Annotated in this window: 201 protein-coding genes, 2 pseudogenes and 1 riboswitch (1 of these 204 cut by a window edge); of the genes and pseudogenes, 131 read left to right on the top strand and 72 right to left on the bottom strand. The window is 66.4% G+C overall.

The genetic code is table 11. The annotated features are described in order from the left end of the window. The 6 genes from yajC to ACWEO2_RS10030 all read left to right on the top strand — a co-directional run. Nucleotides 1-290: the 3' portion of a preprotein translocase subunit YajC gene (gene yajC, locus ACWEO2_RS10005; protein WP_452404968.1), read on the top strand. It extends 73 nt beyond the left edge of the window; 290 of the gene's 363 nt are visible here — the last part of the coding sequence; its start codon lies beyond the left edge, outside the window; its stop codon occupies nt 288-290. 116 nt (nt 291-406) lie between these two features. Further along, nucleotides 407-2,158 (top strand): protein translocase subunit SecD, encoded by a 1,752-nt coding sequence (secD, locus tag ACWEO2_RS10010; protein ID WP_452404969.1) that lies wholly within the window; start codon nt 407-409, stop codon nt 2,156-2,158. After that, complete coding sequence (gene secF / locus ACWEO2_RS10015; RefSeq protein ID WP_452404970.1) at nt 2,155-3,408, top strand: protein translocase subunit SecF; 1,254 nt, start codon at nt 2,155-2,157, stop codon at nt 3,406-3,408. Before secD ends, secF begins: the two co-directional genes overlap by 4 nt. A 25-nt stretch (nt 3,409-3,433) precedes the next feature. After that, on the top strand, nt 3,434-5,149 hold the full coding sequence (locus ACWEO2_RS10020) for an ABC transporter substrate-binding protein (RefSeq protein ID WP_452404971.1): 1,716 nt from the start codon (nt 3,434-3,436) through the stop codon (nt 5,147-5,149). Nucleotides 5,150-5,186: 37 nt separating this feature from the next. Then, the gene (locus ACWEO2_RS10025) at nt 5,187-5,759 is read left to right on the top strand and encodes an adenine phosphoribosyltransferase (RefSeq protein ID WP_355178536.1); all 573 of its coding nucleotides are present in this window, start codon (nt 5,187-5,189) and stop codon (nt 5,757-5,759) included. A gap of 226 nt (nt 5,760-5,985) precedes the next feature. Further along, a complete protein-coding gene (locus tag ACWEO2_RS10030; RefSeq protein WP_452404972.1) occupies nt 5,986-7,575 on the top strand; it encodes an ABC-F family ATP-binding cassette domain-containing protein in 1,590 nt (529 codons plus the stop codon). Between the two features lie 2 nt (nt 7,576-7,577). Here the strand turns inward: ACWEO2_RS10030 and ACWEO2_RS10035 are convergent, their stop codons facing one another. Further along, nucleotides 7,578-7,988 (bottom strand): nuclear transport factor 2 family protein, encoded by a 411-nt coding sequence (locus ACWEO2_RS10035; RefSeq protein WP_452404973.1) that lies wholly within the window; start codon nt 7,986-7,988, stop codon nt 7,578-7,580. An 84-nt stretch (nt 7,989-8,072) separates the two neighbouring features. Here ACWEO2_RS10035 and ACWEO2_RS10040 point away from each other — a divergent pair, with 84 nt between their 5' ends. From ACWEO2_RS10040 to ACWEO2_RS10075, 8 genes are all read left to right on the top strand, one after another. After that, entirely contained in the window at nt 8,073-8,573 is a 501-nt protein-coding gene (locus ACWEO2_RS10040; RefSeq protein WP_452404974.1) for a winged helix-turn-helix transcriptional regulator, read from the top strand. A gap of 22 nt (nt 8,574-8,595) precedes the next feature. Then, nucleotides 8,596-9,897 carry a hypothetical protein gene (locus tag ACWEO2_RS10045; RefSeq protein ID WP_452404975.1) on the top strand — a complete coding sequence of 434 codons (1,302 nt, stop codon included), beginning with the start codon at nt 8,596-8,598 and terminating at the stop codon, nt 9,895-9,897. A 99-nt stretch (nt 9,898-9,996) separates the two neighbouring features. Further along, nucleotides 9,997-11,268 carry a hypothetical protein gene (locus ACWEO2_RS10050; protein WP_452404976.1) on the top strand — a complete coding sequence of 424 codons (1,272 nt, stop codon included), beginning with the start codon at nt 9,997-9,999 and terminating at the stop codon, nt 11,266-11,268. A gap of 72 nt (nt 11,269-11,340) precedes the next feature. Beyond that, a complete protein-coding gene (locus tag ACWEO2_RS10055) occupies nt 11,341-11,706 on the top strand; it encodes a DUF4345 domain-containing protein (protein WP_452404977.1) in 366 nt (121 codons plus the stop codon). Nucleotides 11,707-12,045: 339 nt separating this feature from the next. Continuing rightward, nucleotides 12,046-13,005, top strand: coding sequence for an acyl-ACP desaturase (locus ACWEO2_RS10060; RefSeq protein ID WP_452404978.1), 960 nt, complete (start codon nt 12,046-12,048; stop codon nt 13,003-13,005). A gap of 116 nt (nt 13,006-13,121) precedes the next feature. After that, nucleotides 13,122-14,072: a hypothetical protein gene (locus ACWEO2_RS10065; RefSeq protein WP_452404979.1), complete on the top strand. Its 951-nt coding sequence runs from the start codon at nt 13,122-13,124 to the stop codon at nt 14,070-14,072. A 52-nt stretch (nt 14,073-14,124) separates the two neighbouring features. Next, nucleotides 14,125-15,381, top strand: a complete 1,257-nt coding sequence (locus ACWEO2_RS10070; protein ID WP_452404980.1) for an adenylosuccinate synthetase — start codon at nt 14,125-14,127, stop codon at nt 15,379-15,381. A gap of 188 nt (nt 15,382-15,569) precedes the next feature. Next, nucleotides 15,570-16,196, top strand: a complete 627-nt coding sequence (locus ACWEO2_RS10075) for an NUDIX hydrolase (protein WP_452404981.1) — start codon at nt 15,570-15,572, stop codon at nt 16,194-16,196. 41 nt (nt 16,197-16,237) lie between these two features. Here ACWEO2_RS10075 and ACWEO2_RS10080 read toward each other — a convergent pair whose 3' ends face one another. Next, nucleotides 16,238-16,570 (bottom strand): YnfA family protein, encoded by a 333-nt coding sequence (locus ACWEO2_RS10080; protein ID WP_452404982.1) that lies wholly within the window; start codon nt 16,568-16,570, stop codon nt 16,238-16,240. 33 nt (nt 16,571-16,603) lie between these two features. Next, entirely contained in the window at nt 16,604-17,362 is a 759-nt protein-coding gene (locus tag ACWEO2_RS10085; protein ID WP_452404983.1) for a metallophosphoesterase family protein, read from the bottom strand. Between the two features lie 195 nt (nt 17,363-17,557). Here ACWEO2_RS10085 and ACWEO2_RS10090 point away from each other — a divergent pair, with 195 nt between their 5' ends. The 19 genes from ACWEO2_RS10090 to ACWEO2_RS10180 all read left to right on the top strand — a co-directional run bounded on the left by ACWEO2_RS10090 (nt 17,558) and on the right by ACWEO2_RS10180 (nt 39,221). Next, on the top strand, nt 17,558-18,523 hold the full coding sequence (locus ACWEO2_RS10090) for an alkaline phosphatase family protein (RefSeq protein ID WP_452404984.1): 966 nt from the start codon (nt 17,558-17,560) through the stop codon (nt 18,521-18,523). 160 nt (nt 18,524-18,683) lie between these two features. After that, nucleotides 18,684-21,089, top strand: a complete 2,406-nt coding sequence (locus ACWEO2_RS10095) for a RelA/SpoT family protein (protein WP_452404985.1) — start codon at nt 18,684-18,686, stop codon at nt 21,087-21,089. Nucleotides 21,090-21,430: 341 nt separating this feature from the next. Further along, nucleotides 21,431-23,062: a cutinase family protein gene (locus tag ACWEO2_RS10100; RefSeq protein ID WP_452404986.1), complete on the top strand. Its 1,632-nt coding sequence runs from the start codon at nt 21,431-21,433 to the stop codon at nt 23,060-23,062. A gap of 54 nt (nt 23,063-23,116) precedes the next feature. Continuing rightward, the gene (locus ACWEO2_RS10105) at nt 23,117-24,052 is read left to right on the top strand and encodes a hypothetical protein (RefSeq protein WP_452404987.1); all 936 of its coding nucleotides are present in this window, start codon (nt 23,117-23,119) and stop codon (nt 24,050-24,052) included. 19 nt (nt 24,053-24,071) lie between these two features. Beyond that, nucleotides 24,072-24,950: a MinD/ParA family ATP-binding protein gene (locus tag ACWEO2_RS10110; RefSeq protein WP_452404988.1), complete on the top strand. Its 879-nt coding sequence runs from the start codon at nt 24,072-24,074 to the stop codon at nt 24,948-24,950. Then, nucleotides 24,947-25,588, top strand: a complete 642-nt coding sequence (locus ACWEO2_RS10115) for a hypothetical protein (protein ID WP_452404989.1) — start codon at nt 24,947-24,949, stop codon at nt 25,586-25,588. Before ACWEO2_RS10110 ends, ACWEO2_RS10115 begins: the two co-directional genes overlap by 4 nt. A 60-nt stretch (nt 25,589-25,648) precedes the next feature. After that, the gene (locus tag ACWEO2_RS10120) at nt 25,649-25,945 is read left to right on the top strand and encodes a hypothetical protein (protein WP_040692318.1); all 297 of its coding nucleotides are present in this window, start codon (nt 25,649-25,651) and stop codon (nt 25,943-25,945) included. An 8-nt stretch (nt 25,946-25,953) separates the two neighbouring features. After that, nucleotides 25,954-26,229, top strand: coding sequence for a hypothetical protein (locus ACWEO2_RS10125; RefSeq protein ID WP_354950750.1), 276 nt, complete (start codon nt 25,954-25,956; stop codon nt 26,227-26,229). A gap of 23 nt (nt 26,230-26,252) precedes the next feature. Continuing rightward, nucleotides 26,253-26,951, top strand: coding sequence for a hypothetical protein (locus ACWEO2_RS10130; RefSeq protein ID WP_452404990.1), 699 nt, complete (start codon nt 26,253-26,255; stop codon nt 26,949-26,951). After that, complete coding sequence (locus tag ACWEO2_RS10135) at nt 26,948-27,763, top strand: hypothetical protein (protein ID WP_452404991.1); 816 nt, start codon at nt 26,948-26,950, stop codon at nt 27,761-27,763. The genes ACWEO2_RS10130 and ACWEO2_RS10135 overlap by 4 nt, the downstream gene beginning before the upstream one ends. Beyond that, nucleotides 27,757-28,608, top strand: a complete 852-nt coding sequence (locus tag ACWEO2_RS10140; protein ID WP_452404992.1) for a hypothetical protein — start codon at nt 27,757-27,759, stop codon at nt 28,606-28,608. Before ACWEO2_RS10135 ends, ACWEO2_RS10140 begins: the two co-directional genes overlap by 7 nt. Continuing rightward, nucleotides 28,602-30,092: a hypothetical protein gene (locus ACWEO2_RS10145; protein WP_452404993.1), complete on the top strand. Its 1,491-nt coding sequence runs from the start codon at nt 28,602-28,604 to the stop codon at nt 30,090-30,092. The genes ACWEO2_RS10140 and ACWEO2_RS10145 overlap by 7 nt, the downstream gene beginning before the upstream one ends. After that, on the top strand, nt 30,089-31,582 hold the full coding sequence (locus tag ACWEO2_RS10150; RefSeq protein ID WP_354950759.1) for an SCO6880 family protein: 1,494 nt from the start codon (nt 30,089-30,091) through the stop codon (nt 31,580-31,582). The genes ACWEO2_RS10145 and ACWEO2_RS10150 overlap by 4 nt, the downstream gene beginning before the upstream one ends. A 7-nt stretch (nt 31,583-31,589) precedes the next feature. After that, the gene (locus tag ACWEO2_RS10155; protein WP_452404994.1) at nt 31,590-33,908 is read left to right on the top strand and encodes a hypothetical protein; all 2,319 of its coding nucleotides are present in this window, start codon (nt 31,590-31,592) and stop codon (nt 33,906-33,908) included. A gap of 49 nt (nt 33,909-33,957) precedes the next feature. After that, nucleotides 33,958-34,266, top strand: a complete 309-nt coding sequence (locus tag ACWEO2_RS10160) for a transposase (RefSeq protein ID WP_355178213.1) — start codon at nt 33,958-33,960, stop codon at nt 34,264-34,266. Between the two features lie 46 nt (nt 34,267-34,312). Further along, nucleotides 34,313-36,016, top strand: a complete 1,704-nt coding sequence (locus ACWEO2_RS10165) for a peptidoglycan DD-metalloendopeptidase family protein (RefSeq protein ID WP_452404995.1) — start codon at nt 34,313-34,315, stop codon at nt 36,014-36,016. Beyond that, nucleotides 36,013-36,744 (top strand): hypothetical protein, encoded by a 732-nt coding sequence (locus ACWEO2_RS10170; protein ID WP_452404996.1) that lies wholly within the window; start codon nt 36,013-36,015, stop codon nt 36,742-36,744. Before ACWEO2_RS10165 ends, ACWEO2_RS10170 begins: the two co-directional genes overlap by 4 nt. A gap of 48 nt (nt 36,745-36,792) precedes the next feature. Next, nucleotides 36,793-38,616 (top strand): type IV secretory system conjugative DNA transfer family protein, encoded by a 1,824-nt coding sequence (locus tag ACWEO2_RS10175; RefSeq protein ID WP_452404997.1) that lies wholly within the window; start codon nt 36,793-36,795, stop codon nt 38,614-38,616. Between the two features lie 218 nt (nt 38,617-38,834). After that, nucleotides 38,835-39,221: a DUF4913 domain-containing protein gene (locus ACWEO2_RS10180; RefSeq protein WP_354950769.1), complete on the top strand. Its 387-nt coding sequence runs from the start codon at nt 38,835-38,837 to the stop codon at nt 39,219-39,221. A 64-nt stretch (nt 39,222-39,285) separates the two neighbouring features. On the opposite strand, the gene ACWEO2_RS10185 is transcribed toward ACWEO2_RS10180, so the two are convergent. Then, nucleotides 39,286-39,840, bottom strand: a complete 555-nt coding sequence (locus tag ACWEO2_RS10185; RefSeq protein ID WP_354950771.1) for a hypothetical protein — start codon at nt 39,838-39,840, stop codon at nt 39,286-39,288. Nucleotides 39,841-40,262: 422 nt separating this feature from the next. Further along, nucleotides 40,263-41,078 (bottom strand): peptidylprolyl isomerase, encoded by an 816-nt coding sequence (locus ACWEO2_RS10190; RefSeq protein ID WP_452404998.1) that lies wholly within the window; start codon nt 41,076-41,078, stop codon nt 40,263-40,265. A gap of 135 nt (nt 41,079-41,213) precedes the next feature. Between ACWEO2_RS10190 and hisS the strand changes: the two genes are divergently transcribed. The 3 genes from hisS (at nt 41,214) to ACWEO2_RS10205 (ending at nt 44,459) form a co-directional block, all read left to right on the top strand. Beyond that, complete coding sequence (hisS, locus tag ACWEO2_RS10195) at nt 41,214-42,491, top strand: histidine--tRNA ligase (RefSeq protein WP_452405134.1); 1,278 nt, start codon at nt 41,214-41,216, stop codon at nt 42,489-42,491. Between the two features lie 45 nt (nt 42,492-42,536). Next, a complete protein-coding gene (locus ACWEO2_RS10200; RefSeq protein WP_452404999.1) occupies nt 42,537-43,193 on the top strand; it encodes a hypothetical protein in 657 nt (218 codons plus the stop codon). Nucleotides 43,194-43,451: 258 nt separating this feature from the next. Next, nucleotides 43,452-44,459, top strand: coding sequence for a malate dehydrogenase (locus ACWEO2_RS10205; RefSeq protein ID WP_452405000.1), 1,008 nt, complete (start codon nt 43,452-43,454; stop codon nt 44,457-44,459). A gap of 32 nt (nt 44,460-44,491) precedes the next feature. On the opposite strand, the gene ACWEO2_RS10210 is transcribed toward ACWEO2_RS10205, so the two are convergent. Beyond that, complete coding sequence (locus tag ACWEO2_RS10210) at nt 44,492-44,887, bottom strand: hypothetical protein (protein WP_452405001.1); 396 nt, start codon at nt 44,885-44,887, stop codon at nt 44,492-44,494. A gap of 58 nt (nt 44,888-44,945) precedes the next feature. On the opposite strand from ACWEO2_RS10210, the gene ACWEO2_RS10215 reads away from it, so the two are divergent. After that, nucleotides 44,946-45,392: a MarR family winged helix-turn-helix transcriptional regulator gene (locus ACWEO2_RS10215; RefSeq protein ID WP_452405002.1), complete on the top strand. Its 447-nt coding sequence runs from the start codon at nt 44,946-44,948 to the stop codon at nt 45,390-45,392. On the opposite strand, the gene ACWEO2_RS10220 is transcribed toward ACWEO2_RS10215, so the two are convergent. From ACWEO2_RS10220 to ACWEO2_RS10235, 4 genes are all read right to left on the bottom strand, one after another. Further along, the gene (locus ACWEO2_RS10220) at nt 45,389-46,468 is read right to left on the bottom strand and encodes a 2-oxoacid:ferredoxin oxidoreductase subunit beta (RefSeq protein WP_452405003.1); all 1,080 of its coding nucleotides are present in this window, start codon (nt 46,466-46,468) and stop codon (nt 45,389-45,391) included. The two genes, ACWEO2_RS10215 and ACWEO2_RS10220, sit on opposite strands and share 4 nt — an antisense overlap. Then, a complete protein-coding gene (locus ACWEO2_RS10225; protein ID WP_452405004.1) occupies nt 46,468-48,411 on the bottom strand; it encodes a 2-oxoacid:acceptor oxidoreductase subunit alpha in 1,944 nt (647 codons plus the stop codon). Before ACWEO2_RS10225 ends, ACWEO2_RS10220 begins: the two co-directional genes overlap by 1 nt. Before the next feature lie 83 nt (nt 48,412-48,494). Beyond that, nucleotides 48,495-49,511, bottom strand: coding sequence for an Rv2578c family radical SAM protein (locus ACWEO2_RS10230; RefSeq protein WP_452405005.1), 1,017 nt, complete (start codon nt 49,509-49,511; stop codon nt 48,495-48,497). Between the two features lie 31 nt (nt 49,512-49,542). Further along, a complete protein-coding gene (locus ACWEO2_RS10235; protein ID WP_452405006.1) occupies nt 49,543-50,547 on the bottom strand; it encodes an NAD-dependent epimerase/dehydratase family protein in 1,005 nt (334 codons plus the stop codon). Between the two features lie 247 nt (nt 50,548-50,794). Between ACWEO2_RS10235 and ACWEO2_RS10240 the strand changes: the two genes are divergently transcribed. Continuing rightward, complete coding sequence (locus tag ACWEO2_RS10240; protein ID WP_452405007.1) at nt 50,795-51,121, top strand: type VII secretion target; 327 nt, start codon at nt 50,795-50,797, stop codon at nt 51,119-51,121. Continuing rightward, nucleotides 51,118-52,725: a hypothetical protein gene (locus ACWEO2_RS10245; protein WP_452405008.1), complete on the top strand. Its 1,608-nt coding sequence runs from the start codon at nt 51,118-51,120 to the stop codon at nt 52,723-52,725. The genes ACWEO2_RS10240 and ACWEO2_RS10245 overlap by 4 nt, the downstream gene beginning before the upstream one ends. Before the next feature lie 287 nt (nt 52,726-53,012). Here the strand turns inward: ACWEO2_RS10245 and ACWEO2_RS10250 are convergent, their stop codons facing one another. After that, the gene (locus ACWEO2_RS10250; RefSeq protein WP_452405009.1) at nt 53,013-53,552 is read right to left on the bottom strand and encodes a hypothetical protein; all 540 of its coding nucleotides are present in this window, start codon (nt 53,550-53,552) and stop codon (nt 53,013-53,015) included. 129 nt (nt 53,553-53,681) lie between these two features. Beyond that, on the bottom strand, nt 53,682-54,605 hold the full coding sequence (gene ypfJ, locus ACWEO2_RS10255; RefSeq protein WP_354950793.1) for a KPN_02809 family neutral zinc metallopeptidase: 924 nt from the start codon (nt 54,603-54,605) through the stop codon (nt 53,682-53,684). Nucleotides 54,606-54,821: 216 nt separating this feature from the next. Here ypfJ and aspS point away from each other — a divergent pair, with 216 nt between their 5' ends. Together aspS and ACWEO2_RS10265 are read left to right on the top strand one after the other, a co-directional pair. After that, nucleotides 54,822-56,624 carry an aspartate--tRNA ligase gene (aspS, locus tag ACWEO2_RS10260; protein WP_452405010.1) on the top strand — a complete coding sequence of 601 codons (1,803 nt, stop codon included), beginning with the start codon at nt 54,822-54,824 and terminating at the stop codon, nt 56,622-56,624. A gap of 141 nt (nt 56,625-56,765) precedes the next feature. Continuing rightward, nucleotides 56,766-57,734: a DUF389 domain-containing protein gene (locus ACWEO2_RS10265; protein WP_452405011.1), complete on the top strand. Its 969-nt coding sequence runs from the start codon at nt 56,766-56,768 to the stop codon at nt 57,732-57,734. Nucleotides 57,735-57,800: 66 nt separating this feature from the next. Here ACWEO2_RS10265 and ACWEO2_RS10270 read toward each other — a convergent pair whose 3' ends face one another. Beyond that, on the bottom strand, nt 57,801-58,502 hold the full coding sequence (locus tag ACWEO2_RS10270) for a hypothetical protein (RefSeq protein ID WP_452405012.1): 702 nt from the start codon (nt 58,500-58,502) through the stop codon (nt 57,801-57,803). A gap of 703 nt (nt 58,503-59,205) precedes the next feature. On the opposite strand from ACWEO2_RS10270, the gene ACWEO2_RS10275 reads away from it, so the two are divergent. Further along, a complete protein-coding gene (locus ACWEO2_RS10275; RefSeq protein WP_452405013.1) occupies nt 59,206-60,375 on the top strand; it encodes a phosphotransferase family protein in 1,170 nt (389 codons plus the stop codon). A gap of 18 nt (nt 60,376-60,393) precedes the next feature. On the opposite strand, the gene ACWEO2_RS10280 is transcribed toward ACWEO2_RS10275, so the two are convergent. The 3 genes from ACWEO2_RS10280 to ACWEO2_RS10290 form a co-directional block, all read right to left on the bottom strand. Further along, entirely contained in the window at nt 60,394-61,662 is a 1,269-nt protein-coding gene (locus tag ACWEO2_RS10280; protein WP_452405014.1) for an RNA polymerase sigma factor, read from the bottom strand. 18 nt (nt 61,663-61,680) lie between these two features. Next, entirely contained in the window at nt 61,681-62,028 is a 348-nt protein-coding gene (locus ACWEO2_RS10285) for a YciI family protein (RefSeq protein WP_452405015.1), read from the bottom strand. 282 nt (nt 62,029-62,310) lie between these two features. Further along, complete coding sequence (locus tag ACWEO2_RS10290) at nt 62,311-63,978, bottom strand: alkaline phosphatase D family protein (RefSeq protein WP_452405016.1); 1,668 nt, start codon at nt 63,976-63,978, stop codon at nt 62,311-62,313. 154 nt (nt 63,979-64,132) lie between these two features. On the opposite strand from ACWEO2_RS10290, the gene ACWEO2_RS10295 reads away from it, so the two are divergent. The 6 genes and pseudogenes from ACWEO2_RS10295 (at nt 64,133) to ACWEO2_RS10320 (ending at nt 71,848) form a co-directional block, all read left to right on the top strand. Continuing rightward, nucleotides 64,133-65,479, top strand: coding sequence for a replication-associated recombination protein A (locus ACWEO2_RS10295; protein WP_452405135.1), 1,347 nt, complete (start codon nt 64,133-64,135; stop codon nt 65,477-65,479). A gap of 114 nt (nt 65,480-65,593) precedes the next feature. Continuing rightward, nucleotides 65,594-68,260, top strand: a complete 2,667-nt coding sequence (alaS, locus tag ACWEO2_RS10300; protein WP_452405017.1) for an alanine--tRNA ligase — start codon at nt 65,594-65,596, stop codon at nt 68,258-68,260. Nucleotides 68,261-68,352: 92 nt separating this feature from the next. Then, nucleotides 68,353-68,877 (top strand): annotated as a pseudogene (ruvX, locus tag ACWEO2_RS10305) (Holliday junction resolvase RuvX); the annotation flags it as partial. Next, the gene (locus ACWEO2_RS10310) at nt 68,874-70,466 is read left to right on the top strand and encodes an endolytic transglycosylase MltG (protein WP_452405018.1); all 1,593 of its coding nucleotides are present in this window, start codon (nt 68,874-68,876) and stop codon (nt 70,464-70,466) included. The pseudogene ruvX and the gene ACWEO2_RS10310, both read left to right, overlap by 4 nt. Next, nucleotides 70,456-71,319 (top strand): shikimate dehydrogenase, encoded by an 864-nt coding sequence (locus ACWEO2_RS10315; RefSeq protein ID WP_452405019.1) that lies wholly within the window; start codon nt 70,456-70,458, stop codon nt 71,317-71,319. Before ACWEO2_RS10310 ends, ACWEO2_RS10315 begins: the two co-directional genes overlap by 11 nt. Before the next feature lie 46 nt (nt 71,320-71,365). After that, nucleotides 71,366-71,848, top strand: a complete 483-nt coding sequence (locus ACWEO2_RS10320; protein WP_452405020.1) for a B-4DMT family transporter — start codon at nt 71,366-71,368, stop codon at nt 71,846-71,848. A gap of 71 nt (nt 71,849-71,919) precedes the next feature. Here ACWEO2_RS10320 and aroB read toward each other — a convergent pair whose 3' ends face one another. From aroB to ACWEO2_RS10345, 5 genes are all read right to left on the bottom strand, one after another. Further along, nucleotides 71,920-73,053: a 3-dehydroquinate synthase gene (gene aroB, locus ACWEO2_RS10325; RefSeq protein WP_354950812.1), complete on the bottom strand. Its 1,134-nt coding sequence runs from the start codon at nt 73,051-73,053 to the stop codon at nt 71,920-71,922. Then, nucleotides 73,046-73,972 carry a shikimate kinase gene (locus ACWEO2_RS10330; protein ID WP_452405021.1) on the bottom strand — a complete coding sequence of 309 codons (927 nt, stop codon included), beginning with the start codon at nt 73,970-73,972 and terminating at the stop codon, nt 73,046-73,048. The genes aroB and ACWEO2_RS10330 overlap by 8 nt, the downstream gene beginning before the upstream one ends. Beyond that, entirely contained in the window at nt 73,969-75,162 is a 1,194-nt protein-coding gene (aroC, locus tag ACWEO2_RS10335) for a chorismate synthase (protein WP_452405136.1), read from the bottom strand. The genes ACWEO2_RS10330 and aroC overlap by 4 nt, the downstream gene beginning before the upstream one ends. A 91-nt stretch (nt 75,163-75,253) precedes the next feature. Then, entirely contained in the window at nt 75,254-75,709 is a 456-nt protein-coding gene (locus ACWEO2_RS10340; RefSeq protein WP_452405022.1) for a prepilin peptidase, read from the bottom strand. A 101-nt stretch (nt 75,710-75,810) separates the two neighbouring features. Then, on the bottom strand, nt 75,811-76,833 hold the full coding sequence (locus ACWEO2_RS10345) for a glycerophosphodiester phosphodiesterase (protein WP_452405137.1): 1,023 nt from the start codon (nt 76,831-76,833) through the stop codon (nt 75,811-75,813). Between the two features lie 166 nt (nt 76,834-76,999). Between ACWEO2_RS10345 and ACWEO2_RS10350 the strand changes: the two genes are divergently transcribed. From ACWEO2_RS10350 to ACWEO2_RS10365, 4 genes are read left to right on the top strand one after another with little or no spacing between them, the layout of a single operon-like run. Continuing rightward, complete coding sequence (locus ACWEO2_RS10350) at nt 77,000-78,127, top strand: M24 family metallopeptidase (protein WP_452405023.1); 1,128 nt, start codon at nt 77,000-77,002, stop codon at nt 78,125-78,127. Nucleotides 78,128-78,170: 43 nt separating this feature from the next. After that, entirely contained in the window at nt 78,171-78,734 is a 564-nt protein-coding gene (efp, locus tag ACWEO2_RS10355) for an elongation factor P (protein WP_452405024.1), read from the top strand. Nucleotides 78,735-78,768: 34 nt separating this feature from the next. Continuing rightward, nucleotides 78,769-79,278, top strand: a complete 510-nt coding sequence (gene nusB / locus ACWEO2_RS10360) for a transcription antitermination factor NusB (protein WP_355178152.1) — start codon at nt 78,769-78,771, stop codon at nt 79,276-79,278. Next, on the top strand, nt 79,275-79,541 hold the full coding sequence (locus ACWEO2_RS10365) for a YciI family protein (RefSeq protein WP_452405025.1): 267 nt from the start codon (nt 79,275-79,277) through the stop codon (nt 79,539-79,541). The genes nusB and ACWEO2_RS10365 overlap by 4 nt, the downstream gene beginning before the upstream one ends. A 269-nt stretch (nt 79,542-79,810) precedes the next feature. Here the strand turns inward: ACWEO2_RS10365 and ACWEO2_RS10370 are convergent, their stop codons facing one another. Beyond that, nucleotides 79,811-80,752, bottom strand: coding sequence for an NADP-dependent oxidoreductase (locus ACWEO2_RS10370; protein WP_452405026.1), 942 nt, complete (start codon nt 80,750-80,752; stop codon nt 79,811-79,813). 308 nt (nt 80,753-81,060) lie between these two features. Between ACWEO2_RS10370 and ACWEO2_RS10375 the strand changes: the two genes are divergently transcribed. The 4 genes from ACWEO2_RS10375 (at nt 81,061) to ACWEO2_RS10390 (ending at nt 84,292) form a co-directional block, all read left to right on the top strand. Then, entirely contained in the window at nt 81,061-81,702 is a 642-nt protein-coding gene (locus ACWEO2_RS10375) for a TetR/AcrR family transcriptional regulator (RefSeq protein WP_452405027.1), read from the top strand. 68 nt (nt 81,703-81,770) lie between these two features. Beyond that, on the top strand, nt 81,771-82,667 hold the full coding sequence (locus tag ACWEO2_RS10380) for a hypothetical protein (RefSeq protein ID WP_355178144.1): 897 nt from the start codon (nt 81,771-81,773) through the stop codon (nt 82,665-82,667). Then, the gene (locus ACWEO2_RS10385; RefSeq protein WP_452405028.1) at nt 82,668-83,384 is read left to right on the top strand and encodes a hypothetical protein; all 717 of its coding nucleotides are present in this window, start codon (nt 82,668-82,670) and stop codon (nt 83,382-83,384) included. Continuing rightward, complete coding sequence (locus ACWEO2_RS10390) at nt 83,366-84,292, top strand: inositol monophosphatase family protein (protein WP_452405029.1); 927 nt, start codon at nt 83,366-83,368, stop codon at nt 84,290-84,292. Before ACWEO2_RS10385 ends, ACWEO2_RS10390 begins: the two co-directional genes overlap by 19 nt. Before the next feature lie 12 nt (nt 84,293-84,304). Here the strand turns inward: ACWEO2_RS10390 and ACWEO2_RS10395 are convergent, their stop codons facing one another. Then, nucleotides 84,305-85,573, bottom strand: a complete 1,269-nt coding sequence (locus tag ACWEO2_RS10395) for an SLC13 family permease (RefSeq protein WP_452405138.1) — start codon at nt 85,571-85,573, stop codon at nt 84,305-84,307. 96 nt (nt 85,574-85,669) lie between these two features. Between ACWEO2_RS10395 and ACWEO2_RS10400 the strand changes: the two genes are divergently transcribed. The 3 genes from ACWEO2_RS10400 to ACWEO2_RS10410 all read left to right on the top strand — a co-directional run bounded on the left by ACWEO2_RS10400 (nt 85,670) and on the right by ACWEO2_RS10410 (nt 93,454). Then, entirely contained in the window at nt 85,670-91,393 is a 5,724-nt protein-coding gene (locus tag ACWEO2_RS10400; RefSeq protein WP_452405030.1) for a WD40 domain-containing protein, read from the top strand. A 125-nt stretch (nt 91,394-91,518) separates the two neighbouring features. Next, nucleotides 91,519-92,067, top strand: coding sequence for a DUF4334 domain-containing protein (locus ACWEO2_RS10405; protein WP_452405139.1), 549 nt, complete (start codon nt 91,519-91,521; stop codon nt 92,065-92,067). 154 nt (nt 92,068-92,221) lie between these two features. Then, on the top strand, nt 92,222-93,454 hold the full coding sequence (locus ACWEO2_RS10410) for an FAD-dependent oxidoreductase (RefSeq protein WP_452405031.1): 1,233 nt from the start codon (nt 92,222-92,224) through the stop codon (nt 93,452-93,454). A gap of 142 nt (nt 93,455-93,596) precedes the next feature. Here the strand turns inward: ACWEO2_RS10410 and ACWEO2_RS10415 are convergent, their stop codons facing one another. Further along, on the bottom strand, nt 93,597-94,565 hold the full coding sequence (locus ACWEO2_RS10415; protein ID WP_452405032.1) for a quinone oxidoreductase family protein: 969 nt from the start codon (nt 94,563-94,565) through the stop codon (nt 93,597-93,599). An 85-nt stretch (nt 94,566-94,650) separates the two neighbouring features. On the opposite strand from ACWEO2_RS10415, the gene ACWEO2_RS10420 reads away from it, so the two are divergent. Beyond that, on the top strand, nt 94,651-95,223 hold the full coding sequence (locus ACWEO2_RS10420; protein ID WP_452405033.1) for a TetR/AcrR family transcriptional regulator: 573 nt from the start codon (nt 94,651-94,653) through the stop codon (nt 95,221-95,223). Between the two features lie 61 nt (nt 95,224-95,284). Here the strand turns inward: ACWEO2_RS10420 and ACWEO2_RS10425 are convergent, their stop codons facing one another. Next, nucleotides 95,285-96,004 carry an HD domain-containing protein gene (locus ACWEO2_RS10425; protein WP_452405034.1) on the bottom strand — a complete coding sequence of 240 codons (720 nt, stop codon included), beginning with the start codon at nt 96,002-96,004 and terminating at the stop codon, nt 95,285-95,287. A 107-nt stretch (nt 96,005-96,111) separates the two neighbouring features. Here ACWEO2_RS10425 and ACWEO2_RS10430 point away from each other — a divergent pair, with 107 nt between their 5' ends. Continuing rightward, complete coding sequence (locus ACWEO2_RS10430) at nt 96,112-97,002, top strand: hypothetical protein (protein WP_452405035.1); 891 nt, start codon at nt 96,112-96,114, stop codon at nt 97,000-97,002. Nucleotides 97,003-97,043: 41 nt separating this feature from the next. Here ACWEO2_RS10430 and ACWEO2_RS10435 read toward each other — a convergent pair whose 3' ends face one another. From ACWEO2_RS10435 to ACWEO2_RS10445, 3 genes are read right to left on the bottom strand one after another with little or no spacing between them, the layout of a single operon-like run. Further along, nucleotides 97,044-97,490, bottom strand: a complete 447-nt coding sequence (locus ACWEO2_RS10435) for an SgcJ/EcaC family oxidoreductase (RefSeq protein ID WP_452405036.1) — start codon at nt 97,488-97,490, stop codon at nt 97,044-97,046. Between the two features lie 58 nt (nt 97,491-97,548). Then, on the bottom strand, nt 97,549-98,175 hold the full coding sequence (locus ACWEO2_RS10440) for an alpha-ketoglutarate-dependent dioxygenase AlkB (RefSeq protein WP_452405037.1): 627 nt from the start codon (nt 98,173-98,175) through the stop codon (nt 97,549-97,551). A gap of 55 nt (nt 98,176-98,230) precedes the next feature. Further along, the gene (locus tag ACWEO2_RS10445) at nt 98,231-98,785 is read right to left on the bottom strand and encodes a TetR/AcrR family transcriptional regulator (RefSeq protein WP_452405038.1); all 555 of its coding nucleotides are present in this window, start codon (nt 98,783-98,785) and stop codon (nt 98,231-98,233) included. Between the two features lie 104 nt (nt 98,786-98,889). Between ACWEO2_RS10445 and ACWEO2_RS10450 the strand changes: the two genes are divergently transcribed. The 17 genes from ACWEO2_RS10450 (at nt 98,890) to ACWEO2_RS10530 (ending at nt 119,306) form a co-directional block, all read left to right on the top strand. Further along, a complete protein-coding gene (locus ACWEO2_RS10450) occupies nt 98,890-99,750 on the top strand; it encodes an SAM-dependent methyltransferase (protein WP_452405039.1) in 861 nt (286 codons plus the stop codon). Nucleotides 99,751-99,943: 193 nt separating this feature from the next. Continuing rightward, complete coding sequence (pyrR, locus tag ACWEO2_RS10455; protein WP_354950858.1) at nt 99,944-100,579, top strand: bifunctional pyr operon transcriptional regulator/uracil phosphoribosyltransferase PyrR; 636 nt, start codon at nt 99,944-99,946, stop codon at nt 100,577-100,579. A gap of 73 nt (nt 100,580-100,652) precedes the next feature. Beyond that, nucleotides 100,653-101,609 carry an aspartate carbamoyltransferase catalytic subunit gene (locus ACWEO2_RS10460; protein ID WP_354950860.1) on the top strand — a complete coding sequence of 319 codons (957 nt, stop codon included), beginning with the start codon at nt 100,653-100,655 and terminating at the stop codon, nt 101,607-101,609. Then, entirely contained in the window at nt 101,606-102,904 is a 1,299-nt protein-coding gene (locus ACWEO2_RS10465; protein ID WP_354950862.1) for a dihydroorotase, read from the top strand. The genes ACWEO2_RS10460 and ACWEO2_RS10465 overlap by 4 nt, the downstream gene beginning before the upstream one ends. Next, nucleotides 102,905-103,399: a PH-like domain-containing protein gene (locus tag ACWEO2_RS10470; RefSeq protein ID WP_354950864.1), complete on the top strand. Its 495-nt coding sequence runs from the start codon at nt 102,905-102,907 to the stop codon at nt 103,397-103,399. Nucleotides 103,400-103,440: 41 nt separating this feature from the next. Next, the gene (carA, locus tag ACWEO2_RS10475; protein WP_452405040.1) at nt 103,441-104,562 is read left to right on the top strand and encodes a glutamine-hydrolyzing carbamoyl-phosphate synthase small subunit; all 1,122 of its coding nucleotides are present in this window, start codon (nt 103,441-103,443) and stop codon (nt 104,560-104,562) included. Further along, nucleotides 104,562-107,870 (top strand): carbamoyl-phosphate synthase large subunit, encoded by a 3,309-nt coding sequence (gene carB / locus ACWEO2_RS10480; protein WP_452405041.1) that lies wholly within the window; start codon nt 104,562-104,564, stop codon nt 107,868-107,870. The genes carA and carB overlap by 1 nt, the downstream gene beginning before the upstream one ends. Nucleotides 107,871-107,898: 28 nt before the next feature. Further along, the gene (gene pyrF / locus ACWEO2_RS10485) at nt 107,899-108,723 is read left to right on the top strand and encodes an orotidine-5'-phosphate decarboxylase (protein WP_452405042.1); all 825 of its coding nucleotides are present in this window, start codon (nt 107,899-107,901) and stop codon (nt 108,721-108,723) included. 624 nt (nt 108,724-109,347) lie between these two features. Beyond that, nucleotides 109,348-109,665 (top strand): integration host factor, actinobacterial type, encoded by a 318-nt coding sequence (gene mihF / locus ACWEO2_RS10490; RefSeq protein ID WP_062993489.1) that lies wholly within the window; start codon nt 109,348-109,350, stop codon nt 109,663-109,665. Between the two features lie 8 nt (nt 109,666-109,673). Next, nucleotides 109,674-110,258 carry a guanylate kinase gene (gmk, locus tag ACWEO2_RS10495; protein WP_452405043.1) on the top strand — a complete coding sequence of 195 codons (585 nt, stop codon included), beginning with the start codon at nt 109,674-109,676 and terminating at the stop codon, nt 110,256-110,258. Nucleotides 110,259-110,317: 59 nt separating this feature from the next. After that, entirely contained in the window at nt 110,318-110,599 is a 282-nt protein-coding gene (gene rpoZ, locus ACWEO2_RS10500) for a DNA-directed RNA polymerase subunit omega (protein ID WP_040692158.1), read from the top strand. Between the two features lie 50 nt (nt 110,600-110,649). Continuing rightward, entirely contained in the window at nt 110,650-111,873 is a 1,224-nt protein-coding gene (gene coaBC, locus ACWEO2_RS10505; protein WP_452405044.1) for a bifunctional phosphopantothenoylcysteine decarboxylase/phosphopantothenate--cysteine ligase CoaBC, read from the top strand. Between the two features lie 286 nt (nt 111,874-112,159). Further along, a complete protein-coding gene (metK, locus tag ACWEO2_RS10510) occupies nt 112,160-113,374 on the top strand; it encodes a methionine adenosyltransferase (RefSeq protein ID WP_354950878.1) in 1,215 nt (404 codons plus the stop codon). Nucleotides 113,375-113,450: 76 nt separating this feature from the next. Continuing rightward, complete coding sequence (locus ACWEO2_RS10515) at nt 113,451-116,738, top strand: primosomal protein N' family DNA-binding protein (RefSeq protein WP_452405140.1); 3,288 nt, start codon at nt 113,451-113,453, stop codon at nt 116,736-116,738. Nucleotides 116,739-116,832: 94 nt separating this feature from the next. Continuing rightward, nucleotides 116,833-117,243 carry an SSI family serine proteinase inhibitor gene (locus ACWEO2_RS10520; RefSeq protein ID WP_452405045.1) on the top strand — a complete coding sequence of 137 codons (411 nt, stop codon included), beginning with the start codon at nt 116,833-116,835 and terminating at the stop codon, nt 117,241-117,243. Between the two features lie 765 nt (nt 117,244-118,008). Beyond that, nucleotides 118,009-118,614 carry a TetR/AcrR family transcriptional regulator gene (locus ACWEO2_RS10525; RefSeq protein ID WP_452405046.1) on the top strand — a complete coding sequence of 202 codons (606 nt, stop codon included), beginning with the start codon at nt 118,009-118,011 and terminating at the stop codon, nt 118,612-118,614. Continuing rightward, nucleotides 118,611-119,306, top strand: a complete 696-nt coding sequence (locus ACWEO2_RS10530) for a YqeB family protein (RefSeq protein WP_452405047.1) — start codon at nt 118,611-118,613, stop codon at nt 119,304-119,306. Before ACWEO2_RS10525 ends, ACWEO2_RS10530 begins: the two co-directional genes overlap by 4 nt. Nucleotides 119,307-119,403: 97 nt before the next feature. On the opposite strand, the gene ACWEO2_RS10535 is transcribed toward ACWEO2_RS10530, so the two are convergent. Next, nucleotides 119,404-120,249, bottom strand: a complete 846-nt coding sequence (locus ACWEO2_RS10535) for an SDR family oxidoreductase (protein WP_452405048.1) — start codon at nt 120,247-120,249, stop codon at nt 119,404-119,406. 74 nt (nt 120,250-120,323) lie between these two features. On the opposite strand from ACWEO2_RS10535, the gene ACWEO2_RS10540 reads away from it, so the two are divergent. The 5 genes from ACWEO2_RS10540 (at nt 120,324) to ACWEO2_RS10560 (ending at nt 124,890) form a co-directional block, all read left to right on the top strand. Next, nucleotides 120,324-120,914 (top strand): TetR/AcrR family transcriptional regulator, encoded by a 591-nt coding sequence (locus tag ACWEO2_RS10540; RefSeq protein ID WP_452405049.1) that lies wholly within the window; start codon nt 120,324-120,326, stop codon nt 120,912-120,914. A gap of 285 nt (nt 120,915-121,199) precedes the next feature. Continuing rightward, nucleotides 121,200-121,856 carry a PadR family transcriptional regulator gene (locus ACWEO2_RS10545; protein ID WP_354960846.1) on the top strand — a complete coding sequence of 219 codons (657 nt, stop codon included), beginning with the start codon at nt 121,200-121,202 and terminating at the stop codon, nt 121,854-121,856. 62 nt (nt 121,857-121,918) lie between these two features. Then, nucleotides 121,919-122,968: an esterase/lipase family protein gene (locus ACWEO2_RS10550; protein ID WP_452405050.1), complete on the top strand. Its 1,050-nt coding sequence runs from the start codon at nt 121,919-121,921 to the stop codon at nt 122,966-122,968. Between the two features lie 110 nt (nt 122,969-123,078). After that, nucleotides 123,079-123,768: a TetR/AcrR family transcriptional regulator C-terminal domain-containing protein gene (locus tag ACWEO2_RS10555; RefSeq protein WP_452405051.1), complete on the top strand. Its 690-nt coding sequence runs from the start codon at nt 123,079-123,081 to the stop codon at nt 123,766-123,768. Nucleotides 123,769-123,900: 132 nt separating this feature from the next. Further along, on the top strand, nt 123,901-124,890 hold the full coding sequence (locus tag ACWEO2_RS10560; protein WP_452405052.1) for an NAD(P)-dependent alcohol dehydrogenase: 990 nt from the start codon (nt 123,901-123,903) through the stop codon (nt 124,888-124,890). A 7-nt stretch (nt 124,891-124,897) separates the two neighbouring features. Here ACWEO2_RS10560 and ACWEO2_RS10565 read toward each other — a convergent pair whose 3' ends face one another. Together ACWEO2_RS10565 and ACWEO2_RS10570 are read right to left on the bottom strand one after the other, a co-directional pair. Continuing rightward, on the bottom strand, nt 124,898-126,850 hold the full coding sequence (locus ACWEO2_RS10565; RefSeq protein WP_452405053.1) for a vWA domain-containing protein: 1,953 nt from the start codon (nt 126,848-126,850) through the stop codon (nt 124,898-124,900). A 31-nt stretch (nt 126,851-126,881) separates the two neighbouring features. Next, on the bottom strand, nt 126,882-128,276 hold the full coding sequence (locus ACWEO2_RS10570; RefSeq protein ID WP_452405054.1) for an ATP-binding protein: 1,395 nt from the start codon (nt 128,274-128,276) through the stop codon (nt 126,882-126,884). Nucleotides 128,277-128,442: 166 nt separating this feature from the next. Here ACWEO2_RS10570 and ACWEO2_RS10575 point away from each other — a divergent pair, with 166 nt between their 5' ends. Further along, nucleotides 128,443-128,991 carry a TetR/AcrR family transcriptional regulator gene (locus ACWEO2_RS10575; protein ID WP_452405055.1) on the top strand — a complete coding sequence of 183 codons (549 nt, stop codon included), beginning with the start codon at nt 128,443-128,445 and terminating at the stop codon, nt 128,989-128,991. A gap of 497 nt (nt 128,992-129,488) precedes the next feature. Here ACWEO2_RS10575 and ACWEO2_RS10580 read toward each other — a convergent pair. After that, nucleotides 129,489-130,669: pseudogene (locus ACWEO2_RS10580) on the bottom strand (PucR family transcriptional regulator). Between the two features lie 173 nt (nt 130,670-130,842). Further along, nucleotides 130,843-131,010: riboswitch (FMN riboswitch) on the top strand. Nucleotides 131,011-131,088: 78 nt separating this feature from the next. Between ACWEO2_RS10580 and ACWEO2_RS10585 the strand changes: the two are divergent. From ACWEO2_RS10585 to ACWEO2_RS10595, 3 genes are all read left to right on the top strand, one after another. Beyond that, complete coding sequence (locus ACWEO2_RS10585) at nt 131,089-131,535, top strand: 6,7-dimethyl-8-ribityllumazine synthase (RefSeq protein ID WP_355178083.1); 447 nt, start codon at nt 131,089-131,091, stop codon at nt 131,533-131,535. Nucleotides 131,536-131,557: 22 nt separating this feature from the next. Further along, nucleotides 131,558-131,728, top strand: coding sequence for a hypothetical protein (locus ACWEO2_RS10590; protein WP_452405056.1), 171 nt, complete (start codon nt 131,558-131,560; stop codon nt 131,726-131,728). A 185-nt stretch (nt 131,729-131,913) separates the two neighbouring features. After that, nucleotides 131,914-132,336 carry a subtilase-type protease inhibitor gene (locus ACWEO2_RS10595; protein ID WP_452405057.1) on the top strand — a complete coding sequence of 141 codons (423 nt, stop codon included), beginning with the start codon at nt 131,914-131,916 and terminating at the stop codon, nt 132,334-132,336. 149 nt (nt 132,337-132,485) lie between these two features. Here the strand turns inward: ACWEO2_RS10595 and ACWEO2_RS10600 are convergent, their stop codons facing one another. Continuing rightward, nucleotides 132,486-133,196 carry a COG4705 family protein gene (locus ACWEO2_RS10600; protein WP_452405058.1) on the bottom strand — a complete coding sequence of 237 codons (711 nt, stop codon included), beginning with the start codon at nt 133,194-133,196 and terminating at the stop codon, nt 132,486-132,488. Between the two features lie 697 nt (nt 133,197-133,893). Between ACWEO2_RS10600 and def the strand changes: the two genes are divergently transcribed. The 4 genes from def to ACWEO2_RS10620 all read left to right on the top strand — a co-directional run bounded on the left by def (nt 133,894) and on the right by ACWEO2_RS10620 (nt 138,379). After that, nucleotides 133,894-134,457: a peptide deformylase gene (gene def, locus ACWEO2_RS10605; protein ID WP_354960182.1), complete on the top strand. Its 564-nt coding sequence runs from the start codon at nt 133,894-133,896 to the stop codon at nt 134,455-134,457. Continuing rightward, the gene (fmt, locus tag ACWEO2_RS10610) at nt 134,457-135,380 is read left to right on the top strand and encodes a methionyl-tRNA formyltransferase (RefSeq protein WP_452405059.1); all 924 of its coding nucleotides are present in this window, start codon (nt 134,457-134,459) and stop codon (nt 135,378-135,380) included. Before def ends, fmt begins: the two co-directional genes overlap by 1 nt. Nucleotides 135,381-136,246: 866 nt before the next feature. After that, nucleotides 136,247-137,587 carry an RsmB/NOP family class I SAM-dependent RNA methyltransferase gene (locus ACWEO2_RS10615; protein ID WP_452405060.1) on the top strand — a complete coding sequence of 447 codons (1,341 nt, stop codon included), beginning with the start codon at nt 136,247-136,249 and terminating at the stop codon, nt 137,585-137,587. Nucleotides 137,588-138,037: 450 nt separating this feature from the next. Further along, entirely contained in the window at nt 138,038-138,379 is a 342-nt protein-coding gene (locus ACWEO2_RS10620) for an MmcQ/YjbR family DNA-binding protein (RefSeq protein WP_452405061.1), read from the top strand. Nucleotides 138,380-138,425: 46 nt separating this feature from the next. Here ACWEO2_RS10620 and ACWEO2_RS10625 read toward each other — a convergent pair whose 3' ends face one another. Both ACWEO2_RS10625 and ACWEO2_RS10630 read right to left on the bottom strand, forming a co-directional pair. Continuing rightward, complete coding sequence (locus ACWEO2_RS10625; protein ID WP_452405141.1) at nt 138,426-139,226, bottom strand: SigB/SigF/SigG family RNA polymerase sigma factor; 801 nt, start codon at nt 139,224-139,226, stop codon at nt 138,426-138,428. Nucleotides 139,227-139,282: 56 nt separating this feature from the next. Then, nucleotides 139,283-139,705 (bottom strand): ATP-binding protein, encoded by a 423-nt coding sequence (locus ACWEO2_RS10630; RefSeq protein ID WP_355178067.1) that lies wholly within the window; start codon nt 139,703-139,705, stop codon nt 139,283-139,285. 96 nt (nt 139,706-139,801) lie between these two features. Between ACWEO2_RS10630 and rpe the strand changes: the two genes are divergently transcribed. Continuing rightward, on the top strand, nt 139,802-140,458 hold the full coding sequence (gene rpe / locus ACWEO2_RS10635; protein WP_452405142.1) for a ribulose-phosphate 3-epimerase: 657 nt from the start codon (nt 139,802-139,804) through the stop codon (nt 140,456-140,458). A 21-nt stretch (nt 140,459-140,479) separates the two neighbouring features. Here the strand turns inward: rpe and ACWEO2_RS10640 are convergent, their stop codons facing one another. Further along, on the bottom strand, nt 140,480-140,950 hold the full coding sequence (locus ACWEO2_RS10640) for a hypothetical protein (protein ID WP_452405062.1): 471 nt from the start codon (nt 140,948-140,950) through the stop codon (nt 140,480-140,482). Between the two features lie 579 nt (nt 140,951-141,529). Here ACWEO2_RS10640 and ACWEO2_RS10645 point away from each other — a divergent pair. The 4 genes from ACWEO2_RS10645 to ACWEO2_RS10660 all read left to right on the top strand — a co-directional run bounded on the left by ACWEO2_RS10645 (nt 141,530) and on the right by ACWEO2_RS10660 (nt 144,591). Further along, a complete protein-coding gene (locus ACWEO2_RS10645) occupies nt 141,530-142,153 on the top strand; it encodes a riboflavin synthase (protein ID WP_452405063.1) in 624 nt (207 codons plus the stop codon). A gap of 151 nt (nt 142,154-142,304) precedes the next feature. Further along, nucleotides 142,305-143,549 carry a bifunctional 3,4-dihydroxy-2-butanone-4-phosphate synthase/GTP cyclohydrolase II gene (locus tag ACWEO2_RS10650; RefSeq protein WP_452405064.1) on the top strand — a complete coding sequence of 415 codons (1,245 nt, stop codon included), beginning with the start codon at nt 142,305-142,307 and terminating at the stop codon, nt 143,547-143,549. Nucleotides 143,550-143,601: 52 nt separating this feature from the next. Next, entirely contained in the window at nt 143,602-144,075 is a 474-nt protein-coding gene (gene ribH / locus ACWEO2_RS10655) for a 6,7-dimethyl-8-ribityllumazine synthase (protein WP_354960190.1), read from the top strand. Between the two features lie 132 nt (nt 144,076-144,207). Then, the gene (locus tag ACWEO2_RS10660) at nt 144,208-144,591 is read left to right on the top strand and encodes a PH domain-containing protein (protein WP_452405065.1); all 384 of its coding nucleotides are present in this window, start codon (nt 144,208-144,210) and stop codon (nt 144,589-144,591) included. 164 nt (nt 144,592-144,755) lie between these two features. Here ACWEO2_RS10660 and ACWEO2_RS10665 read toward each other — a convergent pair whose 3' ends face one another. Then, nucleotides 144,756-146,708: a gamma-glutamyltransferase family protein gene (locus ACWEO2_RS10665; RefSeq protein ID WP_452405066.1), complete on the bottom strand. Its 1,953-nt coding sequence runs from the start codon at nt 146,706-146,708 to the stop codon at nt 144,756-144,758. A gap of 146 nt (nt 146,709-146,854) precedes the next feature. Here ACWEO2_RS10665 and ACWEO2_RS10670 point away from each other — a divergent pair, with 146 nt between their 5' ends. Beyond that, nucleotides 146,855-147,556: an HAD family hydrolase gene (locus tag ACWEO2_RS10670; RefSeq protein ID WP_452405143.1), complete on the top strand. Its 702-nt coding sequence runs from the start codon at nt 146,855-146,857 to the stop codon at nt 147,554-147,556. A 151-nt stretch (nt 147,557-147,707) separates the two neighbouring features. Continuing rightward, the gene (locus ACWEO2_RS10675; protein ID WP_452405067.1) at nt 147,708-148,109 is read left to right on the top strand and encodes a hypothetical protein; all 402 of its coding nucleotides are present in this window, start codon (nt 147,708-147,710) and stop codon (nt 148,107-148,109) included. Nucleotides 148,110-148,119: 10 nt separating this feature from the next. Here ACWEO2_RS10675 and ACWEO2_RS10680 read toward each other — a convergent pair whose 3' ends face one another. Next, nucleotides 148,120-149,130: a bile acid:sodium symporter family protein gene (locus ACWEO2_RS10680; RefSeq protein WP_452405068.1), complete on the bottom strand. Its 1,011-nt coding sequence runs from the start codon at nt 149,128-149,130 to the stop codon at nt 148,120-148,122. Between the two features lie 82 nt (nt 149,131-149,212). Between ACWEO2_RS10680 and ACWEO2_RS10685 the strand changes: the two genes are divergently transcribed. The 8 genes from ACWEO2_RS10685 to tpiA all read left to right on the top strand — a co-directional run bounded on the left by ACWEO2_RS10685 (nt 149,213) and on the right by tpiA (nt 158,604). Further along, a complete protein-coding gene (locus ACWEO2_RS10685) occupies nt 149,213-150,058 on the top strand; it encodes a LysR family transcriptional regulator (RefSeq protein ID WP_452405069.1) in 846 nt (281 codons plus the stop codon). Nucleotides 150,059-150,122: 64 nt separating this feature from the next. Next, entirely contained in the window at nt 150,123-152,150 is a 2,028-nt protein-coding gene (uvrC, locus tag ACWEO2_RS10690; protein WP_452405070.1) for an excinuclease ABC subunit UvrC, read from the top strand. 83 nt (nt 152,151-152,233) lie between these two features. Beyond that, on the top strand, nt 152,234-153,238 hold the full coding sequence (gene rapZ, locus ACWEO2_RS10695; RefSeq protein WP_452405071.1) for an RNase adapter RapZ: 1,005 nt from the start codon (nt 152,234-152,236) through the stop codon (nt 153,236-153,238). Then, a complete protein-coding gene (locus ACWEO2_RS10700) occupies nt 153,235-154,281 on the top strand; it encodes a gluconeogenesis factor YvcK family protein (protein WP_452405072.1) in 1,047 nt (348 codons plus the stop codon). The genes rapZ and ACWEO2_RS10700 overlap by 4 nt, the downstream gene beginning before the upstream one ends. Further along, nucleotides 154,272-155,255 carry a DNA-binding protein WhiA gene (whiA, locus tag ACWEO2_RS10705; protein ID WP_040692075.1) on the top strand — a complete coding sequence of 328 codons (984 nt, stop codon included), beginning with the start codon at nt 154,272-154,274 and terminating at the stop codon, nt 155,253-155,255. Before ACWEO2_RS10700 ends, whiA begins: the two co-directional genes overlap by 10 nt. 320 nt (nt 155,256-155,575) lie before the next feature. Further along, nucleotides 155,576-156,595: a type I glyceraldehyde-3-phosphate dehydrogenase gene (gene gap / locus ACWEO2_RS10710; protein WP_355178043.1), complete on the top strand. Its 1,020-nt coding sequence runs from the start codon at nt 155,576-155,578 to the stop codon at nt 156,593-156,595. A 5-nt stretch (nt 156,596-156,600) separates the two neighbouring features. Beyond that, nucleotides 156,601-157,815 (top strand): phosphoglycerate kinase, encoded by a 1,215-nt coding sequence (locus ACWEO2_RS10715; RefSeq protein WP_452405073.1) that lies wholly within the window; start codon nt 156,601-156,603, stop codon nt 157,813-157,815. A 3-nt stretch (nt 157,816-157,818) separates the two neighbouring features. Continuing rightward, complete coding sequence (gene tpiA, locus ACWEO2_RS10720; protein WP_354958614.1) at nt 157,819-158,604, top strand: triose-phosphate isomerase; 786 nt, start codon at nt 157,819-157,821, stop codon at nt 158,602-158,604. Between the two features lie 411 nt (nt 158,605-159,015). Here the strand turns inward: tpiA and ACWEO2_RS10725 are convergent, their stop codons facing one another. Then, entirely contained in the window at nt 159,016-159,543 is a 528-nt protein-coding gene (locus ACWEO2_RS10725) for a hypothetical protein (protein ID WP_354958611.1), read from the bottom strand. 2 nt (nt 159,544-159,545) lie between these two features. After that, nucleotides 159,546-160,340 (bottom strand): META domain-containing protein, encoded by a 795-nt coding sequence (locus ACWEO2_RS10730; protein WP_452405074.1) that lies wholly within the window; start codon nt 160,338-160,340, stop codon nt 159,546-159,548. A 374-nt stretch (nt 160,341-160,714) separates the two neighbouring features. On the opposite strand from ACWEO2_RS10730, the gene ACWEO2_RS10735 reads away from it, so the two are divergent. The 3 genes from ACWEO2_RS10735 (at nt 160,715) to secG (ending at nt 163,282) form a co-directional block, all read left to right on the top strand. Beyond that, a complete protein-coding gene (locus ACWEO2_RS10735; RefSeq protein WP_452405075.1) occupies nt 160,715-160,984 on the top strand; it encodes a hypothetical protein in 270 nt (89 codons plus the stop codon). Nucleotides 160,985-161,379: 395 nt separating this feature from the next. After that, nucleotides 161,380-162,990 carry an MFS transporter gene (locus ACWEO2_RS10740; RefSeq protein ID WP_452405076.1) on the top strand — a complete coding sequence of 537 codons (1,611 nt, stop codon included), beginning with the start codon at nt 161,380-161,382 and terminating at the stop codon, nt 162,988-162,990. A 58-nt stretch (nt 162,991-163,048) separates the two neighbouring features. Further along, nucleotides 163,049-163,282 (top strand): preprotein translocase subunit SecG, encoded by a 234-nt coding sequence (secG, locus tag ACWEO2_RS10745; protein WP_062991810.1) that lies wholly within the window; start codon nt 163,049-163,051, stop codon nt 163,280-163,282. On the opposite strand, the gene ACWEO2_RS10750 is transcribed toward secG, so the two are convergent. Next, complete coding sequence (locus ACWEO2_RS10750; protein ID WP_452405077.1) at nt 163,269-164,423, bottom strand: YbfB/YjiJ family MFS transporter; 1,155 nt, start codon at nt 164,421-164,423, stop codon at nt 163,269-163,271. The two genes, secG and ACWEO2_RS10750, sit on opposite strands and share 14 nt — an antisense overlap. 70 nt (nt 164,424-164,493) lie before the next feature. Between ACWEO2_RS10750 and ACWEO2_RS10755 the strand changes: the two genes are divergently transcribed. Next, nucleotides 164,494-165,327 (top strand): LysR family transcriptional regulator, encoded by an 834-nt coding sequence (locus ACWEO2_RS10755; RefSeq protein WP_452405078.1) that lies wholly within the window; start codon nt 164,494-164,496, stop codon nt 165,325-165,327. Nucleotides 165,328-165,333: 6 nt separating this feature from the next. Here the strand turns inward: ACWEO2_RS10755 and ACWEO2_RS10760 are convergent, their stop codons facing one another. Further along, nucleotides 165,334-166,182 (bottom strand): SDR family NAD(P)-dependent oxidoreductase, encoded by an 849-nt coding sequence (locus tag ACWEO2_RS10760; protein ID WP_452405079.1) that lies wholly within the window; start codon nt 166,180-166,182, stop codon nt 165,334-165,336. Between the two features lie 54 nt (nt 166,183-166,236). Between ACWEO2_RS10760 and ACWEO2_RS10765 the strand changes: the two genes are divergently transcribed. Continuing rightward, on the top strand, nt 166,237-167,226 hold the full coding sequence (locus ACWEO2_RS10765) for an alpha/beta fold hydrolase (protein ID WP_452405080.1): 990 nt from the start codon (nt 166,237-166,239) through the stop codon (nt 167,224-167,226). A 58-nt stretch (nt 167,227-167,284) separates the two neighbouring features. Here the strand turns inward: ACWEO2_RS10765 and ACWEO2_RS10770 are convergent, their stop codons facing one another. From ACWEO2_RS10770 to ACWEO2_RS10780, 3 genes are all read right to left on the bottom strand, one after another. Next, nucleotides 167,285-167,764, bottom strand: a complete 480-nt coding sequence (locus ACWEO2_RS10770; protein WP_452405081.1) for a hypothetical protein — start codon at nt 167,762-167,764, stop codon at nt 167,285-167,287. A gap of 177 nt (nt 167,765-167,941) precedes the next feature. After that, nucleotides 167,942-170,323: a thiamine pyrophosphate-dependent enzyme gene (locus tag ACWEO2_RS10775; protein WP_452405082.1), complete on the bottom strand. Its 2,382-nt coding sequence runs from the start codon at nt 170,321-170,323 to the stop codon at nt 167,942-167,944. A gap of 189 nt (nt 170,324-170,512) precedes the next feature. Next, nucleotides 170,513-170,866 carry a MerR family transcriptional regulator gene (locus ACWEO2_RS10780; protein WP_452405083.1) on the bottom strand — a complete coding sequence of 118 codons (354 nt, stop codon included), beginning with the start codon at nt 170,864-170,866 and terminating at the stop codon, nt 170,513-170,515. A gap of 67 nt (nt 170,867-170,933) precedes the next feature. Here ACWEO2_RS10780 and ACWEO2_RS10785 point away from each other — a divergent pair, with 67 nt between their 5' ends. Further along, nucleotides 170,934-171,704: an amidohydrolase family protein gene (locus tag ACWEO2_RS10785; protein WP_452405084.1), complete on the top strand. Its 771-nt coding sequence runs from the start codon at nt 170,934-170,936 to the stop codon at nt 171,702-171,704. A gap of 7 nt (nt 171,705-171,711) precedes the next feature. Here ACWEO2_RS10785 and pgl read toward each other — a convergent pair whose 3' ends face one another. The 5 genes from pgl to tkt are packed head-to-tail and all read right to left on the bottom strand — an operon-like array spanning nt 171,712 to nt 178,195. Further along, nucleotides 171,712-172,455: a 6-phosphogluconolactonase gene (gene pgl, locus ACWEO2_RS10790; protein WP_452405085.1), complete on the bottom strand. Its 744-nt coding sequence runs from the start codon at nt 172,453-172,455 to the stop codon at nt 171,712-171,714. After that, nucleotides 172,448-173,356, bottom strand: a complete 909-nt coding sequence (opcA, locus tag ACWEO2_RS10795) for a glucose-6-phosphate dehydrogenase assembly protein OpcA (RefSeq protein WP_354958593.1) — start codon at nt 173,354-173,356, stop codon at nt 172,448-172,450. The genes pgl and opcA overlap by 8 nt, the downstream gene beginning before the upstream one ends. Further along, entirely contained in the window at nt 173,353-174,912 is a 1,560-nt protein-coding gene (zwf, locus tag ACWEO2_RS10800) for a glucose-6-phosphate dehydrogenase (RefSeq protein WP_452405086.1), read from the bottom strand. The genes opcA and zwf overlap by 4 nt, the downstream gene beginning before the upstream one ends. Nucleotides 174,913-174,916: 4 nt before the next feature. Then, entirely contained in the window at nt 174,917-176,047 is a 1,131-nt protein-coding gene (gene tal / locus ACWEO2_RS10805) for a transaldolase (RefSeq protein ID WP_452405087.1), read from the bottom strand. Between the two features lie 6 nt (nt 176,048-176,053). After that, nucleotides 176,054-178,195: a transketolase gene (tkt, locus tag ACWEO2_RS10810; protein WP_452405088.1), complete on the bottom strand. Its 2,142-nt coding sequence runs from the start codon at nt 178,193-178,195 to the stop codon at nt 176,054-176,056. A 386-nt stretch (nt 178,196-178,581) separates the two neighbouring features. Between tkt and ACWEO2_RS10815 the strand changes: the two genes are divergently transcribed. Further along, nucleotides 178,582-179,571, top strand: coding sequence for a heme o synthase (locus tag ACWEO2_RS10815; protein WP_452405089.1), 990 nt, complete (start codon nt 178,582-178,584; stop codon nt 179,569-179,571). Here ACWEO2_RS10815 and ACWEO2_RS10820 read toward each other — a convergent pair. Further along, nucleotides 179,568-181,025, bottom strand: coding sequence for an FAD-dependent monooxygenase (locus tag ACWEO2_RS10820; protein WP_452405090.1), 1,458 nt, complete (start codon nt 181,023-181,025; stop codon nt 179,568-179,570). The two genes, ACWEO2_RS10815 and ACWEO2_RS10820, sit on opposite strands and share 4 nt — an antisense overlap. A 74-nt stretch (nt 181,026-181,099) precedes the next feature. Next, a complete protein-coding gene (locus ACWEO2_RS10825; RefSeq protein ID WP_452405091.1) occupies nt 181,100-182,086 on the bottom strand; it encodes a zinc-binding dehydrogenase in 987 nt (328 codons plus the stop codon). A gap of 86 nt (nt 182,087-182,172) precedes the next feature. On the opposite strand from ACWEO2_RS10825, the gene ACWEO2_RS10830 reads away from it, so the two are divergent. Beyond that, nucleotides 182,173-182,775, top strand: a complete 603-nt coding sequence (locus ACWEO2_RS10830; protein WP_354958585.1) for a TetR/AcrR family transcriptional regulator — start codon at nt 182,173-182,175, stop codon at nt 182,773-182,775. A gap of 81 nt (nt 182,776-182,856) precedes the next feature. Here the strand turns inward: ACWEO2_RS10830 and ACWEO2_RS10835 are convergent, their stop codons facing one another. Then, nucleotides 182,857-183,822: a quinone oxidoreductase family protein gene (locus ACWEO2_RS10835; RefSeq protein WP_452405092.1), complete on the bottom strand. Its 966-nt coding sequence runs from the start codon at nt 183,820-183,822 to the stop codon at nt 182,857-182,859. A 61-nt stretch (nt 183,823-183,883) separates the two neighbouring features. Between ACWEO2_RS10835 and ACWEO2_RS10840 the strand changes: the two genes are divergently transcribed. Further along, nucleotides 183,884-184,234, top strand: a complete 351-nt coding sequence (locus tag ACWEO2_RS10840) for a hypothetical protein (RefSeq protein WP_452405093.1) — start codon at nt 183,884-183,886, stop codon at nt 184,232-184,234. Nucleotides 184,235-184,238: 4 nt separating this feature from the next. Here ACWEO2_RS10840 and ACWEO2_RS10845 read toward each other — a convergent pair whose 3' ends face one another. The 3 genes from ACWEO2_RS10845 to ACWEO2_RS10855 form a co-directional block, all read right to left on the bottom strand. Then, on the bottom strand, nt 184,239-184,907 hold the full coding sequence (locus ACWEO2_RS10845; RefSeq protein ID WP_452405094.1) for a respiratory nitrate reductase subunit gamma: 669 nt from the start codon (nt 184,905-184,907) through the stop codon (nt 184,239-184,241). 143 nt (nt 184,908-185,050) lie between these two features. Continuing rightward, nucleotides 185,051-186,502, bottom strand: a complete 1,452-nt coding sequence (locus ACWEO2_RS10850) for an SPFH domain-containing protein (protein ID WP_452405095.1) — start codon at nt 186,500-186,502, stop codon at nt 185,051-185,053. A 9-nt stretch (nt 186,503-186,511) separates the two neighbouring features. Then, nucleotides 186,512-186,721: a hypothetical protein gene (locus ACWEO2_RS10855; protein WP_354958579.1), complete on the bottom strand. Its 210-nt coding sequence runs from the start codon at nt 186,719-186,721 to the stop codon at nt 186,512-186,514. Between the two features lie 350 nt (nt 186,722-187,071). On the opposite strand from ACWEO2_RS10855, the gene ACWEO2_RS10860 reads away from it, so the two are divergent. Then, nucleotides 187,072-187,905: a hypothetical protein gene (locus ACWEO2_RS10860; protein ID WP_452405096.1), complete on the top strand. Its 834-nt coding sequence runs from the start codon at nt 187,072-187,074 to the stop codon at nt 187,903-187,905. A 41-nt stretch (nt 187,906-187,946) separates the two neighbouring features. Here ACWEO2_RS10860 and ACWEO2_RS10865 read toward each other — a convergent pair whose 3' ends face one another. The 5 genes from ACWEO2_RS10865 to mptB all read right to left on the bottom strand — a co-directional run bounded on the left by ACWEO2_RS10865 (nt 187,947) and on the right by mptB (nt 193,941). Continuing rightward, nucleotides 187,947-188,858: a 2-hydroxyacid dehydrogenase gene (locus ACWEO2_RS10865; RefSeq protein WP_452405097.1), complete on the bottom strand. Its 912-nt coding sequence runs from the start codon at nt 188,856-188,858 to the stop codon at nt 187,947-187,949. A gap of 372 nt (nt 188,859-189,230) precedes the next feature. Next, nucleotides 189,231-190,205: a COX15/CtaA family protein gene (locus tag ACWEO2_RS10870; protein ID WP_452405098.1), complete on the bottom strand. Its 975-nt coding sequence runs from the start codon at nt 190,203-190,205 to the stop codon at nt 189,231-189,233. Nucleotides 190,206-190,346: 141 nt separating this feature from the next. Then, the gene (locus tag ACWEO2_RS10875) at nt 190,347-191,138 is read right to left on the bottom strand and encodes an ABC transporter permease (protein WP_452405099.1); all 792 of its coding nucleotides are present in this window, start codon (nt 191,136-191,138) and stop codon (nt 190,347-190,349) included. Continuing rightward, nucleotides 191,135-192,070: an ABC transporter ATP-binding protein gene (locus tag ACWEO2_RS10880; protein ID WP_452405100.1), complete on the bottom strand. Its 936-nt coding sequence runs from the start codon at nt 192,068-192,070 to the stop codon at nt 191,135-191,137. The genes ACWEO2_RS10875 and ACWEO2_RS10880 overlap by 4 nt, the downstream gene beginning before the upstream one ends. A gap of 125 nt (nt 192,071-192,195) precedes the next feature. Then, nucleotides 192,196-193,941, bottom strand: coding sequence for a polyprenol phosphomannose-dependent alpha 1,6 mannosyltransferase MptB (gene mptB, locus ACWEO2_RS10885; RefSeq protein WP_452405144.1), 1,746 nt, complete (start codon nt 193,939-193,941; stop codon nt 192,196-192,198). A gap of 327 nt (nt 193,942-194,268) precedes the next feature. On the opposite strand from mptB, the gene ACWEO2_RS10890 reads away from it, so the two are divergent. From ACWEO2_RS10890 to ACWEO2_RS10920, 7 genes are read left to right on the top strand one after another with little or no spacing between them, the layout of a single operon-like run. Continuing rightward, nucleotides 194,269-195,090 (top strand): helix-turn-helix transcriptional regulator, encoded by an 822-nt coding sequence (locus ACWEO2_RS10890; protein WP_452405101.1) that lies wholly within the window; start codon nt 194,269-194,271, stop codon nt 195,088-195,090. Further along, entirely contained in the window at nt 195,087-196,523 is a 1,437-nt protein-coding gene (sufB, locus tag ACWEO2_RS10895; RefSeq protein WP_355177973.1) for a Fe-S cluster assembly protein SufB, read from the top strand. The genes ACWEO2_RS10890 and sufB overlap by 4 nt, the downstream gene beginning before the upstream one ends. Continuing rightward, nucleotides 196,523-197,704 carry a Fe-S cluster assembly protein SufD gene (gene sufD, locus ACWEO2_RS10900; RefSeq protein ID WP_452405102.1) on the top strand — a complete coding sequence of 394 codons (1,182 nt, stop codon included), beginning with the start codon at nt 196,523-196,525 and terminating at the stop codon, nt 197,702-197,704. The genes sufB and sufD overlap by 1 nt, the downstream gene beginning before the upstream one ends. Nucleotides 197,705-197,741: 37 nt before the next feature. Continuing rightward, entirely contained in the window at nt 197,742-198,518 is a 777-nt protein-coding gene (gene sufC, locus ACWEO2_RS10905) for a Fe-S cluster assembly ATPase SufC (protein WP_452405103.1), read from the top strand. A 1-nt stretch (nt 198,519) separates the two neighbouring features. Next, nucleotides 198,520-199,773, top strand: a complete 1,254-nt coding sequence (locus ACWEO2_RS10910; RefSeq protein WP_452405104.1) for a cysteine desulfurase — start codon at nt 198,520-198,522, stop codon at nt 199,771-199,773. A 3-nt stretch (nt 199,774-199,776) separates the two neighbouring features. Beyond that, complete coding sequence (gene sufU / locus ACWEO2_RS10915) at nt 199,777-200,271, top strand: Fe-S cluster assembly sulfur transfer protein SufU (protein WP_354958436.1); 495 nt, start codon at nt 199,777-199,779, stop codon at nt 200,269-200,271. Further along, the gene (locus ACWEO2_RS10920; RefSeq protein ID WP_452405105.1) at nt 200,268-200,639 is read left to right on the top strand and encodes a metal-sulfur cluster assembly factor; all 372 of its coding nucleotides are present in this window, start codon (nt 200,268-200,270) and stop codon (nt 200,637-200,639) included. Before sufU ends, ACWEO2_RS10920 begins: the two co-directional genes overlap by 4 nt. A 72-nt stretch (nt 200,640-200,711) precedes the next feature. Here ACWEO2_RS10920 and ACWEO2_RS10925 read toward each other — a convergent pair whose 3' ends face one another. Then, entirely contained in the window at nt 200,712-202,268 is a 1,557-nt protein-coding gene (locus ACWEO2_RS10925; RefSeq protein ID WP_452405106.1) for an NERD domain-containing protein, read from the bottom strand. A 412-nt stretch (nt 202,269-202,680) separates the two neighbouring features. On the opposite strand from ACWEO2_RS10925, the gene ACWEO2_RS10930 reads away from it, so the two are divergent. Further along, nucleotides 202,681-203,118 carry a DUF4189 domain-containing protein gene (locus tag ACWEO2_RS10930; RefSeq protein WP_452405107.1) on the top strand — a complete coding sequence of 146 codons (438 nt, stop codon included), beginning with the start codon at nt 202,681-202,683 and terminating at the stop codon, nt 203,116-203,118. Between the two features lie 78 nt (nt 203,119-203,196). Here the strand turns inward: ACWEO2_RS10930 and ACWEO2_RS10935 are convergent, their stop codons facing one another. Genes ACWEO2_RS10935 through ACWEO2_RS10945 form a run of 3 tightly spaced genes read right to left on the bottom strand, consistent with a single transcriptional unit; the run spans nt 203,197 to nt 205,795 of the window. After that, nucleotides 203,197-203,859: a methionine ABC transporter permease gene (locus tag ACWEO2_RS10935; RefSeq protein WP_452405108.1), complete on the bottom strand. Its 663-nt coding sequence runs from the start codon at nt 203,857-203,859 to the stop codon at nt 203,197-203,199. 53 nt (nt 203,860-203,912) lie between these two features. Further along, complete coding sequence (locus ACWEO2_RS10940) at nt 203,913-204,914, bottom strand: methionine ABC transporter ATP-binding protein (protein WP_452405145.1); 1,002 nt, start codon at nt 204,912-204,914, stop codon at nt 203,913-203,915. A gap of 5 nt (nt 204,915-204,919) precedes the next feature. After that, nucleotides 204,920-205,795: a MetQ/NlpA family ABC transporter substrate-binding protein gene (locus ACWEO2_RS10945; RefSeq protein ID WP_452405109.1), complete on the bottom strand. Its 876-nt coding sequence runs from the start codon at nt 205,793-205,795 to the stop codon at nt 204,920-204,922. A 132-nt stretch (nt 205,796-205,927) separates the two neighbouring features. Here ACWEO2_RS10945 and ACWEO2_RS10950 point away from each other — a divergent pair, with 132 nt between their 5' ends. Then, on the top strand, nt 205,928-206,089 hold the full coding sequence (locus ACWEO2_RS10950) for a hypothetical protein (protein ID WP_452405110.1): 162 nt from the start codon (nt 205,928-205,930) through the stop codon (nt 206,087-206,089). Between the two features lie 10 nt (nt 206,090-206,099). Further along, on the top strand, nt 206,100-206,453 hold the full coding sequence (locus ACWEO2_RS10955; protein WP_452405111.1) for a MetQ/NlpA family ABC transporter substrate-binding protein: 354 nt from the start codon (nt 206,100-206,102) through the stop codon (nt 206,451-206,453). A gap of 4 nt (nt 206,454-206,457) precedes the next feature. On the opposite strand, the gene ACWEO2_RS10960 is transcribed toward ACWEO2_RS10955, so the two are convergent. From ACWEO2_RS10960 to ACWEO2_RS10970, 3 genes are all read right to left on the bottom strand, one after another. Further along, nucleotides 206,458-206,985: an SRPBCC family protein gene (locus tag ACWEO2_RS10960; protein ID WP_452405112.1), complete on the bottom strand. Its 528-nt coding sequence runs from the start codon at nt 206,983-206,985 to the stop codon at nt 206,458-206,460. Further along, the gene (locus ACWEO2_RS10965) at nt 206,982-207,314 is read right to left on the bottom strand and encodes an ArsR/SmtB family transcription factor (protein ID WP_354958426.1); all 333 of its coding nucleotides are present in this window, start codon (nt 207,312-207,314) and stop codon (nt 206,982-206,984) included. Before ACWEO2_RS10965 ends, ACWEO2_RS10960 begins: the two co-directional genes overlap by 4 nt. Nucleotides 207,315-207,380: 66 nt before the next feature. After that, nucleotides 207,381-208,439, bottom strand: coding sequence for an isopenicillin N synthase family dioxygenase (locus ACWEO2_RS10970; RefSeq protein ID WP_452405113.1), 1,059 nt, complete (start codon nt 208,437-208,439; stop codon nt 207,381-207,383). A 138-nt stretch (nt 208,440-208,577) separates the two neighbouring features. Here ACWEO2_RS10970 and ACWEO2_RS10975 point away from each other — a divergent pair, with 138 nt between their 5' ends. Then, nucleotides 208,578-209,198: a hypothetical protein gene (locus tag ACWEO2_RS10975; RefSeq protein WP_452405114.1), complete on the top strand. Its 621-nt coding sequence runs from the start codon at nt 208,578-208,580 to the stop codon at nt 209,196-209,198. An 11-nt stretch (nt 209,199-209,209) separates the two neighbouring features. Here the strand turns inward: ACWEO2_RS10975 and ACWEO2_RS10980 are convergent, their stop codons facing one another. Continuing rightward, nucleotides 209,210-209,989: a helix-turn-helix domain-containing protein gene (locus tag ACWEO2_RS10980; RefSeq protein ID WP_452405115.1), complete on the bottom strand. Its 780-nt coding sequence runs from the start codon at nt 209,987-209,989 to the stop codon at nt 209,210-209,212. 87 nt (nt 209,990-210,076) lie between these two features. On the opposite strand from ACWEO2_RS10980, the gene ACWEO2_RS10985 reads away from it, so the two are divergent. Beyond that, nucleotides 210,077-210,454, top strand: coding sequence for a nuclear transport factor 2 family protein (locus tag ACWEO2_RS10985; RefSeq protein WP_452405116.1), 378 nt, complete (start codon nt 210,077-210,079; stop codon nt 210,452-210,454). 166 nt (nt 210,455-210,620) lie between these two features. On the opposite strand, the gene ACWEO2_RS10990 is transcribed toward ACWEO2_RS10985, so the two are convergent. Genes ACWEO2_RS10990 through ACWEO2_RS11000 form a run of 3 tightly spaced genes read right to left on the bottom strand, consistent with a single transcriptional unit; the run spans nt 210,621 to nt 212,829 of the window. Next, nucleotides 210,621-210,752, bottom strand: coding sequence for a hypothetical protein (locus ACWEO2_RS10990; protein ID WP_452405117.1), 132 nt, complete (start codon nt 210,750-210,752; stop codon nt 210,621-210,623). A gap of 35 nt (nt 210,753-210,787) precedes the next feature. After that, complete coding sequence (gene ku / locus ACWEO2_RS10995) at nt 210,788-211,723, bottom strand: non-homologous end joining protein Ku (RefSeq protein ID WP_452405118.1); 936 nt, start codon at nt 211,721-211,723, stop codon at nt 210,788-210,790. Continuing rightward, the gene (locus tag ACWEO2_RS11000) at nt 211,723-212,829 is read right to left on the bottom strand and encodes a lycopene cyclase family protein (RefSeq protein ID WP_452405119.1); all 1,107 of its coding nucleotides are present in this window, start codon (nt 212,827-212,829) and stop codon (nt 211,723-211,725) included. Before ACWEO2_RS11000 ends, ku begins: the two co-directional genes overlap by 1 nt. A 457-nt stretch (nt 212,830-213,286) precedes the next feature. Between ACWEO2_RS11000 and ACWEO2_RS11005 the strand changes: the two genes are divergently transcribed. The 3 genes from ACWEO2_RS11005 to ACWEO2_RS11015 all read left to right on the top strand — a co-directional run. Continuing rightward, nucleotides 213,287-214,324 carry a 3-oxoacyl-ACP synthase III family protein gene (locus ACWEO2_RS11005; RefSeq protein ID WP_452405120.1) on the top strand — a complete coding sequence of 346 codons (1,038 nt, stop codon included), beginning with the start codon at nt 213,287-213,289 and terminating at the stop codon, nt 214,322-214,324. A gap of 1 nt (nt 214,325) precedes the next feature. Continuing rightward, entirely contained in the window at nt 214,326-215,234 is a 909-nt protein-coding gene (locus ACWEO2_RS11010; protein WP_452405121.1) for a hypothetical protein, read from the top strand. Further along, on the top strand, nt 215,231-216,530 hold a 1,300-nt coding region (locus tag ACWEO2_RS11015; RefSeq protein WP_452405122.1), incomplete at its 3' end, for an AMP-binding protein. The genes ACWEO2_RS11010 and ACWEO2_RS11015, both read left to right, overlap by 4 nt.

Consider the following 216,530-nt stretch of genomic DNA (forward strand, 5'->3'; position numbering starts at 1 on the left):
GCGAGGCCGAGAAGGTCACCACGATGCAGGAAAGCCTGAAGGTCGGCGACCAGGTCACCACCACGTCGGGGCTCTACGGCACCGTGGTCGATATCGATGACGACACCGTCGATCTCGAAATCGCCGAGGATGTCATCACCACCTGGCTGCGTCAGGCCATCCGCGATGTGCGTACCACGGACGAGACCACGGATGAGGCCGTGGCCGATGAGATCGCCGCCGACGAGATCGAGGCCGGTCTCGTCGAGGAGTCCGCGCAGCAGACCGAGACCCGGCTGACCAAGGACTGACCCGGTTCCAGCGGTGCACCCGCGTGCAGACGACCGCCGCGGGCGGTCCGTCCGGGTGCCCGGCTGTGCGTGCCCGCCTGTTCCACCCTCGACTTCCGCCTAGGAGATGACGAACTGTGCCACCTTCCCAGGGATCGGCGCATCCGCTCCGGTTGCTCGGCGTCTACGCCGTGCTGCTGGCCGTGATCTATGCGCTGGTGTTCTTCGCCGGTGACCATTCCCCGACCCCCAAACTGGGCATCGACCTACAGGGCGGTACCCGGGTCACGTTGACCGCCCGCACCCCCGACGGCAGCAAGCCGAGCCAGGACAGCCTGCGCCGGGCGCAGACGATCATCGAGAACCGTGTCAATGGCCTCGGTGTGTCGGGTTCCGAGGTCGTCATCGACGGCGACAACCTGGTGATCACGGTTCCGGGTGACGACGGTGGCCAGGCCAAGGCGCTGGCGACGACCGCCAAGCTCTACATCCGTCCGGTGCTGCAGGCCGTGCCCGCGGTCGGCGGCAAGAGCACGCCGCAGGCCTCGGGTACCGCCGGGACGACCCCGGGCGCCATTCCGGACGCCACACAGCTCAACCCCGACGGGACACTGCCGACCCAGCCCGCGCCGACCACCCAGTCCGCGCCAACCACTGCCGCGGTGCCGACCACCGAATCCGCACCCGCTGCGGAGTCGACCCCGCAGCCGCGCGTCTTCCCCGCACAGGCACCGACCTCGCCCCCGGCCCCGCCCGGCGGGCTGACGCCGCAGGAACAGGCGAAGAAGGAGATCGCGGACGCCAAGGCGACCCGACAGAGCACCGATCCCACGGTGCAGCAGGCCGCGATGGCCGCGATGGACTGCAGCAAGGCCGATCCGCTGGCCGGTAACGACGATCCGAATCTGCCGCTGGTCGCCTGCGCCACCGACGGCAAGGAGATCCTCCTGCTCGACAAGAGCCGGATCGACGGCCAGGAGATCAAGAACGCCACCTCGGGACTGAACCAGCAGCAGGCCCGCCACGAGGTGAACCTCGAGTTCAAATCCGATGGCAGTGATGCCTGGGCGACGCTGACCGGCGAATACATCAACAAGCGGGTCGCATTCGTACTCGACTCGAAGGTGGTCAGCGCGCCGGTCGTGCAGTCGGGTCCGCAGCAGGGCGGTCGCACCACCATCTCCGGTAACTTCACCGCGGCCAGCGCCAAAGAACTCGCGAACACCCTGAAGTACGGTTCGCTGCCGCTGTCGTTCCAGACCTCGGAGGCCGAGACGGTATCGGCGACGCTGGGTCTGTCCTCGCTACGCGCCGGTCTGCTCGCCGGTGCGATCGGCCTCGCGGTGGTGCTGCTGTACTGCCTGGCCTACTACCGGATGCTCGGCTTCCTCGCCGGATTCTCGCTGGTCGCCTCGGGTGTCGCGGTGTACGGCATCATCGTGCTGCTCGGCCGGTGGATCGGATTCACCCTCGATCTGGCCGGTATCGCCGGTCTGATCATCGGTATCGGTCTGACCGCCGACTCCTTCGTGGTGTTCTTCGAACGCATCAAGGACGAAATGCGCGAGGGTCGCAGCTTCCGCTCGGCGGTGCCGCGCGGTTGGCAGCGCGCCCAGCGCACCAACCTCTCCGGTAAGACCGTCAGCCTGATCGCCTCGGTCGTGCTCTACATTCTGGCCGCCGGCCAGGTGAAGGGCTTCGCGTTCACCCTGGGCATCACCACCGTCCTCGACGTGATCGTGCTCTATCTGGTGACCTCGCCACTGATGATGCTGGCGTCGCGCTCACCGTTCTGGGCCAAACCGTCGGTCAACGGGCTCGGCGCGATTCAGGAAGTGGCCAGGGAACGCAGGGCTGGCGAGGCTCTGGTGAAGGAGACGTCACGATGAGGACAGCATCGCGCAGCGATTCCATGGGGGGCGGCGGTCGGGATACCGACGATCGCTACTCGACTGTAGAGCCACTTGCCGACGAGGTGAACGCATACGATGCGGCGCCGAAGCACAGCGTCTTCGAGCGGCTCTACACCGGCACCGGCGGTTTCAAGATCGTCAGTCGGCGGCGCTTCTACTACGCGCTGACCGCGGCCTTCGTGCTGATCTCGTTGCTGAGCATCGGAATTCGCGGATTCACCCTCGGCATCGACTTCGCGGGCGGCTCGCGCATCCAGTTGCCCGCGGCGGGGACTGCGACCACACAGAAGGTCGAGGACGTCTACTCCCAGACCATCGGCCACGCCCCGGTGACCGTGCAGAAGGTGGGGTCCGGTTCGGCGGAGACCATTCAGGTCCGCTCCGATACGCTGAGCGCCGCCCAGACCGACGCGCTGCAGACCGCGCTGTTCAACGCCTTCCAGCCGAAGGACAAGGACGGCAATGTTTCGCGCAACGCGATCAGTGTCGCGGAGATCAGCGAGACCTGGGGTAGCCAGATCACCAAGAAGGCCGTGATCGCGCTGGTCGTGTTCATCGCGCTGACCATGGTCTACATCGCCATCCGGTTCGAACGGGATATGTCGATCGCGGCGATCGCCTCGCTGTTCTTCAACATGATCGTCACGGCGGGTATCTACTCGCTGGTCGGCTTCGAGGTGACCCCCGCCGCGGTGATCGGTCTGCTGACCATCCTCGGCTATGTGCTCTATGACAATGTCGTCGTCTTCGACAAGGTCGAGGAGAACACCCGCGGTGTGGTGAATACGTCTCGACGCACCTATGCCGAACAGGCGAACCTCGCGGCGAACCAGACACTGATGCGATCGATCAACACCACCGTCATCGGCATTCTGCCGATCGTCGGCATGCTGGTGATCGCGGTGTGGCTGCTCGGCGTCGGCACGCTGAAGGATCTGGCGCTGGTGCAGCTGGTCGGCATGGTCGTCGGCGCGTACTCGTCGATCTTCTTTGCGGTGCCGCTGCTGGTATCGATCAAGGAGCGGTGGGGTCCAGTCGCGGCGCACACCAAGAAGGTGCTCAACAAGCGTGCCGGATTGGCGTCGGCGCGTGCGGGAGCCGAGGCGGAGCGGCGCGCGGTCGCGGCGACCGGCCGGGATCTGGATGCTCGCCCCGTGCGTGAACCCGGACAGGCCCCGCGTCCCGGCGCTCGGCCGAGCGGAAAGCGGAACAAGCGCAGGCACTGACAGCCGACGGCAGGGGTTTTCCTTGATGAAGCAGTCGCTAGCGGCACGTTTGATCGGAGCGGTGGCTGCGGGCACCGTGGCTGCCACGGTGGTGGCCGGGTGCTCGAGCCAGAACCAGGTGCCCTCCATCGGCTATGCCGTCGATGCGGTGATCGCCAGTTACAACGGGGGCACCACGCTCGGCGCGAGCAGCGGCTCGGACGCGGTGTTCGCGCGCGTGCTGACCGGGTTCTTCTACACCGGCCCCGACGGCCAGCAGGTCGCCGATACCGATGTGGGCACCGCGAAAGAGGTGCCGGGCGAGGCGCAGACCGTGCAGTACCGGCTCAACGCGGACGGTATGTACTCCGACGGCGTGCCGACCTCGTGTGACGATCTGGTGCTGGCCTGGGCCGCGCGCAGCGGCCGATACACCAAACCTGGTGACCGCGGCCAGGTTCCGCTGTTCGATGCCGCGAGCACCGCCGGATACGCCGATATCGAGCGGGTGGACTGCCAGCCCGGCTCCAAGGACGCGACCGTGGTGTTCCGCGGGGACCGGCACTACCTGCCGTGGCGCAATCTGTTCGCCCCGGGGGAGTTGATGCCCGCGCATGTGGCGGCGCGGGTGGCGAATGTGCCGAACGTCGTGACGGCCGTGCAGTCCGGTGATCAGGCCGCATTGCAGCGGATCGCCGATTTCTGGAACAACGGGTGGACCATCGGCGCGGACAAGTTGGATCTGAGCCGGTTCCCGTCGTCCGGACCGTATCGGATCGATTCCTACTCCGCCGAAGACGGGCTGGTCCTGGTCGCCAACGAACGCTGGCGGGGCAATAAGCCCGAGACCGGGCGGATCGTGGTGTACCCGAAGACCGCCGATCTGAAATCGAAGGTCGGCGACAATGCGGTCGGGGTCGTCGATATCGGTGCCGGATCGGTGAAGGACATCAATCTGGACGGATTCTCGGTGCGGACAATACCGGGACGCGGTGCCGAGCAGTTGGTGCTCGGGACCGGCGGCGTCTTCGGTTCGGCCGACGCACGGCGCGCCTTCGCACTGTGTGTGCCGCGGCAGGCGCTGTTCGACAAGCTCGGCAAGGCCAAGGACGCGCCGAAGAGCGGGCTCGGCACCGGGATGCTGAATTCTCGCATCACACAACAGGATTCGCTGTACTACCCGGCCGTCATCGGCGCGGCCGACAAGTACCAGGGCGCGAACGTATCCGGCGCCACCGCGGCCGTTGCCGGCGCGGGTGCATCGAATCCGACCGTCCGGATCGGGTATCTGAAGCCGGACGAGCGGCGCACCCAAACCGTGCAGATGATCGCGGATGCGTGCAAACCGGCGGGTATCAGTGTGGTGGACGCCGGATCGCCCGATTTCGTACCGTCCCAGCTCACCGAGGGCAAAGTCGACGCCGTCCTCGGTAGTACCGCGTCGGCGCCGGGTCCGGCCGGATCCGAGACCGGTGTGGCCGCTACCAGCGCGTTGCGCACCGGTAGCGGGCTCAATTTCGGTCGCTTCGGTAATGGCCGCTACGATTCGATCACCGATCAGCTTGCGGGCGACGACAACTCGACCACAACGCTGAATCTGCGCACCGAGGCCGAGAACCTGCTGTGGGCGGAGATGCCGAGCATTCCGTTGTTCGCCACACCCCGCACCATCGCATTCGGTGACGGCCTGCGCAACGGAATAGCCGGGCCCACCCAGACGGGAACCGGCTGGAATATGGACCGCTGGGTGTTGCGGCGGTGACAGGTGCTGGTGGGTGAGTAATCATGGAGAGGTGTCGATGAGCAAGCACGCGGCGGTGGAAACGGATGACGTCCTAGCCGAGCGGACTGGCAAAGCCGCCGAATTGGTCGAACGCCTCACCCGCTGGCGCGATGATTTCCCCTCGCCCGGCGTCCGGTTTGCCGATCTGACACCGGTTTTCGCCGATCCGGAGGGCTTCCGGGCGATTGTCGACTGCCTTGCCGCCTGTGCGCCCGATGCCGATCTGGTGGCCGGGGTCGATGCGCGTGGGTTCATTATTGCCGCGGGTGTGGCCACGACATTGGGTACCGGTGTCATGGCGGTGCGGAAGGCGGGCAAGCTGCCGCCGCCGGTGATCTCCCGCGAGTACAGCCTCGAGTACGGCACGGCCGCCCTGGAGATCCCCGCCGATGGGGTCGAGCTGAGGGGCCGCCGCGTCCTGCTTCTCGACGACGTGCTGGCGACCGGTGGGACATTGGCGGCGGCGGCGGACCTGTTCAAGGCCGCCGGTGCCGAAATCGTCGCGGCAGCAGTGATTTTGGAGCTCGGCTTTCTCAATGGGCGCGATCGCCAAGGGGATTACCCGTTGACGTCGGTGGTGCGGATCTAGTTCGGGGTCTGCGGAAACCGGTTTGCCGGTTGGGGGCGGGTTACCCGGTCCTGTCGCCGCAGCGGATCGTGTGATCCAAATATCAGTGGCGCGAGATCCCCGGTTGCGCTTAACCTGTGTAAGTCTTATCGCCGTTGATCGGAGTCATGTCGTTGCTCTCATGAGGTAGCCACTCGGGCGGCCCGCATCCGCGCGTCGCGTTTCCGTAGCAACCTCTGGGGTCCACATGACCAATCTTTCCCTTTCCGATCTCACCTTTTCCTGGCCCGACGGCACGCCCGTATTCGACGGGCTCGATGCCGTGCTCGGCCCCGGCCATCTCGGCTTGGTCGGTGGCAATGGCGCGGGCAAGTCCACACTGTTGCGGCTGATCGCGGGTGCGCTGACGCCAACACACGGTTCGGTCACGGTAACCGGGCGGCTCGGTTATCTGCGTCAGGATCTCGGCCTCGGCACCGGTCAGCGCGTCGATGCGGTGCTGGGTATCGCCGCGATACGGAAGGCGTTGCACCGCATCGAATCCGGCCTCGGCGAAGAGTCGGACTTCGACACCGTCGGTGGGCAGTGGGATGTCGAAGAGGGCGCCATCGCGCTGCTCGGTCGACTGGGTCTGCACTACCTCGCCGATTCGGTCGAACAGCTGGACCGCCGTCTGGAGACGCTCTCCGGCGGGGAGACGGTATTGCTCGGTCTGGTCGCGGAATTGCTGCGCGAACCGGACGTGCTGCTGCTCGACGAGCCGACCAACAACCTGGATCAGCATGCCCGACAACGCCTATACGAGGTGGTCGGGCAATTCTCCGGCACCGTCCTCACGGTCAGTCACGACCGTGAGTTGCTGGAGCGGATGGGTACGATCGTCGAACTCCGGCAGGGCGAATTGCGTTTGTTCGGTGGCAATTTCAGCGAATACGAGCGGATCATCGAGGCGGAGCAGGAGGTCGTGCGGGCCACGATCCGCGACGTGCGCAGTGACGTCCGCAAACAGGCGCGCGAACTGGTCGAGACCCGGATCAAACTGGATCGCCGAGCGCGCTACGGGCAGAAGATGTTCGAGAACAAGCGCGAGCCCAAGATCGTCATGGGTGCACGCAAGCGGGCCGCGCAGGTGTCGGCGGGCAAGTTGCGCAATAACCACATCGAAAAGCTGGACACCGCAAAGGAACAGCTACAGCAGGCCGAGGACCTGTTGCGCGACGATCGGCACATCCGGGTCGATCTGCCCGGCACCCGGCTGTACCCGGGCCAGGATGTCATCGATCTCGACCAGGTCGAACTGGCTTGCGGGCCGACCGTAACGCTGCGGGTGTCCGGTCCGGAGCGGATCGCACTGACCGGCCGCAATGGCGCGGGCAAAACCACACTGCTGCACCGCATTGCCGCGGCACCGCCGAAGGTCGCGTGGCGGATGTTGCCGCAACGTCTCGATATCTTCGACGAGCACCGTACGGTCTTCGAGAATGTCGCCTCGACCGCGCCGCACGCCTCCGCCGAACAGATCCGAGCCCAACTCGCCCGCTTCCTGTTCCGGGGCGCCCAAGCCGATGTCGCGGCATCGGCCCTCTCCGGCGGCGAACGCCTGCGCGCTGCCCTCGCCATGCTCCTGCTCGCCGACCCGGCCCCCAAACTCCTGCTACTCGACGAGCCGACCAATAACCTCGACCTGCCCAGCCTCGACCACCTCACCCAGGCCCTCGCCAACTACGAGGGCGCGCTGATCGTGGTCAGCCACGACCCCCGCTTCCTCGACGACATCGGGATAACCAGGCGCGCGGAGCTGAGCACCGAAGGACTGACCGAAACCCTGATCCGGTAGCGCTATCCGCGCGCGGCCCGCCGCATGACCCCTGGATGCCGCAACAGCCGCGGACCCAGCTTCACCGCGAGGAAGCTGAGCGGGAGCCAGGGCCGCAGATGCGGGTTGAGGCGGCGAATTCGGCCGTCTGCGGCCAGTTCGAGGATCATGGCTTCGGTCATCCGGAAGGGACCGACGCTGGCCTCGGCCAGCAGGACGCGGCGGTCACCGTCGCCGATGTCCTCGGTCCAGCGCAGGTGCGAGAGGCTGCCGTAGGCCGCGGTCAGCAGGATGCGCAGGTCATCGTGACCGCGGAAGGTGAGGCGGCCGGACAGCGGTGAGGTCAGCTCGGCGTCGGGTGCGAGGGTGCGCATCATGGCGTCGATATCGGCGGCCTCGGTCGCCTCCCGGAATTGTGCCACTGCGTCGGACATCGATCACCTCTCGGCGTTCGGTTCATCGGTCGTATCGCAACGTAATCGAGTCACTTGCAAAAAGCAATGGACTAGGATGTGGTGGTGCCCAAAGCTGCCATGTCCGACATTGTGTGCTCGATCGCGCGAACGCTCGACGTGGTCGGGGAGCGGTGGACGCCGCTGATCCTGCGCGATCTGTTCGTCGGGGTGAACCGGTTCGAGGACATCCGCCGCGATCTCGGCATCGCCTCGAATGTCCTCACCGCACGCCTGGATACGCTGCGGGAATACGGGATTGTCGAGGCGCGGGTGTACCAATCGAATCCGGTGCGCCACGAATACGTGCTCACCGAACAGGGCCGCGATCTGTATCCGGTGCTCACCATGCTCATTTCCTGGGGCGACAAGTGGCTCGCCGGGCCCGCGGGCCCACCTGCGCTGGTCGTGCACCGGGACTGTGGGCACGAGACCTCCGGGGTGGTGGTCTGCCGCGCCTGCGGTGCGCCGCTCACCGCGGACAACGTCTACTGGCGGCACGGCCCCGGCGCGCAGCGAGGGCCGGGGACAATGCTCATCGGCGACCATCTGGAACCGGCCCAGTAGGGCCGCCGCGCACCCGCTCGAGTTGAGCGACTTGCTCGGCTACAGCATGATCAATGCGATGGACCCGGTGCTGCAAGCGATAGCCGACGTCGATTGGGATGAGCTGGAACATGCCTATGGCCCCGCGGCCGATGCTCCGACGCATCTTCAGGCGCTGCTCGACGGTGATGCCGAAGCCTGTGTCGATGCCGTCGGCTATCTCGATGCCGCGCTATTGCACCAGGGCAGTGTGTACTCCGCCACCGCGCCGTTCGTCGCGATCGTGGCCCAATTGCTGCCGCGCCCGCATACCGCGATGACGATCGAGGACATCCTGCCGTGGGATCCGGAGCCGCGGTCCTTGCGGGTCGCGCTGCTGGATTACCTCGAAATCTTTGCGCACAGTTGTTGTTCCGGAATTTCGGATGCGCAGCTCTATGCCGAGGCCTATCCGCCCGGTCGCAGCGAAGAGGATCTGCAGCGGGTCAAGGCGAATCGGCGTGCCGGGCTGCTGGAACTCGGTCCCGATCCCGCAAAAGCCCTACTGGTGGAGCATGTTCCGACACCGCCCGGCCTACTGGCGGCAATCGATGACAACGAATTCCGCACGGCGATGCGGGCGCGGGACGAGATCGCCTGTCGCGCGGTGATTCCCAGCGTGATCGAGGCGATCGAACCCCTGGTTGACGATGCGGATGCGGTGGTGCGCATCGCCGCGCTGCGCGCGCTGATCGAGCTCACCGTGCATCCGGCCCTGACCGCGAAGCGGTCCGCATTGCTCGACCGGCTCGACACCATCGCGCCGATCATTCCGGATCCGGCCGAACGCGCCACCGCTGCAAGGGTTTCGGGCATCCACGGCGGCCGTCCGGAACGGCTGCTCGCCGATCCTCATCCCGGTGTCCGCGCCTGCGCTGCCTTGGCGCCCGCATTCGCCGCCGAACAACGCGCCACCGACGAACTCCTGTCCGCGTTGGAGCGGCCCGAGGCCATCGACGAGTGGTTCAATCGCTACCTACCCGGGCAGGACGGCTGGCTACGCCACGATGTCATCCGCGAACTCGTCGGCCGCGTCCACGATTTCGAGATACTGCTGCCCGCCGCCATCGAAGCGGCCTGGGTCGCCAACGAGCATACCGTGCGCAACGACTGTATTTCGTTCCTGCACAGAGCCTTTCCCGATCCGATCTCCGACGAATCGGAGCTGTCCGCCGCGCAGCTGTCCTATCTCGCGGTGCTGGCGGAGATCGAGCCCCTGTGGCAGACCGGTCAACTCGATCGCTGGTTCAGTGAGGCGGGTCTGCCCGGCGGCCGGGCGAGCTGCCGTCGGTTCGTCGAGCAGTAGCCGATTCGATCCATTGCCGCGGCAACGGGTCCGCGCGCGGAGAGTGGGTGTAGGGTCCTGACTTTCGCCGCCGGACCGCGGACACAAGGATGTATATCGATGGGAATCGAGTTGAACGTGGCGGGGGTGTGCCGCGCGCCCACCGAGGACTTCCTCGATCAGGTCGAGGCATGGTTGCGAACCGGTCCGGCCGGTGCACGGATCGGCTGGATCGCCACCTCGGCTCCATTTCGGAAATCGGTGGAGATCTCCGGTGATCGCCTGCTGGCCGTGCTGCATCCGGCAGCGGAACCGGTCGATCTGCGCGCGGCGCACGGCCAGGTAGTGGTGAGCGCGGGGTGCGCTTCGGCCGGGCCGGGCTATCACCGGCACGTCGCCGCGGTACTGCACGAAATGGGCAGGCGCTTCGACATTGTGTGGGACGAGGGCACCGAGGATCCGCTCGGACTGGCCGATGACCGCGCCGAGGTCGAACGCGACTACCTGGTGTGGATCCGCGCGCTCGCGCGGACGGTATTGACCGAGGTGCCCGCCGAGGGCGCCTGGGTGTCGATCGGATTATCCCTGGGCAGTGACCGATTCGATCATGACGGGCTGGCCGCGAGCTGGTTGGGTCCGCGCGACCGCGACTGGTTCCAGGCCGTCTCCGACGGCAATGAGGCGGCGGCGCGCGCATTCTTCCCGTGGTGGGACGACGGCTGGACCGCGCCGACAATGCGCAATACCGCGATGGGCATCATGTGGAACGACGTGCGGTGGCGCGCACCGACGGACGCCGATGACACCCCCGCGCTGCACCAGGCCGACGCGTTGCTCGCCGAGGCGCACCGGCTCGACGCCGCACTGGACCTGCCGTGGGCGGCCTGGCACGAATTGCGGTCGCTGCTGGCGGATTCGGCACCCATCGCGGCCGGTGCGCCCGCCGATCTGCCCGCGCGGGCCGCCGCGGATCGGCCCGCGCAGCTCGGCTACCGCCGTCGCTCGGTCCGCACGACGCCGGTGTCCGGGTGGAGTCTGCGGATACCGGGCGATTTCACCTACGGCTGGGACGGCGATCGCTGGTGGGCCTGGGACGGCACCCGCCAGATCGAGATCACCATTCTGCGGGTCGGCGATGCGAAGACCGGTCCGCCTCCGGCCGCGATGCTGCAATACGGCGCCAACGCGACCGCGGGGCATCGCGGCGAGCCGGTCATCGGCGGACCAGGTGACGGGTGGTGGTTGCCCGCGGAGGACGGCGACGAGGTCGGGGTGCAGGGTATCGCCAGCCACCGCAACGGCGAACTTCTCCTGGTCACGATCAGCGTTCCGGGGTCACAACTGGGTTGGGCGATCGAGGTCTGGCGCTCGTTGGAATACGGCGGGGACTGATCGCACGTTTGTGGAAGCGGGTGCGCGCTCCCGTCGATCATGCTGGCCTTCCGACTCGATCAGGAGGTTCCCTTGGCAACTGTCATAGATATCGTCATCGGCCTGTTCTTCCTCGCGATGGGTGGATATGCCCTCGCCGCACCGGCCGCGCTGATACGTCCCTTCGGCATGCGTACCGAGCATGCCGTGGCCCGCTATGAGATCCGCGCCGTCTACGGCGGATTCGGTCTGGCGATGGCGGCGATGCTGGCGATCGCGGCGACTCACGATGGATCCCTGCGGTCCGGAATCATGTTCACGATCGGCGCCGCGCTGGGCGGAATGGCTCTGGGCCGCGTCGTCTCCGCCGTGATCGATGACCGAACTTCCTGCTATCCCAACTGGTTCTACTGTCTGATCGAAACCCTCGCGGCGGCGGCCCTGGTGCTGACAGCCTGAGCCGAAGCGGGTTGTTGCATCGCCGGTGGTGCCAGGTGCGCTGACTGTTGTCCGGGCAGCAGGTCGGTCGGATCGTCGAACCGGTTGCTGGTCGTGACCGGTGGTCAGGTGAGCCGTCTCGCGCGGCATATCGCCAACCCATCGAGGTTGTACCTTGTTCAACTACGACGGTGCGCGCCTGATCAGGCCTCCGCGCGATACGCATCGGCCTGTCTACGCGATCAACTAATGGTGAGCAGTTCGAACCCGGCGGGTGAATTCGGCGTCAGGGGATTTCGGAAGCACGCCAATCGGGGCACTCTGGATGAGAGCCGCTGATCCAATGACAGGAACCCGATCGTGACACATACTTTGACACAGCTGGAGTTACTGACCGAACTCGAACCCGTTGCCGAACAGAACCTCAACCGCCACCTATCGGTCGCCAAGGACTGGCACCCGCACGATTACGTGCCATGGGACGAGGGCCGCAATTTTGCCGAGATGGGTGGAATCGATTGGGAGCCAGGACAATCCAGTCTGAGTGAGCTGGCAAAGGCTGCGCTGGTCACCAATCTGCTGACCGAGGACAATCTGCCGTCCTATCACCGACTGATCGCCGAATCCTTCTCGCAGGACGGCGCCTGGGGCACATGGGTGGGGCGCTGGACCGCCGAGGAGCACCGGCACGGAATCGTCATGCGGGACTACCTCGTCGTCACCAGAGGGGTGGATCCGGTGGCGCTGGAGCACGCGCGGATGGTCTGTATGACGACCGGGGTGCAGCATCCGACCGGAGTGGACGACAACGGATTCCTACCCGGCATCGCCTACGTGACATTTCAAGAGCTGGCGACCCGGGTCAGTCACCGCAACACCGGCAAGGTCTGCAACGATGCGGTCGCCGACCGCATGCTGCAACGCATCGCCACAGATGAGAACCTGCACATGGTCTTCTATCGCAACCTGTGCGGCGCGGCCATCGATCTGGCGCCCGACCAGGCGCTGGCGGCGATTTCGGCGATCATCCGAAACTTTCAGATGCCGGGTGCCGGTATGCCGAACTGGCGTCGCAACAGCGTATTGATCGCCAAGCACGGCATCTACGATCTGCGCCAGCATCTCGAGGAGGTCATCAACCCGGTGCTGCGCAAGTGGAACGTCTTCGAGCGCACCGACTTCACTGCCCGCGGCGAACAGGCGCGCGAGGAACTCGGGTTGTTCCTGGAGCGGCTCGGCAAGGATGTGATCAGGTTCGAGGAGCAGCGCGACCGGGCCTTGGCGCGCGAGGCGGCCAAGCGCGAGCAGCGGGACGCCTGAGCAGGTTCGTCCTGTCCGCCAAGATCAACTAGCGGTACCGATTCCATCAGCGGACTCTTGACGAGCAGAGTTTTAGTCTAATACACTAAAACTGGTTCACGGGAGGAAGTGACGAAATGGGATACGGACATTGGGACGACACCGCCTACCGCGCGGCCAAGACCTTCCGAGCCGGCCGAGGTCTGGACGACTTCGGATATACCGCCGAAATGCAGGGTCAGCCGTATCCGAGTTGGCGGGCGCATCCGGCACTCGATCCGCTCGGCGTCACCGTGCGCGAATGCCGGGATTCCGATGAGCACGGGAATTCGCTGCCGATCGCGGTGCTATTCGACGTCACCGGATCGATGGGGCGGGTCCCCCGGATCATGCAGGACAAACTCACCAAGCTGCACGGCCTGTTGCGGAGCAAGGGGTATGTGCAGGATCCGCAGATCATGTTCGGTGCCATCGGCGACGCCGATACGGATCGGGTGCCGCTACAGGTGGGGCAGTTCGAATCCGACAACCGGATGGACGAACAGTTGCGCAATATCCTGCTGGAAGGCGGCGGTGGTGGACAGAAGTCCGAAAGCTATGAACTGGCCGCGTATTTCATGGCCACCCATGTCGTGACCGACGCATGGGAGCGGCGCGGTAAGCGAGGCTATCTGTTCATCATCGGCGACGAGCTGAACAAGGCGAGGTTGGCGGGGCGGCACATCCGCGCCGTCATCGGCGATCATGTGCGCACCGATATCGACGTGGCCTCGATCTATCGGGAACTGGCCGAGCGGTGGCACGTGCACTACATCCTGCCCAACCAGTCGAGCTACTTCGACGATCCGGAGATCGCCGAGCACTGGCGGGGATTGCTCGGTCAGAACTTCATGAAACTAGACGATCCGGCCGCGGTGTGTGAGCTTGTCGCACTCACCATCGGGCTCGCGGAGGACCGCGTCGATATGCATACCGGACTGGCGGACCTGCGCGATGTGGGGTCGGCGGCCGAGGCGGATTCGGTCGGAAAAGCGTTGGGCGCCAGGGCGAGACCGAGTATGCGTGCGCTGTCTCGGGGGCGAAGCTGACATCGGCTCGGGCGGTGCGCATTCCGCCAATGGGAAAGGCAAGGGGTGCAAGGTGATTCGGTCACACGTCATAGTGCTCGACCTCGGGTTCGGGGATGCGGGGAAGGGGGCAACCGTCGATTGGCTGTGCTCGCCGGACGCGGGGCTCGGCGTATCGGCGGTCGTGCGATTCAACGGCGGTGCGCAGGCGGCACACAATGTGATCGCCGACGGACGGCATCACACCTTCGCGCAGTTCGGATCCGGCACCTTCTGCGGCATTCCGACGCTGCTCTCGCGGCACATGCTGGTCGAGCCGATCGCGCTGGCGAGTGAATCGCTGCGACTGGCCGCGCTGGGGGTGCCAGATCCGCTATCGCTGCTGCGGATCGACGGGCGCGCGTTGCTCACCACGCCGATTCATATCGCCGCCAACCGTGCTCGCGAGGACGCGAGGGGTTCCTCGCGGCACGGTTCCTGCGGCCGCGGCATCGGCGAAACGGCCAGCTACGCACTCGAATTCGAGGCACCGACCGTGTCGGACTGCCTGCGCCCGAACGTCTTGTACGCCAAGCTCCAGGCGCTGGCGGCGCATTACGGCCCGCTGATCGCGCCGAGCGCGCACCGCTACGAACCGACTCGCGATCTGGTCGAGATGTACCGGGAATTCGCCGCCGCCGTCCGCATTGTCGACGGCGGTGAACTCGCCCGCCTGGCCCGGCGCGGCTGCCTGATCTTCGAAGGCGCACAGGGCGTTCTGCTCGACGAATGGCGCGGCTTCCACCCGCACACGACCTGGTCGACTGTGGAGCCGCGCAATGCCCGCGCCCTGCTCGCCGAAATCGATGCTCCCGCATACACACTCGGCGTCACCCGCACATACCTGACCCGCCACGGCGCTGGCCCGTTCCCCACCGAAGACCACACCATCGCGATCCCCGAACCGCACAATGCCGCCGGCCCCTATCAGGGCCCCTTTCGTCGCGGCCACCTCGACCCGATCCTGCTGCGCTATGCCATCGAGGTCTCCGGCGGTATCGACGGCCTCGCTCTCACCCATCTGGACGCCCCCGGAACCGGCTACGCCGCAACGGGATACGCGACACCGACCGGTCTGGTAGACCGCCTGGAACCGGGCCCATGGCAGGACCTCTACCACCAATGCCAGCTCACCGAACTCCTGACCACGTCCAACCCGATCCTGACACCCATCCCCGCCGACCCGATCCCATGGCTGGAATGCCAACTCGATACCCCGATAGTCCTGACGGCCAATGGTCCCGACCGCCGCGACCGCACCGCGATCCACACGGCGGCTGCCGTCGCCTAGGCCATGACCATGCGAATGGTCCGTCGTGGTCGTGCGACGTTGCGGTGGCGCGGCACGCGGCGGTGTGCTGGCGCGTGAGTTGTGGCAGGGCGCATTGCGTGGCGCACCGGCCTGCGGCACGGGTTGAGATGTTCTTGTTCGCGTGCCGCTCGGCGCAGGATGTCGGGGGTCCGGCAGGATGGGCCGGCGTGGAGCAATCCGTTGTTTCGGTCGATGTGGTGGCGTTGCGGTTCTGGGGCGATGACGCCGGGGTGAGCGTTGGTATCGCACCGCGGCAGATGGAGCCGTTCACCGGGCGGCTGGCATTGCCGGGCGTGCTGCTCGGGCGGGGGGAGCGGCTGGTCGCGGCCGCTCGGCGGGCCGTGCACACCAAGCTCGGGGTGCCGGAGGCGGCGATCGGGGCCGTCGGGCAGTTGGTGACCTTCGATGAACCGAACCGCGACCCGCGCGGGCCGACATTGTCCATTGCCATGTGGGCGGTGGTCGGACCGCATGAGGGGCCGGCCCAATGGGTCTCCTTCGATGCGGTGCCCGAACTGGCCTTCGACCACAACCGCATTGTGGATGCCGCCCGCAGCCTGCTCGCCCGGTTGCTCTGGAAGGATTTGACTTTCACCCGAGCACTGACCGGCGACGAATTTCCCGCCACCCGCGCGGTCGAACTCAGCGCCTCCGTCCACGGCACCCGCCCGGACCCGGCGAATCTGAACCGCACCCTGGCCGCCATCCCCGGCCTGGCCCGCACCACCGAACGCCGCCGCATCAAGGCCACCGGGCGCCCCGCGGCCATCTGGGCCTTCGCTCCCGACGAATAGCACAGCTGCCTGCCGGACCGGTGCAGGTAAGGACGCAGGGTTCAGGGGCGCGGGGCGTACATGATGACCGCGACGCCGATGAGGCAGACGGTGGCGCCCAGGTAGTCCCAGCGGTCGGGATGGAATTTGTCGACGATCATGCCCCAGGCGAGTGAGCCCGCCACGAAGACGCCGCCGTAAGCGGCCAGGATGCGGCCGAAGTTCGGGTCCGGTTGGAAGGTTGCGACGAAGCCGTAGGCGCCGAGCGCGAGTACGCCCGCCGCGATCCAGAGCAGCCCGCGCTGCTCGCGCCAGCCCTGCCAGACGAGCCAGGCACCGCCGATCTCGGCGAGTGCGGCGAGGGCGAACAGCAGCAGCGACCGGGCGATCGTCATGCGGTAGAACGTACCTGCTGCGCCCCGCCGCGCTTACACCTCGTAAACCGCATAGGTGCGCCCGAGCACCGGATACGACACATTCCGCACCGGCACCCCGCTGGCAGTGCGCCCGAATTCGGTACCGCCGTGCGCATGGCCGTGGATCGCCAGCACCGCACCGCCCGCATCCACGGCCTCGCCCAGATCGTGACACCCCAGACCCGGGTAGATCTTCGGCGGCTCGCCTGCCAGCGTGTCGACGATCGGCGCGAAATGCATAAGGGCGATACGGGTTTCGCACTCCAGCGAGTCCAATGCGTGACGCAGCCGCAGCGCGTCCAACGGTCCACGGCGCATCCGCGCGCGATGTTCGGCACTGCCTTCATCGGGTCGGCCCGGATACCCCGGAAATCCACCGCTGCCGCCCATCACACCGGCGATACCCAACCGCCGCCCACGCACGTCGAGGGTGACCGCATCGCCGTCGAGCAGATGCACCCCGAGGTCGGTGAGCACGGCGGCAATGCGGTACCCCAGACGCCGGTCGTGATCGTGATTGCCCAGCACCGCGACCACCGGCACCGGCAGCCGGGCGATCTCGGCGCACAGCAGATCCGCCTCGTACAGCGCGCCGCCCTCGGTGAGATCACCGCCGAGCAGCAGCACATCGGCGGTAATCCGCAGCAAGTCCGGACGGAAGCGCCCCGCGACGGCATCGCGCATATGCAGGTCCGCGACGGCGGCGATTCGGATGGGTGCGGTGGCCGTGCCGTCGGCAGCGTGGAACATGGCGGTCAGCCAGCCACACATGTGGCGAGGTGTCAAACGGCTTTTGCTGTTCACCTCACCGCTACGCACCATCGAGCAGTACGAATAGCTTTTAGCTATCGCAAGTTCAATGGTTGTTCAGCGAGGCGACCAGCGATGGCGAGACTGATGAAACATCAATGAACACTCACTCGGTGAACTATCCGAAAGGCACAGGCGTACCGGATCGTTCCGGATATGAGCGCGCGAACCCGCACGTCCCTCGCACGCAGGCAACTGTTCTCCGGTGCCGTTGCCGCAGCGGCCGTTTCGACCGTCCTCGCCACTGGCCGCGCACAGGCCGCCACCCGAGTCGACAAGGTCGTCCTCATCGGACTCGACGGCCTGATGTACCGCAAGATCGAGGAAGTCCGTGCCCCGAACCTCTTGCGGCTCAGCGCCGAAGGCACCCTCGGCCGCACCTCCATCGCCCCGCATGTCACCATCTCCGGTCCGTCCTGGGCCACCGTGCTCACCGGGGTCTGGGGCAGTAAGCACGGGATCACCGACAACAATTTCGACGCCACCCCGTTCGCGAAGTACCCGACGGTCTTCACCCGGCTCGAACGCTCCGATCCGACCCTGAAGACCCAGTCCATCGCCACCTGGGATCAGATCGCCACCATGGCTGGCAGCGGTAACCCCCGCGCCGACGTCGTCATCTCCACCCCAGCCGTCCCCGGTGACGACGACGAAATCGCCACCGATGCCGCCACCGCCGACAGCGTCGTCACTGCCATCACCAAATACGCCCCCGACTTCCTCTTCACCCACCTCGACCAGGTCGACCGCGCCGGTCACAAGCACGGCGGTGCAACCAGCGAATACCGCGACGCCGTCACCCGCATCGACACCCTGGTCGGCCGCATCGTCGCCGCCGTGGACGCCCGCGCCCGCGCCAACCCCGCCGAAGGCTGGACCATCCTGGTCACCACCGACCACGGTCATCGGCCCAAGGGCGGGCACGGCGGCCAAACCCCAGATGAGACAACCAGTTTCGTCATCGCCCGCGGCCCGAACTTCATCGCGGGCGCGACCAGTTCGAGCTTCTCCCTGGTCGATATCACCCCAACTGTGCTGGATATCTTCCACGCCCCGCTCGATCCGGACTTCGACGGCCAGTCCCGCATCCGCCAGCCCGTCGAACCCTTCACCAGCCGATAGGGCACCTTTTTCGCACCTCACACGGTGATGTTTTCCGAGGTTGCCGGCGACTCGGCAACCTCGGATCGAACGCATGACCTGCGCTCGGACTAAAGTTGTGGTCTGGGCGGTTGCAGCGGTCGGATAGGGTGTTGCGATCGCGGCGTGGAGAGGTGGTGGCATGACTCAGCATCTTGGCGAGGCGAATGTCGAGCAATCGGCGGGCGCCCCGCAGTCGAACGGTGCGGCCACCCCGGATGCATCGAAGCCCAAGCCGCAGGTGAGCGGCACTTCCGCGGCGGCGCGCCAGCCCGGTACCGCGGCTGCCGTCCCGACCTCCGCATCCCGGCGGGTGCGCGCCCGCCTGGCCCGGCGCATGACCGGTCAACGCGGTATCGCGGCGGTCAAACCGGTGCTCGAACCGCTGGCCAGCGTGCATCGCGAGCTGTACCCGAAGGCGAACCTCACCCTGCTGCAGCGTGCCTTCGATGTCGCAGACGAGCGCCACGCCCACCAGTTCCGCAAGTCCGGTGACCCCTACATCACGCATCCGCTCGCGGTCGCCAATATCCTGGCCGAACTCGGCATGGACACCACCACCCTGGTCGCGGCGCTGCTGCACGACACCGTGGAGGACACCGGCTACTCGCTCGAGCAGCTGACCCAGGATTTCGGCGCCGAGGTCGCGCATCTGGTCGACGGCGTCACCAAGTTGGACAAGGTCAACCTGGGCGCCGCCGCCGAGGCCGAGACCATCCGCAAGATGATCATCGCGATGGCGCGCGACCCGCGTGTGCTGGTGATCAAGGTGGCCGACCGTCTGCACAACATGCGCACCATGCGCTTCCTGCCGCCGGAGAAGCAGGCGAAGAAGGCCAAGGAAACCCTCGAGGTGATCGCGCCGCTGGCGCACCGCCTGGGTATGGCCACGGTCAAATGGGAACTCGAGGACCTCGCGTTCGCGATCCTGCACCCGAAGAAATACGACGAGATCGTGCGGCTGGTCGCCGATCGCGCGCCCTCGCGCGACACCTACCTGGCGCGGGTGCGCGCGGAAATCGTCAATACCCTTGCGGCGTCGAGGATCAACGCGATCGTCGAGGGCCGCCCCAAGCACTACTGGTCGATCTACCAGAAGATGATCGTCAAGGGTAAGGACTTCGACGATATCCACGACCTGGTCGGCATCCGCATCCTGTGCGACGAGGTCCGTGACTGCTACGCGGCGGTCGGCGTCGTGCATTCGCTGTGGCAGCCGATGGCGGGCCGGTTCAAGGATTACATCGCCCAGCCGCGCTACGGCGTCTACCAGTCGCTGCACACCACCGTCGTCGGCCCGGACGGCAAGCCGCTGGAGGTGCAGATCCGCACCCAGGACATGCACCGCACCGCCGAATTCGGCATTGCCGCGCACTGGCGCTACAAGGAAACCCGCGGCAAGCACTCCAATGACTCCACCGAAGTCGACGATATGGCGTGGATGCGGCAACTCCTCGACTGGCAGCGAGAGGCCGCCGATCCGGCGGAGTTCCTGGAATCGCTGCGCTTCGATCTGAAATCGCCGGAGATCTTCGTCTTCACTCCGAAGGGTGATGTGATCACGTTGCCGCAGAAGTCGACTCCGGTCGACTTCGCCTACGCGGTGCATACCGAGGTCGGGCACCGCTGCATCGGCGCGCGGGTCAACGGCCGACTGGTCGCATTGGAACGTCAGCTCGAAAACGGTGAGGTCGTCGAGGTATTCACCTCGAAGGCACAGAATGCCGGACCCAGCCGCGACTGGCAGAACTTCGTGGTCTCTCCGCGCGCGAAGGCCAAGATCCGGCAGTGGTTCGCCAAGGAGCGCCGCGAGGAAGCGCTGGAGAGCGGTAAGGAGCAGATCTCCAAGGAGGTCCGCCGCGTCGGGCTGCCGCTGCAGCGGTTGATGAGCGTGGACGCGATGACCGCGGTCGCGCATGAACTGCACTACACCGATATCTCCACGCTCTACACCGCCGTCGGTGAGCACCAGGTGTCCGCGCACCACGTCGTGCAGCGGTTGATGGCGCAGCTCGGCGGCATCGGCGATGTCGAGAACGAACTCGCCGAGCGCTCCACGCCGTCGACCACCCCGGCCCGCCAGCGCGTCACCGGTGATGCTGGCGTGCTGATTCCCGGCGCGGCCGGCACGGTCGCCAAACTGGCCAAGTGCTGCACCCCGGTGCCCGGCGACGAGATCATGGGCTTCGTGACCCGCGGCGGCGCGGTCAGCGTGCACCGCACCGACTGCACCAACGCCGGTTCGCTGCGTGAACAGGCCGAGCGCATCATCGACGTGGAGTGGGCGCCGTCGCCGTCCTCGGTATTCCTGGTGGCCATCCAGATCGAGGCCCTCGACCGCACCCGGCTGCTCTCGGATGTGACCAAGGTGCTCGCCGATGAGAAGGTCAATATCCTGTCCGCCTCGGTGGCCACGCACGGCGACCGGGTCGCGATCAGCAAGTTCACCTTCGAAATGGGCGATCCGAAACACCTGGGCCACTTGCTGAATGTGGTGCGCAACGTGGAAGGCGTCTACGACGTCTATCGTGTGACCTCGGCCACCTGATCGCTCCGGTCGAGCACGCTGAACATCGCCGGAGGGCATATCCGGCGCATCCGTAGGGATCGGCGCGGTGGCCGGTGCACGCGGTCCGCCGATCACCGGAATGCGATGTCCACGTTGATGATTCGAATCGCCGAGCGGGCGACCACCGGTTGCCGGGTGATTCCGGCGATCGGAAGTTTGTCGGAATATCGGTGACGGCACGCCGCGAACTGCCATCTGTCCGACGGCGGTTCGCGCGGACTTTTCGTCGAACCCGCAGGAAGAGCCGGAATCTGTTACGGTCTATTGCGTTTCATGGCGTTTTGGTTGGGTGCGGCAACACGAATTGATTGCGGATCGCTATGACGAAGTACACGGCACGGATGTCGGGAATGCTGGTCGCATTCACCGTTGCTGTGGTGACCGCGGGAACCGCCGTGGCGCAACCGTCCGATCCCGTTGGCCCGACGACGAATATCACCATTGGCGCCTGTCCGGCACTGTACGCGTTGGGAATTCAGGGCACCGGCGAATCGTCGCCCGATGCCGCACCGACCACCGATACCGGCATGCTCTCCACGGTCTTCATGCCGATGCTGGCCAAGGCGTCGCAGCCTGGATTGGTCGATCGGGCCTACGTCCCTTATGAATCCGGCTTCGGCGGCGCGACCGCCGGTGGTGCCGCGTCGTACGCGGAGTCGGTGACCGGCGGATTGGCTCGGCTGCGTTCGATGGCCAAGGATGTCGCGGACCGCTGTGCCGGGACCCGTTTCGCGATCGTCGGCTATTCGCAAGGCGCGCATGTGGCCTCGATGTTCGCCCAGGAGGTCGGGCAGGGCCATGGCGTGATCACACCGGACAGGGTCGCGGCGGTCGCCCTGTTCGCCGATCCGACCCGCAATCCCGGTGCGCCGCTGTTTCCCGGCGCGCCGGGCAAGGCGACCCCCGATCCCGCGCCGGGCACCTCGGGCGATCAGATCGCGTCCATCGCGGCACTCCCGCAGGAACCGGCCAGCGGCGGCGGCATCGGACCTGAACGCGATAGGGCCGCCAACTTCGCCGCGCTGACCGGCCGCGTCGCCAGTTTCTGTGCCGCAGGCGATCTCGCGTGCGACGCACCGGAGGGTGCGCCGATCCTCAAAGCGGTGGCCAGTATCGCGGGCCAGACCAAGTTGAGCGGCGGCGATCCGATCGCCTCATTGGTTTCGATCGCGCAGGCGCTGGCCTTCACCTCGATCAAGACCGCAACCGAGGTCGTCAACCAGGACGTCCAAGGCAACTCGCTGGCGAATCTGTCGATCTCGCCCAAGAAGTCGATTTCCCAGCGCCTCGCCGACGCCGCTGATCCGCGAACTCCGCTCGATGCCCCCGCGGCACTGCGGGCACTGCTGAGGGTCGGCACGATCGGTCTGAACGCCGTCGTCACGGTGGTCAAGGCGGTCATCAACCCGGCGACCATCACTCAACTCGCTACCGCAGGCCTGTCCGACCCGGTCTCCGGAATCCTGCTGCTCGGCACGAAATTGTTGGGCGCGCTGACCCAGCTGGTGCCGCCGACGACCGGTGTCCGGCTGGTCACCCAGGCCTTCGACGCAGTTGTACAGAACATCACCGACAACAGCGACCTGCTCAATGTGACAACCTGGGTGCGGTATTGGGACACCGTCCAGCGCCACGGCGCCTACGGCAGCACGGCCGTGACCGCCACCGGTGCGACGCCCACCCGATTCGTCGCCGACTGGTTCGCCGCGGCGGCACACGATCTGGTCGACAAATTCGGCGGCGGCGCGGTGCCGGAGGGTGGGAGCACCAAGCCTGGTACCGGATTCTTCGGACAAACTTCCGGCGCGTCGACTACGCCGAATACCTCCAGTACGGGACAATTTCCGTTTGGGACAGGAGCCGATGGCGCGTCATCCGGCGGCGCGGTGTCGGCTCGGCCCACCGTAGTACCCGGCACCGCAAACAACACCTACCCGTTCTCCACGAACTGATCGCCGAGAGGGTCCGATGATGCATCACGTGCCTCGCGCTGCGGGAATGGGGGAATGTTGAAGTCGTACAAACAGCTGTCGCGCTGGTACGGCGCGCTGGAGCCGGAAGCGGATGTATCCACCCCGCAGCAGGACGAGGCGGAATTGCGGATGCCGAGCGATGAGGACGGCCCGGCCCGATATCCGCACTACATTCGCGAAGAGGATCCCGACGAAATGCGTGCGCGTAATGAGGTTCCGGCCGATCTGGGCTCCAATCGCAGCGAGTTCACCGGTGGCTGGTCGGATTGGGTCGCCGGACACGCCCCCGGCCCGGACGACGACTACGTCGGGCCGCGCGATGGCGAACTCGTCCAGTTCCCGTGGCCGGAGGACGAATACGACAACAGTCGCATTTCGCGCGCCGAGCGGGCGACGCGAGCGTTGCGCCAGGAGGCACGCAATCACCCATCCGCGCGCCGAGCCCGGGTGGTCGCGGTGCTCGTCGTGGCTGTGCTGCTGCTGGCGGCTGCCACCGCCGGCGCGATCTATCTGCTGCGTTCCTCCGGTGATCACGGCGCTGCGGCACCGGTCGTGCCCTCGATGCAGTTCACCGCGGGCAGCGTTCGATCCCAGGGCATTTCGGATTGCCCAACCGAACGCGCCGACCGCATCGTGCGCAGTGCCGAACCCGGTGGCACCGATTCCGGACCGGACGCGATCCTGGCATTTCAGTACGCCTACTACGTGGAACGCTCCGGCGAGCGAGTCCGGGCGGTTGTCGCACCGGATTCGAATATCTCCGCCGCCGAGGTGATCCAGCACGGTATCGACACCGTTCCGGTCGGCACCACGCACTGCGTGCGGATCCAGACCATCACCGAGAACCGGTATTCGGTCGAGGTCACCGAGTACCGGCCCGGCGGCGCGCCCGCCACGTACAACCAGCAGACCGTCACCACGGTGATGGTCGGCGGCCGCACGCTCATCGCGGGCATTGCGGCCGGATGAGTAGGGAGAGCTGATAGCGATGGGAGACGACTGGAGCCGCTGGCTCGATGAGGCGCCCGATGCGGGTGATTCGTCGGACCGGCATGCGCCATCCAAGGCTCCGGTGGTGCGACTGCGGCGTAGCAAGCGCGCTGAGACCGAATCCGCGGAACCGACGCAGCGTTCGATTCTGGTGGTCGGTGGCTGTGGCGGTGCGGGGACGACAACCACGGCATTGGGCCTGGCGGGTGAGTTGGGCATGGCGGGCACGCCGACGGTGGCGGTGGACGCGACCGCGGCGGGCAGCGATCTGGCGCTACGCGGAGCCGATGAGCACCTGCATCCGATCAGTCTGCAGTCGTGGTTGTACGGACGTGGTGGCGATGAACCGGCGCCGTTGAAGGAATGTCTGTCGCAGGCGAGTTCGGGCATCGGATTGCTGTGGCGCGACGCCGCGCCATTGCGTCGGCGTGCCACATACCTCACAGTCGCGCGCGGAATCTATGACGCCGGGTACACCGCGGTCTACGACGGCGGCAACCCGATTGCCGGACGGCAGCTGCGGCCGTTGCTCGATGACGCGGATGTCGCTCTGGTGCTTGCCATTCCGGCGCGCGCCGATGCCGCGAACCGGCTCCGGGTCACCCTGGAATGGCTCGACGACCAGTTCGGCGACTCGGCCGAGGGGCAGGGCGGCGGTATCGTCGGCGATACCACAATCGTTGTCTCACACCAGATGTCGGGTGCGGACTCGCATGTTGCCGACCATTTGCGCGAACATCTGTCCGGCTGGGTCCGCGACATCATGGAGATTCCCTACGATCCGCATTTGGCGCGCGGTGAACTCGTGCGCCACGCATCGCTTGCCGCCGAGACGCGCCGTGCCTATGGGCGGCTGCTCGCCGGAGTGGCATCATGACGGCCGCCATGAAACTTCGCCGTCGAACCGAAGCCGCTAGAGCCGGTGTGGTCGCCCCGCCGGAATCTCGTCGTGCACCTATCTGGGACCGCCCCGTACCCGGCGTCGGCCGGGCTCCGCTGTGGTGGCTGCTAGGTGTGCACGGCGGTGCGGGAGCCAGTACCCTCGCGCATGTGCTTGCGCCCGCGGCGGATTCGGGCCGCCGCTGGCCCGGCGTCTTCGACCGCGAATCCCCTTTCGTCGTATTGGTGGCCAGGGAAACCATTACCGGGCTCACCCGCGCGCATGACCTTCTGCGCCAATACCATTCGGACTTCGCCGGATCGTGTGAGGTGCTCGGTCTGATCACCGTCGCCGCACGTCCCGGTCGCCTGCCCGCCGAGATCCGCCGCTACCGCGATGTGGTCGGTTCGCTCGCGGGCCAGGTCTGGCAGATCCCGTGGTACGAGGAATGGACTCTGGTCGAGCCGGAGAAGCTGCCCATCTGGACCCCCGGCGACGAGACTCCGCCGAAAAAGAAAAAGATCGACCCGCTCGAGGAAGTTCCGCTCGAAGTCCGCGAACTCGGCGCCGATATCGTTGCGGTGGTGCGCGAAAACCTGGATAGCAGTACATCTTTCGAGGAGGGCCACCGATGATCCTGACACTGACCGCCGGACCGGACCGTTGACCACAATTTCAACCCAGAAAGGCAGCCGATGAGCATGATTCTCCTCGCCGTGCAGGACACGTACGGCACTGTCCTGGCTCAGGTCGGTAACCCGACCCCGGAGGCGCCTCCTGGTTCGGAGAAGATCTTGCAGCTGGTCCGGTACCTCACCTGGTTCGTATTGCTCTCCGGAATCTGTGGAATCACCTACGCGGGCGGCAAGTTCGCATGGGAGAAGTGGACCGGTGGTGGACTCGAATCGCCGAAGATGGTGGCCGGAGCCATGATCGGCGGGGTGGTCGCGACCAGCGCGGGCACCATCATGAACGCCGTCATCGGAACCTGATGTCCGCGATGTCGACCGTGCGTATGTCCGCCGCGGAACTGCTCGCTTACAAGCAGATGCCCGCCGAAGTGTTGCAACCGCTGATGCAGCTGCTGAACTGGTTGCTCTGGTTCGTGCTGCTGGTGTGCCTGGCGTGGATGATCGTGTCCGCGGGCCGCCTGTGGATCGCATTCCGGAGCGATCTGGCGATGAACGACGCCTCGCACGGCGTTTTGATGAGTCTGCTCGGGGCAGCGGTGGCGAGTACGGCCTCGGGGATCGCGTTGGCGTTCCTGCCGACGTGAACCGGGATGGGGACGGCCCTGGCATGAATTCCACACCGCTGGCGACCGCTCGCCGGTCGCGCGCAACAGCAGAGCGCGAGCACGCGCGAACCCACCTCATCGCGCCGCGGCGGCGCATCCGCACGCCCGCTGCGGGGGTGTTCGGTGCTGCCATGCTGCTGGCGACGGTCGGCTGCGGCGGCGGTGACGGCGATTCCGGCCCGAACCTGTCGGCCGCGCCGACTCAGGTGCGGTGGCAGCCGTTCCAGGGCGTCGCACTTCCGAATGCCGCGCAGGGGCCCAAGAAAACGGCCAACGGCGCCGCAACGGGTTTCGAGCAGTCACCGAGCGGTGCGGCCCTCGCGGCGATCGTCCACACGGTGCGATTGTCGATCGCCGCCGACAGTCAGTGGCCCGATATCGTGCGCCTCGAGGTGGTGCCGGACAAGGCGAGAGATGAGTGGTCGGTGAACCGCCTGCAGCTCTCGATCACCGGCCCGGCGTCGCCCGAATACGCTCCGAGACTGCTGGGTTACAAGATCACCAGCTACACCGACGCGGCATCGGCCGTCGATGTCTATACCGAATATTCCGACAGCTCCAAGGCGGTGAATCACACCACCGTCGAGTGGTTCGGCAACGACTGGAGGTTACGGCTGCCCGACCAGGACCCGACCGCCCGGCCCATTGAGTCGGTCGATGAATTACCCACGGACATAGTGAAATTGGAGGCACCGGCATGAGCGAAAAGGAGTCGTACCCGCGCGATCGCGTCTCCTTCGGTGTCATCGCGTCCGCGGCCGTGGTGGTGCTCATCGTCGTGGTGGGGATATTCGTTTTCATCGGGCGAGGCGATTCGGGTTCCGGCGGCGACAAGGCTGCCGCCGCAGCGGGTTCCGGCGCGGACGGCTTCGCAACCCCCGAGGTGGATATTCTCGGCAGGCGCGTCGATATCCCGAACAACCCTGCCGGACAACCACTTCCGCAGGATCCGACCCGCCAGCGCAAACCGTCCGACGCGGACTGGCTGACCGCCGCCCCCGAGGGCACCACCGCACCGCACGGCTGGCAGCGGGTCTATGGCGCCTCGGTCCCGTTCTCCACCTCCGACGGACCCACCCGCATCGAAGACGGTCTGGCCGTCGGCTATTCGCACACCCCGCAGGGCGCGGTGCTCGCGGCGGCCCAGATCACCTACCGCCTCAACGCCCGCCCCGCCCACCGCGACCTCTATGTCCGCCAGGTGCGCGTCTCGGCACAGCAGATCGCGGCCTATGACAAGGCGCTGTCCCAGGACAAGCTGCCGGAACAGCAGCCGGAGAAGGTAACTCGGTATTTCGTTGCCTCGGATGCGTTCAGGGTTGAGAACTATGCGGATGATCTGGCGATCATTCAGTTCGCTTCGCGTGGCCCGGTGGTCGACGGCAAGCAGCTGTGGGCGGCTCTGCGATTGGTCATGGTGTGGGATGCGGGGGACTGGCGACTGAAGCCCGCCACCACGAACACCACGCAGACCGAGTATGTCGAATCCCTGAACGGGTGGACGAAATGGTGAGCCTAGGGCCCGGCTCGGGTCCGACACGCAACCGTTCGCCGCTCGCGGTGCTCGGCGTCGGCGCGCTGCTCGCGGTGGTCGTCGCAGTCGCGGTGACCGTGGTTGCGATGCGGGACAACGCCGTTGGCGGCGACCAGGTGTCGAGGACTGGGACGAGTTCGGAGAATGTGCCCGAGACCGGGGCGTCGGGCTTCGGCAATCCGGACGTCGATATGTTCGGTCGCCGAGTCGATGTGCCCGACAATGGCATAGGCGTTGTGCTGGAACAGAATCCCGCACTGCGACAGCAGCCGGGTGGGCCGAATTGGCAGACCGCGGCACCGCAGCCTGCCGGTGGTCAAGGCGTGTGGCAGCGCGTGTTCGGCGGACCTGTGGTGCGGTTCTCCACCTCCGATGGTCCGGCACGCATCGACGGCAAGGCAGCCGTCGGATTCGCCCACACTCCGCAGGGCGCGGCCCTGGCGGCCGAACAGATCTACTGGCGCACCAATGCCAACCCGCGCGACCGTGATCTGCTGCTGCGGCTGGTCGAGGTCACGCCGCAATATCTGGCCGATTACGACCGACTCGTGGCCGAGGGCAAGGTCTCGGATCGACTGCCGGACAAGTTGAGACCCTTGCTGTTCGCTTCGGATGCATTCCGAATCGAGAGCTATACCGAAGATTCAGCGATCGTCCAGTTTGCGAGAAAGGCTCGAGAAACAGCTGATGGCCAACCAACATGGGTCGGCATGCGCCTGGCAGTCGTATGGCGCGAAGGCGATTGGAAGCTCACGGCGGTGAGTGGACAGCAGCAAGTCCAGATCGATTCCCTGCGCAGCATCGAGGGGTGGACACAATGGTGAGGCGTCTAGTCACGATTTTCGCGGTCATCTTCACGGTGATGATCGCGACACCGACGGTGGCATACGGACAGACCTACGGTTTCGACGACACGTGCAACGAACTGCACGACACCCTCGACAATGTCGGCCTGCCGGGGGTATCCCTCGGTGACGCCGCGTCGGCGGTATGCAAGGCGGGTAACGCCGCGTCACATCCCAGCGGCGTCGCGAACGCGATCAAGGACAAGGCCTGGGATTCGACCTTCGGCAAGGTTGTCGATTCGCTGATGAACGGCCTCGGCGAGGCCATCATCCTCGCATTGACCTTCTGGATGAAGGTCCCCAACGAGGCGGCCAGCGATAACGGTTCGTTGTTCGTGAAGATCAACGATTACACCTATCAGGCGCAGATATTGCTGCTGATAGCCTCGGTGATCCTGTCCGGCGCCAGACTGGCCGAAGCCAGACGCGGCGCCGCGATGAACGAGGCGGCCGAATCGTTCCGCATGTTCGCCCGTGTGGTTTTCAGCTCCTGGATGCTCGGCGCCGTCATCGTCGCCGGTACCCAGGCCTCGGATCGCTTCTCCGAGTGGATCATCAACGATTCGACCAATGGCAATGCCAAGGACCTGGCCGAGCTGATGGTGAAAACCAGTAAGTTGCAGGCGTTTTCGCCAGGTCTGGTGCTGATCATCGCGATCGTCGGATTGCTCGGCGCGCTCGCGCAGATCGTGCTCGCCATCGTCCGGCAGGGCCTGCTGCTCATCGCGGCGGGTGTGCTGCCACTGGCGGCGGCCGCGTCCGGTATGAATATCGGCAAGCAGTCCTATCAGAAGCTGATCGGCTGGATCATCGCGTTCATGCTCTGGAAGCCGGTGGCCGCCATCGTCTATATGATCGCGTTCACCACTGCGGGCCATGTGGATTCGCTGACCGATACCGGCGGGCTGCCCGAAGGTGAACAGGCACAGCGGATGTTGGTCGCGATCGTGCTGCTGTGCAGTGTCGCGTTCGTGCTGCCCGCGCTGATGCGACTGGTGACGCCCGCGGTCGCGATCGTGGGCAGCGGCGGTTCCGGTCTCACCGCGACGGGTGGAACCCTGATTGCGGTAGGCGCTTTGGGTGCGATGGGTACCAAGGCCGTTTCGGTCAAGGGTGCCGCACCGGGTTCGGCTGGGTATGTCAGCGGTTCGTCCACCGGTCCGCGGCCCCCGGGCGGCGCCGGCGGTCCGCGCGGTGGCGGTGGCGCCCCGCGTCCGGTCCCGCCGCGCGGTGGCGGTGGCGGTGGCGGCGGCGGTGCCGCGACGGGCGCACCTCCGCGCGCCTCCGGCCCGCAGGGCGGGGCGGGAGTACCGTCCGGAGCGTCCAGGGCGGCGGGTGCGATCGGTGCGGCCCGCGCCGCGACCGCGCCGCTGACCCGCGCCGATGAGGCCATGGGTGATGTAGCTGGTGACCGCTGGGCGAATCGTTCGCCCGACCTCGGGAGGAGCACCATTCCGCGATGACGATGACGAGCGATCCCTACGAGCGCCGCTCGTACGGGCTGTGGCAGAAGCCGCGCAGCGCAGGCCTTTTCGGTCTGCGCTGGGAAGAGACCGTCATCGGCTTCGTCGTCGTGATCACGGCCCTGATCTGCGCCATGGTCGGCGGGTTCCAATGGGGTCTGATCGTGGGCGGCACCGGCGTTGTCGTGATGGTTCCACTGGTGTGGCGGACCGGGGGCCGCTCCGGATACGAGAACGGATTGATGATGTTCAACTGGATGCGCTCACGCAGCCGCGGCGAGCATGTGTACCGAGGTGGCCGGTTCTCGCGGATTCCGGGCGGTGTCACCCGGCTACCCGGTCTGCTCGCCCCCTCGAAGCTCTATGAGGGCATCGATGCGGGCGGCTACAGCTTCGGCATGATCCACCTACCGCAATTCGCCCAGTACACAGTGGTTTTGCGGGCGTGGCCGCAGGGCCACGAGGCCGTCGATCAGCCGGTCATCGATCGCTGGGTCTCGGCATGGGGCACCTTCCTCGCCTCGGTCGGTCAGACCAGTGACATCGTCGCCGTGGTCCCGGTGATCGATACCGTGCCCGAAACCGGCAACCGGCTGCTCACCGAGGTTTCCACTATCACCCGGCCGGAAGCACCGGAACTGGCGCAGCAGGTGATGTACGAACTCGCGACCGAACTACCGCAGGAACGGGTGCAATTGCTCCCGCGGGTCGCGATCACCTTCAAGGCGACCACCGCCGAGCGGCGCAAGAATCCCGCCGAGGAGGCCGTCGAGATCGGGCGCAGGCTGCCGGGCATCTGCGCCGCGCTCGCCGAGGCGGGCGTGCGCGCCCAGCCCATGTCGGCCGATGAGGTCATCTCATTCATCCGGCGCAGCTACGACCCGGCCTCGCAGGCCGATCTCGAGGTCGCCGCCGGCGAACCCGAAGGGCACGGGCTGGATTGGGCCGATGCCGGACCGGTCTCGCACGACGAGAAGTGGGATCATCTGGTGCACGACGGCGGTCGCTCGGTCACCTGGGAGATGGACGCCGCACCCGAGGGGGCGGTGGACGAGCGGGTGCTGCAGCGGCTGCTGGCGCCGAATCCCGAAGTGCCGCGCAAGCGCATCGCCATCGTGTACCGTCCGCATTCGGCTGCCGACGCCGCCGAAATCGTCGATGACGACTTCAAGAACGCGCTGGTGGCACAGCAGAGCGAACGCGGTGTCGTCTCGGCGGCCGCGACCCTGCGGGTAGGCGCCACCCAGCAGGCCCGTGAGGAACAAGCCCGGGGTCACGGTGTGACCCGCTTCGGGGCGCTGGTGACCATTACCGAGCCCCTGCGCGGCGACCTGCCGCGTATCGAAGCCATAACCCGCGACCTGTCCACACAGGCGCGGTTGAAGATCCGGCGGTGCTACCGCTATCAGGCGGCGGCCTTCGCGGCCTCGCTCGGTTGCGGGGTGATCCTGCCGGAACACGCGACAATTCCGAAAGCCTTGGCGGGGTGAGCGATCCATGGCACGTGAGTACGAGCCACCCGTGCGCGAGCGGGACGAGGTGCGCCGCAGGCGGCGTCCCGAGGACGAAACGTTGGCGCCGCCGACCAGTGACGGTCGGCCCCGCCCCGCACAGGGACGTGTACAGCGGCCCACCGGCGGCCGGGTCGAGCGGTCGGGCATCGAGGACATGCCCGACCGGGATCGGCGGTCCGCGCGGGTGAGCGGCGGCGAACGGACCGGGGTGGGCCAGACGTCCGATCGGGAGCGGCGACCGTCGCGCGATGCGGCAGAGCGTCGGGCGCGTCCCGGCGCCGGGTCCGCCGACGGTGGCCGTGCCGATCGGCCGCAGTCCGGCTCCGAGCGCGGGCGCACCAGATCCGAAAGCGGCCGGGGTGAGCGAGCTTCGGCCGATCGTGGCCGTCTCGACGGCGCCAGGACCGCCCGCCCCACACGCGAGGGCGCACCACAACGATCGGTACGGGGGAAACGCGTGGCACGACCGGATCGCAACGGAGCCAGGACGAGTCGCGAGGCACAGCGCGCGGCCAAGGTCGACTACACCGCCGACCGTGCGATGGGCACCCCGCAGATGGATAAGGCCGCCCGCCGGGCAAAGGCCAGGGCCGATAAGCGCAAGCAGTCCGGTCCGCCCCTGCTCGACGATGTGACCCGGGCCAAACTCGAACAGATCAGCCGCGAGGGCACCGGACTGCGGGCGGCCTTCGCGACTTTCCGTGTCCGCACCGACGATATCCGCCGCCGCAACTATGCGGCCCGCGCCGAACAGGTCTTCGAGGACGGATTCGACCGCAGCACGGCCCAACTCACCGATCGCGGCTATCTGGGCCCGGGTGGCGGCCGGATGAATGTCGTCGGCCGCCCGGTCGAATACCGGGCCACCACTGCCCAGGTGGCCGGCCTGTGGCCGTGGTCGGTCGGCGCCGGTGCGCCATTGATCGGCACTCCGCTCGGTTCGCATCTGCACACCGGCGCGCCGGTCTGCTTCGATCCGATGAACTGGTTCCTGCGCGGCAGCTTCATTACCGCGCCGAGCCTTTTCGTCTTGGGGCTCAATGGTTTCGGTAAGTCCTCGCTGGTGCGCCGGATCGTGCTCGGCGGTATCGCACAGGGCATCACCCCGCTGATCCTGGCCGACGTGAAACCGGACTACCGCAAGCTGGTCGAGCTGGTCGGCGGTCAGGTGATCGATCTGGGCTACGGCCACGGCAAGCTCAACCCGCTCGCCGCGGGTGTGCTCGGTTCGGTCGTGCCGTTGCTGGACGAGCTTCCCGCACTGCAACTTCAGGTGCTGCAGGACCTGCGCGCCCGCCAGGTCACGCTCATCGCCGGTCTGGTGGAACTCGTGCGCGGCGCACGCGTGCGCGACTACGAGGAGACCCTGATCGCCACCGCGCTGCGCATCCTCTACCGGCCGGGCAGTGGCTACACCCCGGACCAGCCGCCCATCATGGAGAACCTGCTCGAGGTGATCGTCAGCGGCGGTGACGAATTACAGCTCGACGCGGGTGCCGACGACCCCAACGAATACCAGGTCGCCATCAAGGGCCTGCGGCGTTCGCTGCGCGCACTCACCCAGGGCCCCTTCGGCGCGATCTTCAACGGGCAGACCAGCGTTCCGATCGATACCAGCGCGGTCGCGGTCTGCATCGACGTCTCGCACATCCCCACCGGCGATAAGAAACTCAAGGCCGCCGTGATGCTGGCCTGCTGGGCCGACGGATTCGCCTCGGTGGAGGCCGCACATGTGCTCGCCGACGCGAATCTCGGCCCGCAGCGCTATTTCCAAGTGGTCATGGACGAGCTGTGGCAGGTGCTCGGACTCGGTGACTTCATGGTCGACCGGGTCGATGAGCTGACCCGTCTACAGCGCACCATTGCCACCGCGTTGATCATGATCAGCCACACCATCAAGGACCTGCAAGCACTGGGATCGGAGGCCGCCATCGCGAAGGCGCTCGGCTTCCTCGAACGCGCGCGCGCCAAGATATTCGGCGCGCTGCCCGGCGAGGAGATCAAACGCCTGGACAGCGTGGTTCCATTCACATCCGCCGAGGAGGAGATGGTGACCGGATGGTCCGCACCGCAAGCGCTGACCGGTGAGGCACTCAAACCCGGCCAGCAACGTCCGTCACCGCCGGGTACCGGCAAATTCCTGTTGAAGATCGGTGAGGATCGTCGCCCCGGCATCCCGTTCCATATGGAATTCACTCTGTCCGAGAAGGAGAGTGGTATCCACGAAACCAACCAGCGTTTCTCCGAGTTCACCGAATCCACTTCGCGCGGTGGCGATTCCCCCAATGGGAGCGCCGCATGAGAAAACCCGCACTGTTATGGAGACCGGTTGTCTGTGTGAGGTGGGGCGCATGATGCCGCACCGGTCCTATCGCAGAGTGTCCCCGGAGGTGCGCAAGGCCGCGGTCGAACAGGTCATCGCACTGACCGGCAAATTGCGCAGCGAATCGGAGGCGTGTCGGGTGGTGGCCGAGCAGATCGGCGTGCATACCAATTCGGTTCGCAACTGGGTGCGTGCGGCCGAGGGACCGAGTCTGGAGCGCCTCGACGCGACCGCGTTGCGCCGCAAAGTCGCACTGCTGCAACAACAATTGGCCGCCGCGGCGGAGATGAACCGGACGCTGGCCGACACCCTCAACGAATCTCGGCGGCAACGGTGAGTCACCTGAATTCGTCTCGCGTCCGATCGGCGCCGCCGGGGATGCGGTGACCGGGCGGACCGTCCTGTACCTGGCGCTGGCGAGTGTGCTGGGTTTGATGACACTGGTGCTGGTCGTCGTCATGCCCGCCGTGGACGACGAGTGCGAGGGCTCCTCGGTGCTGGGATCGTCGAGTGTGCTGCCACCGCTGGGTGGTTACGCGCCGGGCGATTCCCGGGTCGCCGCTACCACTTCCGCCGCGCGTACAACCGGCAATCCCACTGCCACGAAGACCGATCTCACTGCCACACAGGCTAATCCGACCGCCACCGGTGCGCCGTCGCTGGCCGCCGGCATCGGCCCGATCCGCCGGACCCTGCCATTGGCCGTTGGCACCTTCACCGTGTCGGATGTCTTCGGCGCGCGCGGCGGCACGCATCTGGGCGTCGACCTCGCCGCCACGGACGGCACCACCATCTACTCGGTATCCGATGGACGCGTCGTCGCGGCCGGTCCCGCATCGGGTTTCGGCAACTGGATCGTCGTCGACTCCGTGGATACCAACGGCCGCGCGTATTCGGCGGTCTACGGGCATATGTGGGACAGCGGTGTGCACGTGCACGTCGGCGACACCGTCGTCGCCGGTCAGCCCATCGCTCAGGTCGGGTCGGCGGGCCAATCCAGCGGTCCGCACCTGCATTTCGAAATCGTCCCGGGCGGGCGCTTCACCGGTGGCCGCCAGATCGACCCGCTGCCCTGGCTCGACGGCGCCCCGACCCCGGATGTCGGTGGTGCGCAGGCCTTCTCCTCCGATCCGCGCTGCAATCGCGGTTTCGGCACGGCGGGTGGCGCGCTGGCGGCGGGCAAGGTACCCCAGGAACTCGAAATCTGGTATCGCCGTGCGGGTTCCATCTGCCCGCAGATCACCCCCTCGCTGCTGGCCGCGCAAGGCAGGCAGGAGTCCGGATTCCGGCGCAGCGCGTCCTCACCCGCTGGCGCGCAGGGGCTGGCCCAGTTCCTGCCCGGGACCGCGGCCAGTATCGACCCCGACGACGGTAAGCCCTACGTTATCGATGCCGACGGCAATGGCGTGGCCAGCGTTTGGGACGACGGTGACGCAATCATGGGTCAGGGCCGCTATATGTGCGCCATCGCGCGCAAGATCGTCGCATGGGAGTCCGCGGGCCGGGTACAGGGCGATGTCGTCGCGCTGACCCTGGCCGCCTACAACGCCGGTGAGGGTGCGGTACTGGCCTCCGGCGGCATGCCGAACCTGGTGGCCGCGCACTATGCGGAGACCCAGCCCTATGTCGCGAATATCCTTGCGATGGAACCGTTGTACCGCGCGCAGGGCTCCAACGGGCGCTTCACCCCGCAGGAGGGTGCGGGCCGCGGGCAGATCGTCCAGGCGGCGCAGCAGTGGCTCGGCACCCCGTACGTGTGGGGCGGTGGCGGTCCGCAGGGACCGAGTGGTGGCGGACTGGACGGACCCGGTCTCACCTCGGCCGCCGTATTCGCGGCCTCCTCGGGCACGGTTACGCTGCCGCGGACCGCCGAACAGCAGTGGGAGGCGGGCATCGAGGTGCCCATGCGCAAGCTGGAGCCCGGCGATCTGGTATTCAGTTCGTTCGGCCCGCGTGGCCCCGCCGACGTCGGAATCTATTCCGGCAATGGACGAATGATCAAATCCGTGCCCGCCGCATACGGGCATTCCAGTGGCGTGACCGAGGTCGCGGTGCCGGGTGATGGCCGCGGGAGGAGGGTGCTGTGACGACAACCGCTACCGCGGCGGGGACGACAACCGTTACCGCGGCGGGGACGACAACCACAACCGCGGTGGAGACCACAACCCCGGCAGAGATGCCGACCGTGCGTGCGGCGAGCGAACACGCCGAGGCGCGTGCGTCGATCGGACCGCCCAAGTATCGGCCGTGGCGGCTAGCCTTGAATGACACACGCGCGAAACTGGTGGTGATGCTGGTGGTGAGCGTTGCGATGCTCGGTGCAGGGTGTGGCGGCAAGGACAGGGACGCGGGTTCCGCTGCGCCGCATGCGCCCACGTCCACAACCCGATTGCTGGAGGAGGTGCCCGCACCCGATCCGGTGACGCCCGATGGTGTCGCGGTGGCCGCGCTGAAAGAGATCTACTCCTGGCGGCCCGCCACCGAAGCCCAGGGCGCCTCGCTGTCGCGTGCGCGGAAATGGTTGGGGCCCAGCCTGATCCGCATGCTGGACGGCACACCGACCGCGGTGGAGACGCCGAAGGCGACGCTGCAGTGGGCGGATTGGGCCAGGGCGCAGGCGCATATCGATGCCTTCACCTTCGCATCGGGGGAGCGCCCGCCCGCGAGCACGGATCCGAACGTCGAGCAGTTCAAGATCGGGATCGAGCAGACGGTCGTCTATCCGAACGGGCGCAAGGAATCCCTGCCGCCAACAACGGTGATCGCGACCGTCGTACGCACACCAGCTGGCTGGCGGCTCGACGCGTACCGCTGAACCCGCACCAGCGACAACCGCATAGCTAGGTCCTAACAGGAGGCAGACATGGCGAAAAAGAAGAAGGTGCAGGATCCGGCCGCGGTCGGACCCGATATCACCCTCTACATGATCTACGCCGGTTTCGCGCTGCTCGGAACCCTCTGGCTCGCACTGCATCTCGGCAACGCGATGGCGGTCACGCCGCAGCACATTCCGATCAACCCGATCGAGATCGTCGCCGATCTCGCCAAGGGCAAGCTGCACTGGCCACGCGCCTCCACCGTAATCGTGCTGCTCGTCATCGCGGCGCTCATCGCCTATCTGGTGGTGCGCAAAAGGCTTGCCGCGCGCCGGGCGGTGGGCCGGCTCGCCGTCGATGACAAGGCCGATGTCATGGGCAGCGGCAGCGCCATCAAGTCGCTCACCGAGGCCGGGGTCCGGGCCAAGGCCGATCTGCTCGGCGTACGACTCGGCTACAACGACAGCCCTGGCGTGCCGATCGGCATCGGCGTCGCCGACGGGGTGATGCTCTACGGCTCCTACGAGGATCTGCACCTGGACATCTGGGGCCCGCGACAAGGCAAGTCGACCTCGCGGGTGATCCCGGCGATCCTGACCGCGATCGGCCCGGTGCTGTCCACCTCGAATAAGCGCGATGTGGTCGACGCGACCCGAGATGTGCGCGAGGCCAAGGGAAGTCGCACCTTCGTCTTCGATCCGCAGGGCGTCGCGGGGGAGGAGCCCTCCTGGTTCTGGGATCCGCTGGACTGGGTGGACGCCCACCATGACGGCGCCGAGATGCGGGCCGCGCGGCTGGCCGGTCACTTCGCCGACGCCGACAACGGCTCCGACGCCAAGGGCGACGTATTCTTCGATCCGGAGGCCGAGGATCTGCTGGCCGGGCTGTTCCTGGCCGCCGCGCTCGGCAATCGCCCGATCGTCCAGGTCTGGGATTGGGTGACCAACCCCAACGACGCCGAACCCATCGAGCTGCTGCGCAATGCGAGCAAGCACTACACGGCGTCGGGGCTCGCGATGCAGTACAACGCCGATCCACGCACCAAGAGCGGCATCTTCGGCACCGCGAAGAAGATGATCCGCTGCCTGCAGCTGTCGAACGTGCATCCGTGGATCTTGCCCGGCGATAACCGCATGCAGTTCGACGAACTCGAATTCATCGAGAACAACGGCACTCTCTACAGCCTGTCGCTGGAGGGCCGCGGTTCGGCGGCACCACTGGTGAGTGCGCTCACCGAGGCCGTGGTCGATGTGGCCATGCGCAAGGCCTCGCGCTCACCCGGCGGACGGCTGCCGATTCCGATGCTCGCCGTGCTCGACGAGGCGGCGAATGTGGTGCGCTGGAAGGATCTGCCCAAGCAGTACAGCCACTTCGGCTCGCGCGGCATCGTGGTGATGACGGTGCTGCAGTCCTGGGCCCAGGGCGCGCGCTGCTGGGGCGATGACGGCATGCTCGCGCTGTGGTCGGCGGCCAATATCAAGGTGCTCGGCCCCGGCGTCGACGATATGAACTTCCTGCGGGACCGGTCCGAGGCGATCGGGGAATACGACGCGATCTCCTCATCGGTCTCGGAATCCAAAGGCGGCAAGAGTTATTCGCGGTCACTGGGCTCATCCAAGACCTTCACCGTGAATGCGTTGGCAACCCTGCCGCAGGGGCGCGCGATCGTCTTCACCTCCGGCCAGCCCGCGGTGCTCGTGCGCACCGTGCCGTGGTGGGAGGGCGACTACGCTGACGATGTGAAGAAGTCGATCTCGCACCATCTTCCGGGGCGCAAGACCGAGATCGCCGACCTGTTCGGCTCGCCCAACCTGACCAAGGCTGCTCCGCCACCCGAATACGGCCAAGTCGAGGAGGTCCGGCCCCTGTGAACGAGCGAACCATGGACACAGCATCATCGGGGACAGTGGAGCCGAGTGTTAGTGAGGTGCAGGTGTGAGGGAGCGGAGCGAGCGAACCATGGACACAGCACCGTCGGGCACAGTGGAGCCGAGTGTTAGTGAGGTGCAGGTGTGAGGGAGCGGAGCGAGCGAACCATGGACACAGCACCATCGGGCACAGTGGAGCCGAGCGTCAGCGAGGTGCAGCTGTGACCGAACAGCAGCAACAGCCCATGATCTACACCAATGTGGTGGAGTTCGTCGAGAACTACCTGAGCCTGGTGTATCGGCGTCAGGTCACCGACATCAGTGAAACGGTGTGGTGTCCCGAGTGGTGGAAGCATGCCGAGGCGGTGGCGCGGTTGGACGCGCTATGGCGCGCCTGGGAGCACTACCGACTGGAGCCGAGCACCGGATTGAGCATCTGGTTCCTCGACCACGCCGATCCACATATGACGAAGCTGTTCGATCCGCGTGGCCCGTTCAAGTACTGCAGTGTGCGCAACGGCCACAAGGATATGCTCAGCCCACTACCGTTGAAGTCCCCAGCACAGGGGCTTTTCGGTGATCCGACCATCGGCGATTTCCGCATGTGAGATACCCCGAGAACGGCTAAACGCCCGCTGATTTCAGCGGGCGTTTCGGTTTGCGGTGTGCGCCTTACTGTCTGACGCGTTCCAGGCCGCGGGCGTCCTGCTCCCGGCCTCGTGCCGCAGCGGCTCGGGCCGCTTCATCGCGAATGCGAACCGCTTCTTCGGGCGGTTGGCCCTGGCCTACTTCGATGAGCATCCGCACCGCCGCCAACTCCGGTGCGATGCCGATGCGAGCGAGGTGCGCCGCGATCGCCATCCGGCGTTCCGCGGAGTCATACCGTACGAGTGGTTTCGATTGAGCTGAGGCCGTCGCGGCCATCCGGCTGGCCTCGGCCTGTGCGGAGAAACGATCCTTCTCCAGCGAAATGCCCTGGGCCGGTACCGATTTCTCGACCATGCGGGCCAGTTCGAGATTGCGTGGGTCCTTGGCCTTGGCGTCGCGGGCCTCACGGATCTGAAGTTCCCGGGCCTCCTTGATACGGGCCTCGGTGACCTTGACGCGGGCTTCGGCTTCTTTCTGACCACGCTCCCGGGTCCGCAGCGCGACCAGTGTCGCAAGCTGCAACATAGTCTTCATCATGGCCGCGGTTTCCCGGCCGATGTCGTCCAGTTCCTCGGACATGGCTGCTCCCCGATGCTGCAGTGATCACTATGGATGTTGTGGTGCTTGACACGGACGCCGCCACGCCGAACTGTAATCCGTCGTGTCGGTGCCCCGCCTGCAAACGCGGACACCCAGAGGACTCGTCGCACGGCACTCCCACGGGGGTCGCCCGATCAGGGATAGCTACGCTACGCGTTCTCCTTCATTCGAGATTACCCGAGAAAGCTCGGCACCAACCGCGTGGGCGTGCCGCTTAACAGCATATATCGCACAATTCCGGCGGGTGGGCGAAAGCTTCGGAGGATCTTCGGTTTTAGCGCATCCTAACCGAACAATTAGGGTCGCCTACCCTAGGCTCATCCAGTGGATGACAGTTCGGGCCCGCTGCTCATTGTGCGCAGCGGGCCCGAACGAAGCGAGCACCCGGATCGGGCGTGTCACTAGTCGATGCGAACCGACTGGATGGTCACGGGGAGATTCGGCTTACCGTCGCCCTGGCCGTTGGAGTTGTCCTGACCGCCCGCGGCGATCTTGTCCAACGTGGCCATGCTGTCCGGGTCGACCGTGCCGAAGATGGTGTAGTTCGGCGGCAGCTTCGAATCGCCATAGACGATGAAGAACTGACTGCCGTTGGTGCCACCGCCGTCGACCGGATCCGGTCCCGCGTTGGCCATGGCGAGGGTGCCGCGCGGGTAGTCCATCGGCTTCTGCAACGCGGGGTCGGCGGGGTTGTACCGATTGGTCGGGTACTCATTGTCGAACTGGTAGCCGGGACCGCCCGTGCCGGTGCCGGTCGGGTCGCCGCACTGCAGCACCTTCAGACCCTCGTCCGCGGTCATACGGTGGCAGATGGTGTTGTCGAAGTAGCCCTGACCGGCCAGGCTGGCGAAGCTGTTCACCGTGCAGGGCGCCTTGGCGTTGTCCAGGGTCAGGCCGATGGGGCCCTGGGTGGTCTCCATGCTGACGCTGAGCTTGGCGTTATCGCCGGCGTTCTGGATGCCGCTGGTGCGCGGCTTGTTCACCGGCTTATCGGCGGGCTTCTGGCTATTGCGGTAGTCGCAGCTGATAGCGGCGGGCTTTTCCTCGCCCTTGGTCAGGAAGTACACGCCGACGGCCGCCGCGGCCACGACGACCACGCCGAGCGCGGACCCGGCGATCATGAGTCGCTTGCGCTTGCGCGCCCGATCGGCCCGGTTGGCCAGCTGGCGCTCCAGCTTGCGTTTCGCCGCTGCCCGTCGCTGTTCGTTGCTCGGCACTACCACGTTCCTCCCGTATCCGTTACGTACGGCACAGGATTGTGCCATCTATTCCTGAGACTGCTCAGCAGGCCATTTGCCGCGTGGGCTAACCGGTTGGACTTGACGGGCGGTGGTGGTGGAAACTTGACCATCGTGACCAAGACCAGCAGCTTCTCCGCCCCGAAGGGGGTCCCGGATTACGTGCCACCCGGTTCGGCCGAGTTCGTCGCGGTGCGCGACGGCTTGATCCGCGCCGCCCGACTGGCCGGATACGGGCATATGGAGCTGCCGATCTTCGAGGACACCGCGCTGTTCGCCCGTGGCGTCGGTGAGTCCACCGATGTGGTCACCAAGGAGATGTACACCTTCGCCGACCGCGGTGACCGCAGCGTTACGCTGCGGCCGGAGGGTACCGCCGGTGTCATGCGAGCGGTGATCGAACACGGGCTCGACCGGGGTCAACTGCCGGTGAAGCTGGTGTACTCGGGTCCGTTCTTCCGCTACGAGCGGCCGCAGGCCGGTCGCTACCGGCAGCTGCAGCAGGTCGGCGTCGAGGCCATCGGTGTCGATGATCCGGCACTGGACGCCGAGGTGATCGCGATCGCCGATGCCGGATATCGCGGGCTCGGACTGGACGGTTTCCGGCTGGAGATCACCTCGCTCGGCGACGAGACCTGCCGTCCGCAGTATCGAGAGCTGTTGCAGGAGTTCCTGTTCGGCCTGCCGCTGGACGAGGAGACCAAGCGGAGGGCGCAATTGAATCCGCTGCGCGTGCTCGACGATAAGCGGCCCGAGGTGCGGGAGATGACCGCGAACGCGCCGTTGATGATCGATCACCTGTCCGAATCTGCGAAGACGCACTTCGAGCAGGTGCTGGGATATCTGGACGCGCTCGGCATACCGTATGTGGTCAATCCGCGCATGGTGCGCGGCCTGGACTACTACACAAAGACGACATTTGAATTCGTGCACGACGGACTCGGGGCGCAGTCGGGGATCGGCGGCGGCGGTCGCTACGACGGGCTGATGGCCGAGCTGGGTGGACAACCGCTGTCCGGTATCGGTTTCGGCCTCGGCGTCGACCGCACCATGCTGGCCTTGCAGGCCGAGGGCAAGTCGGCGGGCGATCCGGCGCGGTGTGAGGTCTACGGTGTGTCGCTGGGCGATGCGGCCAAACAGCGCCTGGTCGTGCTGGCGGCGCAGTTGCGGGCGGCGGGGATTCGGGTCGACCTGGCCTACGGTGGCCGTGGCGTCAAGGGCTCCTTGAAGGCCGCCGATAAGTCCGGTGCGAAATTCACCCTGGTCCTCGGCGATCGTGACCTGGCCGAGAACACCATCGGCCTGAAGGATATGGCCACCGGTGAGCAGCGCCAGATCCCATTGGACGAGACGGTTGTCGCTGTCGCGGCGGCGCTGCGCCCGGCCGGGTAGTACGGTGCCGGGAGACGACATCCGCACCCATATGAATGCGCAGCCGTGCCCGTAGAACCCATCGACCCCGGCGCAGCCGAACCGGTTCCGACGGTCGGACTCGACCTCGTCGCACCCGAAACCTACGCACCCATGCTGCGGCGACTTGCCCTCGCCGCGGTAGGGGTGGGTGTCGGTGCCGCACTGCTCGCGGCACTGCTGGTGCCGTGGCCGATCGCGATCGCGATCGGTGTGGTCGTGGGTGCGCCAACTGTTGCCTATGCCATTGCCCTGCGGCGGCGGCGGATGTGGTTGGCCGGAACCACGATTCACGCCAGACACACCTTCGGTGAACGCCGGATCGACCTCGCCGCCGCGAACGGCGTGGAGATACTTGTCTATCCGGCCCGTTTGAGCCGAATCGTCCTGCGAGTCACTGCCGGTGCCGAATCACAGGTTGTTCCGCTGGCGATGTACACCGACGCGGGCAGCGGTCGCGAACTCCATCTGCTCGGCCTCCGCAAACTCGCCGATGCCCTGTCCGCCAGTGAACTCGCTGCGGCCGTTGCGGTTTCGACAATGCTCGTCCACCAACTGCGCGCCGAAGCTCGTGACGCGGGTTTGGCGGAGCGTCCGTTGTATCGCGCTGTGCAGCTTGCGAGGGCGAAGGATTATGTTTCGCCGATCGTGCTGACCGATCAGGAAGTCGCGGGATTGTGCTGAACTCGCGCGCAGCGAATTTCGCGCCTGATCAGACGTGCTGCAATCCCCCTCGAGCCCGCACAGGCGCGGATTCTTGGCGGGGCTGTTGGGTGCGGCGAAGCAGTCGAGTCGAGGGCGGGTCGACTCGCGCTTCTTGGTCGCGGGGCGGGATAGATGTGTTTGCCGGAGTGACTGTCGTGTAGCTCACCACAGCGGTTCGGGGGTGGTGAGAGTCGTTAGGGTGGGGATCGAGTGTCCGCCTATCGCAAGGAGTTCGTCGTGAGCACCGCCGCTCGGACAGCGCCCGTGACCGTCGCCGTGACCGGGGGTGCGGGGCAGATCGCCTACGGTCTGCTGTTCCGGATCGCGTCCGGGGCCATGCTCGGGTCCGACACATCGGTGCGGCTGCGGCTGCTCGAGATCCCGGCCGCCGTCGCATCGCTGGAGGGTGTGGCGATGGAGCTCGAGGACGGCGCCTTCCCGCTGCTGCAGTCGATCGATATCAGTGACGACCCGTGGGTCGGTTTTGCCGGGGCGAATGTCGCGCTGCTGGTGGGGGCTCGGCCGCGCACCGCGGGTATGGAGCGTTCGGATCTGCTGGCCGCCAATGGCCCGATCTTCACCGAGCAGGGGCAGGCCATCAATGCCGGCGCCGCCGACGACGTCAAGGTGCTCGTGGTCGGAAATCCGGCCAATACCAACGCTTTCATCGCGATGAGCAATGCCCCCGACGTGCCCGCCGGCCGCTTCACCGCCATGACCCGCCTCGACCACAACCGCGCCATCGCCCAACTTGCCAAGAAGACCGGCGCGCCCGCCGCCGATATCGCCCGCATCACCATCTGGGGTAATCACTCCGCGACCCAATACCCGGACATCACGCAGGCCACCATCGCGGGCAGCCCCGCCCTCGATATGGTCGACCAGAGCTGGCTGAGTGAGTACTTCATCCCCACCGTCCAACAGCGCGGTACCGCCATCATCCGGGCCCGGGGGGCATCCTCGGCCGCCAGCGCGGCCAGCGCCGCCATCGACCACATCCACGACTGGTCCCTCGGCACCCATGCCGACGACTGGACCTCCATGGCCGTCCCCTCCGACGGCTCCTACGGCATCCCCGAAGGCCTCATCACCTCGTTCCCCGTCACCTGCGCTGACGGCGAATACTCGATCGTCCAGGGCCTCGATATCGACGGCTTCTCCCGCACCCGCATCGACGCCAGCGTCGCCGAACTCGAACAAGAACGTGACGCCGTAATCGACCTGGGGTTCGCCAAGCGCATCTGATCCTCGACGGTCGATCGCGCCATACTCATGGCTCAGGCGGTGACGGCGGTGCCGCGATTCCTGCCGAGGACCAACTGGCCGGCAGTCGCCAGATGGATGAGCGCGAGCACGGTGCCGCCGACCATCATGCCCGGAATCCCCTGAGTGGCGCCGATGGCGACGTCGCCGAGTTGGACCGCTCCGGAAACGGTCAGCAGCGGGAGCAGGCCGCGCTTGTGGCGGCTGGTCAGGCTGAACAATAGGGCGGCGCCCAGCGGGATGGCGCGGGCGGCATAGGCCTGGGCGTACATATCGACGCTCGGGGAGTCCGCGCCGCCGGTTACGGCGAGGGTGGGGTCGATGACAGCCACGGCGCTGAATGCCATAGCGATACCCGCACCGATTGCGTTGACGATGATCGCGGACTTGGTGAGCTTCTCGGTCTGCATCTTTCACTCCCAGAATCGTTCAGGGTATGAATGGTTCTGGATCAGTATTATGCGACTCATGAAGAACGTCAAGGCGGAAAATCTGCCGGAGACCATGACCTTCCGACTCGGGCTGCTCGGCGCGTTCCTGACTGACCGCTTCAGTGCCCGCGTGGCGGATCTGGGCCTGAAGCCGAAACATGCCGGAATGCTGAATGTCCTTGCGGCCAACGGTCCCGCATCGCAGATGCAGATGGCGCAGATCCTGCGCGTCGCGCCGAGTCTGGTCGTCACTCTGGCCGACCACTTGGAATCCCTGGGCGCCATCGATCGATTGCGCGATCCGGAGGATCGCCGCCGTCAGGTCCTGAGCCTGACCGCCCACGGACGCGCGCTACTGCGCAAGTGCCTCGAAGCGGCACATGCGATCGACGCCGAGACGACCGCGGATCTCACCGCCGCCGAGCGCGCCGCATTGCATCGCACGCTCGGCGCGCTCGCGGATCGGCTGGGACTGCCGAGCTAGTCGACGGTCCAGGTTTCCGGGCCATTGAGCAGGGTTTGCAGCGAGTCCGCCCGTACCGGTTTGCGTTCCCGCGCCGCCGCGGTCTGGGCGCGGACCGCATCGTCATAGGTGGGCCTGGTGACATTGCGGAAGATGCCGGTCACCACGTGGCCGAGGTCCTGGTCGGACAGGCGCGAGAGGGCGTACGCGTACTCCGGATTGTCGGCGTAGGCGTCGTGCACGATGATGTCGGACTCCTCGACCTCGTCGGCGCGCGCCACCGCGAGCCCGAAACCATCTCGGACCACAACGAATTCACCGTCGGCACCGAAGCGGATCGGTTGGCCGTCGTGCAGCGGAATGAGGCGGGATTCGGCGTCGCCCTTGCGCAGCACATCGAAGGAGCCGTCATTGAAGATCGGGCAGTCCTGCAGGATTTCCACGAATGCGGTGCCGCGGTGTTCGGCGGCGGCGCGCAGCACCTCGGTGAGGCCAGCGCGATCGGAATCCAGTGCGCGGGCCGCGAAGCTGGCCTCGGCGCCGAGCGCGACCGACAGGGTGTTGAACGGGTGGTCGACCGAGCCCATCGGCGTCGACTTGGTGATCTTGCCCTGTTCCGAGGTGGGGGAGTACTGCCCCTTGGTGAGTCCGTAGATCCGATTGTTGAACAACAGGATCGTCATATTCACATTGCGGCGCAGTGCATGGATCAGGTGATTGCCGCCGATGGACAGCGCGTCACCGTCACCGGTCACCACCCACACCGACAGATCGGGCCGGGTCACCGCGAGGCCGGTTGCGATGGCGGGCGCCCGGCCATGGATGGAGTGGATACCGTAGGCCTCGAGGTAGTACGGGAACCGGCTCGAGCAGCCGATCCCGGAGACGAACATCAGGTTCTCCCTGCGCAATCCGAGTTCGGCGAGGAAGCCGCGCACGGTCGCCAGGATCACGTAGTCACCGCAGCCGGGGCACCAGCGCACCTCCTGATCGGAGGTGAAGTCCTTGACCTTTTGCGGCCCGTCAGCGGCGGGGACACCGGAGATCCCGGTGAGACCCAGATCGGCTCCGATGAGCGAGGTTTCGACGATGGTCATCAGTTACCCCCAGTCGAGTACGTAGCCCGAGCCCGCGCCGCGAAGGCTTTATCGTTTTCCATCTCCTCGATCGACCCGTCCAGTGCGGCATCGATCACCCCGACGAGTTCCTGCGCGGAGAACGCCGTACCCGCGATCTTCGTCCACGGCTGCACATCCACCAGGTACTTCGCCCGCAGCAGCATGGCCAGCTGACCGCCGTTCATCTCCGGCGTCACCACCGTGCGATAGCGGCGCAGTACGGCACCGAGGTTGGCGGGCAACGGATTCAGGTATCGCAGGTGCGCCTGGGCGACCGGGACGCCGCGGCGGCGGGCACGGCGACAGGCCTCGCCGATCGGTCCATAGGAACTGCCCCAGCCGATCAGCAGCAGTTCGGCACGCCCATCCGGATCGTCGACCTCGAGTTCGGGAACGGCGATGCCATCGATCTTGGCCTGCCGTAGGCGGACCATCAGCTCGTGGTTGGCGGGCTCGTAGGAGATATTGCCGCTGCCATCGGCCTTCTCCAGTCCACCGATCCGATGTGCGCGGCCCGCGGTGCCCGGTACCGCGAGCGGTCTGGCGAGGGTCTCCGGATCACGGGCGTAGGGCTGGAACGGCGTGCCCTCCTCGGCATGCGGCTCGAAGCGCGGATCGATCGGCGCCAAGTCGCTGACACGCGGAATCGACCATGGCTCAGAACCATTCGCGATCGAGCCGTCCGAGAGCAACAGCACCGGTGTGCGGTAGGTGAGCGCGATGCGGGCCGCCTCCACCGCGGTGGCGAAGCAGTCTGCGGGGGAACGTGGCGCGAGCACCGCGACCGGTGATTCCCCATTGCGCCCGTACAGTGCCTGCAGCAGATCGGCCTGTTCGGTCTTGGTCGGCAGTCCGGTGGACGGACCGCCGCGCTGCACATCGACGATCAGCAGCGGCAGCTCGGTCATCACCGCGAGTCCGATGGTCTCGCTCTTGAGCGCGAGCCCGGGCCCGGAGGTGCTGGTGACCCCCAGCGCACCGCCGAGCGAAGCGCCCAGCGCTGCGCCGATACCCGCGATCTCGTCCTCGGCCTGGAAAGTGGTGACGTCGAAGTTCTTGAGCCTGCTCAACTCGTGCAGGATGTCCGAGGCGGGCGTGATCGGGTAGGTGCCGAGGAAGACCGGCAATCCGGACAATTGACCCGCGGTGACGAGGCCGTAGGCGAGCGCGGTATTGCCGGTGATCTGGCGGTAGGTGCCCGGCGGCAGCTTGGCGGGGGATACCTCGAAGGTGGTGGCGAAGCTTTCGGTGGTCTCGCCGTAATTCCAGCCCGCGCGGAAGGCCAGCAGATTTGCCTCGGCAATATCGGGCTTCGCGGCGAACTTCTCGCGCAAGAAGCGCTCGGTGCCGCCGATCGGGCGACCGTACATCCAGGACAGCAGGCCGAGCGCGAACATATTTTTGGCGCGCTGGCCATCCTTTTTGCCGACACCGGTCGGTTCGGTCGCGCCGAGGGTGAGTGAGGTCATCGGGACGCGATGCACCACGAAATCACTCAACGTGTCATCGTCGAGCGGATCGGTCGCATAGCCGACCTTGCTGAGATTGCGCTTGGTGAATTCGTCGGTGTTCACGATGATGGTGGCGCCACGCGGCAGGTCCTCCAGATTCGACTTCAGCGCGGCCGGGTTCATCACCACCAGCACATCGGGCTGATCACCGGCGGTGAGGATGTCGTAGTCGGCGATCTGGATCTGGAAGGACGATACGCCGGGGAGCGTGCCCTGTGGCGCCCGGATTTCGGCCGGAAAGTTGGGCTGGGTGGCGAGGTCGTTGCCGAATGCGGCCGCCTCGTGTGTGAAGCGGTCACCGGTGAGCTGCATTCCGTCGCCGGAGTCCCCAGCGAAGCGAATTACGACCTTTTCCAATTTCGCTGTGCCGACATCATTTTGGTCCGCGCTGATCCGATGATGTGGGGGCATATGCCTGCTTCACTTCCTCGTCCGATGGGAGGTGCCATTGGCCAACCTACTCCGCCGTGTGCGGGATGTGCCTGTGAAATGCTTTACGCGAACAGAGCCAGCTGCGTGTCGTTCGGAACCGGTGTCGTGGCCTGGGTCTCGGGTTCCGGGGGGTGTTCGCGGATAAGACCGTGCTGTTGTAGCAGCGGCTGTACCCGCTCGCGTAGCCAGGAACCGTACTCCGGTGTCACATAGGCGCCCCGGCCATAGAGCTGGCGATAGCGCCGCAGCAGGGCGGGATGGTGCTCGGCCAGCCAACTCAGAAACCAGCCGCGGGTGGCGCCGCGTAGATGCATCGGAAACGCGACCACCGAAACCGCCCCGGCCTGGGCGATCGCGCCGAACAGCGCGTCCAGATGAGCGCGGCTGTCGGTGAGATACGGAATCACCGGCGCGACCAGGACATTCACCTCGAACCCGGCATCGGCGAGTGCTCGCACCATCTCCAGCCGCGCCTTCGGAGCCGGGGTGCCCGACTCCAGGCTGCGGTGCAGATCGATGTCCAGAATCGCGATGGAGACCGCGATGCTCACCCGAACCTGCCCGGCCGCCGCCGTGAGCAGCGGTAGATCCCGGCGCAGCAGGGTGCCCTTGGTGAGGATGGAGAACGGCGTCCCGGAATCGGCCAGCGCGCGAATGATGCCGGGCATCAACCGATACCGACCCTCGGCCCGTTGATACGGATCGGTGTTGGTGCCGAGTGCGACGGGTTCCCGATGCCAGGAGCGGCGGCCGAGTTCCTTGCGCAGTACCGCGGCGATATTGGTCTTCACCACGATCTGCGAATCGAAATCCCGGCCCGCGTCCAGATCCAGATACTCGTGCGTGGGGCGCGCGAAACAGTAGCGGCAGGCATGTGAACAACCGCGCATCGGATTGATCGTCCAAGGGAACGGCAGGTTCGACGCCTCCGGCATTTTGTTCAGTGCGCTCTTGCAGAGCACCTCATGGAACGTGATGCCCTCGAATTCGGGGGTCTGTACGGTGCGCACGAAACCTGCCCGGCCGAGGCCGGGCAGGGCGCCATCGTCGGCATCCAGGGTTTGGCTTTGCCACCGCACCCTCTCAGTCGAACATGTGTTCTAAATGGTGTCAAGCGATCTGTCGGGTGTTGGACGTGGTCAGTTGCTCCGGATCGGTGAAGAAGGTGACCAGATCGCGCACGGTCTCCTCGATGGGCCGTGGCTGATAGCCGATTTCGCGTTCGGCCTTGCCATGGTCGACGATCGGGGCGGAGACCAGCGCGCCGAGCGCGGCCTTCGACACGATATCGGTCTTGAACAGTTTGCCGATCGGCTCCAGTGCCGGGATCAGGCCGTTGACGACCTTGGGGGAAATCGCGAACTTCGGCCCCTTCTTGCCGGCGCAGGCCGCCGCCGTGCGACACAGGTCGAGCATGGAGATCATCGAACCGCCGAGCAGGTAGTTCTCGCCGGTCTTTCCGCGCTCTCCGGCCAGGATCAGGCCCTTGGCGACATCGCGCACGTCGACCAGATCGAAGCCGCCGCCGATCATCGCGGGCACCCGGCCGCGGGCCGCGTCCTTGAGTGTGCGGTTGATCCTGGAAAGCGGAGTGCTGTAGTCGAGCGGGCCGAAGACTCCGGTGGGATTGCAGATCACCGCGTCGAGTCCCTTGTCGATGACCTTGCGCAACTCGACCTCGCCTGCCCACTTGGACCGGTCGTAGACGGGCAGGCTCGGATCGGTCGAGCGCACCGAGGATTCATCGATGCGGCCACCGCAGGTGTACTGGTTGAAGGCGTGGATGGAGCTGGCGTGCACCATTCGGCGCACGCCGAGGTCGAGTGCGGCCTCGGCGACGACGCGCACGCCCTCGGTATTGACCTTCCAGGCCAGATCGTGCTGCTCGGCCAGGGTGATCACGGCGACCAGGTGGTAGACAACCTCCGCGCCCGCGAGGACGGTACGCATGGATTCGGGATCGAGCACATTCCCGCTGACCCAGGTGACGTTCGGGTCCGTCCGCTGCTGCGGAACGATCCGATCGATTGCTGTGACCTCATGTCCTCGTTCGACCAGCAGGTTGAGCAGATTCGTGCCAAGATACCCGGCTGCGCCGGTCACTGCGACCTTCATGTGATCGAGAATATAGAACTTGTTCTAATTTGCAACACGTTCCAGTTCCTTTCCGGTGGCCGCATTGGGCTCGAAAGTTGCCGTTGGGGTCCGCTATATTGGGCGCAACCGCAGCGGCGCTGGTATCAACTCGCGGTTGCGCAGGGGCCCGATCACAGCTCAGCTGCCCGGTTCGGGCAGGGAGTGCCGTTGATCGACGCTATGAGTACTGAACTGCAATTCAAGAGGATATGGGGGGTGCAACTCGATGGCTGATCTCTCGGTGGAGACCGATGCGGTCCGGGCCTTCGCTACCACGAACGCCGGGGTCGCCAGCGAGATCGCGGGGGCGGGCTTCGACGGCGTGCAGAACGTTGTCGCGCTCACGCCGGTATTCGGTTTGATCGGCGCCGACTATCTGTTGGCCTTCGCCGCGGCACAGGTATTGCAGGCCAAGGACATCAACGATCTCTCGGCCAAGTACGACAAGCTGTCGAAGTCGGCGTTCACCGCGGCCGCTGCGTTCGATACCACCGACTCCAGCAACGCTGGCGTATTGAGCGCGATCACGAACCAGGTCGGAGGCGGGGTATGAAGCCGATGGATACCGGCGTGATCGCGCCCGACGGCCAGAGCGTGGCGATCGAAGAGGCCGTGATCGCAACGCAGAACACCGCGGTCGATGCGCTGCAGAATGCCGGGCAGGGTTTGAGCGATCTATTGTTGCCGCAATTGCCCGCGGATCTGCCGCCGATCGAGGCGCCCGAATTCGTGCTCGCGCGCAAGATCACCGAGGATTCGCCGCAGCTGGGCACCATGCCAGCGGGATTGTCAGGGTTGAACGGCAATTCGACGCCGGATGCCAGCGCGATCCTGTCCGGGGCGGTGCCGCCCGACGTATCCCAGGTGCTCAGCGATGCGCATACCGCGATCAGCCATGCGGCGGCGCCGGTGATCCAAGCGGCGCAGAACGTGGCGCAGCAGGCGCAGAGCGCGGTCAGCGGTGCGCTCGGCGGGGCGAGCACCCAGGGGGCGGCGGCGAGCGCGGCGGCGACCAACATTCCGACCGATCCGGTCGCGGCGCTGATGCAGGGGCTCTCGATTCCCGGGATTCCCGGCATCGACACCTTGTTCCAGCCGATTCTCCAGCTGCTCAGCAGCTTCGGCACCGGTGTCATCGGCGCCTTCGACCCGACCGCGATCCTCAGTCAGTCCTCGAAGATCATCGAGGCGGCCGTGAGTGTGGGCAAGGGTGGTCTGCAGACCGTCGAGCAGCTGTGGGAGGGCCAGTCCTCACGCGAGGCGCAGGCCGCGAGCAAGACGGCGCAGACCCAGGGGCAGGACACCAGTCAGCGCGGTATCGACATCTCCGAACTGACCCAGCGGGCCGCCGCGGTGGTCCAGCAGGGCAATGCGCAGTTGCTCGGGATCGCGAGCGAATTCGCCACACAGGCCACCGCACTCGTGCCGGTGGCGCTGACCCCGCCCGGTCAGGCCGCGCTGATCGCGACGGCGACCGAACATCTGGGGACGGCCGTCGCGGTCGCCAATGCCACCCGCGGTGACCTGGCCGGAAAGACGGCCGAGCTGACCGGTCTGGTGAACCAGTTGCTCGGGACCAGCGGTCTGCCCGCGCCGCAGGAGGTCGCGCAGGCGGTCATGCAGAACATAGGTCAGCCGATCCTGGAGCAGGCGCAGTCCATCGCATCGGACACCTCGACCAACGCGGCCAGCCTGTTGGACGGATCGAGCACCTCGAGCTCGCCGAACACGTCCACCACGACGGCGTCGACGAGCACCGGACACACCACCGCGGGCACCCCGAGCATCACCGGCATCGGGAGCCGGTCCGGATCGCCGAGCACATCGGGTTCGCCGTCGACGCAGAAGGTGACCGGCACGCCGGGCAGCACCGTCTCGCCCATCAGTCGGGTCTCAGGTTTGTCGGGCACGTCGTTTGGCGCCGGCACTTCGACAAGCGGCGCCGGTACGGGCAACTCCTTCATGGGCGGCAGCCCCGGCGCCACCGGCCAGCGCGGTGCCAACGACGACGAGCACTCACGTACCGTCGAGCCCTACCAGAGCCGTACCGGCAATGATGACCTCACCGGTCCGCTCGGGGAATCCACCCCCGACGTCATCGGTGCTACCCATCCCGACGAACTGGTGAGCTCGGATTACGAACAGGACCAGTTCTAACCCCAACCGCCACAACGGTTCTGACGGTGCCCCCGCCCGGTTTCCGGCCGGGGGTGCTGTTGTTCTATCGGTGCTATCCCGCCGGGTCCGCGTTGTCGGGATCCCACCCGGTATGGAGGTCTCTCTGCCGCACTCGAAGTGCCGGGTGCGGAAATGTTCACTCCACCAACGAGTCTGCTGCATCCGACGCCACCCGCAAACCCAATTGGGGTGCGGCTCTGTATATCTCGGGGCCGAATGGCGGCGACCCTCGCCCCGGTGTGGGAGGGTCGCGGCGCTGGGTGGATTCAGTGTTCCTGGCTGAAGGCGTCGAGGAGTTTGCGATAGAGATCGGTGAAGCGTTTGCGGTTGGCCTGTTGGTCGGTGGTCAGGCCCTCGGTCGCCTCGGGGGCGTACATGAGCAGGTGGACGTCCTGGTCGGGTGGGGCGGGCATGAGGTCGATGATCTGCGAGCCCCGGTCGTCGTTGCTCGGCATGCCGAGATCGAGGGCGGCGAGTGCTCTGGTTTCCGCCAGTGCGGCATTCAGGATGTCGGTGGGAACGGTGCCGGTGAGCCGCTGTGGTGAGACGTCGGCGGACCGGGTGGTCGAGGCGGCATCGGGCTGGTGGACGGCGCGGCCATCGGCGTAGATCTGCAGCATCGGGCGCAGGTCGACTCGCTCGGACCAGCCGCTCGGGATGGTCGTCAGCGTCAACAACGCGGTGGCAGGCAAGGGTGCCTGGACCGGGGCGGGCGGCGGCGCGTCGGTGGCCGGTTGGGCCGAGGCGATGCCCCAGCTACCGGCGAGTGCCATGACCAGAACCAACAGTGCCGACTTCGTGCGCATGAAATCCCCATCTACGGTGTGCCACAGGCCAATTGCTCTCGATGATCGAACCGAGTGCCCTCGATCATCGCAGCGCGCGGGCCCGAATCGGTGCCCGCGCACTGTGGTGTCGCTCAAATTCCTATTCGATCAGCGCAGGCCCGACGGATTGTTCAGATCCGATGCCGAGTAGGTATCGCATGCCTGGACCTGGCCGGTCTTATATCCGGTGAGGAACCACTTCTGCCGCTCCTCCGACGAGCCGTGGGTCCAGGCCTCGGGATTGACCCGGCCCTGGGCGGCGCGCTGGATCCGGTCGTCGCCGACCGCGGAGGCGGCGGAGAGGGCATCGCGGATGTCGTTGTCGGACAGGGGTTTCAGGAACGGCTGATCGCTGCCGGGGGCGCTCTGCTTATCTGCGAAGTGGGCCCAGATGCCCGCGTAGCAGTCGGCCTGGAGTTCGGTGCGCACCGCGCCCGATTCGGCCCCGCGCGGATCCCGTTGGGCCCGGCCGATATCGCCGAGCAGGTTCTGGATGTGGTGGCCGATCTCGTGCGCCACCACGTATTCCTGGGCGAGCGGACCGCCGCTGGACCCGAAGCGGTCGACCAGCTCCTGGAAGAAGCTGGTGTCGAAATAGGCGGTCCGGTCAGCGGGGCAGTAGAACGGGCCGACCGCGCTGGTCGCATTGCCGCAGCCGGTCGAGACGGCACCGGAGAACAGCACCAGCTTCGGCTTCGAATACTTCTTACCGGTCTGCTGCGGCAGTTGTGCCGCCCACACCGCGTCGAGGCTCTGCGCGGTGGCCACTACCCGGCAGTCGACGTATTTATTGGCATCCGCGCCGGTCTTGCAATGCGCGGGCGTGCCAGCGGTCCCGGGCTGCACAGTGCTCTGCTCGGTGCCGTTCAGCTGTCCGAGCAGTGACCCGGGATCGCCACCGAACAACAGGCCAAGCACCAGCAGGATCAGACCACCCGCGCCACCGCCGAGCGCCAGCTTGCCGCCCATCCCCGGTCCACCACCGGAGGAAGCGCGATCCGGGTCGATCTGGAGGCCTTCGTTGAAGGTCATCTGCTTCGCTTTCTGTGTTGGATGTGCAGCGACTGCGGCGGTGGGCACCTGCGCCGTGCTGTTCGGATCGGCCCAGAAAGGGCGGCCGCAACCCTGTCGCTATACAGCTTCGCACGGGTGGCGGCGATATCGGTTTCCAGTTGCGGAATGTGTCTCACTACGATGGACGCGCACCGGGTTCGCCCTTCCGGTGTCACATTCGTCGAAAGGAATCCCGTGCTGCGCACCCACTTGGCTGGTTCGCTGCGAAGCGAGCATGCCGGTCAGACCGTCACCCTCACCGGCTGGGTGGCCCGGCGTCGTGACCACGGTGGCGTGATCTTCATCGATCTGCGCGATGCGTCGGGTGTGGCGCAGGCGGTGTTCCGCGAGGGTGAGCCCGCCGAACAGGCGCACAAGCTGCGCGCCGAGTACTGCGTGCTGGTCACCGGTGTCGTCGAGCGGCGGCCCGAGGGCAATGAGAACCCGGAGTTGCCGACCGGTTCGATCGAGGTCAACGTCACGAAGCTCGAGGTACTCAACGAGGCCGCGCCGCTGCCGTTCCAGCTCGACGAGCAGCCCGGTGACGAGGCCCGACTGAAGTACCGCTACCTCGATCTACGCCGCGAGGCACCGGGTAAGGCCATTCGGCTGCGGTCCAAGGTCAACGCCGCCGCCCGCGCGGTGCTGGCCCAGCACGAATTCGTCGAGGTCGAGACCCCGACGATGACCCGCTCGACACCGGAGGGCGCCCGCGACTTCCTGGTGCCCGCACGCCTGCAGCCGGGCAGCTTCTACGCACTACCGCAGAGCCCGCAGCTGTTCAAGCAGCTGCTGATGGTTGCGGGAGTCGAGCGGTACTACCAGATCGCGCGCTGCTACCGCGACGAAGACTTCCGTGCGGACCGCCAGCCCGAATTCACCCAGCTCGACCTCGAGATGAGCTTCGTGCGCCAAGAGGATGTGATCCTCGTCGCCGAGGAAATCCTGGAGGCGCTGTGGCGGCTGGTCGGCTACGAGATCCCCTTCCCGATTCCGCATATGACCTATGCCGAGGCGATGCGTCGCTTCGGTAGCGATAAGCCGGACCTGCGTTTCGGCGTGGAGATCACCGAATGCGCCGAATACTTCAAGGACACCCCGTTCCGGGTGTTCCAGGCGGAGTATGTCGGTGCGGTCGTCATGCCGGGCGGTGCGAGCCAGCCGCGGCGTCAGCTCGACGCCTGGCAGGAGTGGGCCAAGCAGCGCGGCGCCAAGGGGTTGGCATATGTGCTGGTGCAGGAGGACGGCACGCTCGGCGGTCCGGTCGCCAAGAACCTCAGCGAATCCGAGCGTGAGGGTCTGGCCAAACATGTCGGCGCGGTGCCCGGTGACTGTGTGTTCTTCGCCGCCGGTCCGGCCAAGGCGCAGCGTGCGCTGCTCGGTGCGGCGCGTGGCGAGATCGCGCGCAAATGCGGTCTGATCGATGAGAACGCCTGGGCGTTCGTGTGGATCGTGGACGCGCCGATGTTCGAGCCGACCGCCGATGCGACCGCGAGTGGTGATGTGGCACTTGGCTATTCGGCGTGGACGGCGGTGCACCACGCGTTCACCTCACCCAAGCCGGAATCGATGGACACCTTCGATACCGACCCGGGTTCGGCCCTGGCCTACGCCTACGACATCGTCTGCAACGGCAATGAGATCGGTGGCGGCAGCATCCGTATTCACCGCCGCGATGTCCAGGAGCGCGTATTCAAGGTGATGGGCATCGGGCATGAGGAGGCGCAGGAGAAGTTCGGCTTCTTGCTCGACGCGTTCTCCTACGGCGCGCCGCCGCACGGCGGTATCGCATTCGGCTGGGACCGGATCACCGCACTGTTGGCCGGTATGGATTCGATCCGCGAGGTCATCGCCTTCCCGAAGACCGGTGGCGGTGTCGATCCGCTGACCGACGCGCCCGCGCCGATCACCGCACAGCAGCGCAAGGAAGCGGGGCTCGACGTCAAGCCGGAGCAGAAGAAGGACCCCGCCGCGAAGGGTCCGGCCACCGCGGAGTAGGGCGGACAGTGCCGAGCGACCGACGCCGCATCGCGTCGGTCGCTCGCCAGCACGACGAGCGTCGTACCACGGGATAGCGGTGCAGTCGGGCCAACGGTACTTTTTGGTCAGTTTCACCGACGCTGACCACAAGGGGTTCCGTTGCTGCATTTGCGCATGATCAGCCCGCCCGATAGCACCGAGAAGGTGATGGCGGTGCTCGGCGCCGACCCCGGAGTCACCCATGTGACATTGGCGCGGGGCGTCGCCGTCGAACCCGTCGGCGATCTGATCCAGGCCGACGTCGCACGCGAGGCCGCCAACGATGTGCTCGCCGATCTGACCTCGCTCGGCATCAAACACTCCGGCGGCATCACGCTGGGCCCGGTCGAGACGGTGATCTCGGATGCGGGCGATCGGGCGGTCAGCGAGGCGCCCGGCGATCCGACCGATGCGGTGGTGTGGGAGGAACTGCTCGCGCAGACTCATGAGGAGTCTTCGCTCACCTCGAGTTTCGTCGCATTCCTCACCATCGCATGTCTGCTGGCGGCCGTCGGAGTGGCCACCGACTCGCCGGTGACGATTGTCGGCGCAATGGTGGTCGGGCCGGAATTCGGGCCGCTGGCGGCCTTTTCGGTGGGACTGTGGCGGCGCGATTTCCGGCTCGCCCGCAGGTCGGCGGTCGCGCTACTCGTGGCATTTCCGGTGGCGATGGTCATCACGATGTTCGCGACGGTGCTGTGGGAGCAGTTCGGCTGGATCACGTTGACCGGCATCGAAGCGATCGAGAATGTCGATTTCATCTACGAGGTCGGGCCGTTCTCTTTGGTGGTCGCGCTGCTGGCCGGTGGGGCGGGCATGTTGGCGGTGGTCACCGCGAAATCGGCAGCGCTGGTCGGGGTGTTCATCTCGGTGACGACCGTGCCGGCGGCCGGATTCGCGGTGATCGCGGCGACACTGGGGCAGTGGCATATCGCGTTCATGTCGGCGGGGCAGCTCGCCGTGAATCTGGCGGGCATTGTGACCGCCGGGGTGATCGTGCTCGCGCTGCGCCCGCGCGCTGGCAGCGAGGGCGGGCCCATCGTGCGGTTCAAGAAGTGGCTGTGGTTGCGGTCGCTGCCGTCGAAGTGACCGCCAATTCTGTTGCGGGGCCGAGGTTCCGAAGCGCTGGGCGCGGGTGCGCCCAGTGCCATGGGACTAGGACGCGGACAAGGTGCCGCCGGTGAGTGCCCGGTAGGCGTAGGTCACCGCGATCGTGCATACCGGTCCGGCGACCAGCAGGCCGAATCCGCACAGCAGCGTGGCGACGAAGGTGATCACCAGGACCGCCAGGGTGAGTAGCAGTACCTGCCCGATATTGGTGATGACCAGGGTGGCGCTGGATTTGATCGCAGCGAACGGGCCCTGTTCCTGATCGACGACGAAATGCAGTGCGAACATGCACAGGAACCCGGCAATCAAGCCGGGCACGAAGCACAGCGCCGCGCCGATCCAGGTGAGTGCAAAGGCGAGCAGAGCTGTCAAGAGGACATTGCCCGCGTTCACGAAATGGAAGTAGGACGCGAAAGTCGGTTTGTTGCCGTCGGTTTCATAGAGGGCACCGCGGATCATGGCGGCCTGCAGCAGCCAGATCGCGGCCATCACCGCCAAGAAGATCAGCAACAGGCTGAACAGTGAATTCGGTTGGACGACCTGGACGATGAGCACGAAGGCGAGGTAGATGATCACGCCGAGCGCCGTGACCGCCAGCCAGGGAGCGAAATTCGCGCGGAACTTCTCCCAGCCGTAGCTCAGCGCATTGCCGACGTCGAGGCTGATCGGGACGCCGGGGGCGGATTGGTAGCCGTAAGTCGGTGTGTCGGGTTGGAAGTCGGGTGGCATTGCGCTGGGCGGAGGCATTGAGCCGGGAGGCATGGTGCCGGGCGGAGGCATTGAGCCGGGAGGCATGGTGCCGGGCGGAGGCATTGAGCCGGGCGGCATTGCGCCAGGTTGCATCGCACCGGGCGGCATTGCGCTGGAGGGCACCGTGCCGGGCTTGTCCAAGCTGGGAGCGGCGCCGGTCGGTGTAGCGCCAGGTGGCATCGTTGCTGGCGCTGGTGCGGGACCGGTTCCCGACGGACCGTAACTGGGCTGCCCCGACTGCACGGGAGCTTCGACCGGCGGTTGCGGCTCCACCGGTTCACTGCCGTATTGCGCCGCACCGGGGCTCTCGAACTGTGGGTATCCCGCGGGTCCCGCCATCTCGTGCCTGCGGTGTCCGGTGCCCGGTTCCGTCGGTTGCGGGTTCGGACTTTCGTGCTGCCCCGGTTGCGCGGCGAGCTGTTCGCCAGCACTGGCCCCGGGCGCGCCGCCACTGTCCTCGGGTGAGCCAGTTGGTTCGTTCGGATGGGGCGACGGGGTGTCGGCCATTATCTGCAGACCTTTCGACGCAACTGGTTTGCGGTGTGGCGCACGGCAGTTGACGATGAGAAAACCGGACAGCCGCAATGGTGTCAAGCAAGCAGCGCCCGGTCCGCAACCTTGGCGCAGACACGCCGAACGACGCGGAAAGGTTGTCCAACCGCTCGCTAGAAGTGACCCGGTGCGAGTAGCTTGAGTAGCGATGACCGCACTATTGGCCGAACGCGCCGCCGAAGTCGTGTCCGCAGCACAACAGTTGCTCACAAAGCGAATGGGTGCTCCGGTAAAGCTGAGCGATCCGATGGAACTCAGCGGTAGTGGTAGGACGACGGTCCTACGCGTGCGTGTTTCAGAGAACGCCTTCTCCCTACCCCGGACGCTCATCGTCAAGCAGGTTCGCGGAGCCGCGGCGGACCGCACGACGGGTGGTCTAGCGCCCGGTGTCGCCAGCATCGATTCCGCATTCCTGCGCGAGGCGGTGTCCTACCAGTTCACCACCGCGCTCAGCCGCGAGCAGCGGCCCGGCGCATACCTGATCGCGCACAGCCTGCCGGATCGGCTGCTCGTGCTGAGCGATCTCGGTGACAACTCCCGGATGACACAGGTGCTGCAATCCGGTGCGGAACCGGTCACGCGCAATGGGTTGATGGCGTTCGCGCAGGCCCTGGGGCGGATGCATGCGGCGACCGTCGGGCGGGAAGCCGATTTCGTCGCACTGCTGCGCCGGGTGGATGTGGTGCATCGAGTCGACGGCATCGCACAGCAGGCCGAGGCCGCGATCTCCGAGGTGCCCGGCATGCTGCAGCGTGAACTCGGCATCGAGGTGCCCGGTGAGATCGCCGAGCGGATCGTTCGGGGCAATCGGCTCTTCTCCGCCGGACGTTTCCGTGCGTTCAGCCCGTCCGATCTGTGCCCCGATAACGTGATCCTCAACGAGGAGGGCGCGCGCTTCCTGGACTACGAATGGGGCGGCTACCGCGATGCCACCCTCGATATCGCGTACGCGCTGGTGTCCTTCCCCGGTTGCCTGTGCGACTTCGAACTGTCCCGCGAACGCGCCCAGCAGATGGTCGAGGCGTGGCGCGCGGAGGTCGTCGGCGTCTGGCCCGCACTGGCCGACGACGCTGTCCTGGCCGAACGCATCCTGGAGGCCCGCCTCATCTGGGTATGGCTGACCACCTACTGGTTCCTGCTCGCGGACCACACCCGCATTGCCGCCGCGCGCGAACACGGGCTGTCCGTCCCGCGCTCGGAAGCCCTGATCAACCGCTGGGCCGCACTCGCGGAGGATGCGCGCTGCACGGGCGACGACGCGGTCGGTGATTTCGCCGAGGATGTGTCGGCGATGCTCGAAGAGCGTTGGGCGGAATAGGGTTTTGTGCTCGTTGGATCAGGGGCTGAGTTCGGCGAGGCGGGATTCCAGATAGGCTCGTTCCACCGTGTTTTCGGTCAGGAACAGGGCCGATTCGTAGGCTCGGGCGGCTTCGGTGATGCGGCCCAGTCGGGTGAGGAAGGCGGCGCGGGAGGCCTCCAGGTAGCCGTAGGTGGCCAGGGCCGGTTCGCTGGCGAGGGCGTCGAGTAGGGCGAGTCCGCGTGCGGGGTTGCCGGAAAGGCCCACGGCCACAGCGTAATTCAGGCGGGCGACCGGTGCGGGCCAGGTGCGCAGCAGCAGCGCGTAGAGGCCGGTGATCTCACGCCAGTCGGTCTGCTCCCAGGAGGGGGCCTCGTCGTGGACGGCGGCGATGGCGGCCTGCAGTGTGTATCGATCGGTATGTGGCAGAGCGCTTTTCACCAAGGCGACGCCTTCGGCGATCGCTGCTCGGTCCCAGCGCGAGCGGTCCTGGTGTTCGAGGGTGCAGAGTCGGCCGTCGGCATCCAGCCGCGCGTCGCGCCGTGCGTCGGTCAGCAGGATCAGTGCGAGTAGGCCGGTGACGGACGGGTCGTCGGGGACCAGCGCGTGCATCATGCGCGCGACCTGGAGTGCTCGTTCGACGAGATCAGGACGGACCAGCGTATCGCCCGACGGGGCGGTATGACCGGTGGTGAACAGCAGGTGGATGACCGCGCAGATGGCGTCGAGCCGGTCGGGAAGTTCGCGAACCGAGGGCACCCGGTAGGGAATGCGCGCCACCGCGATCTTCCTCTTGGCCCGGGTGATCCGGGCCGCCATGGTCGATTCGCTGGTGAGGAAGGCGCGGGCGACCTCGGCGGTAGTCACACCGCAGACGAGGCGCAGGGTCAGCGCCACCTGGGCTTCGCGGGCAAGGGCGGGGTGACAGCAGGTGCTGATCAAGCGCAACCGGTCGTCGGGGATGGCGGCGGCCGAATCGAGTTCGGCGAGTGCCAGATCGGCGGTGTCGTCGTCGGTCTGGTCGGTGATCAGTTTGGGCAGGGTGCGTTGCATGGTCGAATTGCGGCGCAGCAGATCCAGGCCACGCCGTCGGGCGACGGTGGTGAGCCAGGCGCCGGGCTTGGCGGGGACGCCGTGCTGGGCCCACTCGGTGAGTGCGCGGGTGTAGGCGTCCTGAACGCATTCCTCGGCGAGATCGAAGTCGCGGACGAGCCGCACCGTCGCGGCGAGCACGAAGGCCCATTCGCGACGGTGCGCTTGCTCGACGGCCGCGGCGGCACGGTCGGCCGCATCGGTGTCGATCGGCATCGGATCAGTCGAAGGTGATCAGTCGAAGGTCATGATCGGCCGCACCTCGACACCGCCGAACCGGGCGGGTACCTGCTTGGCCACTGCAATCGCGGCATCCAGATCGGCGGCCTCGATCAGGTAGTAGCCGCCGAGGGCCTCCTTGGCCTCGGCGAACGGCGCGTCGGTCACAGTGAAATCGCCGCTGTCGTTCTGCCGGATCGAGGTGGCGGTGGGGGTGGGCTGCAGTGCGTTGCCGCCCTTGACCGCATCGCCCGCGATCTCCTGGAAAGCCACGTGCGCCTGGTAGACCTCGCCCAGGACCTGCTCCGATGCGCCCGCGTATGCGCTCTCGTCCTCGTAAATCAGCACCAAGTACTGGCTCATGATCTCGCTCCTTCGGGTTCCGGCGACCCGCCGATCGGGCCGTCGTATTCGTTCCGACGGGCGAGCTCGACGGAAATCGACAACCTGTCGCGAGAAATTCTGCCCCCGAAATGTGTCGGGCGTGTCGAAAGCGCTGACGCAGGCTTGCGGACGGCTCAGTTCAGGGCTCGGCACCCGCCCGGCCTGCTCGAGCGTCGGCGTCGCCGACCTGGCCGCGGCCGCGACGGCGTGCTTCGTGTATCCGGCGATCTTTTGCGTGCTCAGGCCGATCGAGGCCAAGTGCTACTGGGCCACCGGCCCCGGGCGCGGCTCGACCCGGCCACCGGACCCCACTGCGAACGAAGCGCCATGGCGCACACCGGAATTCGGATCGGCGACATCGGTGACATAGAACCAGTCCATTTGCGCCTGGGCCGGGGTGACCTCCAAGACGCCGTACCCGTGCGATTCCATCTCGACGTACCGCAGATGCCGGTTGACGCCCTTGACGGATTCCTCGACCGGCACTGCGACCGTGCGCGGAGCAGAATTGAGCAGTTCGCCCAGGCTCGACGACGTCACCGACGGGACGACGAATTCCGCGCCGACGGTCGGTCCGGCCGGATAGTTGGCCGGGTCGACCGGCAGGTCGGCGGCCCAGGAGGAGTGGATATCGCCGGTCAGGAAGACGACGTCGCCGACTTGCTGGTCGATGATCGACTGGAACAGCGTCCGGCGGTCGGCGGTGTAGCCGTCCCATTGGTCGCCGTTGGCCGGAATGCCGGATTGCGGTACGCCCATCATGGTCGTGATGGCCTGGGTGGTGGCCGGTTCCAGCGGCGGGAATACCAGCGGCGCGATCATCACCGAATTGCCGACGAGCTTCCACTGCACCGGTGCGGAGGCCAAACCGCTGGTGAGCCAATCCATCTGAGCCTTGCCGGTAATGGTGCGCGCCGGGTTGTCGACCTCGCGCCAGCCCGCGACCGGTTTTACTTCCTGATCGCGATAGCTGCGCAGGTCGAGCATGGACAGCTCGGCCAAGCCGCCGAAACGCAGTCTCCGATAGATCTGGACGTCGGCGCTCGAGCTGGTCGCGCGGACCGGCATCCATTCGAGATATGCCCGGGCGGAGGCGGCGCGGCGGGACTGCCAGTCGCCCTCGGTGGCCGGATCGTGGTTATTGGCGCCGCCGGACCAGGCGTTATCGGCGAATTCGTGGTCGTCCCAGGTGCAGATGAATGGCACTCGCGCATGTAATGCGCGCAGGTCCGGGTCGGTTTTATACTGCGCGTGCCGAATTCGATAGTCGGCCAGCGTGACGATCTCGTTGGCGGGTTCGTGCGGACGAACTGCCCCGCTGCGCCCGCCGTATTTCCCGCGTCCGTATTCGTAGATGTAGTCGCCGAGATGCACGATCGCGTCCAGGTCGGTGCGGTTCGCGAGATGCCGGTAGGCGCCGAAGTATCCTGCCTCCCAGTTCGAGCACGACACCACGCCGAAGCGCAGGCGGTCGACCTGCGCCGAGGTGGCCGGGGCGGTGCGGGTCCGGCCGACGGGGGAGTGCACGCCGAATGCGGTGAAGCGGTAGAAATAGCCGCTGCCGGGCTGCAGGTCGGTCACGTCGATTTTGACGGTATGATCGGATTCGGCTGTGGCCGTTGCGATTCCGGATGCGGCGACCGAGGTGAAGCGCTCATCGGACGCGATCTCCCAGCGCACCGCCGCCGCTGCGCCGACGTCGGAACCGGGCGTCGCGTCATCGGAGACCGTCACGCGGGTCCAGATGATCACGCCGTTCGGCAGTGGATCGCCCGAGGCGACGCCGTGGCGGAATATCGGCCCGTCCGCTCGCGCGGGCGCGGTGGTCAACAGTGCAGTGGCGGTCGCCGCGGCCCCGCCCTTCAGCAGGGTGCGTCGAGCGAACGGCCCGAGGGGCAAAGAATCTGGAACGACGACGTTTTCAGCCACGAATGTCGATCACAGCTGATCCATTTGCCACAGGCAAATCGGGACCGTTCCCGTACCGCTCGGTCTCTGCCGGTGGACTGCGATGACGGTGCCGCACGACCTCCCGCGCCCGCACCGCGCGGAGGTGTCGGTCCCGCTCGGTAACGTGCTCGGTGTGAGCGACGGCTTATTCGACGTGCCCGGCGACGACGCACCGACGGGGCACTCCATCGACAGTGTCGTGCGCCGCGATGCCGGTGCGCCGCTCGCGGTGCGGATGCGGCCCGCGACCTTGGACGAGGTGGTCGGGCAACAGCATCTGCTCGGGCCGGGATCGCCGCTGCGTCGGTTGATCGAAGGTTCGGGCGCGGCGTCGGTGCTGCTGTACGGACCGCCTGGAACCGGCAAGACGACGCTGGCCTCGCTGATCTCGCAGGCCACCGGCCGCCGCTTCGAGGCGCTGTCGGCATTGTCGGCGGGTGTCAAAGAGGTGCGCGCGGTCATCGATGTGGCCCGCCGTCGCCTCAGCGTCGGCGAACAGACCGTGCTGTTCATCGATGAAGTGCACCGCTTTTCCAAAACCCAGCAGGACGCGCTGCTGGCCGCGGTGGAGAACCGGATCGTGCTGCTGGTCGGCGCGACTACCGAGAATCCGTCGTTCTCGGTGGTATCGCCGCTGCTGTCGCGCTCGCTGGTATTGCAACTGCAATCGCTCACCGCGGCCGATATCCGGACCGTGCTCGATCGTGCGCTGGCGGATCCGCGTGGCTATGACGGGGCATATACGGTGACCGAATCCGCGCTCGAGCACATCGTGCGGATCGCGGGCGGTGACGCGCGCCGGGCCTTGACCGCCTTGGAGGCGTCGGCCGAATCCTCACTGGACGGCACCGTCGACGTGGACCTCGTCGAGGCCAGCGTGGACAAGGCCGCGGTCCGCTACGACCGCGCTGGCGATCAGCACTACGACGTGGTGAGCGCGTTCATCAAATCCATTCGCGGTTCGGATGTCGATGCGGCGCTGCACTATCTGGCCCGAATGCTCAGTGCGGGGGAGGATCCCCGCTTCATCGCCCGCCGCCTGGTGATCTCGGCCAGCGAGGATATCGGCATGGCCGATCCGATGGCGCTGCAGACGGCGGTCGCGGCCGCGCACGTCGTCCAGCTCATCGGCATGCCCGAGGCCCAACTCACCTTGACCCACGCGACGATTCACCTGGCCACCGCCCCGAAATCCGGTGCGGTCCCGGCCGCCCTCGGCGCCGCCCTCGCCGATATCTCGGCGGGCAAGGCTGGCGCGGTACCCGCACATCTGCGCGACGGCCACTACGCGGGCGCCGCCGCCCTCGGCAATGCCAAGGGCTACAAGTACCCGCACGATGACCCGGACGGCGTGCTGGCCCAGCAGTATCCACCCGACGAAATCGTCGGCCGTGACTACTACACCCCGACCGACCACGGCGTGGAACGCGATATCCAACGCCGAGTCGAGAAGCTGCGCCGAATCGTTCGCGGACGCTGACCGCGAATTCCCGGCGATCAGCGCGGCGGCGATTTCAGGGACCGGGTCGATGGTGGCGGCACCAACCCTGGTCGCTGAAAAATCGAATGCGGGACACCGGTAGGCTGGATATTTGTGCAGACCCACGAGATCCGACGGCGATTCCTGGACCATTTTGTCCGTGCCGGACACACCGAGGTGCCCAGTGCCTCGCTGATCCTGGCCGACCCGACCCTGCTGTTCGTCAACGCGGGCATGGTTCAGTTCAAGCCGTATTTCTTGGGTCAGGAGGCGCCGCCCTTCGCGCGCGCGACCAGTGTGCAGAAATGCGTCCGCACCGGCGATATCGAAGAGGTCGGTGTCACCACGCGGCACAACACCTTCTTCCAGATGGCGGGCAACTTCTCCTTCGGTGACTACTTCAAGGAGGGTGCCATCACCCTTGCCTGGGAGTTGATCACCAAATCGCAGGAGGACGGCGGCTACGGCTTCGATCCCGAGCGGATCTGGGTGACCGCCTACGAATCCGATCCGGAGGCCGCCGAGATCTGGCACCGCGTCGCGGGTATTCCGAAGGAACGGATCCAGTTCCGCGACGGCAAGGACAACTACTGGGATATGGGCGTGCCCGGACCCGGCGGTCCGTGTTCGGAGATCTACTACGACCGTGGCCCTGAATACGGCAAGGACGGCGGTCCGGTCGCCGACGAGGATCGCTACCTGGAGATCTGGAACCTGGTCTTCATGCAGGACATCCGCGGCGAGCAGAGCCCCAAGCTGGGCCACCCGCCGATCGGATCGCTGCCCAGGAAGAACATCGATACCGGCATGGGCGTCGAGCGCATCGCGCTGCTGCTGCAGGGTGTCGAGAACGTCTATGAGACCGATCTGCTGCGCCCGATCATCGATAAGGCCGAAGAGTTGACCGGCCGGTCCTACGGTGTCGAACACGAAGACGACCGGCGCTTCCGCGTCATCGCCGACCATGCGCGCACTTCGGCCATGTTGATCGCCGACGGCGTCAACCCGGGTAATGAGGGCCGCGGCTATGTGCTGCGCCGCCTGTTGCGCCGGATCGTGCGCTCGGCCCGGCTGCTGGGTGCGGAGAAGCCGGTGATCGGCGAGTTCATGAAGGTCGTCAGCGAGTTGATGTCGCCGTCGTATCCGGAACTGACCACCGACTTCGCCCGGATCGAGAATGTCGCGGTGGGCGAGGAGGCGGCGTTCCTCAAGACCCTCAACACTGGCTCCCGGTTGTTCGCCGAGGCCGTCGACGAGGTCGCGGCCGCGGGCGGCAAGACCATTCCGGGCTCGGACGCCTTCAAACTGCACGACACCTATGGCTTCCCGATCGAGCTGACCCTGGAGATGGCGGCCGAGGCGGGACTGTCGGTCGATGAGGAGGGCTTCCGCTCGCTCATGGCCGAGCAGCGGAAGATGGCCAAGGAGGATGCGCAGGCGCGCAAGCACGGACACGCCGACCTGACCATCTATAAGGAACTGGTCGACCGTGGCGCGACGGAATTCACCGGCTTCGACGAGCTGACCTCCGAGGCGCATGTGCTCGCGCTGATCGCCGACGGCGTCCGGGTGCCGACCGCAACCGTCGGTCAGGACGTCGAGGTCATCCTGGACCGCAGCCCGCTGTATGCGGAGTCCGGCGGTCAGATCGCCGATCGCGGCTCGATTACCGCCCAGGGCCTCAAGCTGCGCGTCAACGATGTGCAGAAGATCGCCAAGAAGCTGTGGGTGCACAAGACCACCGTCGAGCAGGGGCAGATCACCGAGGGCGATGTCGTCCTCGCGCAAGCGGATCCGGCGTGGCGGCGCGGTGCCACCCAGGGCCACTCCGGCACGCATATGGTGCACGCGGCGCTGCGGCAGGTGCTCGGCCCGAACGCCGTGCAGGCCGGTTCGATGAACAAGCCGGGCTATCTGCGTTTCGACTTCAACTGGCAGGGGCAGCTCTCCGAACAGCAGAAGGCCGATATCGAGGCCGTCTCCAATGACGCGGTGGGCGCCGACTTCCCGGTGAACACCTTTGTCACCGATCTGCCCAAGGCCAAGCAGATGGGCGCGCTGGCGCTGTTCGGTGAGAACTACGGCGACGAGGTGCGTGTCGTCGAGATCGGCGGGCCGTTCTCGATGGAGCTGTGCGGTGGTACGCACGTACAGCATTCCTCGCAGATCGGCCCGATCACCGTGCTCGGCGAGTCGGCCATCGGTTCCGGTAAGCGACGGGTGGAGGCATTCGTCGGCCTGGACTCCTACCAATACCTGGCCAAGGAGCGCGCGCTACTGGCCGGTGTGGCGTCCTCGCTGAAGGTGCCCTCGGAGGAGGTGCCCGCGCGCGTCGAGCAACTCGTGGAGCGGCTGAAGGTGGCCGAGAAGGAACTGGAGCGCACCAAGATCGCCGCGGTGCTCGCCTCGGCCAGCAAGTTCGTGGACGCGGCCGAGCGGCTCGGCAATGTGCTCTTGGTGGCCGCCGCCGCGCCCGAGGGCGTCGCCGCTGGTGACCTGCGCACCTTGGCGACCGATATTCGTGGCCGGTTCGGCAGCGACCCGGCGGTGGTGGTGCTGCTCGGCAATGCCGACGGCAAGGTTCCGTTCGTGGTGACGGTCAATAAGAGCGCGCAGGACCTCGGCTTCAAGGCCGGTGATCTGGTCGCCAGCTTCGGCCCGAGTATCGCGGGTCGCGGCGGCGGCAAGCCGGAGATGGCGCAGGGCGCCGGTTCGGAGCCCGCGGGCATCGAAGTCGGCTTGGCCGCGGTCCGTGCCCGGGTGGCCGAACTGGCCGGGTGATGGGGGACTCGGAGAGTCATCATTCGTCGGAGGCGCGCTCTGCTGATCCGGAGCGCGCTTCACTTAGGGCTGATCCGAAGGGCGGTTCGCCTAGGGGTGCCGACCGCCCGTCACCCGCGACCGATCCCGGTCGTGGCAGGCGGATCGGCGTCGATGTCGGCAGCGTCCGGATCGGGGTCGCCTCCAGCGACCCGGACGGCGTGCTCGCCACCCCCGTGGAGACGGTGCCGCGCGCGAAGCCGGATAGGCGCGCGTTCGGTCCGGCAAGCGATATTTCCAGAATTGCTGAAATTGTGCGGGAGTATGAGGCCGTCGAGGTTATCGTCGGCCTGCCTCGGACATTGCGTGGGGAAAAGGGCACTGCGGCCGGTTTGGCGATCGCATTCGCGGAGCGTTTGCGCGCAGTCATAGCGCCCGTGCCTATCCGACTTTCCGACGAACGTTTGACTACGGTGTCAGCTGCACGTGCATTGCGGGACAGTGGTGTTCGCGCGCGTGGCCAGCGGCAGGTGATCGATCAGGCGGCGGCCGTGGCGATCCTGCAGGGATGGTTGGACGAACGGAGTGCGGTGTTGAGGTCGGCCGAAGCGGCGTCTGAGTCCGGAGACGGTGCATGACGGATCGATGGGCGCAAGCCGAGGAACGGTTCCGACAGCGCGAGGCTGATCGGCGTTACCGGCGAAACGACCAAGCCTGGGAAGACTACGACGACGACACCAATGTCATCCCGCGTTACACCGACGAGGATCCGGACGAACCGCTCCCGGCCGCGCGTTCGCGTCGCGCGGCGCCGCAGCGTGCCGAGCACTCGGAACCGCGGCGGGGCCGCGCTTCGAGCGCCGAGCGTGCCGAGGACGCGCAGCCCCGGCGCTCGCGCGGCGACGGGTTGGGTGGCGGCCGGGCCGGTGGCGGTTCCGCGCGGTCGGGGTCCGGGCGGCCCCGGACCCAGCGCGGCGGGAGCCGTGCCGAGGAACGCCGTTCGGAGTCCCGCTCGGAGCGTCAGCGCAGCGCGCCGTCGCGTGGCAGGCGTTCGCGGGCGGCCTCACGCAAGGCCGCCGAGCGGAAGAAGCGCCGCCGGTATCTGTGGCTCATCGGCGCGATGTTCGTGGTGCTCTTCGTCGGCGCCGCGGTCTTCGCGGGGCTTAAGCTGGCCAAAATGTTCAGCGCCCCAGAGGATTTCGCGGGTCCGGCGGGACCGCTGGTGGTGGTGCAGGTGCATCCGGGTGACACCTCGAACCAGATCGCGGACGCAATGCTGAAGAAGGGTGTCGTCGCGAGCAGCGAGGCATTCTTCCAAGCGGCTGTGCGCAATACGAATATGAACTCGGTGCAGCCCGGGTACTACGCGATCCCGAGCCACAGTCCGGCCGCGCAGGCGGTGACCGCGCTGCTCGGCAAGGATTCGCGGGTCGGAAATCTGGTCGTCTCCGAGGGCAGGCAGCTGCACGATCAGCAGGATGTGAACACCGGCTCACGCAAGGACGGGATCTACCGCAAGATCGCGGACGCCAGCTGCGTGGGCACGGGCACCAATAAGAAGTGCATCACCTATGACCAGCTCGACGCCGCCGGATCGGGCGCGGATCTGGCCGCCCTCGGCGTGCCGAGCTGGGCCGAACAACGGGTGCGTGATGTGCCCGACCGCAACAGGCAGCTCGAGGGTTTGATCGCCGCGGGCACCTGGGATTTCGATCCGAGCGGGACGCCGGAGCAGATCCTGCAGCAACTGGTGGGTGCGAGCGCGCGCAGCTACGAGTCGACCGGACTGCTGCAGTCGGGCGGCGAAACGAAGCTGAATCCGTATCAGACCCTCATCGCCGCCTCGCTGGTGGAGCGGGAAGCGCTGCCGCAGGATATGGGCAAGGTGGCGCGGGTGATCGTGAACCGGCTCGAGGTCAACCAGCCGCTGCAGTTCGACTCGACGGTGAACTACGCGCTGGACCGCACCGAGGTCGCGACCACCGATACCGACCGCGCCAAGCGGACCCCGTGGAACACCTACGCCATGCCCGGGCTGCCCGCTACGCCGATCTCGGCTCCGTCGCTGAATGCGTTGCGTGCCATGGAGAATCCGGAGTCCGGGACCTGGCTGTACTTCGTGACCATCGACAAGCAGGGGACCACATTGTTCACCGAGAGCTACAGCGAACATCTGCGCAATATCGAAAAAGCCAGGCAGAGTGGGATTCTCGACAGTGGACGGTAAAGGGAGCGGCCAGCGCAAGGCGGCGGTGCTCGGGCAGCCGATCGCACATTCGCGCTCGCCGCAACTGCACCTGGCCGCATACCGTGCGCTGGGTCTCGACTGGACCTATGAGCGCATCGAATGTTCCGCCGAGCAGCTGCCGGGCTTGGTCGACGGACTCGGTCCCGAATGGGTCGGGCTTTCGGTGACCATGCCGGGCAAGGAGGCCGCGCTGGCGTACGCGAGCGAGCGGACCGAGCGGGCCGTGTTGGTCGGGTCGGCGAATACGTTGGTTCGGATCGACGCTGGCTCGAGTGCGGCGGTTTCGGCCGATGCACCGGCCAGCGGCGGCTGGCGTGCTGATTGCACCGATGTGGACGGGGTGCTCGGCGCGTTGCGCAGCGGTGGTGTCGGCGAACTCACCGAGGCCGTGGTGCTCGGTGCGGGCGGCACTGCGCGCCCGGCGCTACTCGCATTGTCCGAACTCGGCGCGAAGGCGGTGACCGTCGTCGCGCGGGATGCCGGAAGGGCGCGCGGGGCAATAGATCTCGCGGAACGTCTCGGCATGACCGCCACCATGATCGCCTTCGACCCCGGCCCGTTGCGCGCGGTATGCGCGGACGCGGGCGCCGTGGTGAGCACGATTCCGGCGGAGGCCGCGGCCATCGTTGCCGAGGCGGTGGCCACCGCACCGGTGGTGCTCGACGCGATCTACAACCCGTGGCCGACCCCGCTGGCCGTCGCGGTCGCGCGGGCGGGGCATACCGTGGTGAGTGGGCTGGAGATGCTGCTGAACCAGGCCTACGGGCAGGTCGAGCAGTTCACCGGTCGCCCGGCACCGCGCGCGGAAATGGCCGCGGCGATAAATCTGTAACCGGTTCTCATTTGGATCCGGTCGACTCGAGGCTATGGTGTTGACCATGAATGGTTGGGTGTTGCGGGCCATAGCACTCGGTGCGCTGGTCGTTTTCCTGCGTGCCGTGCTGGGATTCGCGATGGTGTACTGGCCGACCCAGGGCAGCTGGATGCGGCCGCTGTGCCTGGTCGTGCTGCTCGTGGCAGTCGTGTTCTGGGGCGTGCTGGACGGGCGCAAGGACCGCGAGGTCCATCCGGACCCGGAGCACGGCTCGGATCTGACCATTCTGTGGCTCGAGACGGCGGTCGCCGCTGGTCTCGGCAGTGGCGCGGTCTCCTGGGGGCTGGACTGGCTGCCCAAGTTCGATCTTGGCGATAACGGCCTGCTCTTCGAGCTGACCGCGGGCGCCTCCTTCATCGTGCTGCTGGTCTTCATCCCGGGCCTCGTCGGCGTCGGCATCGGCCGCATGATCGCCGACCGGCGCCTGAACAAGTCGGTGAACCCGCCCGCACCGCAGGTGCCGGAGTCGGCCGCGACCCCCGTATAGCCCGCTCGCGAATTCGACCGAAGGCGACCTTCCTGGCCGATACGGCCAGGAAGGTCGCCTTCGCTCTGTGACTAGAGGAGGATGGCGCCGCTGCTGGGGCTGTCCTCGCGGGCGATCGCCGAGTAGGCGGCGGCCAGCAGGGTGGGGTCGGGACCTTCGAGGCGGCCGGGTTTGGCGAGGCCGTCGAGCACAACGAAGCGCAGAACACCGGAGCGGGTCTTCTTATCGGTTTGCATGGCGTCCATGAGCTGGGGGAGGGCGTCGGCGTCATAACTGGTGGGCAGGCCGACGCTGGCCAGGATGGCGCGATGGCGGTCGGCGGTCGCATCGTCGAGTCGGCCGGCGAGGCGTCCGAGTTCGGCGGCGAAGACCAGACCGACCGAGACGGCCGCGCCATGGCGCCAGCGGTAGCGCTCGCGGCGCTCGATGGCGTGGCCCAGGGTGTGACCGTAGTTGAGGATCTCGCGCAGACTGGCTTCCTTGAGGTCCGCGGCGACGACATCGGCCTTCACCTGGATCGCCCGGCGGATCAGCTCGGGCAGCACATCACCGGTCGGATCGAGGGCCGCCTCTGGATCGCGCTCCACCAACTCAAGGATCACCGGATCGGCGATGAAACCGGCCTTGATGATCTCGGCCATACCCGCGACGATCTCATTGCGCGGCACCGTCTCCAGGGTCGCCAGGTCCACCAGCACGGCCGCCGGTTCGTGGAAGCTGCCGACGAGATTCTTGCCCGCCTCGGTATTGATGCCGGTCTTACCGCCGACGGCCGCGTCGACCATGGCCAGCAGTGTGGTCGGCACATGCACGATCCGCACCCCGCGCATCCAGGTGGCGGCCACGAATCCGGCCAGATCGGTGGCCGCACCGCCGCCGAGGCTCACCACCACATCGTTGCGGGTCAGGCCGATGCGGCCGAGCACCTCCCAGCAGAAGCCCGCGACGGCCAGATCCTTACCCGCTTCGGCGTCCGGGATCTCGACGCGGTGCGCGTCGATCCCCTTGTCGGCCAGCGCCTTCCGGACCACCTCGGCGGTCTCGGCCAGCGGCGGCTGATGGAAGATGGCGACGGTGCGCACGCCAGTGGTCGCGCCAGCGACCGAGTCGACGAGTTCGGCGAGCAGGCCACGGCCGATGATCACCGGATACGGGTCGGCGGTGCGGACTTCGATGCGAGTCGGCTCGGCTGGGCTTTCACTCACGGGTACTCGGCTCCGATTCTGTGCGTGCTGTTTGGTTGAGCGCTCGCGCGCGGGCGCGGCGGGCCCGGGTGCGCCGGGACCGGCTGCCGAGGGTCGGCGTATCGCCGGATCCTTCGGAGCCGGAGGGGCCACTGGAGATTTTGCCGGTGGGCTTGGTCCGGTCGCTCGTCGCGGTGGTGATCTTGGCCCGTTCTGCGGCCGTTGATTCGCCGGCATCGGCCTGTGTGGCTGCCCGGCGGCGGGCGGCGGCCCGGCGGCGGGCCGCACGGCGGGCGCGTGACCTGCTGCTGCCCTGGGGCTTTGCGGCTTGGGTCGATGGGCCCGCGGCACTTTGTGCCGTATCCGGCGCGATGCTGGTCGAATCGGGCTCCGCGTCTTGTGGCAGCACCGATTCCATGCCCAGCTTGGCCATGATCATCCGCACCACCCGGCCCGGACTGCGACCATCGGTACGCACCCGCACCGTGGCGACCTCCCGATACAGCGGCCTGCGCTTGCGCATCAGTTCGCGGTACTTCGCACCCGGATCCGCACCGTTGAGCAGCGGTCGCTGGGTACTCGCGCCGGTGCGCCGAAGTCCTTCGGCCACACTGATTTCCAGATACACCACGGTGCGATTGCGTAGCAGTGCCCTGGTGTCATTGGACAGCACGGCTCCGCCACCGAGCGAAACCACACCACGTTCGGCGAGGATGGCGCGGCGCACCACCCGCTCCTCGATCCTGCGGAATTCGGGCTCGCCGTCCTCGGCGAAGATCTCCGGGATGGTGCGTCCGGTCTCGCGCTCGATTCCGGCATCGGTGTCGTACAGCTCGACACCGAGTTCCCTGGCGAGCTTGCGGCCGATCGTCGATTTCCCCGCCCCCGGCGGTCCGACCAGCACCACGCGCGGTGCGCGCGGATCGGACTGCACGATCATTGCGGCACGTGTGGTCGGGTGCTGACGCGCTTGACGTAGCTGGTGATGTTGTCAGCGGTCTCGACCAGCGAATCGCCGCCGAACTTCTCCAATGCGGCCTGCGCCACGACCAGCGCGACCATCGACTCGGCGACCACACCCGCGGCGGGTACGGCACAGACGTCGGAGCGCTGGTGGATGGCGACGGCCTCCTCACCGGTGGTCATATCGACCGTGGACAGCGCGCGCGGCACCGTTGAGATGGGCTTCATCGCGGCGCGCACGCGTAGCGGTTCGCCATTGGTCATGCCGCCTTCCAGACCGCCCGCGCGGTTGGTCGAGCGCAGCACACCGTCGGGTCCCGGCCGCATCTCATCGTGGGCCTGGCTACCGCGGCGGCGCGCGGTTTCGAAGCCGTCGCCGACCTCGACACCCTTGATCGCCTGAATGCCCATGAGCGCGCCCGCGAGTCGCGAATCGAGCCGGTCCGCACCGCTGATGAAGGAACCGAGTCCGACGGGCAGCCCGTCCACGATCACCTCGACGACGCCGCCCAGGGTGTCGCCGTCCTTCTTGGCGGCCTCGATCTCGGCGATCATCGCGGCCTCGGCGTCCTTGTCGAACGCGCGCACCGGACTCTCATCGATCGCGGCCAGGTCGGCGGCGGTCGGTACGATGCCGGTGGTGTTGGCGGCGGTGCCGATCGAGACGACGTGCGAGACGACCTCCACACCGAAGGCCTGCCGCAGGAAGTTCCTTGCGACGGTGCCCGCCGCGACGCGCGCCGCGGTCTCGCGAGCGCTGGCCCGCTCCAACACATTGCGAGCGTCGTCGAAGTTGTACTTGAGCATGCCGGAGTAGTCGGCGTGGCCGGGCCGGGGCCGGGTCAGCGGCGCATTGCGGGCCAGATCGGCGAGTTCGCTCTCGTCGACCGGGTCCGCGGACATCACCGTCGTCCACTTCGGCCATTCGGAGTTCGCGATCTCGATGGCCACCGGGCCGCCCATGGTGCGTCCGTGGCGCACGCCGCCGACCACGGTGACCTTGTCGGCCTCGAACTTCATCCGGGCGCCGCGCCCGTACCCGAGCCGACGGCGCGCCAACTGTGCGGAGATCTCCTCCGATGTCACCTCGACACCGGCCACCATCCCCTCGAGGATGGTGACGAGAGCGGGACCATGGGATTCTCCGGCAGTTATCCAGCGCAGCACGTCGTCCATCTTCCCATGTCGGCGCGGGTGCTCCGGCACGCGGCCCGACGTGATGACCGGCACGCTCGCGTGCCCTGCGCCATGGGTTCGGCTAGCCATATGCCGCCGCCAGGCTCAGTACCGTCGCCAGGCACATGGCGGGCCCATGGGGCAGCGCCCGCGGACCGGCTCGATTATCGCCGGATCGAATCCGCCATAGGGCCAGCACGGCCAGTCCGAATGCCGCGGTGAGGACCGGGGCCGCAATAGCCGCCCGGACCCACACCTGTGCACCGCCGAGCGCGGCGACCGCACCGAGTCCGACAGCGAGCTTCACATCACCCGCTCCGAGCGCGGCGGGTGCGATCAAGTGCACCAAGAGATGGGGCACCGTGAGCAGGACAGCACCGACTGCCGCTGCTGTGAATTGTGTTGTGAACAGCGCATATCCGAAGATGATCACGGCACCGGACGCGGTGAGCGCATTGGGTAGTCGGCGCTGCCGGAGATCGACTGCGGTGAGGGCCGCGCACCAGGCCACCAGCAGGGCAAAGGCGATGGGAGGCATGGCTTCCAGCCTCGTCCGCCTCGTCCGCCGATGCAGCCCCGATCTTCGGATTGGGGATAACCGATCGATATGTGAACATCGATCGGCTCGCTCGAGCGCAGCTATCGATAGGCCGGCGGAAGTGGAAGCCCCTTCTCCTGGAGCACTTCTCGCATGACATCCGGATAGTCGGTGATGACGCCGTCGACACCGGTATCGATCTGGGCCGCGATGGTGGCCTTATCGTTCACCGTCCAGGGAATCACCCGCAGCCCGAGGCGGTGGGCGTTGTCGACATAGGTCCGGTCGGCGATGAGGGCGAATCCGGGCTCGCCCGCCTTCTTGCCGTAGGGGACCGAATACCCGGGCGAGACGATATCCGCGCCGAGAGCCCGCACCGCGGCGAGCGGGTCGCCGGGGTGATCCTCGTAGCGAACCGGTCCGAGCCAGCGCGAGCCGGGGTGGAAGGTCGTGTCGTCATAAAGCGCGACGAGCGGTATCGACGGCGCGGCCTTGCGCACCAGCGGCAAGGTCCGCCAGTCGAAGCTTTGGATCTCCACGGCATCGGTCTTTCCAGCCTGCGCGACCGCGGCGAGGATGGTGTCGACGAACTCCTGCGGCGCAGCAGACTGTTCGGTCTTATCGGCCTCGATCTTGGTTTCGATATTGAAGCGCAGCCCGTCCGCGCCGTGCGTGCTGACCAGGTCGAACAGCTGGGGCAGCGTGGCGATCCGGTTGCCGGGAACCGCTTGCTGGCGCGGAAAATTCGGCAATGTGTGGCTGCCGCAGTCCAGCGTCTGGGTCTGGGCGTAGGTGAGATCGTGAATCACCTTGCCCACGTAGGGGAATTGCGGGTCACCGGAGAAGGCGGGCGCGGTGTCGGTGCATTTCTCCGCGAGCACCACCGGGTCGTGCCAGATGAGCGGCGTCTTGTCGGCGGTGAGCACGATATCGAGTTCGAGGGTGGTCACGCCGAGCCGCAGCGCCTTGGCGAAGCCTTCGAGCGATTCCTCGATGGTGAGGCCGCGCCCGCCGCGGTGCGCCTGCAGGTCGATCGCGGTGTGGGTGTCGTGCTCGGTGGTCTGCGAGGACGATTCGCAGGACGCGACGATGCCGATCGCGAGCACTGCCGCGATGCCGGAAATCAGGCCGAGTCGCATCCGCATGGTCATCGACATGGGCCCGAACGTAGCAATCGGAGCTGTCGGAGCGGCTTCGGGGACGGGACATTGTGCCGAATACGTCGGGTACGGCACGCGTTATGCCGATGTTTTATGCGGAGTCACGGCGTGTCGGCGGTAGTTTTGACACATGTCTGCTGATCCCGCGGGCCGTAGGCCCGACTACGCGGCGCGTCGTGGTGCGCTGCGGAGTCTGCTGGTGGAAAACGAGGTCGATGCGCTGTTGGTCACCGATCTGGTGAACATCAGGTACCTGACCGGTTTCACCGGGTCCAATGCCACCCTGGTGGTGACCTCGTGGGATATGCGTAATGCCGAGGAGCGCACGGTGATCGGGACGGACGGGCGCTACCTGAGCCAGGTCGCCGAGCAGGTGCCGGACCTGCGCGCCGAAATCGCCAGGGCCACCGCCCGGCGCATCGTGGAGCTCGCGGGGGAGTGGCAACTCGGCCGGGTCGGCTTTGAGAGTCACGTCGTCACGGTCGACCAGCATCGGGGATTCATCGCGCAGAAGACCGGTTTGGAGTTCGTCGCCACGCCGGGGCTGGTCGAACAGTTGCGCATGGTCAAGGACGCTTACGAGATCGAGCAACTGCGCGCCGCCTGCGCAGCGGGTGACGCCGGGTTGGCGACCCTGCTGGAACGCGGTGGCCTGCGGCCCGGCCGCACCGAACGTCAGGTCGCAAGGGATCTGGAGTGGGCGATGTTCGAACACGGCGCCGACGCGGTCGCCTTCGAGACCATCGTGGCGACCGGTGCGAATTCCGCCATTCCGCATCACCGGCCTACCGACGCGGTCCTCGCCACCGGTGACTTCGTCAAGATCGACTTCGGCGCCGTGGTCGGCGGCTACCACTCCGATATGACCCGAACCTTCGTGCTCGGTACCGCCTCCGACTGGCATCGCGAGGTGTACGCGCTGGTCGAGGCGGCGCAACGGGCCGGGCGCGAAGCGCTGAAGCCCGGCGCCCAGGTCAACGACGTGGATGCGGCGGCACGCGCGGTGATCGAGGAAGCCGGGCACGGGAAGCTGTTCGTGCACGGTCTCGGGCATGGTGTCGGACTGCAGATCCACGAAGCGCCGGGAATCGCCAAAACCGGAACCGGTACACTTCTGTCTGGCGTGGCGGTGACCGTCGAACCAGGTGTGTACTTCCCCGGCCGCGGCGGCGTCCGGATCGAGGACACGCTCGTGGTGCGCGAGGGGGGCCCGGATCTGCTCACCAACACCAGCAAAGACCTGACCGTCGTCGACTGACGCCGGTTGCCCGAACATTCATGAACTAGGAGATCCGAGAACAGTGGCGGACACCAGCGACTTCAAGAACGGCCTCGTGCTGAAGATCGACGGTCAGCTCCAGCAGATCGTCGAATTCCAGCACGTCAAGCCGGGTAAGGGCCCTGCATTCGTGCGGACCAAGCTGAAGAACGTGCTGTCCGGCAAGGTCGTCGACAAGACCTTCAACGCGGGCGTCAAGGTGGAGACCGCCACGGTCGACCGTCGCGATATGACCTACCTGTACCACGACGGCACGGATTACGTCTTCATGGACGGCGAGACCTTCGACCAGATCTCCATCGCCGAGGAGACCATCGGCCCCAGCGCCCGCTTCCTGCTGGAGAACATGGTCGCGCAGGTCGCCACCCATGAGGGCGCGCCGCTCTACGTCGAACTTCCGGTCACCGTCGAGCTCGAGGTGCAGCACACCGATATCGGCCTGCAGGGCGACCGCTCCACCGGCGGCACCAAGCCCGCCACCCTGGAGACCGGCGCCGAGGTGCAGGTCCCGCTGTTCATCAACACCGGTGACAAGCTGCGCATCGACTCGCGCGACGGCAGCTACCTCGGCCGAGTCAACGCCTGATCGCCGCTCCGGGCAAACAGGGATAATGACTGCTGTGGCGGAACAGCCCGTAGACAAGAAGTCCACGTTCAAGAAGCTCGGCGCGCGCCACAAGGCCCGCCGCCGGGCGGTCGACCTGCTCTTCGAAGCGGAGGCGCGCGACGTGGACGCGGCCGACCTGCTCAGCGAGCGGGTCGAACTGGCCACCCAGGATCAGGCGGTCGCCCCGGTACACGCCTACACCCGGACCCTGGTCGAGGGCGTCGCCGACGATCTGGATCGGGTGGACGGCACCATCGAGTCCTACCTCAAGGATTGGGAGCTGTCCCGGCTGCCCGCCGTCGACCGGGCCATTCTGCGCATCGCGGTGTGGGAGTTGTTCCACGCCAACGATGTTCCGCCGGTGGTCGCCGTCGACGAGGCAGTCGAGTTGGCCAAGGAGCTGTCCACCGACGATTCGCCCGGATTCGTCAATGGTGTGCTCGGCCAGGTCGTGCTGGTGGCCCCGCAGGTGCGCGCCGCCGCCGCTGCGACCAGGGCGCCGCGTCCGGAGCCGCAGGCGTGACCAATAAGTACCTGGTCATGGCGATGCGCAAACCATCTTTCGACCCGGCCGCCATCGAACCGCACCGGCAGTTTTTGAACGAGCTGTTGGAGCGTGGGCAGTTGGTGGAGAGCGGACGGTTCACCGACGGCACCGGCGGTGCCTACGTGATCCGCGCCGAAAGTCTGGAAGCCGCCCGCGAGATCGCGTTCACCGACCCGGTGCACACCACCGGGTCGTCGGAACTCACCGTGTACGAGTGGGAGATCGCCATCTCCGCTTGATCGTCACGCGCGCAGCCGCGCACCGAAATGGTGTGCGGCTGTTGGCATTTCAGGCTATGCATGGGCTGCGCCCACCCGCGCTCCCACTGGTGGGTGTACTGGTCCAGTGGGAGCGAACCGCGAGTCATCGACGCTGACCGGCTCGCGGATTCGGGTGTGCCGGGCTCGGCGGCGCGCTTCGACGTGCGCCGCATTCGGCGAACCTGGGCACGGATCGATCTTGGTTCCTCAACTGCACTCGAGGTCAAGGAGCCGTGGTGTGGCCTGGGTCACTCGGCAACGGTGAGCACGATCTTCCCTGTGGTTCGGCCCTGTTCGATCAGTCGGTGTGCCTCGGCCACCTGTTCGAGCGGCAGCACCGTTTCGACGTGTGGGCGCAGTTGTTTCTTTTCGACCAGATCGGTCAGTGATTCGAGGTCCGCGCGGTCGGGTTCCACCAGGAAGGTGCTGGCGCGCACGCCGAGTTCGGCCGCGCGCTCGTACATTCCGGGTGTCCATGCCGCCTGTCCGTTGACGAGAATGCCACCGGGACGCAAGGTTTCGAGCATGCGCAGCGCCGGATCGCCGCCGTACATCTGGATCACGATATCGACATCGCGGACCGTGGCGGCGATATCGGTCGTCGTGTAGTCGATGGTCTCGTCGGCGCCGAGTTCGGCGAGGAAGTCGTGCTTGGCCGAGCGCGCGGTGCCGATCACATGGGCCCCGAACGACTTTGCGATCTGCACGGCGAGGTGGCCGACCCCGCCTGCCGCGGCGGATATCAGAACGCGCTGTCCGGGAGCGACTTTCGCGATGTCGACGAGCATCTGCCAGGCCGTGAGCGCGGCCAATGGCAGTGCCGCCGCCTCGGTGAAACTCGAACCCGTTGGCATGCGGGCGAATTGGTGCGACGGTGCGGTCACATACTCCGCGTAGGCGCCCGCCGCGCGCGGAAACCACGGCATGCCGTACACCCGGTCGCCGGGCCGGAACCGGGTCACGCCGTAGCCGACCTCCTCGACGATTCCGGCGACATCCCAGCCGTTGACGAAGGGCAGCGTCCGTACATCGGCGTACGCCCGCCCTTCCCTGCTGAAGCAGTCGACCGGATTCACCCCCGCCGCAATGACTTTCACCAGCACTTCGGTGTACAGGGGTCTTGGCCGCGCGATATCCACGAGTCGCATGGTTTCGGGCCCACCCCAGTGCTCCTGCTGAATAGCGCGCATGATCTGTCCTCTCATCTGAACAAAGTGGACGCTCGTCCCAAGTTTTCGAGCGGCCGATGTGTCCGCAGATCTGCCGATTCTGTGCCAAATCTGCACTGCAATCCGCCTCTCCGATAGTGGTGAATGCTGCCGATTGGCGGCGCTTGCTTGTGGCTGCGGTGAACTATGTGGACAGTCGTACTATTACTTGTGTCGGCAGTTGTCTGTCAACACCCGACGAATGACAGGATGATCGAGATAATTCGGTGCAAAACAATGAGGACAACCGTCCGTCGACTATGCTCGACCTCGGACGAAAGCAGGTACCGATGACCGTCGAGACCAAGGTCGACAAGCGTTTGGAGCGCGGTGAGCGATCCCGCCGCGTCATCCTCGACCGCGCCATGGATATTGCCTCGGTGGAGGGCCTGGAAAGCCTGTCCGTGCGGCGCCTGGCAACCGAACTCGACCTCAGCAAGAGCGGCGTCTTCGCGCACTTCGGCTCGAAGGAGGAACTCCAGCTCGCCACCGTCCGCGCGGCCGTCGAGGTCTTCGTCGCACATGTGGTGAAGCCCGCGCGACGCGCACCCGCTGGTATCCGCCGCGTCCGTGCGCTGGCCGAGTCCTGGCTGGACTATGCCGCCAAGCCGTACTTCAGCGGTGGCTGCTTCTTCCTGTCCGCCGTCGCGGAATTCGATGCCCGTCCGGGCCGGGTGCACGACGCCGTGGCCGCATCGCGGCGAGACTGGTTGCGGCTCTATGAAACCACCGTCGCCGAGGCCGTCGACCTCGGTGAGATCGCCGCCGATAACGAGCCCGCCGACCTCGCCTTCGAACTCGACGCCATCGCACGCACCGCGGCCCAGGACGCGCTGCTGTTCGGCGAATCGACCCCCTACGACCGAGCCCGCCGACTCCTCACCGCGCGACTGGACGCCGTGTCGACGCACCGGTCCGCCAGCGGGACTTGACGGTTCGCTCGCTGTGTCGACACTGGTGCACCTATCCTGGGTGGAAACCCCAGGGGAGGCCGAAACCTATGGCACGGGTGCTGATCTGGCTGCGGAACAATATCGACGGTCTCGTCGCCTTGGTTCTGGCGGTCATCTTCGGTGTGATCTCGCTGATCGATATCGGATTCTTCGATGCGGATCTGATCAACGCCGTCATCCTGCTGGTGCTCGGTCTGCTGGCCACCACGCTGCTGCGTGATCGGCACCTGTCGGCCAAGGCAATTCGGGATTCGAATTCGGTGCAGCTGCTGTACGGTCCGGAGATCGGGCACGCGCATACCCTCGCGCGGCGCGGTACCGAACAGTGGCTGTTCAAAGGCGGCACCGGAACCTATCTGCGGGCCGTCACACTGCGCGAATGCGTCGAAAACGCCCGCCGCGAACAGCGTCCGCTGCGGATTCAGGTCGAGGTCCTCGATCCGACCAATGAGCAGCTGTGCAAGACCTATGCGCAATTCCGCTCGTCGCTGGTCCCGGAGGCCGACCGCACCGGCGAACTGTGGACCACCGAACGCACTCGCAAGGAGTCCTTCGCGACGGTGCTCGCCGCCTGCTGGTACCGGCAGCGCTTCACCTTCCTGACCATCGATGTCGGTCTGTCGACGGTGATGACGACCTTCCGCTGGGACCTGTCATCGAGTTGCGTCATTGTCACCCAGGACAATCCGAACACCCCGGCCCTGATGTTCGAACGGGACAAGCCCTACTACCGGGACTTCAACCGCGAACTGGTGGCCAGTTTCAAGCAGGCCAGGCAGGTGCCGCTCAGCCGCAGCGAGGAGCTGCCGCTGGCCGATGAGCCGTCCGTCGATCAGACCCGCGGGCTGTTCGATGCGCTCGGTCTCGCACTGCCGGCCTCCTACACCGATCGCGATGTCGCCGATATTGTGCGCCGCGCGCTACAGCCGAGGAATCCGTACTGAATGAACGACTACGAGCGTCTCCTAACGCTGATCGGCTCCGACGCGGCGGGGCGCATCGCGTCGAGCGAGCGGCGCGCGGTCGCAAACGGCACCGTGCGCCGCTGGACCCACGACCTGATGACCGGTGTGCTGGGCGGTCGCGTCGAGGTCGGCCCGGTCCGACATCCGTTGGGGTTCCTGTGCTTTCCGGTCTGGCGTGGCGGCGGTCGCGGCGTCTGCGTGCACGTCTGGACCGCGGGGCTGCGCGCCGAGCCGACGACTTCGCCGATGCACGCGCACAGTTGGGATCTGCTGAGCGCGGTGCTGTACGGCCGGGTCGGCAACCAGATTCTCGACGTAACAGGCGCTACGGATCGGCCGACGCACCGGATATTCGAAATCCACAGTGCCGCCGATGGTGACGTGGTGCGCGCGACCGCGCAACTGGTCACCTGTCGTACCCGATCGACCGAGCACTTCCACTCGGGCGAGGTATACACGTTGCCGCACGGGGTATTTCACGTCTCCGACGTACCGGGCGAGGCGGCCACCGTCGTGCTCGGCGAGGCTCGACCCGGCCGACCGGACCGATCGCTCGGTGGCCTCGCCACCGCCGACCACTGGGTGCACCGAACCGCGTGCACCACAACCGAAATCCGGCAGGCCGCCGAGACCGTGCTGGATCATCTGAGTACCCTGCCGGAGCAGCTGGAGGACCGATGCGAGCGAGCGACGTGATGAATCTGGCTGTCCCCCAGGTGAATCGGGCCGATGCGGTCCGGGTCGGAGCATTGCGCGAAAAGCCGCCGGAGGCGATCCTCGCGCTCGCGCGGTCGGTCGCGGTCGAGGCGGCGGTCGAGGCGGGTCGGGCGATTCGTGCGGGTCTGGCCGGATCGCTGACCGTGCGGGTCAAGGATGCGGCCGGTGATCTGGTCACTGATCTGGATGTACGCGCCGAACATCTCATTGTCGGCCATATCCGTCGGGCCTTTCCCGATCACCGCATCCTGGCCGAGGAGTCGGGTCTCGATGGGGTGGACGATGTCTGGTGCTGGGTCGTCGATCCGCTGGACGGCACCAATAACATCGCCATCGGCCTGCCGGTCTGCACTGTTGGTATCGCCCTGTGCCACAACGGAATCCCGGTGCTCGGCGTAATTCACGAGCCGGTCTCGGACCGCACCTGGTCGGCCGTGCGCGGCGGCGGCGCGATCGGGCCCGGCGGCCCGGTGCGCCGCCCGGCACATCGGGCCAGCGCATCCGCGCCGACCCTGGCCTGGTTGCAGGGGTATCCGGTGGGTCGCGCCGATGCGGCCGCACGTGCCCTGCGTCTTTCCCTGGAATCCGGCTCGCGCCGCCTGATCCAACTCTGGTCGCCGCTGTTGTGCTGGGTCATGCTCGCGCGCGGCGATATCGACGGCTTCGTCGGCTATCGCGCCGGTTTCGTCGATCTCCCGGCCGGAACCTTGCTTGCCCGCGAATCCGGCCTGCACCTTACCGATTTCGACGGCGCACCGCTCGATGATTGCCTCGATCTGCCCATCGGTGAGGTGAACTTCATTGCCGCGAGCGGCGAAATGCTCCCGGAGCTGACGCTACTGGTCAAGTCGGCAGCCGACGTCATCGTCACCGGTCTGCCGGGCTGAGGTGAAGTGCGCCTATCCAGTCACGAGTAGTGCCGCGACCGCTCCTGCCGTCGCGACCACTGCCAGCCCGAGGCCGGTGAGCACGAACCGCAGCATCGGCACCCGCACCCCGTGCTTCCGGCAGAACTCCAGACACAGCAGTGTGGCCAGCGACGCCCACGGCGTCACAATCGGCCCGATATTCGTGCCGATCAACAAGCCGAGTAACTGGTCCCCACGATTTTCGGGAATGACTGCCTCACCGGCCGTATAGGCCGGAAGATTATTGGCGACATTGGATAGTCCGGCCCCGGCCCCGGCCGCGCGGAAGGCCCCGACAGTGCCGGAGTCGTCACCGATGAGCGCGCGCATCGCATCGGCGAGACCGAATCGGCTCAGCGTCGGCACCAGCAGGAACAGTCCGACCACGAAAACCAGGAGTTGCCAGGGGATCAGCGACCAGCGCAACGAGGATCGGTCCAGGATCGCGAAGGCCGCCACCGCGATGGCGGCGGCGAGGGTGGCAGCGATACCGATCCGGTCACCCACGAACGGTATGGCCAGGATGAAAAGCAGACATGCGCCCGCCGTCGTATAGAGCAGCGTGCGCTCACTGGCGTTCTCCGGGCGGATCGGCTCCGGCGGTACGTATCGGTCGGTCTCGCGTCGACCGCGCCGCCAATACCAGATCCATAGGCACACCATCGTCGCGATGATCGATACCAACTGCGGCGCCCACATTCGCGCCGCGAAATCGGTGGCGCGCAACGCGACTCGATCGGCGGCGAGGAGATTGGTGAGATTGGAGACCGGCAGCAGCAGACTCGCCGTATTGGCCAGCCAGAGCGTGGTCATTGCCAAGGGCAGCGGCGGAATGCGGGCCGGTGTGGCCAGCGCGAGCATAACCGGGGTGAGCAGGACGGCAGTGGTATCGAGATTGAGCAGGGTGGTGGTCGCCGCTGCGAAGAGCACACAGAGCAGGAACAGCGCCGGATAGTAGCCCCGGCCCAGAATGGCCAGCCGGTGGGCGATCACATCGAAGACCTTCGCCTGTCGGGTGAGCTCTGCGAGAATAATCACACTGCACAGGAACAGCAGCAGTGGCCCGATCCGGCGCATATTGTCGGCGGCCTCGGCCCGCGGCAGCAACCCGGTTGCCACACACAGCAGCCCGGCCGCGAACAATCCGAGCCGGACCCGATCCAGCGTGCTCAGCCCCCATCTGGGCGCCGGTGCGGACGTCAGGGCACTCGACGGCGGGTTCTCCGCAGTGGAATCGACCTGTTCGGACACACGCCCCATCATGCAGCATATCGGCTGGGGCACTTCTCTATTCGCCTCACTTCGCATTGATCTTCTTCCGTTTGGTGTGGCGACCCCTCGGGGCATACTGATGCTGTGACTTCGGGCGGGCGGCGGGACTTCTTCATCAGCTATTCACCGGCCGACGAGCGTTGGGCCACCTGGTTGGCCTGGCAGTTGGAGAGCGCTGGCTACACCACCCTCATCCAGGCCTGGGATTTTGTACCGGGCACGAACTTCATCGATTTTATGGATCGCGGCGTGCGCGAATCGGCGGTGGTGCTGGTCGTGCTGTCGGAGAACTATCTCGGTTCGTACTACGGAACCATGGAATGGCAGGCGGCCTACCGAACCGATCCGGGCAAGCTGATGCCGGTGCGCATCGCCGAATGCGCGCTGGAGGGCCTGCTCGCCACCATCACCTATCTCGATCTGGTACGGGTGCCCAGCGCCGATGAGGCGCGCCGAATCCTGCTGGAGCGGGTCGGACATCTACTCGCGGGGCGGGCCAAGCCGCCGTCGGAACCGGGCTTTCCGCATGATGGCCCTGGCCATGGGCCGGACCGGTTCGCCGCCGAAACCCTTTCGGACACTGTTGAATCCGTGCTGCGCCGCCGCACGCCGGTGTCGGCTCCGGCCTTTCCCGGTGCCGCGCAGCGCGACGAGCAGCGCACCGGCATATCGGTGCTGCATGTGGCGGGACCACGATTCGGTCGCGGCCTGCTCGGTCCGGACGAGCCGAGCACCGCGGCCGAATTGCAGGCGCGCATCCACGCAAATGTCACCCATCTGGTGAATCAGGGGGTGACCAAGCCGGATCTGATCGTGGTCTCGGGCGATATGACCGAATCCGGCCGTCCGCGCGAGGTCGACGAGGCGCTGACCTTTCTGAGCGGACTGCGCACGCTACTCGGTCTCGGTCCGGATCGGCTGATCGTGGTGCCCGGCAATCACGATGTATCCAAACCCGCCTGCCACGCGTACTTCCTGGGCTGCGAGGCCCGCGATCGCAAGCCGCAGCCGCCGTACTTCCCGAAGCTGGAGCAGTACGCGCGGATGTTCGCCGCGCTGTATCAGGGGCTGGATCACCTCGTCTTCGATGTCGGACAGCCGTGGACGCTGTTCCCGATTCCCGAATTGCGTGTCGTGGTGGCCGGATTGAATTCCACCATGGCCGCAACCCATCTGCCCGAGGACGATTACGGCCGGATCGGGGAACCCCAGGCGGCGTGGTTTGCCGAGCGGCTGCGCCCGTTCGAGGAGAACGGATGGCTGCGCCTGGGCGTCATCCGGCACGATCCGCTGCCCGGTGCTGGTACGCCCGTGCATGATCCGGATCTGCTGCGCGACGCCGACACCCTGTCGCGGCTGCTCGGCAGCCGGTTGAATCTGCTGGTGCACGGCCCGGGACCCGGTGGGCCGCATCTGGATCGGCTCGACGGCACACTACCCGTGCTGCCCGCCGCCGCGCCGGGCCGCGATGAGATCATCCAGCTCACCGCCGCGGGACTGGCCCGGTTCTCCGGACGGGGTGATACGACCGGGCAACTCGAGCTGGACTGGTTGAAGACCACGGCTGCGCTGCCAACGGCCAAACAACCCGAACTCCTCGGTCCGGACGAGCCCGAACTCCCCGAACCGCCCGCCGAGGCACCGGCGGTCGACCCGCACGGGCGGCTGCTCGAGCGCGTCGCCGAGGTATGCGAAACCCGTTATCCCGGTGCGAAAATCCGCCGCGTCGAGGTGGAGCCGCCGCATCTGCTCATTACCAGGGAGTACGACGAGGTCATCGCCCAGTGGCGCATCGGTGTGCACGTCGGCGATATGACGCGGCAGGTGGTGGAGGACTTCCTCGGCCACGATCCGGAATACGGTTCCGAACTCGTCTATCGCGGTGCGGCGCCGCCGCGTTCACTGCGTGAGGAGGCCGCCAGCCACGGTCTGCGGGTGCGTAGCTTCACCGAATTCCAGGGCCTGCTCGATCTGGACGACTATCTCACCCATCAGGCCGCGCGGTTGCGTAGCGATCGCACCTATCCGCCGGATCTGTATGTGCCGCAACGCTTCCGGATCCTGGAACACGGTGACCAACTGATCCGTGACGATCTGGTCGGTGAACTGATGAAGGTGGTCGCCGCCGACCACGGCAGATTCATCCTGGTACTCGGCGATTTCGGCCGCGGCAAAACCTTCGCGCTGCGCGAATTGGCCCGGCGCATCACCGAAACCATGCCCGCGCTGATCCCGATCCTCATCGATCTGCGTGCACTGGACAAAACGCATTCGGTGGACGGTCTGGTCGCCGCACATCTGGCCAACCACGGTGAGGATCGGATCGATCTCAAGGCGCTGCACTACATGCTGCGCGAGGGCCGCGTGGTGCTGCTGTTCGACGGTTTCGACGAACTCGTCACCCGGATCAGCTACGACTTCGCCGCCGACCATCTGGAGACCCTGCTGCAAGCCGCGGTCGGCAAGGCGAAGATCATTGTGGCGAGCCGGACCCAGCACTTCGAATCCCGCGCCCAGGTGCTCACCGCGCTCGGCGAAAGGGTCGGGCTGCTCCAGGATCGACGCATCGTCAGCATCGAGGACTTCGCCCCCGCGCAGATCCACGCCTTCCTGACCAACCGCTACGGCGGCGATGTGCGCCGCGCGGATGCCCGAATGGGGTTGATCACCGGTATCGAAGATCTGCTCGGACTCGCACAGAATCCGAGAATGCTCGGCTTCATCGCCGATCTGGACGAACGGCGGCTGCGCGCGGCCGCGGGCGCCAAGCAGGCGGTGGGTCCGGCCGGGCTGTACCGGGAGATCCTGGAATCCTGGCTGACCTATGAGGCCGACCGGACCGCGGGCGTCGCCGGCGCACTGCCCGGGCTGCGCCTGCACGAATTGTGGCTGGGGGTGACCGCATTCGCACTGCGCATCTGGGAGACCGCCGAACCGTATCTGCGGCTATCCGAATTGACCGAGGTGGCGGCGGGTTTGGCCGAACTGACCGGGTCGACGCGCCTGTCGGTGCAGCAGTCGGCGCATGCCATCGGCTCCGGCAGTCTGCTGGTTCGCACCGAGGACAACCTGTTCGGCTTCATCCATTCCTCGGTAATGGAATGGTTGGTGGCCAACCACATTGCCGAACAGTTCGAGGTCGGAACCGCAGCGCCCGTACAGCTCGCCCAAGCGCCGCTATCGCAACTTTCGATCGACTTCCTCTGCGATCTCGCCGACAACCGGGCATTGCGCGCGTGGGCCGAAGGTGTGCTTGCGGACCAGGCGGTCGATGATGTCTCGCGCACCAATGCCATTCGGGCGACAACCAGGCTGCGCACCGCACCGACCGCGGACCTGCGCGGTGCGAGCCTGGTAGGGGAAGATCTGTCTTACCGGGATCTGCGCGATGTCGATCTCACCGGAGCCGACCTCACCGGCGCCCGGTTGGTCGGCACCAGCCTGGACCGCGCCGTATTGCACGGTACGCGACTGGTCGGCGCCCGGCTCGACGAGGCCAGCCTGGTCGGCGCGGATCTCGGCGAGGCCGATCTGACCCGTGCGCGACTGGTGCACACCGATCTGACCGGGTCGCGGGCGAGCGGCAGCCGGTGGACCCGCGCCGCCCTGATCGATGTCACCGGCACCCCCAGTGGCACCGATCTGCGCGGCGCGGCCTGGGTGCCCGGGGCTGCGGCACAGACCGAATTCGCCCCGGCCGCAATCGGAGTCCGGCACGGCTTCCACGCCAGACACGGCAGACTGCCGCAGCCGGTCGCCTACAATCCGGACGGCGGCACCCTCGCCATCGGCAGCGATGACGGCGGCGTGCTCATCTGCGATAGCGAGACCGGTAGACCGCTGCGCACGCTGCAGACACATCGGGCCAGAGCCTTCGCGGTGGCCTTCACCGAGACGGTGCTGATCACGGGGTCAGGTGACGGCACCGTCGCCATCTGGGATGCCGCCACCGGTGAACTGCGCCGAATTCTGCAGGGGCACAAGAACTGGCCATGGCCCGTGGTACTCAGCCCCGCCGGTGATCTGCTGGCCACCGGCGACGCCGAAGGGGTGCTTCGCCTCTGGACACTGCCCAGCGGCGAACTCCGCCACGAATGCCGCCCCGCCGCGAGTGACCAAGAACTGATCTACAGCCTGGCGATTCACGGACCATCGGTCGCGGCCGCCTACCGAGACGGGACCGTACGGCTGTGGGATATCGAAACCGGTAGGGAAAGCGGCCAATTCAGCGGTGCCTCCGGCTCGGTGTTCCGGGTCGCGTTCAACCCGACCGGTGAGCTCCTCGCGGTCGGCGGCGTCGACGGCGCCCTGGCGCTCTGGGATCCGCTGAGCTGCCGCAAGATTCGCGATCTGCCCGGTCACACCGGACGGGTATACACCGTGACCTTCCATCCGAATCTGCCGATCCTGGCGAGCGGGGATACCGATGGCGGACTGCGGCTGTGGGATGCCAACACCGGTGTCGAACGACAGGCGCTGACCGACCACAATGCGGCCATCTACTGGCTGGCCTTCGATCCGTCCGGCGAACTGTTGGCCTCGGGCGACAGCGCTGGGCTGGTGTGCCTGCGCGTCAGCGCGAGCGGGGAACTGCGGCACCGGCTCACCGCACACACCGGCTCGATCTGGCCGTTCGCCTTCCGCCCGGACGGCGCCCAACTGGCCATTACCGATGACCAATTCACCACCCGACTCTGGGATCCGGTCACCGGCACCTGCAAACACACCCTGACCGGTCACGGCCGCCAGGTCCGCACCGTCACCTTCAACACCGACGGCACACTGCTCGCCGGAGTCGGCAACGACGGTGTGGTGCGGCTCTGGGACCCGGTGACCGGTCGGCTGGTCCGCAGGCTGATCGGTAGCGAGGATCGCCTGCTCACCTTCGAATCGGCGGTATTCAGCGCGGTGCGGCCGCAGCAGCTCGGCATGGTCGGCAACGACGGACGGCTCAGCCTGTTCAATCTCGATACCGACCTGTACGAGCGGCACATCACTGTCGAATCCGCGCCGATCTGGGCGATTGCCTTCGACCCCACCGGCGACTTCGTGGCCACCGCCAACGACGACGATACGGTGATCATCTGGGTGCGCACCACCGGTGCGCTGCACGCCGTCTGCGCCGAACATCGCGGGCGGGTGCGCTCGATCGCATTCAGTGCCGACGGCACGCTGATGGCCACCGGCTGTGACGATTCCGTCGTGCGGCTGTGGGATGTGCGCTCCGGCCGGTTCCTGCGGGCGCTGCGCGGACACCGGGACCGGGTGTATGCGGTCGCCTTCCACGACGGTCGGGTGGCCAGCGTCTCGTGGGACACCACGGCCCGCATCTGGGATGTCGAATCCGGCGACGCGCTGCACACCCTGACCCGGCACACCGGCCGACTGTGGACCGCCGTGGTCGACCCGCACACCGGCACCTTGGCCACCGGCGGCGACGATCTGGTCGTCCGACTGTGGGATATGGCATCCGGACGTCATCTGCATACGCTCGAAGGACATAAGCGTCGGGTCTGGTCGCTGAGCTTCGACCCGTCCGGCCGGGTATTGGCCAGTGGTGGCGATGACGGGAACATTATCGTGTGGTCGCGTCCGCAGGATGATGTCGGCGTCGTGCCGTCGATCCGGGCGATTCTGCTCGGTCTGGCCGAAGGATGGGCGGCGCTCGCGCCGGATGGTCGCTACAAGTTCGAAGGCAATACCGCCGGACAGTTCTGGCATGTCATCGGTATGTCGCGCTTCGAATCCGGGGAACTCGACCCCTATCTGCCGGAGGTCGGGCAGATCGCGGCCGACGCGCCCTTCTGAGGCTGGACCTGCCGCCTTCCCGGGTGAGGATTCGGTCTGGGGTGGCGGTCGTACCGAGTCTTTGAGAGACAGATAGGGTTTCTCTTGCAATGTTTCGGTCGGTGAGAGGGTTGGAGATGGCCGAGATGGGAGACGCGGGGTCAGCAGTTGTCGAGCTGGCGGAACTGCTCGGTGGTCGGTGCACCGCGGAGCATGCGTGGGAGCTGTTCGATCGTTTGCCCGCGGCCAGGGTCGCAGAGGTCACGCTCGGGCGCTGGCGGGGCGAGGAACTCGATACCGGACATCCGTTCGCCGGAGTGCTCGTCGCCTCGGGCTGGTACGGCAAACAGTTCGACGATCCGGATTCGGTGCATCCGCTGCTGTTCACTGACGCATCGGGAAATATCTTCGCCGTCGATCCGCGCCGGGTCCCCCTCGGCCTGGCCGGCAAGGTGCCGGTCGCGGGTGTCGAGGCGGTACGGAAGTTATTGCCGGTGATCGGTCCGGCAATCCGAACACGCAGGCCCGCAGCGCGTTTGCGCGATATCGAGTACCGCGGTGTGGTGAGTGCCGCGATGGTCTACGACCACCTGCCGATCATCGACCACTTCCGGCGCGTAGCTGCGGATACGCTGCTCGGGGTCATGGACATGCGGGGGATGGGCGAACCTTACTTCTTCATCCTGCGCCGCTGACCAGCTGTTATCGGCGGGTTTCGATTGGCGCGGTGACGATTTCCGGACCTTCGCTCGACCACGCGGCCTACCATGGAGCTGAGCCAAGGGAACCGATACATCCGCGCCCGCGGAATGTCCGTCCGGCGCGCGCAAGCACGGAGGGAGGCCCCGCGTGGCCGAGCGCACGACGTGTCTGGTGGTCGGTGGCGGTCCAGCCGGAATGGTGCTCGGACTCCTACTGGCCCGCGCCGGTATCGACGTGACCGTCCTGGAGAAGCACAAGGACTTCCTGCGCGACTTCCGCGGCGACACCGTACATCCCACAACCCTGGACCTGCTGGATGAACTCGGGCTGGCGGAGGAATTCGCGAAACTCCCTGCGCGCAAACTGAATACGATCCAACTGCCGATCCGCGGTTCGGTGCAGGCCGTGTTCAGCCTCGACCACCTGCCCGGCAAATACAAATACATCGCGATGGTGCCGCAGTGGGATCTGCTCGACCTGTTGGCGCGGGTGGCCGATAGCGAACCGACCTTCCTGCTGCGCATGAATACCGAGGCGACAGGAGTGATTCGGGAGGGTCATCGGATCGCCGGGGTCGCCTACCGGACCCGCGACGGTGGCACCGGTGAGATCCGGGCCGATCTCACAGTGGCCTGCGATGGCCGCGACTCGGTGCTGCGCGCCGCGGCCGGGCTCCGGTCGCACCGCTGGCCGACGCCGATGGATGTGTGGTGGTTCCGCCTGCCACGCACCGATATCGACCCGGCCGGATTGCTCGCGCTGCTCAGCGCCGAACGCGCCGTGGTCATGCTGGACCGCGGCGACTACTGGCAGGTCGCCACCCTCATCGCCAAGGGCAGTGATGCGGTGGCCCGCCGCGGTCCCGTCGCCGATATCGTGCGCAGCATGGCCGACACCGCGCCGTGGCTGCGCGATCGGGTTGATGCGCTGCGGGACTGGGACGATGTGAAACTGCTCGAAGTGAAGTTGGATCGCCTGGACAAGTGGTACACCGACGGCCTGCTCTGTATCGGCGACGCCGCCCACGCGATGTCCCCGGCGGGGGGCGTGGGTATCAACCTCGCTGTCCAGGACGCCGTCGCCACCGCGAGAATCCTGGCCGCGCCATTGGTTTCGGGCACGGTGACAACCCATGACCTGGCCAAGGTGCAGCGCCGCCGCAGCATCCCGACATCCATTACCCAGGGCATGCAACGATTTCTGCACGCCTTCGCGATTCGCCCCGCGCTATCCGGCCGAATCGATACCGCCAATGCCGCCAGGGCCCCCTTAGCGGTGCGGGTACTGCGTCGAATCCCCGTGCTGCGGACCGTCCCCCCGTTCCTGATCGCCCGGGGCGTACTGCCCGAGCATGCACCCGCCTTCGCTCGGCGGCCCTGACGGCCCGCGTCAGCGGCATCGATTGGATGCACGCAGTGCAGCGATGCATGCGGTGAATTCCGCGGAATCATGGGAAACGTACAAGGCCACAGGCGATTTCACGCATCTGTCCCTACGATCGGTGCCCGCGAACCCGCCGGAATCAGGGCTGCAGGATGATCTTGCCGATGGGGGAGCGCTCCTCGATGAGCTGGTGTGCCTTGGCCGCCTGGTCGAGTGGTAGCACCGAATCGACACGGGGAGTGAGGGTTCCGGTGGCGGCTCGGTTCAGGACCGCGGGGCGGGCTCGCGCTACTTCGGCGAGCCAGTTCGGCCCGGCGCAACCGGTCAGGGTGAGGCCGCGGGTGATCAGATCCATGGCCGAGACCTGGGCGGGAGTGCCGGAAAGCCAACCGTAGCTGAGCATTCGGCCACGCAGCGGGGTCATGGTATCGAGCAGGGCGAGGGCGCTGGCGCCGCCGATCGAATCGAAGACGACGTCCAGCGTTGTGCTGTCGAGGATTTCGGCCAGTCGGGTAGGCCAGTCCGCAGCGTTGTGGTCGATGACCTCATCGGCCCCCAATTCCTTGGCCCGTGCGCACTTTTCGGGACCACCCGCGGTTGCGATGACGCGTGCCGCGCCGCGCTCCTTGGCGAGCTGGGTGAGTGCGCTACCGACTCCCGTTGCGGCGGCTTCGATCAGCACGGTTTCGGTGCCGGTGAGTGCCGCAGTCTCGAGTAGTGGCAGCGCCACCGAACCGTTCATGAGGACCGCGACCGCATCGGCCGATGCCAAGCCGTCGGGGATCGGGGTAGCGGAAGACGCTGGCGCGGAGACGAATTCGGCGTAGGAGCCGAAGCCGACGGTATCCACCGCAACGCGTCGGCCGATCAATGCCGCATCGACTCCGGCTCCGGCCTCGATGACCACACCGGCGGCCTGGAAGCCGAAGACCACCGGTGGGTCGACCGGCATCGGGAACTCACCCGAGCGCAGTTTGGTCTCCGGGAACAGCACCGGTATCGCCTCGGTGCGGATCACCAGCTCGCCCGGGCCGGGATGCGGTGCCGGGACGTCCTGGGCGACCAGGACCTCGGGTCCGCCTACGCCCGTCATTACGATTGCCTGCATCGATAACTCCATAACTTGACTGTCGGTCCAGATGTCTCTGAAACAATATGGACCGACGGTCAACTTTGTCAATGAAAGTGGTGGAATGACCGACGAACGTCCGAGGGAACGCGCGGATGCCGCACGGAACCGGCAGGCGATACTGGCCGCGACCGCCGCGCTGCTCGTCGAACACGGTGCCGACGCGCTCACCATGGATCGGGTCGCGGCCGCTGCCGGGGTCGGCAAAGGCACGATCTTCCATCGCTTCGGCAATCGCGCCGGATTGCTGCACGAACTGATCGCCGAGGGCACATTCGCGCTGATGGACGCCGTGCGGACCGGACCGCCGCCGGTGGGACCAGGGGCGCCGGCCGGGGAGCGGCTGGTGGCCTTCTTCGAGGCATTCGTCCGATTGATGACCGACAACATCGAGTTGACGGTTGCCTACCTACAGGGCCCGCCGCATCCACGGGCCGCCGAGATCCACGAATTCTGGGACGCGCATATCATCGCGCTGCTGCGGGAGGCCCGCCCGGATCTGGATGCCGAGGTGGTGGGCAGGTTGCTGCTCGGCGCGTTGGGCGGTGAACAGGTGCCGCGACTGGCGCGTGCGGGGGAGACCGGTCGCCTGCTCGCGGCGGTTCGTCAACTGGTCGAATCGGTGGTGCGAGCGTAGCGACTGCTTGCAGGTCGCTCGAAATGGAGCGTAGCGACTGCTTGCAGGTCGCTCGAAATGGTCAGCGCTGATCCCGCGCGAGGATGGCGTCGAAACGTTCGTCGGCGCTATCGAGCTGGTGCAGGATTCGGCGTTTGACGTGCTCGGCAAGCGGCGTGTCCTGGCGGGTCACGAGTTCGCGATAGATATCGGTGAGCGGGCGGTATTTGGTGGCGAGTTTGCGCATTGCCGGACTGTCGGCATACAGGATGCCGACACCGTTATCGGTGAAATCGGAGAGTTTGACGATGCGAGCCCAGGGCGCGCGATCAAGATTGGCCGCGACGTGTTCCCGGTATTGCTCGTGCCGATCGACAGCCGGATCCGGTTCGGGATTGGTGACGGCGGCGACGAGTTCGGCGACACGGGCACCGAATCGCGCGGAAAGTTCGGCGAGTGCGGCATCGGTCGGTGAGCCGGGCCGGGCTCCGGCCAGCTCCACGGGATGATCCTCGACCGAATCATGCAGCAGTCCGGCCGCGATGACGTCCGGGTCGCGCACCTCGTAATGGCTGACGATACGAATCGCGACGCGCAATAGGTGACTCAAATACGGTTCACGCCCGTAACGATCATCGCGATGCAGTTCGGTCGCCAGATCCAGCGCGGCGGTGAGACGCTCGGCGTCGGACAGTTCGGCGATTTCGAAAAGGAGTCGTTCACGCAGTCCGGATTCGCCGTAGACCTCGCTGATCGTATGTAGCGGCATCACGGCCAGAACCCCCGCCCCAGGATTGCTCATAACGCCAATCTATCGGGGCGGGCCGGTCGGCGCTGTGCTCTGGAACACTGTTCATCTCGATTGCCCGCGAAATAATCCGTTGCCGCTCGCGGGCGGCCGTGGTCTCCTTGGAACGCACGCGAGGCGGACTGGAGGTGAACGTGGCCGCGCAATACAAACGGCCGCGCCCGGGTTCGGCCACCGACAATATGTTGAAACTGCATCGGCGCACCATGGTGCTCGATGGGCGCGTGTACACGGTGCTGAGCCTGCGCCCCGGCAGCGATTTCCGCTTCGCCACCAATCGTTTTCACGACACCTGGCATGTGCTCTCCGATTGGCGCGGTGCGCGGGTGCTCGCCCGGCTGCTGTGGGGGCTGGCCTATCAGCGACGGCCGGGCACGCTCGTGGTGATCGATCCGGCGCATCTGGATCCGAATCCGTTCGATGCCGCGCCCTCGGATCCGATTGTGCTGGTGCCCTCGGATCTGACCGTATTCACCCGCGCCGCAGCCATCGGCCTGCGCAGGCGGCTGCCGTTCCGCGATGGTTCGCAGGGGACCGTCCGCTGGCAGAGCTTCGGACTGGACGCCGCGGTGGCCGAACTGCGGGAGTGGCGGGCGAAGGGGCCGGGGGAGCGGGACTGGAATTTCATTGATATCCCCACCGGATGGGAACGGGTCGATCGCATCGGCGGCCTGGTGACGATTTTCGGGGCAGCCGCTCAGCTGCGTTCGTGGGGGACCATGCTCGCGACGCTCGGCACCTATGCGTACTACGGCATGGACTATGAGTACCTGGATGAAGACCGCAATGGTGAGGTGCAGATCTTCCGGCAGTATCGCCGGAATGTGAATGTCGCACGCCAGGCCCGCGCCGAGGTGCTGGCCCGGCGGGGCGGCCGCGCGCCGACGGAGGAGGTCCAGCGGGCGATCTGGTCGCATGCCGCGACCGTTCGCCGACGTCGTTTTCCGACCCCTGAACAACGCACTACCGCGGAACCGCTCGCGCCGAACTGATCATGCGAAGGGGCAGCGTCGCCGCTGCCCTTTCCGTGCGGCTATTTCGCCTGCGGAACCAGCGTGTTCTGCCTGGCCGCGGTCCACCACCGACCGTTCTCCTGCACCAGGACGTACAACGCGATCATGGCGTGATCGAGATCGATCAGTGCACCATCGGCAGTTGTCGCACGCGCGACCTTGTGCGCGATCGCGATGTCGGGCCGCAGGAAGACGATGTCGGCGACGTCGTAGCGGACGTACTGATCCTTCAGGAATCCCGCCAGTCCCTGTCGATTCGCCTCGAGCAGTGCATCTTTGCCGACCATGAGGGCACCGACCGCATTGACCACCGCCGCATTGGCGGTGAAGTCGGCGGTCATCAATTCGGCGTCATTGGTGTTGTACGCGGTCTGGACATTGGCGATGATCTGCTCGATCGCGGCGATATCGTCGGCGTGGTCGACCGTGTTGTCCTCGACCACCGGCTGAATTGTCTTTGCGCTCATGCAGATCAGCTTCTGATCTCAACCGTGGTTGAGGTCAACAAATCGTCGGCCGCGTCACTCAGCGGACGCCGCGCGGCCGGAATTGAATGCTGATCCGCGGGCCGGTCGGCTTGCGCGTCTTCGGTACCGCATGCTCCCAGGTGCGCTGGCACGAGCCGCCCATCACCAGCAGATCGCCGTGGCCGACCTGATATCGAATGCTCGCGCCGCCCCCGCGCGGTCGCAGCAGTAGCGCTCGCGGCGCACCGATCGAAACGATGGCCACCATGGTGTCGTCGGTCGCCCCGCGTCCGAAAGTATCGCCATGCCAGGCCACGCTGTCGCGCCCGTCGCGGTAGTAGCAGAGTCCCGCGGTGCGGAACGGCTCGCCGAGCTCGTCGCGGTAGTGCGCACTCAATGCCGCCCGCGCCTCGTCCAGTGACGGGTCCGGCAGCGTCGCACCCTCCTCGTAGAAGTGGAGCAGCCGTGGCACATCCACCACCCGGTCGTACATCGGCCGCCGCTCCGCCTGCCATGACACCCCGGCTACCAGCCGCTCGAACAGCACATCCGCCCCCGACAACCACCCGGGCAGCACATCCACCCATGCCCCATGGGTCAATATCGTCCGTCGAATGCCGGTAAGGCTTCCGACCGCGATCTCGCCGAATCCGTCGAGCAGCGATCCTTGCAGCGGTGTCGACATGCCGCCGAATCTACGCCGCTTCGAACATATGTGCTAGCGAGAAATGGACATCAATTCAGTTCTTGGTGAGGATGTCCTTGGCGATATCGACGGCTTCGGTGTAGCACTCGTCATCGGTGAGCGGGAGATCGCCCATCATGGCGGTGCTCCAGCTGATGGCGAGGAGGGCTTCGCGGGCCCGGAAGACGGCGAGGGCTGGGCGGTCGGTACCGGCCATGAGGTCGGCGAGGACGCGGAATTGGTAGCGCATGCTGGAACCGAAATCGAGCTGGCGGAAGGCGGGCTGGTTTTCGTGCCAGAAGCGCACCATCGGGCGGCCGATGCCGTGCAGGAGGGCGCCGTAGCGGGTGAGGATTTCATTGGCTCGATCCGGGCCGGATGGTGTGCTCTCGGCCCAGGTCACGATGTCGTCGATACCGCGGCGCAGGTCGTCGGAGAGGCTGGCGACGATGTCTTCCTTGGTGCGGAAGTGGTAGTAGAGCGCGGCCTTGGTGACGCCGAGGCGGTCGGCGATCTCGCGCAGGGATGTCTTCTCATAGCCGCGCTCGGAGAACAATTCCATTGCGACCGAACGAATTCGCTCGCGCGTATCGCTGCGACGTCCGTCCATGGCGTCCTTCCCATTTTTGCTTGACGACCGGCTAGCAGAAGCCTAGCGTCCTCGCTGTATCCGGATTACTAGCCGGGCGGCAAGTTAACTATTGGGAGATACCAATGACCGAAACGCATCCGAAGGTGCCGATGGCGGGTGTGGCGTTGACCGCGATCGGAGTCGCGGTGATCCGAGCCAAGGAATCCGCGCGGCCGGACCGGCTGTACGACGATCCGTTCGCGCGGTTGTTCGTGGATGCCGCGCGCCGCGCCTATGACGACGTCGACGGGGGCGCGGAGCGCTGGGTGCGGCTCGAAGAGATCGCGGAGACGTTCTTCGAGGGCCGCACGGTCGGTGTCCGGCTCGTCGATGACCGGGTCGCCGAGGCGATCGAACAGGGGATACGCCAAATCGTGCTGATCGGCGCGGGTCTGGACACCAGAGCATTTCGCATGCCGCTGCCCGCCGACGTGCGAGTGTTCGAGATCGATCTGCCGGAGCTTTTCGCATTCAAGGAGCCGGTCCTCGCCGCGGCGCAGGCGGTACCGCGCTGCGAACGCGCGGTGCTGGCTACCGATTTGCGCGAGGACTGGGCAAAGTTGCTCGGTGAGTACGGGTTTCGGCCGGAACTGCCGACGCACTGGGTGGATGAGGGCGTCCTCGGCTATCTGACCCACGAATATGCGCTGCACGTGGTCACCACACTGACCGAATTATCCGCTCCGGGAAGCCGTTTCGGCGTCAGCCGCTTCGCCGTCGACGAAAATGCCCGACCCTATACCGAACTCAAACGGCTGGTCCGTGGCGATGATGGTGTGGACCGGCCGCGCACCGGCCTCGGGGCCGATGCCAGAACCTGGCTGGACGAACACGGCTGGCGCACCGAATTCCACAGTTGGGACGATATGGTCGCAGCCTTCGACCGGCCCGTGGCGTTGCACGATCCGGAGATCGGAGTCGTTGTCGCGGTGCGTGAGCCTTAACGGCGTCGATTGCGTCGCGCTGTCCGGAATGCCCGAAGGATCCGAAACGTGTGGGCGACCGGCGCACCGGGCTCGGGTGGCCCCGCTCACAGCGGGATATGCCTGGTTAAAGCCGGGTAATCGGCGCTGCTAGGCTGCATGCCGTAAGACATCCTTTAACGGACCGTCCGGTGAGGCGGGGAAGGAGGTCGGCATGGCCGTGCCCGAGGAACGGGCCGCCAAGTCCGGCGCTGCCGAAACGTCGCAGCGACACACCCCGGAGTGGGTGAGCGCGGGACGTGAGCTGTTGTCTCCTTCCGACGTCGGCCGGACCATCGCGCGCATCGCGCATCAGATCATCGAGAAGACCGCGCTGGATTCGGGCGAGCCGGACGTACCGCGCGTGGTGCTGATCGGCATTCCTACCCGCGGCACCACGCTCGCCGCGCGGCTCACCGACAAGATCGAGGAATTCTCCGGCGTACGCCCGGCACTGGGCTCGCTCGATATCACCCTCTATCGCGACGATCTGCGCAGCCGCCCGCACCGACCGCTGGAGCGCACCTCCGTCCCGGATGGCGGTATCGAGGACGCACTGGTCGTGCTGGTCGATGACGTGCTCTTCTCCGGCCGCACCGTTCGCTCCGCCCTCGACGGTCTGCGTGATCTCGGCCGCCCCCGCGCCGTCCAACTCGCGGTGCTCATCGACCGCGGTCATCGCGAACTCCCCATCCGCGCGGATTTCGTCGGTAAGAACGTGCCGACCTCCCGCAGCGAGGACATCTCTGTACTGCTCACCGAACACGACGGCCGCGACGGCGTCTACTTGCATCAGGAGGAAGCGCAGTGAACCGGCTCGCCGGATCCGACCCCGGCCTCGACCAGCGAATTCGCGGTCGTCGCGTGGTGCGGGAGGTGGCGGCGTGAAGCATCTGCTGACGGTGACCGACCTGAGCCGCGCCACTGCCACGGAACTGCTCGACGAGGCCGAACGCTTCGAACAGGCGCTGCTCGGTCGCGAGGTGAAGAAGCTGCCGACCCTGCGCGGCCGCACGGTGATGACCGTCTTCTATGAGAACTCGACGCGCACCCGAGTGTCCTTCGAGGTCGCGGGCAAGTGGATGAGCGCGGACGTGATCAATGTCAGCGCCAGCAGCTCGTCGGTCTCCAAGGGCGAATCGCTGCGTGACACCGCGCTCACCCTGCATGCCGCCGGTGCCGATGCGCTGATCGTCCGGCATCCGGCTTCCGGTGCCGCACACCAGATCGCGCGGTGGATGGATGCCTGGGCCGCGGCCGAGGGCCGCTCCGGTCCGGCGATCATCAATGCGGGTGACGGCACCCATCAGCACCCCACTCAGGCACTGCTCGACGCGCTGACCCTGCGGCAGCGTCTCGGCGATATCGAGGGCAAGCGCGTCGTCATCGTCGGCGATATTCTGCACAGCCGGGTCGCGCGCTCGAATGTGTTCCTGCTGAACACCCTCGGCGCAGAAGTGGTACTGGTCGCGCCGCGCACGCTGCTGCCGGTCGGCGCGGAAACCTGGCCAGCGCGGATCGCACACAGCCTGGACGCCGAATTGCCCGGTGCGGATGCGGTGCTCATGCTGCGGGTGCAGCAGGAGCGGATGAACGGCGGATTCTTCCCGTCGGCCCGCGAATACTCGGTCAACTACGGCCTGTCCGAGCGCAGGCTCGCGATGCTGGACGCGGACGCGGTGGTGCTGCATCCCGGCCCGATGCTGCGCGGTATGGAAATCGCCTCGCCCGTGGCGGATTCATCGCAGGCGGCGATCCTGCAACAGGTCACGAACGGAGTGCATATGCGGATGGCCGTGCTGTTCCGGCTGCTGGTCGGTACCCAGGAGGCTGCCGCATGAGTCTGCTGCTGAAGGGTGTTCGGCCGTACGGCGAGGGCGAGCCGATCGACGTATTCGTGCGCGACGGCATGATCGCCGCCATCGGCACCGATCTCGACACCGGCGAGGACACCGAGGTCATCGACGCGCAGGGCCAGATCTTGCTGCCCGGGTTCGTCGATCTGCACACCCATTTGCGCGAGCCGGGCCGCGAGGACACCGAGACCATCGAAACCGGTTCCGCCGCAGCGGCACTCGGCGGTTACACCGCGGTCTTCGCCATGGCCAATACCAATCCGGTGGCCGATTCGGTGGTCGTCACCGATCACGTGTGGCGGCGCGGCCAGGAGATCGGCCTGGTCGATGTGTATCCGGTGGGTGCGGTCACCGTCGGCCTGGAAGGTAAGCAACTCGCCGAAATGGGCACCATGGCCGCCGGAGTCGGCGCGGTGCGCATGTTCTCCGATGACGGCCACTGCGTCTACGACCCGCTGCTCATGCGCCGCGCGCTGGAGTACTCGAACTCCCTCGGCGTATTGATCGCCCAGCATGCCGAGGAGCCGCGCCTGACCAAGGGCGCTGTCGCACACGAGGGTCCGACCGCGGCCCGCCTCGGCCTGGCCGGTTGGCCGCGCGCCGCGGAGGAGTCGATCGTCGCGCGCGACGCATTGCTGGCCCGCGACGCCGGCGCCCGCGTGCACATCTGTCACGCCTCCACCGCTGGCACCGTCGAGCTGGTGAAATGGGCCAAGGCGCAGGGCATTTCGATTACCGCCGAGGTCACCCCGCACCATCTGCTGCTCGACGATTCGCGCCTGGAGACCTACGACGCGGTCAATAAGGTGAACCCGCCGCTGCGCGAGGTCTCCGATACCGTCGCACTGCGGCAGGCGCTGGCCGAGGGGATTGTCGACTGCGTCGCCACCGACCATGCCCCGCATGCCGAACAGGACAAGTGCTGCGAATTCGCCGTCGCCCGCCCCGGCATGCTCGGCCTGGAGACCGCGCTGTCGATCATCGTGCAGACCATGGTCGAACCCGGCCTGCTGGACTGGCGCGGCGTCGCCCGGGTGATGAGCGAGCGTCCGGCCGAGATCGTCGGACTCGACGGGCACGGTCGCCCGATCGAGGTGGGCGAACCGGCCAATCTCACGCTGGTCGATCCGGATACGACCTGGACCGTGCGGGCCGCCGAGCTCGCCAGCATTTCGAATAACACGCCGTTCGACGATATGACGTTCCCGGCTCGGGTGACAACGACGTTGCTGCGAGGCCGGGTAACCGCCCGTGAGGGCAAGGCGGTGGGAGGTCCGTAAGTGGAAAGAACGCTGTGGGTGGTCGGGCTGCTCGTACTGTTCGCCCTGTGCATCTGGCTGATGTATCGCGGCTGGCAGAACCGCGCCGCACGCCAGGTGGCACGCATCGGTGAACTACCGCATGTGCCGGGTGATCTCGGCGCTCAGGTGCTCGAGCCGACCACCGGGCTGTATCTCGGCAGCACCATCGCGCCCAGCTGGCAGGACCGGATCACGGTGGGCGACTTGGGTTTCCGGGCCACGGCGGAACTCACGCGGTTCGAACGGGGGATTCTGCTCGAGCGCGACGGTGCGACGGTGCTGTGGATTCCGCAGGAATCCATTACGGCTGTGCGGACCGAACGCGGACATGCGGGCAAGGTGATGACGGAAGATGGAGTGCTGGTAATTCGCTGGAAGCTGCCGACCGGAACCGAGATAGATACCGGTTTCCGAGGTGACGACAAGACGGTGTACCCGGCGTGGGCCAGGGCGATGACGGGAGACGACGAATGAATGCAGGATCGCGGAGCGATTCGACGGGGGGCGGTGGCCGGGTGGCGGGAGGGCAAGAACAGGCAGCTTTGGTGCTCGAGGACGGCCGGGTTTTCCGCGGCACGGCCTTCGGCGCTGTTGGCGAAACACTCGGTGAGGCGGTGTTCTGCACCGCGATGACCGGGTACCAGGAGACCCTCACCGACCCCAGCTATCACCGCCAGATCGTGGTGGCCGCGGCCCCGCAGATCGGCAATACCGGCTGGAACGACGAGGACGACGAATCCGCCAAGATCTGGGTCGCCGGATACGCGGTCCGCGACGCCTCGCGGGTCGCGTCGAACTGGCGCTCCACCGGCACCCTGCAGGACCAGCTGGACCGCCAGCACGTCGTCGGCATCGCGGGCATCGACACCCGCGCGCTGGTGCGCCACCTGCGCACCCGCGGTTCGATGAAGGCGGGCATCTTCTCCGGCGCGGCGCTGGCCGACGCCGATGAATTGCTGGCCCGCGTCAACGGCCAGCCCTCGATGCTCGGCGCCGACCTGGCCGAAGAGGTCAGCACCGACGCGCTGTACACGATCGAACCGAGCGGTGACCGGCGCTTCACCGTGGTCGCGGTCGATCTCGGCATCAAGACCAACACGCCGCGCATGTTCGCCCAGCGCGGCATGCGGGTGCACGTGGTGCCCTCGACCGTCACCCTGGACCAGATCCGGGAGCTGAAGCCGGACGGCGTCTTCCTGTCCAACGGTCCCGGTGACCCGGCCACCCAGGACGGTGCGGTCGCGATCACCCAGGGGGTGCTGGAGCAGGGCCTGCCGCTGTTCGGCATCTGCTTCGGCAACCAGATCCTCGGCCGCGCCCTCGGCCGCAAGACCTACAAGATGAAGTTCGGCCACCGCGGTATCAATATCCCGGTTGTCGAGCACGGGACCGGGCGGATCTCGATCACCGCGCAGAACCACGGCTTCGCACTGGAAGGTGAGCGGGGCGAGCAATTCGACACCCCGTTCGGCAAGGCCGAGGTGAGCCACATCTGCGCCAATGACGGCACTGTCGAGGGCGTCCGCCTGGTGAACGGCCGCGCGTTCTCGGTGCAGTACCACCCGGAGGCCGCCGCCGGACCCCATGACGCCGCCTATCTCTTCGACCGTTTCGCCGGTCTCATGGAAGGAGCCTGATGCCTCGCCGCGAGGATCTGAAGCACATCCTGGTGATCGGCTCTGGCCCGATCGTCATCGGCCAGGCCTGCGAATTCGACTACTCCGGCACCCAGGCGTGCCGGGTGCTGCGGGCCGAGGGCCTGCGGGTATCGCTGGTGAACTCCAACCCGGCGACCATCATGACCGACCCGGAATTCGCCGATTCCACCTATGTGGAGCCGATTACGCCGGAGTTCGTCGAGAAGGTCATCGAAAAGGAGCGCCCCGACGCCATTCTCGCCACCCTGGGCGGGCAGACCGCGCTGAACACGGCCGTCGCCCTGCACGAACGCGGTGTGCTGCAGAAGTACAACGTCGAGCTGATCGGCGCCGACTTCGAGGCCATCCAGCGCGGTGAGGACCGGCAGAAGTTCAAGGACATCGTCGCCAAGGTCGGCGGCGAGAGCGCGCGTTCCCGGGTCTGCCACACCATGGAAGAGGTCCGCGACACCGTTGCGGAACTGGGCTTTCCGGTGGTCGTGCGGCCGTCGTTCACGATGGGCGGCCTCGGCTCGGGCATGGCCTACAACCATGAGGACCTCGATCGCATCGCGGGCGGCGGTCTGGCCGCCTCGCCCACCGCGAATGTGCTCATCGAGGAATCCATCCTGGGCTGGAAGGAATACGAACTCGAGCTGATGCGCGACGGCCGCGACAATGTCGTGGTGGTCTGCTCGATCGAGAATGTGGACCCGATGGGCGTGCACACCGGTGACTCGGTCACCGTCGCCCCGGCCATGACCCTCACCGACCGCGAATACCAGCGGCTGCGCGACCTCGGCATCGACATTCTGCGCGAGGTCGGCGTCGACACCGGCGGCTGCAATATCCAGTTCGCGGTGAACCCGGCCGACGGGCGCCTGATCGTCATCGAGATGAACCCGCGGGTCTCGCGCTCGTCCGCATTGGCTTCCAAGGCAACGGGTTTCCCGATCGCCAAGATCGCAGCCAAGCTGGCCATCGGCTACACCCTGGACGAGATCGTCAACGACATCACCAAGGAAACCCCGGCCTGTTTCGAGCCGACCCTGGACTATGTGGTCGTCAAGGCACCGCGGTTCGCGTTCGAGAAGTTCCCGGGTGCCGATGCCACGCTGACCACCACCATGAAGTCGGTCGGCGAGGCCATGTCGCTGGGCCGCAACTTTGCCGAGGCGCTCGGTAAGGTGCTGCGCTCGCTGGAGACCAAGGCCGCGGGCTTCTGGACCCAGGACGACGGCAAGTGGACCGATACCGAAGCCGTCCTGGAAGACCTGCGCACCCCGACCGAGGGACGCATCTACCAGGTCGAGCGTGCGCTGCGGCTGGGGGCCAGCATCGCGGACGTTGCCAAGGCTTCCGGTATCGACCCCTGGTTCGTCGCGGAAGTGGCCGGGCTCGTCGAACTGCGCCGGGAGGTCATCGACGCACCCGTGCTCGACGAAGCGCTGCTGCGCCGCGCCAAGCACTACGGCCTCTCCGATCGCCAGATCGCCGCGCTGCGACCGGAATTGGCGGGCGAGACCGGCGTGCGCGCCCTGCGTCACCGGCTCGATATCCGTCCGGTCTTCAAGACCGTCGACACCTGCGCCGCCGAATTCGAAGCCAAGACGCCTTACCACTACTCGACCTACGAACTCGACCCCGCCGCCGAGTCCGAGGTCGCGCCGCAGCGCGAGCGCGAGAAGGTGATCATCCTCGGTTCGGGCCCGAACCGCATCGGTCAGGGCATCGAGTTCGACTACTCGTGTGTCCACGCGGCGCAGACGCTGTCGCAGGCCGGGTACGAGACGGTGATGGTCAACTGCAATCCGGAGACCGTCTCCACCGACTACGACACCGCCGATCGGCTCTACTTCGAGCCACTGACCTTCGAGGACGTGCTCGAGGTCTACCACGCCGAAACCGAGTCCGGCACCGTCGCCGGTGTGATCGTGCAGCTCGGCGGGCAGACCCCGCTCGGGCTGGCGCAGCGCCTCACCGACGCCGGTGTACCGGTGGTCGGCACCAGTGCCGCCGCCATCGACCTGGCCGAGGACCGAGGCGAATTCGGCGATGTGCTGGTCGCCGCGGGTCTGCCCGCGCCGAAGTACGGCACCGCGACCACCTTCGCGCAGGCCAAGAAGATCGCCGCGAGCATCGGCTACCCGGTGCTGGTGCGCCCGTCCTATGTGCTCGGTGGGCGTGGCATGGAGATCGTCTACGACGAGGCCTCGCTGGAGGGCTACATCTCCAGGGCCACCGAGCTCAGCCCGGAACATCCGGTGCTGGTCGATCGCTTCCTGGAAGACGCCATCGAGATCGATGTCGACGCGCTCTGCGACGGTGACGAGGTCTACCTCGGCGGTGTGATGGAGCACATCGAAGAGGCGGGCATCCACTCCGGCGACTCCGCCTGCGCGCTGCCGCCGATCACCTTGGGCCGCAGCGATATCGAGGCGGTGCGCCGCTCCACCATTGCGCTTGCCAAGGGCATCGGCGTCAAGGGCCTGCTCAATGTGCAGTACGCGCTCAAGGACGATGTGCTCTACGTGCTCGAGGCGAATCCGCGGGCGAGCCGGACGGTTCCGTTCGTATCCAAGGCCACGGCGGTGCCGCTGGCCAAGGCGGCCGCGCGGATCACCATGGGCGCGACCATCGCCGAACTTCGCAAGGAGGGCATGCTGCCCGCCGAGGGCGATGGCGGCCACGTGCCGCTCGACGCGCCGGTCGCGGTCAAGGAAGCGGTACTGCCGTTCCACCGGTTCCGCAAGGCCGACGGCAGCGGTGTGGATTCGCTGCTCTCGCCCGAAATGAAGTCCACCGGTGAGGTCATGGGCATCGACGCCGATTTCGGCACCGCCTTCGCCAAAAGCCAGTCCGCGGCCTACGGTTCGCTGCCGACCGAGGGCACCGTCTTCGTCTCGATCGCCAACCGGGACAAGCGCGCGATGGTGTTCCCGGTCAAGCGCCTCAACGATCTCGGCTTCCGGATCCTGGCTACCGAGGGCACGGCGGAAATGCTGCGCCGCAACGGAATTCCCTGCGAACAGGTGCGCAAGCACTCCGAGGACGGTCCGGCCGACCAGCCAACCATTGTGGAGCAGATCCGCGACGGTGAGGTCGACATGGTGTTCAACACCCCCTATGGCAACTCCGGGCCGCGCGTGGACGGCTACGAGATCCGCACCGCTGCGGTGGGCGTGAACATCCCGTGCATCACCACGGTGCAGGGTGCGGCCGCCGCGGTGCAGGGCATCGAGGCGAGTATCAACGGCGGCATCGGGGTGCGCTCACTGCAGGAACTGCATTCGGTGCTGCGTGGCTGAGGCGGCGACGGACGAGGGAGGTGCGGCGATGAAGACATTCGGTGCCCGATTGCAGCACGCCATGCGGCATTTCGGGCCACTGTGCGTCGGCATCGATCCGCATCCGGGCCTGCTCGAGTCCTGGGGCCTCACCGACGATGTCGACGGTGTCGAGAAGTTCGCCGAGATCTGCGTCGAGGCCTTCGACGGTGAGGTCGCGCTGATCAAACCGCAGGTCGCCTTTTTCGAGGCCTACGGTTCCGGTGGCATCGCGGTGCTGGAGCGCACCATCGAGGTGCTGCGCGCCTCGGGCACCCTGGTGCTGGCCGACGCCAAACGCGGCGATATCGGCTCCACCATGGCCGCCTACGCGCGCACCTGGCTCGCCGACGGCCCGCTCGGATCGGATGCGGTGACGGTCTCGCCGTATCTCGGATTCGGTTCCCTCGCACCGGCTTTGACGCAGGCGCAGGCGAACGGCCGCGGTGTCTTCGTGCTCGCCGCCACCTCGAACCCCGAAGGTGCGCAGGTGCAACGGGCGCTGGCGGCGGACGGTCGCACGGTGGCGCAGACGATGGTCGACGCGGCGGCGCAGTGCAATGCGGGGCAGGAGTTCGGTTCGGTCGGCATTGTGCTCGGAGCCACACTCACCGAGGCGCCGGACCTCGCGGCGCTCAACGGTCCGATCCTGATGCCGGGCGTGGGCGCGCAGGGCGGCGGCCCGGAAACCGTGCGTGAGCTGGTCTCGGATCAGCAACTGCACGCGGTTGTGCCGAATGCCTCGCGCGAGGTGCTGCGCCACGGCCCGTCCGTATCGGCACTGCGTGCCAAGGCGAGCGCATTGCAGGAGGAGTTCGCCTTCCTGCGGCGATAACGCGGCAATGATGACGGTGGACCGGCGCTTCGGCGTCGGTCCATTCTGCATTTCCGGGGTGGGGGTGTCGGCTGAGCGGAGATGACGTGTCATATCGAACAGCTGTGCGCCCCGCTGCGCCGTTTTCCCCGCCATCTGGCACACCGATGGCCGACCCGGCGTTCTGATCGATCACGGGCCGCGCTGGCACGGCACAGAGTGCCGCTCATGCCCACCGTGCCACTCTTCGAGCGATCGCTGGTAGGGCCGGAAGACTCGAAATCGGTCGATTCGCGCGTCCGACACGCGCAAGAACAACGCGACACGCGGAAAAATCCGAGAAACTTCCAGGTCGGACGAGCGACCGGTTGCTGGCGCGGTGCGGGTTGTCGCCGCTATCGCTCCGCTAACCGAGTGAATCGATGAAAAACCCCTGCTCGTGGGGCATTTCGAGCTTTCGGCGGTAGGATCACCGCAGCGATCGACGCGCTGTGCGCATCCCGCCGCGCCCACCCCTACGATATCGGCGAATCATGCGCTGACCTGGGGGGTGGGTTCGCAATCGAAGAACGTCGTGGGTACGGTCGCTGGGACTGCTGGGTTACCGGCAGGAGTTGATGCAATGAACGATGAGACGGAGGAACCGTGGCCCTTCCCCAGCTGACTGACGAGCAGCGCGCCGCTGCTTTGGAGAAGGCGGCTGCCGCTCGCCGTGCTCGGGCGGAGCTCAAGGAGCGCCTGAAGCGTGGCGGCACCGACCTGAAGCAGGTCCTCACCGACGCCGAAACCGACGAGATCCTCGGCAAGATGAAGGTGTCGGCTCTGCTGGAGGCCCTGCCCAAGGTGGGCAAGGTCAAGGCGGCGGAGATCATGAGCGAGCTGGAGATCGCCCCCACCCGGCGGCTGCGCGGACTGGGTGATCGGCAGCGCAAGGCGCTGCTCGCCCGATTCGACTTCGCCTGACCACCAAGGTGGTCGAAAACACGCGGAAGGGTCGACTGGTTGTACTGGTCGGCCCCTCGGCCGTGGGTAAGTCGACCGTGGTCCGTTGCGTCCGCGAGCGACTTCCCCAACTGGTCTTCAGCGTGTCGGCGACAACCCGGGCCCCGCGGCCCGGGGAGGTCGACGGCCGCGACTACCGGTTCGTGTCCCGGCCGGAGTTCGACGCCATGATCGAGGCGGGCGAACTTCTCGAATGGGCCGATATCCACGGGGGACTTCAGCGCTCCGGCACCCCAGCCGAACCGGTGCGTACCGCAATGGCGGCCGGTCTGCCGGTGCTCGTCGAGGTGGATCTCGAGGGTGCGCGGTCGGTGCGCAAGGCCATCCCGGAGGCGCTGCTGGTCTTCCTCGCCCCGCCCAGCTGGGACGAATTGGTATCCCGGCTGACCTCGCGCGGTACCGAATCGCCCGAGGTGATCGCACGCAGGTTGGATACCGCCAGGACCGAATTGGCGGCCTGTGACGAGTTCGACATCGTCATAGTGAACGACGAGGTGACCAGCGCCTGTGAGCAGTTGGTATCGTTGTTCGTTAGCACAAATTCGAGTTCGTGACAGGCACACGCTCGAAATAACCCAGCCCGAAGAACCGATCCCCGCAGGAGCCCACACAAGTGAGCAGTACGGACATCAAGCCCGCGCCCGCATACGACACTCCGGTCGGCCTCACCAACCCGCCGATCGACGAGTTGCTGGAGCGCACCTCGTCCAAGTACGCGCTGGTGATCTACGCGGCCAAGCGGGCCCGCCAGATCAATGACTACTACAACCAGCTCGGCGACGGCATTCTCGAGTACGTCGGTCCGCTGGTCGAGCCGGGTCTGCAGGAAAAGCCGCTCTCGGTCGCGATGCGGGAAATCCACTCCGACCTGCTCGAGCACTCCGAAGGCGAATAGCAGGCTCGTCGAACTCCCCGCTCAGGCGGGGATCACCCACCGGAGGGGTAGTGACCACACGGATCGTCGTCGGCGTCGGCGGCGGAATCGCCGCTTATAAGGCTTGCTCGATCGTGCGCCGGTTCACCGAAACCGGGCACCAGGTGCGGGTGATCCCCACCGAGTCGGCGCTGCAGTTCGTCGGCAAGGCAACGTTCGAGGCACTGTCCGGGAACCCGGTGCACACCGATGTGTTCACCGATGTACCCGAGGTGCCGCATGTGCGGTTGGGCCAGGAGGCGGACCTAGTGGTCATCGCCCCGGCGACCGCCGATCTGATGGCGCGTGCCGCGCACGGCCGCGCCGACGATCTACTCACCGCCACGCTGCTCACGGCCCGATGTCCGGTGATGTTCGCGCCCGCGATGCATACCGAGATGTGGGAGCATCCGGCCACCGTCGCCAATGTCGCGGCGCTGCGCTCGCACGGTGCGATCGTCATGGAACCCGCGTCGGGCCGGTTGACCGGCGCCGACACGGGTCCCGGCCGGTTGCCCGAGCCCGAGGAGATCTTCGGGCTCGCGACGCTGCTGCTGGAACGCGCCGACGCCATCCCGCGTGATCTGGTGGGCCGCCGCGTGGTCATCACCGCGGGCGGAACCAGAGAACCGCTGGATCCGGTGCGTTTCCTGGGCAATCGCAGCTCCGGCAAGCAGGGCTACGCGCTGGCGCGGGTCGCCGCGCAGCGCGGTGCCCACGTGACGTTGATCGCGGGCAATACGATCGAGATGGCCGCACCCGCCGCCGTCGATCTGGTGCACATCACCACCGCTGAACAGCTCAAGACCGCCGTCGAGAAGCATGCGCTCGGTGCGGACGCGGTGATCATGGCCGCCGCCGTCGCCGATTTCCGGCCGACAACGGTGGCCGCGGCCAAGATCAAAAAGGGTGCACACGAGCCCGATATGATCCCGCTGACCAGGACCGACGATATTCTCGCCGGGCTGGTCCAGGCGCGCCGCGATGGCCAACTGCCCGGAACCGCGATCGTCGGCTTCGCCGCCGAGACCGGTGACGAGCACGGCGATGTGCTCACGCACGCGCGGGCCAAACTGGCGCGTAAAGGCTGCGATCTGCTGGTCGTCAACGCGGTCGGCGAGGGCAAGGCGTTCGAGGTCGATACCAACGACGGCTGGCTACTCGGCGCCGACGGCACCGAACAGGCGCTCGATCACGGGTCGAAGGCGTTGCTCGCCAGCCGGGTGCTGGATGCGCTCGGTCCGCTGCTGCGCTGAGACCCGGTGCGGTGCTTGGAAATACCTGCACCGAAAACATTTGGTGGAAGCGCCGCCGATGCATGGTTAGGCTGGTGGTCGACCGCAACCCGGACTGGTCGACGTGTTGGAGGCTGGAGCCCCGGCCCGACACGTTGACGGATTCAATAGTCTGAGACAGTTGCCTGTCGTCAGCTCCATCGTGTCGGTGGTTTGGAATAGTCTGAGATGAAGGATTGTGTGGTGGACGCATCGCGTTACCGTCGCAATTCGATACGAGTAACCCGTTGAGGGAGAGGGAAGAACTGTGCCCACGTCTGGCAGCCGCCTTTTCACCAGTGAGTCCGTGACCGAAGGTCATCCGGACAAGATCTGTGACGCCATCAGCGATTCCATCCTCGACGCCCTGCTCGCGGAAGACCCGCGTAGCCGGGTCGCGGTGGAAACCCTCGTGACCACCGGTCAGGTCCACGTGGCGGGTGAGGTCACTACTTCGGCCTATGCGGATATTCCCAAAATCGTCCGTGAAAAGGTCCTGGAAATCGGATACGACTCGTCCGCAAAGGGTTTCGACGGCAATTCCTGCGGTGTGAATATCGCGATCGGCGCGCAGTCGCCGGATATCGCGCAGGGCGTGGACACCTCGCACGAGGCGCGCACTGCCGGATCCCATGACGAGATCGAACGACAGGGCGCCGGTGACCAGGGCCTGATGTTCGGCTACGCCAACACCGACACCCCCGAGCTGATGCCGCTGCCGATCGCGCTCGCGCACCGCCTCTCGCGTCGGCTGACCGAGGTTCGCAAGTCCGGTGTGCTGCCGTACCTGCGTCCCGACGGCAAGACTCAGGTCACCATCGAATATGACGGCGACCGCCCGGTCCGCCTGGATACGGTGGTGATCTCCACCCAGCACGCCGCCGATATCGACCTGGACAACCTCCTGGCACCCGATATCCGCGAGAAGGTCGTCGACGCGGTGCTCGCCGATCTCGACCTGCCCGCGCCGCTGGATGTCTCCAATATTCGTCTGCTGGTGAACCCCACCGGCAAGTTCGTGCTCGGTGGTCCGATGGGTGATGCCGGTCTGACCGGTCGCAAGATCATCGTCGACACCTACGGTGGCATGGCCCGCCACGGTGGCGGCGCGTTCTCCGGTAAGGATCCGTCGAAGGTGGACCGCTCGGCCGCCTACGCCATGCGCTGGGTTGCCAAGAATGTCGTCGCGGCCGGACTTTCCGACCGGGTCGAGGTTCAGGTCGCCTACGCCATCGGTAAGGCCGCACCGGTCGGTCTGTTCGTCGAGACCTTCGGCACCGAGAAGGTCGACCCGGCGCGCATTGCCACGGCCATCACCGAGGTCTTCGACCTGCGGCCCGGCGCGATCATTCGCGATCTCGACCTGCTGCGGCCGATCTACGCGCCGACCGCCGCATACGGCCACTTCGGCCGCACCGACATCGACCTGCCCTGGGAGCACACCGACCGCGCCGACAAGTTGCGCGCGGCTGTAGGACTGTAGGCACATCGGGGTCCGCGTGCGCGAACCCACAACGGACCTCTCCGCCATGGCTTCCGCCGACGCCGGTGCCGCAGTCATGGCAACGCACGATTCGATAACAGCGGGACATCCGATCGCACGGGTGCTCCCGCTGTTGTCGCCTGCGCACCTGGACCGCGACTTCGACTACCTGGTGCCCCCGGAACTGGACGAACTCGCCCAACCCGGCGTTCGGGTCCGCGTCCGTTTCGCGGGCCGCCTCGTCGACGGCTACATCCTGGCCCGCCTGTCGCACAGCGACCACACCGGGAAAATTGTCAAACTCGAACGCGTGGTCTCCGCCGAACGCGTCTTGACCCCGGAAATCCTTCGGTTGGCCACCTCGGTAGCCGCCCGCTACGCGGGCACCCGCGCCGACGTCCTGCGCCTCGCCATCCCGCCCCGCCATGCGCGCACCGAGAACGGTGGCCCGAAGAAGTCAGCCGAATCCAAAGAGCCGCAGCAGGATTCGGCCACGCCTCCGCGTCGAGCCGCCAAAACCAGCACCTTGCGCGCGCCGTTGGACAGCGAACTCGTCGACGATCCCACCGCGGAATCGAGTGCATCCGTCCCCGATGCGCCATCCGCCGCTGCCCGACGCGACGCACCGTTGGGTGCCGACCCGCAACGGGCCTCCTCCGATTCGGGGTCATCAGAGGCGGCCGGGACCGACTCCGCCCCCTCCGCCGTTGGAGTAGATGCACCAGCCGCGGTCACTGGTTCACTCGATGCGACGCCGAAGGCTGACGGCGGAGGTGCATCAGCGGGTGCGATCGATTCCGCTGCGGCGGTGAATGCGGTAGCGGCGCTGACTGATTCGCCGGATGCGCCCGCGACCGGCTCAGCACCGGGGGCGCCGCGAACCGACTCTGGCGTGGGGGTAGATGCCGCAGCGGCGGTCGGTGATTCCTTCGATGCGCGGCCAATGGGTGACACAGTGGGCGCACGGGCGGATGTGAGCGAGCCCGTTGCGCAGGTGAATGTGATGGCAGCGCAGGCTGGTTCGCCGGTTGCACCGGCGAGCGGTCCGGCGCTCGGGGCGGCGGGGACCGACTCTGCCGAAAAGGTAGATGCTGCAGCGGCGGTTGCTGATTCGTTCGATGCGCCGGTGGAGGCTGACGCAGGAGGTGTATCGGCGAATGCGAGCGAGTCAGCTGCATCGGTGAATGCGGTAGTGGCGCTGGCCGGTTCGCCGGTTGTACCGGTGAGTGGCCCAGCATCTGGGGTGGGGGCGGTCGACTCTGCTGCCGAAGCTGTGGGGGTGGATGCTGCAGTGGGGGTTGGTGATTCATTCGAAGGGCGGTCGGCGGCCGACGGAGAAGGTGCACAGGCGGATGTGAGTGAGTCCGTTGCGGTGGTGAATGTGGTGGCGGCGCTGGCTGATTCGCCGGATGCTCCGGTCGCGGGCGGACCAGTGTCCGCGGTGGCGGGGACCGACTCTGCCGATTCCGCCGTACGGGTGGATGCCGCGGCTGTGGTCGCGGAATCGTTCGATGCGTCGCTGGCGGCTGACGCTGTCGGTGCGGCGGCGGATGGGGTCGAGCCCGCCATGCCGGTGAATGCGGTAGTGGCGGTGACCGATTCGGCGGATGCTCCGGTGGCGGGCGGCGGGAAGGCACCCGGCGCGCACCGTTCGTCCGATACCGCGGTGGGCACAACCGTGGGGGGCAGTGTGGAACCGGATGTGCAGGGTGCTGGTGCGCGCCGCGAATCGGGGGGACTGTCCGGGGCTGTTGCGGTGAATTTGGATGCGTGGGAGCGGTATGTCCACGGGAGGGCGTTTGTCGGTGCGCTGGGGCAGGGGAAGGGGGTGCGGGCGGGGTGGCAGGCGGTGCCGGGGGAGGATTGGGCGCGGCGGTTGGCGGAGTTGGCCGCGGTGGTCGCGGGGCGGGGGCGCAGTGCGATTCTGATGGTGCCGGATCAGCGGGATCTGGATCGGGTGTTGGCGGAGTGTGTTCGGCTGGTTGGGGATTCGGCGGTCGGATTGGCGGCGGGGTTGGGTCCGGCGGCACGGTATCGGCGGTGGCTGGCTGCATTGCGGGGGAGCGCGCGGGTAATTGTCGGGACCCGGAGTGCGGTCTTCGCGCCCGCTCATGATCTGGGGTTGATCGCGATCTGGGATGACGGTGACGACACCTATGCCGAGCCGCGTGCGCCGTATCCGCATGCGCGAGAGGTCGCGATGCTGCGGGCGCATGAGACCGGGGCGGCATTCGTTGCGGGGGGATTTGCGCGGACGGCGGAGATCCAGGCCGTGGTGGACTCGGGGTGGGCGCACGATCTGATCGCCGATCGTGCCGTGGTGCGCAAGCTTTCGCCGCGGATCAGTGCACCGGGTGACTCCGATATCGCGATGGAGCGCGATCCCGTCGCGCGGGCCGTTCGCATTCCCGCGGTGGGATATGCCGCCGCGCGATCGGCGCTGAAGGAGGGGGCGGCGGTCCTGGTGCAGGTGCCGCGGCGCGGGTATATTCCGGCGCTCGCCTGTGCGAAATGCCGTACGCCCGCGCGATGTCGGCACTGCAACGGCCCACTTGCCCTGCCGGATGGGCGAGCCGGGCATCGCGGCGAGACCGCGCACAGTCCGGCATGCCGGTGGTGCGGTATCACCGAGGCCGCATTCCGTTGTCCTGCCTGCGCTTCCAGGGCGCTGCGCGCGGTGGTGATCGGCGCGGCGCGCACCGCTGAGGAACTCGGTCGCGCCTTTCCCGGCGTGCCGATTCGCGGATCCAGCGGCGGCGCGATCCTCGATACGGTGGAACCGGGCCCGCAGGTGATCGTCGCGACCGTCGGCGCCGAACCGGTGCTGCCCGGTGGCTACGGTGTTGCGCTGCTGCTCGACGGCTGGGCCCTGCTCAGCCGCGCGGACCTGCGCGCCGGCGAGGACACGCTGCGCCGGTGGATGTCGGCAGCGGCCCTGGTCCGCAACCACGGCCAGGTCATTGTCATGGCCGAACCCTCGCTGCCGACCGTGCAGGCATTGCTGCGCTGGGATCCGGTCGGCCATGCCCGTGCCGAGGTGGCGAGCCGCGCCGAGGTCGGCTTCCCACCCGCGGTCCGCATGGCCGCCATCGACGGCACTTCCGACTCGATCGCCGAACTGCTCTCGGCCGCAAAGCTTCCGGATAGTGTCGACCGACTCGGCCCGGTGCCACTCCCGCCCGGCGCCCGCAAACCCTTCGACAGCGGCGATTCTCCTGCCGAGGTCGAGCGCATGCTGCTGCGCGTCAACCGCGCCTCGGGTGCCGCCCTCGCCCGCGCCCTCACCGCCGCCCAGGCCATCCGCAGCACCCATCGCTCCGACGCCCCCCTCCGCGTCCAAATCGACCCGGTCGACATCGGCTGACACTCGCCCGCCATTTGCTGCGTGAACTGTCGCCGACGTGCCGACTTGTGCCGACCGACCGTGGTGCCGTGCCTGCTGTGGTTGAGTGGGGCGGATGATCACCAACTCGCTTCGCACCATCGCCACCATCTGCCTTGCGATCGCCACCGCCGCACTGTCAGCGGCACCGGCAGGCGCGGACCCCGAGCAGTCCGAGGTATCGCTGAGCGTCAGCAAGGGCGATGCGCAGAGTCCTAGTGCGGAGCAGGTCACGCTGACGTGCGATCCGGCGGCCGGTAGCCATCCCGCCGCGAGCGAGGCGTGTGCAGCGCTGACGGCCGCCGATGGCGCTGTCGACAAACTAGCGGGTTCTCCCGGCGTCCGCTGCATGAAGATCTACGCCCCGGTCACCGCGACGGCCGCAGGTACCTGGCACGGCCGAAACTTCCAGTGGCAGAAGACCTTCGGCAACAGCTGCGAACTACGCGCCGCCACCACCCCACTCTTCGACTTCTTCACCAGCTGAGCCGGCACCCCGCGCTAGGCCGCATCCCTCCTGCATTCCTCTAACTGCACAACGCGGCGTCTACCCGCCAGTGGTCGCCACGCATAGTGTGCAGCTTGCGCGCCGTGGCTGAACCGTGTGTGAGAGCTGTCGTAAGGCCTCCGCCAACCGACCGCTTTCGCAGGCCAGGCCACCGTTGGCGGCGCCGAACAGTCGCGGCCTGCAACCCGCGCATGGGAGGCCAGCGCACCGCAGCTGAACCGTGTACGAGAGCCGTTGCGGTGCCACCCCGCACCGACATCCTCCGACGAAAGCAGCTGCGGTCCGCGCCAACTGGGCATCATGGACTGCACGGCAGATTCGGGCGTGACCATGCGCGTGGACTGGCTGCTCGATGCGCCCGGCCTACCCCTTCGGCGGGGGTACTGCCGGTATCGGCGATCGGTTGCGCTAGCGCATATCCAGTGGTTGCCACGCATAGTGCAGCTTGTGCGTCGCAGCTGAACCGTTGCGAGAGCTGTCGTAGGACCTCCGCCGAGCGGCCGCCTTCACATGCCGAGCGACCGGCCCGCCGCACCCACCACCACGAGCGCCGGATAGCCGGTCTCGGCCGTCCGCCGCGCGCCAGTGTTCGTGCTCGCGCATGTCCAGCTTGGTGCCGCGCGAAGGCAGAACTTGTGTGCGGCGGCGACATCGTGTGCGGCGGTGCTGCCTTGGGCCTACGTCGGGTGGCGTCTTTGTCGGAATTTCTTTAACTGGCTGATCAGTTAATGATAGGCTCGACGCATGGCCCGCACCGTCGATCCGCAGCGTGTTGCCGAAAGGCGTTCCGTCATAACGCATGTTGCCGCTGAGCTGTTCGCCACGCAGGGGTACGAGCGGACTACGGCGGCGCAGATCGCGCGGGCGGCGGGGCTCACTTCGGGCAGCGTGTTCTATTACTTCCCGGATAAGGCCGCGGTCTTCCGATCGATCTTCGAGCTGTCGATTCCCGAGCACACCGAACTCGTATCGCGACATATCGACCGGAGCGATTCGCTGGACGCGGTACTCGACTTCGTCGACGCGCTCGCCGGTGAGGTACTCGATCCGGTCGCGCCGGGGCTGATGGTGGAACTGCTGCGGCGGATCGAACATGACCAGGAACTCGCCGCGGTGGTCATGGAGGATGCGCGCCTCAGTGCGGCCGCGCTCACCACCCTGCTCGAGCGCGGCATCGAACAGGGCTGCATCGATCCGGGGTTCGAGCCCGCAGAGACCGCGCGCTGGATTCTGTCGATCATCGACGCGGCCTTCCTCAATGCCGATCCGGATCGTCCGCACGATCCGCGACCGCTGGTGCACGCCACCGTCTCTCGCCTATTGCGCCCAATCGGATCGGAGGACCGATGACCACTACGTCCGCACCCACCGCCCTGTGCTTCTCCACCGTCTGGCTCTGGCTGTTCGCTATCGGTGGCCTAGCGCTCGGCTGCGGTATCGGTTTCGCCATACCGTCCGTGGGGCAGTGGCTGGTGGATACCGTGCACGCGATTCCCGGCCCGCTGCGCATCGCCATGACGGTGCCGCGCGTCTGGCTGGTTCCTGCCACCACCGTCATCGGTCTGATCGCCGGGCTCGCCCTGTTCGACACCGCGCGCAAAGAGAGCTTGGCGCTCACGGTCGCCGACGACCATGTCGAGCTCGCCCAGAACGGACGTGAGCAGCACGTTGCCCGCGCTGGCATCGCGGCGGTGTTCCGTGAGGACGCCGACTTGGTCCTCACCGACCGAAACCGCCTGCGGCTGGCCCGATTCCGCGCCACTGACCTGAGTGCCCGCGATATCGAGACCGCCTTCCGTCAGCACGGATTTCCGTGGGTCGACGAGAACGATCCCTTCAGCGGGGAATTCCTGCGTTGGACCGACGGGCGACCCGAAACCGGGCAGGTCATCGATGCGCTGATGCGCGCCAGGCGGCGCGCGGTGGCCGATAAGAAGCCGCTCGTCGTGGAGGAACTGGACGAAAAGCTGGTGGCGCTCGGAGCCGACGTCCGAGATCGTAAGGGCGAGCAGCAGATTCGGATCGTCAGCCGCTCGAACTGATCCGATTGGCGATCGGGGGACGGCACCACGTGGTGTTGGCCCCCCGACCGCCTGGCGGGAGCGTCGACCGCGGAGATCGCGGTCGACGCCGATGCGATCAGGCGAAAAGCGCGCGATTGCGCTGGACCCATTCGGCATACGAGGCCGCCGGTCGCCCGATGACCTGCTCCACATCCGAACTGACCTGCTGCTCGGCGGGTGTCGGCGTGCCGATAATGTCCAGCGTGCCATCGGCGACATCGCCGGGCATGAACCGCAGCATTCCCGCCCTGGCCTGCTCGCGAGTCAACTCGACGAACCGCAACGAAGTATCCAGGGCCGCCGCAACGATGTCCGCTTGCTCGCGTGGACTGATCGCGGCGGGCCCGGTCAGTTCATAGGTCGTGCCCGAATGTCCCTCTGTACGAAGCACATTCGCCGCGACCTCGGCGATATCGGCGGGGTCGATCGCGGGCAACGCCACATCCGCGAACGGTGCGGCGATCACCCCTTCGGTCCGGATCGACTCGATCCACGCGTAGGTATTGGAGAAGAATCCGGTGGGCCGCAGAATCGTCCAGTTCAGGTCGGACTGCCGCAGGGCCGACTCGAACGCATGCAGTCGCGCGTGTGAGGCGAGTCCGGGCCGGGTGCCGGTCGCCTGGGACGACAGCAAAACCAGCTTCTTGACCCCGCCCGCCGCGGCGACCTCGACGAATCGCTCCGGATCGGGTCCGGTCACCAGCTGCGGTCCGGTGAGGAGCAGGAAGAGGGCGTCGGCGTTTTCCGCTGCGGGGGAGAGGCTTTCGGGATCGGCGAGGTCGGCTCGCCGATGCTGGACGCCGGCCGGCAGTGCGATGTCCTGATTGCCGCGGGATACGGCCGTCACCTGCTCGCCCGCGGCGATGAGCTGCTGCACGAGGGTGCGTCCGATATTGCCGGTCGCTCCGGTCACTACGATCACTTCGACTCCTGAGTTAGTTGGCTGACTAAAACGAACGTAGCCGATGAGCGGTCGGCTTGTCTATAGTTAGTTGTATGACTAACTCAGTCGAAGGCCGGCGCATGACACCCAAGGCAGGCAAGCGGGAACGCCTCGCCGTCGCGGCCGCTCAGGTGTTCCATGAGCAGGGTGTCGAGAAGACGACGATCGCCGATATCGCGCGGGTCGCCGAGGTGCCGGTCGGCAATGTCTATTACTACTTCAAGACAAAGGATCAGCTGGTAGAGGCCGCACTCGGCGCGCATGCGCAGACCCTGCAGGAGTTGATCGCCGCGCTCGAACAGTACGACGCGCCGCAGGAGCGGTTGCGGGCGCTGGTGCGCGGTTGGGTCGACCGGCGCGACCTGGCCGTGCAATTCGGCTGCCCTACTGGCACTTTGGCCTCGGAACTGGGTAAACGTGACGACGGGCTGGAGCGAGCGTCCGCGGCGAGTATTCGCACCTTGCTCGACTGGATCGAGCAGCAGTTCACGGCGATGGGGCGGGCGGATGCGGACGAACTCGCCGTTGCGCTGTTCGCGGCCTACCAGGGGATCTCATTGCTCACCAATACGTTCCGTGATCCCGAGCTCATGGTGACCGAAGGTCGTCGGTTGGAGCGCTGGATTGATTCGCTTGCGCCATAGGGTGCGCATGAAAACTTTCGGCGCGCGAACAGTGGTCAGCCCGCCGGTTGCCCCAGGGGACGGGCCGCCCGCCCTCGGCCGCTGGATCGTCGACCCGGCCGACCTGCCTGGTACGCCCAGCTCGGGTGGTAAGTCGCATACGCGGGCCGCACATCGACCGATGTGCGGCCCGTTCGCATTTGGGGGCGACTGGTCGGTTCGTGTCACCCATCGCTCTTGCGTGCGATGCATTGTCGATATATCGTCGATAACGTGAGATACACACAAGAGCCCAAGGAGGCTGACATGGAAAACATCGAATACGGAGAATTCAGAGGTCGTGGCCGCTGGCGGAAGCCGGGCCGCGACGAGGGTGACGCGGGTCGTCGGCAGCATCGCCGCGGCGGGCGGCACGGTTTCGGTCCCGATTTCGGTCCGGGCTTCGGTCCGGGGTTCGGCCCCGGCTTCGGTCCGGGTTTCGGACGTGGACGCGGTCGCGGCGGCCGGGGCAGGCGCGGTGACGTGCGTGCGGCGGTGCTGTTGCTGCTCACCGAGCGCCCGATGCACGGCTATGAACTGATCCAGCAGATCAGGGAGCGCAGCGACGATGTCTGGCGCCCGAGTCCGGGATCCATCTACCCCGCGCTCGCACAGCTCGAGGACGAGGGTCTGGTGCTCATCGAGAAGGTCGCCGGTCGCAAGACCGCGAAGCTCACCGACGCGGGCGAGACCTACGTCACCGAGAATCGTGACGAGCTCGGCGATCCCTGGGCGGATGTCAAGGAAGACGTCGGCACTCAGGCGATGGATCTGCGGGCGCTCATTGGACAGCTGATGGGTGCGGCCGCTCAGGTCGCGGCGGCGGGTACTCCGCAGCAGGCGACCCGGGCCGCGGAGGTGCTGACCGAGGCACGCAAAGCGCTATACCGCATTCTCGCCGAGGATGACGCCCCCGAAAAGTGAGGGCAATGTGAAACACCGCCCGGGCGTGCACTTTTCGAGTCGATCGGGTACATCATTGTGATATGGAACAGCCGTTTGGTTCGTGGGGTTGGGGTAGTTCACAGTTCCGGCGTGTGGTCTGTGCCGGTATCGTCGCCGGAGCCGTGGTTTTCGGCTCCGGCACGGCGCCGATCGCCAGCGCCGAACCGGTCGATACCGCGCCGGTGAGTGCGCCGATCGTGGGATTCCGTCCGCCGGATATCCCGACCCAACCCGGTCCGGCCCAGTCGGATCATCTGGCCGCCGCGACCTATCTGAAGACGCACAAGAACGCGGTCCCGGTCGGCGCCAACAACTTCGACTGTAAGCCGACCGCGGAACATCCCCGTCCGGTCATCCTGGCACACGGCACCGATTCCACGGCCTACTCCGACTGGTCGGCCATCGGTCCGCAGATTTCGGCGCTCGGCTTCTGTGTCTTCGCCCTCAACTACGGCGGTGCTCCCGGTAAGGACACCTATGGCACCGAGGACATCGTGTTGAGCGCCTATCAGGTCGGTGCGTTCGTCGATCAGGTGCTGGCCGCCACCGGCGCCACGCAGGTCGATATCGTCGGATTTTCCCAGGGCGCCAATGTGACTCGCTACTACGTGAACAAGCTCGGCGGAGCGCCGAAGACCGGTCAGTGGATCGGTCTGGCGTCCCCGAGCTACGGCGGCGTGATGTACGGACTGGTGCCGGTTGCGGAGGCGATTCCGGGTGCGCTGCAGGCGTTCTCGATGGTCACCTCGCTCGCGGCGGTGCAGCAGGCGCAGGGGTCGCCGGTAATGGTCGAACTCAATGCGGGCGGTGACACCGTGCCCGGCCCGCATTATGTGACCATCGGCAGCCGGGTCGACGAGATGATCCAGCCGTTCAGCAATATCGCGCTGCACGGCCCGAGCGTTGAGAACATCGCGCTGCAGGATGTGTGCGCGGTCGACCAGACCGGTCACTTCCACATGGTCTACGACCCGTTCGTCCAGGAACTGCTGTTGCAGACGCTGGATCCCGCGCACGCGCCGACACCGACGTGCCGCGCGGTGCCGCTCGGTACCGGCATTCCCGAGGTCATCATCGCCGGACATTCCTGATCGTCGAGGCTCGCGACCGGGCGGAGGTTTGGACACTCCGCCCGGTTCTGCTGTCCTCGGCGGGCTGGACTTACGCTGTAGTCGGAGTCCGGAGGAAGGGGTTTGCGTAGGTGGCCACCGAAGTTGAGCCTCGAATCCCATTGAGCCGGATGCGCGTACTTTCCACGGCGATCGGCGTGGCCGATGAGGGTGGTATCGAATCGCTGACGATGCGTCGGCTGGCGGAATTGCTCGGTGTCGAGGCGATGTCGCTCTATCACCACGTGGCCAATAAAGAAGATGTGTTGGATGGTGTCGTCGACGTCATCGTGGGGGAGATCAACGAGGTGGTGGCCGGCATCGGTGTGCCCGCTGCGGGGGACGCCTGGAAGCAGGCTGTGCGGCAGCGGATTCTGGCGGCCCGCGAGGTGCTGCTGCGGCATCCGTGGGCACCCGCGGTATTCCAGACGCGGACCAATACGAGCCAGGCGGTCCTGCGCTACTACGACGGCCTGCTGGGGCTGATGCGCGAAGGCGGTTTCTCCTACGACCAGACCCATCACGCAATGCATGTGCTGGGCAGTCGGGCATTGGGCTTCGCCCAGGAGTTATTCGATCCCGGCGACGGACCGGTCGATGCCGAAGCCATGGCCGCGCTCGACGCAATGTCCGAGGCGCTCCCGAATCTGGTCGGGATGCTGCGGGAGGTCGCCCACGATGATCCGGACTCGACCTTGGGTTGGTGTGATGACCAGTTCGAATTCGAGTTCGCGCTCGATCTGATCCTCGACGGTCTCGACCGTCTGCGCGAGAGCGCCTGACCCGCAGCGACTTTGGTCGGAGTCGGTGTGGTCCCGGCTGCCATTGACCAGCCTTACGTCGTAAGGGTACCTTACGACGTAAGGCTCATGAGCGCGGTAGGCGGCTCGGTGCCGAGATCTGAGGAGAACACGATGAAGGCCTATGTCCTTCGCGCATTCGGTCCACCGGAGCAGCTGACTCTCATGGACATCGACCGGCCGGTACCGGCCGACGACGAGGTTTTGGTCCGGGTGCGTGCCACCTCGGTTCAGCCGTATGACTGGCATTTCATGCGCGGTGAGCCATATATCGCGCGGCTGATGGGGGGCGGTGTCGGGTTGCGCAAACCGTCGATTGCCATCCTGGGCGCCGATCTGGCGGGGGTGGTCGAAGGGGTCGGCAAGGCGGTGACGGGATTCCGGCCCGGCGATGCGGTATTCGCGATGATCAAAGGGGGTGGCTTCGCCGAGTACGTGTGTGTCCGGGAAAGCGAATTGGCGCCGAAGCCGAAGACCCTGTCATTCGAGCAGGCGGCCGCGGTACCGCTGGCGGCCAATACCGCACTGGTGGCGCTGCGTGATGAGGGACGAATCCAACCCGGGCAGCGCGTGCTGGTCAACGGCGCGTCGGGTGGGGTCGGCACATTCGCGGTACAGCTTGCGCACGCGTTCGGCGCGGTGGTCACGGGTGTCTGTGGCGCGAGGAATACGGAGCTGGTCCGCGGACTCGGCGCGGATGCGGTAATCGACTACACCGCAGCGGATTTCACGCGCGACGGGCAGCGTTTCGAGTTGTTGGTGGATATTGCGGGAAGTCGCTCGGTGTCGGCATGCCGCCGTGTGTTGACACCCAAGGGCACCTACGTCGCCGTCGGCGGGCCAGCGGGTCGATGGCTACAACCCGCTGGCCGGATGTTCGCGGCGTTGGCGGTGGCGCCGTTCGTCTCACAGCGAATCGCGATGGCGGAGGTGACCCGATGTACTCGGAACCGGGAAAACCTTATGGCGCTTACCGAATTCATCGAGGACGGAAAGCTCACCCCGGTCATCGATCGGACCTATCCCTTCGCCGACATCCCGGCGGCCGTGCGGTACCAGGAGGAGGGCCACGCCACGGGAAAGGTGGTCGTGGTCACCGACTAGCGCGAGTTCAGCCGCGCCTGCCACGCAGATAGTCACTGACCACGGCGGCGCCGAGACCGTCCAGATCCGGCGCCACCACCCGACCACCGCTGCGACGGGCCACCAGGTCGACGAATGCGGCCAGGCTGGGGTCTTCGCCGAGCATGAATACGGTGACCGACGCGCCCAGCTTGGCCAGGGCATCGACCTGGGCCATTGTCGCGGCGAGGGTGCGCCGTTCCGGCGGCCAGTTGAAGTACGCCGTACCGTCGGGTTCCAGGTGCGCCGTTGGCTCGCCATCGGTCACCACGAGTACGACGGGCACGGCGTCCGGATGTCGGCGCAGGTGCCGTCCGGCGAGCAATAGCGCGTGGTGCAGATTGGTTCCCTGTTCCCAAACGCCTTCCAGCGCTGTTAGTTCGCCGATATCGACGGTCGTGGCGTGTCGGCCGAAGGTGATCAGGCTCAGCGCGTCGGAGCGGAAACGGGTGCTGATCAACTGATGTACCGCGAGGGCGGTGCGCTTCATCGGCAACCACCTGCCCTCCTGCACCATCGACCACGATGTGTCGACGCAGAGCGCAACGACCGCCCGCGAGCGCTGCTCGGTTTCCATGATCTCGACATCGGATACGTCCAGCGTGACACTGCGACGGCCCACCGACATCGACCGCAGCACCGCATTGCGTACGGTCCTCGGCACGTCCCACGGTTCGGTGTCGCCGAACCGCCATGGCCGGGTGGCGCCCGTCGGCTCGCCAGCCGCACCGGCCAAGGTCGTATCCCGCTCGCCGCGACGGGACCGCAGCTGGCCGATGACGGCGCGCAGCGCGGTCTCGCCGAGCCGTCGTAAGGCCTTGGGCGTCAACCGAAGTGAGCCGTCCGATGCCCGTTCGAATATGCCCTGTGCGCGTAGTTCGCGCTCGAGTTCGGCCAGTCGCGCGGCATCCACGCTGGCGTCGTCGCCGAGTTGACGGGCCAGGGCGTCGAGATCGATGTCCTCGAGTCTGGCACCTGGGTACGACTGGCCGAGCTGTTCGGCCAGTGCGTCCAGTTCGGCGAGATCCTGCAGGGCTTGCGCGCCCGCGCCCAGGCCCAGGGGGTCGTCGCCGCGGAACCGCTGGGCGGAGTCCCAGTCCTCGCCCGGCCGCAGTGCGCGCAGGGTGGCGTCCAGGGCGGCGACCTGTTGGGCAATGCGCGGGTCGCCGAATGCCTGGCCGGTCAGCTCGGCCAGTTCGGCCTGCTGCTCGGCGGACATCGAGTTCAACATGCGTTGTGCGGCGGCGGACCTGGCGGCGAGCGCGTCGATCAGCTCGTCGGTATCGCGCGGATTCTCCGGGAAGAATTCGCCGTGTTCGGCCATGAATTCGGCGAACTGCTGTTCGGTGTTCTCGCCCCGCGCATGCGCCGCGAGCAGGTTGTTCAGGTCGGACAGCATTCGTCCGACGCGTTCGACATCCTCGGGGGTGGTATTCGCCAAGGCCTGTTTCATGCCCTGGAACCGGGATTCGAGCAGTTCCTGACCGAGCAGGTCGCGGATCTTCTGGTAGTTCTCCCTGCCGGTTTCGGATCGCCACTGGTACTCGGCCAGCTCGTTGACGGCGGCCGCAGTGCTCGGCGGCAATGCGTCCAGCTGTGCTTCGGCGAATCTGGCGTCGTCAGAGGGATCCGGAAACAGTTCGCGGCGCTCGGCTTTCAGGGCCTGCTCCAGCAGTTCACGGACTTGTTGCAGGGTGCCGTCGAGCCGGTGTCGTCGAGCAATCTCCGCGCGGCGCTGCCACACCCGCCGGGTGAGCTCATCGAGTCCCCGCGTTTCGCGCATACCGCGTCGCAGCAGCTCCTCCAGTGCCGTGCGGGGCGAGCTGCCCTCCATCACGTCGCGTCCGATCTGGTCCAGCGCCTCTCGTAGATCGAGCGGAGGTGCCAGTGGATCGGGTCCGTCGTGATAGGGGCCGTAGGCGTAGCGGTCAGGGATCGTCATGACGGCGTACCCGGACGAGATACTTCGGCGGTCATGAGCCGTACACCGCGACGCCGTCGTCGGAGTCCTTGGCTACCTGCCGGGCCAAATACAGCGCTTCCAGGGCGAATTCGACCGCCGATGCGATCCGGGTCGGCGGTTCGGTGGCGCCGACGCCGAGCCGATGCGCCACCTCGTGCAGGACGGGCAGCTCCGGCAGCGCCGAAAGGACATCCTGGCCGGGCACGCGCTCGCCGGTGGTGACCAGATGGCCGTCGCCGACCGCCTCCGCCAAGGGGCGCAGGTTCAGTCCGCCCAGCAGTGCACTCGCCGTCTCGGCGAATGCGCGCCGCAGCAGATGGGTCAGATGCTCCTGCTCACGGCCTTCTTCACCGGACTCGAACTCCAGCTTGCCGCGCAATACCGCGGGCACGGATTCGAGGTCGACGGGTCGCGCGACGGCGGGGCGCTCGCCGGTGAGCGCCGATCGGCGCAATGCCGCGGCGGCCACCGTTTCGGCGGCGGCGACCGCGAATCGCGCGGACACGCCGGAGCGCTGGTCGATCGCGGACGATTCACGCAGGTGCCGGACGAATCGGGCGAGTACTTCGATCAGCGGATCGCCCACCTCGGCCACCAGTTCGGCCTCCTGCTGGACCAGCGCCACCTCGGCCGCGACGCTGAGCGGGTAGTGGGTGCGGATCTCCGCGCCGAACCGGTCCTTCAGCGGTGTGATGATCCGGCCGCGGTTGGTGTAGTCCTCGGGGTTGGCCGTTGCGACCAGCAGTACGTCGAGTGGCAGGCGCAGGGTATAGCCGCGGACCTGGATATCGCGTTCCTCCATCACATTCAGCAGCGCGACCTGGATGCGTTCGGCGAGATCGGGCAGTTCGTTGATCGCGACAATGCCGCGGTGCGCACGCGGCACGAGTCCGAAGTGGATGGTCTCGGGGTCGCCGAGGCTGCGACCCTCGGCGACTTTGACCGGGTCGACGTCGCCGATCAGGTCACCGACCGAGGTATCCGGCGTAGCCAGCTTCTCCGCATAGCGCTGCGAGCGGTGCCGCCAGGTGACCGGCAGGTCGTCGCCCAACTCCTCGGCCAGTCGGCGGCCCGCCGGACTGATCGGTTCGAGCGGGTGCTCGCCCAATTCGGTGCCGACCATGATGGGTGTCCACTCGTCGAGGAGGCCGACCATGGTGCGCAGCAGCCGGGTTTTGCCCTGACCGCGCTCACCGAGCAGTACGACATCGTGGCCAGCCAGCAGCGCGCGTTCCAACTGCGGCAGGACGGTCCGATCGAAGCCGACGATGCCCGGCCAGGGATCGTCGCCGGAACCCAAACGGGACAGCAGGTTCTCGCGCATCTCGGTCTTCACGCTGCGCGGCAGATGGCCATCAGCGCGCAGTTCGCCAACGGTTGTCGGCAGGTGCTCTGGAACAATCACCCCTTCGACGCTACGTCGGTTCGGCGATGCGGTCGACGGGCAGCATCGCATGGAAACACGCCAGAAATAACCTTGACAAGCGTCGTCGGCGCCGGATCGTTCGCGAGTCGAACCCCTTCATTACGACTGAAGCCGACAGTACGATGAGCTACGGTACGGTGACGGCATGTCACGTGTGGTGAACAAGGAGCAGTACTTCGAGTACGGGCTCGGGATCCTTGCGCAGTCCGGTTTCAAGGGGCTCAACATCCGCGTTCTCGTCAACGGGTTGGGCGTCACCAGTGGTTCGTTCTATCACCATTTCGGCAGTTGGCAGGGCTATGTCGACGCGCTGCTCGAGTTCTGGGAGAACCGGCAGGTGGTGATCCTGAAGGAGATGGAATTCGGTTCCGGCACACCGGATTCCGATATCGAGAAGCTGCGCGAGCTGACCTTGGGGCTGCAGCACGGGGCCGAGGCGGCCATCCGAGCTTGGGGCGCGAACGACGAATCCGTGCGCGCCGCGCAGCGTCGCGTCGACGATGCCCGGCGCAAGACCGTGCAGAAGGCCGTCTACGGCGTCACCGGCGATGAGGAGAACGCCCGGGTCATCACTTCGCTCGGCATGGCGATGCTGGTCGGGTTCCAGCAGCTCGCGGCGGCCGGGCACCGTGACAACTTCGCCGCCCTGCTGGAGGAGTTCATTCGGCTGGTCTATTCGCGCGCCAAGGTCTGACGGCTTGTCTTAGCCGAGCTGCGATGGAGCTCTCCGCCGGTTACCACCGAGTCGTCGACGTGACCGATCCGGAGTCGATCCGCTCGTTTGCTGATGGCGGGGCCCAGATACCGCTCTGTCCATCGGCCGCGGCGCAGCGGTGGAAACAGAGTCACCATCTCCATCACAGCATGACGGGTCACCGGGCTCGTCATACGAAATGATGACGCACGCACCCGCCTTATGGCCGATGAATGGCATCCGACGCGGGCGGCAGGATTGCAGCATGCAGATACGACTTGGGGCCGGCTTAGGGGTATTGCTCGTCGTCGCCGGGGCAGCATTGTGGCTCTTCGCGCGGGACACCGAATTCGTCTGGTTCCGAGGTGGGCCACTCGGCGCCGTTCTCGTAGTGGTCGGGGTGATCGACATCGTCAGCGCGCTCAGGACGGACCGACGGAAGCTTTGACCGGTCCACGACCCTCGCGACATTGATTCATCCGAGTCCGGGCGTCGGGTCAGACACTGGCCCCGCGCCAGTTCAGCATTTCCAGCGCCACCGCAATAGGTACGACGTTGTCGTCCAGTGGTCGCGGTAGGAGCTCTTGGGCGCGGGTGAGTCGACGCAAGAGCGTGTTGCGGTGGGTGTACAGGCGTGCCGCGGCGCGTGCGGCGTTGCACCGTTCCTGGATGAAAACCAGCACGCTCGCCTGCAGGTTCGGGTCGGCTGATGCAAGGTTTCCCAGGGTGTTTCGGATGAATTGGTCGGCTTGGTCGGCGTCCCGGGTGAGCAGCGAGACCATTTGAACCGCCTCGAAGCTGGCCACGCGTTGTGCGGAGTGCAGGCGCGCCACCATGCGCTGGGTGGTCAGCGCGTCCAGGTGGCTGCGTCGGAAGCCGTCGACTCCTGTGCGGTAGGACCGATGGCGATGCGGACCATCGGGATGGCGTCCATCGCTGCCTGCAATTGGCTCGAGTCGGGGGCGTGCGGGCCGGGAATCCAGACCCACAGTGTCGCGGCGCTGGCGATCACGGTCAGTGGGCGTGCGGCTCCGGCCGCGCCTGCGAGGGCTTCGGCGGCGCGTTCCAGGTCCCCCGGATCAGCGGTGGGGTCGGGATTCCAGACGACGGCCGCAGTGTGGTTCTGGTCGAGGTTGTAGCCCAGGCGGGTTTCGGCGCGCTGACGCGTGATCGGGGCCTCATCCAGGACGGCCTCGCGTCGCTCGGCGTGATTGCCGCGGGTCAATTCTTCGCGCTCGAGCCGCATCTGGGCCCAGATGGCTGCGATCGTCGTGTCGAGGAACCCGAACACCGACCGGGCGGATACCTCGAGCATTTCGCACAACTCCTGGTGATCGGAGGTCGCTTCGAAAGCGGCGGCCATCCACCGGCGCCATGCGATGTTCTGGCCGACTCGGTAAGCGTCCAGTGTCGAGGCGTCGAGTCCGCGCCGCACCAGGTCTCGGGCGATACGCAGGGGCTCGGGATCGAGGTTGGGCGGTACCAGCAGCCCCGGATCGCGGATGTTCGCCGTCACCCAATGCAGCAGGTTGGCGCGGTTGAGCCGATTCACTCCGGCACGTAGCTCAGGGTCGTCGGCGATCGCTTGCATGTTCACCGCCGACAGCGTCGCGTCGTCCATTTCGGTGACCCACTCGGGCCAGGCGTTCAGGCCGGTCCGGGCGCATCGGCTGATCAACTCACGTGAGAATCCGCCGTCGCTTCTCGATCGAAGCTGGAAAGTACCAGCGGTCGAACAAGCCTCCGCATGACCGCTCGCCACCCGCTCGACCGTCTCCTCCTCAGTAGCTGGATGCTCGGCCAGCGCTGAGGGGGTAAGCCGCTCCTGTGACGTGTTACAGTGCGGCTCGTACACGTTCTCAGGGCGGGGTGGAATTCCCCACCGGCGGTAATGGCATCCGGATCGATCCGGAGCGCACGAGCCCGCGAGCGCCACGGTGTTCCCAAGATGCGGTGGGTCAGCAGATTCCGGTGTGATCCCGGAGCCGACGGTCACAGTCCGGATGAAAGAGAACGCGGCACCAGCTCCTACGCAGTGCGCGGAGGAGCTTGTTTCGCGTCGTCTTTGCCCTGGGTGACATCGCGAACAGGAGGATCATGTCACCCAATCAGAATCGCATCGCGATTGTTGCCGCCCGCTGGCACTCCGACATTGTCGACAGGTGTGTGGAAGCCTGTAGGTCCGGTCTCAACGACTGCGGTTACCCCGAGGTCGATGTGATAGAGGTGCCCGGGGCGTTCGAAATCCCTTTGTGCGTCAAGCGATTGGCGAACAGTGGCGACTACACCGCCGTCGCCGGATGTGCACTGGTGGTCGACGGCGGCATCTACCGGCACGATTTCGTGGCCTCGACCGTCGTGGACGCGCTCATGCAGGTGCAGCTGGACACCGATGTGCCGGTGTTCTCTGCGGTCCTGACCCCGCACCATTTCCACGAGCACGGTGAGCATCGCGCTTACTTCGCACGGCATTTCGAGGTCAAGGGTGCGGAGTTGGCGAATGCCATCGCAGCCACGCTGGCCCTGGACACCATCCGCGCGTAGAAACAGGGCACCGTGCCCGCATGTGCCGGAGGCGGCTTCCCATGCGGGCATGGTGTGGGGTGTGGTGTTGACCCGTGACGCGTGTGCGCTTTTCGACGAAGGGGTGGTGATCTCCCAAAAGGAGAACATGGACCTGCTGCTGTCGGATATCGGTATCGTGGTGGCTCTGCTCGGTGTTCTCGGCGCCGCATGAATGGCCTTCCTCGTCCTACGCGGCCGCAAGCAACTGTAGTGGCGATCCGTGGCCGCCCGCTGACTCCCGGTGAATACTTTGCTGCCCAATAGTATTTCGCGGTTCGATCACCTTGCCCCCTACACGGCCGGGCACATCCTGGGCGATCGTATGGCGAGAGCCAACGAGTGTGGAGGTATCACGCTATGTCCCTTGGTCTTCGGGTGATGGGTGCGGGCATCGGGGCTGTGGCAGCCCTCGGCGTGGTGTCGGCGGCTCCGTCGCCCGCGCGGGCGGACACCGGGGTAGCGCCGTCGGTGCTGACGTTGACCGTGGGTGACGGCGAGTCGCTGGACGCCGCCACTGATCAGCGGACCGTACTGTTGATCTGTTCCCCGCTAGCTCTGGGCACTCATCCGCAGACGACTCGGGCATGCGAGGAACTCTGGGCGGCGGGCGGGGACTTCGGTCAGCTTCGGGGTGAGCCGATGCGGTTCTGTCAGTTCATCTATAAGCCGATAACCGTTGCCGCTGAAGGTATTTGGAACGGCGTTTCGATGTCTTACCGCCGCACCTTCCCGAACCGGTGCATGGAACAGAACACCAACAGGTACGTGTTCGCGTTCTGAATGAACGTAGCAGCCGGTTGAGCCGCATAGCCGGACCAGCGTCCAGGACCAGGCGTGTGGAAGCCCTGCTCAGCACACGTGGATCGCGCTCGCTGCTGAGCAGCTCGTCCATGGTCGGCTCCGGGTGAAGGAATCCTCCGAGAGGATGGTCAGCTTTCCAGCGCTGCTTCCGGTGTCCTCGGTCCGGCGGTGATGATCTCGGGGACCGTGGCGACGCGTCGCGCCAGCACGGCTATGAGCACGATCATGGGAACGGCCGAGGCCAGGGTGATCCAGCCGGTGCCCAGGTTCAGCCCGTCGTTGTGGTCGGAAGCGAGCCAGTCGGTCAGCGATGCACCCAGGGGCCGGGTGACCACATAGGCGCCCCAGAAGGCGAGCACTGCATTGAGCCTGGCCCAGCGCCATGCCAGCGCCGGCACTGTGATCGCGACCGCGAAAAGCACCGACGAGAGCAGGAAACCCAGGTGTAGCGTCGCGGCGGTGAAGTCACCGGCGATGGTGCCGAGGGCGAAGGTGACCATGACCGTAGTCCAGTAGAAACCTTCGCGCCGACGGGTGTTGATGGTGTGCACATCCAGCGTCCTCTCGGCGCGGTACCAGAGCGCTAGGACGCCCGTGAGCAGCAGTAGGAACATCACGGTTGAGATCCCCAGCGGAATCCCGACCACGAAGTCGACGATATCGGCGACCATGGTGCCGAAGATGGCCACCATGACCACAGCGGTCCAGTAGATCCAGACGTGGTAGCGAGACGTGCGGAATTGAGCGACCAAACTGACTACGAAGGCCACAAGCCCACCGCCCACCGCCAGTAGCGGTGGCAGATGCATGACGAGGAAGTCGGAGAAAGTTTCTCCCATACCGGTGGAGAGAACCTTGATCACCCAGAACAGGCAGTGATCCGGGGAACTTTGGCGAGTAGTGATAGCGGGGACGAATCGGTAAGTGCCGCACGGTTTGTCACGCCGACACTATGCTCACCGGCCGCTGAGAAAACGCTGTGAACAAACCGGCTGCGGGACAGCAGATCGGTCTGCGAGTAGGCTGCGTTCCGCAGCGGACAGCAGAGGGCACCGGGCGAGTCGCGGATGTTCCGAATCGGTTGCCAGCGAGTCGATTTGGGCATGCATCCGGCCATTGTCGACGGGGACCGACGGTCGGCTCTCCCTTGACGACGGCCCTGCCGACGACAGACGCGATCGCCAAAGCGAGTCGGACGGCGAGGCCGGTCAGGTGGTGACGCCTTCAATACCTGTGTGACCATGGCGTTGCCAAAGCAAAGACGGCTCTGGCCTGCGGTGCTGACGGTGTCACCAGTACGCCGCTACTTTTGGTCGTGCGATGACGTATCGCGAATCGGTAGGTGAGCTGCAGAGACAGGGCAACCAGAGGTCGTCCACGAGGTCTTTCCAGGCGGCCGGGCGGGGGGATCGACACCCCGCCCGGACCGCACTGGAGTTTTACCAGCTTTTCCGCCTTCGGTCGGGGAGATCCGTGTGAACGGGGTCGCTCTCTAGAATGAATCGACCGTGTTCCTCGTTTTCGGGAGTCGCCGCCGTGACCATTCAGCCCGTTCGCCTCTTCGGCGATCCCATTCTGCGTTCGCGTGCGGCGGAGGTCACCGAATTCGATCGTGAGCTGCGGCAGTTGGTCACCGATCTGACCGACACCATGCACGATGACGGCGGAGTCGGGATGGCGGCGCCGCAGATCGGCGTCGGTTTGCGGGTTTTCGTCTACGACACCGAGGACGCCATGGGGCATCTGATCAATCCGACCTACGAGGTGGTCGGCGCGGAGGAGCAGGTCGGGCCCGAGGGCTGCCTGTCCATTCCGGGAGTGCGCTACGACACGCGCCGCGCGCTGCGGCTGCGAGCCACGGGCGTCGACGTAGACGGTCAACCGGTCGAATTCGCGGCCGGGGGGCTGCTGGCCCGCTGCGTTCAGCACGAAACCGATCATTTGGACGGTGTGCTGTTCATTGATCGGCTCGATCCCGCGCAACGCAAGGAGGCGATGCGCACCATTCGCGAATCCGATTGGTTCAGTGCGGGTATCACCGTGCGCAGTTCGCGCGCGCTGGGTTCGAGCCAGGCCGGACCGTTCGGACGGGGCCGCTGATGCGCATTGTCTTCGCGGGCACGCCGGAACCTGCGGTGCCGTCGCTGCAGCGTTTCATCGATTCGGAGCGGCACGAGGTGGTCGCCGTGCTGACCCGGCCCGACGCGATCGCCGGACGTGGGCGGAAGGTGCAGCGCTCGCCGGTCGGGCGCCTCGCCGATGAGCACGGCATTCCGGTTCTGACGCCCCGGCGTCCCGCCGAACCCGAATTCATCGAACAGCTCACCGCATTGGCGCCCGACTGCTGTCCGGTGGTCGCCTACGGTGCGCTGCTGCCGCAGCCGGTGCTCGACATTCCCCGCTTCGGCTGGATCAACCTGCACTTCTCGCTGCTGCCCGCCTGGCGCGGCGCCGCGCCGGTACAGGCGGCGATCGACGCGGGTGACGAGATCACCGGCGCGTCCACCTTTCAGATCGAGGCAGGCCTGGACACCGGGCCGGTCTTCGGTGTGGTCACCGAGAAGATCGCGGTGACCGATACCGCGGGCGCATTGCTCGACCGGCTCGCCGACACCGGGGCGATGCTCTTGGAGAAGACGCTCGACGGCGTGGAAGACGGTACACTGCACGCGGTCGCGCAGTCCCACGACGGCGTTTCCTACGCGCCCAAGGTGCCGGTCGAGGCCGGACACATTCGCTGGGACCAGCCCGCACTGGCAATCAACCGTCGCATCCGCGCGGTCACCCCGGCACCAGGTGCCTGGACCGAGATCAACGGCACCCGCCTCAAACTCGGCCCCGTCTCGATGGTCGAGGAGGTATTGCCGGAACGGACCATCGAGGTCCGCAAGTCCGGGGTCTTCGTCGGCACCGCGACCACCGCGGTTCGCCTCGATCAGGTACAGCCGCAAGGTAAGCGCATGATGGCCGCCCTGGACTGGGCCCGCGGCGCTCGCCTGCAGCCCGGCGCGGTGGTCGAGTGATGACGCCCGAGCGCCGCCCCAACGGTCGCAGTGCGGCCGCCGATCCGCGCAGTCGCAAATCCAGCAGGAAATCCGTCGACTCGGGCTGGCTCGCCCGTGCGACATCAGCGAAAAGTGGTGCACAGCAGAAGAATTCGCACTCCGAATCCGACCAGTTCCGCGGCAATGCGCCACGGGCCCGAGTAGAGCGGCCGAATATGACCGAACAACGTAAGTCCTCGGGGGGCGGTTCGCAGCGCAAGGGGGCGGCGCAAAGCAAGGGGTCGGCCCGCGGCGACTGGCAGGGCGACGCCGCACGCGGCGATCGCGGCGGTAGTCGCGCGAATGCCGGGCAAGGGAATCCGGCCGGGCGCGGCGGCGATGCAGTGCGGCGGTTCTCGGACCGGGACGACACTGCACGGACGAGGCAGTCCGAGGGTGGCCGACGCGAAGATCGCTCGGGGACTGCACGTTCCGAGGGAGCATCGGGCTGGCGGGATCGCGGTGCGAAGGACACCGGGGCCGCGGGCGGTGCGCGAAGTGAGAGTCGTTCAGCCGCATCGTCGGGCTGGCACAAAGGTCGGGACAACAAGGGGGCGGCATCGGCCGGTGAGCGGCGCGGGAGTTCGGCGAACCGGAGCGCCCGTTCGCAGGGCGGCGGCGGTGCAGAATCCGGCGAACAGCGGCGGGGAAACCGTTCGGATGCGGCGAAGTCCGATTCGTCGAGACGGCACGAGGGACGGTCGGGCAAGCGGGCCGCGAGCGGCGATGAACGCCGGTCGAATCGCGCGGATAGTGCCGCTTCGGGCGGGCGCGACGGGTCGGCTGCGGGTGGCTCGGCTCGGCGTGACACATCGAAAGGCCATGGCCGGCACAAGGATTCCGCCGTGGCCGCGGATCCGGTGCGGCTGGTCGCGCGGGATGTGCTTCGTGCGGTGCGGGAGCGGGAGGCGTACGCGAATCTGGTACTGCCGGGGCTGCTTCGGGAGCGGCGGATCTCGGGGCGAGATGCGGCATTGGCGACCGAATTGACCTACGGTGCCTGCCGTTCGCTCGGGTTGCTCGATGCGGTGATCGCGGCGGGGGCGGGGCGAGCGGTCGAGGAGATCGATGGGCCGCTGCTGGATGTGCTCCGGCTGGGGGTGTATCAGTTGCTGCGCACCCGGATCGGGGCGCACGCGGCGGTGGACACCTCGGTGGCATTGGCGCGCACGGAATTCGGGGCCGGTAAGGCGGGCTTCGTGAATGCCGTGCTGCGGCGGGCGGGGGAGAAGTCCGTCGACGAGTGGGTGGACGAGCTTGCGCCGCGAGATCCGGTGGGACGGTTGGCGTTCGAGTTCGCCCACCCGGTATGGATCGCGCAGGCGTTCGCGGACGCGCTCGGCGCCCGGGCCGGGGAACTGCGCGAGGTGCTCGCAGCCGATGACGCGCGTCCGATCGTGCATCTGGTCGCCCGTCCCGGCGATATCACCGCCGAGGAATTGGCCCTGGTGACCGGTGGCGAAGAGGGCAAATGGTCGCCATACGCGGTCTACCTCGACGGCGGCGGTGATCCCGGCAAGCTGGAACCCGTCCGCGAAGGCATGGCGGCCGTGCAGGACGAGGGCAGTCAGCTCGTCGCACTCGCCCTGACCCGCGCGGAACTGGTCGGTCCGGACAATGGTCGCTGGCTCGACCTCTGCGCCGGACCCGGTGGTAAAGCGGCCCTGCTCGGTGCCATCGCCGCAATCGATGGACACCGAGTCGACGCGGTGGAGCCGGCCGAACATCGCGCCGAACTCGTCCGCAAGACGGTCCACGACCTACCCGTCGACGTGCACGTCGCCGACGGCCGCGCCAGCGGACTCACGCCCGGCTACGACCGCATCCTGGTCGACGCACCCTGCACCGGTCTCGGCGCGCTGCGTCGCCGCCCGGAGGCCCGCTGGCGCCGCACCCCCGCGGATGTTGCCGAACTGGTCGTCCTACAGCGCGAACTCCTCGCCGCCGCATGGGATCTGCTGCGCCCCGGTGGTGTCGTCCTCTACTCGACCTGCTCACCCCACCTCGCGGAGACCGTCGCGGTGGTCGCCGATGCCGCCCGCCGAACCGGTGCCATCCAACTCGACACCCGCGACCTGCTCCCCGGCGTCACCGATATCGGCGACGGCCCGAGCGCGCAACTGTGGCCGCACCGCCACGGCACCGACGCCATGTTCCTCGCGGCATTGCGCAAACCGGTCGAATAACACCGTCCCCGGCACCGCTGAAGCGGGGCGGTGCCGGGCGATTCCACGGGCCGGGTTCCACGGCGGTGCCGCCTGCATCACCTGGCCTGCATGGCCTCCTGTTGGAGTGTTGAGCAACTGGTCCTAAGGAAGTGCGTGAAACTCAGGCGCGGGTGATTTCCTGGCGGGTTCCACGGTGGTGCTGTCCTGCGGCATGTGCCCTGCACGGTCGCCTGTTGGAGTGTTGAGCAACTGGTCCTAAGGAAGTGCGCGGAACTGAGGCGCGGGTGATTTCCTGGCGGGTTCCACGGTGGTGCTGTCCTGCGGCACGTGCCCTGCACCGCCGCCTGTTGAAGTGTTGAGCAGCCGCCCCAAGGAAGTGCGCGAAACGTAGGCGGTGTATCAGGCGGGGCCGCATCCGAAGCGACATTTGTCCAAGACTTCGGCGGGTCGACGCCGCAGACTGACCCCATGGCGATGACGTGGCAGCAGGTGGTGGCCCTGGCGACCGAACTTCCCGAGGTGGCGGAATCGACATGGTGGCGCAGCCCCGCGTTGAAGGTGGATGGCAAGGGGTTCGCGCGGCTGCGCTCGGAGGCCGAGGGCGGGCTCGCGCTGGTGTGCGAGATGGCGGAGAAGGAGGCGCTGCTCGCCTCGGGTGATCCCACCTTCTACACCACCCCGCACTACGACGGATATCCCCACATCCTCATCGATCTCGACCGGATCGAGCCCGATCAACTGCGCGAGATGCTCGACGCCGCATGGTGGCTGTCGGCACCGGCGAAACTGCGAAAACAGCGGGCGCGCTAATTCGCTGGTCACCGGCTCGCCGGTGCCGCCGCCGCGACCCGAGCTTTCAGTCGCGGGCTGACTGCTCACGCAGGCGGGCCAGGGTTTTCGCGAGAATGCGCGAAACGTGCATCTGCGAGATGCCCATGCGCTGGGCGATCTGGGTTTGCGTCATCGATTCGAAGAAGCGCATGGTGAGGATGCGGCGCTCGCGCTCCGGGAGTCCGTCGAGCAGCGGACGGATCGCGACATATTCCTCGACCCGGTCGAATTGGGATTCCTCCTCGCCGAGGGTGTCGAGCAGCGATGCCTCGGTATCGCGGCCGAGTGAGGCGGCGTCGATCGAACTCGGCTGGTAGGCATTGCCCGCGATGACGGCCTGGGTCACCTCGTCGGGATCCACATCGAGTTCGGCGGCGATCTCCTTCGCGGTCGGGGAGCGGCCCAAGGATTGCGAAAGCGAGTCGATGGCGGCGCCGATACGCAGATGTGTCTCCTTCACCCGTCTCGGCACCCGCATGGCCCAGGTGTTGTCACGGAAGTAGCGACGCACCTCGCCCATGATGGTCGGCACCGCGAAGGACAGGAAGTTCGAGCCACGGGAAATATCGAACCGGTCGACCGCATGCACCAACCCGACCCGCGCCACCTGGGTGAGGTCATCGAACGGCTCACCGCGACCGCTGAATTTGCGGGCGATGTGATCGGCGAGCGGAATGCAGCGGCTGATCAGCTCGGCGCGCAACGCACTGTGCCGTGCGCTGCCCGGTTTGGCGGCGGCGAGCTGCTCGAACAGCGCACCGACATCGTCGTAGCCCGCGCCGGATGCCTGCAGGGTTTCGACTTCCTCTGCGGCTTCTTCGGTCAGTACGGGTTCGACCTCATCGTCCTGCTCGGCATCGGACACGGTGTTTTCGTCCGCCACTACGCTTTCCCCCGGACCCGACGGAACTCCACCGTCGTCGGATATCCGGAAACGGCGACGTCGTACGGATCCTGTGTTGCTTGTACATCATCGGTGAGGGTACGCAGCACATGCCAGCCGAAGCTGCGCTGATCCGGCAGTCCTTCGGTGGCGGCGACCCCGGTGACCCGGACGAGTAGTTCGGTGTCGCCGACGGTGAACCTGCAGTGCAGGCTCGTCTCCGGCGCCGCGACCGCGATCAGCGTCGAGCACACCTCGTCGACGGCCAGCCGGATATCGGCCACCTCGTCCAGGGTGAAATCGCTGAGCAGCACCAGCGTTTCGGCGAGCCCACGCACGATCGGCAGCTGCGTCACCGACGCCGCCACCCGAATCTCCACCGGGGTGCTGTAGAGCCCCTGTTCCGCCGAAATGTTGATCACCCTATGCAGGCTACCCACTCTCGGCCGGGGCAACCCTAGGTACCGGTAAGCTCCCGCGATGTGTCCACTTCGACGTTTAAGCGCCCCACCACGCCGATGATCGCTCCGTCCATCTTGTCCGCCGACTTCGCGCACCTCGCTGACGAGGCAAAAGCGGTGCATGGCGCCGACTGGTTGCACGTCGATGTGATGGACGCACACTTCGTGCCGAATCTCACTCTCGGACTTCCGGTGGTCGAAAGTCTGTTGAAGGCCACCGACATTCCACTCGACTGCCATCTGATGATCGAAGATCCGGGCCGCTGGGCCCCGCCCTATGCGGAGGCGGGTGCGCATAACGTCACTTTCCACGCCGAGGCGACCGACGATCCGATTGCGGTGGCACGCGATATTCGCGCGGCCGGTGCCAATGCGGGACTTTCGGTGAAGCCGAATACGCCGATCGAGCCGTATCTGGAAATCCTGCGCGACTTCGACACACTGCTGGTGATGAGCGTGGAACCTGGCTTCGGCGGACAATCGTTCATTCCGCACGTGCTGGAGAAGGCGCGGATCGTGCGTCGGCTGGTGGACGCCGGTGAACTGCGTTTGATCGTGGAGATCGACGGCGGTATCAATGCCGATACGATCGAGGCGGCCGCGGAGGCGGGTATCGATTGTTTCGTCGCCGGATCCGCGATCTACAACACCGATGACCCGGCGGCGACCGTCGAGAAACTGCGGCAGCGGGCCGCTGCACTGCGCGCGGTCTGAAACCCTGACGGGCCGAATCGCCTAGCGGGCGGGCGCTTTCCGGCTGCCGAGCGCTCGCGTCGCCTCGATCACCGAGCTGAGCGGTGGCAGGTTCGTCGCGTTCTCCGGCGGCTGGATCCAGGTGCGATAGCCGGTGCGCTCATCATCGGGTGAGGGGAGCACAACCTGGCTACCGGTGCAGGCGACGGTCGCGTAGAGCCGGAACAACTCCGCGGAGACGGCCGCGCTGAGGGTGTCGGGCCGGGCCGGGCCGGTGATGAAGGTCCAGCGTCGTGCCCTCGGGTGGTGCACCACCGGCGCGGCGATCTGCGCCTGCGTCAGCTCTCGCTGCACCTGTTCGCCGAGATCGGCGGGCATCGTGATGGCGCCGTAATGGGTACCGATATGAAGTAGGATGCGGCGCGACGTCGGGTCGATCGATGCAGGCATATGAAATTCGCGCCGGTACTGCACACAGCGAACTTCCAGCGTCGAATCGACAAGAGTGGTCACGCGACACCCCCATTAGTGTCGAACTTGATTTGTCCCACTGTGCTGTTTCCTGGCTTCCTCGAGTGGTGGATTTCCTGGTCGAACTCGCCGGACTGCGTCGCAGACCCGGGGCGAACCGTTCCGCACTGAACTGCTCGGGACGAAGTTGAACGAGAGGAATCAGCTGCGTAACAATCTTGCGACCGTTTTCTCGCCCGCGCAAGGTTTCGGTGTAACTGTGTCGCCAGTGGGTACAACGTTATGTTCGACACTATGCGCGACGGATGAATTCGCGTTGCGCTGTTCCACAAATAGGAATGAACAATTATCGTCGGCGGGTAAACGGCGATATTTTCACACGTCCGTACATTATTTCGCTTCGAAAAATAATTGACGCTGGTTCGGTGCGTTCCGGGGTGCCCTGTGGTCTGCTTCTGGCTCGAGTTGCCGAGCCGCGGTTTCGACTGGCCGCTGGACGGAACCACGCTGTCTTCTACGACCCGGCGTCGTTACGCTGGGCAGGGACCGGTGCCGACGGGAATAGTCGCCGGACCCCGGCTGTTCGGCAACCGTAGAAACGACGCGACAGGGAGTCAAGGCATGTTCACAGGCATCGTCGAGGAGCTCGGCGAAATCGTCGCCACCGAGGAGCTGGCCGACGCCGCTCGTTTGACGATCCGGGGCAAGCTGGTGACCTCCGATGCCGGGCACGGCGATTCGATCGCAGTCAACGGCGTCTGCCTGACCGTCGTCGACGTGGTCGACGGCGATTCGTTCACCGTCGACGTCATGCAGGAGACATTGAACCGCTCCAGCATCGGCGGACTCGGCATTGGTTCGCGGGTCAATCTCGAACGCGCGGCCGCGTTGAACAGCAGGCTCGGCGGCCACCTGGTGCAGGGCCATGTCGACGGCACCGGCACCGTGCTCACGCGCACCCCCTCGGAGAACTGGGAGATCGTGCGGATCTCGCTGCCGGACGCGATCGCCCGATATGTAGTGGAGAAGGGTTCGATCACCGTCGACGGCATCTCACTGACCGTCTCGGGCCTCGGCCTCGCCGACGCACCCGCCGCCGACGGCAATCGCGACTGGTTCGAGGTCTCCCTGATCCCGACCACCCTGTCCATGACGAACCTCGGCACCGCCGCCGTCGGGACCAAGGTGAACCTGGAAGTCGACGTCATCGCCAAGTACGTAGAGCGCCTGCAACAACGCGGGTGAGCAGCGGGTAAACGCTGTGCTGGATCTGGCGTTCGCGCTCCGGCGACCACCACGGAGCGAGTCTTACGAGCGAACACGCAGCGCCGCAGGCGCTGCAAATCCAACACAGTAGTGTAGTGAGGCACCTATTTCGAGATGGAGCACAGCAGACGTGACCAGGTTCGACAGCATCGAGCGCGCAGTCGCCGATATCGCCGCCGGTAAGGCGGTTGTCGTCGTCGACGACGAGGACCGCGAGAACGAGGGCGACCTCATCTTCGCGGCGGAAAAGGCGACCCCCGAATTGGTCGCCTTCATGATTCGCTACACCTCCGGTTATATCTGCGTGCCGCTCACGGGTGATGACTGCGATCGTCTCGGCCTGCCGCCGATGTACGCGCAGAACCAGGACAAGCACGGCACCGCCTACACCGTTTCGGTCGATGCCAGGGAGGGCGTCACCACCGGTATTTCCGGCGCCGACCGCGCCACCACCATGCGACTGCTCGCCGATCCGAATGCCAAGGCCGACGATCTGACCCGTCCCGGTCACGTTGTGCCGTTGCGCGCCAAGGACGGTGGCGTGTTGCGCCGTCCCGGCCACACCGAGGCCGCGGTCGATCTGGCTCGGATGGCCGGACTGCAGCCCGCGGGTGTCATCTGCGAGATCGTCAGCCAGAAGGATGAGGGCCATATGGCTCGCACCGAGGAGCTGCGTGTCTTCGCCGACGAACACAATCTGGCCCTGATCTCCATCGCCGAGATGATCGCCTGGCGGCGCAAGCACGAGAAGCAGGTCATCCGGGTCGCCGAGGCCAGGATCCCCACGGCGCACGGCGAATTCAAGGCCGTGGGCTATCAGAGCATCTACGACGATGTCGAACATGTCGCCCTGGTGCGCGGTGATATCGAAGACGGCGACGATGTGCTGGTTCGGGTGCACTCGGAATGCCTCACCGGTGACGTCTTCGGCTCGCTGCGCTGCGACTGCGGTCCGCAGCTGGACGCTGCGCTGGAGATGGTGGCTCAGGAGGGCCGCGGCGTGGTGCTCTATATGCGCGGGCACGAGGGGCGCGGCATCGGGCTGATGCACAAGTTGCAGGCCTACCAGCTGCAGGATTCCGGCCACGACACCGTCGATGCGAATCTGGAGCTCGGCCTGCCCGCCGACGCTCGCGATTACGGCACCGGTGCGCAGATTCTGGTGGATCTGGGCATCCGGTCCATGCGCCTGCTCACCAATAATCCGGCCAAGCGGGTCGGACTCGACGGCTACGGGCTCAAGATCACCGAGCGGGTGCCGATGCCGTTGCGCGCCAACGCCGAGAACCTGCGGTACCTGCGCACCAAGCGGGACCGGATGGGCCACGATCTGATCGGGCTGGACGAGCTCGATCTGGGCGAGACGGCGCAGTGATTTCCTATCCCGAGTATTCGCACCCCGACACAGCCTGGAAAGGCGGTATTCGATGAGCGGCACCGGCGTACCCAGCTTCGAGCTGTCGGATGCCAAGGACCTCAAGCTCGGCATCGTCGCCTCGCGCTGGCACACCCAGATCTGCGACACCCTGGTCGCGAATGCGGAAAAGGTGGCCAAGGACGCGGGCGTCGAGCACATCACCGTGGTGCGGTGTGCGGGCGCGATGGAATTGCCGGTGGTGGCCCAGGAACTGGCCCGCTCCCATGACGCGGTGGTCGCGCTCGGCGTGGTGATCCGCGGTGGCACACCGCATTTCGAATACGTCTGTGACGCGGTGACCGCCGGTCTGACCCGGGTATCGCTGGATGCGGGCACGCCGGTCGCGAATGGTGTGCTCACCACCAATAACGAGCAGGAGGCGCTGGACCGGGCCGGATTGCCCGGTTCCGCCGAGAACAAGGGCGAACAGGCCGCCGCGGCAGCGCTCGACGCCGCGCTGACGCTGCGCGCGCTGCGGCCGTAGGCCATGCCGGTCGTGCGCATTTGGCGTAGGCGCCCCGGCGACGGGGCGGGTTCGGCTGCCGCGCCGGGACAAGGTGATTGGGAGCTCGAGGTGCGGCCCCGTCGCGCGGTTCGGACTGCATGGATCGTGGCGGTGCTGCTCGTGGCCGGTTTCACGGCAGGCGGCATCTGGTTGCGCCACGGTTCGACGGGCGTGAACTTCCGGTTCGCGGACCAACTTGCGATGATCGGCATCGGCGTACTCGGCGCCGCGGCAGTGCTGCTTTTGACCCGGCCGCGGGTGCGCGTCGGCAAACGCGGAGTCTCGGTGCGCAATATCCTGGGCGACACCGAATTTCCCTGGGAGTACATCCGCGGCGTCTCGTTCCCGGACCGAAAGTCCTGGGCCCGCCTCGAACTCATCGACGACGATTACGTCCCACTGATGGCGATCCGCTCCAACGACAAGGAACGTGCGGTCGAAGCGCTGGACAAGCTGCGGGAACTGGGCGCGAAATACACTGCCGCACAGGAGTGAGCAGCGACGTCAGCGGTTCGGGAGTATTACCCTCGCACTGTATGGCGTCCGAAGCCCGAGTCCGCGCCGAACGTTTCGGGTTCGAACGGCACAGTGACCTGGCGCTCGATGGCGGCCCACCGCGCTATCCGATGCTGCGGACCGGATAGCGCCACCGCAGTCGGTCAGTGGGTGTCGCCGAGGACGGCGCCTTCGCGCCTCGGGTCGGCGCCGCCGATCCAGCCGTCGGACCCGTCGCGCTGCAATGCGCTGAGGCCGCTGGATTGGGGAGCGACCGAGACCTGATGGCCGAGTTCGCGTAGGCGTAGCACGAGTGGGTCGTGATCGCCGTTATCGGTGGCGTTGATGGCGGGATGTTCGCCGCCGACGCCGGTCACCGGACCGTTTCCGGCGCCGAAGGCGACTCCGGAGACCGCCTGCTGCGGGTCGAGGCCCCAGTCCAGCACGCCGATCAGGGCTTTCACGACGAACTGGATGATCACCGAACCGCCGGGGGATCCGACGACCTGGGTCAGATCGCCACGAGAGCCGTCGGCATTGTGGTCGAAGACCAGGGTCGGGCTCATCGAGCTGCGCGGCCGCTTACCTGGCTGCACGCGGTTGGCGACCGGAGCGCCATCGGTGCCGAGCGGGTCGGCGGAGAAGTCGGTGAGCTGGTTGTTCAGCACGAATCCGTCGACGAGATGGAATGATCCGAAGGCCGATTCGACCGTGGTGGTCATCGAGGCGGCATTGCCGTACTTGTCGACGATCGAAATATGGCTGGTGCCGTGCTCGGGTGGCTGCGGGCCGACACCGAGCGGAACAGGACCGAAATCGCCGGGTTGGGCGGTGCCCATGCTGTGGTTGGGATCGATGCGGCCGGCACGCTGCTTCAGGTAGTCCCGATTGAGCAGGGTCTGCGGCGAATTACCCGGCAGCGGAATGAAATCCGTATCGGCGACGTACTTGTTGCGGTCGGCGTAAGCAAGCCGCTCCGCCTCGGAGATGAGATGCACCGCATCGGCCTTCGGCTTGCCGCCATTGCGATCGATATTGTCCGGGCGCAGTGCGGCGAGGTCGTAGTTCTCCAGGATGCCGAGGGTGGCGGCAACGGTAATGCCGCCCGAGGACGGACTCGGCATACCGCAGATCTCGTGCGTGCGATAGCTGGTGCACAGCGCGGTCCGCTTCTTGGCCTGGTATCCGGCGAGGTCGTCGACGGTCATCAGGCTGGGAGTGCGCCCGCCCGCGGCGGAGTCGGCCGCGTCGACGATGTCATGGGCGATCGCGCCGGTGTAGAAGGCGTTCGCGCCGTCGCTGGCGATGGCGTTGAGGGTCTTGGACATCGCCGGATTGGCCAGGACCGTGTCGGCCCGCTTCGGTGTGCCGTCCGGGTTGAGGAAGTAAGCCTTCGCGGCCTCGTCAGCGGCCAGATCCTTGGCCGATTCGGCGATCTGGCCCGCCAGGCGCGGACTGATCGGGAAGCCCTGATCGGCGAGGCCGATGGCCGGGCTGAACAGGTCCCGCCAGGTGGTCTTTCCATGGTCGCGATGCGCCATTTCCAGCATGCGTAGGACGCCGGGTACGCCGATCGAGCGTCCGCTCGCCCGCGCATTCGGCTTCGGCTCGGTGCGATCGGTATCACTGACCCAGCGCAGGTAGTTCTCGGTGGCGGCGGCGGGTGCGACCTCCCGGCCGTCGTAGGCCTCCACGCTCCTGCTCGCCGCATCGTAATAGAGCAGGAACGAGCCGCCGCCGATGCCGGAGGCCTGCGGTTCCACCAACCCGAGCACCGTCTGCGCCGAGATGAGCGCATCCGCGGCCGTACCGCCATTGCTGAGCACCTCGCAGGCCGCCTTGGTGGCCAGCGGATTGGCCGTCGAGACCGCGTAGGTCTTGGTGCGCACCGCCGTCATCCCGGACCGGTAACCGGTCGCGATCTCGGGATTGGTACTCAGATCCTTGGTCGCACCGGGCGTCGCACCCGCCGAGGTCGCGACCACCGGGGTGCCGTTCGGCGTTGCCGCACACGCCGCGTTCGCCGGTTTGTCCTCGGACGAACATCCGCTGACAACGCCGATGATGAGCGTGAGCGCCGCCGCGGCGCTGACCCAGGTTCCTCGCGTGCGACTCATGGACGGCACTGTATCGCCGATCGCCGACCCTCGCGGGAATTCCGGCGCTGTCAGCTCCCACCCGTGGTAAGCCGGATGCGCAGGTGCCGAAAATGCCTCGCGGACAAGTATTCTCCGCAGGTGTCCGCGTGAGCGAAGTCCCGCCGATGATCACGGTCGGTACGCTGGATCGAGTGGCGATCGAGGCGGTGCTGTTCGACTTCTCCGGCACGTTGTTCCGGCTGGAGCCCGATGAGACCTGGGACGGCATGGTCGGACTCGATGGCGAGCCCATGGACCAAGTCGCCATCCTCGAACGGATTACCCGGCCGGTCGGTGATGGCGCACGGTTCGACGCCGCGGGCCGGATTGCGTGGGAGCGGCGGGATCTGGATCCAGCGATGCATCGCAAGGCCTACTTCGAGGTGCTGCGGCAAGCCGGGGTGCCGACGCCTGCGCTGATCGAGCGCTTCTACGACCGGCTGCTGGACCCGCTGTCCTGGACGCCGTATCCCGACACCGGTGCCGTTCTCAAAACCCTGGCGGCACAAGATATTCCGGTCGCAGTGGTGAGCAATATCGCCTTCGATATCCGGCCGGCGTTCGCCACCAACGGCTGGGATCGGCTCATCGCGGCGCATACGCTGTCGTTCGAGGTCGGCGCGGTGAAACCGGATCCGCGAATCTTCCTGGCCGCGCTGGATCAGCTCGGCGTGCGCCCGGAGTCGGCGCTCATGGTCGGTGACAGCGCCGAAGCCGATGGTGGTGCCGTGGCCGCGGGCTGTGATTTTGCGCTGGTCGATCCCGTGCCGACGGCGGATCGTGCCGAAGGGCTGCTCGATGTCTTGCGGCAGTTCGAACTAACCTAGCGGTTGCTCTGTGACCTGTGACACACTCTCTGTGTCCTGAATGTCGATGTCCCCGCGCTGAATTAGCTTGCTGTGAGGCCCAACACATCGCGGGTGTGCAGGCTCGACGGGAGTGGCCATGGATGCTGAGGCGTATTTCGAATCTTCGACCGTGCCAACCGCGCGACCGATCGCGCTGCCCGAAGCGGTTCGGGAGGCCAGGGAGGCGGCGTCGGGACTCGCGGGCTTCGGCCTCGCCTATTCGGTTGTCATGGGCCTGATCGGCACGGACGAGGCGGCCGGATCCGCAGCCCTGCAATTCGGTTGCAGCTGGCTGCTCGCCCTCACCGTGTGCTGGTTCGGTCGTGGGCCGCTGGCACGTCGGGTCGCGATCGGGCTCGCGGTGCTACAGGCCGTCGCGGTGCTGCGGGTGCATGTCGAGGCGGTCCCGGATTTGGCGGGGGTGGTCGTCGTTCTCTTCACGCTGGGTGCGTCGGTGACGATCGTCCATCAGCTGTGGCAGCCGGAAGCCAAGGCCTGGTTCGACATTCGGGTCACCGTCGTCGAGCGCTGAACATATCGAATCACACCGGCCGTGCGGATGGCTCGACCGTCGCGACATCGGAGGATGCATTGTCGGATCGAGCGTAGCGCTGTGCGAGAACCGTGCAGGTCAATAGCTGGATCTGGTGGAAGACCATGAGCGGCAACACGATCAGGCCGACCGGATGTCCTGCGAACAGGACCGAGGCCATGGGGAGGCCGGTGGCCAGGCTCTTCTTCGAGCCGCAGAACACGACGACGATCTGGTCGGGACGGGAGAAGCCGAGGAAGCGGCTGCCGAAAGTGGTCATCGTCAGAACGGTGGTGAGGATGCCGGCGCACACCGCGACAGTCGCCAGCAGTGCCCGCGGCGAAATGCCGCTCCAGATATGTTCAACCATCCCCGCGCTGAAGGCGGCATAGACGACGAGATACACCGAACCGCGATCGACCGTCCTGGTCAGCGCGGCATGTCGCAGCAGCCGGACCATCCTGGACCGCAGCAGCTGACCGGCTAGGAACGGCAGCAGCAGCTGGACCACGATCGCGAGAATCGCGGCGATGGAGACGGTGGCGTTGCCGGTGGTGTCCATCAGCAGCATTACCAGCAGCGGCGTCGCGAAGATACCGATCAGATTCGACAGTGACGCGCTGACCACCGCACCGGCGACATTGCCGCGGGCAATCGAGGTGAAGGCGATCGATGATTGCACGGTGGAGGGCACCAGGCAGAGGAACAGCACGCCGGTGTAGAGGTCATCGGTCAGTACCGACGGCGCCAGGAGTCGCAGTGCCAGACCGATCAGCGGGAAGATCAGGTAGGTCGCGGCCAGAACCGCCGAATGCAGACGCCAATGCTGCAACCCGGCCAGCGCCTCGCGTGGTGCGAGCCGAGCGCCGTAGAGAAAGAAGAGCAGGCCGATCGCGATCTTGGTGATCCAGTCGAGCGCATCGGCCGCGGCACCGCGCGCAGGCAATAGTGCCGCCACTGCCACGCTGACCAGAATGCCGAGCATGAACGCGTCGATACGTAGTTTGGCGAAGAACCTCACCTGTCGACGGTATGGCGCTGGTGACTGATCGCGATAGGCGTTGGGTTCGATATCTGTAAACGCAATCGGTGATAATTGCGGTGTGTTCGAACCCGAGTTGCTGCGGACCTTTCTTGCCGTCGAACGCGCGGGTGGTTTCACTGCGGCCGGTCGCATCCTCGGCCTGCGTCAGTCCACCGTCAGCGGTCATATCGCCCGCTTGGAGAAGGCGGCCGGGCGCGAACTGCTCCGCCGCGACACCCGCAACCTCGCGCTGACCGCCGACGGCGCGGCCATGGTCGGCTTCGCCCGCACCATCCTCGACGCCCAGGGCCAGGCCGAGCGTTACTTCTCCGACTCGACCCTGACCGGCCTGATCCGCCTCGGCGCCTCCGATGACGTAATGGCCCGTGAGCTGCCCGACGTACTGTTCGAATTCCAGCGCACCCATCCCGGCATCGATCTGGAGCTCACTGTCGGCCTGAGCGAAAACCTCAAAACCCGGATGGAGACCGGCGAACTCGACCTCGTCGTCGGTAAGCGGCTGCCGGGTGAACGCCACGGCGAACTGCTCTGGCGCGACCGCCTGGTGTGGGCGGGCCGTTCGGCCGCAATCGAATTCGACGATCCGGTACCGCTGGTCACCTATCCGCCGCCCAGCCTCACCCGCCGCATCGCGCTGCAGGCCCTCGAACGCGACGCCCGCACCTGGCGGGTGACCTGCACCAGCGATAGCCAACTCGGCCTGCGCGCCGCCGTCCTGGCCGGTCTCGGCGTCATCGTGCACGCCGAAACGCTGCTCCCGGACGGCCTCGTCGTCCTGCCCACGCACCGTCTGCCGGAGCTCGGCGAACTCGAATTCGTGCTGATGCGCCGTCACACCCGCCTGTCACCACCGCAGCGGGCGCTGTGCGACGCCATCATCGCCAGTGCGCGCCGCTTCTCCTGAGCCGCGCCACCGCGACCGGCGCACCCGTGCGGACGTGTCGGGGGCGGTCGATAGGCTTGGATTCGTGGCAGATCCCGCGACCTACCGGCCGAAGCCGGGCACGATCCCCGTTGAACCCGGTGTCTACAAATTCCGGGACGCACACGGGCGTGTGATCTATGTCGGCAAGGCGAAGAGCCTGCGGAGCAGGCTGAATTCGTACTTCGCCGATGTGGCTTCGCTGCATCCGCGGACCAGGCAGATGGTCACGACGGCGGCGAGTGTCGAGTGGACCGTGGTCTCCACCGAGGTGGAAGCCCTTCAGCTGGAATACAACTGGATCAAGGAGTTCGATCCGCGATTCAATGTGCGCTATCGCGACGACAAGTCGTATCCGGTACTCGCGGTTACCTTGAACGAGGAGTACCCGCGGCTGTTCGTCTATCGCGGCGTGCGCAAGAAGGGGGTGCGCTACTTCGGGCCCTACGCGCACGCCTGGGCCATTCGGGAGACCCTTGATCTGCTGTTGCGGGTATTCCCCGCGCGCACCTGTTCCAATGGAGTCTTCAAGCGGCACAACCAGATCGGCCGTCCGTGCCTGCTCGGCTATATCGACAAATGCTCGGCCCCGTGTATCGGGCGGGTCGACGCCGATGAGCATCGGCGGATCGTCGAGGACTTCTGCGACTTCCTGGCCGGGCGCACCGATCGCATGGTGCGCGACCTGGAGCGGCGGATGCACGATGCCGCCGAGGAGTTGGATTTCGAGACCGCCGCCCGCCTGCGCGACGATGTCCAGGCGCTGCGGCGGGCACTGGAGAAGCAGGCTGTGGTGCTCGGGACCGGCACCGACGCCGATGTGATCGCCTTCGCCATCGACGAGTTGGAGGTGGCGGTGCAGGTCTTCCATGTCCGCGACGGCCGGGTACGCGGCCAGCGCGGCTGGGTGGTCGACAAATCCGGCGATGCCATCGACGGCAATGCGGCCAGTGGCGAGGTCGCCGCGCTGGTCGAGCAGTTCCTCACCCAGTTCTACGGAGAGCAGGTGGCACAGGCCGAACAGGGCGGGGACGAGCAACCGGCCACGGTGGTGCCGCGCGAGGTGCTGGTACCGGAACTGCCTGCCGACGCCGAACAGGTTCAGGAGTGGCTGAGCAAACTGCGCGGGTCGGCGGTGCGGCTGCGGGTACCGCAGCGCGGTGACAAGAAGGCACTCGCCGAAACCGTGCAGCGCAACGCGATGGAGGCGCTGGCCCAGCACAAGCTCAAGCGGGCCGGCGATCTGACATCGAGATCGGCTGCGCTGCAAGACATTCAAGATGCCCTCGATCTGGACAGCGCACCGCTACGAATCGAATGTGTGGATATCAGCCACGTGCAGGGCACCGATGTAGTGGCCTCGCTGGTGGTGTTCGAGGACGGCCTGCCGCGCAAGTCCGAGTATCGCCACTACACCATCAAGGAGGCCGCAGGCGAAGGCCGCTCCGACGATGTCGGCAGCATTGCGGAGGTGACCAGGCGACGGTTCTATCGGCTACGTCGCGAACGGGACGAGCTGGCGGCCGAGGAGCTGGCATCCGGTGCGGAGAACGGACCCGCCGATGAATCCGGCGGCGACCTCGAACTCACCTCACTGCCCGGTATCGACCCACGCACCGGCCGGCCGCGGAAATTCGCCTACCCGCCCAATCTCTATGTGGTCGACGGCGGCGCACCCCAGGTCGCGGCCGCCGCGGAGGTCCTCGACGAACTCGGCATCACCGATGTCGCGGTGATCGGCCTGGCCAAACGACTCGAGGAGGTGTGGGTGCCGGGGGAGAGCGATCCGGTGATCATGCCGCGCAATAGCGAGGCGCTATATCTTTTGCAACGGGTGCGCGACGAGGCGCACCGCTTCGCCATCACCTTCCACCGCAGCAAACGCTCCCGAAGGATGACCGCGTCCGCACTGGACTCGGTGCGCGGTCTCGGCGAGTCCCGCCGGACCGCGCTGGTCACCCACTTCGGGTCGGTGGCCAAACTGAAGGAGGCCACGGTCGAGCAGATCACCGAGGTGCCCGGCATCGGTGTGGCCACCGCGAAGGCCGTTTTGGCCGCGTTGCGGGAGGAATAAGACACCTACGTTGTGTGTCTGCGCCCGATACCGAAACCGGTGCGGGATGATCGACAGGCACCCTGACACAGATCCGGTAGGACATGACACGCGTCGAATCGAACAACAGTGCGGGCAGCCCGCGGTCGACCGCTGGGCGGACCGGCCCCGCGGGCTCCCTCGGCGCACCTGTCGAACGTGGCGACGGCAATCCGCCCCAGCCGCAGGTCGAAGTGGTGATCGTGACCGGCCTATCCGGCGCGGGCCGCGGTACCGCGGCCCGCGTACTCGAGGATCTCGGCTGGTATGTCACCGATAACCTGCCGCCGGAGCTGATCGGGCGGATGGTCGAGCTGGGCGCCTCCGCCGATCCGCCGATCCGCAGGCTCGCCCTGGTCATGGATGTGCGAAGTCGCTTCTTCACCGGCGACCTCTCGGCCGTCACCGAGCAGTTGCAATCCTCGGGGGTGCCAACCAGGATCCTGTTCCTGGAAGCCTCCGATGACGTGCTGATCCGGCGTTTCGGCTTCGCCCGCCGCCGTCATCCGCTGCAGAGCGAGAGCGCCGACGGTACGCTCTCGGCGGGCATCGCCGCCGAACGGATTCGCCTTTCCGCCGTGAAAACGGCGGCCGACCTGGTCATCGACACCACCGAGCTGTCGATCCACCAGCTGCACCGCAAGTTGGAGGAGGCCTATGGCGGCGGGGCGCCGACTGCGCTGCAGCTGACGGTGCAGTCGTTCGGATTCAAGTACGGGGTTCCGCTCGATGCGGACATGGTGTTGGATGTGCGTTTTCTACCCAATCCGCATTGGATACCGGAACTCCGTGAACATTCGGGACAGGAGACCGTGGTCAGCGAGTATGTATTGTCGCGTCCCGGCGCGGCCGATTATCTGAGCACTTGCCACCACCTGGTCGACCTGACGACGAATGGTTACCGCCAAGAGGGGAAGCGATACATGACGGTGGCAGTGGGCTGCACCGGAGGCAAACACCGCAGCGTGGCGATAGCCGAAGCGCTCGGCGAACTCATCGGATCACAGACCGCCGAATCCGGACCCGCCGATGTCGTGCGGGTCGTGCATCGGGATCTGGGGCGCGAATGACGGGGTGGGAATCGGATCCCGCCATTGTTGCGCTCGGTGGCGGGCATGGCCTGTATGCGACGCTCACCGCGGTGCGCCGGCTCACCAGGAAGATCTGCGCCGTGGTCACCGTCGCCGACGACGGCGGTTCGTCGGGCAGGCTACGGTCCGAACTGGGGGTGCCGCCGCCCGGTGATCTGCGCATGGCCTTGGCGGCGCTGGCCGCGGACAGCGACGATGTCTGGACGCGCACCGTGCAGCATCGATTCGGCGGCACCGGTGCGCTGGCCGGACATTCGGTCGGCAATCTGATCCTCGCGGGTCTGACCGAGGTGCTCGGCGATCCGGTCGCCGCGCTCGACGAGGTCGCCAAGCTGTTGCGAATCACCGGTCGCGTGCTGCCCATGTCGCCCATCGCGCTGGATATCGAGGCGGATGTCTCTGGGCTGGAAGCGGATCCGCGGGTGAGCCGCTGCATTCGCGGCCAGGTTGCCATCGCGACCACACCGGGTAAGGTGCGGCGCGTGCGGCTGATTCCGTCCGATCCGCCCGCCAGTCCGGAGGCAACCTCGGCCATCGAACACGCCGATGTCGTTGTCCTTGGCCCGGGTTCCTGGTTCACCAGCGTGATTCCGCATGTGCTCGTGCCCGAATTGCGTGACGCGCTGGTCTATACCAGGGCGCGCAAGGTGCTGGTGCTGAATCTCGCCGCTGAGCCCGGAGAAACAGCGGGTTTCTCCGCAGAGCGTCATTTACATGTATTGTCCCAGCACGCACCGGAATTCGTGGTCGACGAGGTACTGGTCGATTCCGGGTCCGTGCCGGAGGGTCGCGAAAGAGAACATGTGGCCAGGGCTGCCGAACAATTGCGGGCACGAGTAACCTTTTCCGATGTCGCCGAAGCGGGCACCGACCGGCATCACCCCGGAAAGCTTGCCGCCGCACTGGATCAGCTGATCCGGCAACCTCGGCCACATATGGCAGGGCTTCGAGTCGAGGGACGGCACATGGGCCAGGATGTGCGTTCCGGGTTGGGTGGAAAGGAGCGCGTCTCGTGGCGATGACAGCCGAAGTGAAGGACGAGCTGAGCAGGCTCACGGTCTCGCAGGTGAGTTCTCGCAAGGCGGAACTGTCTGCGCTGCTGCGGTTTGCGGGCGGCCTGCACATCGTCGGCGGGCGGGTGATCGTCGAGGCCGAGGTGGATATGGGCTCCATCGCGCGCAGACTGCGCCGGGAGATCTTCGAGTTATACGGCTACGGTTCCGATGTGCACGTGCTCGGCGCGGGCGGCCTGCGCAAGACCTCGCGCTATGTGGTGCGGGTGTCCAAGGAGGGTGAGGCGCTGGCCAGACAGACCGGGCTGCTCGATGTGCGCGGCCGTCCGGTGCGCGGCCTGCCAGCGCAGGTGGTCGGCGGCAGCATCGGCGATGCCGAAGCGGCTTGGCGCGGAGCGTTTCTCGCGCACGGCTCGCTCACCGAACCGGGGCGCTCATCGGCACTCGAGGTCAGCTGCCCCGGTCCGGAGGCGGCGCTCGCGCTCGTCGGTGCGGCTCGTCGGCTCGGCATTACGGCCAAGGCGCGCGAGGTGCGCGGCACCGATCGGGTCGTGGTGCGCGATGGCGAGGCGATCGGCGCACTGCTGACCCGTATGGGTGCGCAGGATACCCGGATCGTCTGGGAGGAGCGCAGGCTGCGCCGCGAGGTGCGGGCCACGGCGAATCGCCTCGCCAATTTCGACGATGCGAATCTGCGCCGTTCGGCCCGCGCCGCGGTCGCCGCGGCGGCGAGAGTCGAACGCGCACTGGAGATCCTGGGCGATGAGGTGCCCGACCATTTGGCCGCGGCGGGCAAGCTGCGGGTGCAGCACCGCCAGGCGTCGCTGGAGGAGCTGGGCCAGCTCGCCGATCCGCCGATGACGAAAGACGCTGTGGCGGGCCGGATTCGGCGGTTGCTGTCGATGGCGGACCGCCGGGCCAAGGAGTTGGGGGTACCCGATACCGAATCGGCCGTCACCGCCGAACTGCTCGACGAAGCGTAAGCCGAATCGCCGCCCCCAGGGGCGGCGATTCGCTTTTTCGGAGACCGGGCTGTCCACCCGGCTGAACATTTCCGAAGTTCCGCGCGGTGGCCCGTGTCGGGACCCACTAGGGCGTATGTGGCTGGGGTGAGCACCGGATTCCATGGTGCGCCGAAACAAGAGCACGGACCGCGGATTTGTACGCCGAAACCATACGTGCGGCTGTCTGCGCAGGTCCCGCGTCCTGCGGAATGCCAGGTGCGTGTCGGAGAGGTTACGGTCGGGCACTACTGTGGTTGTGGCATCGGAATGAATCCGCTTGAAAGCTGAGGAGCGATAACGTGACTGTCCGGGTAGGCATCAACGGCTTCGGTCGTATCGGACGTAACTTCTTCCGGGCGGTGGAGGCGCAGAAGGCGCTCGGCACCACCGACATCGAGATCGTCGCGGTCAACGACCTCACCGACAACGCGACGCTGGCCACTCTGCTCAAGTATGACTCGATCCTGGGCCGCTTGCCGCAGGAGGTATCTCTGGACGGCGACGACACCATCGTGGTCGGCGACCAGCGGATCAAGGCGCTGGCCATCAAGGAGGGCCCGTCCGCCCTGCCGTGGGGTGACCTCGGCGTTGACGTGGTCGTCGAATCCACCGGCATCTTCACCGACGCGACCAAGGCGAAGGGCCACATCGCCGCGGGCGCCAAGAAGGTCATCATCTCCGCGCCCGCCAAGGGTGAGGACCTGACCGTCGTCATGGGCGTCAACGACGACAAGTACGACGGCAGCCAGAACATCATCTCCAACGCGTCCTGCACCACCAACTGCCTCGGCCCGCTGGCGAAGGTGCTCAACGACAGCTTCGGCATCGAGCGTGGTCTGATGACCACCATCCATGCATACACCCAGGACCAGAACCTGCAGGACGGTCCGCATAGCGACCTGCGCCGCGCCCGCGCCGCCGCGCTGAACATCGTGCCCACCGGCACCGGCGCCGCGAAGGCCATCGGCCTGGTGCTCCCGGAGCTCAACGGCAAGCTCGACGGCTACGCGCTGCGCGTGCCGGTCCCGACGGGCTCGGTCACCGACCTCACCGTGACCCTGAGCAAGTCGGCCTCGATCGACGACATCAACGCTGCCTACTCCGCCGCCGCCGAAGGTGCGCTGAAGGGCATCCTGAAGTACAACGTGGACCCGATCGTCTCCAGCGACATCGTCACCGACCCGCACTCGTGCATCTATGACGCGCCGCTGATCAAGACCATCGATGACCAGGTGAAGGTCGTCGGCTGGTACGACAACGAGTGGGGCTACTCCAACCGCCTCGCCGACCTCATCGGCCTCGTCGGCAAGTCGCTCTGACGCGCATGGCAGTCAAGACACTCCAGGATCTGCTGAACGAGGGTGTCGAGGGTCGGGGCGTGCTGGTGCGCTCCGACCTGAACGTCCCCCTCGACGACAACGGCCAGATCACCGACCCGGGTCGCATCATCGCCTCGGTGCCCACGCTGCGGGCGCTGGTCGAGGCCGGTGCCAAGGTGGTCGTCACAGCGCATCTGGGCCGCCCGAAGGGTGAGCCGGATCCGAAGTTCTCCCTCGCCCCGGTCGCGGCGAAGCTGGCCGAGCTGCTGGACCGCAATGTCCAGCTGGCCGGTGACGTCGTCGGCTACGACGCGCTCTCGCGCTCGGAGGGCCTCACCGACGGCGACGTGCTGCTGCTCGAGAATGTGCGTTTCGACGCGCGCGAGACCAGCACCGACGATGCGGAGCGGGCCAAGCTGGCCGCGGCGCTGGTCGAGCTGGTCGGTGCTGACGGTGCGTTCGTCTCCGACGGCTTCGGTGTCGTGCACCGCAAGCAGGCCTCGGTGTACGACGTGGCCAAGCTGCTGCCGCATTATGGGGGCACGCTGGTCGCGGCCGAGGTCGACGTGCTGGCGAAGCTGACCGAGAACCCGCAGCGGCCGTACGCGGTCGTACTCGGTGGTTCCAAGGTCTCCGACAAGCTGGCCGTTATCGAGGCACTGGCCCCCAAGGTCGACACCCTGGTGATCGGCGGCGGCATGTGCTTCACCTTCCTTGCCGCACAGGGCCTGCCGGTGGGCAGCTCGCTGCTCCAGGAGGAGATGATCGAGACCTGCAAGGGGCTGCTGGAGCGCTACGCGGACGTCATCCACCTGCCGCGCGATATCGTCGTCGCGAATAAGTTCGCAGCCGATGCGGACTCGAAGGTGGTGCCCGCTAACGAGATTCCGGACGGCTGGCTGGGGCTGGACATCGGTCCCGAGTCGGTGGACCGGTTCGCGGCACTGCTCACCGAGGCCAAGACGGTGTTCTGGAACGGCCCGATGGGTGTATTCGAGTTCGAGAACTTCGCCGCGGGCACCCGTGGCGTCGCCGAGGCGATCGTGACCGCGACCGGTAAGGGTGCGTTCACCGTTGTCGGCGGCGGCGATTCGGCCGCGGCCGTGCGCGCGCTCGGGCTGCCCGAGGACGGCTTCTCGCACATCTCGACCGGTGGCGGTGCCTCCCTGGAATACCTCGAGGGCAAGGAACTGCCCGGCATCGCGGTATTGGAGGACTGAACCATGGCACGCAAACCGCTCATCGCGGGCAACTGGAAGATGAACCTCAATCATCTCGAGGCCATCGCCCTGGTGCAGAAGATCGCATTCGCGCTGCCGGAGAAGTACTTCGCGAAGGTCGATGTCGCGGTCATCCCGCCGTTCACCGATATCCGCAGCGTGCAGACCCTCGTCGAGGGTGACAAGCTGCTGGTCACCTACGGTGCGCAGGATGTGTCGACCCATGACGAGGGCGCCTACACCGGTGAGATCAGCGGTGCCATGCTGGCCAAACTGGGTTGCACCTTTGCGGTCGTCGGCCATTCGGAGCGGCGCCAGTACCACTCCGAAGATGACGCCACCGTGCTGGCCAAGGCCAAGCAGGCGCTGAAGTATGGGATCACCCCGATCGTGTGCATCGGCGAGGGGCTCAATGTCCGCGAGGCGAAGACGCACGTGGAATACAACCTCGAGCAGTTGCGCGGTTCGCTCAAAGGTCTGACGGCCGAAGAGATTTCGAAGATCGTCATCGCCTACGAGCCGGTCTGGGCCATCGGCACCGGTAAGGTCGCCACCCCGGCCGATGCGCAGGAGGTCTGCGGCGCGATTCGCGCGGAGCTCGCCCAATTGGCCTCGCCGGAGGTCGCGGCGGGTGTGCGGGTGCTCTACGGCGGTTCGGTGAATGCCAAGAACGTCGGCGAGTTGGTCGCGCAGACCGACATCGATGGTGCGCTGGTCGGCGGTGCGTCGCTCAAGGGCGAGGAATTCGCGACGCTGTCCGCTATTGCCGCGGGTGGTCCGCTGCCCTGACGGGCGAACACTCGAATCAGCCCGGCATCACGCCCGATCGCGTGGTGCCGGGCTGATTTGCTTTCGGTGGTCGGTCGGGACTTCCTGCTCGGGGCGAGCCGTGCCAGCGCCGGGTACCGACGACCGCTACCAAGGTGGACGGCGTGACGCCGATGATGATGACCTATAAGCGCGCGAAGGCCAGCGGCGGTGCCGCCATTATCGTGATGGTCGGGAGTTCACCAACCCGGGTGTGCTGGGTCCGCAGTTCGTCGTAAAGACGATTCCGATGCGGTCGGCGATCGAGCTGTAGTCGGCCGATCAGGCGACCATGGCGATCTACTTCGCGCCGCCCCGGGAGACCGAGCAGATCGGGTGATCCTGATGCGGAAGTAGACGACGTCATTGCTTGCCGGGCACCGGCATTCGGGATCAGGCGGTGTGGTTGCGCACCGTGAAACCGGTGGCGGTGAGTGCCAGTTCGAACGGTTCGTCGCGCGGGTCCATCGTTACTTCGGCGGTCCGTACGTCGGGGTAGTACACATGTAGTCGGTACAGGGTGCCGCGGAGCAGGTGGGCCAGGTCGGCGGGTTGCTCGGTGGCGTGCACGACGTACAGCCTGGCCGTGGTATCGGAGATGCCGACCGAGCATTCGGCCAAGAGCGCGCCATCGGGGTCGATATAGCCCAAAGAGAATGTGGTGTGCAGGAATTCGTCTCGTTCGGCGAGTACCGCCAGGATGGCGTCCGCATCCCAGCGGCCGGTTTCGTCACGGCGGATAAGTCCGGCGGCGCTATAGAGCTCGGCGTAGCGGATGAGCGTTACCGATGACGGTGGCGCGGGCAGCTTCTCGATATGGGCCGACGGGAGGTCCGGCCACGGGCCGAGTTCGACCTGCCAGGTGCGGCCGACCGGACGGCGGAAACCCGGTGTGCGGGAATTGTTTCGGTGCTCGGCCACGGTTATGCCGCGCGCAGTGTCAGGCCGAAGCCGTTGGTGTTGCGCAGGATCAGGATTTCCGCGTCGATCGTGGCCGTTGTCTTGCCGTCGAGGGCCTTCAGGACGGCCTGCTCGACCTCCATGATCTCCGGGGCGCACATTGTCTTGGTGGTGCCGATCTGGAAGGTGACATCCGGCCCATCGGCGGCGGGCGACGGCGTGGCGTGTCCGGTGATGCGGTTGCATCCGGCGCTGCCGGACACCGCGCCGTCGGGTGCGATGGTGAGTGTCGGTTTCACCTCGTCCAGGGTCTGTGATCGGATCTGGGCGTCGGGCGTCATCAGGGCGCTGACGATCCAGGTGGTGCCGATGAGCGGCTGATCGGGCTGCGCGACCTTCTTGTCCAGCAAGGTGACGGTGGTGTCCTTGCCGGTCAGCGTCAGTGTCGACTCATCGAGTCGCCATTTCGGCAGCGAGGTCAGTACGTTGTCCTGCCAGCTATCGGCTTGGCCGTCCTCATCTGGACAGGCCATGAGGGTGCTGGCGAGGGCGCCGACGTGCAGAATGCCCTCGGCCAGGTCGACGGTGCCGGTGGCGGTATTGCAGCCCGAATTGGCCGTGATCTTGCCATCGGCGAAGGTGAGCGTCATCGGTCCGCCGCCCGGTATCTGCTGACCTTCGACTCCGATCGAGACGAAGGTGTGGCCCATCGGCGTGGCCGCTGGTTTGTGTTCACCCCTGTTGTCGTTCGAGCAACCGGCCAGCAGACCCGCCGCGATGGCCAGGAAGATTCCGACGCGCACCGTTGTAGCCGACATGTAGCCGATGGTACGGCGGCTGCCTGTGGAAACCGGTTAACCGGAGACCCACCGGACCTGTTCGAACTGGTTAACCCGTGTGGCGCTCGCGAGCGCGGGCCGACCCGGACGATGTCGGGCTCGGCCGGACCGGCCGGCCCGCACCAGGCCCTGCGCGAGAGCACGCCCGCATCGAATCAACTGTCGGGTTGTCGGCGGTTTCCGACCGTTGGGTGACCGGAACCGAAGCCACCTTGGTGGGCTCGAACCACTTCAGGGTGCTTTGCCGTGCACCCTGGGTGTCCTTTCGGCGCGGTCCGGCGTCGATGAGGCTGGACCGCGTCACCACGACAGCGGGACCGCCCCGCCACACGAACACGAAGGAGGACACTCACATGACCACCAACCAGCGCTCGACCCGCCGCACCCACCGTTTCGCTCGCGCCGTGGCGATCGCCGCGGCACCCGCCCTGCTTGGCGTGGGCCTGGTTACGGCCGGCGTGGCCCAGGCCGGTCAGGACCCCACCCTGCCGACCTGCTCCTGGCCCAACCTGGTGTGCGGCCCGCAGACCAATCTGACCCCCGGCGGCCAGACCAACCTCACCCCGGGCGGCCAGAACAACCTCACCCCCGGCGGGCAGACCAATCTCACTCCCGGCCGCTGATCACGGTGCCGGTGATGTGGCCCCGCCGCACTGGCAGCGCCGCATCAAAATCGGCACCGCCCCGACCTCGCCCCATCCTGCCGACCCTGATCGAAGACACGCTCCGCATCTACGCTGAATCCCTGCGCGCCTAGGCTTGGTGATACCGACGCCACCGTGGTCCCGCAGGCCCCGAAGCTAGTGCCAACGCGTCGATGATGCGGATCACACCGTGTGGCATGCGGCACATTGTCAGCGGCCGTCCGTCTCCGGCTACGGCTGGCAGTCATGCTCAATTCGCCCTGCCCGACGTGCTTTTCGATCTTGATGATCGAATCGGTCGCGGGCCTGCTCAGCAGTGTGTGGGCGGGATGGATGCGTTCAGCGATGGTGAGGTGCGATGAGTCGCCGCTACTATGCTCGGCCGCGTGACCACCGCTGATGCCACTGCTCCGCTATCTACCTGGGCGCCGTTGCGGTCGCGGATCTATCGGGCGCTGTGGACGGCGCAGTTGGTGTCGAATCTCGGGACCTGGATGCAGACGGTTGGGGCGCAGTGGATTCTGGTCGATGCGCCGAATGCCGCGACGTTGGTGGCATTTGTGCAGACGGCGACGACTTTGCCGGTGATGCTGCTGTCGATTCCCTCGGGGGTGCTCGCAGATCTGCTGGATCGGCGCAGGTTGTTGCTCGGGGCGCAGTCGGCGATGGCGGTGCTGGCCGCGGTGCTCGCGGTGTCCACGGCGACCGGGCATACCACTCCCGGTGTGCTGTTGACCTTGCTGTTCCTGCTCGGTTGCGGGCAGGCGCTCACCGGTCCGGCGTGGCAGGCGATTCAACCGGAACTCGTTGCGCGCGAGCAGATTCCGTCCGCGGCGGCGCTGGGCAGTATGAATATCAATATCGGACGTGCGGTCGGACCCGCGATCGCGGGTGTGCTGGTCTCGCTGTCGGGGCCGACCCTGGTATTCGCGCTGAATGCGGTGTCGTTCGTCGGCATCGTCACGGTACTGCTCAGCTGGCGCAGGCCGACGAAGGAACGGAAGCTGCCCAGTGAGCGGCCGCTGGCGGCATTGCAGGCGGGCACCCGGTTCATTCGGGCCGCGCCCGCGATCCGCCGGGTGCTGCTGCGTTCGATTCTGTTCATCGCTCCGGCGAGCGCGGTGTGGGCGCTGCTTCCGGTGATCGCCCGCGATGAACTCGGACTGTCCTCATCGGGCTACGGTCTACTACTCGGTGCGCTCGGACTCGGCGCGGTGACGGGTGCGCTCGGTCTGGCGCGGGTCCGTGCATTGCTGACCCCCACCCAACGGTTGACCGCGGCCGCGATCCTGTTCGGCACGGCCTCGGTGGGTGCCGCGGTGCTGCGCAGCGTGCCGGTGGTGCTGGTGCTACTCGTCGGAGCCGGATTTGCGTGGCTGCTCGCGATGTCGACGATGAATTCGACCATGCAGCTGCTGCTGCCCGCGTGGGTGCGGGCGCGGGGGCTGTCGGTCTACATGTTGGTATTCATGGGCGGCCAAGCGCTCGGCTCGCTGATGTGGGGTCTGGTCGCGGGCGCGGTGGGACCGGTGGCCGCGCTGCTCGCCGCCGCGGTGCTGTTGGCCGGATCCGCGGTGAGCTCGGTCTGGCTGCCGATCCGCCACAACGCGGAGGAGCTGGACCTGAGCCCGAGCGCCTTCTGGCCCGAACCGCAGCTCGTCGTCGAACCGGATCCCGAGGACGGTCCGGTACTGGTGCTGCGCACCTACGACGTTCCGCCGCAAAAGGTCGAGGAATACCTGGCCGCCATGGTGTTCGTCGGACGGTCCATGCAGCGCACCGGTGCGATGGAATGGCGGTTGTATCGCGATGTCGGCGTGGTCGACCGTTATGTGGAGGCCTTCGTGGTGCGCTCCTGGTCCGAGCACATGCACCAGCATCAGGTGCGGCTCACCGCCCAAGATCAACTGCGGGAACACGCCGTCGCGGAATTCATGATCGGCCAGGACACCACCACGCACCTCGTCGCGGTGGACACCCCGTAGGTCGTCTCCACCCGGGGTGATTATGCAGGTACGGATGCACACCCATAGACTGTCCGGCATGCGGATGTTCCTGGATATCCTCCTGATCATCACCAGCGTGCTGCTGGTGCTGCTGGTGCTGCTGCACCGCGCCAAGGGTGGAGGTCTGTCCAGCTTGTTTGGTGGCGGCGTGCAGTCCAGCCTGTCGGGTTCGACCGTCGTCGAGAAGAACCTCGACCGCATCACCATCTTCACCGGCCTGATCTGGCTCATCGCCATCCTCGGCATCGGCCTGGAGATCAAGTTCGCTTGAGTTGTTGCGCGATATCGTTTCGCGCCAACCGCGAGCACACGATGACGGCCGCAACCGTCGCCGCGACCAGCACGGCGGTCGCGATCCCGAACGCCAGCGCATAACCGTCGCCGATTACCGGCGCGACCACCAGGGGACCCAGCATCTGCCCCGCGCCGTAGCCCGCGGTGAGCGTGGCCGCGGCCCGGTGGCCGGTCAGTTCGGTGCCGAGCCGGATCGCCACCATGGTGATACCCATGAACGTGCCACCGAACAGTGCCGCCGCGATAATCGCGGGCCAGGTGTTCGTCGATCCGGCGAGCAGTGCCGCCGCCGCGCACTGCGCGAGTAGTGCGAGGACCAATGCGGTCGCCGGGGACCAGCGGCGCGCGACCAAACCCCAGAGCACTGCCGGTGCGGCGGCCACCCCGACGATCACCCATATTGCCGAGCCCAGGGCCGCGCTGTGTGCGCCGACTGCGGCCACCAGGAATGTGCCGATCACGATATAGCCGACGCCCTCGAGGGAATAGGCGATGAGCAGCGCCCGCCAGGCCGTGCTCGGGCGATCGGTGCCGACCACCTCGGCGGTGCGAATGCCGTGGATATCGAGTCGGAATGCGGGGAGCAGCAGTACGGCGGTCAGTCCGGCGGCGCCGAGCCACAGCCCCTGCCATGACAGCACCGGCCGCGTCGCCAGCACCAGCAATCCGGTGAGAGCGATTCCGAAACCGACCCCACCGAAGGCGATACCCGCCCCGTGCCCGCCGAGCCGCGCGATCGCACCCGCACAGCCGACGAATATCACCGCGCTGGCCACGCCCGCGATCAGCCGCAGCAGCGCGGGAAGCAGGGTGGGACCTGGCAGCACGACCAGCGCCTCGCTGACCACCAGTGCTCCGGCCGCGACGCGAAAAGAGCTGCGGCGGTTGAGTTTCGGTCGCCGCGCGAGCAGTACCGCGCCCGCGAGATAGCCTGCGTAGTTGGCGGCGGCAATGAGCGCGCCGTCGTGGGCATTGATGCGGTGCGCATCCACCATCGCGGGCAGCAGCGGCGTGTAGGCGAAGCGGCCGACACCGACGGCGGCGGCGAGACCCGCACCGGCGGCGAGCGCTGGTCCGAGGGTGCGGCGCGGGGTGTCGAGCAGAGCTGATCCGGTCACAACCTCCGACGGTATGGTTCGGCGGCAAGGCTGTGAAATGCTTTCTGTGCACGATGTATACGCTCAACGCATGGATATCGAGCTGCGGCACCTGCGGGCGTACCTTGCACTCTGTGAGGAAACGAACTACACCCGCGCCGCCGCCCGGATGCACCTCAGCCAGCCTGCGCTGACCCGAACCATCCAGCAATTGGAGCGCCTCGTCGAATGCCGGTTGATCGAACGGACCTCCCGGCGCTTCGAGCTGACGGAAGAGGGACAGGAGCTGCTCGAGCACAGCAGGCGGATCATCGGCGATATCGACTCCGTCCAGGCGGATCTGCGCAGGCGCGCCACGATCGAGGTCGGGTTCTCCTGGCTGCTGCCCGATGCCTGGTTCGCTGCGACCCGCACCCGATACGAGGCCCTCGGGGGCCGTATAACGCTGCGGCGGGTGGAGGATCCGATGGCGGCACTGGACGACCGGTCGATCGATATCGCCATCCACCGCAACGATATCTGGCTGCCACATCACCTCGAATCCCGCGAAATCGGTTCCGAGCAGCGGGTATTGGCGGTTTCGGTGCACTCGCCGCTGGCGCATGCCGGCGAGGTGCGCTGGGCCGAACTTGCGCACTATCCGTTGGTGGCCAATACCGTCTCCGGCACCACCAGCGCCGAATCCTGGGATCCGCCCGATCCGAACCGGACCGTCATTACCTGCACGAATTTCGACGAGTGGATCGAACTCGTCGCGGCCGAACGCGGTATCGGGATCGTGCCCGTGCTGGCGCGCACCCGTGCACCGCATCCGGGCGTGGTCTATGTCGACATTGTGGATGCCCCGCGCTCGCATATCTATCTGACCTGGCGGGTGAAGCCGACGCCATTGCGCTCGGTGCAGCGCTTCCTCAGCGTCGCGTGAGCGGTGTCAGTCGCTGCGCGGGATCCGCCCGTCGACGTCGGTGAAACCGTAGTCGTCGGCGAGATCCGCTATGCGCCAAGCCGATCCGGAGCGATCACGGCGATCCGGGTCGGCGGCAAGTGCGACCACGGCGCGGCCGGGAAAGCGCGGGGATTCGGCGGCGTCGAGGTCGTAGGTGCCCTCGCCGGGGAGGGTGACGATACGACGGCCGTCCGCATTGCGCGGAACCAGTTGCAGCAGTTCGGTATCGACGATGCCGGGCCACAGCGATACCACCGTGACGTTGGTGTCGGCGAGATCGTCGGCCATATCCGAGGTGAGGCGGTCCAATGCGGCTTTGGCGACGCCGTACACCGCGTTGTGCATATAGCGCTCCGCGCCCGGGGACGAGATGTTGGCGATAAGTCCTGCCGATTCGATCAGCAGAGGAGCCGCGAAAAAGCTTGCCGCGTAATGTGATCGGACGCCGATATCGAAGGTTTCGTCCCAGGCCTCCGGCGGCACCTCCCAGAACGGTTTGCCGAGCCAGCGTGCGGCGGCGGGGGAGTTGTAGACATTGTTCACCAGCACGTCCAGTCGGCCGTGCTCGGTGCGGATGCGCTCGAACAGGCGCTCGACCGCATCGTCGTCGCGGTGATTGCAGACGACCGGAATGCCCGTGCCGCCGAGCGCGTCGATCTCCGCGGCGGTCGCGTGCACGGTCCCCGGCAGGCGTCCGGGGGTGGCCGAGCGCCCGGTGACGTACACCGTCGCGCCCGCTGCGCCCAATTCCAACGCGATGCCCTTGCCGATGCCGCGGCTCGCGCCGGTCACCACCGCGACCTTGTCGCGGAGAACCTGAGGTATTCCGTCCACGATCCTGGGACACTACCGTGAAACAAGAACACGTTCTAGGTTTTGGAGGTCGTTGTGGACTTGATTCATCGGTTCGTGACGGGGGGCGGCATCCGCATGCACGTCGCCGAACAGGGCGAGGGGCATCCGGTGATCTTCTGTCACGGCTTCCCGCATACCTGGTTCATGTGGCATCGCCAGCTCGAGGCCGTCGCCGCTGCGGGTTACCGGGCCATCGCACCCGATTTGCGCGGGTATGGGCGCACGGCGGTGCCCGCCGATATCGAGGACTACACCAACCGGGCCGTGATCGGCGATCTGCTCGGCCTGCTCGATGACATCGGAGCCGAACAAGCGGTTTTCGTCGGCCTCGACTTCGGGGCGGCCCTGGTGTGGGAGCTGGCACTGCGCGCACCGGAACGGGTCAGCGGCGTCATCGTGCTCAATAATCCGTACGCCCCGCGCCCGCCCCGCGCGCCATCGCAGCTGTGGGCCAAGGCCGCCGAACGCCACTTCCTACACCTCGACTATTTCCAGCGGCCCGGTGTCGCTGATGCCGAACTCGGTGGCCGCACCCGGGAATTCCTGGCGCGCGTCTACTTTTCCCTCAGCGCCGACTATCACTACCTCGACACCTGGCGCTTTCCCGCCGAAGGGACCGGCTACCTCGACGTCCTCCCCGAAGCGCCGCTGCTGCCATGGCGCTGGCTCTCGATCGACGAATTCGACACTCTGGCACAGGATTTCGAACACACGGGCTTTACCGGCGGCCTCAGCTGGTACCGCGCCCTCGATCGGAACTGGGAGCTGACCGCCGAATTCACCGACGCCCGGGTCACCGTCCCCACCTATTTCCTCTATGGCGACCGGGATCCGGATATGGAGGGCTTCAGCGGCCGAGACCCGCTCGCCACCCTGCGCGCCAATGTCACCGATCTGCGTGCCGTCACCAAGATCGCAGATGCGGGACATCTCGTTCAACTGGAACGCACCGACGAGGTAAATACGCTGATCCTCGACCACCTGCGCGATCTGGTTCCGAACTCCGCGGACGTCGTCGCGTAGCCGTTACCAGTACCGACAGGTAACCCCGCCCGTTCGAAACTCGAGCGCAGCCGCCAGGTCAGCGGTATTCGTTGGTGAGTTCGGGGTAGTCGGCCCAGGACGGCAGGGGGCGACGCTCGAGGTAGGCGGTGAGGCGGTCCAGGAGGTATTGCCAGCGGGGGCCGACGGAACACGCGTCGGTCGGGTTGACGTGGCGGCGGATCAGTTCGACGTTGGTGATGACGCCGACCTGGGTCATATGCAGTTCGAGAATGCCGCCGTCGATGTGGATGACCAGATCGTGCGGTGCGCGGCAGTCGTCGACACGGATCGCGATGGGACCGGGGACCGGACCGTCGGTCGGTTCGATGGTCAGATTGCCGTTGCCGCCGGATACCGCGCCGAACCAGCGGTCGAGTTGACGGCGTTCGGCGCAGGCGGACCATACATCGAGCACGGGCATTCGGAAGGATCGGAGAAAGTGCAGGAGCACGAGCTCTGGGTCGATCGCCCGATCATGTTCGGGTCGTACCTCGCCGAGCATGGACATCATGGTCATAGCCGTGCCCTTCCGCTGCTGGTCACCGTGCGTTCTACTGTATTTCCCCATTGGCGCCGCCGAATCCGATTCACCGGAAGTGGGGCTTGCGCGTGTCGGATCCCTCGGTGTCCGATTTGTCGGGTCGACGGAAATAGTTGGCCCTGGCCATCCCCCGCAAAGACGGGCAAGGGCGGTTCAGCGGGCGGTCAGCAGTTCGGTGGCGGCCGATTCGATTCTGGGTTCGTCCAACAGGACGGTGGCGGCGGCGGGGCCAAGGGGGATGAAACTGTCTTGGCTGGTTACGCGGGTGATGGGACCACTGAAGCCTGCGTCTACCAGGGCGGCGCAGATGGATTCGGAGATGCCGCCGGTGTGCCGGGTTTCATCGGCGATGAGCACGCGGCCGGTGGCGCGGGCGTGATGGAGGAGGTCGTCGAGGGGGAGCGGGTTGAGCCAGCGGAGGTCGAGAACTCGGGCGTCGACGCCCCGTGCCGAGAGGCGTCGCGCCACGCGCAGACTCATGGGGACGCCGTTGGCGAAGGTGACGATGGTGAGGTCGCGGCCGTCGCCGTAGACGCGGGCGCTGCCGATGGCGATGTGATCGGTCTCGGAAGTTGGTGCGAGCCAGGCGTTGTCGTCGGGGTGGTACAGATCGCGAGTGTGATACAGGGCGATGGGCTCGAGGTAGATGCAGACCCGGCCGTCGACCCGGGCTGCGGAGACACAGGTGCGAAGCATGGCGGCGGCGTCATCGGCGCGGGCGGGGGAGGCGATGATCAGACCCGGGATATCGCGCAGTGCCGCAATGGAATTGTCATTGTGGAAGTGACCGCCGAACCCCTTCTGGTAGGCGTATCCCGCGATCCGGACGACCATCGGATTCCGGTATCGCCCCTGCGAAAAGTACGACAGGGTGGCGGCTTCCCCGCGCAGCTGGTCGGCGGCATTGTGCACGTAGGCGAGATATTGAATCTCCGGAATCGGCACGAATCCGGCGAGTGCGGCCCCCAAAGCCGTTCCGAGCACACTCTGTTCATCGAGCAGCGTATCGAATACCCGCCGCGCCCCGAACTGCTTCCGCAGTCCTTTGGTGACGCCGTACACGCCGCCCTTACGCCCGACATCCTCGCCGAACACCAGCACATCGGAGTCGCGCGCCAGCAGATCTGCGAGCGTCTGATTGACCGCCTGAGCAAAGGTCACCGGGGCGCGATTGACTGTTGTAGGTTCCATCGTGTCCTGGGCGGACGTGTTGTCACTCTCGGTGTCGTACGCGGCTGTGGTGTCGTGAGTGGTCATGCGGTTCAGCATCGTTTCGCTGGCGGCGCGGTCGGCGACCGGCGTGGCGGTGACCGGTTGCCCATTGCCGAGCGGCTTTTCGTCGCGCTGACTGGGCCGCGCACCGTTGGGAACAGCGGACCGGAGCGAACCTTGACCGAAGACGTCGGCGCGCACCAGGTCCGGGTGTAGCGGCGCCAACGGTGCCATGACCTCCGCCGCGGATGTCAGTTTCGGTTCGCGCCAGACCGATTCGGCCGTGGCGGTGACCCGCGCGCCGATATCGTCGTAGCGTTCGAGGACTTCGGCTGGGGTAGCGATGCCGGCGGTGACGAGTAGGCGCGCGGTGGCGGTAACCGGGTCGCGCAGCAGGTCGGCGGTGATATCGGCGGGGCTGCGGTAGGCCGATTCGACGTCGGATCCGGCATGGCCCAACAGGCGAACGGTTCGCAGGTGGAGGAAGGCAGGCTTACGGTGTTCGCGAACCCAGTCGGCCGCCTCGACAGCGGTCAGCGCGGCGTCGAGGAGGTCGCTGCCGTCGGCATCGAAGTACTGCAGGCCGACGCGGATGCCATAGGCCTGTTCGATCCAATCCAGTGGCGTCGGAACGCTGATGCCGATGCCATTGTCCTCGCAGACGAACAACAGCGGCAGCGGAACCCCTTGGTGCGCAGTATGAATTGCGGCATTGATGGCACCGGTGGCCGTGGAGTGATTGGCCGAGGCGTCACCGAAGCTGCAGAGCACCACCGAATCCGATGGCCATTCGCAGGCGACGCCGAGCCGCGCCGCGCGTTCGATCGCGAAGGCGAGTCCGACGGCGCGCGGCAGATGCGAGGCGATGGTGGATGTCTGCGGTATCACCGACGCCGGTTTGCTGCCGAAAACCTTATGTCTGCCACCGGATATCGGATCGGCCGCCGCGGCGACCACACCGAGCAGCACATCTCGGATGGGGTCGAGGCCGGGCACCTGCCTGGCCCGGTGCACGAAGAACGCCCCGGAGCGATAGTGCAGCAATGCCGGGTCGGTGGGGCGCAGGGCCGCCGCCACCGCCGCATTGCCCTCGTGGCCGGAGGACCCGATGCTGTAGTAGCCGCGTTTCGCACTGCCCAAACGGCGCGCTGCCAGGTCGAGATGCCTACTCGTCGCCTGTGATTCGAACAGCTCCAGGCACTGGGTTCCGGTCAGCCCGCTACCCGGCTCGAGCGGCTGCTCGACGGGACGGCTCGGCTGCGGTGTCAGCGCCGATAGCTCGGCACGAAACCGCTCATCAAGGTCGACTCGCTGTTCGCTCACCGTGCGATCATCTCCGACGAACACCACCTCAGGTACCGCATTTGGACCGTATTTCTGAAAATATTTTGATCACTGCGGCAGCAATAAGGAACTTTTCCGCGAGCATGCTACCTTGAATCCCGGATTTGTCGGCGATAGCCGGTACGGCTGGTCAACCGGGGCGAGTGCGCGGCGGCCGACCCGCGGCCCTCAGCGCGACTGTTCCGTTTCCAAGATCGTGCGTCGCAGCACATCGCGGGCTGCATCCAACTCGGACGCGCGCCGATCCAACTCCGCCAGTCGTTCCTGTAGCGCGGGCAGCACCCCGGGACAGGCGCGCAACGCACCGCCGCCACCGGTGCACGGCAGCACCTGCCCGATCATCCGCGTCGAGAGCCCCGCGGCGAGCAGTGCGCGAATCCGCGCCACACGCTCCTCGGCACCCTCGTCGTACTCGCGATATCCGTTATGGCGGCGCTCGGCCGAGAGCAGTCCGACGCGCTCGTAATACCGCAGCAGCCGTTCGCTGGTACGCGTGCGGCTGGCGAGCTCACCGATCAACATGACTTGACCTTCTCATGGTGTCAGGGATCAACACTGGGCGTCGCAGCTCGATTCCTGAGGAGAACCGTTGATCATCGACGCACACAGCCATGTACACGACCCGCTCATCGACCACATCGCGCTACTCGATGAGGCGGGTGTGGACAAAACCGTGCTCTTCATGACCAGACCGCATCCCGAACGCGCTCGAGATCTCACCGAACTGCGCCAGGAAATGGACCGCCTGCATCAAGCGTTGGCTGGCGGCGGCAGCCTCGGCCGTGAAACGGCTCGACGCGAACTCGATGCGGCACTCACCGCGTACCCGGACCGCTTCATCGGCTTCGCCTCGGTACCGCTCGACGCACCCGATATCGAGGTCATTGTCGACCGCGATGTGGTCGGCCGCGGACTGCGCGGTATCGGTGAGTTGACCCCGCCGCCCGACCAGGCCGCCGTGATCGAGCCGGTACTCCGTGCCGCCAACGATCACCATGGGCTCCCTGTCGTCGTCCACGGCGCTGCGGCCACCACCGCTGCCGACCTGCGCACCCTGACCGAGCTGGCACGACGCTACCCACGCGTACCTCTCGTGGTGTCCCAACTCGGCGGAGCGCACTGGATGGACGCGATCGAACTGGTCCGCGACACCCCGAACATGTACCTCGAACTGTCCACTGCCAGTATCGTTTTCGCGGTCCGCCTGGCCATCGCCGAAATACCCGAGCGCACCCTCTTCGGCTCGGACGCTCCCTACGGTGACCCGGTCATCGCGCGCACTACCGTCGAACGAGCCACCCGCTCCCCGCAGGTGCGCGAACTCGTCCTCGGCGCAACGATGCAGCAGTTGCTGAACTAGCCGGGCGCTACGGCAACGCGGCGGCGGCGTCCCGATTCAGCAGCCACGTCGTGGATTCCGACCCGATAGCGCCCGCCGCGGGGATTTCCACCGGGTCGGCACCCGCGAGGGCGGCGGCCACGGCGTCGGCTTTGGCCGCACCGCCGACAACCAATACGACATGCCGCGCATGCCGAACCGCGGGCAGCGTCAGCGTGACCCGCACCGGTGGCGGCTTCGGTGAATTCGCTACCGCGACAGCGAGTTCGTGCTGTTCCCGAACCGCATCGGTGTGTGGGAACAGCGAATTCACATGCCCCTCACCACCCATACCGAGCAGATGCAGATCGAATGCTCCGTGCTCGGCGAGATGCGCGTGCACCGCCGTCGAGTACTCCGCGGCGGCCTCCACCGGATCCGGATACTCACCGTCGGATGTGGCAACAGGATGCACCCGGGACCGATCGACCGGCACATGATCCAGCAGCGCCTGCTGTGCCTGCAGATCATTGCGCTCCGGATCGCCCGCTGGCACGAATCGCTCGTCACCCCAGAACACATCGAGCCGCGACCAGTCGATATCCCCTGGCGACTTGCGAACCAGCTCCAACAGCCCGATCCCGGTCCCGCCGCCGGTCAGGACGACCGATGCGGAGCCACGTGCGGACTGCGCGGCCACCACGACCTCGACGAATCGCGCCGCCGCGGCGGCGACCAGCGCGTCGGTATCATCGTGCACCAGGACCGCGGGTATTGCCGAGTCCTCACTCATAGGTCACCCTCTCGATTCCGGCGAGTGCCTCGGCGTAGATGTCGTCGGCGTCGAGCCGTCGCAGCTCTTCGGCGAGGCAGTCGCGAGTTTCCCGGCGCGCCAAGGCGATTCGCTGATCCGGATCGCCCGTGCGGGTGAGCGTCGCGGTCCGGCCGGTCTGCGGCCGCTCGATCGCGATCGACACCGTCGGGCGATGCACCTCCACCCGCAACGCACCGGAACGCCGCCGCACCGGGCATTCGAGCCGGGCGGCCAGCCATCCGGCGAGCATATCCAGCGCCGGTTCGTCACGCAGTCCGGAGACGATTACCGAATCCACCGGCTCGAACGGTGGTTCGTCCATGGCGGCCGCGAGCAGCGCCCGCCAATAGGTGATGCGACTCCACGCCAGATCGGTATCCCCGGAGGCATGGCTACTGAGCCGCTTCTTGATCGTCGCCTGCGGATCGGCGGCGAAGGTGGCATCGGTAATGCGTCGAGTCGCCAAGCGCCCCACCGAATCCTTGGACGGGAATTCCGGGGCCCCGCGCGGCCACCAGGCGACCACCGGGGTGTCCGGCAGCAGGAACGGGATTACGACGCTGCTCTCGTGGTTGATCAGATCGCCCTGTAGCCGCAGCACTATCACCTCGGCCGCGCCCGCATCGCCGCCGACGCGGATCTGGGCGTCCAGCCTGGTCTCGGCCTCCCGATCGCCGCGGGCCAGCACGACCACCCGACAGGGATGTTCGCGACTGGCGTCATTGGCAGCATCGATGGCGTCCTCGGCCTCGGAACTGTCCAAGGTGCATACGACCAGGGTCAGCACCCGGCCCATGGTGATCACGCCATTGCTCTCGCGCAGCCGCACCAGCCGCTTGGTGACCTCGCCGGTCGTGGTCTGCGGCATATCCACGATCATGGCCGCCGCCATTCGCGCCCGGTGCGGGCGAGCATTTCGTCGGCCGAGGCCGGACCCCAGGTCCCCGCCTCGTACTGTTCGGGTTTGCCGTCGGTGGCCCAGTGCTCGAGCACCGGATCCAAGATGCGCCAGGACAATTCGACCTCCGCGTTCACCGGGAACAGCGACGGCACCCCGAGCAACACGTCGAGGATCAGGCGTTCATAGGCCTCGGGAGAGGATTCGGTGAACGACTCACCGTAGCTGAAATCCATATTGACGTCGCGCACTTCCATGCTCGACCCGGGCACCTTCGAACCGAACCGCGTGGTAATGCCCTCATCGGGCTGTACCCGGATCACCAGGGCGTTCTGCCCGAGATCCTCGGTCATCGTATTATCGAACGGCAGATGCGGCGCCCGCTTGAACACCACCGCGATCTCGGTCACCCTGCGGCCCAAGCGTTTTCCGGTGCGCAGGTAGAACGGAACGCCCGCCCAGCGCCGGGTGTCGACCTCGAGGGTGATCGCCGCATAGGTCTCGGTGCGCGACTGCGGGTCGAAGCCCTCCTCGTCGAGCAGCCCGACCACATGCTCGCCACCCTGCCAGCCCTCCGCGTACTGGCCGCGTGCGGTGGTTTCATCAAGGGGTTCAACGAGTTTGGTCGCCGAGAGCACCTTGATCTTCTCGGTCTGCAGCTGTTTGGGCTCGAAGCTGATCGGCTCCTCCATCGCGGTCAGCGCGAGCAGCTGCAGCAGATGGTTCTGGATGACGTCGCGGGCGGCGCCGATGCCGTCGTAATAGCCTGCGCGCCCGCCCAATCCGATGTCCTCGGCCATGGTGATCTGGACATGGTCGACGTAGTTGGCGTTCCAGATCGGATCGTAGAGCTGGTTGGCGAAGCGCAGCGCCAGGATGTTCTGCACCGTCTCCTTGCCGAGATAGTGATCGATGCGGAATACCGTCTCCTCCGGGAAAACCCGGTTGACCAGCGCATTGAGTTCGACCGCGCTGTCCAGATCGTGTCCGAACGGCTTCTCGATCACCACTCGGCGCCACGGCTTGCGGCCCTCGGCGTCGGTCGTTGTCGGTTGCGCGAGTTTGTGTTGGGAGAGCTGATCGAGCACCAACGGGAACATATTCGGCGGAATCGACAGGTAGAAGGCGTGATTGCCGCCGGTGCCGCGGTCCTTGTCCAGCTTCGCCAGGGTGTCGGCGAGCTTGGCGAAGGCGGCATCGTCATCGAAGGAGCCCTGCACGAACCGGATGCCCTCGGCCAGGTGGTCCCAGACCTCCTGACGGAAGGGCGTGCGGGCATGGGCCCGCACCGCCTCCAGCACGACCTTCGCGAAATCCTCATCCGCGTAGTCCCGGCGGGCGAAGCCGACCAGTGCGAAACCCGGGGGCAGCAGCCCCCGGTTCGCCAGATCGTAGATGGCTGGCATCAGCTTCTTCCGGGACAGATCGCCGGTGACGCCGAAGATCACCATGCTGCACGGCCCCGCAATGCGGGGCACCCGCTTATCCCGCTCGTCGCGGAGCGGGTTCTTCCAGGTATTCGTCTGTGTGCCAGCCATCGGGTCAGTTTTCCCCGGACTTGGCGAGTTCGCTTGCCGTGGCGGTGAGCAGCTCCTCCCACGACTTCTCGAACTTCTCCACGCCCTCGCGCTCGAGCACCTCGAACACATCGTCCAGGTCGATACCGACCGCGCTGAGCTGGTCGAAGACCGCCTGCGCCGCCGCGGCGGTACCGCTGACGGTGTCGCCGCGGATCTCGCCGTGGTCGGCGACGGCCTCGAGGGTCTTCTCCGGCAGGGTGTTCACGGTATTCGCCGCCACCAGCTCGGTGACATACAGCGTGTCGGAGTACTCCGGATTCTTCACACCCGTCGAAGCCCACAGCGGCCGTTGCCGATTCGCGCCCGACGAGGCCAGGTGCTGGTAGGTCGAGGTGTGCGCGCCACCATCGAAGACATCCTGGTATTCCGCGTAGGCCAGACGCGCGTTGGCCGCACCCGCCTGCCCGCGCAGTGCCAGCGCCTCCGGCGTGCCGATGGCCTCGAGCCGCTTATCGATTTCGGTGTCCACCCGCGAGACGAAGAACGAAGCGACCGAATGGATCTTGGCCAGATCGTGGCTGGCGCCCTTGGCATTGCGCAGACCGTCGATGTAGGCGCCCATGACCGCGCGGTAGCGCTTGACCGAGAAGATCAGGGTCACGTTGACGCTGATGCCCTCCGCAATCACCCGGGTGATCGCGGGCAGGCCCGCCTCGGTGGCCGGAATCTTGATGAACAGGTTGGGCCGGTCCACCGTCTTCCACAGATCGATGGCCTGGGCGACAGTCCCGTCGGCATCGAAGGCCAGTCGGGGGTCGACCTCGATGGAGACCCGGCCGTCGACGCCGTTGGAGGCCTCGTAGACCCCGGCCAGCACATCGCAGGCCGCACGCACATCGTCGGTGGTGATGGTGCGGATGGCGGAATCGACATCCGCACCATGGGCGGCAAGCTCTTTCACCTGTCCGTCGTAGGCGTGGCCCTTGCTCAGGGCGCCCTGGAAGATAGTCGGATTGGTGGTGACGCCGACGACGCTACGGGTCTCGATGAGCTCGGCGAGGTTGCCGGACTGGATCCGGTCCCGCGACAGATCATCGAGCCACACCGATACCCCCGCGGCCGAGAGAGCGGCGAGATTTTCGTTCTGTGCCATGAGCTCTTATCCCTTCACGTTTTCCAGGGTGCGCTGCGCGGCAGCGACTACGGCTTCCGCGGTGATCCCGAACTCGCGGAACAGGGTCTTGAAATCGGCCGAGGCGCCGAAATGCTCGATCGACACGATCTCGCCCGCATCGCCGGTGAACCGGTACCACGGCATTGCGATACCGGCCTCGACGGCCACCCGAGCGGCGACCGCGGGCGGCAGCACCTCGTCCCGGTAAGCCTTGTCCTGCGCGTCGAACCACTCCACACACGGCATCGAGACCACCCGGGTTCCGATGCCCTGCGCCTCCAGCGTAGTGCGGGCGGCCACCGCGAGCTGGAGCTCGGATCCGGTCGCGACCAGGATCACCTGCGGGATGCCGGTGGACGCTTCGGCCAGCACGTAGCCGCCCTTCTTGACACCTTCGTAGCTGGTGCCCTCGAGGATCGGCAGATCCTGGCGGGTGAGCGCGAGTGCGGACGGTCCGTCCTGGTGCGCGGGCTCGGAGACCGAGAAGTGCGAGGTGTGCTCGCTGCTGTCGCGCTCGAGGATGGTGCGCCAGGCGTAGGTGGTCTCGTTGGCGTCGCCGGGGCGGACCACATTGAGGCCGGGGATGGCACGCAGTGCGGCCAGATGCTCGATCGGCTGATGGGTCGGGCCGTCCTCGCCGAGGCCGATGGAGTCGTGGGTCCAGACGTAGATCGCGGGCACCCGCATCAGCGCGGCCAGGCGCACGGCCGGACGCATGTAGTCGGAGAACACCAGGAAGGTGCCGCCATACGGACGGGTCGGTCCGTGCAGGGCGATGCCATTGAGGATCGCGCCCATGGCGTGCTCACGCACACCGAAGTGCAGGGTGCGGCCGTACGGGTTGGCCTTCCACATACCGGTGGAGATCGACTCCGGACCGAAGCTCGGTGCGTCGGGCATGGTGGTGTTGTTGGATTCGGCGAGGTCGGCCGAACCGCCCCACAGTTCGGGCAGAATCGGCGCAAGTGCGGCGAGCACCTTGCCGGACGCCTTGCGGGTGGCCATCCCCTTCGGATCCGCCGCGTACGTCGGCAGATTCGTTGCCCAGCCCGCGGGCAGCTCACGCTTGGCGAGCCGATCGAACAGGGCCTTGCGCTCCGGGTTGGCGGCGGCCCACGCGTCGAAAACCTGCTGCCAGGCCGCATGCGCCTGCCGTCCGCGCTCGACCACCTTGCGGGTGTGCGCGATGACCTCATCGTCGACCTGGAAGTTCTGCTCCGGATCGAAGCCGAGGATCTTCTTGGTGGCGGCCACCTCGTCGGCGCCGAGTGCGGCGCCGTGCGCGGCGCCGGTGTTCATCTTGTTCGGGGCCGGGTAGCCGATGATGGTGCGCAGCACGATGATCGACGGCTTGCCGGTCTCGGCCTTGGCCGCGGCCAGCGCCGCCTCGATGGCGACGACATCCTCGCCGCCCTCGACCACCTGCACGTGCCAGCCGTAGGCTTCGTAGCGCTTGGCGACGTCCTCGGTGAAGGCGATGGTGGTGTCGTCCTCGATGGAGATCTTGTTGTCGTCGTAGATCACGACCAGGTTGCCCAGTTGCTGGGTGCCCGCGAGCGAGGACGCCTCTGAGGTGACGCCCTCCTCCATATCACCGTCGGAGGCGATCACATAGATGAAGTGGTCGAACGGACTGGCACCGGGCGCGGCGTCCGGATCGAAGAGTCCGCGCTCGCGTCGCGCCGCCATCGCCATACCGACCGCGGAGGCCAGACCCTGCCCCAGCGGGCCGGTGGTGATCTCGACGCCGTCGGTGTGGCGGAATTCGGGGTGGCCCGGGGTGAGCGAGCCCCACTTGCGCAGGTGCTCGAGATCGTCGAGCTCCAGACCGTACCCGGCCAGGTAGAGCTGGATGTATTGGGTCACACTGGAGTGACCGCAGGACAGGACGAAACGGTCCCGGCCGACCCAGCTCGGATCGCTCGGGTCCAGATGCATGGTGCGCTGGTAGAGCGTGTAGGCCAGCGGTGCGAGGCTCATTGCGGTGCCGGGGTGCCCGTTCCCGGTGTTCTGCACCGCGTCGGCGGCTAGGACCCGAACGGTGTCGACGGCCTTGGTGTCCAGATCCGTCCAGTCGTCCGGGTAGTTCGGCTGAGTGAGGGCGCGGATGTCGTCTGTGACTGACACGACCGAGGTTCTCCTGACATTGGTTTCGTCGACGGTGGTGGGAGGGTGCACGCGCGGCGGCGTGGAATGCGAACCGGGTTTACCCCAACTACCCTAGATGTGCCCGGTGACCGGCATGTGAGGAACCCGGCTTACTCCGGTTACGTGTCGTATTTCGTTTCCCGTCGCAGACCACGGGGTTACCCATTCGTGGCCGGGTACCGACCGGTTGCGGCGGTGGTGCGGAATCGCTGCCGCGCCGGGCATGAGCGAGGGGCTATGGAAAGAACGCTGTGCGGCTGGGTCTACCATCGTGTGTAGTAGTAGTCGCGCCGCACCAGCATGAGCAGGGAACAGCGCGCTGCTGTTCCATGCCGGATGCGATGCACAGCGTGCGAGGAGAGACAGTGCGGATTGGGCAACAGCCGGGTGGCAATGGCGCACACGGCTCCTCCGCGACGGCGCTGGCCGACCGGTTGACCGGCGATGGCCTGCTGTCCCGACTACTGCGGCGACCGCTCGCCTATATTGCGCTGACCAAACCGCGCGTCATCGAACTGCTGCTCGTCGCGACCATTCCGACGATGCTGCTGGCCGACCGCGGCCACGTCGATATCCGCCTGATCCTGGCGACCCTGTTCGGCGGCTGGATGGGTGCCGCCAGCGCGAATACGCTCAACTGCGTCGCCGACGCCGATATCGACAAGGTGATGAAGCGGACCGCGAAGCGGCCGTTGGCCCGTGCGGCCGTGCCCATCTCGCATGCCTTCGTCTTCGGTGTGGTGCTCGGCATCGGCTCGTTCGCCTGGCTGTGGTGGCAGGCGAATCTGCTCAGCGGCGTGCTGGTCATTGCGACCATCCTCTTCTACGTCTTCGTCTACACGCTCGGGCTCAAGCGTCGCACCTCGCAGAATGTGGTGTGGGGCGGCGCGGCCGGATGTATGCCCGCCCTCGTGGGGTGGTCGGCGGTGACCGGCACCATCGGCTGGCCCGCGATCGCGCTGTTCGGCGTCATCTTCTTCTGGACACCGCCGCACACCTGGGCGTTGGCCATGCGCTACAAGGAGGACTACCGCGCGGCCGGGGTGCCGATGCTGCCGGTTGTCGCCACCGAGCAGGCCGTCACCAAGCAGATCGTCATCTACACCTGGCTCACCGTGCTCACCACGCTCGCGCTGGTTCCCGCCACCGGCGTTGTCTACGCCGCCGTGGCGCTGGTGGCCGGAGCCTGGTTCCTGCTCATGGCGCACCAGCTGTACTCCGGTGTGCGGCGCGGTGAATCGGTGAAGCCGCTGCGACTGTTCCTGCAGTCCAACAACTATCTCGCGGTGGTGTTCTGCGGACTCGCCGTGGACTCGGTGCTCGGCTGGGATACGGTCGGCAGCTTCTTCGGCTAGTCCGATTGGTGGGCGGCGGTGGCGATATAGCCGTCCGGTCGGATGTGCACGGTGGTGCCGGGGACCGCTTGGTAGGCGGCGTAGGCGTGGCCGTCGACGTCTACGACATAGCGTCCGCTCGAGTGGTCGCTGGGGCGAATCACCTCGTACCGCTCTACGCCGGGTTGGTCGGCATGTTCGTTGCTCGCACCGAAGGACAGCACGGTGGAATGCGGTCCCCGGAACAGGTCGAAAAGTCGGATCGGTTGCCCCGCCTCATCTTTCAATGGGGCATCGGGGGCACGGTCACCCGCGACCAGTGCACCCCGATCCGCGGGATCCCGGTAGCTGATATCCAATTGGCGGGTCTGCTCGCCGCGCTCCATCGCGTCCGCATGACCGTCGACCAGCTTGTCCAGCAAATCGGTGCTGATACCGAGCACCCGGGCGGCCACCGTTCGCCGCTCGGATTCGTAGCTGTCCAGTAGTGATTCGTCCCCAGCCAGGGCGGCGGCGAGCTTCCAGCCGAGGTTGTAGGCATCTTGGATGCTGGTGTTCATACCCTGACCGCCGGTGGGCGGATGGACGTGTGCGGCGTCACCGGCCAGGAATACGCGTCCCTCCCGGAATCGCTGTGCCAGGCGGATATTCGGCCGCCAGACGGTGGCCCAGGTGAGATCGGTGAGGACGATATCCGGATTTCCGGAGTACTGGTCGACGAGCTGCTGCAGCACCTCGAGCGCGGGTTCGACGTCCTCGCGCAGCGGTGCGCCGAACTGGAACTGGCTGCCACCGGGCAACGGGGACAACACGATTCCCTCCATCGGGCGGCCTTCCGCGGCGAACCAGTGGCCGTAGGCGTGATCGAGCGCGTCCGCGCTGACATCGCCGAGCAGCATCCGGATCGAATCGTCGGTATTGCCCTCGAACGGGATGCCGAGCTTTTTGCGGACCGTGCTGCGGCCGCCGTCCGCGCCGACCAAGTAGGCGACACGCACGGTCTCGGTGCCACCGACGTGCGCCAATTCGGCGGTGACGCCTGTCGCATCCTGGTCGAAAGACACCAGCGCCGTTGCCAGTTCGACCCGCACGCCGAATTGCGCGAGCCGGTCGCGCAGAATCGCCTCGGTCCGCGACTGACCGAGCACCCAGAGGTTGGGATAGGGGACCGCGGGCGTCGGCTCGACCGGGTCGGCCATGCGATGTTCGCCCGCGAATTCACCGCCGAAGTACGCGCGCATCACCGGTGCCGGTGCCCCGGCGGCGTGCACCGCGTCCAATACACCGAGATCGTCGAAGACCTCGAGGGTGCGCGGCTGGATGCCGTCGCCGCGCGAGCCCGCGAAGAATACGGTGGCCTGGTCGATGATGCGCACCGGGACATTGCGGCGGGCCAGGTCGATGGCAAGGGTCAGGCCGGTGGGTCCGGCACCCGTGATGAGCACCTGAGGATGGTTGTGGATGTGGTCGTGCACGATATCTCCGAACTGAATCGACTTGGTGGGCTGCGCAATTGCGGCCCACCTGAACTTTCGACAGGTGTCGCGGACTAGTCCGGGACCACCACGACCCGAGCGGCGCCGAACTGTGCGGCCGCCCACGCGTCCTCGATCTTCGACAGCGGGAACTCCTGCACGGCGATCTCGACCCGGCCGTCGGCAATGAACTGCATGTACTCCGGAATTGCGGCCAGGATCGACTGCACCGAAGCGGATCCGGCGCCACTGCCGGAGATGGTGATGTGACGGCTGCGCAGCAGCGCGGCCGGGACCGCCGCCTCCGCGCCCGCCATGGAACCGATCTGGACATAGGAGATATCCGCGTCGTCCTCGGTCATGCCCTGGCGCCTGAGCGCCGCGAAAGCGGCTTCGGCCGGTGCACCCCAGACATAGTCGAGAACGAGACTCGGTGCCTCGGAGCCGATCGCCTCGGCCAGTGCCGCGGCGGTGGCGTCCTTGTTGTCCTGGAGGGTGACTGTGATCGCGCCGTATCCGGCCGCGCGCTCGAGTGCTTCCGGATTGCGTCCCGCCGCGATCACCCGATCAGCGCCGACCAGAAAGGCGTTCTGCACGGCCAACAGACCCGCGGCCCCCGTGGCGCCGAGGATCAGCACGGTGCCGAGCGATTTCTCGCCGCCCGAGGCGCGCAATGCGTCGCGCCGCTCGCGCAGGATCAGCCAGGAGGACAGCCCGGGGTTGAGACCACCGGCGATCCGCGCGGGATCGGCGTCGGCCGGGAGCGGAATCCGCATCCGCGATGGCACCGCCATGCGCTCGGCCAGCGTGCCGTAGGGAGCCTGCAGGAAGCCGGTGTAGACGAGCGCGCCGTCGGCGGTGCGGGCGACGCCGTCGATGCCCGGGATCAGCGGGTAGGCGTCGGTGCTGCCGTAGTGCGTACCGGCCGCCAGCGAGCGCACGATCGGATGAATTCCGGCCGCGACCAGGTCGACGAGTTCCCGACCCTCGGTCACCTGCGGTTCGTCGAAGTCGGCGTACGCGGGAACCTCGCCAGCGCTGCGCAGGACTGCTGCCTTCATGATCTCCACCATTCTGAATTGAAATTCACTGAATCTGAATTCAGTATGGAGGTTGATAGGTTTTCTTGTCAAGGAGGTGGGTGCGAGTGACGTCGAGTCGCCGGGAGAGGTCAGCAGAGACCGAACAGGCACTGAAGGAGGCGGCGCGGCGGGTATTCGCCGAACGCGGCTACTTGAACACCAAGATCACCGATATCACCGCGGCGGCAGGGCGGGCGGCAGGGTCGTTCTACAACCACTTCGCGAGTAAGGAGGAGCTACTCCAGGCGCTACTGAACGATCTGGCCTCGGCGGGGGATGAGCGCGCGGAGCAGCCCGAGCACAATCCCGATTTCAGTGATCCGGCGGCAGTGCGGTACCACATCGCCGGGTACTGGACCTTCTCGCGGGAGCACGCCGCCGTGCTGCGCGCGATGAGTCAGGCGGCGATCGTCAGCGCGGATTTCGCGCGCGTCATCGGACAGTTCGGTGTCGAGCAGCGCGCGGATATCGCCGACCATCTGGATGGTCTGGCAGACAAGGGATTACGGCTTCCCAGCACTGTCGATGCCAGCCTGGCGATGATGTTCCAGGTGGCTCAGGGCATGCTGACGGCGGTCGAGGACGGGACCGTCCAGTTGACCGATGAGCAGGCGATCGAGGCGCTGACGCGGTTCATCTACCGCGGGCTGACGGGACAGGACTACTGATCCGTCGGTGGCCCGGATAATGCTGACTGGCAATGGATTCCGGCCCAACGGCCGCGCCGGTGCGCGGCCGTTGGATACGGGTCAGGGCAGCAGGACGATGGACCCGGTGGTCTTGCGACCCTCGAGATCGCGGTGCGCCTGTGCGGCCTCGGCCAGCGGGTAGGTCGCGCCGATCCGGATATGCAGCGTGCCATTGGCGATGGCGGTGAGAATATCGGTTGCGCGCCAGAGTAATTCGGTGCGATCGCGGGTGTAGTGCGCCAGCGTCGGGCGGGTGACGAACAGCGAGCCCGCGGGGCTCAGGCGCTGCAGGTCGAACGGCGGCACCGGGCCGCTGGCCGCGCCGAAGAGGGCGAGCATGCCGCGGATGCGCAGTGCTGCGAGGCTGGCCTCGAAGGTGGCCGCGCCGACGCCGTCGTATGCCGCGGCGACACCGACGCCATCGGTCAGCGCGCGGACCCGCTCGGCGAGGTCGTCGGTGTAGCGCAGCACCTCGGCGGCGCCCGCTTCGCGCGACAGTTTTTCCTTCGCATCCGAGGAGACGGTGGTGATCACCCGGACGCCGCGCGCGGCGGCGAGCTGGGTGAGCAGCAGGCCGACACCGCCAGCGCCCGCGTGCACGAGCACGGTTTCGCCGGGTTCGGGCTTGTAGATCGATTCGAGGAGGTAGTGCGCGGTCATACCCTGCAGCAGCGCCGAGGCGGCAACCGGTGCGTCGACACCATCGGGCACCTTGATCGCGACCGCGGCCGGTACCGCGACCCGCTGGGCGTAACTGCCGGGCGCCGCGGCCCAGGCCACCCGATCGCCGATGGCGAATTCGGTCACATTCGCGCCGATCTCGGCTACCACACCGGTGCCCTCGGCACCGGGGACATAGGGAACTGCCTGCGGGTAGCGGCCGGTGCGGATGTAGGTGTCGATGAAGTTGATGCCGATCGCTTCGGTATCGACGAGCAGCTGATCCGGACCGATCTGCGGATCCGGCACCTCGACAAAGTTCAGGACTTCGGGACCGCCATGTTCGGAAACCTGAATGGCATGCATGAGATCTGTTCTACACCCACGCGGGGTGGCCCCGAACGTACCGGCCAGTAAACTAACCGCCATGAGTTCTGATGTCGCCTTGGCCCCAGAGAAACTATCGGGTTCCGTCGTGGATTCGGTCAAGGGATTCGTCGCCGAGCACGGCGGCTCCGCCACCGCCGTCCTGCAGCCCATCGGCCGCCTCGGCGTGCGCGTCACGCTGGTCGGCTCCGACGGCATTCTCGGTGACCGCGTGGTCGCGGACCTGGCGACGGCCAAGGAGTTGGTGGCCACCGTCAACGGACTCACCGAGGCCGACGAATGGGACCGCGAGCTGACCTCGATCGTCACCCCGCGCACCGGGCACTGGGCCAAGATGGCCGGTTGGGTCGCCCGCCAGACCCGTTTTCCGAAGGCGCGCAACGAGCACTGAGCCGCTACGCTCCCGCGCTCTCTAATCCACCGGCGCGGCGCGGGTGTATGCGCAGGGCCAGCCGCACGACCGGGCCCGCGAAGATGCCCGCGAGCCGGGTGTAGGGCCAGATCCCGATGATCAGCAGCAGGATCAGGCCGCGCCCCTGGTGGATGAGCGGGGCGTACCGCATGGCCTCGGGATGTGGACTGATCGTGAACAGCGAGCGGAACCAGGCGAAAAGTGTTTCACCGGTTCGATATTCGCGCGTCGATGCCGGATCGAAATCGATGAGCACCCCGGACAGCAATGCGGCGACCAAGGCCGGGAAGGTGATGCGATCGAGCGGGGTGATCAGCGGGTGCGCCGGGCCCGCGATCAGGTCGGGCAGGAACAGCAGCACCGCGCCGATCACCGCCGCCGTGCCGCCGGCGAGCAGCACGATCGTGATGACGATATGGATCGCACCGGCCGGGTGGGCGTGCGGTTGCGCGGCGAGCATATTGCTGACGCGTGCGATGACGATGAGGCATACCCCGTACCGGAACGCGGTCGTCCCGAAGCGCTGTTCGCGGTCCACCTCCGGGTCGCTGGTGTAGCTGCGAAAGCCATCGCGCCGGTAGCGCCACACGTGCCCCAGGATAAACGATATGAACGCGCCGTAGGGCAGCGCGATCCATAACAGCGATGTCACGGCGAGTTCGCTTTCCGCTTACCGACGATCGGACGTATCAGATTCGCAGAGGCGCCGATGCCGAACAAGGGACCAACGGCCCTTACCGGAAGGTACGTCGCAGGTCAGCGGCGAGTCGTCGGGGGCTCGCCGCGCACGCACCGCTACTTCTGGAGTTCGACCTCGCCGTTCTGCTGTCCCTTCGTGCTGAGATTCATTGCGGGAAGAAGGGATTCGCGTGCGATCGAGGTGAGCGCACCGGCCTGCTGGATGATCTCGGCGAGCGCCGATGTCACGCCCTGCGCACCGTTGAGCACCGTGAATTGGTCGACATGTTCGAATGGGGCCGCCGCAGCGGCGACGATCTGGGGAAGTTTCTCGGCGATCTGCTGCGCGATGACGGCCTCCTGGTTCTGGCTCATCGCCTCGGCGCGCTGCTGGATACCCGCCGCTTCGGCGGCCATATGCGCACGCACTGCATCGGCCTCGGCCAGACCCCTTGCCTTGATGGCGTCGGCTTCGGCCTGACCGGTGAGTCGGGTGGCCTCCGCCTGCGCTGCGGCGCGCAGTTTGATCGCATCGGCCTCGGCCAGCGCCTGCATCTTCGTCTGTGCCGCAGCGGCTTCCGCGCGCAGGCGGGTCTCCTGGGCGTCGGCCTCGGCCTGGCTGATCCGGGCATCGCGGCCCGCCGTGGCCAGGGTGGTCTGGCGATAGGCCTCGGCGTCGGCGGGCTTGCGGATCTCGACCTGCAGCTGCTGTTCCTTCTGCTGCGCCTCGAGTTGCGCTACCCGCGTTGCCATTTCGACGACGGCCTGCCGGGCGGTGGCATCGGCGAGCGGACCCTGCTGGGCGGCCTCCTGACTCGCGCTGTCGACCTCGGCCTGATATCCGGCCTTCTTGATCTGGGTGTCGCGCACCGCAAGTGCGATCTGCGCCTGTGCGGCCTGTTCCTGTTCGATGGCCTCGCGCTCGGCATTGGCGCGGGCGATGCGCGCCTTCTGTTCCACCGCCGCCTGATGCGGAATCGCAAGGTTGGCAATGTAATTCGAACCGCTGGAGATGGACTGGATCTGAAAGCTATCGATGACCAGCCCGAACGATTCCATCTCCTGGGAGCAGCGGTCGCGGACCTGCTCGGAGAATTTGTCCTGATCGCTGATCATATCCTCGACCGTCATCGAGCCCGCGATCGCGCGCAGATGGCCAACGAAGACATTCTGCACCTTGGTTTCCAGCTCTTCGGCCGGTCGGTCCAGGAAGCGGCGGGCCGCATTCGCGATGGACCGGTAGTCGTCACCGACTTTGTAGACCACCACACCCGCCAGTTGCAGACTGATCTTCTGCTGACTCACACAGGGCACGGTGATCTGACTTTCGTGCGCTTCCAATGAGATTCGGCGCACCTTGGTCAATCCGGGTGCGACCATACTGCCGCGTCCGGTGACGATCCGGAACCCCATGCTCTCGCCGAAGGCCTGTCCTTCGCCCGCGCGGAAACCGGAAATGATCAGCGCCTCATCGGGTTCGGCGACTCGCCAGGAGAGCCGGAACAGGATGGCGGCAAGGAATAGCACCGCAACGGCGATGCCGACGACGACCACGAGCAGGACGTCCATGATGAACCTTCATTTCAAGGGAGTGACTTCAACTGTTCGACCACCCAGGCTCCCGACCACGAGCACCTGGGTGTGCCTCGGAATGGTTGTCTCCCCGTCAGCAGGACGCGCGAGGAATCGCTCTGTCCCCGCCCGCACCTCGATCAAAACCTCGCCGAGATGGTCCGGCTTGATCGTCGCGGTCACCCGGGCGATCTTGCCGATCACGTCTGTCGCCACCGACACCTCCCTGCCGCGGTTCGACCACTCCACGGTAGACCTGGCGAAATTCGCCAGCCGGTCGCGCAAGCGATCTTTACGAATCCCTTATGCCTTCCAGTCTCGCGCCCTTGACGCCAATTCGCACCAACTGAAATTCCCGGGTTCATCCGGCCGTGCGAGGCGGGGGACCAAGATCAGGTCGAACTGCTGGCGGGCCGCTTTCGGGCGATGTCGCTTGGGCATCCCTATGATCTTGATAGGCCGGCGGTGGACAGCCGTCCATCGAAACATTAATGGGTCATCAAACGAGTGACATCGGAATGGTGATGGGTGCCTGGTCTCGTGTTCGGCTCGTAGAGTAGGTGACGATGAACGCGGATAAGGCGAGTGAGCTGGCGGCTCGGCGGGTCGGCGCCGCACACACCGACGCACACCAGCGTGTCGCGCTGGCCGAGAGCTGCTATCCACCGGAGCTGCGCGGCTACGGCCGCGCCGAAATCGCTTTCCTGCGTTGGGAACTCGCGCGCGGCGTACTCGATCCGGAGACCGGCAGCCCATGGTGGCGCGCCATCAACGACCGTCTGCTGCACGACAAACTAGAGGCGGCCCTGCTCCATCGGGACGGTGTCCGCGACGCGTCGACACCTGGTGCCCGGCTCTGGCTCGAATTCCTCATCGCGCCTTCTCCCGCAGCGTGGTACCGGGCGCACAACCGCAGCATTGTCTCCGGCTATCTGGAGCATCAGGAGTTGGCCGAGGCCGAGCTGCCCGCCGAGCGACTGATGATCAACGTGACGCTCATGCGGGTGCTGTTCACCCACGTGCTGGTGGCGCGGCCGACGCTGGCGCTGGGCCGGTTCGGCCGCCTCGGCGGCTGGTCGGCCGATCCGCGGCGCAGCTCGGTTCGCCTGTTCCTCGACCTGCGCAATGTATTTCCCGAGGTGTATCCGCTGACGGAATTGTCGGTCGACGCGGTACTCGCGCTGGAGGGCCGTGTCGCGCGGGCGCTGGACTACGGACTGATCGTCCCCAAGCTGGAGCGTGTATACGCCTTCGCCGCGGAACATCTGGACGAGCCGATGATCGTCGGTCTCGTCGAGAACGGAGACCCGTGCTACGCGGGATTTCGCATCCAGCGCGCGCAGCTGGCATCGGATGCGCTGATCAGGACGCTTGCGCGGGTTACTCGGCCGCGGCCGTGATCTGTCCGGCGACCCATCGGCGCTGATCGTGTTCCAGGCTGTCAGTAGTCTCCGCGCACAAGGTTTTTCGGAGGTTCCCCGGCCGCGTATCGGGTGATTTCCGCAGCGACGACGGCGTAGGCACGTTCGAGACTGCCCCTGCTGCTACCCGCGACGTGCGGCGTCAGCAGTAGACCGGGCGCTGTCCACAACGGGTGATCGGCTGGCAGCGGCTCCGGGTCGGTGACGTCCAAGGCGGCGCGTAGCCGCCCTGACTGGAGTTCGGCGAGTAGTGCTCGGGTCTGCACTACGGGGCCCCGCGCGACGTTCACCAATATCGCGCCATCGGCCATCGCGGCGAGGAATTGCGCGTCGACCATGCCGATGGTCTGGTCGGTCACCGGAACCATCAATACGACGGCGTCGTAATCGCCGAGCAGTCCCGGTAGTTCGTCGACGCCGTGCACCCCGTCTCTGGCCGTAGTGCCGACCAGCGTCAAGGTCGCATCGAAAGCCTCCAGCCTGCGACGCAATTCGATAGCGAGATCACCCGCGCCGATGCCGAGAATTCGCTTGCCGGCCAAGGTGTCGGTCTGATGGTAGTGCCAGTGGCGCTGCCGTCGGGCATCGTCGAATTCGACCAGGTCGCGATAGATCGTCAGCAGTGCCGCCACAACCCATTCCGCGGAACTGCCACCATGCGCGCCACGGGCATTCGACAGCATGACCCCGTCGGGCAGCCGACCGATCCACCGTTCGGTCCCGGCCGTGAGCATCTGCACCAGTCGCAGCTTCGGCAGTCCGGCCGGATCGATCGATTCGGGCCCGGTCAGAAACGCCGGAACCAGCACCTCCGCCAATTCCGCTGCGGCGGGCAATGGTTCACCAGGCGTGTACCGCACCGGGTGAATCCCATCGAGCCGGGCCAGCACGCCGACTCCGTAATCATCTGGCACAAGGACGGTGACCGGCATGTCTGCCAGACTAACCGCGCCCGCCGTTGCGGGCACGATTGCATCCGATCATCGGATCTTTGATATCAACCCCGGGCTCCGCCGAAGAATCCCGATGAACTAATTCATCACCGCTGCGGTATCCGACCCGGCTGCGCTCATGCCCGCTCCTGTTATCGACGACGGCTTCGCCACTCCGGATGCCCCGGCAACCTGTGGCCCAATGCCAGCTTGCCTGTCGAATGGGATTCACTGCTCGCCACTGCACAACGTGATATTAGGCATCCAGCCACTACCTCGGTGCGCCAGCAGCGGTCGTGGAGGGCGCGCCGGGTTTCGCATCCCTGTGTCGATGGGAGTTCGGCGCGATACGGGGCCGCGGGTTCGTACCGACTATGCCGACTGTTCGGCTGGGTTCGGGATCGGTGCCGAGATGTGTTCGCGAGTGCGCAATGACGCCCACAGTGCTGCGGTGGCGGCGGTGCAGGCGGCTGCGCCGCCGACGTGGGTGGCGACCAAGGCGGCCGGTACGTCGGTGAAGTACTGCACGACACCGACCAGGGACTGTGCACAAACCAGACCGAGCAGTACGAACAGGCGGGTGCGCACGGCGGGGGTGATGCCGACCGCGAAGAGGCCGAAGGTCAGGCCGATGAGCAGCGCGAGATAGCCGACCAGCAGTTGTGAGTGCAGGTGGACCAGGGTGACGATCTCGACCTGGAGGCGTTCGACGGGGCGCTCGATGCTCTTATCGCCCGCATGCGGTCCCGCGCCGGTGACCAGCGTGCCCGCGATGAGGACGGCGGCGAGTGCGATACCGCTCAGTCCGGTGAGCCAGCGCAGCGGTGTGGGTGCCTGGGTCACCTCGATGCCGTCATCGGGTTCGCTGACCTTCGCGAACATGACGACCGAGACCCACACCATCAGCATCGACGCCAGTAGATGCACCGAGACCGTCCACCACAGCAGTCCGGAGCGGACGGTGATACCGCCGATGACCGCCTGCAGCACGGTGCCGCCGGGCATGAGCCACGCGTACACCAGCACCTCGCGGCGGCGTCGGGCCCGGGTGACGGCGAGCACGATGAGCGCCGCGCACAGGGTCACCGCGAAGCTCAGCATGCGATTGCTGAACTCGACGGTCTGGTGCAGTACCGGAACCTCGGCGACGCCGGTCGGGGTGAAGCTGCCGGGGAAGCACTGCGGCCAGGTCGGGCAGCCGAGTCCGGACGCGGTGACGCGCACGATCGCGCCGGTGACGGCGATACCGGCCTGGGAGACGATGACCGCAACGGCGATCAATCGCTGCACTCGCAACGAGGGCAGCGGGAGTAGATCGACGAGTCGCAGAAATGCGCGATACAGCACGCAATGATGGTAGCCGGGGCGGTTGGACCGCCTGCAGGCGGTCTACTACATATCGTCGTTGCGAGCCCGAACTGCGTCGGGCCTGCACTTTCGAGGAAGCCGATCGCCGGATTCGACTCGAACGCGCGGCCGGGTCCGACCTCAGTCGAAACGGAAGAAACGCGTCGCGAGGAAGCCGCTGACCGCGCCCCACGCGGCGAGCACTGCGATACCGAACCAGTCCACGCTGCTGCGCATGGCGTCTTCGAGAGTGACCGCCAGCGCCCCCGAGGGCACCAGCCGCACAAGCACATTCACCGCCGATGGCAGATCCTCGGATGCGAACACCACGCTCGCAATGCCGAGCATGGCGAACCACAGGATATTCGCCAGCGCCAGCACGATCTCCGCCTTGAGCGTGCCGCCGAGCAGCAGCCCCATTGCCGCGAAGGTGGCGGTGCCGAGCGCGATCACCAGCGCGCCGAGCCCGAGCCCGGCGAGGTCGGGCCGCCAACCGAGCGCGAATCCGATGGCGCCCAACAGGATTGCCTGCAGCACTACGACGATCAGGACCGCGGCGCTCTTGCCCGCCACGATGCCCCAGCGGGGGAGCGGGGTGGCCCCGAGGCGCTTGAGCGCGCCGTAGCGCCGGTCGAATCCGACCGCGATGGCCTGTCCGGTGAAGGCGGTCGACATGACCGCAACCATCATTACCGCGGGCACGATCTTGTCGACCCGGTCGGTACCGAGGTCGCCGAAGGGCAACAGGCTGAGCCCGACCAGCAGGGTGATCGGTATGAACATGGTCAGCAGCAGCTGTTCGCCATTGCGCAGCAACAGGATCAGCTCGAGCCGGGTCTGTGCGGTCATCATCGCGATGCGGCTGCTCGGGCGCGGATCGGGGGTGAAGGTACCCGGTGCGAAGCGGTTCTCGACGCGATCTGGCTGGTTCATCCGCGTAGGTCCCGTCCGGTCAGTTCCAGGAAGACTTCCTCGAGGCGACGCTGATCGATCCGGATATCGGTGGCCAGCACATTCTGCTGTGCGCACCATGCGGTCACCGTCGCCAGCACCTGCGGGTTGATCTCGCCCTCGACCAGATACGATCCCGGCGTCGTCTCGCGCGGCGAGAAGCCTTCCGGCAGTGCGGTTTTCAGCAGCCGCAGATCGAGTTTAGGTGGGGCGGTGAAGCGCAGCTGCCCGGCCGCGCCGTGTGCGGTCACCTCGGCGGGCGTTCCGGAGGCGACGATCTGCCCGTGATCGATGATCACCAGCTGGTCGGCGAGCTGCTCGGCCTCGTCCATCATGTGTGTGGTGAGCAGTACGCTCACACCGTCGCGGCGCAGCGCGTCGATCAGCTCCCAGACGATCAGCCGGGCCTGGGCGTCCAGGCCCGCGGTCGGCTCGTCGAGGAAGACGATCTCCGGCTTCCCGACCAGCGCGCAGGCCAAGGCCAGCCGCTGCTGCTGACCGCCGGAGAGGCGACGGTAGGGGGTGCGCCGGTTGTCCTGCAGGCCAAGGGTTTTCAGCAACCAGTCCGGATCGAGCGGATCCGCCGAGTAGGCGGCGACCAGATCGAGCATCTCGCCCGCCCGCGCGCCCGGGTACGCGCCGCCGCCCTGCAGCATGACGCCGATGCGCGGGCGCAGCCGGTCGGAGTCGGCGATCGGATCGAGTCCGAGCACCCGGACCGAACCCGCGTCCGGAGCGTGGAATCCCTCGCACATTTCCACGGTCGTGGTCTTGCCCGCCCCGTTCGGCCCGAGCAGGGCCAGCACCTGTGCCCGTTCGACAGCGAAGCTGATCCCGTCGACCGCGGTGGTCTCGCCGTATCGCTTGACGACGCCGTCGATACGGACGGCTGGTCCCGAGGCTGCGGTCACCATCGCGCCTCGGTGCTCGGCTCCGTCGCGTCCAAGGGTGCTGTGCCCATTGTGCGCTCGCTTCGCTCCCTCACGGTGTCACACCGTAAGCGGTCGACGGATGTGACCGGGACGACACCCCTGCCAAGTCAGCTCGGTGGTCCGGCAGGACCGACCGCGGCGGCCGCGGAGTCGGTGCCGGACTGGTGCATCCGCCATGGCAGTGACTTGCGGGTTGCCAGGATCATCAACGCACATGTGAGGACCGTGATGCAGGCCGCATAGATAAGGACGAACGGGGGGATTTCGCTACCCGACGGCATGAGCATGACGCTGATCGCCGCCGAGGCGATCGTCGCCGGAACCCGGAAGGCGGGTCGGCTGGCCCAGGCCGCCAGCGGGACGATGCCCCAGAGCAGATACCAGGGCTGCACCACCGGAAACAGCAGGACAACCGCGCCGAAGGCGACACCGAGTGCACCGACCGGATGCAGCCGACCGCGCCAGGTGGCCACCATCAGCCGCACCACGACCAGTGTTGCCGCGGCCGCCGCGATCGGGCGGGTAATGCTCAGCAGGGCGGTGGTGTGGTCGCCCAATCCCAGCAGGACGCCCCCGAATCCGGTGGCGACGCCGAGTGCGGTGGGCAGCGACATCCAACTGCGCACCGAGTTGGCCATGGTCAGGGTGTCTATCCACCCGAATCCGAGACCGCTGCCGAGACAGACCGCGAGCATGACGGCGCCGGTGACGCAGCCGAGCAGCAGTGCCGAACTGAGTACGGCGCGCATATCGCCGCCCCATTTTCGGCTCAATGCCATCCACACGAACGCCAACGCCAGCATCGACGGGATCTTGACGGTGGTGGACAGCGCGATCAGGGTAGTGCCCGCTAAGAGCAGCACGAGTGTGTGTCCGCGCATCGGGCCGGTATTGCTCAGGGCCGCCAGGCAGTATTCCAACCCGACCAGCATCAGGCCGAGCATCATCGCCTCGTTGTGCACACCGGATACCAGATGGAATATCACCAGCGGATTGACCGCGCCCAGCCACAGTGCGGCGACGGGTGATACTCGGCACCGCTGTGCCAGTCGGGGCAATGCCCAGACGATGCAGGCGACACCGATGAGCGCCAGCATCCGGTGCAGCAGTACCCCGGCGAGCATATTGTCGCCGACGATTTCGGCGATGCCCTTGCCCAGCCAGATTGAGAGCGGTCCGTATGGCGCGGGCGAATTCTGCCAGATATTCGGGACGCTGCGAGTCAGAATATGGTCTTGGCCGAGGCCCTGTACCGGACCCACGTCGTAGGGGTCGAGCCCGTTCGCCGCGATCTCCCCCTGTGCCAGGTAGGAGTAGACGTCCTGGCTGAACATCGGCGGCGCGACCGACAGCGGGATGATCCAGAGCAGCAGAGTGCGGTCCAACTGCGAACGGCTGATCCGGCGAATGCGATTGGACTGCAGGCCAAGAGCGAAGCGTCCGAGTAGCAGCCAGGCCAACATCACGATGACCGTGCCGACCATGGTCGTGGCCAGCCCGGAATTGTGTACCCGCGCGGGCAGCCCCAAAATGGCCCGGCCGTAGGTCGGATTCTGCAGCGTGGGCTGGGCGCCGAGCCCGAGGGCGCCGATGGCCATCATGACCGAACCGGTCGCGCCGAGCAGCCGGACCCGGCGCAGTTGCGCTGTCTCCTGCGGGTTGAGCTCGGCGGCTTCGGGTTCGTTGACGTGGAAGGTGTCGCCGACGGTGTGGTCCGGCGGCACATCGAGTCCGATGATGCGACGACCCAGCGAAATGGCGGTGTTGATCGGTGCAGTCCGGCGCAGTCGAATCAGGGTGCTCGAGGTGTCCGACCGGCGTTCGACACCTTCTTCGCCGTGCTCGCCTGACATCACGCGGCCAGCGTAACCGATGCGACCGGCAGTTCCGGTGCTCCGCGGAACCGACCGGGGAGCACGTTCTCATGACGATCGGACCCGGGGCGCACCCTCGGCTGCCGTGCGCTGAACAGTGCCTCAGGATTTTGATCATCGAGGTGTGTCCTAAATCGCACTGGCAATTCTGCCGGACGCGAAGGTCTGCCGCGATGCGGGAGGCGCAGGTGGTGAACTTGGTGCAGTCGCCTGTCCGCCGCCGAAGTGCTCCCGCGCAGGTCATCGGCAGGGCAACTCAGGGCACCCTTATTAGATTCCGGGAAATAATTCCGTCACACTGGTGTTGTGAAAACCGTGGGTTTGCCGCACGACGAGGATGGAGGCACCGGTCGCCGTACCGGTGCCGCCTCTTCGGCTGCGCCTGCGAGCCTGGTCACGAGCGGTGAGGGGCACACCAGAGCCGCCGTAGTCCAACTGCTGCTCGAAGAGGGGCCGATCACCGCGACCGCGATCGGCACCAAGCTCGGCCTGACGCCGGCGGGTGTCCGTCGGCACCTGGACGCGCTGATCGAATCCGGTCAGGCGCGGGCGAGCCGCTCGGCGCCGTGGCAGCAGAAGGGCCGCGGCCGTCCGGCCAAGCAATACCAGCTCACGGCCGTCGGCCGGGGACGGCTCGGCCATGCCTATGACGATCTGGCCGGGGCGGCGATTCGGCAGCTCGGTGAGGTCGGCGGCGAGCAGGCCATCACCGAATTCGCGCGCAGGCGGGCCAGGACCGTCGTCAAGGGCATCGAACCGGTCGCCGAGCACACCGCGGAGAACACCACCGCCAAGGCGGAGGAGATCGCGGACGCCTTTACCGACGCCGGATTCGCCGCGTCCACCCGCAAGGTAGGCGCTGGCGTCCAGATCTGCCAGCACCACTGCCCGGTGGCGCACGTCGCCGAGGAATTCCCACAGCTGTGCGAGGCCGAACTCGAGGCCTTCCGGGACCTGCTCGGCACCCACGTACAGCGACTTGCGACGATCGCCAACGGTGATTGCGCGTGCACGACCCATGTGCCGCTGTTCGTTCTGCCTATTACCGATACCGAGAACGCTTCCCATAAGGCCGCTGCACAGTCCGCAGCGGTACGTACGAACGACTCCGGAAGGAGTGCCGAATGACGACGACCACCGACCAGGTGCAACCGCTCACTCAGGAAGAAACCATCGCTTCCCTGGGCAAATACGGTTACGGCTGGGCCGATTCGGATGAGGCCGGTGCCAGTGCGCAACGAGGCCTGTCCGAGGCTGTCGTCCGCGACATCTCGGCCAAGAAGAACGAGACCGAGTGGATGCTCGAGCACCGGCTCAAGGCATTGCGCATCTTCGATCGCAAGCCGATGCCGAGCTGGGGCTCCAACCTCGACGGTATCGACTTCGACAACATCAAGTACTTCGTGCGCTCGACCGAGAAGCAGGCCGAGAGCTGGGAAGATCTGCCCGAGGACATCAAGAACACCTACGACAGGCTCGGCATCCCGGAGGCGGAGAAGCAGCGCCTGGTCGCCGGTGTCGCCGCGCAGTACGAGTCCGAGGTCGTCTACCACCAGATCCGTGAGGATCTGGAGGCCCAGGGCGTCATCTTCCTGGACACCGACACCGGTCTGCGCGAGCACCCGGAGATCTTCGAGAAGTACTTCGGCACGGTGATCCCGGCCGGTGACAACAAGTTCTCCGCGCTGAACACCGCCGTATGGTCGGGTGGATCGTTCATCTACGTGCCGCCGGGCGTGCACGTCGACATTCCACTGCAGGCCTACTTCCGGATCAATACCGAGAACATGGGCCAGTTCGAGCGGACCCTGATCATCGTCGACGAGGGCGCCTACGTGCACTACGTCGAGGGCTGCACCGCGCCGATCTACAAGTCGGATTCGCTGCACTCCGCGGTGGTCGAGATCATCGTGAAGAAGGGCGGCCGCTGCCGCTACACCACCATCCAGAACTGGTCGAACAACGTCTACAACCTGGTCACCAAGCGGGCCAAGGCGGAGGCGGGCGCGACCATGGAGTGGATCGACGGCAATATCGGCTCCAAGGTCACCATGAAGTACCCGTCCGTGTGGATGATGGGTGAGTACGCCAAGGGCGAGGTGCTCTCGGTCGCATTCGCTGGCGAGGGCCAGCACCAGGACACCGGCGCGAAGATGCTGCACCTGGCGCCGCACACCTCGTCGACCATCGTGTCCAAGTCGGTGGCGCGCGGCGGCGGCCGGGCCTCCTACCGCGGCCTGGTCCAGGTCAACAAGGGTGCGCACGGTTCCAAGTCGACCGTGAAATGTGATGCGCTGCTTGTCGATACGATCAGCCGCTCCGACACCTACCCCTACGTCGATATCCGCGAGGACGACGTGACGATGGGCCATGAGGCCACCGTCTCGAAGGTGTCAGAGGACCAGCTGTTCTACCTGATGAGCCGCGGCCTCACCGAGGACGAGGCGATGGCGATGGTCGTGCGCGGCTTCGTCGAGCCGATCGCCAAGGAACTCCCGATGGAGTACGCGCTCGAGCTGAACCGCCTGATCGAACTGCAGATGGAAGGAGCCGTCGGCTGATGGCAGCCCTGGATAACGTTGCCGCGGCCGCTGAGGCTCGCATCCCGGCAGTCAACAAGGGGGAGGTATTCACTTCCTTCGACGTCAATGCCTTCGAAGTGCCCTCGGCCAAGGATGAGGCGTGGCGGTTCACCCCGCTGCGCCGCCTGCGCGGCCTGCAGGACGGCACCGCCGTCCGGGACGGCGCGGTCACCGTCGAGGTCGCCCCGGTCGCCGGTGTGACGGTGGAAATGGTGGCGCGCACCGACTCTCGTCTCGGTGCGGCCGGTGTGCCGTCGGATCGGGTTGCGGCCCAGGCATATTCGGGTTTCGAGCAGGCGACCGTGATCTCGGTCGGCGCGGAAGTCGAAGTCGCCGAACCGGTTGCCGTTACCGTCACCGGTCCGGGCGAGGGTAAGACCGCATACGGCCACCTGCAGGTCCGGCTCGGCAACTTCGCGGTCGCCACCGTGGTCATCGACCAGCGGGGCAGCGGAACCTACGCCGAGAACATCGAATTCGTGCTGGGCGACAGCGCCAAGCTGATCGTGGTCGCGATCCAGGACTGGGCCGACGACGCCGTGCACGCCACCGCGCACCACGCCCAGCTCGGACGCGACGCCACGCTGCGGCACACCTCGGTCACCCTCGGCGGTGATCTGGTGCGCCTGACCGGCAATGTCCGCTACGCGGGTCCCGGCGGCGATGCCGAACTGCTCGGCCTCTACTTCGCCGACGCCGGTCAGCATTTCGAGCAGCGCCTGCTCGTCGACCACGCGGTCCCGCACTGCAAGTCCAATGTGCTGTACAAGGGTGCGCTGCAAGGTGATCCGCATTCCCCCAAGGGCGATGCCCGCACGGTATGGGTCGGCGACGTGCTCATCCGCGCGGCCGCCGAGGGCACCGACACCTTCGAGGTGAACCGCAACCTGGTGCTCACCGATGGCGCGCGCGCCGATTCGGTGCCGAATCTGGAAATCGAGACCGGCGAGATCGTCGGCGCTGGCCATGCGAGCGCCACCGGTCGTTTCGATGACGAGCAGCTGTTCTACCTGCGCGCCCGCGGTATCCCGGAGGACGCTGCCCGCCGTCTGGTGGTGCGCGGTTTCTTCCACGAGATCATCCAGAAGATCGCGGTCCCCGAGGTCCGGGAGCGGCTGGAGTCGGCCATCGAGGCCGAACTCGCCGCAATCGGCGCATGACCAACCAACCCCTTTGTCAGTAAGGAATCCGAATTCGATGACCACCCTGGAAATCAAGGACCTGCACGTCGAGGTCGCCAACCCGGACGAGACCGCCGAGCCCATCAGGATCCTCAAGGGCGTGAACCTCACCATCAAATCCGGTGAGACACACGCGATCATGGGCCCCAACGGTTCCGGCAAGTCGACGCTGTCCTACGCGATCGCCGGACACCCGAAGTACACGGTGACCTCCGGCTCGATCACTCTCGACGGCGAGGACGTCCTGGCGATGTCCGTCGACGAGCGTGCGCGTGCGGGTCTGTTCCTGGCCATGCAGTACCCGGTCGAGGTTCCCGGTGTCTCGATGTCGAACTTCCTGCGCACCGCCGCCACCGCGGTCCGCGGCGAGGCCCCCAAGCTGCGCACCTGGGTCAAGGAGGTGAAGGAGTCGATGAACGAGCTGGAGATCGACGCCGCCTTCGCCGACCGCAGCGTGAACGAGGGCTTCTCCGGCGGTGAGAAGAAGCGCCATGAGATTCTGCAGCTGGGTCTGCTCAAGCCCAAGATCGCCATTCTGGACGAGACCGACTCCGGCCTGGACGTCGACGCACTGCGCATCGTTTCCGAGGGTGTGAACCGGTACAAGGAGCGCGAGCACGGTGGCATCCTGCTGATCACCCACTACACCCGCATCCTGCGCTACATCCAGCCCGAATTCGTGCACGTATTCGTCGGCGGCCGCATCGTCGCCGAGGGCGGCGCCGAGCTGGCCGAAGAACTCGATGCGAACGGCTACGTCCGTTTTACTCAGACCGCTACCGCTGGAGCCTGATATGACCGCCACGGTCCGTACCCTCGACGTCGCCCGGATCCGGGCCGACTTCCCGATCCTGAGCCGCACGGTTCGGGACGGGAAACCGTTGGTGTACCTGGACTCCGGCGCGACCTCGCAGCGTCCCCTCGCCGTGCTCGACGCCGAACGCGAATTCCTCGTCGAGCGCAATTCGGCCGTGCACCGCGGTGCGCACCAACTGGCCGAGGAGGCCACCGACGCCTATGAGGGCGCGCGGGCCGATATCGCCCGGTTCGTCGGTGTGGACGCCGATGAGATCGTGTTCACCAAGAATGCGACCGAATCGCTGAATCTGGTGACCTACGCGTTCTCCGACAACCGCTTCCCGTACCACGTGGGTCCGGGCGACGAGATCGTCATCACCGAGCTCGAACATCACGCGAATCTCGTGCCGTGGCAGGAACTCGCGCGCCGTACCGGTGCGACCCTGAAGTGGTACGGCATCACCGATGATGGCCGCATCGATCTCGATTCGCTCGAATTGTCGCCCGCCACCAAGGTTGTCGCGTTCACGCACCAGTCGAATGTGACCGGCGCGGTCACCGATGTCGCCGAAATGGTCCGCCGGGCAAAGGAAGTCGGTGCGCTGACGGTGCTCGACGCCTGCCAGTCGGTGCCGCATATGCCGGTGAACTTCCGTGAACTCGGTGTCGACTTCGCCGCGTTCTCCGGGCACAAGATGCTCGGACCGTCCGGTGTCGGCGTGCTCTACGGGCGGCGGGCGCTGCTCGCGGAGACTCCGCCGTTCATCACCGGCGGTTCGATGATCGAGACCGTCACCATGGAGGGCACCACCTACGCGCCGCCACCGCAGCGTTTCGAGGCCGGTGTGCCGATGACCTCGCAGGTGGTCGGATTGGGCGCGGCCGTGCGGTATCTCGAAGCGATCGGCATGGAAGCCGTTGCGGCACACGAACATGCGCTCACCGGTGCGGCGCTGGACGGACTCGCTGCGATCGCGGGCGTGCGGATCATCGGCCCGGTCGAGAATATCGACCGCGGCGGCGCGGTCTCGTTCGTGGTCGAGGGCATTCACGCCCATGACGTCGGGCAGATCCTGGACGACGAGGGCGTCGCGGTGCGCGTGGGCCACCACTGCGCGTGGCCGCTGATGCGCCGCCTCGGCGTGCCGGCGACGGCCCGTGCGTCGTTCGCGGTTTACAACACCCTGGACGAGGTGGACCAGCTGGTAGCCGCCGTGCGGAAGGCCCAGAGCTTCTTCGGAGTTGCATAAGACATGCGCATGGAGCAGATGTACCAGGAAGTGATCCTGGATCACTACAAGCACCCGCATCACCGCGGGCTGCGGGAGCCGTTCGGGGCCGAGGTGCACCACGTCAACCCGACCTGTGGTGACGAGGTGACCTTGCGCGTCCAGCTCGACGACAACGGCGATGTCGCCGATGTGTCCTACGACGGCCAGGGCTGCTCGATCAGTCAGGCCGCCACCTCGATCCTCACCGACCAGGTCATTGGACTGCCGGTGCAGCAGGCGCTGAAGGTCGTCGACTCCTACAACGCGATGATCTCCAGCCGCGGCACCGTCGAGGGCGATGAGGACATGATCGGCGACGGCATCGCGCTCGGTGGAGTGTCGAAGTATCCGGCGCGGGTCAAGTGCGCGCTGCTGGGTTGGCTGGCGTTCAAGGATGCGGTGATTCGGATAACCTCCGCCGAAGAGGCCAAGCGGACTATGGGCAGCGATATCTCCACGAATGGAAAGCCGGCATGAGTGAGACACCAGTGACCGAAACGACCGAGCAGATCGAACTTTCGGCCGAGGCCATCCAGCAGCTCGAGGATATCGAGGAGGCGATGCGCGACGTCGTCGACCCCGAACTCGGCATCAATGTCGTCGACCTCGGACTGGTCTACGGTATGAGTGTCGACCAGGACAATATCGTCACCCTCGACATGACCCTCACTTCGGCGGCCTGCCCGCTGACCGATGTCATCGAGGATCAGTCCCGCAATGCCCTCGTGCGCTCCGGACTGGCCGAAGACCTCAAGATCAACTGGGTCTGGATGCCCCCGTGGGGCCCGGACAAGATCACCGAAGACGGCCGCGAACAACTGCGCGCCTTGGGTTTCACGGTCTAGACCGCGAATACGCTGCCGCGCCGAACCCGCGGCGCGGACCGTGACGAGACGGCCCTGAGACCAGCGCGCGGGTCAGCACTGCTGTTGGAATGGGAAGCACGTTGCCGCAGGTGGCGCGGATGGGGGTGCGGGTTCCGGCGGCCCAGTCGGCTCGGTGCTCGATCCCGGGCGTTGCTCGACGACGGTGGTAGGGGTCGGGTCCATACCTTCGGAAATAAGCAACCAGGTCGTGCCGACTATTGCCCCGACCACCACCACCGTCGCGAGCAGTTGCGGCAGGCCCGAGATGAGCTTCATCCCTTTGGCGCACACAGTGGCAACACCGATACGCACCGCGGAAGCCAGCCGAGGAGCCGAAACCCGGTGCGTTGGTTCGGCGGCGGGTGTGCTGTCCGGCCACACCAAGGGCATAGGTTGCGGCTCGGCCCTCGTCGGCGGCGGTTCCAATGCAACCGTCGATGAAGGCAGTGGCTCTTCCTGCGAAATAGGCTGCGCCCCAACCATTGCCGAAGGCTGGGCCGGTGCTGTCGCCAATGTCTGCGGCTGAATCTCCGACAGAGACTCCGCCGCCTCCTCGGTCCAAAGCTGCCGCGTTTCCATCGATCGACTTCGACGGTCGAGGTCACGGCGGAACGGAAGCTCTTCCGACGACCTATCGGGCTCGATCCACGACGACCATTGGCCAGTGAAATCCGACGACAACTGCAGAGCCGACCGAGTCGACTGCGGCCGTAGCGCATCCGGACGGTCCATCGGCTGCGGCTCCGGCGGCGCCGCGGATACCTGGGTATGCGCCCCCGTAGCGGCACCGACGTCGAACCGCGAGTGTGCCACGCCTGTCAACGGCTCCTCGTCGATGTCGGTCGGGAGCCATGGCGGGTGTGGAGTACTGGAATGTGACAGCTCCGACGACCGGCGACCGTCGTCGGGAAGTTCGATGGCGCGGAGCGCGGCCGACGCATGCGCTTGCACCAGCACCTTCGATGCGGGGCGCGCAGGTCGCCTGGTTTGCGACGGAAATCCCTCGGCCACAAGCTCTTCGATCGTGACCACATGTGCAAGGCTGAGCTCGCCGAGCAGTGCGTGGGCCTGCTCCGCGGTCCAGATCAGCTTCCGGTTCGCCGTTCGAAGGAACCAGGCCCGCAACCCCGCCGACGAGTCGAGGACCACGGTACCGCCGGGCTTTCGCGATTCGGTGTCCAGTGTGATGGTCGCTTCTCGGGGCGGCACGACCACGATCAGCCTGTCCACGTGTGCGTCCGGTTGTCGCCTGCGCACCATCTGGCTCAGGAGGTTCGCATTGCTCGCCACCTTGCCGAATGGGTCACTGTCGCGGAGGGGAACCGGCTCCCCATCGATTCCGGAAAGCTGCCAGCGCCCGTCGGCCCCCATCGACAGCACCCCGCCGGTCGCCTCGGCAGCGATCTCCTGCACCTCGATCACGACCACAGCGCGCGGAGTAATGACCACCAGGTCCATCTGCTGCGTCGCACCACCTGGGTCGCTGTCGGGGATGGGATACCCCGAAACAGCAAGCCCCACAATGACATATTGGCCGTGCCAAGTCCGTAGCCAATCGAGCACACACTGTTCGGATCGTTGCGCCGACCCTTCATAGACAACCAGCATCGAGTCACTCTTCCGTCTCGCCCGCCCAGTCGACTCCACAACGGTATTCATCGCAGACACCCTGTGAGAATGCGAAAGGCATACAAAGAGCAGGGTTTTGGCGACAAAAGGTGTGACTACATCGGTGCGTCGGCAGATGGGAGTGTCACGGCGGCCAGCATACCGATCCCGCCATGGGGTGAGCACGGCGGCGTGCGGGAAGGTGACCCCGCGCTCATCGCCCACCTGCGAGATCAATGAAGGCCCCCGCAGCGGCGCCACTGGGTCGCATCCGAGACGGGACGCGCTGTGGCGCTGTGGGATCGCTGATTCCCGTCATGTCGGGTCGCAGTGCTAGAAAGATTTGGACAATTCGGATCGGACCGGTCCGGATCTCGATCCGAAGCGACTTTCAGAACTGGGGAGATATCACATGTCACTGTCGTCCAAGGCTGCCATGGGTCTGGTGGCCGCATCCGCTGGTGCCTGCATCGCCGCTGGTGCCGGTGCCGCACAGGCGGATGAGAGCCTCTACGGCTCGCTGGCGATCTCGACCTCGCCGCGGGGCGATGCGACCCTCGGCTGGGCGTACAACTACTCGAACTATGCCGATTCGGATCGCGCCGCGGTGCAGCAGTGCGGCCTTTCCAGCTGCCATGTCATCGTGCAGTTCGCCAATGCGTGCGCGGCCGTGGCCCGCAACGGCGATGACCACCTGGGCTGGGCCTGGGCACCGACCCGGGCCGAGGCCGAACAGCAGGCGATTGCCAATGCCGGGCCGACCACACCGCCGCCGCTGCTGAACTTCGGCAGCTCGGCGCCGCGCGGACCGCGCATTGTCGATTCGCAGTGCACCGCGAACGCGGGCTGACGTCCTGACCGACCGAGTGCGCTCTCGACGCGATTCGCGTCGAGAGCGCACGTTTTCGCGAGGCCAAAGGCCGAACACTCAGCGGCGCAGCACCTTTCGTGCAACGAAATTGCCGAGGAACTGAATCCCCTGCACCCCGACGATAATGATCAGCGTGGCCACCAGCGTCACCTGCCAGTCGAAGCGCTGATATCCGTAGACCAGCGCGAAATCGCCGAGCCCGCCGCCGCCGACCGTGCCCGCCATGGCGGACATATCGACAATGGCGATCACCACGAAGGTATAGCCGAGGACCAAGGGCCCCAACGCTTCCGGGATCAACAGCGTCAGAATGATCCGCAGCGGACCGGCCCCGACGGCCCGGGCCGCCTCGATAACGCCCGGATCCACCGTGACCAGATTCTGTTCCACGATGCGGGCGATGCCGAAGGATGCCGCCACGATCATGACGAAGGCCGCGGCCTCCGTGCCGATCGTCGTCCCGACCACTTCGAGGGTGATCGGACCGAGTGCCGCGAGCAGGATGATGAACGGGATCGGCCGGACCACATTCACCAGCACGTTCAGCAGCAGGTTGAGCGGCGCGTTCGCGAGCAGTCCGCCCTTGCGGGTGGTGTACAGGGCGGTGCCGAGGAGCAGCCCGATCAATCCGCCGACCACAAAGGTGAGCAGCACCAAATAGATGGTGGTGCCGATGGCCTCGGTCAGTACCGGCCGGAGTTTGTTCCAATCCGTATGCACGGCTAGTCCTTTCAGCCGACGCAGATCGTTTTCTAGCGACCTGCGAGCAGGCGCTAGCGGCGATCGAGTGCGTCGATCACCTTGTCCACGTCGTCATCCGAACCGTGCAGGGCCAGCGTCACACTGCCGAAGGTGCGGTCCTGCAACGTGCTCACCCCGCCGTACACCACCTCGAATTCGACACCCGCGTGCGTGGCGGTGGCCAGTGCCGCGCCGATTCCACGCTGGTCATCGATATCCACCGTGACCAACCGGCCGCCGTGTAGCTCGTCGAGTCGCCGCAATTGCTCGGCGTCGGGCCGATTGTGCAGCACGGTCTCCACGAACGATTGTGTCGGCGGCGCCTGCGGGCTCGCGAAAACCTCGAAGGTGCTCGCGAGTTCGACGATCTTCCCCTCGGCGAGCACCGCGACCCGATCGGCCACCGCACGGATGACATCCATTTCGTGTGTGATCACGACAATGGTGACGCCGAGTTCACGATTGATCTTCTTCAGCAGCCGCAGCACCTCACCGGTGGTCTCCGGATCCAGTGCCGAGGTCGATTCGTCCGCGAGCAGCAGCGACGGTGAGGTCGCCAGCGCCCGCGCGATGCCGACCCGCTGCTTCTGACCGCCCGAGAGCTGATCGGGATAGCTGCGGGCCTTATCGGCGAGACCGACAAAGTCCAACAACTGTGACACTCGTGCCTTGCGCTCGGCGCGCTTCCAGCCGGCGACCTTCAGCGGATATTCGATATTCCCCGCGGCCGTGCGCGATCGGAACAGGTTGAACTGCTGGAACACCATGCCGATATCCCGGCGGATGCGCCGCACCTCGGCCTCCCGCACACCCGTAATGGGTGTGCCGGAGACCTCGATGGTGCCGGTCGTCGGCCGCTCCAACGCATTGATCAGCCGGATCAGGGTGCTCTTGCCCGCGCCGGAATAGCCGATCACACCGAAGATCTCGCCCTGTTCGATGCGCAGGTCGATGGCGTCCAGCGCGATATGCCTATCCGGGCCCTTGCCGAAAACCTTGGTGACCGATCGGAATTCGACCGCGGGAACCGATATCTGGCTCACTTGCCGTCTTTGATGGTCTGCTGCACCCTGGTCAGAATCTGCTCCAGCTCGGGACCGGTGCGCTTTACCTCGACCGCGGTGTTCTTGGTGACCTGGGCATGCGCCTGCTGCACATCGGGGTCGTGCCAGAGCTGGGCCACCTTCTGGTAGAGCTCATTGTTCTTGTCGCCGGCCCTGGACACCACGACATTGATATACGGTTCGGCCGCCGGATTCTTCGGATCATCCTGGTAGAGCGCCGAATTGGGGTCGATGCCGGAACGGTCGAGGAAGGTGTTGTTGATGGTCGACCCGTCGACCGAGGTGAGTGAGAGCGCGGTCTGCGCCGCGTCGACCGGGGTCACCTTGACCTTGGACGTGCCCTTATCGATATCGGCAGGCGTCGGCGCCTTGGTGTCACCGGAAAGCTTCAGCAAACCGGCAGCCTGCAATACGAACAGCGCCCGCGCCTGATTGGTCGGATCGTTCGGGATCGCGATCTCGGCGCCCTGCGGCAGGTCCGCGAGCGACTTGTGCTTCTTGGAGTAGAGCCCTAGCGGCACGATGTAGGTCGAGGCGATGGGGGTCAGGGTGTCGTTATTGGCGACATTGTAGGCGCCGAGGAACTGCAGATGCTGGAACAGATTCAGATCGATCTGCTTTTGCGACAGTGCGAGATTCGGCTGCTTGTAGTCGGAGAAGTTGGTGATCCGCAGGGTGATGCCCTGCGCTTTCGCCTTCTCCTCGAAGACGTCCCAGGCGTGATCCTTATCGGTGGTGCCGATGCGCACTACGGTGTCGGCGGAAGCCTTGTCGTCGCTGCCGCACGCCGTCAGGGTGAGGGCCGCGGTGGCTACCAGGACCGGGATCGCCAGTACCCGATGGAATTTCACTCGTGCTCCCGAAATGCTTGTCGCAATATGAACCCGGTAATCCAAGCGATGTCCCCGGCCCTCGGACAACGGTTTGGATTGAGCTGAGCGAAACTCTGGCAACTAGTTGGACGAGCGTCTAGGTTGCCTGCAATGCGATTGCTGCGCCGTGTTCTGGTGATGCCCCTGCTTCTTGCCCTGACCGCTGGCGGGGTCGCGTGTGGTCGGGAGCACCACGACGACGTGGTGCGCATCGGCGTGAACGATATCTCGCTGCCGCATTCGCTACCTGGCCAATTACAACGTCCGCAATAACGACACCCTGGTGCCGATCGGTGCGACCGAGATCTTCCCGCTGACCCTGTACTCGCGTAAGCGCAAGTCGGTGGCCGAGATCCCCAAGGGCGGCCAGATCACGCTGAGCAACAATCCGGCCAATCAGGTTCGACCACTGCTCGACCTGGCCGCCGCCGGGTTGATCGTGCTGAAGGATGTCTTTGCCGCCAGAGCCGAAGACAAGGACAACCCGAGGCTGCTCGCGCTGGCCCAGCTCTACCACGATCCGGAGGTCGAGGCGGCGGTGCGGGCCGAGTCCGGATATCAGGGCATCTTCAAGACCAACGATCCGGCGGAGCTACAGGCCACGCTGGCCGAACTGCAGACCAAGTTCCGCAAGTAGGCGCTCACTCCGGAATTCGTTCGGCGTATTCGGTGGCGAGCCGTGCGAACTTGGGCCAGAACGGTTCCGGCGTGCGGTTCGCCAGCCGTGCGGCGAGCAGATCCAGGTGGCTGTGCCAGCCGCCGGAGACATTCAGTACTCGGGAGCGGTCGGGGAGTTTGCGGTGGGTGAGCTCGAGGCGCACCTTGTCCTCGACGCTGGTCAACTCGAAGGTCACTTCGGAACCGTCGGACCAGGTGAAGGTGAGCAGCTTCGGCGGATCGCAGGCGAGGATCACGCCGGGCTCGCGGTGCTCTCCGGCGTACTGCGCGGGTGCCGGATCGTCGGCGCCGGTGAGTTCGGAATTGCGGAATACCAATTCGACAGCACCGCCCTCGTGCAACTCCATATCGCCTGCGGCGAGCCAGGTTCGGCGCAATTCGGCATCGGTGATGTAGCGCCAAACCCGTTCGATCGGTCCGGGCAGCAGCCGCTCCAGCCGCACCGTCCCCGGTTCCACCAGCGTCCCGTAATCGTCTTCGCGCATCGTCATGATTCGTCCTCCTGTCGCAGGATTTCTTCGAGTCGATCCAGTCGTTCGGTCCAGAAGTGCTCGTAGAAGCGCATCCACTCGACGCCACCGCGAATCGGCCGCGCGTCGAGGCGGCACATATGAACCCGCCCGCGCACCATGCGCTCGACCAGTCCGGCCCGCTCCAGCACCTGGATATGCTTGGAAGCCCCCGCCAGCGACATCGCATACGGCTCGGCCAACTCGCCGACACTGTGCTCACCATCGGCCAGTTGCCGCAGCATCGCGCGCCGCGTGGGGTGGGACAGCGCATGGAACAACGTATCCAGCTCGGCTTCCTGCTCAACCACATGGTTGAGTCTGCCCTCGCCATGCCCGACAGTCAACCGATTGGTTTAATAAATCGGAAGTCGACGCTATTGCTCGACCGGGGACCCATCGCCGGATGTTGCGGCGAGGACGCGGGCGGCCTCGCGGGTCGCATTCGTATTCGCTTGCAGCGCACGAGAACCCGCGAGCTTCGCGCGCAGGTGGTCGGCGACGGTGATCGGCTCGTACTTGCTGCCGTCACCGATGCAGGAGGGCAGGGTTTCGATGCGGGCGTCGGGGTTGCCATCGTGGAAGAAGGCCGCGCTGCGGCGTCGCTGGATGGTGCCATTGGTGATGGGCGGCATGACGCGGTGCAGGGTGGACAGCCAGCGCTCATTGGTCCAGCGCGCCATCAGATCGCCGAGGTTGACCAAGAGGGCGTCATCGGCGGGTTGCACATCGTGCCAGCGGGTGTCGGCGCCGAGGATCTGCAGACCGGGGGCCTGGTCCGCCCACAGGACGGTGACAATGCCGTAATCGGTGTGTTCGCCCATGCCGGTGAGCTCGCCGTCGAGATCGATGCTGCCCGGTGGCAGTGCGTAGTTGTTCATCCGCAGGACGTCGAGGGAGTGGTCGGTGAACCGGGTGAAATAGCCGGGCGACAGTTCGAGAGCGTCCGCGAAGGCGGTGGTGAGGGTTCTGGCAATGCGGGCGGCGTGTGCGAAGTACGCCTCGACCGGTGCGCGGAAACCGGGAACCTGTGTCGGCCAGAGGTTTTCGGCGTAGTCGTAGGCCGAGAACTCGATGTGCGGGTAGGCGGCCGCGGAAACGCCGACATTGAAGGCCTCGAAGAAGTCGTTCATGCGAGTCGCGGATTCGACGCCGAGGCTGAGGCTGAGGCTTTCGCTCTTGGGCGGGGAGTAGCCGCGGTTGATCTCCGGTGGGGTGCGATAGTCCTGTTTCGTCGCCGGATCGAGGTCGAAGAACGAGTCGACGGCGGCCGCGAAGTCGTCGAGCACCTGCCGCGGGATCGCGTGACCGGTGATCTGCATGAAGCCGACGGTGCTCGCGGCCGCGTCGATCGCACGGGCCACCGCACGGCGCTCGATCTCGGAACCGCCATCGACATAGGGCGAAATATCGATGACGGGCACATGGAATTCCATCGCTGGTGTCCTCCCTCTTCGACACCTCGATGATAAGCGCTGCTTGCCCAGGTGCTGCTGGTCATCGCACGTGCCCTGACATCGGCGTATATCCGGCGGGGTATGGCGCACGCGGCCTGTGGGGGCCATGATGCTGGAGTGGACGACACGACGTATCGGCACACCCGGCTCGCCCTGCACGCGGCGGGGGAGTTGTTGATCGCCGGACCGCAGTATCGGCGGTTCGGGACCATCCGCATGCGCGTCGTCCACGGCGGCTTCGGCGGTGCCCAATGGCCGGTATCGGTGATCGGCGCCGATCTGGTGTGGCCGGAGGGGCGCACGCCGCTGGCGGGAACCTACGACAAGGTGGCGGCCAGCGCGGGATTCGAGGCGCAGGCCCCGGAGGGGGTCTATGCCGGCACCACCGGAACTGATCCCGGCGATGCGATCCGGGTCGATCCGGAGGCGGCGGGGCTGATCGCGGACTGGTTCGCACTGGGCGATGCGGCGTTGCGCTGTGCGGCCCCCGATGTCATTCCGGTGCTCTGGCCGGAGCATTTCGACCTGTCGAGCACGGTGCACGAAGTGAATTACGGTGTGTCGCCAGGCGATTCCGCACATCCGGGGCCCTACGCCTATGTCGGCCCGTGGACACCCCGCGCCGGTGATTTTTGGAATGCCCCCTTCGGTGCACTGCGCCCCCGCGACGAGGTCGACACGGTTGCGAGTCTGCTCGCCTTCTTCGCGGAGGGAAAGGCGCGGGCCGCGGAGGGGTGAACCTGCTGCCGCTACCTGGCGAGCGAGTGGAGGTAGGCGGCGGTGGTGGGGTCGGCCGGAAAGTAGGACTCGATCGCGATCTCGTCGAGCGTCACATCGAAGGCCGCGCCGAACCGCATGATCGTATTGAACAGTGATAGTTCGGTGCCGCGATGGCGGATGTGGATGGGCAGGGCGATATCCGCGGGATCGATCCGCAGGGGACCGTCATCGGGTCCGAACGCGCTCAATTCCCCATGTAGCGCGGCCAATTCGGGATCCCCCGTTTGTGCCGCCTGCCTGGCGAGGCGCGGCAGCAGAAATCCGCGCACCTGATCGATATTGCGCACGCGGGACGCGAAGCCCTTGGGGTGCAGCCCGATTCGCATCATATTGATCGGCGGTTCGAGCAGCGCGGGATCGACCTCGTCGAAGAACACCTCGGTCGCCGCGTTGGCGAAGAGCAGATTCCAGCGGCTGTCGATGGTCAAGGCCGGGAACGGCTCATGTGCTCGAAGCACTCGCTGCACCGCTGCTCGCGCCTCGGCGAGATCGGGATCGTCCAGGGTCCGGTGCCGATATGTCGGCGCGTGACCGGCCGCCAGCAGCAGCTGGTTGCGTTCCCGTAGTGGAATATTCAGGTGCTCGGCGAATCGTTCGATCATCGCCGGACTCGGCACGGTCCGCCCGGTTTCGACGAAACTGATATGCCGGGTGGAGATTCCGGATTGCACCGACAGCTCGAGCTGGCTGATCCTGCGTCGCGTCCGCCACTCGCGCAACAGCACACCCACGTGCCGATCCCGGTCCACACGCACCAGTATCGTCGCAATGCCGCGCCGCGCCATTACATGCCTGGTAATCGACAGGCTTACCGACCTGCTGGGACGGTTACCCGCATGACGAACGATCTGGCAATCCGCAATAAGGAACTCATCCTGCGCAGCCTCGCCGAGTTCACCGGTGGCAATATCGAGGTGCTGCGAAACCTGCTGCACGAGAACTTCATCGAACACAGTCCCGGGAACCCGTCCGGCCGTGAGGCCTTCATCGAATTCACCGCGAGTTCGCCGGTAGCCAAGGCTCGACTGGAGATCAAGCGAGTCATTGCCGACGACGATTACGCCGTCGTGCACTACCACATGATCGCTCCCGACGATACGCGCGGCATCGCGGTGGTGGACATCTGGCGACTGGTCGACGGTGTGATCACCGAACACTGGGATGTCGTACAACCGGTGCCCGACGACGATCAGATCCCGCACGGAATGTTCTGATCTGGACCAGCCCCCGCTGCGGGAGCTCACGCTACTGCAGGCGCCGTTCGCCGAGCGTGAGAGCGGCAAGACCACCTCGACGATGCTGCCGGAGATCGATGCCGAGGTGACCCGGCTCGGTCGTTCGCTCAGCGCTCGGACGCAGGCGCTCGGCGACGACCAGGGGTTAGCGGGCGGCCAGTCGGCCGTGGCGGATCAGCGCCCGTTTGGCCCCCGGCGGTATCGCGGGCAGGGCCTCGTCCAGCACCTGGCGCAGATGGCCGAGGCCCATCGGGACGATCGCTATGGCGGGGTCCATGCCGCCCAGTTTGCCAGGGGTGTGCGGGTGACCGGTTATGCGCCCTTGCGGGCGGCGGTCTTCTTCGCGGCCTTCTTGGCCGGCTTGGCGGCGGTCTTCTTCGCAGCTGCCTTGGTGGCCTGCTGGGCCGGTGCCGCCTTGGCCTTCGGCTTCGTGGCCGCGCTCGCGGAGCTTTCCGCGGCCCGCCGCCCGCTGGCCTCCAGGCTGCGCTGCAATGCCGCGACCAGATCGACGACCTCGGCATCGATCTCGGCGGGCACGGCCTCGGGCTGGCTGACGATCTTTCCGGTACCGCTGGCTATTGCGTCGTCGAGCACCTTCTTGAGCTCGATCTGGTATTCGTCGGTGTACTGGTCGGGATCGAAATCGTCGGACATGGTCTCGACGAGCGTCTCGGCCATCTTGATCTCCTGCGGCTTCGGTTCGGCGACGCCGTCGAGGGATTCGAAGTCGACCGCGCGCACCTCATCGGGCCACAGCAGCGTCTGCAGCACCAGCACGCCGTCGCGCACACGCAGCGCGGAGAGCCGGGTCTTCTGCCGAAGGGTGAAGTGCACGAGAGCGGTCCGATCGATGCGTTCCAGCGTGGTCGCCAGCAGCACGTAGGCCTTGGGGGTATTCGAATCGGGCTCCAGGTAGTAGCTCTTCTCGAACAGGATCGGGTCGATCTGATCGGAGGGCACGAACTGCAGGACCGGAATCTCGTGCTTCTCCGCTGCGGGCAGTTTGCCGAAGTCCTCGTCGGTCAGGATAACCTTGTCACCTTCGGGGGATTCGTAGGCCTTGTCGATATCGGCATACTGCACGGACTTGCCGCAGACCGTGCAGACCCGGTCGTACTTGATCCGACCGCCGTCCTTGGCATGCACTTGGTGGAACCGGATATCGTGGTCCTCGGTGGCGGTGTACACCTTGACAGGGACGTTTACCAGCCCGAATGCGATCGAGCCCTTCCAGATAGCTCGTGCCATCACTCCATCATGGACGAACCCATTCGAATGCGCGAGCGAATCGGTATCCCGAGTGTCGCGGTCGCGACGCGCCGACGCAGGGGAGTCGGCAGGGCGGCGAAGAGGGTGCGCATGGCCGCGACAGTGCCGCCGAGGTCGGTGCGTCCCGACAGATACGCCCGTTGCAATTCCGACGGCATCGTGAAGAAGGCATCGAAGAAGACCGGTATGTCTGCGGGCGGCAGTGCGAGCAGCGCCCGCAGACCGGCCGCTCGCAGCGCATGTACCACGCGTGCCTGCACCGGCCATGCCGTGGCTCCGAGCGCGACGGCGTCGGCGGCGGCGAGCGCGGCGGTGACGCTGTAACCCGTTGCGGGATGGGTGAAGCCGCCCGCCGCGCCGAACCAGCGCCGCCCCGGTCGACCGCCCTGCACCGGGAAGCGTACGCGCTCGATCGGTTCGGTTCCGGCGAGTTCGATGCCGCGCCCCCGCAACCGGTGATGCAGCCGGTCGCGCAAGACCGCAGTGCCGAGCGCGGGACGTCCGGCGAGGCAGGTCTCCTCCAGCAGCATGGTCCGCGCACCCAACGGCACCGCATACAGAAACGACGGGGGCGCACCGGATTCCGCGCCGTTGTCCCGGCGCCAGTCCATGAACAGCGGCTCGATCTCGGTATCCCGTTGGACGACAACGCCGTACGCGGTTTGCTCGGCTAGCGCAGGCGAGCGGGCAATTCCTCGTGCGTCGATAACACGATTCGCGGTATATATTGTGCCCGAAGCCAAAGTCACTGTGTTGTGCCGAATTTCGACAACACGATCCGCCGATAGGCGGGCGCCGTCGAGATCGAGCGAATCTCGCAGCCGCTCGGAATCGAAGACGACATAGGTCCGGTCGAGTCGATGTATCCGGGTGCCCCAGGCTGCGGGGCGGTCGACGGCGGCGGCGACGACCTGCGGATCGAGCCATCGCGGCAACTCGTCGTACCACCCCGCATACGTTGCTGACCAGCGGCGATCCGGTAGCGGATCGACGGCGGTGACCGACATTCCGTGTGTCAGGCAACGGTGCGCGAGCGCGCGACCGGCGGGGCCGAGGCCGCAGACGATGATGTCGGCGGCGGTCATCGCGCGGCCGAGTCGGAATGCGGGTGCCGGTGTGGCACAGCGAGTTCGGCGGTGTGCAGGGCGGTTCCTTCCGGTCGCGGATCGATTCGTCGTTCGTGCGGAGCCTACTGCGGGGCGGATCGGGCGCCGTTGCGTGGTGATAGTTCACATATATCGACGGTGACATTCTTCATAATGCGATCATGTTGGATCTGGATTTTCCAGCGCCGATGTGACCCGCGAGTAGCTTGGCGCCGCAATCGGACTGGTCACTTTGTGTCGTGCGTCGTATGCTCGGCGTTGTCGGATGGATTGCCCAGGGTCGGGCAATCCGGACGTGATTGCCGAAATCAGTGTGGATTTCGTCGCTCGCTGTTCCCCAATTCTGTGGAACGGAATTCCTGCACCCCTGCCCGAGGCCATTGTCGCGCCAAATGGGTAGTTCGTGCTGCCTGTCTCTGTCGAAAGGACCGCTACGGTGAATTCTTCCCGATTACGCGCCCTTGGAGCCGCCCTTCCGGCTGGCGAATACACCACCTCCGAAGTACTCGGTCGGATGACGAGCGGCGGCGATTTCGACGTCGAGCGAATTACCGGCATCACGCACCGCTATATGGTGGACCGCACCGTCGAGGACACCCTGACCCTGGGTGCCAGGGCCGCGCAGGACGCACTGGCCGAATCCGGTCTGGACGCCGCCGACCTGGACATCATCATCTGTGGCGGCACTACCGTGCACGACGGCTTCCACATGGTCTTCGAACCGTCGGCAGCGCAGGAGATCGCCCGGCGCATCGGTGCGGTCAATGCCTCCGGCTATGACGTGGCGAATGCCTGTGGCGGCACCATGACCGGAATCTATCTGCTCGACAACATGATTCGTGCCGGTGTCGTGCGCAACGGCATGGTGGTCACGCCCGAGGTGATCTCGCCGGTGACCGAGGGTGCGCTCGCCGAGGCGATCGATGTGCGCGATCGGCAGTTCGCCGCGCTCACCCTCGCGGACGCGGCGGTGGCGGTCATTCTCGACCCGGCGGTCGACGAAGACGATGTGCTGCACTACGTCGATCTGACCACCTGCGCCGAGTACTCGCCGTTATGCATCGCCAAACCGAGCGACGCCAGCGAGAACATGATCATGTTGACCGACAATCTCACCATGCAGGCCGCGCCGCGCCGTGAAACCTGGGCGAAATTCCACAGCGATATTCTCGCAAAACGCGGCACCACATTTGCCGACGAGAAGTTCGACTTCATCGTGTTCCATCAGCTCGGTGTCGGATTCACCGAGAAGCTCGCCGAGTCCGGTAGCAAGATTCACGGCACCGAAATGCCGCCGCGCCTGGCGACCGTCGAGAAATACGGCAACACCGGGGCAAGCACGCATTTCCTGGTACTGCACGACTATATTTCCCGTGGCGAGATCCCGAAGGGCGCGAAGATCTGTTTCGTACCGACCGCGTCCGGAATGGTCTTCGGCGTCTTGTCGGCAACTATCAGTGCATTGGTGGGATGAAATGACGTTTATTGTTCGTAGGTCCGCCGTCAGCGCCGACCCGACCCTCGGTTCCATTGATCACGCGGTGCGGGCGGGCGAGGAGTGCCTCTCGGAGGCGGGCGTGGCGGCCAACGATATCGACGTGCTGATCAATGTGGGCGTCTACCGCGACAGCAATATCGTCGAGCCGTCCAATGCGGCGTTGATCCAGAAGGAACTGGGGATGCACCTGGACTACCAGGTCGGCTCCGCACGGGCGGGGTTCTCGCTCGATCTGCGCAACGGGTCCTGCGGTGTGCTCAATGCACTGCAGGCCGCGGGCGCGCTGCTGCAGAACGGCACGGTCGAGCGGGTGCTGATCGTCGCCAGTGACGCCCATCCGGGCGGCGCCGGGCACGCACCTGCCGACTTCCGCTATGCCGCGGTCGGTGCGGCGCTGCTGGTGACCAAGGGTATCGATGAGGGCACCGGTTTCGATCGGGTGCACATCCCGGCGCCGCTGCCGCGCGCGGTCGGCACCCATCCCGGTGTTGCCGGATACCTCGATCTGAAGGCGATGGGCAACGACGGACAGCGCTCGATCACCGTCGATGTCGCCGACGACTACGCCGAACTGGTCACCGGCGCGGCCTTTGCCGCGGTCCGCTCCTACCTCGCCGAGCGGCCGGAGGCGCGGCGCGTGCTGGTCACCAATAACCCGGTGCCCGACTTCGCGGCCACCCTGGCGGGCGAATTCGGTTTCGCCCGAATACATCAGGCCGCGACCGGCGACCTGGACGCGGGCAGTTCGGGTCTGATCATCGGCTATCACCAACTGTTGGAAGCCGGTGAGCTGTCGGCCGGTGACGAATTGCTTTTGGTGGCCGCGGGATCCGGTCCGATCGCCGGATGCGTGAGCTACACCGTCCCCGCCGGTGGTGCGGGGTGAGCCAGGAGCCTGCCGATCTGAGCGCGCTGCTGGATCACCAGATCCGGCAGCGCGCCGATCTGCCCGCCATCAGCTATCCGACGGTCACCCGCCCCGAACGTGCCGGGCGCGCGGCGGATCTCGGATTCGCGGTGCTGACCTTCGCCGAACTCGGCGCGCGGGTCGAGGCGTATGCGGCGGCGTTCGAACGGATCGGGATCACCAAGGGCGTCAAGACCATTGTCATGGTCAAGCCCGATCCCGATCTGTTCGCGGTGATCTTCGCGCTGTTCCGGGTCGGCGCCGTGCCCGTGGTGGTGGATCCGGGCATGGGTGTGCGCCGCATGCTGCACTGCTTCCGCAGCGTCGGCGCGGCGGCGTTCATCGGGATCCCGCTGGCACATCTGGTGCGGCTCGCGGCGCGGCGAACCTTCCGTTCGGTGCGGGTGCACGTGACCGCGGGACGTTCGTACTGGGGCGGGCATACGCTGCTCGCCATGCGGCAGACGCCCGGCGCGGTCGCATCACAGGTCGCCAACGCACCCGACGATCTGCTGATGATCGCCTTCACCACCGGCAGCACCGGACCGGCAAAGGGCGTCGAGTTCAGCAGAGCCGGATTCGCCGCCTCGCTGCGGGTGATCGAGCGATTGCACGGCCGCCCAACGGGTTTCGTCTCGCTGACCTCGGTACCGCTGTTCGGCATCTTCGATCTGCTGCAGGGCGCGCATGTGGTGCTCGGACCGGTGGATCCGGTGCGGGTGTCGAAGGCGGATCCGGCATTGCTCGCCGATGTGGTGCGGTCTTTCGATGCCACCGATGTCACGGCATCGCCCGCATTGCTCGGGCCACTCGGGGAATATCTGACGCGGACCGGCACCGCACTGCCGAGCCTGGTCCGGGTGATCTCCATGGGCGCACCCGCGAATCTGGACGCACTGGCCCACGTTCGGGCCGCGCTCGGCGAGACCGCACAGGTCTTCACCACCTATGGCGCGACCGAGGCGCTGCCGCTGACCACCCTCGAATGGTCCGAGCTCGACGAAACCCGCAAGCAGACCGCCGCGGGCGCTGGCACCTGTGTCGGACGCCCGATCGCGGAATCGGACAGTGACACTCGGGTTCGCATCATCGCCATCTCCGACGACGAAATCCCGACCTGGCACGACGATCTGGTGCTGCCACAGGGCCGGATCGGCGAAATCGTCGCCACCGGTGCACATGGTTCAAGTCGAGCCGTAGCCAGGGAGGATCTGACTGTGTCGAAGTTGCCTTCCTCGAACAAGGACATGTCGGGATCCGAGACTCCAAGAACCC

The organism is Nocardia sp. NPDC004278 (genome assembly GCF_053602975.1).

Excerpts from the sequence above, each read along its gene's own strand:
- ACWEO2_RS10310 (WP_452405018.1), top strand. The coding sequence starts at position 68,874 with ATGACGGATCGATGGGCGCAAGCCGAGGAACGGTTCCGACAGCGCGAG.
- ACWEO2_RS10835 (WP_452405092.1), bottom strand. The coding sequence starts at position 183,822 with ATGCATGCCATTCAGGTTTCCGAACATGGCGGTCCCGAAGTCCTGAAC.
- ACWEO2_RS10985 (WP_452405116.1), top strand. The coding sequence starts at position 210,077 with ATGACGAACGATCTGGCAATCCGCAATAAGGAACTCATCCTGCGCAGC.
- fmt (WP_452405059.1), top strand. The coding sequence starts at position 134,457 with ATGCGCATTGTCTTCGCGGGCACGCCGGAACCTGCGGTGCCGTCGCTG.
- pyrR (WP_354950858.1), top strand. The coding sequence starts at position 99,944 with ATGGCCGTGCCCGAGGAACGGGCCGCCAAGTCCGGCGCTGCCGAAACG.
- ACWEO2_RS10920 (WP_452405105.1), top strand. The coding sequence starts at position 200,268 with ATGAGTGAGACACCAGTGACCGAAACGACCGAGCAGATCGAACTTTCG.
- ACWEO2_RS10110 (WP_452404988.1), top strand. The coding sequence starts at position 24,072 with ATGGGAGACGACTGGAGCCGCTGGCTCGATGAGGCGCCCGATGCGGGT.
- opcA (WP_354958593.1), bottom strand. The coding sequence starts at position 173,356 with ATGATCGTGGATATGCCGCAGACCACGACCGGCGAGGTCACCAAGCGG.
- ACWEO2_RS10280 (WP_452405014.1), bottom strand. The coding sequence starts at position 61,662 with ATGCCGATCGACACCGATGCGGCCGACCGTGCCGCCGCGGCCGTCGAG.
- ACWEO2_RS10440 (WP_452405037.1), bottom strand. The coding sequence starts at position 98,175 with ATGTCGACACCGCTGCAAGGATCGCTGCTCGACGGATTCGGCGAGATC.
- ACWEO2_RS10185 (WP_354950771.1), bottom strand. The coding sequence starts at position 39,840 with ATGTCCGAGGAACTGGACGACATCGGCCGGGAAACCGCGGCCATGATG.
- ACWEO2_RS10730 (WP_452405074.1), bottom strand. The coding sequence starts at position 160,340 with ATGTCGGCTACAACGGTGCGCGTCGGAATCTTCCTGGCCATCGCGGCG.
- ACWEO2_RS10035 (WP_452404973.1), bottom strand. The coding sequence starts at position 7,988 with ATGTCCGACGCAGTGGCACAATTCCGGGAGGCGACCGAGGCCGCCGAT.
- ACWEO2_RS10225 (WP_452405004.1), bottom strand. The coding sequence starts at position 48,411 with ATGCCCCCACATCATCGGATCAGCGCGGACCAAAATGATGTCGGCACA.
- tpiA (WP_354958614.1), top strand. The coding sequence starts at position 157,819 with ATGGCACGCAAACCGCTCATCGCGGGCAACTGGAAGATGAACCTCAAT.
- ACWEO2_RS10665 (WP_452405066.1), bottom strand. The coding sequence starts at position 146,708 with ATGAGTCGCACGCGAGGAACCTGGGTCAGCGCCGCGGCGGCGCTCACG.
- ACWEO2_RS10240 (WP_452405007.1), top strand. The coding sequence starts at position 50,795 with ATGGCTGATCTCTCGGTGGAGACCGATGCGGTCCGGGCCTTCGCTACC.
- ACWEO2_RS10415 (WP_452405032.1), bottom strand. The coding sequence starts at position 94,565 with ATGCAGGCAATCGTAATGACGGGCGTAGGCGGACCCGAGGTCCTGGTC.
- ACWEO2_RS10330 (WP_452405021.1), bottom strand. The coding sequence starts at position 73,972 with ATGATCGTGCAGTCCGATCCGCGCGCACCGCGCGTGGTGCTGGTCGGA.
- ACWEO2_RS10715 (WP_452405073.1), top strand. The coding sequence starts at position 156,601 with ATGGCAGTCAAGACACTCCAGGATCTGCTGAACGAGGGTGTCGAGGGT.
- ACWEO2_RS10420 (WP_452405033.1), top strand. The coding sequence starts at position 94,651 with ATGACCGACGAACGTCCGAGGGAACGCGCGGATGCCGCACGGAACCGG.
- ACWEO2_RS10285 (WP_452405015.1), bottom strand. The coding sequence starts at position 62,028 with ATGAGCCAGTACTTGGTGCTGATTTACGAGGACGAGAGCGCATACGCG.
- ACWEO2_RS10930 (WP_452405107.1), top strand. The coding sequence starts at position 202,681 with ATGTCACTGTCGTCCAAGGCTGCCATGGGTCTGGTGGCCGCATCCGCT.
- ACWEO2_RS10380 (WP_355178144.1), top strand. The coding sequence starts at position 81,771 with ATGGCACGGGTGCTGATCTGGCTGCGGAACAATATCGACGGTCTCGTC.
- ACWEO2_RS10960 (WP_452405112.1), bottom strand. The coding sequence starts at position 206,985 with ATGACGATGCGCGAAGACGATTACGGGACGCTGGTGGAACCGGGGACG.
- ACWEO2_RS10755 (WP_452405078.1), top strand. The coding sequence starts at position 164,494 with ATGGATATCGAGCTGCGGCACCTGCGGGCGTACCTTGCACTCTGTGAG.
- ACWEO2_RS10585 (WP_355178083.1), top strand. The coding sequence starts at position 131,089 with ATGTCACCCAATCAGAATCGCATCGCGATTGTTGCCGCCCGCTGGCAC.
- ACWEO2_RS10545 (WP_354960846.1), top strand. The coding sequence starts at position 121,200 with ATGGAAAACATCGAATACGGAGAATTCAGAGGTCGTGGCCGCTGGCGG.
- ACWEO2_RS10600 (WP_452405058.1), bottom strand. The coding sequence starts at position 133,196 with ATGGGAGAAACTTTCTCCGACTTCCTCGTCATGCATCTGCCACCGCTA.
- ACWEO2_RS10575 (WP_452405055.1), top strand. The coding sequence starts at position 128,443 with ATGTCACGTGTGGTGAACAAGGAGCAGTACTTCGAGTACGGGCTCGGG.
- ACWEO2_RS10395 (WP_452405138.1), bottom strand. The coding sequence starts at position 85,573 with ATGGGGCGTGTGTCCGAACAGGTCGATTCCACTGCGGAGAACCCGCCG.
- ACWEO2_RS11010 (WP_452405121.1), top strand. The coding sequence starts at position 214,326 with ATGACGTTTATTGTTCGTAGGTCCGCCGTCAGCGCCGACCCGACCCTC.
- ACWEO2_RS10080 (WP_452404982.1), bottom strand. The coding sequence starts at position 16,570 with ATGACGATCGCCCGGTCGCTGCTGCTGTTCGCCCTCGCCGCACTCGCC.
- ACWEO2_RS11000 (WP_452405119.1), bottom strand. The coding sequence starts at position 212,829 with ATGACCGCCGCCGACATCATCGTCTGCGGCCTCGGCCCCGCCGGTCGC.
- ACWEO2_RS10780 (WP_452405083.1), bottom strand. The coding sequence starts at position 170,866 with ATGTTGATCGGTGAGCTCGCCAGCCGCACGCGTACCAGCGAACGGCTG.
- sufB (WP_355177973.1), top strand. The coding sequence starts at position 195,087 with ATGACGACGACCACCGACCAGGTGCAACCGCTCACTCAGGAAGAAACC.
- ACWEO2_RS10735 (WP_452405075.1), top strand. The coding sequence starts at position 160,715 with ATGACCACCAACCAGCGCTCGACCCGCCGCACCCACCGTTTCGCTCGC.
- ACWEO2_RS10450 (WP_452405039.1), top strand. The coding sequence starts at position 98,890 with ATGACCGAAACGCATCCGAAGGTGCCGATGGCGGGTGTGGCGTTGACC.
- sufD (WP_452405102.1), top strand. The coding sequence starts at position 196,523 with ATGGCAGCCCTGGATAACGTTGCCGCGGCCGCTGAGGCTCGCATCCCG.
- ACWEO2_RS10150 (WP_354950759.1), top strand. The coding sequence starts at position 30,089 with ATGACGATGACGAGCGATCCCTACGAGCGCCGCTCGTACGGGCTGTGG.
- ACWEO2_RS10235 (WP_452405006.1), bottom strand. The coding sequence starts at position 50,547 with ATGAAGGTCGCAGTGACCGGCGCAGCCGGGTATCTTGGCACGAATCTG.
- ypfJ (WP_354950793.1), bottom strand. The coding sequence starts at position 54,605 with ATGACCTTCAACGAAGGCCTCCAGATCGACCCGGATCGCGCTTCCTCC.
- ACWEO2_RS10560 (WP_452405052.1), top strand. The coding sequence starts at position 123,901 with ATGAAGGCCTATGTCCTTCGCGCATTCGGTCCACCGGAGCAGCTGACT.
- ACWEO2_RS10525 (WP_452405046.1), top strand. The coding sequence starts at position 118,009 with ATGGCCCGCACCGTCGATCCGCAGCGTGTTGCCGAAAGGCGTTCCGTC.
- ACWEO2_RS10030 (WP_452404972.1), top strand. The coding sequence starts at position 5,986 with ATGACCAATCTTTCCCTTTCCGATCTCACCTTTTCCTGGCCCGACGGC.
- zwf (WP_452405086.1), bottom strand. The coding sequence starts at position 174,912 with ATGGCTGGCACACAGACGAATACCTGGAAGAACCCGCTCCGCGACGAG.
- ACWEO2_RS10530 (WP_452405047.1), top strand. The coding sequence starts at position 118,611 with ATGACCACTACGTCCGCACCCACCGCCCTGTGCTTCTCCACCGTCTGG.
- ACWEO2_RS10090 (WP_452404984.1), top strand. The coding sequence starts at position 17,558 with ATGAGCGCGCGAACCCGCACGTCCCTCGCACGCAGGCAACTGTTCTCC.
- ACWEO2_RS10210 (WP_452405001.1), bottom strand. The coding sequence starts at position 44,887 with ATGCAGACCGAGAAGCTCACCAAGTCCGCGATCATCGTCAACGCAATC.
- ACWEO2_RS10160 (WP_355178213.1), top strand. The coding sequence starts at position 33,958 with ATGATGCCGCACCGGTCCTATCGCAGAGTGTCCCCGGAGGTGCGCAAG.
- pyrF (WP_452405042.1), top strand. The coding sequence starts at position 107,899 with ATGAAGACATTCGGTGCCCGATTGCAGCACGCCATGCGGCATTTCGGG.
- ACWEO2_RS10125 (WP_354950750.1), top strand. The coding sequence starts at position 25,954 with ATGTCGACCGTGCGTATGTCCGCCGCGGAACTGCTCGCTTACAAGCAG.
- ACWEO2_RS10140 (WP_452404992.1), top strand. The coding sequence starts at position 27,757 with ATGGTGAGCCTAGGGCCCGGCTCGGGTCCGACACGCAACCGTTCGCCG.
- ACWEO2_RS10910 (WP_452405104.1), top strand. The coding sequence starts at position 198,520 with ATGACCGCCACGGTCCGTACCCTCGACGTCGCCCGGATCCGGGCCGAC.
- ACWEO2_RS10025 (WP_355178536.1), top strand. The coding sequence starts at position 5,187 with ATGAGCAAGCACGCGGCGGTGGAAACGGATGACGTCCTAGCCGAGCGG.
- ACWEO2_RS10595 (WP_452405057.1), top strand. The coding sequence starts at position 131,914 with ATGTCCCTTGGTCTTCGGGTGATGGGTGCGGGCATCGGGGCTGTGGCA.
- ACWEO2_RS10175 (WP_452404997.1), top strand. The coding sequence starts at position 36,793 with ATGGCGAAAAAGAAGAAGGTGCAGGATCCGGCCGCGGTCGGACCCGAT.
- ACWEO2_RS10215 (WP_452405002.1), top strand. The coding sequence starts at position 44,946 with ATGAAGAACGTCAAGGCGGAAAATCTGCCGGAGACCATGACCTTCCGA.
- ribH (WP_354960190.1), top strand. The coding sequence starts at position 143,602 with ATGAGCGGCACCGGCGTACCCAGCTTCGAGCTGTCGGATGCCAAGGAC.
- ACWEO2_RS10425 (WP_452405034.1), bottom strand. The coding sequence starts at position 96,004 with ATGAGCAATCCTGGGGCGGGGGTTCTGGCCGTGATGCCGCTACATACG.
- ACWEO2_RS10375 (WP_452405027.1), top strand. The coding sequence starts at position 81,061 with ATGACCGTCGAGACCAAGGTCGACAAGCGTTTGGAGCGCGGTGAGCGA.
- ACWEO2_RS10865 (WP_452405097.1), bottom strand. The coding sequence starts at position 188,858 with ATGCCGGTCACCGTCCTTGTGCCAGATGATTACGGAGTCGGCGTGCTG.
- ACWEO2_RS10645 (WP_452405063.1), top strand. The coding sequence starts at position 141,530 with ATGTTCACAGGCATCGTCGAGGAGCTCGGCGAAATCGTCGCCACCGAG.
- ACWEO2_RS10220 (WP_452405003.1), bottom strand. The coding sequence starts at position 46,468 with ATGACCATCGTCGAAACCTCGCTCATCGGAGCCGATCTGGGTCTCACC.
- tal (WP_452405087.1), bottom strand. The coding sequence starts at position 176,047 with ATGGCACAGAACGAAAATCTCGCCGCTCTCTCGGCCGCGGGGGTATCG.
- ACWEO2_RS10550 (WP_452405050.1), top strand. The coding sequence starts at position 121,919 with ATGGAACAGCCGTTTGGTTCGTGGGGTTGGGGTAGTTCACAGTTCCGG.
- ACWEO2_RS10825 (WP_452405091.1), bottom strand. The coding sequence starts at position 182,086 with ATGAAGGCAGCAGTCCTGCGCAGCGCTGGCGAGGTTCCCGCGTACGCC.
- ACWEO2_RS10990 (WP_452405117.1), bottom strand. The coding sequence starts at position 210,752 with ATGGACCCCGCCATAGCGATCGTCCCGATGGGCCTCGGCCATCTGCGC.
- ACWEO2_RS10770 (WP_452405081.1), bottom strand. The coding sequence starts at position 167,764 with ATGACCATGATGTCCATGCTCGGCGAGGTACGACCCGAACATGATCGG.
- ACWEO2_RS10100 (WP_452404986.1), top strand. The coding sequence starts at position 21,431 with ATGACGAAGTACACGGCACGGATGTCGGGAATGCTGGTCGCATTCACC.
- rapZ (WP_452405071.1), top strand. The coding sequence starts at position 152,234 with ATGACACGCGTCGAATCGAACAACAGTGCGGGCAGCCCGCGGTCGACC.
- ACWEO2_RS10105 (WP_452404987.1), top strand. The coding sequence starts at position 23,117 with ATGTTGAAGTCGTACAAACAGCTGTCGCGCTGGTACGGCGCGCTGGAG.
- ACWEO2_RS10445 (WP_452405038.1), bottom strand. The coding sequence starts at position 98,785 with ATGGACGGACGTCGCAGCGATACGCGCGAGCGAATTCGTTCGGTCGCA.
- ACWEO2_RS10515 (WP_452405140.1), top strand. The coding sequence starts at position 113,451 with ATGGCAACGCACGATTCGATAACAGCGGGACATCCGATCGCACGGGTG.
- ACWEO2_RS10120 (WP_040692318.1), top strand. The coding sequence starts at position 25,649 with ATGAGCATGATTCTCCTCGCCGTGCAGGACACGTACGGCACTGTCCTG.
- ACWEO2_RS10340 (WP_452405022.1), bottom strand. The coding sequence starts at position 75,709 with ATGCCTCCCATCGCCTTTGCCCTGCTGGTGGCCTGGTGCGCGGCCCTC.
- ACWEO2_RS10670 (WP_452405143.1), top strand. The coding sequence starts at position 146,855 with ATGATCACGGTCGGTACGCTGGATCGAGTGGCGATCGAGGCGGTGCTG.
- ACWEO2_RS10875 (WP_452405099.1), bottom strand. The coding sequence starts at position 191,138 with ATGAACCAGCCAGATCGCGTCGAGAACCGCTTCGCACCGGGTACCTTC.
- ACWEO2_RS10565 (WP_452405053.1), bottom strand. The coding sequence starts at position 126,850 with ATGACGATCCCTGACCGCTACGCCTACGGCCCCTATCACGACGGACCC.
- ACWEO2_RS10620 (WP_452405061.1), top strand. The coding sequence starts at position 138,038 with ATGGCGATGACGTGGCAGCAGGTGGTGGCCCTGGCGACCGAACTTCCC.
- ACWEO2_RS10740 (WP_452405076.1), top strand. The coding sequence starts at position 161,380 with ATGCTCGGCCGCGTGACCACCGCTGATGCCACTGCTCCGCTATCTACC.
- ACWEO2_RS10925 (WP_452405106.1), bottom strand. The coding sequence starts at position 202,268 with ATGCTGGTTGTCTATGAAGGGTCGGCGCAACGATCCGAACAGTGTGTG.
- ACWEO2_RS10370 (WP_452405026.1), bottom strand. The coding sequence starts at position 80,752 with ATGCGCGCTATTCAGCAGGAGCACTGGGGTGGGCCCGAAACCATGCGA.
- ACWEO2_RS10880 (WP_452405100.1), bottom strand. The coding sequence starts at position 192,070 with ATGGTGACCGCAGCCTCGGGACCAGCCGTCCGTATCGACGGCGTCGTC.
- rpe (WP_452405142.1), top strand. The coding sequence starts at position 139,802 with ATGATCGCTCCGTCCATCTTGTCCGCCGACTTCGCGCACCTCGCTGAC.
- ACWEO2_RS10155 (WP_452404994.1), top strand. The coding sequence starts at position 31,590 with ATGGCACGTGAGTACGAGCCACCCGTGCGCGAGCGGGACGAGGTGCGC.
- ACWEO2_RS10145 (WP_452404993.1), top strand. The coding sequence starts at position 28,602 with ATGGTGAGGCGTCTAGTCACGATTTTCGCGGTCATCTTCACGGTGATG.
- ACWEO2_RS10405 (WP_452405139.1), top strand. The coding sequence starts at position 91,519 with ATGGGAGACGCGGGGTCAGCAGTTGTCGAGCTGGCGGAACTGCTCGGT.
- ACWEO2_RS10840 (WP_452405093.1), top strand. The coding sequence starts at position 183,884 with ATGAGTTCTGATGTCGCCTTGGCCCCAGAGAAACTATCGGGTTCCGTC.
- carB (WP_452405041.1), top strand. The coding sequence starts at position 104,562 with ATGCCTCGCCGCGAGGATCTGAAGCACATCCTGGTGATCGGCTCTGGC.
- sufC (WP_452405103.1), top strand. The coding sequence starts at position 197,742 with ATGACCACCCTGGAAATCAAGGACCTGCACGTCGAGGTCGCCAACCCG.
- ACWEO2_RS10250 (WP_452405009.1), bottom strand. The coding sequence starts at position 53,552 with ATGCGCACGAAGTCGGCACTGTTGGTTCTGGTCATGGCACTCGCCGGT.
- ACWEO2_RS10095 (WP_452404985.1), top strand. The coding sequence starts at position 18,684 with ATGACTCAGCATCTTGGCGAGGCGAATGTCGAGCAATCGGCGGGCGCC.
- ACWEO2_RS10970 (WP_452405113.1), bottom strand. The coding sequence starts at position 208,439 with ATGGAATTCCATGTGCCCGTCATCGATATTTCGCCCTATGTCGATGGC.
- ACWEO2_RS10320 (WP_452405020.1), top strand. The coding sequence starts at position 71,366 with ATGAATGGTTGGGTGTTGCGGGCCATAGCACTCGGTGCGCTGGTCGTT.
- ACWEO2_RS10350 (WP_452405023.1), top strand. The coding sequence starts at position 77,000 with ATGTCTGCTGATCCCGCGGGCCGTAGGCCCGACTACGCGGCGCGTCGT.
- ku (WP_452405118.1), bottom strand. The coding sequence starts at position 211,723 with ATGGCACGAGCTATCTGGAAGGGCTCGATCGCATTCGGGCTGGTAAAC.
- ACWEO2_RS10520 (WP_452405045.1), top strand. The coding sequence starts at position 116,833 with ATGATCACCAACTCGCTTCGCACCATCGCCACCATCTGCCTTGCGATC.
- ACWEO2_RS10390 (WP_452405029.1), top strand. The coding sequence starts at position 83,366 with ATGCGAGCGAGCGACGTGATGAATCTGGCTGTCCCCCAGGTGAATCGG.
- ACWEO2_RS10850 (WP_452405095.1), bottom strand. The coding sequence starts at position 186,502 with ATGGACGTCCTGCTCGTGGTCGTCGTCGGCATCGCCGTTGCGGTGCTA.
- ACWEO2_RS10270 (WP_452405012.1), bottom strand. The coding sequence starts at position 58,502 with ATGCCTCCGCCCAGCGCAATGCCACCCGACTTCCAACCCGACACACCG.
- ACWEO2_RS10435 (WP_452405036.1), bottom strand. The coding sequence starts at position 97,490 with ATGAGCGCAAAGACAATTCAGCCGGTGGTCGAGGACAACACGGTCGAC.
- ACWEO2_RS10540 (WP_452405049.1), top strand. The coding sequence starts at position 120,324 with ATGACTAACTCAGTCGAAGGCCGGCGCATGACACCCAAGGCAGGCAAG.
- ACWEO2_RS10275 (WP_452405013.1), top strand. The coding sequence starts at position 59,206 with ATGACCGCACTATTGGCCGAACGCGCCGCCGAAGTCGTGTCCGCAGCA.
- ACWEO2_RS10065 (WP_452404979.1), top strand. The coding sequence starts at position 13,122 with ATGGGATACGGACATTGGGACGACACCGCCTACCGCGCGGCCAAGACC.
- sufU (WP_354958436.1), top strand. The coding sequence starts at position 199,777 with ATGCGCATGGAGCAGATGTACCAGGAAGTGATCCTGGATCACTACAAG.
- ACWEO2_RS10115 (WP_452404989.1), top strand. The coding sequence starts at position 24,947 with ATGACGGCCGCCATGAAACTTCGCCGTCGAACCGAAGCCGCTAGAGCC.
- ACWEO2_RS10085 (WP_452404983.1), bottom strand. The coding sequence starts at position 17,362 with ATGTGTGGCTGGCTGACCGCCATGTTCCACGCTGCCGACGGCACGGCC.
- pgl (WP_452405085.1), bottom strand. The coding sequence starts at position 172,455 with ATGAGTGAGGACTCGGCAATACCCGCGGTCCTGGTGCACGATGATACC.
- ACWEO2_RS10465 (WP_354950862.1), top strand. The coding sequence starts at position 101,606 with ATGAGTCTGCTGCTGAAGGGTGTTCGGCCGTACGGCGAGGGCGAGCCG.
- ACWEO2_RS10860 (WP_452405096.1), top strand. The coding sequence starts at position 187,072 with ATGAACGCGGATAAGGCGAGTGAGCTGGCGGCTCGGCGGGTCGGCGCC.
- secF (WP_452404970.1), top strand. The coding sequence starts at position 2,155 with ATGAGGACAGCATCGCGCAGCGATTCCATGGGGGGCGGCGGTCGGGAT.
- ACWEO2_RS10700 (WP_452405072.1), top strand. The coding sequence starts at position 153,235 with ATGACGGGGTGGGAATCGGATCCCGCCATTGTTGCGCTCGGTGGCGGG.
- ACWEO2_RS10130 (WP_452404990.1), top strand. The coding sequence starts at position 26,253 with ATGAATTCCACACCGCTGGCGACCGCTCGCCGGTCGCGCGCAACAGCA.
- ACWEO2_RS10135 (WP_452404991.1), top strand. The coding sequence starts at position 26,948 with ATGAGCGAAAAGGAGTCGTACCCGCGCGATCGCGTCTCCTTCGGTGTC.
- ACWEO2_RS10245 (WP_452405008.1), top strand. The coding sequence starts at position 51,118 with ATGAAGCCGATGGATACCGGCGTGATCGCGCCCGACGGCCAGAGCGTG.
- mptB (WP_452405144.1), bottom strand. The coding sequence starts at position 193,941 with ATGTCAGGCGAGCACGGCGAAGAAGGTGTCGAACGCCGGTCGGACACC.
- ACWEO2_RS10385 (WP_452405028.1), top strand. The coding sequence starts at position 82,668 with ATGAACGACTACGAGCGTCTCCTAACGCTGATCGGCTCCGACGCGGCG.
- secG (WP_062991810.1), top strand. The coding sequence starts at position 163,049 with ATGCGGATGTTCCTGGATATCCTCCTGATCATCACCAGCGTGCTGCTG.
- ACWEO2_RS10020 (WP_452404971.1), top strand. The coding sequence starts at position 3,434 with ATGAAGCAGTCGCTAGCGGCACGTTTGATCGGAGCGGTGGCTGCGGGC.
- ACWEO2_RS10050 (WP_452404976.1), top strand. The coding sequence starts at position 9,997 with ATGGGAATCGAGTTGAACGTGGCGGGGGTGTGCCGCGCGCCCACCGAG.
- ACWEO2_RS10950 (WP_452405110.1), top strand. The coding sequence starts at position 205,928 with ATGCGATTGCTGCGCCGTGTTCTGGTGATGCCCCTGCTTCTTGCCCTG.